The following is a 230,686-nucleotide window of genomic DNA, read 5'->3' as shown; positions in this document are numbered from 1 at the left end:
TGCTCACAACCAGACTTGAACTGGTGACCTCTCCCTTACCAAGGAAGTGCTCTACCATCTGAGCCATGCGAGCGTTTAACTTACAATATTAATAAAAATTTAGATTTAGGTGGAGCGGGTGATGGGAATCGAACCCACACTATCGGCTTGGAAGACCGAAGTTCTACCATTGAACTACACCCGCATGGTGGAGGGAGCAGGATTCGAACCTGCGAAGGCTGAGCCGTCAGATTTACAGTCTGATCCCTTTGGCCGCTCGGGAATCCCTCCCCTAAAACTTTAGATAACTATAAAGTTTATTTGAGCAAAAATCAAGTTTTTTTGTACTTAATTTACAATTGTTTTCTATAGAAATTATTTTTACAAAATAACTGTGCGTATCATACTATGAGCATATTAAAATGTAAAGCCTAAACTGATTTTTTATAGCACTACACACAACTTCTGAGGTCTTGTCATTGCAACATATAAAATCTGATTTCTTTCAGCTGTGTTTTTATTTAAAAGAATATCTTTCAACAATACAAAAACTTTTTTATATGTTGAACCTTGTGATTTATGAACAGTTATTGCAAATCCATAGTCCAAATCTTTTCTTATCCAGCAACTTTTGTTTCTTAAGCCTCCGTCTTTATATCGATATATATCTTTCATTAAAATATTATCTCTGCGAAAACTATTATAAACACTCCACTGCTTATCGCTTCTTGCTTGAAACAATAAAGCATCATGAATCTCTGCATAATCATGTAAATTGCTAGAGTCCTGAGTATCAACAATAAACATGCTTTTTTCATCAAAGCCTTTAAATACCCTAGATTTCTCTAAAAACTTTATATCGTAACCATATATTCCATTAGCATTTTTTAACTTTTTAGAAACATCAACAACTTTATAATCTACGCCATTATTAATTAAAAAAGCATCTTTTTGTGTTGCCTTAACCGCACGATAACCCGTTAGAACATCACCTTTCTCAAGCTGTTTTGCTTTTTCACCAAACACTAGTTCTCTAATAATTAAATTAGACTGCATTACGGTTTTATTACGCCATGCTATAAGCTTTGCATAATTAGGATCTGTCTTTGCAGAATTTGAACTAAAAACATTCTTTAGCTCTTCACGAAAGCTCTCGTTAGATGATTTAAAAATGACTCCTTCATCAGAACTATTTAATGATGTTTCTCGCTTAATCAGAAATTCAGGAAGACTTTCTTCCGCATCTCTTAATCTTTGACTTAATTCAGCTAATGGATTATCTTCAGCCTGGCGCATTAGAATAGTAAGGTTGTATCTATTTTCCAAATCAAAAACTGGACTTGATTTATCTCCAATTGGTGGAATTTGCGCTTTATCTCCCAAGAATAAAACCTTTGATGAACTACGTAACTCTTTAGTAATAAGATCAAGTAAATCATTATTAATCATACTAGCTTCATCTATAACTACAAAATCATAATAACTTATTGAAGCTTTTTTTATTTGCCCAAAAACTGGATCATTAGGGTTAAAATTCTCAAGATTAACATCCGGCTGCAGCCCTAATAAAGAATGTATTGTATAACCATGAGATATTGTTGCTTGAGATATAACTGCATTAGCCTTACGAGTTGGTGCTGAAACTATAGCCTTCTTAGAATATTCATCAAGAATTTTTTTTACAACTGTTGTCTTACCTGTACCGGCAAACCCTGAAAGTAAAAAATAATTATCTTGGCTTTTTAAAAATTTCTTAATCTGACTAATCGCTTCTAACTGCTGATCATTAAGAAGTATTTTTTGGCCATTTGATAAATAAAGATTTTTATCTGTAGAAAAAAAGCCTTCTTGCATTATTTTTCAGACTTAGTAAATCTTGTAATGACCTTAGACACTACCATACTATTTGAAATAATAATTTCATTATCAGCTTCATCAGCAAGTTTAGTATATAAGAAACCTATAGACTTAACCACACCAGCTACTCCCCCAAGATCAACCTTATCACCCACCTCAAAAGGCTTACTAAAGACAAGCATAATACCAGAAGCTACAATACTGTAAGATGTTTTCAAAGACATTGCGATACCAAAAACAATGCCTGTTAAAACACCTGTTATAGGTGATATTGGAACCCCAAGCTTTGCCAAAGCAATAACAACAACTAAAATTAAGAATACTGCATATATTAAGTTTGCCAGAAACTGCGATATCGTATTATCATATTCTTTTAAAAACTCAGATGTAAGAGATCTAATATACTTTGAAGCAACAAACCCCGCTGCTAAAATTATTATTGCAACAAATACATTCATCAAAAATGATCCTCCATTAACTGCTTGCATTTAATCTCTCCTTATAAATTTTTTTTGAATAAGTAAGTATACAAATAGCTATAATACTTAAGATAATAGATATCGTTGCACAAATAATTTCTTCTAATAATTGCTCATCCCCCATTTCAGTAAATAAGGCATGGGCTATAAATATTACATTCTCCACCAAGAATAATGCCATACCAATAGCAAAAGCGGATATACAAATAGAGAATCTATACAAAAATGCTGATATGCCAAATAGTAGTAATAAAGGATACACAACTATTTGTAGAATAGTTATAAATATCTCATGAGGGAAAACTTGACAATTTGGATCATATTTTATTGTTAAAACATAAATAAAAGCAAAAACAAAAAATGTTGCAAATAGTATAGGAGCATTTTTACTTAAAAGCTTATCAGTAAAATCAACATAATGATGTCTTGAGAACAAAAGACCACAAACTGTTATAAAAGCAGCACTTGAAATAAAACCATCATATGAAAAAGTATTTTCTAAATAAATATGGTGAACTATATAGCCACACCCTCCTAAGCTAAATAAGAACAATGCAAAAAATATCCAAAAAGGTATGTCCCACGATTTTTTTTTAATAAAAATGCACCCTAAAATAACACAACAAATAAATAAAAAAACTGAAACAAGCAGTCTCAGAAGATCATCCATCAACATTGGCACAAAATTTAACTTACACATTATATATATTCCTAGAAAATCCCTTTTGTTTTTAATATCAAGTAAACGGCTGTGGCAATTACACTACCAATTACTGGGCCAATTACTGGAATCCAAGCATAACTCCATTGTGAAGAACCTTTGCCTTGTATTGGCATAATAGCATGGAATAATCTAGGACCAAAATCTCGCGCTGGATTTATTGCATAACCAGTAGTACCGCCTAAAGACATGCCAACCGCAATAACAACAAATGCCACAGGAATGCCTCCTAATGCTCCTATATCTACAGGGTACGCGGTAGTCAAACTAGAGCTTCCAGAATGTACCACCACCCCATGCATAGTTAATATTGCAAAAATCAATACAAATGTGCCCACAATCTCACTAATTAAATTAGACGGAATGCATTTTATAGCTGGGGCCGTACAACAAGTTGCTAGTTTAAAATCAACATCATTAGTTGCTGAATAATGAGGGTAGTATATAGTCCAAACTAAAAGTTGACCAAGCATTGCTCCAAGAACTTGTGAAACTATAAATGGAACAACCCAAACCCATGAAAATTTACCGGCTAAAGCTAAAGCTAAAGTTACAGCAGGATTTAGGTGAGCTCCACTGATAGGTCCTGCAACCAAAACTCCAATAAAAACAGCTAACCCCCATGCAAAAGTAATAACAACCCAACCACCATTGTGTGACTTTGTTTTATTTAAAACTACACCTGCAACAACTCCATTACCTAAAAGTATAAGTAACATAGTTCCTATAAATTCTGCAATACATGCTTCTAACATATCAAGCTTCTACCTATATTAGTTCTTTAACATCAAAATTTTTAGCAAATTTTTTAAAATCCTCGACTTGCTGACTTTGCCATGATCTATCCTTACCAAGCTCTTTTGCCATAAGTCTTGCTACTACTGATGATGCTTCAATACTAGCTTTAATATCTAAAAATGCCGCTCTAGTACGACGAGCTAATACATCTTCAACAGTCTTAGCTTTTTCATATCGAGCGTGATAAACAACTTCGGCCTGATAATATGGTAGGTCTTTATGAAGTAATTCAGAACTATCAATCTCTTCTTGGATATCTTTAATCTTATTAACATTCTTCCCATAGACTCTTAAAGGATAAACCTCTTTAGAGTCAATAGCATCTACTAACAATTCATCAGAAGTTTTTGATATCTTCTGGGCAATTTTTTTAGACTCAATATAATCAATGACATCCTGCCCCATCCTTCTAAAAATAGTCCATTTACCACCAACTACTGTAATTAAACCATCTTTGGATTCAACAATTTCGTGCTTACGTGATATTTTTGCAGAATTTTTAGCTCTTTTTGGTGTTACTAAAGGGCGCTGACCACAGTAAACAGATCTAATATCTGCTATAGTAGCTTTTTCTTTAGCATATTGGTTAAAAGTTTCCAGTATAAAATCTATTTCTTGCTTGTCAGCTTTCGGCTCAATGCTTGGAGCTTCTTTTTTAATATCAGTAGTACCAACTATCAGATGCTCATGCCACGGTAGGATAAATAACACACGTCCATCATCAGTTTCTGGAATCAGAATTGCATGCTCAGTTGGAAACTTATTTCTATCAAAAACAATATGCGTACCCTGCGCAACCGATACATATTTATGTGATTCTTGCTGATTGGCAATATCTATAGTTTTATCAGTAAATGTACCCGTAGCATTAATAATATGCTTAGCTGTAAATTCTTTCTGCTCACCACTTAAAGTATCTAAAACTTTAACTGTATCTAACCTTGAACTTGTTGAACTAAATACATTTTCAACTTTATGATAATTTAAAGCAACACCATCTTTTGATTCAAAAGTTTTCATCAAAGAAATTAAAAGTCTGGTATCATCAAACTGGCCATCATAATAGATTAAGCTTTTCTTAAGTTTTGAATCTTCGATATTTGGCAACTCTGCTAAAGTTTGTTTTTTATTCAAATTATAGCTTTTACCTATTTTATATTTACCTGATAAAAACTCATACATCTTAACACCTATTGTATATTTGATAGTTTCAAAATAACTACGTGTCGGAATAAGATAAGATTGTCTATGTGTCAGATGTGGTGCATTATGTAAGAATGAGAATCTCTCCTTTAAACCCTCTTTGACTAGAGCAAAATCAAAATTTTCCAAATATCTCAAGCCACCATGAATAATCTTAGTAGACTTAGAAGAAGTACCTTTACCAAAATCATAAGCTTCTAAAAGTAAAGTTTTATAACCTCTAGAAACTGCCTCCACAGCACAACCAAAACCAGTTGCACCACCACCAATTATTATAATGTCGTAATTATCTTGCATCTGATTATTCTACCCAAGCCTTACTTCTTTCAACTGCTTTCTTCCAGCCCTTGTAGTCATGGGCTACTGTTTTGGAGTCTATTTCTGGTTTGAAAGTTTTCTCTGTTGTTAGAATAGATTTAAGTTCCTCTTTACTTTTCCAAAACCCAACAGCTAAACCTGCTAAAAAAACAGCTCCTAAACCAGTGATTTCTTTAATTTTAGGCTTTGAAATTTCAGATTGTAAAATATCAGCTTGGAACTGCATTAAAAAATTATTTTGTACTGCTCCACCATCAACTCTCAAACCTGCAAGATTAAGGCCAGTATCTTCCTTCATACACTCTAAGACATCTTTAGCCTGATAAGCTATAGCCTCAAGTGCTGCTCTGATAATATGCTCACGTCTGGTATCTCTAGTTATGCCAACTATAGTACCTCTAGCATACATATCCCAATATGGTGTACCAAGACCAACAAAAGCTGGTACCAAATATACACCATTTGTCGAATCAATTTTAGTCGCATAATACTCACTATCTTCTGCAGAACGTACTAAACCTAAACCATCTTTTATCCATTGGATAACAGCACCAGCAATAAACACACTACCCTCTAAAGCATAAGTTGTTTTACCATCCTCTGCCCATGCAATAGTTGTCAAAAGACCTGCATCAGAAAATACTGGCTTATCACCAACATTCATAAGTGCAAAACAACCTGTTCCATAAGTGTTTTTTGCCATACCTTTTTCAAAACAGCAATGTCCAAACAATGCTGATTGTTGATCACCTGCAACTCCAGTTATTGGAATTTTAGCTCCTCCTAAAGTACTTTCGTGTGTATGCCCAAAATAACCACTTGATGATCTAACTTCTGGTATCATAGACTCTGGAATATTTAAGTATTCTAAAATTCTCTTATCCCATTCTAATGTATTAATATTAAATAACATAGTTCTAGAAGCATTTGAAAAATCTGTTGCGTGAACTGCTCCTTTTGTCATATTCCAAATCAACCACGTATCAATTGTCCCAAATAGTAAATCACCATTTTCTGCCTTTTCTCTAGCACCTTCAACATTATCTAATATCCACTTAACTTTTGTAGCTGAAAAATATGCATCAATTATAAGTCCAGTACTTTTGCGAATATAGTTTTTAAGCTCTTCATCTTTATTAATTTCATCACAAATATACGATGTTCTACGACATTGCCAAACTATAGCATTATAAACTGGTTGACCTGTATTTTTATCCCAAACAACTGTTGTTTCTCTTTGATTAGTAATACCTATTGCAGCAATATCACGAGGAGAAACTCTAGCGTACTCAAGTGCCTCTCTAACAATACTACTTTGCGATGCCCAGATTTCCATAGCATCGTGTTCTACCCAACCACTTTTAGGATATATCTGCGTAAACTCTTTCTGTGCAATCTTTTTTATATTTCCTTTTTTATCAAAAATAATAGCACGTGAGCTAGTTGTTCCTTGATCTACAGCTAAAACAAACTCTTTTGACATAAATTAATATTCCTTTTTAAAACAATTACGACAGCTTAAAGTATATTTTAAGCTTTTTTCTCCTTAATAAAAAGAGTCAATATAACTGATAATAGCATTAATATAGGAAGAATTAACAAAGCATATTTGAAAGATGATAGATGCTCAAAACCTGATTTATCTAAAAATGACACCGTATACCCTACAAATGGCTGCAACACGGCTCCACTTAAAGGAATAAAAAGATTTACCATAGCAAGACCTGTAGCAATATATAAAGGGCTAATATGAGCACGCAGTATTGTAAAGTTCAATACATGCACAGCTTGCATTCCACCCCATAAAACACATAAAACGCACATTACAACTGGATCAAGATGCATATACACAATTGCTATAACCACAAAAAAACCAAGTGCTGAAGCGATAGTTAGTAAGATCTTTTGTTTATTTAAAATAGTTGCTAAAATTCCCCATAGTGGGCTAAAAACTGCGATACCTATAAATATCATAGATGAAGCCAATCCAGCGTACCCTTTAGGATACCCATCTAGACTCAAGAATCTATAACTCCACAAATCTGCGAAAACAGCTGTGGTCCCATAAATAGTAAAACAAAAAAATCCATTGAGTAAAATCTGCTTAATTTTAAAAACAATAGGAATATCTTCAATCTTTGTATGTGTATCTGCTAGTTCGTCAACATTTTTTTGATCATGTGACTCATTAGATGGCACAAAAAACAATACACTTAGAAAGAGTAACGTTGAAACAATTAAGATAACAGACATAATTACCTGAACACTAAAGTGATTTGCCAAAATAACAAATGGCAAACCAGTAATTGTTCCAGCCCCATACATTAACATTTGAGTAGCACCTGTAAATAATGGAAATGTTCTCTTTGGTAGCCATATTGCTATTGCTTTCAATGCACATAAGAAAGCAAAGCCTCCGCCTATGCCTGCTAACACTCTATATAAAATCAAATACTCTTGAGATGTAGTTCTTGTTGCGATAAAAACACCAATAGAAAAAAGAAAGGTACTAACTAGCATAATTTTCTTAATACTGAACTTATCAACCAAAATTCCAGCAGGTAGTTGAGAAGCTACATATGCCCAGTAAAATGCCGAACTAAAAACACTAATTTGTTCTGGGCTTAAATCATATGGGGCAATAATAAAACTATTATATAAAGAATTTCCAGAGGCTCTAACAATAAATTCAAGAGCATAAAAAAATGCACACATAAACCATATAGTAAAACCGACTCTTGTTATATTCTGCATATACGAATAAAAATTATTAATTGATTTAGAAAATTATGCGTTAGAACCATTAGTATGTAAATAAAATATCACCTATATAAGTAATGATTTAAACATTAATTTTACAAGGAATAATTAGCTCTTTTTTTATCTAATTTTAAGTTAATTTTGCATTTTCAAAGAGTTATTTTTTTATTAATTTTAGTTAACATAAAATATAGATTTAAAGAAAATAATTAGACAAACGAAACATAAAAGTATAGATTTGAGCGAATAAGTCACTCTTTATATAAAATAATGCAACAACTCCGACTGTCACTTATACTGATTATTGGTATTAGCTTTTACTGTTATGAATTTTTTTTAAGAATATTGACAGGTGTTTATCAGGAACAAATAGTCCAGTATTTTAATATTTCTACTCATATTGGATTCTCATTCCTAGTATCTAGCTACAATATTACTTATCTTTTGATGCAAATACCTGCTGGAATACTACTTGATAGATTTGGAAGTAAAAAAATTCTTATTTTTGCAACCATAACTTGTGGCGTTGGAAATATTATATTTATATCAGGTAGCTATGAGTTAGCTCTTTTTGGTAGGCTTCTTGTTGGTATTGGATCATCATTTGCGTTTATTGGAGTTCTAAAATTAACTCTAGAAAATCTAAATCCTAAATACTTCTCTATTGTAACAAGCGTCGTTATCTCTTTAGGCACATTAGCAGCAGCCTTTTCTCAAAATATTAGTGTTTTAATATCCAGTTATGATACTTCTTGGATAAATATTTTTATTTATTCAGGGCTTATAGCGTTTCCATTAGCGATATTATTCTTTTTCGCTCTACCTAAAGAAAAATATACAATATCTCTAATGCCAAAATTTGATCAAATATTTGAAGTAAGTAAACAGCTCATAAAAAATAAAAGCCTTTGGCAGAATGCCGTTTGGGGAGGGCTTTTATATGTACCTACGGTAGTCTTAACATCCCAATATGGCATTTTGTACTTCAAACAATCGTATGGCTTTAGTGATATATACTCAACAACACTGATTACTTCAATATTTATAGGTTGGATTATTTTTTCGCCAATTAAAACACTACTTTGTAATAAATTTAATAGCAAAAATATAATTAATTTTTCAATACTAGGAGTTGGCATAATGTGTATATTAATAAACCTAGGTATTTTAAAAAATTCTGCGATAATAATTACTTTCTTATTTGGGGTGTTCTCAGCATCACAAGTTCTCGTCTGGTACTACTTTGGTAAAATATGTCCCAAAAACTTTGCAGCAATTGGTGTTGCTATAACAAATATGATTATAACTATAGTTATCGAAGTGGGTCAGATCGTTGTCGGTTCATCTATAGATATAGGTAACCTAGTTAATATTCAAGCAAATATTAGTATAACTACAATATTTATAATTTCTTTGCTTTTGGCTTTTATCGTATTACAAAAAATGATTAGAAATATAAACAATAACTAAAATAGTGATCTCCCCCGTCAATTTGGGACACTTTTGATGTCAGGAAAAGGAGAGAGACATGGCTTACAAAAGATACCCAGAAGAATTTATGGATCAAGCAGTGCAGTTATGCTTAGCGGAAGATGCAAATCGTAAAGAAATAGCAGATAATCTAGGAATAAATTATAAAACACTCTGTACATGGATAACCAGCTACATGTCAAAATTATAATGTCCCCAGAAAAAGCTACTGATTTTAGAAAGATTTTTATTCCTAGATGTTAAACTTAACTAGATAAATTAGGAAATAGATAAATGAGTAAAAAAAGAAACTTAAGAAAGCAGAAACAGAGCGAGAGATTCTAAAAAAGGCAGCGGCATACTTTGCAAACCCAAATACGTAAGGTATGCCTTTATACAAAGTCATAGAGATGTTATGGCTATAACAACATTATGCAAGACTTTGGGAGTAAGCACTTCTGCTTACTATAGGTGGATAGATAATCCTATAGGTAAAAGGCAACTAAATGACTATGATTTGGATCTGGCTATTATGCAAATATTTAATGATCACAAATCTAGATATGGTTCTGTTAGGATTTATAGGGAATTTAAAAGATAAAGGCTGGAAAGTAATACAACCGAGGGTATCAAAACGTATTAAATTATTAGGTTTACAGGCTAAAGCAAGTAAGAAATACAAAGTTACAACAAATTCTGATCATGACAAGAAAGTAGCGGGTAATTTACTTGATCAGGATTTTGATGCTCAAGATATTAATCAGAAATGGGTTACTGATATTACTTATATCCCTACCCAAGAAGGATGGCTATATTTGTGTGTAATTATAGATTTATTTTCAAGAGTAGTTATAGGTTGGTCAATGGATAAAAGAATGAAAGCAGAGATAGTATGTAATACTTTAAATATGGCCTTATTTAGAAGAGATTTTCCTACCGGTGTTATTATTCATTCTGATAGAGGTACACAGTATTGCTCATAGAAATTTCAAAATCTCATAAGTGATAATTGGTTATTATCTAGTATGAGCTCTAAAGGATGCTGTTATGATAATGCTGCTTGTGAAAGCTTCTTTGGAACTCTAAAGGTAGAGTTAGTGCATGATGAAAAATATAAAACTAGAGATGAGGCTAAATCTTCAATCTTTGAATATATTGAGGCTTATTATAATACTAAAAGGAAGCATTCAACTATAAATTACATGACTCCTAGTCACTTTGAATATATAATGAAGAATGAAGTTAACAACTGTCCCAAATTAGCAGGATAGATCATAGTTTGGATTTATCATTCATAAAAATATAGTTAAGAGACTTAAAAACCAAATTCACAATGACAACCCCTAACAGTATCCCTAAAACTCTATCAAACCCTTCTGAAACTGATACCTCCATACTATAATCAGGGAAGCACATTATACATAAACCCATAATAGCCTGTATCCCAGCATATGAGTGATTACTATGAGACAAATTATAATATGAAAAAATAGTAGCAAAGCAAAAAAAACTAATGAAAAAGAAAACAATACTAATAGATGATAAAGCAATAGTTAAAATTGCAGCACAAATACCAAAAAGACAACCTATGAATCTTTGCTTACCTTTAAGTAAACTAGAATTATTATTAATACCTGATATAGTAATTATTGAGATAATCATATTTAAAGATCCACCTGGAACTTTCAAAACCTCCCATATTGTTATTGCAATTACAGTTGATATAATGATAACTGATGCATATAAAATGGCATCCTTTTTTGGTAATTTTACTGAACTAACTTCTGCACCTTTGGGCAACCTATAGATAAAAGAAAAAACTACACATGTACAAGCTATTCCAATAATATTAGCAATGAGTCTATTTTCAGCAACCTTAAATCCTATACTTGGATCAAAAACAATTACTGATCCTATAAATAATATATGAAGAGATAGAAATAAACCTAAGTAACTCTCTGATGTGATTTTAGATAAATATGAGGTTATTAATGCTAAAATCAGCACTATTATTAAACTTAAGAATGGATAATCCGAAAAGGTTAACACTACACAAATAGAGACAATACTACCAACAATAGTTCCTAAAAGTCTTCTTGGTGCTTTATACAAAATTACATTAAGGTTTGGACTGACAATAGCAAAGACAGCTGGAAATGTAAAAAAAGGCTCTGTGATATGGAAAGAAAAACAAATAAATAAGCTTATAAGGCTGGTTATAGTAGCAATGATTGAAACTTTTAACTTTACACTTGAATACTCTATATAGAATAATTCTTTAGATAAACCAAACATGCGCATCTGCACCTACTGAAAAATACTTACTCAAATCTGTTTGCTCAACCCTAATTATAACCGGGAAGCGCTTATCTAACTTAATCCAATCGATATTAGGGTTAATATTCGGTAAGGCAGTATTTTTACTATATTCAGGTCGGCTTATAACAATATCTTTATGAATAACTGTACCTGTTAAAAAGTGCAGTCCTGTTAAACTTGTTGTTATCTTAACTTTTTGTCCAACTTTTACTGAAGATAAGTAAGACTCTTTAACATTTGCAATAACTCTCCAGTTTTGATTATCAATAATCGAAAATAAAGATTTCCCTTTTGTAACATAATCCCCTTTAGTCAACCTAAAATTACTTATTCTACCTGTTATTTTTGCTCGAACTTTACATTCATCAATCTGGTTCTCTACTTGTTTCTCTTGAGCTTGTAAAACCTTAATCTGATTACTAGTATTAATTAGATTAGTTGTTACCTTCTGGATTCCTTGCTTATATTTTAGTAGATTTGCTCGCTGATCGATGAGAATATGTTTTTTTATAGCATATTCAATATCAGAGATAGCTTTTTCTTGATGTAACCTTCTATACCTAATAATATCTCGATCTGTGAGTTCCAAGTTTGCTTGCGCATTTTTATAAGCTTCTTCTGCTAACTTAAGGGCTATAAACGAACTCTTCTTAAAATTTTGTTGCAGATTTATATTTGCTTGAATAGTATTTCTTTTCAACTTCTGATCTTTACAATCAAGCTCAAACATAACATACCCCACTCTCACAGACTGGCCATCATGGACATTTACTTTGAGCACTTGACCACTAACTTTAGAATTAACTCTAGAGATGTCACTATATAAGTAAGCATCTCTAGCAAATATTTCATCATAACTTATATATACTTCAAAAAGAATAAACAACCCTAAACAGATAACTATAATTTTTATAAGAGGTTTTTTATACTTCATAATTATAAAACCTTCTAAATCAACGGCATTAAATACATTATTAATCATGATACCATAACATGATCAACCGTTCAATAGAGCAAGAAAGTTGTTCTAGTATTAATCTCTAAGATATAAAACAAAAAAATTGACTGTATTTTAATTTAGAGATTAGATTTTCACAAGATTTGCTATATCTGCTAAAAGAATTTTTTGACCAACATCATCACCAAAATTAATAGTATAAAACTTTTTTGTACCTTGCGATTGAGCTTTTATAAATAGACCTTTACCAAAAACTTTATGATACACTCGATCTCCAGGATTAAAACTGTCTCTAGTAGAGCTATTTGACTTAAGAAAATCAAATGCTGAAACACCAAAATTAGATTTCTGCTTTATTTTAGTTTTTAGCATATTTATAGAATGATTCTTACCTTCATTTAAATGTTCATCATCTATCTCTGATAGAAAACGTGACTTAACTTGAAAACTACTACGACCAAATATATTACGCACTTGAGCATAGCTGATAGTCAAAACTTTCATTGCCCTAGTTATTGCAACATAAAATAATCTTCTTTCTTCAGCCAACTTTTCCTGCATTTTATTGGAATACTTACTATCAAAATCTTCTTCTGCATTAATAATTGAACTCGGTGGAAAAACTCCTTCTTCAGCTGCAACCATAAACACATATTTAAACTCCAAGCCTTTTGATGCATGAATAGTCATTAATTGAATACTATCAACAGTTTCATCAGCTTGCATATCACCAGCTTCTAATACGGCAAATGATAAAAAGTCTTGTAAAATATCTGTATTATCATCCAGTAATTCTATTTGAGGTTCAAAATCTTTTGCAGCACTTATAAGCTCTTTTAAATTATCTATTTTTTGACGATCTTTTTCTGTATTTTTCTCTTCATAAGAAGCAAGTAAGCCACTCTTATTAATAACATGCTCGAGTAATTTATCCAAACTTAATTCACTAATTTTCCCAGAGATATCATTAATTAATTCTACAAATTTTAAAAGCAGTCCAGCTGTTCTTTTAGTAACGAACTCTCTTTGAGTAACATCAATTGTTGCTTGCCAATACGATATAGAATTTATTTGGGCAAAATTTCTAATAATTTCTAAGGTTTTATTACCAATACCTCTAGCCGGAGTATTTATAATTCTCTCAAATGCTAAGTTATCATTGTTTGTTACAGCTAATCTCAAATAAGCTAGTGCATCTTTAATTTCAGCTCTATCAAAGAATTTAAAACCGCCATAAATTCTGTAAGGAATACTTGCATATATACAACTTTCCTCTAAAATACGCGATAAATAATTTGAGCGATACAAAATAGCTATATCACTGTAGTCAACACCATCACTATGTAATCCCTTTATCTTCTGTATTATATATTTAGCTTCATCTCGCTCATTTACAGCACAATAAACTTCAACTTTATCGCCTTCTTCAGCTGCTGACCAAAGCTCTTTTGACATTCTATTATCATTATTTTTAATCACTGAGTTTGCAGCTTTTAGGATATTTTTAGTTGAGCGATAGTTCTGCTCTAACTTTATAACTTCAACATTATTCATATCTTTAACATAGTTATGAATATTATCAACGACCGCTCCTCGCCAACCATATATAGACTGATCATCATCACCAACAGCCATAGTATAATTATTATTTGTAGCTAAAAGCTTTAGCCATAGATACTGAACTTGATTGGTATCCTGAAACTCATCAATAAGAATATATTTAAATAAGTTTTGATAATATTCTCTCAGCTGTTGATTTAAAGAAAAAAGTTCATACAAATATAAAAGAAGATCTGCAAAATCCAAAGCATTATCTAATAACAATCGCTCTTCATAAGCCTTATAAATATGACTATAATTTGCATCATATTGATTAGCAAGTTTATTACTACGCATAGCCTTATCTTTTTGCTTATTTATGAAATTTTGCAATAATTTAGGAGGATATTTTTTATCATCTAGCTCCAAACCCTTTATAACTTTTTTTATAAGCTGAGCTTGTTCATCTTGATCAAGTATTCTAAAGTTCTTATCTAAACTCAACTCATGAGCATGCTTACGTAATAATCTATGTGCAATACCATGAAAAGTACCTATCCACATACCAAAAGTAGATATTCCCAGCATACCTTCTACACGTTGCTGAATCTCCCTAGCGGCCTTATTGGTAAATGTTACAGCTAATATGTTATCTATCGCTACACCTTTATTTTGACATAGATATGCAATGCGTGAAGTTAAGACTTTTGTTTTACCACTCCCTGCTCCTGCTAGTATTAAAGAATTGCGATCTTCTAACAAAGTTGCTCTTTGTTGTTGAGAATTCAATCCTGATAAAAATTTATTAGACATTGGAAATTATATTTTTAAAATAACTGAACATATTTTAACAAAAAATTAGAAGATTGAGACTTTTATTATTTAATTAAGCTTGCAGACTCTTCGTTAGGGTTATGTAAAGTTTCAACATAATCTAAAGTGCTATCTATTACGCTGTTTAGCCAACCACGAATTGCCCACATTATAATGACAACAACAACTACTACTAGACCTATAACTAAGAATACATGTCCATATACCGCAATACTTTGTACTTTAGTAAAATGCTCTCCTGCCGGAGGGGCTGTTAGAGCACCAACAAAACCACCTATTGGTCCAGCAACCATGGTTGTAATCTGCCACATACCTTGAGCAAAACCTCCCATTCTTGAAGGGAAAAGCTCAGCAACCATTGATAACCCAAGCGCCGAAATTAATAATTCTCCTGTTGATTGTAACCAATAGCTAAGTACTAACCACCACCCAGACACAATACCTGTAGTTGTTGTAAATTGAGGAAAGTATAAAACTAAGAATGCTAATGCACAAAGTGTCATACCAATACAAAACTTAGTAACATGTGTTCCAGGTGTTTTCTTATATAATACAGATAATATTGGTGCCATCAGAACAATAACTAGAGGATTTAATACTTGCCATTGTTCAGGCTGTACTGCTAGTCCTAGAAAAGATCTATCAACATTATTAATAGCAAAGAAATTTAAAGATGTAGGCATTTGTTGATACAACACAAAGAATATCACACCTTGTATAATCAGAATAAATGCTACAATCATTCTCTTTCTTTCATGCAAGTTTTGCTGAAACATTTTTTTAAAAAAGTAGATAATAGCAACTATAGTTATAATTGTTATTATTATCCTACAAACTTGGGTCTTCTCTAAAATACTTCCAATAATTGCTATACCTATTATACAACCAATTAAAACCACCAAAAGCTTACTAAAGCTAAACTTTTTCAAACCAGCTTCACTAGCAATATGAGACATTTTTGAATAAAAAATAGTATAGCAAAGTAAACCTAAAAACATCCCTACTGCAGAAACTAGAAAAGCATGTGTATAACCATATTCTGCAGCTATAACAGGCGTCATTAACATAGAAAAAAATGAACCTATATTAATAGCCATATAATAATAAGTTAGAGCGCCATCTTGTGCAGGATCACCTTTCTTAAAAAGTTTTGAAATTAATGAGGTTGGATTTGGCTTAAATAAGCCGCCCCCTACAGCTACACCTGCAAGGGAATAAAGAATTATTGATTGACTATCAACACCAGTGGCATTAGAAAGTAATGATGATAAGCTCAAACACAAATATGATAAAAATAAAATTGTAGCACCCACTGCTACAGTTCTTTTAGATCCAAGATAATTATCTCCTATCCAACCACCTATTAAAGGCCCACCATATAAAAGAGCAGAGAATGATCCAAAAATAAGCATTGCATTTGCATCATCAAAACCTAAATGCTTTGCAAAATAAACTGCTAATATAGCTTGTAAACCATAGAACCCAAACCTCTCCCACAACTCGAGAGTCCATAAAACCCAAAAAGGAGCTCGCATACTTCCTTTATTTATTTTTGACATTTGCTAATTTTCCTTTATTTAATTAATAGTACGATTTAACCCCTCCCAAAAATGGAGAGACATATAGTGCGTCTATTCATATTATATTAGAGAATTTTATAAATCTAGAAGTTGTCATAGCAAGTATAATAAGGCAATTTTAAATCTGCTATATTACAAATAAATTTTCTACAGGTTACTTTTTGCCATCATATCATTAAACCAACTAAATTTAAATTAACCAAATATTATACTACCCCAATAAATTAAACAATATTTTCAATTATTTAGTTCCCATCTAAGCCGCCCGTTTTTCCAATAAGTTATCGTAATAAAATTCCATAGGTTAAACTGTCCCTGTTATTCAATACCACTTTATAAAATATTTTTGTATTTGATGAAAGAATTCAGAAGTTTATATAAATGAATAACCCTTTAATTATTTATTATCTCTAATATGATTTATCTATTAAATTAACATTGTTTCTGAGATAATTTAAAAAATAGCTTCTAAAACATAGCTATAAGTATTATAATCAAAGGTTGGGAAATTGTTTTTTTAATGGAACATCCCTGATCTATAACCATAAATTTGTCATTAAAATAACTTATTACTCTACCTTAGCCTGAGAGCAAAAGATTCTTCTAATCCCCAAAGAGGACATTAGATTTAATAACTAAAACTACATTTTCTTTATATATTCAGCAGCATTATCATCTAGTGAAATAATACCAGTATTTGCATCATAATAAATAAGCTCAGCATAACGGGCCCAATCAATAAAAGTATCAAAAACTCTTTCAGCAATATCCACTGGATAATAATCATCTAGCTCTGCCAAGAACCTGCTTCTTGGTGCAGATTGATTTTCTCTTTCATTTAAAACCTTAACAACATGACGAGCCAAAGGAATATATTTTAAAAATAATCTACCAAAAATGAATTTTCTATCATCAATATTTGAATCAATAAATTTACGTCCCATCGCCGTCATTTTAATATCACCATCTGAAACTTCTGCAAAGCGCAAAATAGAAAGAATCTCAATAATTGGGAATAAATCATCAATATCAAGATGTAACTCATCTGCAAGTTGAGGTAGGTCAACAGCATCAACATCTTTGATCTCGGCCATTTCATCCAAAAGACCATTCATTTCAGAAATATCTACATCTGGAAGTCTATAACCAATTGTCATAGCTGTTTTCTTATTCATACGTTCTGAAAGCTCTTTTGTCTGAGCCGTTGTCATCATACGATAAACCTGATCAACAAGATTTGCAACAACTGGATCTTGTGAGCTTCTTGGATGAGGAATATCTATTTTCAACTCACCACGAATAAACCCAGGATTACTTCCAAATATTATTATTCTATCTGCTGTTAAAACAGCTTCTTCAATACTATGAGTAACATACAAGATACCTTTCATAGCATCATTATCTTCCCATAGATCAAGTAAATCCTCTCTAAGGTTTTCAGCTGTCAAAATATCAAGAGCTGAAAAAGGTTCATCCATAAGTAAAACATCTGGCTCAAGAACTAGAGCTCTTGCAAAACCAACACGCTGTTTCATCCCTCCAGAAAGCTCTTTAGGATAAGCATTTTCAAAACCGTCAAGACCTACCATATCAATAGCCTTTAAAGCTCGTTCTCTACGCTCTTTGAGACCTATCTTACGTGCCTCAAGCCCTAGCTCAACATTCTGTAAAACAGTTAGCCATGGCATAAGAGCAAAGCTTTGAAAAACCATCGAAATATCCGGTACTGGTGCAGATACTTTTTTCCCTCTATATAGCACATCGCCATTTGTTGGACTTAACAGTCCAGCTATTATTCTTAATAATGTTGATTTACCTGAACCTGACTTACCTAATAAAGCAACAATTTCTCTTTCATAAAGAGTAAAATTTATATTATCTAATACTTTAAGAGAGTGTCCTCCTTTAATATTAAATTCCTTATCAACCTTTTCTACCGTAAATATTTTCTTACTCATTCTAAAATTATCCTATGCTTTACATATTCATGCTAAAACGGTTTTCTGCATAGTTATATAATTTGCGCCAAAACAATTTATTTGATGCAACTACTAAAATACACATTACGATCACACCTAAAAGGACGTTTGCTGTATGATCTCCAGGCATATTTGTATATTTTGTAATATAATCACCTATCCCTGAGGCCTGAATTACAGAATCTTTGCCCCAGTTTATATACTCACTGATGATACTAGCATTCCAAGAGCCTCCTGCTGCGGTAATTGCTCCGGTTACATAATAAGGCATTACAGCTGGTATTAGGAATTTCTTAAGTTTTGCTATTCCTTTTAGCTGCATATTTGTAGCAGCAAATTTTAACTCTTCTGGTATAGCAGATGCTCCAGCAATAACATTAAACAAAATATACCACTGTGTTCCAAGAGCCATTAGTAAAATACACCAGATATCAAAATGTAAGTTAAACATTACAATTAATGTTCCAAAAATACCATATAAAACGTTTACTGGGAAAGCTGCTGCCATTTGAGCATAGGGCTGGACCTTCTGAGCTATCTTTGGCCTTAATCCAATCCATATACCTATAGGAACCCATATTAAAGAAGTTATAAGTATCAGAACAGCGACCCGAACTCCTGTAAATAAACCGTACATGAAAACTTTAAGAGTTTCTTCTACACCTATACTAGAATTTTTTGCATAAATAGTTTGGTACATAGAATACAATAGAAGCAAAACAACAATAGTAATAATTATATTCCAAAATAGCCTCCTAAATGCACTTTCGCTTTTTTCCACTTTACGATGAACTTTTCGATCATACGCATCATTAGGATTTTTCTTAAATATCTTAATATTAACTATTTTATTAGAAATTTTAGCTAAAAATAATGTGAATAACTTTACAGCCATAGATTTTTGCAGAATATTTAAGAACCATGATTTACTATATGCTTCTGATGGATTATCTCCTATTACAAACTTTTCGGACCATGCAACTAAAGGCCTAAATAAAAGCTGGTCATATAGTACAATTGTTATTAACATAGTAACTATAGCAGCTCCAACAGCCCCAAAACTTTGTGCATTATTGGCCGCTTCAATGAAAGATCCTATTCCTGATAAATTTATTGGTATCGATTGAGAAGCACTGAAATTAACTATTATAGTTTCAGAAGCAACAATCATAAACCAGCTTGCAGACATTGACATCATAGTATTCCAAACTAAGCCAGGCATCGAAAATGGCACCTCAACTTTCCAGAACTTCTGCCATGGTGAAAGCTGATACATTTCTGCAGCTTCATTTAATTCTTTAGGAACAGTTTTAAGCGACTGGTAGAAGCTAAGTATCATATTCCATGCTTGTGCTGTAATAATACCAAAAATTACAGCTGCCTGAGCTCCCCATAAGGAAGTTGGAAATAATGCTAAGAAGCCTGTCACAGTTATAGCAAAAAAACCTAATACTGGTATAGATTGCAAAATATCTACAACTGGTATAATTAAACTCTCTGCTCTCTTACTTTTTGCAGCCCATGTACCAAAAATAAATGTCATTAATAAGGAAATTCCTAAACCAATAAACATTCTAATAGTTGTTTCTGCTGTATAATAAGGCAACAGCCACAGGTTTAATGATATTTGCGAATACTTTTCAACACTTGTTTGATTAGTATAGTCAACTGCACCTCCAAGATTAGAGGTTGACCAGACAAAGAGGCATAGGATTAAAAGTATTATTGATAAAGCAAAAATATCCCATTTTGTCCGAGATATTTTTGCTGACATATTTGCATTATATAACCTTTTCATATGTCAAAACCTTCTGTTTTTTACATAACTCTTTAAGTATAAGTAATTTATATTTGTTTTTGTATTATTAATTTCTTTATATTTTTGTTAAAATCTAAACATTTATAAGACTTTGTTTACATTATAAAAATGAAAAAAGAACAAAAAATTATTAAAGTACGCCCTGGTGAAAGAATATGTTGTCCAACAAAATACCATGAAAACTGGAATTTACACCCAAGAGTATATATCGACCTTGAAGACAAAAAAACAAACACTTGTCCTTATTGCGGCACAACATTTAAGGTTGAGAAATAAACCTCATTAGCAACGTTATAATACGACTACTCTAAAGATAGCTTATTAAGTTAAGGTTTTAACTCCTTTATCTAAATACAAAAAAACTGCTAATATTAACATATTCAACATCGATCTTTAATGCTAAAATTTAATATCAGAAAACTTTAATTGCAGTAACTAAAGATGCATTCAAACACAGATAAAGCGATAAAGGAATTCTTCAAAAATTCTTCTTATAATATGATAAATGTGGGTAATAAACCTCCTACTCATAGACGAGCTTTAGCTACAGGTAAAATTCAAATGAAAAGCGAAGTGCTTAAGTTGGTGTCTGAAAGAAAGCTTGAAAAAGGCGATGTACTACCATTAGCAGAAATAGCAGGAATTAATGGTGCAAAGTCAACATCAACTCTTTTACCATTATGCCATCCTCTAACCATAGATCATGTAAGTATTAAAACCGAGATAAATAAAAATACTAACTGTGTTGAAGCTTTTTGCTATGTTGGAACATATTCAAAAACAGGTGTGGAAATGGAAGCTATTGCTGGAGTGCAAGCTGCTTTACTATGTATATATGATTTATGTAAAATGTATGGCCAAGATATGTTAATTTCAGATATTAAACTCTTATATAAAGAAGGTGGTAAAAACAATAAAATTTATAATGAAGAATCTTTACCTGATGAGATAAAAAAAATCATAGATATTCCAAAGCTATTCGATAAAATCTCTTGTGTTAGTATTACAATTAGTGATAGAGCATCTGCAAAGATCTACGAAGATAAGTCGGGTAAAGTACTATCTAGTATATTAGAAAGCCAAGGTGCTGCTATGCTAGAGAAAAAAATTATCCCAGATGAAAAAGAAATCATAAAAAATACTATTATCAATATAGTTGATCAAAAAAATCCAAATATGATAATTACAACAGGTGGAACTGGTGTTTCACCAAGAGACGTTACTCCAGAAGCTATTGGAGATATTTGTGAACTCCAAATTCCTGGAGTTACTGAACTTCTTCGAAAAGATGGAGAAAAATACACACCTCTTTCATGGGCTAGTAGAGCCGTCGCTGGAATATACAAAAAAACGCTAATTGTTGCACTCCCTGGAAACCCAAATGCTGTTGAAGAAGGGCTAGAAGCCTTAAAACATTTATTGCCACACCTTGTAAGAACAATGAACAAATAATAAAATTTTAAGGGAATAAAAAGATGTTAACACCATATATAAAAGCTAAAAATGAAATGTTAAAGGCCGCTAAAAAAGGTAGTAGTTCAGTCGAAAATATAACTCTTTCTGAAACTAATAATAGATTTTTAGCTCAGAATATTACTTCTAATGAAAACTTCCCTAGCTATAATAATTCTGCTATGGATGGTATAGCTGTTAAATACAATACTACTGAAAATGCGACCGAAGACTCTCCTTGCTGGTTTGAAATTATAGATAAAATAGCTGCCGGTGATAACGCTTTAGTTGATAATTCAAATAAGAATACTGCTGTTAAAATAATGACAGGTGCTCCAATACCAAAAGGGTTTGATGCTATAATTCCTGTTGAGAAAATCCAAGAAAAAGATAATAAAGTTGCTGTGTTCTCACCAGTAAAACAGTATGCCAATATCCGCTTTGCTGGAGAGGATATAAAAACCTCGCAAATGTTACTAAATAAAGGAACTCGTATTAATAGTCAGAAAATAATGGCATTGGCTAGTTTAGGAGCTAACGATATAGAAGTATTTAAAAAGATCCCTACTCTAATAATCTCAACAGGCAAGGAACTTGCTGAAAAAAATATTGATCCACAATTCCAAATTAGAGACTGTAACACGCCTTTTCTAATGGAAAGTCTGAAAAATGATTTTAGCATTAGCTCAAAGCATATAAAAATAACATCTGATAGTGATGAAGAATTTATAAAGATAATAAAGTCTCAAATAGCTCAAGACACCCCTCCTAGAATTATAATATCTACTGGCGCAGTTTCAGCTGGTGAATATGATTTCATCCCAAGAAGCTTAAAAACAATTGGAGCAAATATTATTTGGCATAAGGTAGCTATTCGTCCAGGTAAACCAACTCTATTTGCTATTCTACCCAATGGAAGTTATTATTTTGGTTTACCTGGTAACCCAGGGTCTGTAGCATCAGGATATCATTTCTTCGTAACACCATTTATATCTTCGCTATATTCTATACCACAGAAAAAACGAACATATGCTAAGCTTGACAATGATATAGAGTTACAAAAACCTTTAACATTCTTTCTCCGAGGTATTTTATCAACAAATGACCTAGGAGAACTTATCGTTAATATACCTAAAGCTCAAGCATCATTTATGGTAAGCCCAATGATAACTTCAAATACTTGGGTGCAATTAGATGGAACCTTAAAACAATTTAAAAAAGGAGACATTGTTCGAGTGTATCCATTTGAATAATGTAAATATCCTTAGGAGAATATATGAACTATATAATAGAAGTTTGTGGACCAGCTAAAGAGTTTTATGATACAACACAAATCACACTAAAGGCTAATAAGGAAATTAATTCAATCGAAATTAAAGAACTATTATTACAAAACCTAAAATCTGCAGAATATTTAGAACAAGCGGAATCTTTATTTAATAGTTCTCTTATTGCAACAGAAGAGGATTTTTTTGAAACTTCTAAGCTATTACCTAACAATCAAAAGCTATTTCTAATCCCACCTGTCTGTGGTGGGTAACTAATTAAAATGAACTATAACTATGAAAAATAAAAATTCTTTTGCCCATATTACAAATAAAACAATAGCAATAACTGATGCTGAGCAATTACTTAAAAATAAAGAGCATGGCGCTACTATTTATTTTATAGGAGTAGTTCGTGATCATAATGAAGGTAAAAAAGTAACAGGTATTGATTATGATGTCTGTAGACCCTTAGCTAAAAATGTCTTAAATAAAATAATTCGTGAAACTGAACAAAGATATCCTAAAATTTGTATTTATATAGCTCACTATGAAGGATACTTAAATGTAGGAGAAATAAGTCTACTAATATCAACTAGCACGTCTCATAGAGATGACTGCTATAAGGCTAATCGCTATATTGTAGAGGCTATAAAACATAGTTGCCCAGTTTGGAAACGAGAGCATTATGTTGATGGTAAAATAGAGTGGGTAAAGGGTTGCGTGGTTAAACATGAGTATATCAACTAAAAAATATGCTGGAATTATTTTAGCAGGAGGACTCTCTTCTAGAATGGGAAAAGATAAGTCATACTTAAATATTAATGGTAAAACTTTTCTTCAAAAATCATATGAAACTCTACACTCAGTTTTAGGTGATCATGTATATATTTCTGGCCACTACCAAGGATATAAATGCTTATCGGATAAATATCCTAAATCTGGACCTGCAAGTGCAATTTTAGGCATAAGCGATTATCTTTTAGAAGATGGTTATAAGAAGGTTGTCATTATCCCAGTTGATATGCCTTATATTGAAAAAAGCACTATCCTAAAAGGGTTTGAACGTTTAGCTAAATTTGAAGCCAAAGCAGTTATTTTTGATAGCTATTTTCTGCCCTGCTGGCTTGATATTAGAAACTTAAATAAAGCAGCAACTACTATTCAATCGCCTCAAAATATATCCATTAAAAAACTATTATTTGATAATATGGATTGCATCTCAATACAAAGCGAAAATATTTATGCCAAAAATTTTATAAATATAAACACTCCTAATGACTTTAATATGCTAAATGGAGATAAGAGCAAATGAATTTAAAACTTTATAAAAACTCAGTTTGCTTAAAACTAAATAATGAAGATAGTCTAAAGTTAAATAAAATGGTAGATCACATTTCTGAAGAAATTATATTACCTAATACAAACTTTATAGTTACGTTAAAGATATCCAAACAAAATGACTTCTATTACAGTAATAACAATTTTATATTTAAAATGAGGTTAGAAGACTTTTTAAATATGAAAAAAAATATTACAAAAGAAGGATACTCTTTTAAGAAAAATGATTGTACAGTAAACATTGTCATAGATATTTTCATAAAAAGGGCAAAAGACATGTCCCTGAATAAGAAATAAGAAGCGATATGACTTACTCTCTATTATTTCTAAGATTAATTTTTATTTAGCATGATTTAGTAGATGAAAGTTCCATAATCTAGCAGATAACAAATGAAATTTATCATCAAGATTATTAATTTTATTTCTATATATCACGAGCCGCACCATAACGTTTAATTCCGTCAATATCATGCTCAACAACAATTCTAAATGAGCTAACTATCTTATTTTAACTTTTTTGTTCTGGAGTTAATTTATTAGCTTTTGATTTTTTATGCGGAATTAAAGTATTAGTATGTTTATCTTAAATTCCTTTAAACCCAGTATCTCCACATATACAAGTATCTGGACTTATATTATCAATAAACCTTAATTTATCTAGTAGCTTTTTATCATGTCGCCTACCTGATTTGGTTGGAGATAAAAATAAAGCCTTTCTATCATGATCACAAGCAACTATATTTTTTCTAGTATAATTTTTCTTCTTACCTAAATATATTTTTTTTTGCTTTTTAGCATTTATAGGTCTTTGTACTGGGCGTTCAGCACCATCAATGAAAATATCTTTGATATGACCAAAACTATTATAATATACTATTCAAAATATAAAATCTTTTATTGATGGCTGTTATATTATCAACGGAACTAAAAGAATAGATATGCCATTGGTTGAATTTGATATTTATATGTGCGGGCCTAAAGTGTTACAATATATATTACAGAAAGCAATGATTGATAGTGGTGCAAATCCAGAACGTATATTCCAAGAGTCATTTGTAATAAATGGAGATAGCCAAGAACACAGTGAGTTAGAAAGTTCACAGGTAGTGTTTACAGCTTCAAATAAAGAAATAGAGTGGAAAGCTAGTGATAATTTAACGCTTTTAGAATTAGCTGAATCTGCTGGCTTAAAACCTGCAAGTTCTTGCCGTATGGGTGTATGTGAAACTTGTAGTGCAAAATTGATAGAAGGTAGTGTATATTATGAATTTAGTTTACCCACTAGATTGGAAAAAAATCAAGTATTACTTTGTCGCGCAAAACCAAAAACAAAACGTGTTGTAATTAAAGAAAAATACTAACTCTATTGGTACGGAAAGAAGCCATATAATCGAATGTGAATATATTCTAAACATGGTATGCTACATTAGCAAACGAAAACACAATGTGGAAACAGAAATATGAGTGAATTGCTATGCAAAGATATAAAGAGGTAGTAGCTAGATCCTATGTATTCCAAAAGTTTTAAAAAAACATGAGGCTAAGTTACCTATTTTGCTAACATTGAAAAACAAATCAAAAACCTTTAAAACAATAGTTTTTAAGAGAGAACTTAAGATATAATCAAGAGGAAATTCTGAAGGACTAGTAGAAGCTTTATTAGATAAAAATAAAAAATAACAAAAGAAAGACATTCTTTTAAGAAAATTTCCATAAAAAGGACAAAGAAATGTTAACTGATTCATTTGGTAGAAAATTTACATATTTAAGATTATCTCTAACAGATGTATGTAATTTTCGTTGTCAATATTGCTTGCCTAATGGTTATCAGGGAAAAGGAAAGAAAGATGATTTTCTAAACTTAACAGAGATTAAAAACCTTTTAAGAGCAATGAATGTGCTTCAAGTGCAAAAAGTCAGGTTAACTGGTGGAGAGCCTACTCTTAGAAATGATTTTTTAGATATACTTAATTTCATATCATCACAAGAAGGTATTAAAACAATATCTCTAACTACAAATGGCTATAGCCTTGTTAAGAATGTATCTAAATATTATGAATCTGGATTAAATAATATTACGATAAGTCTTGATAGTCTATTTGCAAATAAGTTTAGAGACATAACCCAAATGAACAATTTCTCAACTATCATGAAAGGAATTGAAAAAGCTTTAGAAATTGATTTTGATAAAGTAAAAATTAATGCTGTTCTATTAAAAGGCTACAATGATTCTAAAGAAGATATTAAATCTTTTTTTGACTATGTAAAGGATAAAAAAATAACTGTTAGATTTATAGAGCTTATGGAAACTCAGGATAATCTAAAATTACATAAAAAAAGTTTTATAACAACAAGTTATATTCGAGATAAATTAAGAGAAGAAGGATGGACTAGCTGTGCAAGAGAGTCATCCTCTGGTCCTGCAATTGAATATATGCATAAAGACTATGTAGGTAAAATAGGAATCATATCACCATACTCTAATATTTTTTGTGTTAACTGCAATAGAGTAAGGGTAAACTCAAAAGGAGAATTGTACACATGCCTTTTTGATAAGGCGAATGTTTCATTAAGAGAATATTTACAACATGAAAAACAACTCAAAGAGCTGTTAAAAATAATCAAAAATACCTACTCTTTAAAGAAAGAGTCCCACTATCTCACAGAAGGAATTATTGGTGACGATAAGCATTTTTCGACATTAGGAGGATAATTATAAATATGTTTAAGAAAATTTTATTGTTCATATTTGGTATAGCATTTATATTTACAAATGCTAGTGCAACAACTATTACTGTAGCTTGTGCTAGTAATTTTATAACTACTCTGCAGCAAGTAGCAAAACAATATAATACAACGCATAAAAATGTTGATATAGAAATTATTCAAGGATCTTCTAGTAAACTAGCAAACCAAATTAAAAATGGCATACCTATAGATATTTTCTTATCTGCTGATAAAAAGTATGCTGCTGCTGTTAGTAATAAAATATTTATCTATGCTTATGGCGAGCTAATTCTTACAGTAAATAAAAATAAAGTAAAAGAACAAGACAACCTTACTGCGCTTTTAAATGAAGTAGAAGATTCTAATCTTAAAATTAGTATTGCAAATCCTAACTTAGCTCCATATGGAAGTCATGCGAAGTCTTTTCTTATAGAGAAAAAGCTGTGGAATAACTTAATATCAAACCACAGGATAATTTATGGTGAAAATATTGGACAGGCTTTTAGTTATTTCATAACAAATAACGCTCCAATTGCTTTTATAGCAGACTCACAAGCAAAATTCTATAAGAAAGCAAACAAAGATCAATGGAATAAGAACTACAGAATATATAATTTAAACTCAAAGGCTAAATATATTGCTCAGTATGGTACAGTTATTTCTAAAGATAGTAAAAAACAAGCGCAAATAAATAGTTTCTTAGAATACCTATTACATTCTAAAAAATCTAAGCAAATAATAAAGAGTATGGGATATTCTATACCCAAATAGGTGAAAAATGGATTGGGCTGCTTTATATATAACTTTTAAGCTTTCACTGTTAACTACTATAATCTTATTATTTATAGGAGCATTATTAGCATATTGGCTTTCAAGAAAAAAAACCATTTTCAGAAACTTAATATCTATACTAGTAAATATACCTTTAGTTCTACCTCCTACTATTCTAGGGTTCTACTTTTTAGTTTTATTCAATCAAAATGGGTATTTAGGATCACTATGGTACTCCTTAACAGGAGGATCTCTTAACTTTAGTTTCAGTGGAATTTTGATAGCGTCTTTAGTATACTCTTTACCCTTTTCAATAGGACCTATATTAAATAGTTTTGAGAGTATTCCCAGAGAATTATTAGTAAATGCTGAACTACTCGGAGCTAATGTTTTCAGAAGGTTTTATACAATAATCTTACCTCTATCCATAAGAGGAATAATCTCTTCTGGAGTTCTAGTTTTTGCCCACACTGTAGGTGAATTTGGAGTCGTTCTAATGGTCGGAGGTAGTATACCAAATGAAACTAAAGTATTATCTATTGCTATATTTGAACAGGTTGAACAACTTAATTACCATCAAGCAAATCATATGTCTATAATACTTTTAATATTCTCATTTACTATATTACTTATTGTTCAACTATTAAATAATAAAAAGACCAATGCTTACTTTTAATATCTCTGACAATATCTCAAAGAATTTTTCTATTGATATACAACTTGACATATATGACTCCGAAGTAGTTACATTCTTTGGTGCATCAGGATCAGGGAAAAGTAGTATATTAAAAAGAATAGCAGGTGTTGAAATAGCAAAGAATTCTGGGATTAATGTAAATAATAAAATTTGGCAAGACCAAGATTATTTTCTGCCATTAATAAAAAGATCTTTAGGGTATGTAGCTCAAAAAGCATTATTATTTCCCCATATGACAGTAGAAAAAAACTTACAATATAATAAAGTTTCAAACAGCATTAACTCTATGGAAGAATTAATTAATTTGTTTGAAATATCAGATTTATTAAAATCTTATCCATCACAACTATCTGGTGGTCAGTTACAGAAAGTTGCTATTGCTCAAACTCTATCTACTAAACCTGAGGTTCTTATACTTGATGAATCTTTTTCTGGCATAGACTTTGAATCTAAGATAAAGCTAATGAAAAAGCTAAAAGACTACCTAAAAAGAAGTCAGATAATAACTCTACTAAGTACCCACGACTTTTTAGAAATATCTACATTCACTGATAAGGTTGTTATTATTGATAATGGAAATATTAGAAAAACTTACAAATCTAAAGGATTTATAAAAGAATACTATAAAAGCATTAACTTATAATTTTTTTACAAAGGGAATTTTAATGATTTTAAACTCTAGTGCATCATAGATAATTTTACCAATATATGGATCAACAAAACCACCAAGAAGTTTCAATACTTGAGTTGCTCCTATAGTAGCAACTGTTCCTACTAAAGGCCCTAAAACTCCTCTTAATTTTGGAGATACCACATCAGATTTTTCAGGAATTATTTTATGGATATCTCTATAGTTGATATTTGATTTATGATTATAAAGAGAGCATTCTCCATAAAATCTATCAACTGTTATTTGTATATAAGGTTTTTTTAACTCTATACAAGTATCACTAATAATATATCTAGAAGCGAAATTATCTGTACCATCTATAATTAGATCACAGTCCTCAAGCATATTTTTAGCATTATCAGCAGTAAGTCGCTCAGAATATACTGTAGTCTTTATATCACTATTTATAGAATATAACTTCTTAGCCGCAAGTTTACTCTTTAGTTGTCCTACTTCACTTTCTCTATATAAAACTTGTCTTTGTAAATTATGCAGTTCAACAATATCATTATCTATTAATACAATATTGCCAACACCTGCAGATGCCAAGTATAAAGATAATGGTGAACCTACTCCTCCAACACCTACAATAGCTACTTTTGAACTTAAAAGCCTTTGCTGAGTATCTTTATCAAACTTAGGTAAACACATTTGTCTACTATACTTATTCATATCCATTATAGTATGTCATCCTATTTTTCTTACAAAATGCTAAAAGCTTTATATTTGCCTTTCTTGCCATATCAACAGATAGCGATGATGGTGCTGATATAGCTACTAATATTGGAATTTTAGCATTCGCACATTTTTGAACTATTTCAAAAGAAACCCTACTACTAACTATGAGCATTTCTGCTGAACTTAATATATCTTCCTCAAGTAAAAAACCTATAACCTTATCAACGGCATTATGTCTACCGACATCTTCAAATACAGCTATTAATTCTCCTGATTTATTTACAGCACCTGCTGCATGCACACCTCCAGTTAGCTGAAATACCTTCTGATAACTATACATTGTTGTATAGAGATCACTAATAACATCCACACTTAGTTTTAACGCTGACTTTCTATTAACTGGTACAATGGACTTAAAGAGATTATCTAAATTTTCTTTACCACATACCCCACATGCAGAATTCATATTAAATTTTCTTGATATAAGCTCACTATTATTAATATCTAGACGTACTTTTACTATTGTTCCATTCTCAGTCTCCCTCTTCTTGAAGGATTTAAAAGATAGGTTTGTTATATTTTCAGCAAATAAAAGACCTCTAATAAGATATCTCTCTGTACCTGGAGTCTGCATAGTTATACTAAATTCAATATTATTAATAACAATCTGTAAAGGTCTCTCAACAGCAAGGACCTCTTCTCTAGTAACTAAAGAGTTTCTAAAATCTATAAATGCTTTATGGTACTTTATATTGGTAATATCATTATGTTTCATAAGAGTTTGAATAAATATCTAAAATCTACTGTTGTTTGGTTACTCTAACAGTTATCTCTTTGAATAACGCTTGATCACTTTGCGGACTAAAATCCACAATAGAGCATAAAGCAGTCATCTCAGGCATATACCCCATTGTAGAACCTCTAGGAATATTGTATTTGATGGCACTAAACCCTTTTAAAGTCCTTTCTTTACCATCTTTATCAATACTCGTTATTTCTACAAGATCAAATTCAGATAATCCTCTTTCTGTCAAATCTTCTTCGTTCATAAAAATAACCGTTCTAATATTCTTAATTCCTCTATAACGATCATTATTTGTATAAACAGTGGTATTCCACTGATCATGAGACCTCATAGTAGATAACATTAAATAACCCTTTTTAGGCACAATATTTTTGATCTTTGCATGAGAAAATTCCGCTTTTCCTGTTGGTGTCAAAAATACAAGTTCTCTTGCAGGTTGATTTAATCTAAAGCCTAAAGGTTCTCTTACTCGATTATTAAAATCCTCAAACCCTTCGATTGCTTCAGAGATTTTATCTCTAATAACATCGTAGTCAGCAGCATATTCATCCCACGGTGTTTTTGTATCTGGTAATGTTGCTTTAGCAACCTCAGCAATAATAGCAACTTCAGATAGAAGGTCTCCATTTATAGGTTTTTTCATTGGTTTTGATATATGAACCATTGACATTGAATCTTCTACTGTAACACCTTGTACACCATTTTCTTGCATATCTATCTCAGACCTAGCAAGACATGGTAGTATAAGTGCTTTCTTACCATGTATTAGATGGCTATGATTAAGTTTAGTACTTATCTGAACAGTAAGCTCACATTTATTAAGTGCTTTTGCAGTATACTCTGGATCTGGTGCTGCTTTAGCAAAATTTCCTCCTAGACCAAAAAATACTTTAACATCCCCTTTCATCATAGCTTGAACAGTATCAACTGTTCCATAACCATGCTTACGAGGAGAAACAATACCACATGCATCATCCATTCTTTTTAACCATTGTTCACTTGGTCGATTATTGATACCTAAGGTTCTGTTACCTTGTACATTACTATGCCCTCTTATTGGGCAGGGACCAGCACCTTCTCGTGCTATATTTCCTCTAAGTAAGAGTACATTTACAACCTCCCTAATAGTATCTACACCTTGATCATGCTGAGTAAGGCCTAAACACCAAGCAAATATAGAGGCATTAGACTCACGATAAATTTTTGTCATTTGAAGAATTATATCTTTATCGATCCCAGACTGTTCGATAATAAACTCCCATGATGTAGCTCTGCATATTCTCTCATACTCTTCATATCCACTAGTATGATTTCTTAAAAACTCATAATCAATGGCTCCTGAGTCTGTTTCAGACATTTCTATGAGAGCCTTTGACATTCCTCTTAATAAAGCAAGATCTCCGGCAATCCTAACTTGAACATCTAAAGTTGAAGCCTTAGTGGCTCTTAAAAGCATCATATCTTTAATTTCATGTGGTGTAATGGCTTTTCTTGCTGCACCCTCAATAAGAGGATTAATATGCACGACTTCTGTATCACTATGTTTTACAGCCTCAGTCAATGCGGTCAACATCCTAGGAGAATTTGTAGCAGAGTTTGTACCTATCAAAAATATAGCATCCGTTTTATGCCAATCTTGGAGATCAACTGTACCTTTACCTGTTCCAATAGAAGCTTTTAATGCTCTACCACTAGCTTCATGACACATATTAGAGCAATCTGGTTGATTATTTGTCCCATACTCTCTTGTAAGTAGCTGATATAAAAAAGTTCCCTCATTTGATAATCTTCCAGAGGTATAAAAACTTGCCTCATCAGGAGAATTTAACGATTGTAAAGTATTTCCTATTAGCTTAAGTGCCTCATCCCAGCTAATTTTTTCATATCTATCTGTCTCAGAATTATATTGCATCGGATGAGTGAGTCTACCAGATTTTTCAAGATCATAACAACTCCATTCTCTTAGCTCACTAACAGTATGTTCTTCAAAAAAATTAGGATCACAGCGACTTTTTGTCATCTCCCATGTAGCATGTTTAATTCCATTTTCACAAATATCCATTTTGAGACCTGTTTGGTCATCTGGCCAAGCACATCCTGGACAATCAAAACCTTTCGTTCCATGATTCATTTTAAAAATAGCTTTCACAGCATTTACTGGCTCTCTAGCTTTTAGTATTGTATTACCTACACTAAAACTTGCTCCCCAGGATCCTGTCGCACCTTTATAATCTTTATGAGAAGGCTTTAAACTAGTCCTATGACCTTCGCCAACAGCTTGCCCATTATCTAAGAATTTTTGCATAGATACTTACCTCATACTTAATAAAACACTCGTGACTAAATGTTTTAGATGCAAAACTCTTGAGATATAACATCGGTATAAAATATAACTTCACTTAGTGATGTTAATAGAGTTATCTAAACCACTATCACCCTACTGCAAAATATAAGTATATCATAAATCATACTATTAACTTTAGCTTATATAGCTAGCTGAAAGGTCGTATTATCTAGTTTTTATTTAATCTAAGTCATTTAGGATTTATAGTTATAAGAAAAATTTTACTGCAAATTATCTAAAACTAAGTCTTCAAGATAATAAATATGTTTCATTTTTTCATCTTTAGACTTTCTATCTGAGCTAAGATATACACCAAGATAAACATTATTATCCCTTTTAAGGGCATAAAATGTAACTGGCTGGTTATATTTGTTTGAAAAAGTCCATACTGTTGATTTTTCACTACCATAATCATCACCCTTAATTTCAAATTCCTTTGGATGTTTTTTAATAGCTTCTTTTATAGCATCATAAACTTGCTTAACTGTTATTCCTTGCTCCATTTCAAGGCTATTAATGTCTCCATTTACACCGAAAAGACCATCATGAGCTGCTACGCTCCCTCCAGCAAAAGGAATACATCCAGATATAGCTAAAATTAGAGTTAAACCTAAGATAATTATTATTTTTTTCATCTATAAAGTCCTATCACAAAATAGTATCCGAGGACAACAGCAAATAAAGACACCAACACACTTACAAGAATATATCCTAAAGCTATAAAAACCTCTCCTCTTTGTAATAAGTTTAAAATATCTAGGCTAAAACTAGAAAAGGTTGTAAAACCTCCTAAAAATCCCGTAACAAAAAAAGATCTTACATAAACAGATACATCTTCATTAAATAGTTTTGTCTCAAGTAAAAAAGCAGCTATGATACCTATAATTAATGAACCAATAATATTACAAAATAAAATTCCTAAAGGAATCTGTTCTGAGATACTTGCTGTTGCCTGAGTTAATGCAAACCTAGTCATCGCACCAAGACCTCCACCAACTCCTACTAGCAATAATAAAGTCTCCATCTAACTCTCCAATATTTTATATGCGCCCAATTCTATCATTTTTTGAGCTAATTGTTTACCTAAAGCCGAAGGATTCTCTCCGGATATAGTATGTCTTAATATATGACTTCCATCACTACTAGCAACAATTGCCGTAAGGGTTATTTGTTCATTTATTATTTGAGCATATGCCCCTATAGCAACATGGCAACCACCTTTTAGCTCTTCATTAAAAGCTCTCTCGGCATTAGCAACAATGTGGCTTTCTATACAATTAAGCTTCTGTAAAACTTCACAAAGCTCTCTGTCTCTTTCCAAAGCCTCTATAACCACTATGCCTTGACCTACTGCTGGTAATGATATTTCTATAGGTATAAACTGCCTTATTCTATATTGTAGTTCCAAGCGAATAAGTCCAGCACTTGCTAAAATTATAGCATCATAATTTCCTGCATCTAGCTTAGTTAACCTTGTTTGTACATTACCTCTTAGATCCTTTATAACAAGATCTTTTCTGTAATTAAGCAACTGGGCTCTACGACGTAAACTAGATGTTCCAACAACAGCTCCCTGCGGTAGTTCATCTATACAATTATAATTATTTGAAACAAATGCATCTCGAGGATCTTCTCTTGGCATAAAACTTGCTAAACAAAAACCTTCTGGCAATTCATAGGGAACATCTTTGAGAGAGTACACAGCTATGTTAGCTTTATTATTTTGCATTGCAATTTGTAGCTCTTTCATGAAAAGAGCTTTACCGCCAATTTTATTAAGAGGTTTATCAAGAATAATATCGCCTTGAGTTTTCATTGTACTCACTCTACAAGAAATATTTAATTCTTCTTCTATTCTATCTCTGACAAAGTTTGTCTGCCATAATGCTAGCTTACTATCTCTACTAGCTATAATTATTTCTTTCATATATTAAACGTCTTTGCTATAAAATTAGATATATCTTTTATTTCTTCTATACATACAGAATGTTGCATATCAGAGTAATGCTTATACTCATTACTAAAGCCACAACCACTTAGTTTTGAAGATAAGTCCTTACCTAATACTTCAGGTAATACTTGATCATGTGTGCCATGGCATACAAGTGCTAAAACATTTTTATTTACATCTGTAAGTTTATCTTTAAAACTATCCCAAGCTGGTAAATATGTTGATAATGCTATCAGACCTGCAAATTTACGTTTGGATAGAATAGTTGTGTAAGTTACAATAACACCGCCTTGTGAGAAACCTACTAAGATAATATTTTCTGTAGCTATGCCTTGCTTAACTTGCTGATCTATTAGGTCATTGAGCTTATCTATAGATACATTTATACCGTCAATATCAACAACTCTATTCAAGCTATCTGCATCTAATGATTTAATATCATACCAGGCTCTCATTTGCATACCCATATTAATAGTTACAGGCATAACATCTGCATGCGGGAAGATAAAACGAATATTATCTAAAGGTACATCAAGATGATCAACAATATCTACAAAATCATGCCCATCTGCTCCAAGACCATGTAGCCAAATAATACAGAACCTTGCATCATTTTTTGGTTCAATTAATTCATAATTCATAATTTTTTTAAAAATTCTAAATATTAACCGAAATGATACATTAATTTATATGATTTATTAACTGTTAGAAAACATAAATAATATTAAAAGCCTTACATACTAAGTAATTAGCCGAGGGAAAATTATTTATAATAGTTGTGGATAAACATGTTTACATATACATGAAACTTTTGTTAAGAACCTTTACTTTTTTTACAAAAAAATAAATATTAAAGACCTCAAACCCTTATATATCAATAGATACAGAAAATAAATAAAATATAAACAAATACTTTACTTAATTTTTTTCAGCCTGTGGATAAAACTGTGGATTTATTGTTAGAATGTGGTTAATTTTCTTCTATAACTTTAAAGAAAGCTTCTTGTGTTACAAGGTTTACAGAGGTGTTTTGCAATTTCAAATTATCATTTAACTCATACTTAGCATTTACAGAAAGTTTTTTCGTCATCGCCAAATCAGCTATAGAAACCATCAATCTACCTCTTTCTAGTTTCTCTATAACTGTTGCTTCAAATTCTAAATTTGGATTCTGCATCAAATAAACTAATTTCCAATGAGAATTAGAAAAACGTTCAGTTTGTCTATTCGTTTTAATAGGAATGTCAACTTGAGCAATCATATTATCAACATCATCTGTTTGTAATAATATCTTTTGACTTAAAAAGCGTCTAAGTTGATAGTGAACAAGTAAATCAAGATATCTTCTTAATGGACTTGTTACCTGTACATAAGTATCTAATCCCATTCCAGCATGTTTTGCAGGAGTAGTTGAATATTTACCCCTTTGTAGTTTCTTACGCGTAGCAAACATATCTGCGATTGAATCAAGATTTTCTAAATAATCTTGCTCAAGGTCATGTTCAGGCTGTGTTGAAAAAGGCACTACAATATTGTTTTTTATGCAAAACTGACCTACCGCAACACCAGCCATAAGCATAGTGTCTCTTATAAGAGTGCGTGACTTTAACCTTGGTAAACCTGTTAGTTTTACATTTCTATTATCATCTAGAATTACTTTTATCTCAGGAAAATCAAGTTCTACAGCTTTTTGAGACACACGCTTCTGTGTGAAGTACTTTGCATAAGTAATAATATCCCCAAGCTCTAACTCTTCAATACTATTCTCCGCAAATTCATATGAATGTCTAGTTACCTTTATTTTACTAAAACATATCTCAATATCTTGAATATCACCTTGCTCATTAACTTTAAAACCTACAGATAAAGCAGGAGAAATAGCTTTTAATCCTAGCCCTAGCTCTTGGGTTGTTTTTTCAGGTAACATCGAAACTATATTTTCTGGAACATAAAGGTTTGAACCTCTTGCTCGAGCTTCCAAGTCTACATCATCACCAAAACTTATGCTTGATGAAGCGTCAGCTATATGTACCCATATCTTATTTCTATCAAAGTCCCAGCTAATAGCATCGTCAGGATCATTACTTCCTTCATCATCAATTGCATAAGCTATTAAATGTGTTAAATCAACTCTATCGCTATCTGAATCAACATTATATTCAAACTTTGCAGGATTGTTTTCTAATTCTGCATCATATCTATATAAATATGGATTATAGAATTCATCCCAATAGCCTATGTCTAATAGAAGCTTATAAGCACTATTCTCAGACTCTTCCATATTAAGATATTTAAATAAACGACAATGTGGGCTTTTTAATGTCGCAAGCGCTGCAATTTCTTTCAAAAACTTCTCATCTTGTGGAGCATAGCTTTTTTGCTTTACTCTCTCTACAAAATCATTAAGTTCTTGTTCCTTTTTCTGCTTTTCCTGTCTTTCATTAGTAATTCCATCACGCTTTTCAACAGAATGAATAACTATATTAAAGCTCTCATCAAAACTAAAATATTCACCTTGAAACACTAGCAACCAAATAGTATAGGCTTCATTTACACCAATACGTTCAAATAAAAGTTCGCTTAATTCTTCTATAGTTGTATTTTCTTGCTCTTGCAATAGTTCCCAAGTCATTTCTAACTCAGCAATTACCAACTCTTCCAAGCTATCAAGCTCAAAATCTCTATCAGCCTGTACAAGCAATTGAACGTTTTTAGGTGGTAACTTTATATTCTTACCATCTAAGGTTTCAATTTCTATTTTTTTATCTAAAACATCAATAACCTTAGCGGGTTTTGATTTAAAAATGACTAAAGAATTTTTTTGCATGAAAAATTTATTTTAATAGTTGGTTAGTTTTATTTTGACTCTTCTTTCTTAACAGTTATACCTAACTCATTAAGCTGTTCTAAAGAAACTGTAGATGGAGCTTCGGTCATTAAACAACTCGCCGTTTGAGTTTTAGGAAATGCTATTACATCACGAATATTTGTAGTGCCTGTCAAAAGCATAATAAGCCTATCAACACCAAATGCTATACCACCATGTATAGGAGTTCCATAAGATAGAGCATCAAGCATGAAACCAAATTTCTCACGAGTTTCTTCATCAGGGATGCCTAACAAATTAAATACTTTCACTTGGATATCTTCTTTATGAATACGAATAGATCCACCACCAACTTCGTAACCATTGATAACCATATCATAAGCTCTAGACATTAACTTCTCTGGGTCAGTATTTACTAATTCTTCAACAGACTCAATACTCGGTGCTGTAAATGGATGATGCATTGCATATAAACGATTATCATCCTTTTCAAACATTGGAAAATCAACAACCCATAAAGGAGCCCAATCTTTATCAAACAATTCTAAATCTTCACCAACTTTAGTTCTTAAAGCGCCCATTGAATCATTTACAATCTTAGTTTTACCTGCTCCAAAGAATAATAAATCTCCCTCTTTAGCACCAGTCTTTTTAATGACATTAAATAGTGCATCTTCAGATATGTTTTTAACAATCGGAGATTGAAGACCATCTTTACCTTGAGATAATGAATTAATCTTAATATAAGCAAGACCTCTAGCACCATATATACTAACAAACTTAGTATACTCATCAATCATCTTACGTGTTAGCTTGTCATTGCCTTGGGGAATTTTCATAGCTATCACACGCGATTCTGGATCATTTGCAGGCCCTGAGAAAACCTTAAACTCTTCTTTTTGCATATCTTCTTTGATATTTACAAATTCAAGGGGAATTCTTAAATCTGGCTTATCTGAACCATATTTATCCATAACATCAGCAAAGCTTATCACTTGGAATGGTGTATTAAACTCAATCCCTATAACCTCTTTGAATAATCCTGTGATCATTTTTTCCATAGTAGACATGATAAATTCTTCATCAATAAATGAAGCCTCGATATCTATCTGTGTAAATTCAGGCTGTCTGTCAGCTCTTAAATCTTCATCACGGAAACATTTAACAATCTGATAATATCTGTCAAAACCAGATACCATCAAAAGCTGCTTAAATAGCTGTGGCGATTGTGGGAGTGCATAAAATCTACCATTAAAATTACGACTTGGTACAAGGTAGTCTCTAGCGCCCTCTGGAGTCGCTTTTGTTAAAAATGGAGTTTCAATATCTAAAAAGCCATTATCATCCAAAAAGTTACGTACATAGCGAATAGCTTTTGAACGCGTAATTAATTTATTTTGCATTTCTGGACGACGTAAATCTATATAACGATACTTAAGCTTAATGTCCTCACCAGTAGCCTGGAAATCATCTAACTGAAACGGAATAGTTTTAGATTTGTTGATAATTTTAATAGTATCACCAATTATCTCTATTTTTCCACTTGCTAAATTTTTATTCTCTTGACCTTCTGGTCTTAAATTAACTATACCTTCTGCTTGAATCACAAATTCAGATCTTACACTATCAGCAACACTAAAGTTTGTATTGTCTGGATTAAAAACTAACTGAACAAGCCCTGTTCTATCTCTTATATCTAAAAATATAACTCCGCCATGATCACGACGTCTGTGAACCCAACCACAAACCGTAACTTTTTGGTTTTCTAACCTTTCATTAATATCTGAACTATAGTGCGTTCTCATTTAAAATAATCCTTTAAAATTTTTTATAAATAAATAGACAAAATTTAATCACTATATTATAGCAAGAAATAATAAAGAAGACTAAAGTGATCTAAACAAAAATTAATTAATTATAAAAAAATTCTCTACACATCAAAATTTAAAACCAAATTTAGGCAAAATCTTTACAAAACAAAATTTATAGTAATATACTTTGTAATAACTATTACTTTTATTCAAACTTATAAAACATGCAGAATATAGAAAATATTAAGCTTGATTATTTAAGCTTAGACGACTATCATGAGCTTAAAGAAGCTATGATAGAAGTTTATAATAACGTCAGAAACCCATACTGGGAAAATCATGAAATAAACACTCTAATAAAAAAATTTCCTGAAGGACAAGTAGTAATTAAGGTTAATGATCAACTAGCTGGATGTGCATTATCCATTATTGTTGACTATAAAAAATTTGGTCACAAGCACACCTACAGAAAAATAACAGGTGATGACACTTTTAGCACTCACAATGATGACGGGAATGTTTTATATGGTATAGATCTATTTGTTAAGCCTGAATTTAGAGGTATGCGCTTAGGTCGTAGATTATATGACTATAGAAAAGATTTATGTGAAAGATTAAATTTAAAAAGTATAATTTTTGGTGGTCGAATACCTGGATATCATGAGTATGCAGATAAAATGTCTCCTCAACAATACATAAATAAACTTAAAAGACAGGAGCTCCATGATCCTGTTCTACGTTTTCAATTAAGTAATGATTTTCAACCAGTCAGAATAATTAAATCCTATTTAGATGGTGATACAGAATCTAATGATTATGCCGTTTTACTTAAGTGGACAAATATATATTATGAAGAAGATCAAAAAGAAGCAGTCCCTGTCAAAAAAGATGTTCGCTTAGGATTGATCCAATGGCAAATGCGTCCATATAAAGGTTTAGACGAGTTAATGCAACATGCTGAATACTTTGTAAATGCAGTTTCAAACTATAGATCTGACTTTGCGTTGTTCCCTGAGTTTTTCAATGCTCCACTTATGGCTGAGAATAACCATTTATCAGAATCTGAGGCAATTAGAGAGCTTGCTGAACATACCCAGTTTATTACTGATAAGTTTTCTGAATTTGCTGTGACATACAACATAAATATCATAACAGGAAGTATGCCTGAAATGAAAGGTGAACGACTATACAATGTTGGTTACCTGTGTCGTAGAGACGGTACTGTAGAAAAATATGAAAAACTTCACGTAACTCCCGATGAAGCTATGGTATGGGGTCTACAAGGAGGTGACAAACTAGAAGTGTTTGATACTGACTGTGGTAAGATAGGTATTCTAATTTGCTATGACTCAGAATTTCCAGAACTAAGTAGAATATTAGCTGAAGATGGTATGGATATTCTTTTTGTCCCTTTCTTAACAGATACGCAAAATGGATTCTCTAGAGTTAGAAACTGTGCTCAGGCAAGAGCTATTGAAAATGAATGCTATGTCGCCATTGCAGGTAGCGTTGGTAACCTGCCAAATGTACACAATATGGATATCCAATATGCTCAATCCATGGTATTTACACCATGTGATTTTGCTTTTCCTCCTACAGGAATAAAAGCAGAAACGACTCCAAATACAGAAATGATTTTAATTGCTGATGTTGATATTAATTTATTACGTGAGCTTAATCAATTTGGTAGTGTTAAAAATCTAAGAGATAGAAGAAAAGACTTATACATACTAAAGCGCAACGACTGAGAATTATAATATTAGCTGTCTAAGTCTTCCATTTAGATATGGCGATAAAATAAAACAACTGTAGCACCACTGTAGCACCACACCCTAATAGGGTAAAATAACCAAATGCTTTTGAATAAGTATATATTGTATCGACTGGTGGAAGTGTTGCAGATTTATCACTACCACTAATCAATATTCCAAAACTAGCAGCTAAAAAGTTAGCAAATGCTGAGCTTAAAACCCACACTCCCATAAAAAAACCAACCATCTTCTTGGGGTGAAACGATACTAACCATCGCTAAGCCTATTGGTCCTATAAATAATTCTCCTAGAGCCTCAAAAAGATAGCTTAAGTTTATCCACCATGATGAGACTATCCCGTTCTCTGCTGTCAAAGGAATCGCTACTACTAAAATAAAGAAGTGATCATACCCTTCTATTTGGGACACTTAGGTGTTAAGAAAAGGAGACAAGATGAGATATACAAAAGAGTTTAAAGATGAAGCTGTTAAATTATGTTTACAACCAGATGCAAATAGACGAGAAATAGCAGATAATTTAGGGGTTAAATATAAAACCATTTGCAGTTGGATATCCAAAGCCATGTCAAACCCTCAGAAAGAAATAAAGATAGATTATAAAACGCAGTACCAGCAACTATCTTTTGAAAATACTGATTTGAAGAAAAAACTCAAACAGGCAGAAACAGAGCGTGAAATACTAAAAAAGTCAGCAGCGTACTTTGCAAAGCAAAATCTGTAAGGTACGCCTTTATTAAGGAGCATTATAAAGTTATGCCAGTAACAACACTATGTAAATCTTTGAATGTGAGCACATCTTCATATTACAGATGGATTCATAAACCTATAGGTAAAAGGCAATATAATGATGCTGAACTAGATGATGCTATTTTAATGAACATAAATCTAGATATGGAAGTGTTAGGATATACAAAGAGCTTAAAGATATGGGTTGGAAAGTTACTCAACCTAGAGTATCTAAACGTATGAAATTACTTGGTTTACATGCTAAAGCGGCTCGTAAGCATAAGAAAACTACAGATTCTAACCACAACAAACATGTTTATGATAATTTATTAGAACAAAACTTCACTGCTTTATCTGTAAATCATAGGTGGGTTACAGATATAACTTATGTACCTACACAAGAGGGGTGGCTGTATCTTTGTGTGATTATAGATTTATTCTCAAGATCAGTTATTGGTTGGGCAATGGATTCTAGGATGAAAGCGGATTTAGTTTGTAATGCTTTAAATATGGCATTCTTTAGAAGAAATTTTCCTAGTGGTGTGATTATACACTCTGATAAAGGGTCACAGTACTGTAGCAAACAATATCAAGACATTATTAAAGAACACTGGCTACTATCAAGTATGAGCTCTAAAGGATGCTGTTACGATAATGCTGCTTGTGAAAGTTTCTTTGGAACTTTAAAAGTAGAGTTAGTACATGATGAAAGCTATAAAACTAGAGAAGAAGCTAAACTATCAATATTTGAATATATTGAAGCTTACTATAATACAAAAAGGAGACATTCTACAATAAATTATATGACTCCATATCAATTTGAATATATAATGGAAAATGAAGTAGTAAACTGTCACAAATTGACGGGGTAGATCACTTGCAGGGATACTAAAACCAAATATAACTCTATTAACATTCCTTTCTGTAAAAACATTCATCATTCCACCACTTTGCTGTAACAAAATCATAAATATCATATAGAAAATTGTTAGCGTAACAGTAATATAGATTCTGCTTCTATCATCTGCTGCTGAAATTCTAACAAAATATAAGATTATTAATAACATAACTGATCCTATCAAGTATAAGACTCTACTTGCCCAGATAGGATATGCTAATAAAACAAAAATAAAACTAGTCAAAGCACATAATATTATTGCTGTAGCTGCCCAAAATAGGTAGGTTTTTACCAAAGATTTTGTATTTTCTTTAATATCTTTATAATGCTTTGAACCTTTTATAAATATTAATAAACCTGCTAGCATACCTATTCCAGCAATTCCAAATGCTAGATTCCAACTAATTGTAACGGCAATATAAGAACAAATAATTGGTGCTGTTATAGCTCCAATATTCATACCTATATACAGCAAAGTAAAACCTTCATTCCTCTTATATTCAGTGTTTGTAAAAAGTGCCCCAGTTATAGCTCCAATACTAGGTTTAAATAAACCTGTACCAATAATCACAAAACTTAAACCTAAGAAAAAATATATATGCTGTGAATTAGGAATAATCATTACAAAATGTCCTAATGCTATTAGTAAGGCACCAATAATTATAGATCGATATTGGCCAATATACTTATCTGCAATTATTCCTCCAACTATTGGTGTACCATATACCATCGATGCATATGCTCCATAAATAAGATAAGTCTTTGCATCAGAAATGTCAAAAAACTTAAACAAATACAATATCAATAATGCGGTAATCCCATAATAACTAAATCTCTCCCACAGCCCTGCTAAAAATAGATAAACCATTCCTTGAGGATATTTAGATGGCTTGGCTGTAGTTAATAGCTCCATCACTATCACTCCTTGCCGTTGCTTTAGTAAGTGCTTGCTCTATATCATCTTTTAGATCATCAACATCTTCTATACCTATTGAAAGTCTAATCAATCCATCACTTAAGCCTTGCTCAAGTCTAACTTCTCTAGGAATTGATGAATGAGACATTAATGCTGGAATCGATGATAAGCTTTCAACTCCACCTGCACTTACCGTTATAGCAAATAGTTTTAACTCCTCTAAAAATACTTTAACTAAATTATCACTTACTTTTAATTCAAGACTTAAAACTCCACCAAAACCTTTCATTTGTTGCTTTGCAAGATGATAGTCTGGGCTACTCTCTAGACCAGGATAATACACTTTCTTAACCAACCTATGTTGTTCCAGCCATCTTGCTATAGCTAGAGCATTATGATTATGTTGTCTTACTCTTAGTGCTAATGTTCTTAGCCCCCTAGTAGCTAAGAAGCTATCAAATGGGCTAGATACAGCACCACCAGCTAAATGAACAAGATCCAGTTTATTGATTAACTCATCATCATCTTTTACAACCACAACCCCACTAATCACATCCGAATGCCCACTTATATACTTCGATGCAGAATGAATAACTATGTCGGCACCAAAAGCAATAGGTTTTAAATTATAAGGAGTAGCAAAAGTATTATCTACAACTAGTATCAAATCATATTTATTACAAAACTGACTAAGTTCTTCTAAATCAACAACTCTTAATAGCGGATTAGATGGTGTTTCAACCCATACCATCTTAGTATTTCCTCTAAGACTGCCCTCTAAACTATCTATATCTCCTAAATTGACATATGTTGCTTGAAGATCCGAGGAGTATTTTTTAACTTCCTCAAATAATCTATAAGTTCCTCCATATAATGAATCTGCTTCTATTATATGACTATCTACAGCCAAAATATCTAGTATTGCATTAATTGCAGCAACACCAGATGAAAAAGCGTAACCTTTTTTTGCTCCTTCTAACTCAGCTACAGCATCTTCATATCCAGTTCTAGTTGGATTGCCAACTCTACCATATTCAAAAGCTTTTTCGCCACCTGGGCTTTGTTGACGATAAACTGAAGATGTATAAATAGGTGTAGTTACTGCCCCTGTTACTGAATCGCCCGGATTACCAGCATGAACGGCTAAAGTATCTATTTTAGAATTTATAATGGTCATATATTTGCTCCCATAGTTTTCAATTGCTAAAACGATGAGAATAACATTGTCATACTTTCGCTTTAGCAGATTTAGTTTAGAGCCCGCAATTTGAAAATAAATCAGCGTGTTATTTTTATATTGTTACTTTATGCTTTATTACCATACTCTTGCATATGTTTTGCCGTACGTTTGTTAGTTCCATACATAAAGTGATTTTCCATTTTCTCTAAATACTTACTTGCTGGTACTTTTAAACCAACTGCATCAGCAACTTCTCGAATGAGCATAGGGCTAGCGCCACAACACACTCCCAGATAATTAATCCCTAACTTATATGCTTTCTCCGCAAAGTCTCTAATCTCATAACGATTGCAATATAAAGGATCTAAAGCTGTAGGGAAAGTTCTACCATGAGGAGCTGGACAACCACAATGATTATCATCAGGTAAATTAAAGAATGTCGGATGCTCATCTGTGGTTCTATATGGTATTGGTAGTCCTGCAACATGACATTTTACAGCATCACGAATTTTTTTAAGATCCGGAAGCATTGTTTGAGGCCCTCGGAAACAATTCATGCCTACTACATCAGCTCCACGCTGTTCTAGTTCTTTACAAGTATCTACAATACTCCATCCATCACGCATTTTATTTTCACCCATTGGTGCAACAGTAATAACAGATGGTAACCCCGCTTTTTTCATAATTTCTAAAGCTGCAAATGCTTCTTCTGCATAGTAGAATGTTTCACCAATTAGCAGATCAGCACCTTCTTCAGCAGCCCAACCAATCATTTCATTAAACATTCTCTTAACTTCCTTCTGAGACTCCTGATCACCTTGCTTCCAAATATTTGAGTTAGAAACATTTCCGGCTAACAAGTTTGGTTTTAAGCCCTCAGGCGTTGAATCAGCAACTTTTTTAGCAATTCTTAAAGCTTCTCTATTTAATGGCTCAAGTAGATGTTCTTTACCTATAACTCGCAATTTTTCTCTATGTCCATTATAGGTAAATGCTTCAACAATATCAGAACCGGCGTGTTGAAACTCTCTATGCAAGCTCTCTAAAACTTCAGGATTTTCAAGCGATACCATTGGTACAAACTCACCTGATGCTAAATAACCACGACGCTCTATTTCAAATAGGAAACCTTCTGCACAAATTACGGGACCCTTATCAAGTCTCTCAAGTAGATTCTCTTTCTTCATTTTGGATAATCTCCATGTTTTAGTTAATAAACAAACTTTCTGAATATTAGCAAAAAGCTTCCTACTAAAACGATCAACAAGACTTAAATAGAAGAAATGCTCGCTTTAGCAGGATTTATAAAGCGCTCGCAATTTGAAGTAAATCAGCGCTATGTTTCAAACGTTACACATTTACAACAAAATAAACAATAATTTAACAGCGAATTTTTATACTTTTTAAAAATTTTTAAAAGCTTATTTCCTATCAAATAAAGAAAATAGTGAAATAATGTATATCACAACCAGTATATAAAATGGTGCTGCTATAATTTTTAAGTCTACAGCTAGATAAGCAAATAGTATTGGTAAACCTCCTGTAAAAATTGCCATAGCTAAATTCTGAGTAATTGCTAAACCACTAAATCTTTGCTCCTTTTTAAATCTATTTAACACCACACACATATAGTTAGCATTAATTAAACCATTTGCAAATGCAAAAGGAACTATAAACACTAAAATTAAAGATCCTTTTAAAATTAAACTTACCGCCAACGGTACAATTAATATTAATGCTAATATTATACCTATAGCTTGAGTAGCTATATTTCCAATTCTATCTGCAACTCTCCCCCCAACTAATACAGATATAGCGTAAATAACTATAGTTACCAGTACATAAATAGATGTCGTATTTTTATCAAAGCCCAGGCATTTTTGACAATATGTTGGTAGAAATACGATAAACATTGCTAAAAACACAGTACAAGAAGAAATTGTCAGTATAGATTTCAATGATAATCCCAAATGATTTTTTAACAACTCTAGTAATACAAAGCCTCTTGATTTACTAGGCTCAATGGCTAAAGTTTCACCTATCGAAAAGCGCCAAAAATAACTAAATAATACGGCAATACCACCAAAAGCAAAAGCTAAGCGCCAGCTATAGGCAAAAAACTGCTCATTTGTAAGCACAAGGCTAAGTAAATAATATGCTATTGATCCTAATATCATCCCAGAAGTTGCACAAAATATAACTATTGAAGTGAAAAAATTACGTCTAGGAGAAGGTTGTTCATGCACTAATAATACAGCAGCTGTTAATTCTCCTCCAAAAGAAAACCCTTGCACTAGTCGGCATGCAGCTAATATTAAAGGTATAAATATACCCAAAATATTACTACTTGGTAGCACTGATATTATCAAAGATGATACTCCTATTAGGATAACTGTCCACTTAAATGGTACTTTTCTACCGTATTTATCGCCAAGGTTACCCCAAAATATAGCGCCTATTGGTCTAGCAAAATATCCAGCACCAAAAATAGCAAAAATTAAAATAAGTGAATTATTAAGCGATTCTTGATGTAAAAGTGACATTGATATCTGAAAAGCAAATAAGCCAAATATATGAAAGTCAAACGTTTCAAAAGCACTTCCAAGACTTGAAACCAATATAGATTTAGTACGCAAAACAGCTCCTTATAAATTACAGTTTAATTTACCTATATAACTAAACAAAACCTATTACTCAAATCAAGATACTATAAGTTAATAAAAATTATTTATTATGTATTTTCTCTAACTCAATAATCATGCTATCTAACTGATTAGAAAATTTCTTAAGAGCATCACTATCTATACCTTTTAGAGATCTTTTCCAATTTTGATTGATAAAATATTGTATCTGAACAGAAAACTTCTTTCCTGATGAAGTAAATTCAAACTGGGCAAACCTTTTATCATTATTGTTGATTGAGCGACTTAATAGCTCTCTTGAAATCAAACTATTAATAGCTCTAGTAATACTTTGTGGTTCAGCACGCATATATGCTGAGATTTCAGATTTGGAAGACCCTTTAGGTAAACAAGAGACAGTATGCATAACCATAGCTTCAGTATATGTTAGATTAGCTTGCTTTGAGAAATCTATAAAAATTTTATACCACAAGGCATTTATTCTTCTCCAACGCTGATTTAGGTCAGTAAATTCATTTATAGACATACTAGGTTCTATTATTTGATTAATAAAAACAATAATAATAACTTAAAGATTCTAAGTCGATGATTTTATTATATTAAATCTAAATAATCATATAAAAATTATTTTTCAACCTAAATAATGAAGCATTGCTTCATAGTAGGAAAAATGATATTATTCAATCCATCGAACAAAATACAAAAAAATCGGTATGGAAGTATCATTATTAAATAAAATATTAATGCAACAAGAGTCACCTTTTTTTCATAAAAGATGTTAATGGTAAATATTTATACATTAACTATGAAGCTGCTAAACTTGCAGGTTTGGATCCTGATAAATTCATTGGTCAAGATGACATTGAAATATTTGGTAAAGAAACTGGCAATATTTATCGTGAAAAAGACCTAGCTGTTATTCGTGGAGAAATTATTAACCCAGTTGATATATTTATAAATGCCAATGGTGAAAAAAAAGCTTATTTTATAGCTCGTCAAAAAGTATATAATAAGCAAACTCAACTTATCGAAATATCTGGAATAAGTGTTGATATTACTGAACACTTAGATGCAATAGCATCAATTAAACTTAAGTCGCTAAGATGATTAAAACCTTAAGCTAAAGAGATATATGTTTAGAGTATTATTCCTTGATAAAAACAACTATATTTTTGCAACCACAATAACCTTATCTGTTTTGTTATCAAGCTTTTTCTCTTTTTATTACTACAATGGCAATATAATGTTTGTCACCTGGGCCTTTATTTTTGGTCTTTTTTTAGCATATTATCGATTTGGGGACTCTAAATTTAAGCAAATCAAATATTTATCAACCTATACTACAGTAACTTTTATTGTAATTTTTATAGCTGCGATTATAAGCACAATACACAATCCTTTTTTTAAAGAGTTACTACGTACAATCTTGGTGTTTTGTTGCATATATTCTCAAAGGTTTTTCAAAGGTCAGCGTCTTGTAGGGTTATTCCTAATTATTTACGCTTTGTTCTTTTTTTATATTTACCCAAATCTAAACTACAATAATTTTTTTATAAAAAATAAATATTGGCTATCTGGATTAATTATTGGTTATATTTCTACAAGTATTTTCACATTAATTCTACCTAAAATAAAAATACAAATACAAATACAAATACCAAATAGAAATAAAACATTATCAAGCAATCAGTAATACTAACTATTCTAATATCTTTAGTTTACTGTAGCTCACATATCATAGCCTTTACAAATCCTGCCTGGATATGCTATTCAATAATTATAGTTTCATCAGGAGACCCTAAAAAAACTTTAAAAACTTCTTTACATCGTTTTTTTGGTACAGTGATCGGTGCTTGTATAGGCATAATATTAGCTTACCTAGTTTTTAATGAATCCTATTACTTTTCGGTATATTCATGTTTTATTTTCATTTTTTAACATATTTCATTATTAATCATCACTATGGTATTGGAATTGGTTTTGCAACTATTTGGCTAATAACAATTTTTTATTTCTTAACCCCAAGCATCTCTCTTAATACATTTATACTAGCTAGAGTTCTAGATACTACTCTGGGGTGATCTACCCCGTCAATTTGGGACAGTTTACTACTTCATTTTCCATTATATATTCAAATATTGATAGTTTAGCTTCTTCTCTAGTTTTATAGCTTTCATCATGTACTAACTCTACTTTTAAAGTTCCAAAGAAACTTTCACAAGCAGCATTATCGTAACAGCATCCTTTAGAGCTCATACTTGATAGTAGCCAGTGTTCTTTAATAATGTCTTGATATTGTTTGCTACAGTACTGTGACCCTTTATCAGAGTGTATAATCACACCACTAGGAAAATTTCTTCTAAATAATGCCATATTTAAAGCATTACAAACTAAATCCGCTTTCATCCTAGAATCCATTGCCCAACCAATAACTGATCTTGAGAATAAATCTATAATCACACAAAGATACAGCCACCCCTCTTGTGTAGGTACATAAGTTATATCTGTAACCCACCTATGATTTACAGATAAAGCAGTGAAGTTTTGTTCTAATAAATTATCATAAACATGTTTGTTGTGGTTAGAATCTGTAGTTTTCCTATGCTTACGAGCCGCTTTAGCATGTAAACCAAGTAATTTCATACGTTTAGATACTCTAGGTTGAGTAACTTTCCAACCCATATCTTTAAGTTCTTTGTATATTCTAACACTTCCATATCTAGATTTATGTTCATTAAAATAGCATCATCTAGTTCAGCATCATTATATTGCCTTTTACCTATAGGTTTATGAATCCATCTGTAATATGAAGATGTGCTCACATTCAAAGATTTACATAGTGTTGTTACTGGCATAACTTTATAATGCTCCTTAATAAAGGCGTACCTTACAGATTTTGCTTTGCAAAGTACGCTGCTGACTTTTTTAGTATTTCACGCTCTGTTTCTGCCTGTTTGAGTTTTTTCTTCAAATCAGTATTTTCAAAAGATAGTTGCTGGTACTGCGTTTTATAATCTATCTTTATTTCTTTCTGAGGGTTTGACATGGCTTTGGATATCCAACTGCAAATGGTTTTATATTTAACCCCTAAGTTATCTGCTATTTCTCGTCTATTTGCATCTGGTTGTAAACATAATTTAACAGCTTCATCTTTAAACTCTTTTGTATATCTCATCTTGTCTCCTTTTCTTAACACCTAAGTGTCCCAAATAGGAGGGTATGATCAAACACTAGTCCCCATTGTTGATACCATACCAAAAACTAGTGTAAACAAACATGCTAAATCAATAACCTGGCTACTAATATCTCCTAGGTGACGATGGCCTAAAGCGGGCTCTATAGTTGATGCTAAAGAATAAGGCTTTCTTAAGTTGAAGAAAACCAAAGCAAAACTGACAGATGGTACAGCATAAATAGCATATGGTGCATAAGTCCAGTGAGTAAGCATTGCAGACTGTCAATAGGCATTGAAAATAATGCTGCTTGAGCAGAATCTGGTGTTATTACTAAAGATTCTGGTGGTTGATGTAAGTGGTATAATGGTTAGCTACTGCCCATAAAAGCGGCCTGAAGACAATGTTGTCGAAAGTGTAATAGTAAACCACTTCCATTTGCTAAACATTGGTACTATACTACCCCAATAAATTAAACAATATTTTCAATTATTTAGTTCCCATCTAAGCCGCCCGTTTTTCCAATAAGTTATCGTAATAAAATTCCATAGGTTTTTTATAATTGATAGACTCATGAAATCTTCTATTATTATAAAAATCTATATAATCATCCACATCGTTTCTTAGTTCAACAATGCCAGGATATTGATTTAAATAAAATCTCTCACATTTAGCACTTCTCCAAAATCTTTCGATGCAAATGTTATCAGTTGCTCTACCTTTACCATCCATAGATATAGTAATTTTTTTATCCAATAATGTTTGGATATGAATGTTAGATGTGTACTGGCTACCTTGATCAGTGTTAAATATTTCTGGTACTCCATATTTATACAGAGCTTCATTTAAAACTTTCATAACTAAACTACTATCCATAGTGTTGGATATCTCCCAACTTAGTACAGCCTTAGAGTACCAATCAATAATAGCTGCCATATAAACTGTGCCAGCATCAGTCTTAATATATGTAATATCTGTAGACCAAACTTGATTAGGTCTCAATATGCTTAAACCTTTTAGTTTGTAACTATAAATAGCATGCTCTTTGTTAGGTTCAGATAAGTTTAAGTTTGGTTTTTTCACCGCCAATATAGCTTTGATGCCTAACTCTTTACGATACTTTTGTACTGTGTTCTCACAGATGCTAAACCCATCTTCTATTAATTGCTTATGAGCTTTTATATAGCCGTAGCAGGGAATCTCCTCATGTATCTGTATAAGCTTTGCTTTTACTTCTTCTTTATGTTCGTTAACCACAGGCTTGTAATATAAACCAGCTCTAGAAACTTCTAATAAGAAACTTTGTTTTACAACAGATAATTTATGCTTAGGATCAATCATCGCTTTTCTATCAGATAATCCCAAGCTTACGAGCTTTCCCTCAAGAAATTCCTTCTCAATTGTTAGTTGTCCAACCTTCTTAGAATACTGATCTATCTTGGTTTGAAGCTTTGCATTGTCTTTTTTATATTGTGATACTGATTTGGATGGATCCATTGCCAACTCAGCATTTTCTAAAAAGGCTGTTTTTCAATTATTTATGTTTTTGGGCGTAATATTATATTTTACTGATAACTGTGTGATTGTTTGATCTTTCCCCAATACTTCCAAGACAACTTTAGTCTTAAATTCAACGGTATATATTTTTCTCTTATTACTCATTTACATTTATCCTAAATTGCTCATTTATAGTTTAGCTACTTTAGGATCAAAATTGTTGTTAAAATTTCATGGGGTATTATAGTTAGGGTTCTTTACAATCCACTAGCTAAGATAATTAAATTTAATTTCTCACTAATTTTAAAACTAAATAAAACTTTGCAAACTATACTTTGCCTCTAGAAACTCATAAATTCCATCATCAGAACCTTCTCTACCAAGCCCTGATTGTTTTATACCACCAAATGGGGCTTTTTCACTCGAAATTGCTCCAGAATTTATACCTACCATGCCGTATTCAAGGACATTCCTAACTCGTCTTATTTGATTTATATCACTACTGAAAAAATAGCTCGCTAAACCATACTTTGTATTATTTGACCTTTGTATAACCTCATCCTCAGAGTCAAAACCAAAAATAGCAATAACAGGCCCAAAAGTTTCTTCACAGCTAGCTACCATATTATCTTGCATATTATCTAAAATAGTTGGTTCAAAAAAATTACCACCTAGCTTTGGATTGACTTTACCTCCACAAATTAATTCGGCTCCCCTTGCTAAAGCATCATTAACATGTGATTGAACCTTTTCTACAGCTGATTTATTGATCAACGGTCCAACTTTTACATCTGGCTTTAAACCATTACCTTGCTTAAGCTCCTTAATTACCTGTTTAAGCTTAGCCACAAACTCTTTTCTAATAGAGTTTTGTACAAAGATTCTATTAGGAGCAATACAAACCTGACCTGCATTTCTAACCTTAGAAACTATAATCCCCTCAATAGCTTTTTCTATATTTGCCCCTTCAAATACTATAAATGGCGCATTCCCCCCAAGCTCAAGTGATACTTTTTTAACCGTATCAGCAGCTTGCTGCATAAGAAGTTTACCTACCCTTGTTGAACCTGTAAAAGTTATCTTCCTAACTATATTACTCTGTTGAAACTCTTTACCAACAACCTTCGAATCACCACAAACAACTTGTAATAAATTCTCATCAGCACCTGCTTCTATAAGTAGCTCTCTTGCAGCAAATGCTGCTAGGGGTGTCAATTCAGATGGTTTAAGTATTACGCTACAGCCTGCTGCAATAGCTGGAGCTACTTTTCGTGTAATCATAGCAAAAGGAAAGTTCCAAGGAGTTATAGCTGCTACGACACCTACAGGTTGATAATCAACTCTGCCTTCGGTAGCTTTAATGTTAGGATCAAATATACGTGAATCTATTCTGTTTGCTTTCTCAGAATACCATCTAATAAAGTTTGCCCCATACTGAACTTCACCTTTTGATTCAGCTAAAGGTTTACCACTTTCTAAAGTAATTATCTCTGCCAAATAATCAATATTTTCAACAACTAGATCATACCACTTAGACAAAAACCTTGATCTATCAATAGCAGGTTTATCTTTAAAAATATTTTGAGTATGTTTCGAGACTAAGATACTATCTTTGACATATAGTGCACTTTTTTCTTCAAGCTGGCATATAAATTCACCCGTTGCCGGATTAATTATCTCAAAATTATTTTTCCCAGTATATGAGTATTTTTCCAAAATTTTATTTAGTATTTTATTCATAGCTACCTCCGCTATTATCTGAGTATAAAGTTAATATCTAACTGCACTATATTTATTTCTCGGACTAGGCTGATTGAAGCTAACCGCTACGCACCCAGACAAACTAATAACTAATAAAACTAAAAATACTTTTTTCATAATAACTTTTTTTTATAAGCTTCTGTAAAGAAAATTATATAGATTGAATAGCTGTAATTGCAATTGTATAAGTTATATCATCAACTGTAGCACCCCTTGACAGATCATTAACAGGCTTATTAATACCTTGTAAAACTGGACCAATACTCAAGACATTAGCGCTTCTTTGTACAGCCTTATAAACAGTATTACCCGTATTTAAATCTGGGAATATCAAGATAGTTGCTTTACCAGCAACTGGACTATTTGGGGCTTTTTTATTAGCAACGCTCTCTATCATAGCAGCATCATACTGTAACGGACCATCTACCAATAGTTCTGGTGCCTTTTGTTTGAGCATTTCTGTAGCTGATCTAACTTTTTCAACCTGTGCTCCCGAGCCTGAATTTCCTGTACTATAACTAATCATTGCAACACGTGGCTCAATATTAAATTTCTTTGCTGACTCTGCACTTTGGATTGCTATGTCAACTAACTGTTCAGATGTCGGATCTTGATTTACTGCACAATCTCCAAAAACTATGACCTCATCAGGCATACACATAAAAAATACCGAAGATACTAGAGAAATATTTGGCTTAGTTTTGATAAGCTGTAATGCTGGTCTTAAAACATCTGCTGTAGTATGCTCAGCTCCTGATACCAATCCATCAACCTCTCCAAGATATAGCATAAGAGTCGCAACAATTATTGGATTCTTAAGAGCATCTTTCGCCATACTCTCAGATAAGCCCTTATGCTTACGTAATTTAACTAAAGTATCCAAATATTTTGCTTCAGCAGCAGCGTTAATAGTTACAACTTCAATATCACTAGGTAATATAAACCCATTTAGCTCTGCTACCTTATTAATTTTTTCTCTATCTCCAATTAATACACACTCAGCTAAACCTTGTTCATGACAGTTTTTTGCTGCTTGTAATGTTCTTGGCTCATAGCTCTCTGGTAGAATAATACGTTTTTTAGCCTTTCTTGCCATTTTCAGTAAATGATATCTAAAAGCAGGTGGTGACATAACCTGTTGTTTAGATATATCAGCTGTAATACCTTTTATTATTTGATCCCTATCTAGTGAGCTAGAAATTGCCTCTATGGTTTTTTGTATACGCTCATGGTCATCAATTGGAATACCCATGAGGTCGATATCTGCAATTTTTAAAATTGCGTTTACACTCCTATTTCTAGTGGAAAAAATTGCTAAACCTGTCATCTTTGCTGTTTCAGTACAAAATTCCTTAACTTTCTCATTAAGAAACTCTTCTGCTGTTAAAAGAATTCCTGCAATTTTCATACCGTTTCTCGCAGCCAAACACACTGTTACTAGAATATCTGCTCTATCTGATGATGTTATAACTAAAGAGTTTGGTGTTAAATCATCAAGAAGATTGTCTAATCTTCTTGAGCACATCATCACTTTCTCAACACGAGCATCTAAACCAACATTAGAAACAATATTCAAATCTAAAGCATTCTTGATATCTAGCACGCGCGGGTATGTTCGCTCCTTATCCCACGCTATAGCACCCAGCAGACTTAAATCTTTCTCCTTAAATATTGGGAGTTGTTTAAGCATTTCTATATTGATGGGTTTATTAGTTTCTGATTCTTCTTCTGTCAAACTAAAACCTGCCCTCCCTTCATCATAAGGAGCATTTAACTTTGTAACTATAGCCCCTAAGATATTTAGCTTTTTAGGTAAGTTTCGAATCGTATACTCAACCTCCTGATTAATATCACTCAAAGGCTTATTACCATGGTATGATGCAATTATTACTTCCGCGCTAAGAGCTTTTATAATTTCAGTATTTAGCTCATTGACAATTGAGTTAATCGGATATAGCTTGTGAGAATTACTCCCTTGCCTAAATAGCCCTGAAACTATTATAAAATCTGAGTCTTGGCATTTTTTATAGAACTCATTCAAAATTATCTCAACGTAATCTTTAATGCGATCATTTAACAAATATGATTCTATTTTTTCTATTGACATTCCCATATCGTAAATAGGATGAAAAGAGCCAACCTTAAGACCTTTTTGTTGTAATGAATATCTCAAGCTACCAGCTAAAACTCGTAGTCCAATATGCTTTGATGTAGGTAATATAAATATAGATTTTTTCATAGTATTCTCTTATATTAGGTACTGTGTATCTTGAGCTATCATCAACTCTTCATTAGTTGCTATAACCATTATTTTATGACTGTTTGATGAGTTTATGAATAGATTAGATTTATTATTTCTCTCGGTATCAATTTCAAAGCTAATATTATTTAGTTTTGAAACAATATTCTCACGAATATTAGTTGCATTTTCACCAATACCTCCCGTAAATACAAGAGCATCGAAATTTTTGAAATAAATCATATAGCTAGAGACAAATTTAGCAACCCTATGACAAAAGATTTCTATAGCTAATTTTGCTAAGTCATCTCCATTTGTAGCAAGCTCAAAAACTTTACGCATATCATTATAACCACAAATACCTAAAAGGCCACTTTTCTTATTTAATGTATTTGTAATTTTTGTGACATCCCAACCAAGATTATCTGATATATATGCAAAAATACTTGGATCTATAGCACCAGAACGTGTCCCCATTACTAAACCATCTAAAGGAGTCAATCCCATACTAGTATCAATACTTTTTCCATCAGCAATAGCCGTTATACTACAGCCGTTACCAAGATGAGCAACTATCAGATTAGCCTTTTGCTTATCTAATATCTTTATAGCTTGTTGAGATACATATTTATGAGATGTCCCGTGAGCTCCATATTTTCTGATATTATGTTTCTCAGTAAGCTCTCTTGGTATCGCATATTCAGCAACATAGTTAGGAATTGTCTGATGAAAAGCCGTATCAAAAACCGCTACCTGAGATAAATTTGGAAATATCTGTTGGCAAAAAGTAATTCCTTCAATATTAGCAGGATTATGTAAAGGGGCTAAAGGTATGCAATCTTTGATCTTTTGTAAAGAACTTTCATCTATTAACACAGATTTTGAGAAAAACTGTCCTCCATGTACCACTCTATGGCCAACTGCGTAAATTTTATTTAAATAGCCATTTTTTATTAAAAAGTGTTTAAGCTCATTAAAAACATCTGAATATAGACCATTTTCAATATTTTTTTGAATCTTTTGCTTTGTTTTAAATTTAAAGCTAACTTTACAATTTTCACTACCAATATTTTCAGCAAGTCCTGTTAAAGGAGACTCTGCTGTTTGTGGGTTAATAAGTGCAAATTTAACCGAAGAACTTCCACAGTTTAAAATCAGTATATATGACATTTTTTGAAAAACAGAAAAATACTATTTGGTAGTATTATACTCTTTTTTTAAAAAAAAGGCTAACTGTTAAGATTATAAAAGAACACAGTTAAATATTATAAAAATCAATCAAAAATAATTTAATTTAATTTCTTATCAAAGTATCTTAGAATGGTATATCATCATCAAAATTAGATGAGTTAATTTCTGCAAAATCAGGCATCTCATTTTGTTTTTTTGGTTGTTGCTGATTTTGATTAAAATTACTAGTTGGCTGCTGACTAGAGTCTGAGCTATTTTGGTAATTAGGGTTAGAATTTCCCTGCGAATTACCACCTCCAATAAATTGGAAATTATTAGCGACAATCTCTGTTGTATATTGCATATTACCATTTTTATCTTGCCACTTATTAGTACGCAATCTACCTTCAATAAAAAGTTGTGAGCCTTTGCTAGAATATCTTTGGATAATTTCAGCAGTTTTACCAAACACAACTACACGATGCCACTCTGTAGTTATATTTTCTCCCATACCATCATTAGTTGCAATACTCAAAGTAGCTACAACAGTTCCATTCTGTGTAGTTCTAACTTCTGGATCATTACCTAATCGTCCTAGTAAAATAACTTTATTAACTGTCCCTTTGGCCATTTTAATCTCCTATATTATTTACATAAAATATTACTAAACAGCTTACAGTAAAAAAGCTTACCTTATAAGTTGTTTAAAATATTTTTTTTATTTTTTCAAAATATTTATTCAACAATTTCTATGATTCATTAATTGCAAAATCTATCTCATCAAAGCTAAAACCGTTATATGTTAAATAACTCATAGCCTTTTGCTTTAATTTAAAATCAGACTGCAAAAATTTTACATCTTTATATTTTTTTTGTAAACGTCTCTGACATAGCTCAAACCAGTCAATACTTTGTTCTTCTAAAGTATTTATAATTAACTCTTGAGACAAGCCTTTCTGATAAACAGCCGTGTTTATAATCCTCTTTTTACCTCTAAGCTTTAACAACTCACTTGTTATAAAAACACTGGCAAAGCGCTGGTCAGATAGCCATTTATTTTTCTCAAACTCATCCAATAATGACTCTATTTGTTGTGATGAAATATTATCTCGGTTATGGAGTTTGTCAAAAAGTTGTTTACGTGAATAATCTTGCTTTGCAAGAAGATAAAGAAGATAGTTTTTTTCTTTAGATAAGCTCATCTTGAGTAGCTAATTCAGAATCTTGTTGTGCATATTTATGAGGTAATAAAAGCTCAAGTATCGCTTTTTCTATTTCATCACGCTCTTCAACATTCTCTTTTAAATAATCTTTAGCCTTTTCTTTGCCCTGGCCAATTTTTTTACCTTTATAACTATACCATGCACCTGATTTTTCTATGATATTATGTTTTGCCCCTAGATCAACCAATTCAGCTTCTAACGAGATTCCTTCACCATAAATAAGCTCAAATTCCGCTTGCTTAAATGGAGGAGCAACTTTGTTTTTTACAATTTTAACTCTGATCTCATTACCATTAATATCCGTACCATCCTTAATAGCACTACCTTTTCTAACTTCCAAACGCACAGATGAGTAGAATTTAAGGGCATTACCTCCTGTAGTAGTTTCAGGATTACCAAACATCACACCTATCTTCATACGGATTTGGTTAATAAACATAACTAATGTATTTGAGCGCTTAATGTTAGCCGTTAATTTTCTCAAAGCTTGTGACATTAACCTTGCCTGTAGACCCATATGAGAGTCTCCCATATCACCTTCGATTTCAGCTTTTGGCGTCAAGGCTGCTACCGAATCAATAACAACTATATCAACTCCACCAGAACGTACAAGCATATCTGTTATTTCTAAAGCCTGCTCACCCGTATCTGGTTGAGAAACGATCAAGCTATCAACATCAACACCTAGAAGCTTGGCATATTTAGGATCAAGCGCATGTTCTGCATCAATAAATGCTGCTATACCGCCTTGTTTTTGACACTGTGCAATGGCTAATAAAGTAAGCGTTGTCTTCCCTGAAGACTCATGACCATATATTTCTATTACACGACCTTTGGGGTACCCCCCAATACCTAATGCCGTATCAAGAGCTATAACCCCTGATGGTACGACTTCTATATCATGAATCGCTTGCTGATCTCCCAGCTTCATGACAGAACCTTTACCAAACTGTTTTTCAATCTGGACAAGAGCTGACTCTAGAGCTTTTTCTTTACTCATAACTACCATATCCTTAATTTATAATTAATGCTGATTGCCATCTGTTGACCCTTTCAAAGAATCTTGATACATAGCATCAAAATTTGCAGCAGATAAACATAACTGAGGGAATCCCCCACTTAGCACTAAATCTGAAACTGCTTCGCGCGCATAGTGATAAAGAATATTTGGACAAAACGCTTTTTTGGCATGTTCAACCTGTTCTTCTTGCATATTTGATACTGTAAAAATACCAGCCTGCTTAACTTCTATCTCAAAAGCAATAATCCCATCATTTTCAACTTTTATTTCAAGTGTTAAAACACTTTCATAAGTATTTTCTTCTGAAAGATTTGCAGCATCTATTTTTAAGTCAGTATGCAACTCAGGCTTCCATGCTGTAGCCCATATTTTATCAGAATTAGGTACAGAAAAAGAAAGATCTTTTACATAAACTTTTTGAATTTGAAATTGTGGTTGTTGATCCATTTTAAATGATCCTTAATAATTTTTACTTCTCTAATGATTTAACTGGGTAGCTAGCTTGCATCCACGCACTTAAGCCACCTTTAAGTACAAATACTTGCTCAAAACCTTCTTTACGTAGCTCCTGCATTACTTTTGTAGCATTATCACCATAAATAACAACTGGCTTTGACTTATATTTAGTCATTTTTTTATACTTTTGTGAAATTTCATCTAGCTGAATGTTTTGTGCACCTATAATATGGGCCTTAGCAAAAGATTCTTGATCTCTTAGATCTAAATACATACCTTTACCTTTATTTACAGTCATTACTGCATCTGCAACAGACAATGTATATTGAGATTTCTTAGTTTGAGTTAGCTCAAAAACTATATATATAGCTAACAATAAGATAAAAGATAAACAAAATACTAAGTTTTGTGAAACAAAATAGCCTAAATTTTCCATACGTTAATTGTCTTTTAATAATTATTTCTAAATATAAATTAAGATTATACATAGCTTTAGATCTAAAAAAAAGAAGCTTTTAATTTTAATAAAAAAAAGGATTTTAAGAAAGATAAAAAAATATTATAGATTATTGCATTTTAGCAATAACTTGCTTAGTAACATCAATACCATTTACATTATATAAGCTCATTTCAGCAGGTAAAACAGCATCACAACCTTTTTCTTTAGCAACATCTCCTGAAGCTTTTGTCAATGCATCTTTGAATGCATCTGCATCTTTAGAAGCCATTTTTTGAACTTCATTCATTAAGCTTTGGTACTGTTGCATAGATTTTTCAAGATCAGATTGAGCTTGAGACTTATCTTGATCTTCTGTTTTGTCTGCAGATTGAGCTTGAGACTTATCACCTTTAGCATCATCAGAAGTAACATCATCTTTCTCTTCAGTGTAAGAATTCACTTTTTGCTGTAAAGTAGTAATAGTTTTCTTAAGCTTATCCATCTGAGGTTTTAGCTCTTGCTGATCTGCTGTAACTTTTGCTTTACCAAGAGGAGAGGTCTCAAAAACGTCCTGAACATTTGCAAAACATACACCGCCAGCCATAGCCGTCGAGGCAGAAACCATTAAACCACCTGCAATCACTGCCCCTAAAACTGTCTTTTTCATAATTTTTCCTTATCTTTTGTTAATTTGAATAACTTCCCTTTAACATCGATTATAGTCATGGTTTTTACATGTTTCAACATTTATTTAAAACTAAAGCTACTCTCTGACAAGGCTTTATAATAAACACTATTACCTAACTTATTTGATATAGCTGTTAAAAAATCTAACGGCTGAGTATAATCTACTACTTCTAAATCATCTAATTTTTCTCTTTTAAGCTGTTCAACAGATGCAAACTCATCGACAAGCCCAATTTTCTTGGCCTCTATACCACTAAAAGGAGAACCTGAAAAAGTTGTATTTACAGATTTGTTTTTCAACCTATCTCCTCGAGATTTTTCGACTGCGTTTATAAAAACTTTATGTGTCTCATCAAGAAGTTTTTTAAACTGCTTTGTTTGACTAGGTCTTTCTGGTGAAAAAGGATCTAAGAAATCTTTATTATTGCCTGAAGTATAAGTCCTTCTTTGAATACCAAGCTTATCCATAAGACCCGTAAAGCCAAAACCACTACCAACAACTCCTATAGATCCTGTGATTGTCATTTTATTTACATAAATCTCTTTGGCTCCTACAGCTATATAATACCCTCCACTAGCACAAACATCCGTACATACAGCATACATTGGTATTTTAGGATGTTTTTCTTGGAGATATCTCATATGAGAATATATTTCTTCTGACTGTACTGGTGATCCTCCTGGACTATCTATTTTAACGATTACCGCTTTTGTTAATTTACTTGCATAAGCATCATCTAAGCTTTTAATAATCCTATCTGCATTTGCCTCAGAGTCTTCAGCTATTACTCCTTGAACTTTTATTAAAGCTATATGAGGAGCGAGCTCTTTTGAGGAAGATTCAAATAAACCTGGCACTACTATGATCAATATAAGCAAGATCACTATAGTCCTAATAAAAAGTTTCCAGCGTCTTTTACTTTGGATATCTTTAATGTGTACCTTAGCCAACTTCTCCAAAATTTCGTTAGAAACGTTATTTTCCATTTCAGCTCCATATTTGTTAATATTTATAAAATAAATTTTAAACGCATTTAAACAAAAATACATTAGTTAAATTTGGAGATAACGAAATGCAAATGACTTTGGAAACAAAATCTAATAACTTAGGCTTAAGAAATATTCAAAGACACATTTTTTTATGTTGTGATCAAGAAAGACAAAAATGTTGTGCTGGAGATGTTTCATTAAAATCATGGGAATATCTAAAAAAAAGACTTCAAGAACTAAATTTATCACAAAAAGGCCTCATTTATAGGTCAAAGACATATTGCTTAAGAGTATGCCAAAATGGCCCTATTGTTGTTGTTCATCCTGATAATGTCTGGTATCACTCATGCACTCCAGATGTATTAGAAGAAATAATCCAAAAGCATCTAATTAATGGTCAAATAGTTGACAAATATGTATTCAGCAAGCCGTAAAAAATTGAGCTAATATAAAAAATAAGGGTGTTTTTTTAGAATCTTTTTCCATTATTCAGCATGTAAAAATCGATGACTTTGAGTTTTAGTTTTTTAGATAACTCTCTCTTTTCATCTGCTTTAGAATGTATTAGAGTTTTTTATATATAACTGATTGTAGCCTATATAATAATACTGACTCTCAATATTGAATTTATTTGATAACTTCAAAAAAAACTCATATCTTCGGATTTTAACTTTAGAGCTTTCTTTGTGATTTAAGAATATTCCTATAACTAAAGTATAGATAATAATTGTTAGTAAGTTAAATCACCTACTTGATGGTACTATTCCGCACAAGGGTAGTCTATATAACCATTTTCAGTGCCTTGATAATAGAATTCAGGCAGAGGTTTAGTAAGTTTAATATCATTAGTAAATCTATATACCAAATCAGGATTAGATATTAGCAGTTGTCCCCATGAAGCTGCATCTGCATCACCTTTATTTATTAAGAGTTCTGCAGTTTCTTTATCTAATTCTTGATTAAGAATATAATTGGTTTGACATTTATTCTTTAATATATGTGTTAAGTTATCATTACCTATTTTTGCTCTAGCAAATATAAAAGCAATATTCTTTTTACTTAATTCTGATATTAAATATGAAAATGTTTCTAGTGGGTTAGAATCACCCATATCGTACATATCGCACCTTGGTGCAATATGTACGCCAACTTTACCACTTCCCCATATTTCAGACACGGCATCAGTTACTTCTAATATTAATTTAGCTCTATTTTCTATTGATCCACCATATTCATCATTACGATTATTAGAGCTATCTTGTAAAAGTTGATCTAATAAATAACCATTAGCAGCATGAAGTTCAACACCATCAAAACCAGCCTTTTTTGCATTTATAGCTGCTTGCTTATAGTCTTGGACAATCTCTTTAACTTCTTCAGTTGTTAATTCTCTAGGTGTCATTAAGGCTTTTTTAGGTCTAACTAAATGCACATGGCCTGTAGGTCTAATTGCACTAGCAGAAACAGGTGTTTGACCATTTAAATATATAGGATCAGATATTCTACCAACATGCCATAATTGTAAAAGTATTAAACCATCTTTTTTATGTACAGCATTAACAACTTTCTTCCACCCTTTAATTTGATTGTCAGACCATATCCCTGGGGTATTAGGATAGCCGACACCCATGGGAGATACGAAGTTGCTTCAGAAATAATCATACCTGTAGTCGCTCTTTGACTATAATATGTGACCATCATATCTATAGGGACTCTATTCTCATCAGCACGACACCTAGTTAATGGCGCCATTACTATCTTATTTTTCAATTCTAAATCGCCTAATTTAATAGGCTCTAAAAGTACTGACATCTCAATACCATTATAGATTTATGGTATATAAATTATATATATAATTATGGATACTAAACAAGTTTTGTTGCAGTTATAAACGATGGTGAACAAGCTTTAGTGATTTTTGAGAGCAAACAATATATCCTTTGATTTTAGTATCATTAATTTTCATTAATTTCCCATCATTTTTCATTCTCATAGAATAAATAATATGTAAACCAATAGAATCATCCTTATTTGGGAACAATTTTAGCATAACATACTCTATCTCCCATTTATGTGAATTACCAACTGTCTGAGGATGATTAAAATCATCACCTAAATTAACAAGATTTTTCCTATATAAAAGAACATAGCCTTTTTCTTTACTATTACTAGGTAAGCCATAAAAGTTCTCAAAGTTTAGTGGGACAATAAAAGGCTCTGGTGGAGTATTCTTTGTTTTACGATATATGTTTTTACAAAAAGAATAGTTTAGTATTCCAGATACCTTCACATTAGGGTTTTTTAAAGATGAAATTAATTGTTGAAAAGAAGTAATACTGTTATTTGTCAATAGGCATTGAAAATTGACCCCGATAGGCACCGAATTTTTGACCCCCTAGAGGACCTAAAATGACTGATTTTTAGTCAGTCAAAATCATCTGTTTTATTTCCTATTTTTAAGTCTAAAACTATCATTGCCAGTTTCAATAATTTCATAGTTAAAAGTTAAACGATCTAGCATAGCTGAAGTCATCTTCTTATCCCTAAAAATCTGTGTCCATTCTCCAAAAGATAAATTTGAAGTTATAATCAAAGATACATTTTCATGTAACTTACTCAGAAGGTGGAATAATAAAGCTCCTTCAGACTTTGAGAAAGGTAAATAGCCCAATTCATCTAAAACAATCACATCCATTGATTTTAACTTTTCCGCAAGCTTTCCCGAGTTATTGTTTAACTTCTGCTGCTCTAATTGGTTAACCAAATCAACGATATTGTGAAATCTTGCTTTCCTACCTAATTTGACTATTTCTCTAGCAATGGCTATAGCTGTATGAGTCTTACCAGTGCCAGTAACCACCAACTAAAATAATGTTACGCTTACTATCTACCAAACCTGTGCTTTGTAAGCCTATAACAAGCTCTTTGTTGATTACACTCTTATCAAAATCAAATTCATCCAAAGATTTAGCTGTAGGGAACTTAGCCAATTTAATTTGATTATTAATTGATTTAACAGCTCTATAACTGACCTCTTTCTCAAGTTGCTCCTCTAACCACTTATAATATTGAGTATCATCCTTATCAATCTCTTTAAGACCATCTAAAACTGTACTTAGATGTAACTTTTTTAAATACTCTTGAAGTTCTATCATATTTATAGACCTCCTAATAATTGATTATAATTATTACAGTTAGCTATTGGTGGATTCTTAAGCTTTAGACTATCATCAACATCAACTATAGGTGCACCTTTCTCACATTTTAAACGTATTATTGAGTTTATAATATGCTGAGAATTTATAACATTACTACCAATATCTAAGTCACATGCTATTTCAACAGCCTCAATGCCATAATCTCTCAAAGATAATAGAACCTCAACAGCTTGCCTATCTCCACCGTTCTTAGACATCAGAAGATCTTTAACTTTTAAAATACTTTTAGGTAAAACCCAATCTTTAAAAGGTTCTCCATTTCTCAACGCTCCTGGCTTTCTTTCCAAAAGGTTTAGATAATGATATGGGTTAAGTATCCTTTTATTTCTATCTAAACATATATCATGTGTAGCAATCTTGTTACCATTACAGAAAATTCTTATTTTGCTTGGATAAGCTCTAACATCTACAGATCTATTAGCATATTCACAAGCGACACTATATCTATTACTATCGTAGCTAACCAAACAGGTCTTATCTACCTTGCGTGTAATTTCTTTATACCCATTAAAGGGGGAACTAAAGTCTCGCAATAAGCTTTTTTCTTGTCTAAACACATCATAAATAGTTTTATCTCTTATTTCTGTATGTTTGCGTTGTTTAGATATATCTAATACTCTTTGTTGTAAATGTCTATTAAGCTCCTCCAATGTATCAAATTTCAACCTTGGCTTGAATAGCCAATCTCTGATATTATCAACTTGGTTTTCTACTTGTCCTTTTTCCCATCCTGAAGCTGGGTTACATGCTGTGGGCTCTATAACATAATGCTTTAACATACATAAGAAGTTTTGATTGAACTTACGGTTGGATTTGCTCACAAACACTTTATCTACTGCTGTTTTCATATTATCATAGATACCTCTTTGAGTTACTCCACCAAAGAACTCAAAAGCCTTATCATGTGCATCAAACAGCATTTCTTGACTTTCTCTTAGGTATGCAATCACAAAAAACATCCTGCTATAAGACAATTTAAAATGAGCTAATTTTATTTTAGTTATCTTTACACCTAACTCTACAGTTTCTTCACTCCAATCAAATTGGTAAGCTTCATCAGGGTCAAAGTATAGTGGTATAAAGCTATCCTTTAGTTGAGCAGTGTGTTTTTCGTAGTATTTCTTAACATACCTTTCTTACAGAATCATAAGAGCCTGTATAGCCTAGAGCTTCTAACTGGTTATGATATTTACGAGTACTTCTCTGAGATTTCTTTTCTAGCTTCAAATCATGTGCAAGCATTTCTTCAAGTATCTTGATATAGTCTTGTAACTTTGGGTAAAAAGTCACTTTACGTTGATATTGTTTAGGAATATACTCAACATCTTTTTCTCGGATAATTTTTCTGACTGTGTTCTTTGACACATTCAGGCTAGTACATATTTCACTTATTGAATTGCCTTCACGACGCATTACTAAAATGGCTGTTTTTTTATCCATTTTTATCACCTTAATTTAAGCCCTATATTTATAAAAAATGTAGGGTAGTTTACCACCTCAGGGGGGCATTTTTCTGTGCTTATTTGCCCCTAAAAGGGGGCATTTTTGCATGCTTATTCACACTAATAACTATAGATTTAGCATGAATCTATAAATCAAAATGGGAGAAATATAACTAACTAAAAACCCTATCTATCAGATTAAATTTGAGCTACTATACTTTAGCATTTAAATTCATGATTATTTATAAAATAGTTTCACAGGCAGCTTTTACATCTACACTCTTTCAGGATTAGTATTGGTTTTATTTTTACCTACTTTAATAGCATCTGCTGATTTGCATATACTCTAAAAATATTTTAATCACGGATTTTTAAGTTCTTAGCATACTTCTAAATACGTATAAGTAATACTACCTAAACTTTTAAATACTAGGCCTTTTACCAAATAAGCTACTCCCAATTCTCACATCTGTACTTCCATGTTGTATAGCTAACTTATAATCGGCACTCATGCCCATTGATAGCCTGCTCAGTCTTAAATTTTGAGGTAGACCTGAATTAATTTGATCAAAAAAATCTTTCATCTTTTTGAAGCTCTCTTGCGGTAATTTAGACTTAGCTGGAATACACATCAATCCGACAACTTTTATACCAATTAAGTTTTCTGATCTCTCAATGCAATTAATAACTTCCATATGTTGTGAAGATTCAAAGCCTAATTTGTTAGGATCATCATCAATGTTTATTTGTAAAAATACATTTATGACTTTTTTAAACTGACACGCTGATTTATTAATTTTATCAAGATGCTCTACTTTTTCGACACTTTGTATAGAATCGACATATTTAACTATGTGCTTTATTTTTCGTGATTGTAAAGAACCTATAAAATGCCATCTCAAATTAGGAAGTTGCTGAGCTTTTTGCTCAAGCTCTTGAAAGTAGTTCTCACCAAAATCTTTTTGTCCTAAATCTGCTAGATATTTTATCTTTTCTAGTGATTGATATTTACTAACAGCAAGAAGGTTTGCATGATTAACTATATTTTCGCTAATTGTTGTATAAGCTTCTTTTATGTACTCTTTATTCAGCATCTTTTTTTCTCATGACTATTAGGTTCCTTTCAGCTTTTAAGAAAGGAACTTTTACTTTAATTTTTTGTGCGTCTAATGGTAATTTCAGCAAGTTTTGTTCCTCTAAATCAGGACCTTTCATTGCTAGCATTTGATTATCAGCAGTTAAAAACTGCTTACATAACTGGTAAAAAATATCAACTGAACTAAATGCTCGCGAGATAATATTATCAAAATTTCCTTCTAAATCTTCAACTCTGGAGTTAACAGGGTTTATATTAGTCAAATTTAAAATTTTTTTGACGCTTTTGAGAAACATAATTTTTTTACCTACACTATCAACCAATGTAAATTGATGATATGGGTATAAAATAGCAAGAACAACGCCTGGCAAGCCCCCACCGGTTCCGACATCTATAGTTGATGAACCTTTTAGATACTTAGCAACGGCTAGACTATCAAATAAGTGCCTAATTAACATATCATCAATATTTTTGATTGCTGTCATATTATAGACCTTATTCCACTTTTCTAATAATTTTAGGTAGTCTACCCATAAGTCAATCTGGATTTCATTAGCTTTAATATTTAACTCTATCAAAGCTTGTCTAATTTTGCTATTCATGTCCATTTTCTAAAAAAATAATTTTTATATAAGCTATAATAAGTTATATTATAAGCCTTAAAAAAAATAGTTGGGATTTAAAATTTTATAAATCCTAAAACTGATGCATATAGTATGATTTTATCAAGAAAATTTGGTGCTGCAATGATCATCTCCGGCACCTGTATTGGAGCTGGTATGCTAGCTATCCCAGCGACAGTTGCTAGTTGTGGCTTTTTTATTGGTTCTATATTGATTATAAGTGTTTGGGCTTTAATGACATTTACAGCTTTAGTTCTAGCAGAAGTAAACTTAGAAATGAATGATGGCTCAAATTTCATAGAGATGACAAGTAAAACTCTTGGACCATTTGGTGTAGGTATTGTCTGGGTTTGTTATGTTTTACTACTTTACTCTCTTGTTGCTGCCTATACAGTTGGTGGAGGATCATTATTATCTACAACATTAAACAGGTTGGGCATTAGCTTATCTGAGAAGTTTACTGGTATTATTTTTATATTGATACTTGGAGTGTTTATCTATATTAGCACTAGAGTAGTTGATCATGTAAATAAACTCATGCTAACAGGTAAGCTTTTAGCATTCTTTTTACTAATTGCTGTATTAATCCCTCATGTTTCTACTGATCACTTAACGTATCAGATTAAAAATCCAAATTTCATTCGGGCAGCATTTCCAATCCTTCTAACATCTTTTGGCTTTCATCATATTATCCCAACACTTAGAACATATGTTGGTTCAAACAGAAGCTTCCTACGCCAAGCAATCATATTAGGTAGTTCAGTCCCTCTAGTAATATATTTACTTTGGATCTTTGCAACTCTTGGCTCTTTACCTGTAGCAACGCCAACAGGAATCTTAGGCAAAGAATCTGGAGAAATAGCATCTGTAATAGTTACTCACTTTAAAGGAACTTCAAGCTATATTTCCACTATATCATTTTTATTTGGCTTTTTTGCTTTAGCAACTTCATTTTTAGGTGTGGCATTAGGATTATTTGATTTTAATCGTAGCACATATAGAATCTCAAAAAATTTACATAAGCATAAGGTTCTTGCTTTTATAATTACATTTTTACCTGCATACCTTTATGCAATTATATACCCTGATGGCTTCAAATCAGCATTAGGCTATGCAAGTATTTTTGTTGCTGTATTGCAAGTTGCGCTACCTGTAATGATGCTTACGATAATTAATTACCGTAAGAAAAAAGATTTTATAAGCACATCTGCCATAACTGTAGTCGTAGTAGCTATTGCAGTTATTATAATTTCTTTACAGATTTTCAACTCCTTTGAATTACTACCTACATTAAACTAGAGACTATGATTTTTAACTTTCATATTATAAGCTAGTAAAATCACAATACCTACAAATATTGGTAAAACTACCGAAGGGAATAACATCAAAGTAAAATGCTCACCAGATATTTTAACCCAAGCAAAGCCAACTGCATTGCCTATAACAAACATTAGCATACAAATAGCAAAGAAAGGTATCTTCCAAACATTTGACCTATCACCGCGTAAAACTCTCCCTATCTCAATACCAAGGTCTGTAGTCGTACCAGTCATATGAGTTGTCCGAGCAAAGCCTCCAAAAAATATCGTAGTAAAACTATTTTGCATTCCCATAGCAACAGCTAAAAATAAATCATCAATAACACGATGGTTACTAAAAATATCTATTAATAAAGTTCCTGTAAGCATTACAGCGCTCTGCAAAACTAAAGTTTTGGTATGATCTTCTGAAATAACATACGCATCAGTCTTCATTACTACACCATTTACAGCAGCTCCAACAACAAAACCAAAAACAAGAATAGCAACCTTATGCACAAAAACCCAGTCAGATCCTGCAATGCTATGCCCAAGAATCCTTAAGTTACCTGACATTACAGCCACACTGGCACCAAAAGAATTATATAAGACTACACTGTCAATCCAGCCAGAGTTAAAAATTAATATAACCGTAATAAAATAAGTAAAAGCCATTTTTTTCGTAAACACTATGTAGCTCCTTTTTTATTAGCATTTTAGAAATATTATATAGGCTTTATAATAAAAATCATTTTTTTATTTTAGTTTCCTTACCCTGAGTCTTTACTAAGCATTTTAGGCCTTGAGTTTTCTTAGAAAAAGATCGAACTAAAGAAATTCTTTTTGTAAATAATTGTTGAGTTAATCGCATATCCACCCTCCTTTATTTTTTTTAAACTAACTATTCCCATCCAATCCTCTAGAGGGGAAAAGACAGAATATACAAAAAAATAAATTAGCTGTCAATATTAAAAAAGGTAAACCTTAACTTATTTTATACTATCATTTATTAATTCATCAAATTTCTCTTGAGGTAACAATTCTAGCTGTAAGTTTGCTTCTCTTAGAGAGATATCCTTTTGATAAGCATAATGTGCTAACTTTGATGCTCTGTCATAACCAATTGAAGGGGTAAGAGCTGTCACTAACATTAAAGAGTTATGTAAATAATAATCTATTTTCTTTTTATTGGGCAACATTCCTTTAATCAGATAATCCGAGAAATTGTACATACTATCAGACATCATCTGAACTGATTGTATAATATTAAATATTATTAATGGCTTATATACATTCATCTCTAAATATCCCGCAGATCCAGCTATTGAAACAGCTGCATCTAACCCCATCACTTGAGTTGCTACCATTGCCATAGCCTCACACTGAGTTGGATTGACCTTACCAGGCATAATCGATGATCCAGGTTCATTCTCAGGTAAAATCAGCTCAAATAATCCTGCTCTAGGTCCACAACTAAGAATACGAATATCATTGGTAATTTTAAATAGAGAGTTAGCTAAAACTTTTAATGCACTCATTAAAGCAACCAAAGCATCATGAGATCCTTGCACTTCAAACTTATTAGCTGCTGTAATAAAAGGTAGTTTTGTAATCTGTGCAATATTTTTGGCAACAAGCTCAGCAAAACCGTGTGGTGCATTTATGCCTGTCCCAATAGCAGTACCTCCTAAAGCTAACTCATAAACATCTTGTAATGCTAACTTTATACGCTTAATATTTTTCTCAAGCTGTGCAACATAGCCACTAAATTCCTCGCCTAATTTCATAGGTACAGCGTCTTGCATATGAGTTCTACCAAGCTTAGTTATATCCATCCACGCTTGCGCTTTCTCTTGTAAATGATTTTTCATATATTTAACTGCTGGAAGCAACTTCTGAGAAACCGCTATTACTGCTGAAATATTCATCGCTGTTGGAAAACTATCATTTGATGATTGAGATTTATTAACATCGTCATTTGGATGAATTGGGCTTTTAGTTCCTTTTTTATTGCCATATAGTTCATTTGCTCTATTAGCTATTACTTCATTAACATTCATATTCAACTGAGTTCCGCTTCCAGTCATCCAAACATATAGGGGAAAATTATCATTTAAGTTCTCATCTAATACTTCTTTAGATGCTCTGATTATTAAGTCTTTCTTTTGTTCAGTTAATATGCCTAGTTCATGATTTGAAATAGCAGAAGCTTTTTTAATAATAGCCATAGCTCTAACAACTTCTAATGGCATCTTATCATTTCCTATTGAGAAATATTTTAATGATCTTTGGGTTTGGGCACCCCAATATCTATCATCATCAACTTTAACTTCACCTATACTATCTGTCTCTACTCGCATATAACTTTTTCCTAAATATAGCTTGTATATCAAATTTAACATTTTTATGCTGTACTCAAAAGAACTATATATTTTTAAGCACATTCTAGTTAAAATAAATACTGTTTAAAATTTTCAATTGGATAAGTCATGCAAACTTTAGATGTATTAAAAGATCGCAAATGTGTTAGAGACTTTTTGCCTAAGCAGATTCCTCAGAATATATTTGAAAAGCTTTTTGAAGCTGCAAAATGGACTCCTTCAAGTAAAAATACTCAGCCATGGAAAATAGCTGTAGTTAGTGGTCAAAAAAAAATAGATCTAATGAATAAAATTTTAAATGCTTGTGAAAATGGCGAAAAACCAAGAATGGAGTATAATTATGGCGGAGATACACCTTTAGAAGACGAGTTAAAAGAGAGAGCTATTAAATGTGGTCATGACCTATATAATGTGTTAGATATCTCTAGAGAAGATAAAGAAAAACGTATTAAACAGTGGAAAAAAAACTATGTCTCCTTTGACTCACCATCAGCTATTTTTATATTTAAATACCCTACTGATAGTATTAGTAGTTATATGGATTGCGGCATGCTAGTACAATCAATCTTACTTGCCGCTACAGACTTAGGGCTAGCAACATGTCCCCAGGCTTCGTTAGGGCACTATCCTGATATAGTTAAAAAAGAACTATTAGGCTTTGGGGAATACACACTAATATGTGGAATAGCTATAGGTTATGAAAATACCTCAGCTACTGTAAATAACTACCGAACAGAAAGACAAAATATCAAAAATTTTATCAGTTTTTTCTAATTTCTTTAGTAAATTTCAATATAATGCTATTATTAAAACATTAAAATTAAATTCAATTTGATTAATAAATATGAGTGTTATTAGCAAAGATACTATTGAAGCAACTCGCTATTTTCTAAAATTGGTTGAACTAGGCTCATATAGCTCAGTCAAAAAATACTATGGTGTTGAGCTTAATACTATAAAAAATAAGATTGAAAGTTTAGAAAAATTTCTTGATATAAAGCTTATTAGAAATATACAAAACCGTATCTCTCCAACAACTGATGGTATGAAATACTACCACTCTTGTAATAAAATTTTTAAAGATTTAGAAAACACTATCCAAAATGTAAAGCAAAGTGGTTTTAGAGAGCGCCAATCGATAAAAATTTTAGGAGTTCCACTATTTCTAAAAATAGTAATAGATTTAGTGCTGCCACAAATTCAAAAAATTGATGATGAGTTATTTAACTTTGCATTAGATAGTTACCAAATTGATAACCTTAACGGAAGCCAATATCAATTTGATTCATACAGTATTATCCAAATTTTTAATAAGCATCTTGAATTTTTGGATCTTGATGATTGGATAGTATGTACTTCTGTAGAAGCTGCAACATTACCTGCTCATATATATGGAAGTAAAGATTTTGTTAAAAATATGCATAATAATCCTCAAAAAATACTTGAAGCTCCTATTGTTCTTAATAAGTACGACTTTTCTTTGGGAATTACTGAGTTTAAACATGAATCTGAGACTTACAAATTTAACCTTAATAATGTCAAATATACTATTGATAATGAGATACAAAAAGCTAACCTTCTTAAAAATGAAAATGTTATTGGCTTTATGCCTAAGTTTTACTATACCACAGTCTTAAAAGACTATAGTAACCTAACAAAAATAGAAGGCATTGTAGTAGATTATCCTATGGAACCACATCTGATTCTAGTTTATAAACACTCAAAATATAAAAAAGAGCTTATAAATATAGTTAGATCTGGAATCGGAAAGATAAAATAAAGATACAAGAAAAATATTATTTCCTCTTACCAACTTTATTTACTATCAAGCTCTCAATAATTGCTACGCTTGCGTGAACAAATATAACAGCTAAGCCAATATAAGCAAAATACTCATGTATTTCTTTAATTTCGATAATATCTGCTCTTAGCATCACATCAAGAATAGACGGTAAATCAAAAGGAATTACATAAGTTCCTTTTGCACTGATCAAACACCAACCTAAAATAGGCATCAATATTAACCATACATACAGAAATACATGAACAAGCTTTGAAACAATGCTTCTGAAAAAGTTATAATATAATCTTTGACTATAATTGGAAATTTTACAAACTTTCTAATAGTAAGTCTTAAAATTGTCAAAAATAGAACTAAGAACCCTATATATAAATGAGAGGTTTGATCTACCCCGTCAATTTGGGACAGTTTACTACTTCATTTTCCATTATATATTCAAATTGATATGGAGTCATATAATTTATTGTAGAATGTCTCCTTTTTGTATTATAGTAAGCTTCAATATATTCAAATATTGATAGTTTAGCTTCTTCTCTAGTTTTATAGCTTTCATCATGTACTAACTCTACTTTTAAAGTTCCAAAGAAACTTTCACAAGCAGCATTATCGTAACAGCATCCTTTAGAGCTCATACTTGATAGTAGCCAGTATTCTTTAATAATGTCTTGATATTGTTTGCTACAGTACTGTGACCCTTTATCAGAGTGTATAATCACACAAAGATACAGCCACCCCTCTTGTGTAGGTACATAAGTTATATCTGTAACCCACCTATGATTTACAGATAAAGCAGTGAAGTTTTGTTCTAATAAATTATCAGAAACATGTTTGTTATGGTTAGAATCTGTAGTTTTCTTATGCTTACGAGCCGCTTTAGCATGTAAACCAAGTAATTTCATACGTTTAGATACTCTAGGTTGAGTAACTTTCCAACCCATATCTTTAAGCTCTTTGTATATCCTAACACTTCCATATCTAGATTTATGTTCATTAAAATAGCATCATCTAGTTCAGCATCATTATATTGCCTTTTATCTATAGGTTTATGAATCCATCTGTAATATGAAGATGTGCTCACATTCAAAGATTTACATAGTGTTGTTACTGGCATAACTTTATAATGCTCCTTAATAAAGGCGTACCTTACAGATTTTGCTTTGCAAAGTACGCTGCTGACTTTTTTAGTATTTCACGCTCTGTTTCTGCCTGTTTGAGTTTTTTCTTCAAATCAGTATTTTCAAAAGATAGTTGCTGGTACTGCGTTTTATAATCTATCTTTATTTCTTTCTGAGGGTTTGACATGGCTTTGGATATCCAACTGCAAATGGTTTTATATTTAACCCCTAAGTTATCTGCTATTTCTCCTCTATTTGCATCTGGTTGTAAACATAATTTAACAGCTTCATCTTTAAACTCTTTTGTATATCTCATCTTGTCTCCTTTTCTTAACACCTAAGTGTCCCAAATAGGAGGGTATGATCAGTTTTCATAAAATCATGAAATGACGTATGTTTGCCAAAAATACTTCTAAACTCTATAGATACAAAGGCTAGAAATATTAAAATAACAGTAAGTCCATGTATATAGACCATGAGCTGATTGATCTTTATCTGCATAAAATCAAGAATAAGTATTAAATAATCTACGATTATAATGCTTCTACAAAATAAAAGGAAAATAGTTTATTAAAGCTTTCTTAAAAAGAACCAAATATATTAAATAATACTATATAAATAACACTAGTAACGACTATACACGCAGGAATAGTTAAAATCCATGCTATAGCCATTTTTCTAACAATTTTCCAATTAACACCTGAAGCTGCATAACCTGCTCCCATTATTGAACCAGATGCTACTTGTGTTGTACTAACAGGTAAGCCTATGTGAGAAGCTGCTAAGACCAAAACTCCTGAACTTAGCTCGGCTGATACTGCATTTACTGGTTCAAGCTTAGATAATTTAGCACTTAGTGTTTTAATTATCTTCTTTCCACCTGAAAGAGTGCCTAGGCCCATTGCAATACCACATAATATTATTACCCAAGTAGGTACTTCTGTAGTACTTACTAATCCTGCACTTAATAAAGCTAGAGTAATTATTGACATTGTTTTTTGAGCATCATTAGAACCATGAGAGAAAGATAATAAACTAGTTGATATAACTTGCATCTCTCTTATATATTTGTTTGTTCTTCTGACACCACTTAGTCTAATAAAAATATTTAGCAAAATTATACATATTGTTAATGCTAGAAAAAATGCTATAACTGGCGAACTAACCATAGGGATTAAAACTTTATCAACAACGGTCATATAGTTAACATCTTGATAGCTAGCCCCAATAATCACAGCTCCAACTAACGAGCCTATCAAAGCATGAGAAGAGCTTGATGGAATACCAAAGCTCCATGTAAAAAAGTTCCAGCTAATTGCTCCTAAGAGTGCTGAAATCAATACAATATCTGTAACAACACTCGTATCAACAAGACCTTTAGATATAGTTGCTGCTACAGCAGTACCAAAAAAAGCTCCTAAGAAATTAAAAAATGCTGCTAAACCTATTGCCTGAACAGGAGTTAAAGACTTTGTCGCAATTGGTGTTGCAACGACATTTGCCGCATCATGAAAACCATTAGTGAACTCAAAGAATAAAGCAACTATAATAATCGCGACTAAAATTGTTGAAATCATAGAGTAAATACCTTATTAAACTTCTTTAACATGAATTCTCATTATTGACTCTGCTATTGAAGTACAAGTTGAGATAGCATTCTCAATAGCTTTATATATATCCTTTACTTTCATTATAAATATTATATCGCCTTCTTCAAAGTGAGAAAAACGTTTAAGAGCATGAGCTAAATCTTCTAAAACATTTTCATCCAGAGCCGTCAGTCTCATATATAAATTTTTCAGATCTTTTTTATTGTCTTTTGCAAAAGCTTTCATCATATCATCCAAAACTTTTGTCATTTTACGCAATGTTTCAACACAGTTTGCTAAGTATAGATTTACATCACCTCTTTCTTCCTCCATTAAGATTTGCATATATCTGTGTATTTTAACTATTTTTTTATTAAGCTTTAGTAGAAAAGTTATTACATTATGCAGCTCAACTCTATCAATTGGTGTTACAAAATGTCTCGCCAACTCATGATCCATCTTATTAGCAACTTCAACAGTTACTGTTCTAGTTAGTCTTAACTCTTCAGAAAGTTCTGATAGAGTTAGATTATCTTTTTCTTTGACTATTTGATCTAAAATTCTAGCTGAGTCTTCAACAGTCTCTGTTGCTTCTATCATTAACTCAAAAAATATCTTATCTTGACTTGGGATCAGACTCTTAACCAGTTTGCGCAACATATATAATCTCCTAACTATGTTTTTGCATATTTGACACTCAAAGTTTATAACAAAGAAATACACAAAAACAACAAGAAATTATTATTTTTTTTATATTATTTTTTTTGTTGTGTTAATGGAAAAACTAATATAACATATCTGGCTTCAAATAAGAAAAGCTCTTTTGAAAGAGAAAATCTATACTTTAAATAGCTATCTCCCAAATTATAAAGTGGTTTTTTATTAAGTGAACACTTATAATGCTAATGCTGAACTAGCACATTTAATTTTCTTTGCTAACTCATAATAGTCAGTTTTTATCAAAACCAACCACTCTTTCTATAGCACTATTTATAATCTCTAAAAAATACTGGAAAAATAATATTAATTGAAGAACAAATTTCCAGCTTATACTTAAAGGAAATATCCAAATAGTAACAGTCAAAAATATAAATAATAAAAACTGTGCTTAGATATATTTAATATTTTTTGTGAAATTTGTAAAGTTTATATTATTTCATTCAAATCTTTCATAATATTAAAAGCCTCATCAAGATCAATAAGCTTAAACCTAAGCTTTGATCCAGGAGCAAATTGTGCAAGCTTACTTATATCAGGTTCGATAACGTTTACAACTCTAGGGTAGCCCCCTACAGTTTGACGATACCTCATTAAGACTATCGGCCCTCCTGGAGATAACTGCACAGTCCCATCAGAAACAGGTTGAGATATCATTTCAATTTTTTCAGTATCTAAACTTGGGCCATTTAGAGATAATCCCATTTGGCTAGAGTTTGGGGAAATACTCCATAGCTCATCAAAAAAGGTATTATCTTTTAAAATAAAGAACTCAGGACCCTTCGTTACTCTTATAAAGTTATTTCTATAATTAAGATTTATAAACTCACCTAGCTTTTCAGATCTTTTCTTACCAATTAGTTTTTCTAAGCCTGGTTCAAATACTATAGCTAAAATAACCGTTCTAAAGCCTTTTTTTGTACCTTTAAACTCTAAGACCTCATCTTTATTAAGCTTGTAAACTTGATTATATAGAATATTTTGCGAGCTAATACCTTCTCTCTCATAAGAAGCCCCACATATAACTATTAGTAAATCCCTATTAGCTGTTATTCTAGATGGATAGATCATCTCTACTGCTTGGAAATCACGGGGGCTATCTAATAAGCTATATGCAGTATTAAAACTTAATTGATCTTGTGCCCCTTTGGGGGATAGTCCTTTATCTTGAGACCCAAACTCTCTTAATGAGATAGGAAAAGATAATCCACCGTTAACTGAAAAAAAGTCTGTCATAATTAACCTTTGGCTTGATTAAGTTGCTTAGCTAACTCTAAAACTATCTCACTATCAGAATGTATACATATTGTTTGTGAATCAAAGGCTATTTCTTGACCTTTAACATTTATAAAACCTCTTGCTAGCTCACGATACTGCTCAACAGTTTTTTGCACATCTTTAATCTCTGCATTTGGCTGACCTCTTGGTATAAGCATAGGCTTGTTGTTTTTATCTAAAAAATAACCTCTTTCAGAAAAGCTTTCTAAAGTTGTTTTTATATCATTTTCTTCAGCATGTTTTTTCAAAAGACCAAATGGACTAACTAATAACTCTTGGACATCATTCTTCACACACCAAGAAACAAATGTTTTAACAAGCTTTTCATCTACATTAAGCTCATTATATAAGGCCCCATGTGGTTTTATTGATTTTATATTTCCATCAAAAAGAGCAAACTGCTCATCAAAAGAGTCACATAAGTCACCATCAACCATATTGATAACCTTTCTGCCAAAATTCTCTTTATCTGGATATGATACATGAGCTGTAACTTTTACATTATTTTTTTTACAAAGATCCACATAGTAATCAACGCTTTGTTTATCTCCAGCATGTCCACCACAAGCGATATTTGCAATATCTATATATTTAACTAATTGATCATCAACAACATGAGCAACACCTCTTTCACCTAAGTCACAATTTATCAAAAGCATTTCATACCTCCCTAAAAACTATTTTATCTCCAGGCCTAAGCTTAGAGAAATCCTTAAAATCTGATATACCAATTATGTTCCACCCACTGGGTGTTTGCTCTGGAAAAATAGTTGTTTGAGCCCCACCAATACCGATTGATCCTGCAGCAATTCTATTTCTAGGAGTCTCTAATCGAGGTAGTGATAGACTTTTATCTAACCCGAGCAAATATGGCAAATATGGTTTAAAACCAAGCATAGCAATGTGATATTCTGTTTGGGTATGCCTTTTTATGATTTCAGATACCTCTATACCAAGCTTTTCTGCTGCTAGTTCTAAATCTTGACCATTATATTTAACCTGTATATTGTGAATTTGTGGCTCTATCGTCTGATCATAATCAACACTCCGTATCCTATTTGAGATAGCTACTTTAAGCTCAACAGGATTCTCATATCCAAAATGAAAAGCAACAGAGTTATATGACGGCACAATATCATAAATATTAAACTTACTACAAAACTGATCATCCATTATAATACTTTTATATATTTTAAGAACCTTTAAATTATCGTTTAACGACAACTTGTTGCTCAAATTATAGACAAAACAATTTTGACCTAAAAAATATTCATTCATAATCAAATATTACCTAATCTTTCTACTAGTAACATCTTTACAACTTTCTGGCTCAAGCTTATATAAAGTAAGTAGTCCTACTACAGCACTTACACAAATCATTCCAACAGCCATATAATCAGATATATGTTCTGCTAGATAAAAACATAAAAATGGTAGAAGTCCTCCATAAATTCCAAAACCTATATTATAAGCTAGAGCAAAACCTGTATAGCGTATTTGCTTAGGAAAACTCTCAGTAAAGATCACCATAATATTGCCATAGAATAAACCAAAAATAGCAGATATTATTACAAAAAATAAGATCAACAAACTATTATCGTATTTATATAGGGCATACATTGGCAATGGAAGTAATAACATTAGAACTAAGCCTGTAGCCGTTATTGACTTAATATTAAAGAACTTCGTTAATCTAGCTGCTAAAGCACATGATCCAATAAAAACAACTAGGCTTATAGTAGTAAGGATAGCAACATCAACATCTTTATGGCCAAGAACTTGAGTAATAATATTTGGTAATATAGTTATTTGAAAATATGCTACGACTGCTCCAGGAAAGCATAATAGCATCATAAAAACGATACTTTTCCAATACTTCACAATTAAATGCCATAATTTAACTTGCTGACTTGATGAAGCTTCTGATTTACTATCTCCAGTATGCTTAATAAAGAACGACATAACTATAAGAATAATTGCTATAGCAAATAGTATTCTCCATCCACCATGTGACATCAGTTCGCTAGGAATAAAGTATCTAATAATTTGGAAACTAATAATAGCAAATAACATTCCACCAAAAGCCGTTGCTATAACATTTGCTGTAGCCTTTGCTTTTCCTAGTATAGTCTCTTCCTCTTCCACAAGTATAACTATTGAACCACTATACTGGCCTCCTAAAGCGATTCCCTGAAGTATTCTGAATAGAACCAGTAATATAGGTGCTAAAATACCTATTGTTGCATAAGATGGTAATAGTGCAATACCCACAGTTGGTAATCCCATAAAGAATGCCGCCCAAGCAAGAGCTGTTGTCCTTGATTTCTTATCACCAATATATCCAAAAATAATACCGCCAAAAGGTCTAGCTAAAAAACCTGCAGCAAAGGCTCCAAAAGCTGCTAAAAAAACTAGCAAATGGAGTTGCTAGATTTGGAAAAAATGCTTCACCAATATACACAGCACAAAACGAATATACTGTAAACTCATACCACTCAGCTGTACTTGCTAAAAGCACTAAAAACTTCTTCATTCTCTAACCAATTATCTAGACCTGATACTTCTATTTAAATATATTTTTTGGCAAAAATACACTTTTTAACAGGAATTTAGTAAAAATTTTGGAATTTTAGTTAGCGATAAAGATGTATAAGAAGATATTTTTTATTTAAGTCTTACAACCAGGACGTCAACATTTGCCTCATGTAAGATACTATTTGCCGTTGAGCCTAAGAAAAATCTACCAATTGCGCCTCTTCTATGGCTTCCTACAACAATTAGGTCATTTTTATCTTTCTCAGCTTTTTCCAATAAGCTATTAGATATTGCGCCAATCATTACTGATTTTTCACCATCTATATTATTTTTTTCAGCGAATTTCTCTAAAGCTTTTTCAACTTTTGCAGTCTCATAAGTCATCAAGGAAATACTATCATTCGGTATAACAAATGCTGTGTCTAATTTTGCATCATAAAGCTTAGCTATTTCTTTTGCTTTATCAACAACAATACATGAGTCATTCTCAAGATCTGTAGGCACTAACAATTTAGTATAGCTATGGGCTTTACTTACAGCAGCTTCATTTTCACTAACTCTCACAGTTAATACATCACATTTAGCTTTATGTAAAACAGCGTTAGCAACAGAACCTAAAAGTAAGTTGATACCGTGAGTAGCATGAGAACCTAACACGATTACATCACATTGACTTTCTTCTGCGTATGTAACAATTTCTGTTGCTGGATTACCAACTAATACTTCATGCTCAACTTTAATCCCTGAGATTTTAGCTACTAGCTTATTTAGCTCTTCTTGTGCTTCTTTCTCTATTGAATGCTGGAAATCAACTATTGATGGCACAAACGGCGCTACACAGTCAATAACTGTAACCACTTTTATAACTTCGGTACTATGCTTCTTAGCAAAGTCTACGGCAGACTTAATTACAACATCTACATTTTCATAAACATTTACTGCTAATAAAACTTTTTTATACGCCATGACAACTCTCCTAACATGTCTTCCTTTAACTTCAATTATAACAAACAAAAATAAAAAAGTATTTAATTACAGCTCAAATTTTATTTTTATAAATTTCTCCAAAATATTCCCATATTTCTTTAGTTAATGCTTGCTGTAATTCAAACCTATATTCAATCATCTTCTTGGTTTTTAAAAGCTCTCTGGCGCCCAAACATTTTGAAACTGTACCTAAATAGAGATATTCATTATTCTTATTTGTCCTAGCAAACACGTACCTTATATAAATATCTTTTACTAAGTTATTTTCAAGCTTATCATTTAAACTCTTTCCAGCTTTAGAATAATAAGTAAAAACTTTCGAAGAAATAAATTTATTATCATGCTGTGTAAACTTCTTATTCTCATCAAAAGTCATAAAAAGAAATGCTTTATTCTCAAAAACTCTGTACCCTGCTAAGTTAACCCCTCCATTGGTATAATCATGATTCAGAAGATGAGCAATATCTTTTTTTGAATACTTAGCATACATTGCTAAATCTGCATTTTTACGATGACTATACCTTTCTGAATAAATTAATTTATTATATTCAATCAAGTCCCTAAGATGAAATTCTAATAAACAGCTGCTTTCTATTAAATCTATAACTATGAGTAAAATTTTTCCATTATTTATAGATATCAATGGCTCGTAATTTTGTCTTGCGGCATTAACTGTAAATATATCTAAAGCCAAGTGCTTTAGAGCATTATTAAAGCTATTAATATCAAAATCATCCAGGTTTTCTCGAAGCTTTGACTCAAGCTGTGACATTACCAAATTACTACAATTTAGTAAGTTCTCTAGAATTAATATTTCATATAACCTTTTTGCTGGCGTAAACTCTTTAGAAATGAATTTCAAAATTAAATATTGCCTTCTATCAAGTTCAGCTATATTTTCTTTAAAAGAGTTTAATATATCATAATATGTATCTTTAGCAGATAAGACAACTTCTGGAGATATAAAATTATACTTTTGGAAATCAACTAGCATTGGTATCCTTCCAAGTTCTTTTTTCAACTGCTTATAATCTCTTTTTATATTCTTTAACTGTGAAAAATTTGTTATCTGGATATTCTTGTAAATAATCTCTTTAGCGATATTTGTAAATGTTATAGTACTTTGGCCAGCTATATAATTATTTGGTGAAATAACAAAGCTTTTAAGCTCATCCTTGTCATAACTATTATTTTGGCTTAATGCTACAGGGATAAGAAAATTATTATTATAATTCGCGATAAAATCTAAAACCACAACAAAATGCTTATCTTTATGCTTGCGCAAACCTCTACCTAATTGCTGAATATAAACGATAGCACTCTGTGTTGGGCGTAATAATATAACTTGATTTACACATGGAATATCAACACCTTCATTAAAAATATCAACCGTCACAATAACTTCTAAATGATTTGACTCAAGCTGACTTATAGCTTCTAATCTAGATCTCTCAGAATCTTCACTTGTTAAAGCTTTTGATCTTATCCCTTTTTGAGTTAATTTAGTAGCTAGCTCTTTTGCTTCATTGACATTACTAACAAACATTAATGCACTTCTAAACTGTCCACTAAACTTATAAAAGTTCATTTTCTCAACTATATGTGCAATTCGACCATCATCAACTAGTTTTAAGAAATTTATAGTTAAATATTTTTCTGACTCAATATAAAAATCCTCTATGGCAAAATAATGAAAAGGACACAGTAAGCCCTCTTCTAAGGCCTGATGTAATCTAATTTCATAGGCAATGTTATAATCAAACAACTTAAAGATATCAGCATCATCTGTTCGCTCTGGAGTAGCTGTCATTCCAAGTAAAAACTTAGGCTTAAAGTAATCAAAAACTTTTTTATAGCTCTTTGCCTCCGCGTGATGAACCTCATCAATAACTATATAACTAAACTCATTTCTTGAAAAATTTGCTAAAACTTTTGGATTTTTAAGTGTTTGTATAGTCGCAAATAAATATTCTGTAGAGTCTTTATTATCACCCGTATATAAGCCTAAAGCCTTATCTTTAATAATTTTAGCAAAAGTTTCTTTAGCTTTTATTGCTATATTTGTACGATGAACTATAAAAAGGCAACGTTCAGGTCTAACTTCTGCAACATCAAATGCACTTAAGAAAGTTTTCCCAGTACCTGTAGCACTTATTATTAAAGCCTTATCTTTACTATCTTTCCTTAATGTATCTAGACTATTTAAAGCCTCTCTTTGAATTTTATTTGGTTTTATACAACTATTTTGCAAATGTATAGCTTCAGTAGCTTGTAGCCTTTTTTGTCTACAATATATTTCTTTGTATTCATCAATAAAATCTCTAACATACCTAGCATGATTAAAAAGTTTATTAAATTCCAACAAAGCTTGTCTAATAATTTCATCATCTTGATTAGCTTCAAAAAGAATATTCCACTCATTGTTTATTGTCAAAGCAGATTGAGTTAAGTTTGAACTACCTAACATCACTTGCCAATTTTTCTCATTTCTAAAAAAGAATCCTTTAGCGTGAAAGTTTTCACTATCAAGTATTTTGAGTTCTATATTATTAAACTCAAGAAGCTTTTCTAAAGCTTTTGGCTCAGTAAAATTTAGGTAACACCCTGTCAAGATCTTACCTTTTATATTATTAGTTTGTAATTGGCGTAAAGATTCTAAAATACACAAAACACCACTTAGTGTTACAAATGCAACACTAATTATGAACTCCTCACAATTATTTAGTTGGTCATTTAACTCCGTTACGATTTTAAAACGTTTTGAATTTGTAAGAAACTTCTTAGAGTTTTCACTCATGTTATATCTTAACAGGAACTGCAGAATTTAAGTTTGTACTTCCTGTACTTTTACCCCAACAATAAATACCTTTATTTTCTGTGGCAATTCCACAAACATATGTTTTAGATACACTCAATCTACTAAACTTAATATTTGTTTTAACTCTTTGTGGTTTACTAAAGTGTCCTCTTTCTCCATTTCCAAGCTCTCCTTGATCACCATCTCCCCAACAATAAGCATTTCCTTGTTTATCTAAAGCACAAGCATATTTACTCTGACCATATACTTTTTCAAATTTATTATCTTCACTAAAGCTTATGCCTAAAGAATCTGAAGCTTTACTTTGTTGTTGCTCTTCTGGCTCATCAGAGTACTTATCATTGACACAGTAAATATTATAATTTTTATCCATGAAGCATCTAGAACCACTCTTCACACTAATTCCTTTGGCTTTTTGAAGCTGTTTGTAATGCTCTTCTATTTGTTTCGCATTATCATTACCAGAATCAGCTTCGATAATATCATGATGGCCGACCCTAAGCTCGCCAGAAGCATAATAAGCTATATTTTTATTATATTCATTGTTCCTATTGTATGCTGAAAAGAAGCTTTGGGTATAAGTTTCAAGAGCGAAAGCACTACTATATATCAACACAAGTGTAATTATTATTATATTTTTTTTCATAAATAAGTTTCTTAATATCTTTTTAAATTTTAACAGGTACCGAAGAGTTTAGACTTAAAGTACCTTTTTTACCCTTACCCCAACAATATACTTCATTAGATCCCTTAGTAATTCCACAAGTATATGTCCTTGCCATAATTAATCGACTAAATTGTATATCTGTTTTAACTTTTTGTGGCTCACTAAAAAGTCCTTTTTCACCATTACCAACTTCTCCATTACTACCATCACCCCAGCAATAGGCATGATTGTTTTCATCTAAAGCACAAGCATAATGTGCTTTTGTGTATACTTTTCTAAATTTAATACTTGTATCAACTTTTTGTGGAATTTTTGATTTACTTTTTACCTCAGGCGTACCAAGCTGACCTCTTTTATTACTACCCCAACAATAAGCCTCATCATCACTATCTAAAGCACAGTTAAAATCATCTCCCTCACTAATATTTTTAGATTTTTTAAGTTTCTCAAGATGTTCTAACATTTTTTTACTTAATTTTTTCCCGCAATCACTAGTTGTATCTTTTCTAAGTTTATAATTCCCACACCTTATTTGTCCTGATGCATTATAACTACAGTTATAATTGTTAGAATCATCCTTACCAAAATTGAAACCATACTCTTGTATTTTTACATCATCACGATAATTATTGTTTTTAGGTGAAAATTTATACGTTGAATGATTATGATCATCAAAAAAAGACTGCGTAAAAGTGTCGCTGGCAAAACTATTAACATATAAGAACACAACAACCAATAAAGCTATAATTTTTTTCATAAATAGAGCTAATTTTTAAAATCCCATATAGATACTAAACTAATAATAAATCAAAATACTCACAAGTAAAATTCTATAAAAACATTTTTTGCTCACAATAGCGTAAAAAACTAAAGAATCTCTCTTCTTTTGTATAATTTTCTCTATCGACATAGGGTTTCGTTATAAGTATTGGATAACATCCAGCGATAAAACACGCCAAACAACCTGTCAAAAGTCTATCATCGACAAGAGCAACCTCTTGTGGCTCACAGTTTATTGTTTTTATAATTTTATTAAGACCTTCTGGATAAGGTTTCTTCGCAACACCAGATATAAATCTAATTTTAGGAAAATACTTTTTAAAATACTCCAATCTTTCTTGTGTTGGCTTATTTGAAAGAATAAATATATTATCTTCACCAAACTTAGTAACAAAATCACCTAGCCACTGTTTAACTTCAGCAATAACCTCTGGTTTACCATGGCTAGCTAACACACCATCGAAGTCTAAAGCCAAATAGCTAATTTTTTTTTGATTTAAGAATCCCGGTGTCAAATGCACAATACTTTCTAAACAATTATTATATTTTAGGAACTTAAGCATTTTTTTATGACTAAATATTTGTTTAATAGTATATAAAGATCGACTAAACATTTTTTTTCAAATCCATATCTTTTTTTAAATCTAGTGCTTTTTGATAAATATCATTTTTTTTAAGCTTTAATAGATCTGCTGTTAATTTAACAGCCTTTTTTAACGGTAGCTCCTCAAGTAATGCTCCAAGTAATAAGTCTTGGTCGATACTCGAAGAATCTGAGATATCTATATTATTACAATCAATTATAACGACAAACTCACCTTTAATTTTTTCAGGATAGCTCCTAAAAAACTCTACCACCTGAGCTGGTTTACCATTAACAAAAGTCTCAAACCGTTTTGTTAACTCTTTTGCAAGAGCAATATCAATATCTGGTAAAATACTCTCTAAATCTGCTAACAAATACTCTACTCTATGCACAGACTCATATAGTATGACCGTCGTATTATTCTTCTTAAATTCTTGTATCTGCTGTTGTCTTTTTATTTTTTTTGCAGATAAAAAACCTTTAAACATAAAGCTATTTGATGGTAATCCTGCAGCCGATAAAGCCGCAGTCACTGCGCTAACACCAGGAACAGGAACTACTTTATAATTATCCTCACGCAAATTTGCTACTATTTTATACCCTGGATCAGATATTAATGGAGTTCCTGCATCACTAACTAAAGCGACTCTTTTACCGACATCCAAAAACTCCTTAACTTGTTGCACCCTAGACTCTTCATTAAAATCATGACATGATACTAGTTTTTGTTCTCGCCGTATATTAAGACTTACCAAAAGCTTTGCTGTTACACGAGTGTCCTCAGCCAAAATAACATCAACTTCTTTTAATATATCAATAGCTCGAAGTGTTATATCTTTTAGATTACCTATTGGTGTTGCAACGACATAAAGAGTTGATTCATCTACACTATTCACCCAACATCTCCACTAAGTTTGTAACATCTCCCGCCCCTTGTACTAAAACAACCGAATCTTTATCAATAATTTTTTTTAAAGTAGTCACTACACTACTAAAACTATCTAATAAAATACAATCTGTAAGCCTTTGTGCTATATCTTTACTCTCTGCGCCTAAGATAACTTCTTCACCAGCAGAGTAAGTCGGAAGTAAAATTAATTGATCAGATAAACAAAGAGCTTTTAGCCAATCTCTAAATAAATCTCTATTTCTTGTATACCTGTGAGGCTGAAATACATGAATAATTTTTTTGCATGGGAACCTATCTCTAACTGCTTCCAAACAGTTAGTCACCTCTACAGGATGATGCCCATAATCATCTATTACCTGTATTTCACATCCTGAGATTTTTTTTGCATAGAGATCAAATCTTCTTGCAACACCTTCAACATTTAGCAATGCTCTTCTTATATCTTGATATTCAAAACCAAGATCTAAGCAACAAACAATACATGCTGTTGCATTTTGCACATTATATTTACCTGGTAGTTGGATAGTAAAGTCTAACACCTCGCCCTTGTAGCAAACTTTAAAACAAGTATGGTTATTATTTACTATGCGATAATTTTTTATTTGTGCGTTAGCATCTTCCGAAAAACCATATAAGACTATATTCTTATCAGTTAAAGAGTCTCTTACTAACAGATCATTACAACCTTTATCATCTACACATAGATAAATATCTTTAACAGTCTCTTTAGAAAGAAATTGTAAAAAATTATCTAAGAGATTCTCATAGCTATTTTGATAAGTTGTCATATGATCAAGATCAACATTAGTAACTACGGCACACTGCGGATTCAAATGTAAAAATGATGCATCACTCTCATCCGCTTCAATAACTAGTTTATCCTTACCATTAACTTCTATGTTTGAATTAGAATACTTGACCACCCCGCCAACTACAAAACTATTATTTTTATCAAGATAGCATAACAGTGTTGCTAAAATGCTAGATGTTGTTGTTTTACCATGAGTTCCTGTTATGGCAATACTATAATTAAAATTTCTCATCAGGATCGCTAAAAACATTGCTCTCTGTAGACATTCTATCCCGAGCGTTTTAGCTTCTTGTAATAAATAGTTCTTAGCCGAAATTGCACTTGAATAGACAACCATGTCATAGTTAGACAAATTAATATTATTTGTTGTAATAAATATTTTGATTCCTAAAGACTCAAGCTTAGCCGTTAACTTACTAGGCTTACTATCATGACCTTCAACAGCAGCCCCTAAATTTCTTGCAGCTATCGCAAGAGCAGAAACTCCTATACCTCCTATACCAAGAAATAATATTTTTTTATTCAAATTCGTCTATACAGCAAGTAGCCAACATTTAAGATATTAAGTATAATACCACACCCGCCTTACTAGTCACAGCCCTCGCCAATATTTAAATACTGCCTTACTTAACTCTTGTAACATACCTTTACCATCAGCTGCAAATATATTATTGTCCTGACACCACTTTGTAAAAACAGTTCCTCCATCAGCATACATCAAATCATAGCCAAAAGCATTTTTAGAAAAGTTAGTAGCTTTTAATGGTAGCATTTCCTCATAAATACTTGATGATGTTGAATTGATTACAATATCAAAGGTGCCTACAATATCTGTAAAATCCTCAACATTTATGGAAAAGTCAGATTTAAATAAATTAGCGATAAATTGTGCTTTTTGCTTTGTTCTATTTGTTATAGTTATTGAATCTGGAGATTCTTTTACTATCGCAGCTACAACAGCTTTTGCCGCACCGCCTGCCCCAACTACAAGAATTTTCTTATTTTTAAATTCTACCTTAAAATTATTTTTAATATCATTAACAATCCCCAAACCATCATAATTTAGAGCTATCATCTTACGTTCTGAGGTAAAAATAACATTACTAGCAGCTCCGACTGCTTTAGCTGTTGCATCAGAATCATCAGCCAAGCCAAATACCTTATCTTTGTGAGGAACCGTTACACTTAAGCCTTTGATTTGGGTATTACTTCTAAACTCTTTAATTTTTCTTTCTAAATCTTCAGGCTTAATTTCTATAGCTGTAAAAACCATATCTTGGTCATATCGACTGGCTAACTGCATTTGAATTTTTGGTGATAAACTATGCTTTACAGGATATCCGATAACATGGTATAAATCCGACATCAATAACTCCGTATAATTAAAATATTAAAATTATATCATGGTAAAAAACATGATTAACTTGAATAGAGCAAAAAAAATAAATATCATTAGGCACATAAAAATTAAAGTAATTCAAATTTAAAATGAAAAAAATAGTAATAGCATTAGGATTAAGTGTATTCTTATCTACTGGGTTTAGCTTACAAGTATCTAGCGGATCAAGCCAAAAAAATCCTACAGCAATGAATGCTCTCCCAATAAACATATCTAAACAATCAAAACAAAATAAAATACAAATAGATCAGCCTAAACAAAAAGAACAACTTATTGGTTCTAGCTCTTCTACATGGACACCTGCATACCTTAAAGTCAAAAAATTCAAAAAGTGTCTAAGTACCGAAGATTACAGAGGTTGGCAAGGCTACTGTTTACCAAGCAAACAACCTAAAAAATGCCCTGATACATCATGGAAGGAATTAAACAAAATGAATTTAATTCCTTGCTCAAAGTAATTATCAATAACATTTGACTAATTCTTGTCTTTTCTATATAATATCGAAACTATTTCTGTGATTTATAGAATAAAGAAAATTTATTTAAAGAGGAAAATATAAAATGAAAAGAACATTCCAACCTTCAAACTTAAAAAGAAAAAGAACTCATGGTTTTCGTGCCCGCATGAAAACTCTAAGTGGGAAAAAAGTTATCAAAAATAGAAGAGCTAAAGGCAGAGCTAAACTTAGTGCATAATGTTTGTTTAACAAAACAAAATATACTTAATAAGAGTGAGATCAAACAGACTTTTGATAATGTTGAAAATAAGCTAAGCACCTTGCACTTTACATTTTTGCTAAGCAAAAGAAACATCGAAGATCCTGGCATATGTATCATCTTACCTAAAAAAAGCATAAAAAGAGCTACTAAAAGAAATCTTTGTCGAAGGCTTGCTAAAGAGTTTTTTCGTTTAAACAAATTTTTATTAGATCAAAAAAGCCTGATTGTACTGGGCAAAAAACCAGCATCCCAAGCTACCAAGGAAGAACTGTGGCAATCTCTAGAAAAATTATATCTTTTTTTAAAAGAATCATAACAGCTCTTTTTATATTATTAATCAAGCTCTATCGCTACTGCATCAGCCCTTTTATGCCTGCTAGATGTAGATATTATCCAACTTGTTCTGAATATGCTTTAGAAGCTCTAAAATCTCATGGTATACTAAAGGGATTGTATTTAACTACACGTAGACTCTTGCGTTGTCATCCATTAGCAAAAAGAGACTACTTTGATCCAGTTCCGGCAAAAATAAAAGGTTTAAAAAAATAATGAAAGCTAACCATATAAGAATATTACTATTAGTCACAATAGCAATAATGTTTATATCTCTGATGGGAAGATGGGAACAAACCTTCCCTTCAAACAACAATGAGCAACAAACGGCTAAAACTCAAGAAAATAGTCATTACACAAAATCAGCAGATTCTAAAGCAGGTAATGGAGTTAAAGATCAAACCCCTAACTTAACAGCAAAAACTAGTTTCTCAAAATATGATAAGGCTGACAGTGTAACTATAAACACTAAAGTTTTCAAAAACCTAAAAATTAGTTTACTAAATGGAGCTATCACTTCTTCATCTTTAAAAGACTATACAATTAGCCTAAAAGACAAAACTCCGATGAACCTTCTAACAGAAAAACAAGGTTCCGAATATATTGCAAAGATTAATATTGTTATAAAGAAAAAGCCAGCAATTATAGAATTTAAAAACAAAGGTGTCAAAAACCAGGGTGACAAGCAAGTTCTAACTTTATCTGGCTCTGTAGATGGACTAGATATAACAAGAATATATACTTTTGATGATTCTAAGTATAATATTTCTATATCTCAAAAAATCACTAATACTAGCTCAAAGCCTATAGATATAATAGTTGATGATTCATTAGCTAGAAATTTCAATCCTGCCGGAGATAGCTTTAGCTTACTAAATGCCCATAGCTACACTTTCACTGGAGTTGCATATTCAACTCCGCAAGATAAGTTTAGAAAAGAATCATTTAAAGATATCTCTAAAACTAATGGTAAACCAACAGTAGTTGATAATAATGGTCAAGGTTGGGTAGCATTCATAGAACATTACTTTATGACTGCTTGGATACCGCAATCATCAAATTCAAAAATATACTACAAAAACCTAAATGATGATGTTTTTGAGGCTGGCGAGTACACTAGCGTTACAATAGCTCAAAATCAATCACAAAATGTATCTTCTGTACTTTATACAGGTCCTATCATTAAAGATAACTTAGTTAGCTTAGCACCAAATCTAGAAAAAACTCTAGACTATGGTATGTTATCATTCTTCTCAGAAATTATTTTCTGGGTTATGAGCCATATTCATGCTTTAGTTGGAAATTGGGGTCTGTCTATTATATTAGTCACTGTACTTATCAAGCTAATTTTTTATCCTCTTTCTGCTAAGAGCTACCGCTCTATGGCAAAAATGAGAATGTTACAACCAAGAATTAAACGACTTCAAGAAACATATAAAGATGACCGCCAAGTTCTTGGTAAAAAAATGATGGGAATGTACAAAGAGGAAAAAGTTAATCCTCTTGGTGGATGTCTACCTATGGTAATACAGATCCCAATATTTATTTCATTATATTGGGTATTATTAGAATCTGTAGAGCTAAGACATGCTCCATTTATTTTCTGGATCCATGATTTATCGATGAAAGATCCTTACTTCGTACTTCCTGTATTAATGGGAATATCAATGTTCTTGCAGCAAAGACTTTCTCCAGCTCCAGCAGACCCTATGCAAGCTAAGATAATGATGTTCTTACCTGTAATATTTACATTCTTATTTGCATCATTCCCATCTGGACTTGTGTTATATTGGCTAACAAATAACCTGATTAGTATCCTACAACAATGGTTGATAACAAGACGTTATCAAGCAACACATAAAAAATAATTAGTCTATGGATAAATCTTTTCTAAAACCAAAATACTGGGGAGTGTGGATCATCGTTGGCTTGTGCAAAGTCATTGTAAACATTCTCCCATACAAAGCTCTAATGCATCTTGCCATTGGCATAGGATTCTTAGCAAAACCTATTGCAAAAAAACGTAATCAAATAGCTATTATCAACTTGAAAATAGCATTTCCTGACAAATCTGATAAAGAAATAAAAAAACTTGCTGACGAAAGCTACAAATCTGTATGCATGGCAGGATTTGAAAGTTTAATTTCATGGTTTATGTCAGAGAAAAATTTTAAAAAATTAAACATAGATACATCAGAATTTGAAACTTTTATTGAAACTCATAATGACCCAAATAAGACTCTTTTAGCCCTAGGATTTCACTTTCATTCATTGGAGATTGCTGGAAGGTATGTTGGCGATAATATTAAGCCTCTTTCTATAATGTACCAAAAACATAGTAGTCAATTAATGGAGTATATTATCACCTCTTCTCGTGAGAAGTATATTGACAAATGTTTTCAACGCAAAAATATAATTTCTGTGATAAAAAGCCTCAAAAAAGGCATGACTATGTGGTACGCTCCTGATCAAGATTTCAAAGAGCATATTATTTTCGTAGACTTCTTTAGTAAGCTTTGCTCTACTTTGACAGTTACTCCATGGCTTGCTCAAAAAACTGGAGCAACAGTAGTACCCATGTACTATGTTAGAAAAAAAGATTTATCAGGATATAAGCTAATCTCTTGTGAGCCAATTGAATTTACTGGAGATCCTTACAAGGATGCCAACATGACAAATAGATTCCTTGAGAATGCTATCCGTAAATATCCAGAGCAATATCTGTGGCAACATCGCCGTTACAAGACAAGGCCTCCAGGTGAAGAAAAGATTTATTAGTTATTTATGATTGATGCGCTATATGTTAAACTTCTAGATAGTACCTTAATTGAAGAGTAAGATGAGCAGTAAAAATTTTAAACCTAAGAACTGGGGTATATGGCTTATAATTAGTATAATGAAGGGTGGTTCAAAATTGCCTCTATTTACTCATAAATACATTGTTCTAGCTATTGGATTTACTATTAAACCTTTTCTAAAAAATCGTAATGAAATTGCTCGAGAAAACCTTAAAATTGCTTACCCAGAAAAATCGGATAAGGAAATAAAAAAACTCGTTAAAAAAAGTTATTACTCAATGGTTCTCTCTGGAGCAGAAACTACTGCTGCTTGGCTTCTATCAAAAAAAAGGTTTAATAAAATAAAGTTTGGATGGGGTGAAGGTTCTAGAGAAAGGTTCGAGAAATATCATAGTGACCCTAATAAAAAATTAATTATATTAGGCTTTCACTTTCACTGTATTGAAATAATTGGAAGGTATATGGGCAAAGATTTTTCTCCTTTTACAGTTATGTACCAAAAAAATGGTAACCCTCTTATAGAAGATTTAATAAAAGATTATCGTGAAAAAAATATTTATAAATGTTTAGATAGTAAAAGCTTTATATCTGTTATTAGAAATCTAAAAAAAGGTTATACAATGTGGTATGCTCCAGACCAAGATTTTGGTTTAGAAAGCTCTGGAATTGAAAACTCAGTTTTTGCTCCATTTTTTGGCAAACTTTGTGCTACACTCACAGTAACCCCATGGCTTGCTCAGAAAACTGGTGCTGTTGTAGTTCCTGCATACTATGTAAGAGAAAAATGCTTGAAAAAATATAAAATTGTAACAGGTGAACCCCTGGAGTTTACAGGCGATGCTTATAAAGATGCAGAAATTACTAATAAGTTTCTTGAGGATGCTATTCGTAAATATCCAGAGCAGTATCTATGGCAACATCGTCGCTATAGAACAAGACCAAATGGCGAGCCACAAATTTACTAGAGCTTAATTAACATGTTTAAAAAAAAGTCATTTATTAAAGGTTTTTCCTTAGTTGAATTGATGGTTGTAATAGCAATCATAGCTATTCTCGCATCTATTGCTATACCAACGTATAACAATTATATTTTAAGAAATCATCGTAATGAAGCAACATCTGAGTTATTAGCAGCATCAAATGCAGCGGATAACTTCGAAATTCGTAATGGCTCATTTCCATCTGGAAACGATATAAATTCTTTTTTTCACTCCAATACACAAAGTCAACTTTATACATTATCATATATTGGTTCAGGCTCAAGCTATACAATTACAGCAACAGCCCAAGGAACTCAAGCAGCAGATACTCCATGTGCAAGTATAGAACTTGAAGTTGATGGAGCTATTGTTGATAGAACCCCTACAGCTTGTTGGGACTAACAAACTACTAAAATATTTAATTCAAAAATCAAAGGGACTACTAAAAATGGCAAATTATAATACAAATGAATTTAAAGGTGGCTTAAAAATTCTAATAGATGGGAACCCTATGGTTATTATCGAAAACGAATTTGTTAAACCTGGTAAAGGTCAAGCTTTTAATAGAGTTAAACTTAAAAACTTGCTTAATGATAGGGTCATAGAAAAAACTTTTAAATCAGGAGAATCTGTTGAGTCTGCAGATGTCGAAGAATTAAGCGCTGTATACTCATATTTTGACGGTGATAGTTATGTATTTATACACCCAGAAACATTCGAACAATATATGGTTTCTGAAGAGGGGTTAGGTGAAACTAAAAAATGGTTAAAAGACCAGGACGAGTATCAAGTAATTTTATTTAATAGTCAACCTATCTCAATCATTCCACCAAACTTTGTAAACCTTGAAGTTATAGAAACTGATCCTGGTTTAAAAGGTGACACTGCAGGAACTGGTGGTAAACCTGCAACATTGTCTACTGGAGCCGTTGTAAGAGTTCCTCTTTTTGTACAAACTGGTGAAATTATAAAAGCTGATACTAGAACATCTAGTTATGTATCTAGAGTTAAGGACTAATAAGATATGCAATCTTCAAATAACTTAGTTTGGATCGACCTGGAAATGACAGGTCTTGATGTAGAGCAATGCAAAATAATTGAAATTGCTGCAATTATTACAGATAAAGATTTAAATGTCGTTGCTCAAGCTGAACCAATTGCCATTTATCAACCTGATAAAGTTTTACAAGAGATGAATGAGTGGTGCATCAAGACTCATGGAGAGACGGGTCTTACTCAGAGAGTTAAAGATAGTAAAATATCTCTTGAAGAAGCCCAGCTGAAGGTTCTTGATTTTATTAAACAACATGTTCCGTACCAAAGCTCTCCTTTATGCGGCAATTCAATATGGCAGGATAGAAGGTTTTTAGCTAAATATATGCCGAAAATAGATGATTACTGCCACTATAGAATGCTTGATGTTACAAGCCTAAAGCTTCTGAATGAGTATTGGGGCGATGGTGAAGTATTTAATAAGAAAGCAACTCATAAAGCTTTAGATGATATTCAAGAATCAATTGCTGAACTAAAGTTCTATAGGAAAAAGTTATTATCACTTTAAGGAACTATACAACTTTTAATTATCTCTAGCCTGTTAATAGCTAGCTGCTCTACTCACCCACTTAGAATATCTGATGAAACATGGTAGGAAATGACGCCTGAACAACAAGCTCAAGAAATTACAAATATAAAAGCTCACCCTGAATATGGCCAATATATAAAAGTGCGTAATTAGAAAAGGTAAGTACCAAACTTTTATTAATAACTAGAATGATATTCTAGCATTTGGTTTTGATGCTATTAAGGGTAAAACAACTACAGTTAACCTAACATACTACCAAAACAATAATAGTTTTTTTAATGAGAGTTAAAAACTATATATTTCATTGATAGACTCTCAGATTAAAATCTGTAAAGACCAGGATGCTTTTTCATATGATTGCTCTGTAATAATAGCAACAATGCCTCAGTATAAAAAAGGCGCTAGAGTAAAAATAACTGCTGGTATAATAAAAGGAACTGCTAGATGTAATATGGTTTACGGAACAATAGGTCTGGTAGAGACCGTAATGCGAATATAATCATAAATGTCTGATAATAATTCTCATTATCGTGTATCACAATTTAATATTTTTTGATATAATTGCTACACTAAAATGTCTTAAAAAATGTATTCTTGAGAACTAATTATGAAATATGCTTTAGTTGGCAACCCTAACTGTGGTAAAACGACAATATTCAACTCTCTAACTGGGCTTAATCAAAAGGTTGGCAATTGGTCAGGTGTGACCGTTGATAAAAAAATTGGCGTTTTTAAATCAAATGATAAGAAGATAGAAATTGTTGATATTCCAGGTATTTATTCTTTATCTGTCTCTGATGAAAACTCTATTGATGAACAAATAGCATACTCATTTATTATTAAAGAAAAGCCAAATGCAATTATTAATGTAGTAGATGCATCAAACTTAAATAGAAGCCTATATTTAACGGTTCAACTTATAGAACTTGGATTACCAGTCATTTTAGCTGTAAACATGGTAGATGTTGCAACTAAAAAAGGCATTATTATACATTATGATGAATTAGAAAAAACTCTAGGGTGCAAGGTTTTGCCTATAGTTGGATCAAAAAATATAGGTATCCAAGATCTAAAACAAACACTTGCTAATTTACAAAGCACACCAGACTTCGACCTAACAAGATATTATCCTAATGCTGTCTTTGAACTAGAAAAGCAAATTAGTGAATTGCGTCAAAATAAAATAGGCAACTTATGGCTTACTACGGAACTTCTTGATGACAAAGATATTCAAATTTCTCAGGAAATTAAAGCTGAAGACCTAGATACACTAAAAAAATCTATAGATACAAATCAAAACGTAAATATAGCAAAATCACGCTATAATGCAGTTGCTGAGATTATAAACATTTCAACTGAAAATAAAAAAGTTTCTCGAATCAATCTTACAAAAACTCTCGATGCAATATGTATGAATAAATACTTGGGTGTACCAGTATTTCTACTTATGATGTATTTAATGTTTTTATTTTCCATCACACTAGGAGCAGCAGTACAACCGCTATTTGATGATTTCTCTAGTGCTATTTTTGTTGATGGTGTTGCTTATTACTCAAACTTAATTGGTTTACCTATAACATTGACTCATATACTATCACAAGGTTTTGGTACAGGTATCAATACCGTTTTAGCATTTATACCTCAGATTGGATTTTTATTTATATTTCTATCAATACTTGAAGACTCTGGCTATATGTCTAGAGCTGCTTTTGTTATGGATAGGTTTATGCAGTCAATTGGCCTATCAGGAAAAGCATTTGTTCCTTTGATTGTTGGTTTTGGTTGTAATGTTGCATCTGTAATGGCTGCAAGAACTCTTGAAACTCGAAAAGATCGGCTAATGACTATCATGATGTCCCCTTTTATGTCTTGTGGCGCAAGGCTAGCAATATTTTCAGTATTTGCTACAGCTTTTTTTCCAAGTCATGGAGCATCAATAATATTCTTGCTATATATCACAGGCATCATAGGTGCCATAATAACAGGCTATGTAATTAAGTTTACTTTTCTGAAAGGAGATACATCTCCATTTATTCTAGATATACCAAACTACCACCTCCCTCATGCTAAAACAATCATGTTATATAGCTGGAATAGGTTAAAATCATTCCTTATTAGAGCTGGTAAAGTTATTGTACCTGTAGCAATTATTGTAGGAAGCTTAAATAGTATTTATATAGCTAAAAACGAGACCTTTCTTAGCTATGGAAGTAAAGAGATTACTCCTGTGCTAAACCCTATTGGAGTCAATAATGATAATTGGCCAGCAACTGTAGGGTTAATAACTGGAACACTAGCAAAAGAGGTTGTTGTTGGTACGCTAAATACTATCTACACACAAGCAGATGATAATGGTATACCAAAGAGCTTCAGTGCTATAGATAGCTTTAAAGATGCAGTAAGCACTACGATTAATAACTTCAAACATATAGATTTCAATCCAATAACTTCAAATGAAGCTGATGCAAATATGAGCACTACTGCAATAGGCAATATGGTTAATAAATTTGGTTCAAGTATTGCTGCCTTCTCGTACTTACTTTTCGTACTACTATATGTTCCTTGTATATCAGTAATAGGTGCAACAGTTAGAGAAGCTACTAGAGGATGGGCTATTCTATCAATAATATGGAGTACATCTATTGCATATATAGCTGCATTATTGGTTTATCAAACAGCAAATATTATCAACACACCTATAAAATCAATAACATATATCACAGGTGCTATTATTTATACTTTAATCATTGTGTTTACGATGAAGTATTTATCAACTAAAATAAAATTTGTTGCAAATCTTACAGGGTGCTCAAGCTGTAATACTAAACGCTCCTAATTTACTGGTCATTTTAATACCCATTTTCATAATTTCTTAAATAAAATACTTTAATATCTCCATCAGAATATGATACGATAAAAATTAAGTGCACTTGAGGGTGTGCTGACATCAATTCAATTTATAAAAAAACTTGAGAGGAGTTTTTATGTCAAAGTTCGTCTATGCCTTTAGTGAAGGCAATAAGTCTATGCGTGATTTACTGGGTGGAAAAGGTGCAAACCTTAGTGAGATGCTAAACAGTGGTCTTCCTGTACCTAATGGCTTTACAGTAACAACAGAGGCCTGTCTTAAATATTATGATAATCGTCAGAAACTAGGAAAAAAAGTTAAGGAACAAATATTTTCTCATATTGCCGATTTAGAAAAAAGAACAGGCAAAACTTTTGGTGGTGGTAACAACCCCTTGCTTGTGTCAGTGCGTTCTGGTGCTAGAGTTTCTATGCCAGGGATGATGGATACAGTTCTAAACCTAGGCTTAAATGATGAAGTTGCCAAAGCTATGATAGCCAAGACAAATAATGAACAATTTGTTTATGATAGCTATAGAAGATTCATAATGATGTTTGCTGATGTTGTTATGGATTGTGATAAAAAACCTTTTGATAAAATACTTGATGAGAAAAAATCCAAAAGGAAAGTCAAAAATGACTGTGACCTAAGTGCAAATGACTACAAAGATATCGTTGCAGAATATAAAAAACTCTATAAAGATCTAGTAGGCAAAGAATTTCCTACAGATCCTATTAAACAACTCTTAGCTGCTGTTGAGGCTGTATTTAGATCATGGAATGCTGAAAGAGCTATCATATATAGAGAGATCAATAATATTTCAAATAACTGGGGTACTGCCGTTAATGTTCAAGAAATGGTATACGGTAACTCTGGCGATAATTCTGGCACAGGAGTAGCTTTCACAAGAGACCCTTCTACTGGAGAAAACAAGCTCTTTGGTGAGTACTTAATCAATGCTCAAGGTGAAGATGTAGTTGCAGGTGTAAGAACTCCTGCTCATATTTCTACCCTTCAAGATAAAATGCCTCAAGTATTTAAAGATTTTGTAAAAATTGCAAAGAATCTAGAGCAAGTGTACAAAGACATGCAAGATATGGAGTTTACTATTGAAGATGGCAAACTTTTTATGCTACAAACAAGAAATGGTAAAAGAACAGCAAAAGCAGCGTTAAAAATAGCTGTTGATATGGCTAAAGAAGGTCTAATTACTAATGAAGAGGCTGTGATGATGGTAGAGCCCCATCTATTAGAACAATTATTACATCCCAAATTTGATGAAAAAGCCCTAGCATCGAAACGCCTCTTGGTTCAGCTCTTGGCGCTTCTCCAGGTGCAGCTAGTGGTAGAATCTACTTTGATGTTGAGTCATTACTTGCAGCAAAAACTCGTGGTGAAGAGAAAACTATATTAGTTAGAATTGAGACATCTCCTGAAGATATTGCAGGCATGAATGCCTGTAATGGTATTCTTACATTGCGAGGAGGTATGACTTCCCATGCTGCAGTTGTTGCTCGTGGTATGGGCAAATGTTGTATATCTGGATTAGAATCTGCAAGAATTGATGAAGAAAAAAGAACTATCACTTTCGAAAGAGGTCAAATTTTCACAGAAGGTGATTACCTATCTTTAGATGGAACAAAAGGTAATGTTTATAGAGGTATTATTAAAACCGTAGATCCTGAGGTTACTCAAGATTTTGAAGAGTTTATGAAGTTTGCTGATAGTGTGCGTAAACTTCGTGTCAGATGTAACGCAGATACTTATAAAGATGCTTCTGTTGCAAGAGCTTATGGCGCTGAAGGTATTGGTTTATGCCGTACTGAGCACATGTTCTTTGAAGAAGATCGTATCTCTTATGTTAGACAAATGATCCTAGCTAAAGATAAAAAAGAAAGACAAAAGGCTCTAGATAAGTTACTTCCTGTACAGCAACAAGACTTTGAAGAGTTATTTGAGGCAATGGATAACCTAGCCGTAACAATTAGATTTATTGACCCTCCTCTACATGAATTTCTACCTCATGAAGTTGATGAAATAGATGCATTAGCAAGAGAATTTAATATTAGTTACACTGAACTAGAATCACGAATTGAATCTCTTAGCGAAATGAATCCAATGATGGGACATCGTGGATGTAGACTTGCTGTTACATACCCAGAGATTATAGAAATGCAGACAAAAGCTATCATTTATGCTGCAATATCCAGTAAACGTATGGGTATAAACAATCTTTTTAATAATACTGTTTTGTGCATGGATCATTAATAAAATTCTTAAGAAATATATAGTAAACAATTGTAAATAAATTTGTAATAAAGCTTGGTCCTGATTTAGGAGAAGTATTAATAAAATATAAAGTTTTTAACAGGCTATCACATATTGGACCTGGACTACTCATTTATTTAGCTATAAACATTTGCACTAATTCTGAGCATGTCTGGACAATCAATTTAGTTAATACTATTCAGTTAATTGCACAAATATATATAACTTTAACTATAATTTTATTTTGTATATCTTTTGTAGATGCTATTTTTAATTATTTTCAAAAACTTCCTTATTTTAAGCAACATTCTTTAAAAAGCTATGCTCAAGTAATCAAAATAATACTATATTTTGTGGCTTTTATATTAATAGTTTCACAACTACTAAATAAATCTCCTATTGCTTTTTTAACAGGTTTAGGTGCTTTATCAGCAGTGTTAATGTTAGTTTTAAAGATACAATACTAGGTTTTGTGTCAAATATTCAAGTCGCTGCTCTTGATTTAGTAAGAGTTGGTGATTGGATTACTATTCCATCTGCAAGTGTTGATGGAGATGTTATGGAAGTTTCTGTTAATACTGTAAAAATACGTAATTTTGATAAAACAATATCTACAATTCCAACATATACGCTTATTAATAATAGTGTTCAAAACTGGCGAGGAATGGTTGAAACTGGTGGACGTAGAATTAAACGTTCTGTGAATATTGATATTGATACTATTAAATTTTGTAATGAAGAAATGCTAGAAACTCTAACAAAAGAACCTCTTTTACAAGATTTTATTGCTAGTAAGAAAAATGAAAAATTAACAAATATAACTTTATTTAGAGTATATATTGAAAATTACTTGCGTAACCATCCAAAAATACATACTGGCTTAACTTTTTTAATTAGAGAGCTACAACCTAGTGAAATAGGTTTACCAGTTGAGTTATATATTTTCACAAATGATACAAACTGGGTAAATTATGAAAATATTCAGGCAAATATTTTTGATTATATATTTGCTAGTTTACATATCTTCGATTTAAAGGCTTTCCAAGCAATTACAGGAAGAATTTTTAAATAAATTTAATTTAAAAGGAAATTTTGTTTAATGCAGTTAAAATATTTTACAACTTTTATAGTATTGTTTATATTAAATACATCATATTGTTTTGCAGTAAATGTACCGATTGAGATGTTTGATTTATCTAAATATTCACAGAATGCTCATTATTATATCTCAAAATCTGAGGACGGTTATAATAAACCTTTATTAACTAAATCCCAACAAGATAAACTTCTTAAAAAATTAATCTCTCATTCAGTAGGAAAAGATTCTCCATGGTCAGAATCATTTTATAAACAATATAGGCAACAAAATAGCCTAAAAGAATGGCTTACTAATCAAATTAATAATATCAATAATAGTAAATTGCCTGATGATGAGAAAATTTATAAAGAAAACTTTAGACTTTTTACTAGCCATGAATATCAAAACATTATTAAAAATATAAATTTTGATGACATAAATAATTCAAATAAATATAACAATAATAATAAAGCTATAATTACAAGAACAACAATAGGATATTCTGCCCCTTATGATAAGCCATTATTTTTAATTTTACACTTCCTGGACAGGGATACCCTTTTAGTAATATTAATGTTTCATCATTAAATATTGGTGAGGCTGTATATATTATCTCAACCTCAAAAGATAAAAAAATGGTATTTGATCCTCAGTTCTTCTTTTTGTGCTTGGGTAAAATCAAACAGCATCTCCAAAATTTCAAGTAGTCAGGTAAAAGTTTGGAAAAGTTCTTTTATAAAAAGTAGACTTTCTATTAGACGTTTTGAGACACCAGTATTTAATCTAGATAATGAATTTATAAAAAATACATACCCTGGAACAATATTACCAGTACTAGCTAATGATAAAAATTACTATAGAGTATTGCTTCCTACTCAAACAAAAACAAATGATTTAGCTTTTATAGATGGAAAAGTAATCAAGCATGATGCTACAGAAATACCAATATTAACAACTCCTAGAAACTTCGTTAAAATAATTAGAGAGACTCAAGGTTATCCTTATGGCTGGGGTAATCAATATTTTTATAATGACTGCTCATCTGAATTAAGAGCTATATACCAAGCTTTTGGAATATGGCTACCAAGAAATTCTAAAGGTCAACTTAAAGCATACAATTTCATAAACCTTGACCAAAAAACTCCTGAAGAACGTACAAAAGTATTATTAACAAAATCACGACCATTTTTAGATTTCATATACATAAAAGGTCATGTCATGCTATATATAGGTAAAACTTCTAATCCCTATAATCCAAAACAAATAGTCCCTGCAACTTATCAGCAAGTTTGGGGATTAAAAGATAAAGATAATACTAAAAGATCTGTGATAGGTGAGTCAATTTTTTTACCATTATTGGAAAAATACCCTGAAGACCCTTCTTTAGAAAGTGAACTAAAAAAACAAATTTTTAGAGTTGTACAAATATCATAAATTAGCACTTAGGAAGTGTTACACCTTCTTGGCCTTGATATTTCCCGCCTTTATCAGCGTATGATGTCTCACACTGTTCATCTGATTGGAAAAATAACATTTGAGCAACGCCCTCATTAGCATATATTTTAGCTGGTAAAGGAGTCGTATTTGAAAATTCTAATGTTACATAACCTTCCCACTCAGGTTCAAGAGGTGTCACATTTACAATAATTCCACATCTAGCATAAGTTGACTTACCTAAACATACAACTAAAACGTCCCTAGGAATTTTAAACTTTTCAACAGTCCGCGCAAGAGCAAATGAATTAGGGGGAATAATACAAACATCACCTTTAAAATCAACAAAGTTCTTATCATCAAAATGTTTAGGATCTACTATTGAAGAGTTAATATTTGTGAAAATTTTAAATTCATCTGCACAACGGACATCATAACCGTAACTTGATGTACCATAAGAAACTATTCTCTCATTATTAGCAAGCTTAACTTGTCCAGCCTCAAAGGGTTCTATCATTGCATGGCCTTGGGACATTTTTTTATCCATTTATCTGATTTTATAGACATTTCTTCTCTCTTAATTTTCTAATTTAACACCAATAGAGTCCAAACTACTTGCTTTAGGTAGCTTCTCAATTTCATTTAACATATTTTCTGCTACTGTCATGTAGCTTGTATTAATATTATCATCTTTGCTTAGGCTTACATAAGGTTTACCATGATCAGCATTTTCACGAATATCTTTATGCAAAGGTAAATTACCAAGAAATTCAATATTGTTCTTACCACATAGTAAGTGTGCGCCATCTTCACCAAAAATATGTTCACTATTACCGCACTTTGGACAAATATAATAGCTCATATTTTCTATAACTCCTAATGTCTTAATACTAACCTTCTCAAACATTGCTATAGCTCGTCTAGCATCTATCAAAGATAAATCTTGTGGAGTGGTTACAATTACAGCTCCTGTTACAGGCATATTTTTAGAAATTGTAAGCTGGATATCACCTGTTCCTGGTGGTAAATCTAGAAATAAATAATCTATCTCACCCCAGTTAGTATCATTTAAAAGTTGCATCAATGCTCGAGAAACTATTGGTCCTCGCCAAATAACGGCAGACTCAGAATCTATAAGATTCCCTATAGAAATCATTTTAACCCCATAACGCTCAAGAGGAATAATTTTTTTCTTATCTGTTGTTTGAGGATTTTCTTTTAAATTTAAAAGTGTTGGTTGACTTGGACCGTAAATATCTGCATCCAAGATTCCTACTTTAGCTCCCATTTTTGCGAAACCTACTGCTAAATTTGCTGTAACTGTTGACTTACCTACTCCACCTTTACCAGATGCTATTAAAATTATATTTTTAATATTTGGTAAGAGTTTTTGCCCTTTCTGGACTACCCTTTTAATTACTTTTTTCATAAAAAAACTAGCTTTTAAATTTTAATTATTATAATGTTTGATTTGAATTTAATTATACTTGATTAAATATGCTTAAAAAAGATGATTTTAAAACCATTTTGCTTACTAGTATAGGTGGAATGCTAGAGTTTTATGACTTTGTTATCTTTAGCTTTTTGCTATAACGCTAGGAGAACATTTTTTTACAGCTCAAGGTTCACAAGCATTATCTGCATTATCTGCATTTACAGTTTTTGCAGTAGGATATTTTGCTAGACCTTTGGGAGGAATATTTTTTGGTCATATAGGTGATAGATATGGACGAAAAAAATCTTTTTTATTAACCATATTTTAATGGGGGCAAGTTCAATTTTAATAGCACTACTTCCTTCTTACAAAACTATTGGAATAACAACAACTCTTTTATTTGTAATATTTCGTATAATTCAAGGAGCTGCTATAGGAGGAGAGATTCCTAGTGCTGTAGTTTTTGTTAAAGAATCATTAATAAAGCATGGTGGTATAGCGGCTATAGTTAGTTATTTCTTCAGAAAAAAAATTAATGAAACGGCTATATTTTAAACCAAGAAAAATATCATAAAATACCGCTATTAAAACTTTTACAGACAGAAAAAAGACAGGTAATCCGTGCTATATCAGCAATTTCAATCTTAGCTATAGTAATTGGATTTTTCTCTCTTTTCTTAACTACATACTTTACTCTTAATAAAACAGCGAACAGTTCTAATTTAATATTACTAAATCTATTTATATTTTCTATAATATGTATACCAGCAGATTATTTAGTAGATAAATTTGGTGCTTATATAATACTTATAATAGGTGCTATAGGCCTATTAGTATCTGGTAGTGTCTTTTATTATGCTATAGTGAATCACTCTAGTTATTTAATGGTAGCTATACTAATTAATAGTATTTTTATGGGATTAATAGTTGGTGTAGCAACAAATTATGCAAGTATGCTATTTAGTTCTGGTGTTCGAGCTAGTGGCTTAGGGTTTAGCTATAATTATTTTTAATGGTGCTTTTCTTGCTATAGCTAGCTTTGGCATTGCTAAAGGGATTATGCTTACACCATTGTATTTAATCTTAGTGGTGATAATTATTTCTTTGCTTGTTTTAATCCTTACTAATAAATCATGCAAGAACATTTCTATATAGATCTACTAGCAATATGTTAAAATTTAGTTACTAGCTTCAAATATTATAAAAAAATGGATAATTTTCTATCTGGATTAATATACGTACTAGAAGCAAACTTTATTCTATTTATTTGCCAAATTTTTACTATATTTGTAGTTTTAAAACTTATCGTAGATAAAAATGAGCTTCTAATATTATAGCTTGGCTTTTAGCAATACTATTTATTCCTTATATTGCAATACCTTTTTCTTTATATTTCAACGTAAAGATAGACGTAGGTTTTGGCAGAAAAAAACTATAAATATAAATAGCTCATCCGCTTTTGAAAAAAATTGTTAACTAATAATTATTGTCAAGAGTTGCCTAAAAATGTTATTAACACTTTTTTGAACCTTGACTTGCCAACACTTAGTATGTACAACCATTTTGAAATATATACTGATGGTGTTAAATCTTTTGAAGCATTCATGAAAGCAATCAATTCTGCAACAAAAAGTATATATTTCAAACTTATATACTTAAAAATGATACTACTTCCAGATTAGTTATAAATGCACTAGAAAAAAAAGCTGCAGAAGGCATAGAAGTAAAAATGATGATTAATTCTCTTGGCTCATTCCACGTTTATTTACACAATAAAAAAATATTTCGAGATTTACGTATTTTAGGTGCAGAGATAGTATTTTTTATGCCAATACTTACGAACCCTTTACGTAATTATATTAATTATAGAAATCATCGTAAAATTTTTATCTTTGATAACAGTTTAGTTATAGTTTCTGGAATAAGTGTGTATTTATTCAACTTCGATGAAATGTTATAAACTGTCCCTGTTATTCAATACCACTTTATAAAATATTTTTATTCCTTGCTTTTATGCAGCATCTAAAATACCAGAATATACTTCATCATGAGTCATATATCCAATACTAGAATGTAGTCTTTCATTGTTGTAAATATCAATATATTCTTGATACCTACTTTAGCCTCTTTCATAGTTATATATGATGCCGGATAAACATTTTCATATTTCAGTGTTCTCCCAAATCTCTCAATTGCAATATTATCTATAGATCTTCCTTTAGCATCCATAGATATATTTATTTTATTATCAGATATTATTTTAATATGCTCTTTTGCTGTATATTGAGTTCCTTGATCAGAGTTAAAGATATCAGGTTTACCATATTTAAATAACGCTTCTTTTAACACACTAGTTGTTAGATGTGTATCCATAGTATTAGAAATCTTCCAAGCTAGTATTTTCTTGCTATGCCAATCTATTATGGCTGCTAAATATGCATACCACATTCTAGTCTAATATACGTGATATCAGCACTCCATACCTTATTAGCTTTATCTATAACAACCTGATTCGTTCTCATTTTTAAATTACTTTATGACTGCTTGGATACCGCAATCATCAAATTCAAAAATATACTACAAAAACCTAAATGATGATGTTTTTGAGGCTGGCGAGTACACTAGCGTTACAATAGCTCAAAATCAATCACAAAATGTATCTTCTGTACTTTATACAGGTCCTATCATTAAAGATAACTTAGTTAGCTTAGCACCAAATCTAGAAAAAACTCTAGACTATGGTATGTTATCATTCTTCTCAGAAATTATTTTCTGGGTTATGAGCCATATTCATGCTTTAGTTGGAAATTGGGGTCTGTCTATTATATTAGTCACTGTACTTATCAAGCTAATTTTTTATCCTCTTTCTGCTAAGAGCTACCGCTCTATGGCAAAAATGAGAATGTTACAACCAAGAATTAAACGACTTCAAGAAACATATAAAGATGACCGCCAAGTTCTTGGTAAAAAAATGATGGGAATGTACAAAGAGGAAAAAGTTAATCCTCTTGGTGGATGTCTACCTATGGTAATACAGATCCCAATATTTATTTCATTATATTGGGTATTATTAGAATCTGTAGAGCTAAGACATGCTCCATTTATTTTCTGGATCCATGATTTATCGATGAAAGATCCTTACTTCGTACTTCCTGTATTAATGGGAATATCAATGTTCTTGCAGCAAAGACTTTCTCCAGCTCCAGCAGACCCTATGCAAGCTAAGATAATGATGTTCTTACCTGTAATATTTACATTCTTATTTGCATCATTCCCATCTGGACTTGTGTTATATTGGCTAACAAATAACCTGATTAGTATCCTACAACAATGGTTGATAACAAGACGTTATCAAGCAACACATAAAAAATAATTAGTCTATGGATAAATCTTTTCTAAAACCAAAATACTGGGGAGTGTGGATCATCGTTGGCTTGTGCAAAGTCATTGTAAACATTCTCCCATACAAAGCTCTAATGCATCTTGCCATTGGCATAGGATTCTTAGCAAAACCTATTGCAAAAAAACGTAATCAAATAGCTATTATCAACTTGAAAATAGCATTTCCTGACAAATCTGATAAAGAAATAAAAAAACTTGCTGACGAAAGCTACAAATCTGTATGCATGGCAGGATTTGAAAGTTTAATTTCATGGTTTATGTCAGAGAAAAATTTTAAAAAATTAAACATAGATACATCAGAATTTGAAACTTTTATTGAAACTCATAATGACCCAAATAAGACTCTTTTAGCCCTAGGATTTCACTTTCATTCATTGGAGATTGCTGGAAGGTATGTTGGCGATAATATTAAGCCTCTTTCTATAATGTACCAAAAACATAGTAGTCAATTAATGGAGTATATTATCACCTCTTCTCGTGAGAAGTATATTGACAAATGTTTTCAACGCAAAAATATAATTTCTGTGATAAAAAGCCTCAAAAAAGGCATGACTATGTGGTACGCTCCTGATCAAGATTTCAAAGAGCATATTATTTTCGTAGACTTCTTTAGTAAGCTTTGCTCTACTTTGACAGTTACTCCATGGCTTGCTCAAAAAACTGGAGCAACAGTAGTACCCATGTACTATGTTAGAAAAAAAGATTTATCAGGATATAAGCTAATCTCTTGTGAGCCAATTGAATTTACTGGAGATCCTTACAAGGATGCCAACATGACAAATAGATTCCTTGAGAATGCTATCCGTAAATATCCAGAGCAATATCTGTGGCAACATCGCCGTTACAAGACAAGGCCTCCAGGTGAAGAAAAGATTTATTAGTTATTTATGATTGATGCGCTATATGTTAAACTTCTAGATAGTACCTTAATTGAAGAGTAAGATGAGCAGTAAAAATTTTAAACCTAAGAACTGGGGTATATGGCTTATAATTAGTATAATGAAGGGTGGTTCAAAATTGCCTCTATTTACTCATAAATACATTGTTCTAGCTATTGGATTTACTATTAAACCTTTTCTAAAAAATCGTAATGAAATTGCTCGAGAAAACCTTAAAATTGCTTACCCAGAAAAATCGGATAAGGAAATAAAAAAACTCGTTAAAAAAAGTTATTACTCAATGGTTCTCTCTGGAGCAGAAACTACTGCTGCTTGGCTTCTATCAAAAAAAAGGTTTAATAAAATAAAGTTTGGATGGGGTGAAGGTTCTAGAGAAAGGTTCGAGAAATATCATAGTGACCCTAATAAAAAATTAATTATATTAGGCTTTCACTTTCACTGTATTGAAATAATTGGAAGGTATATGGGCAAAGATTTTTCTCCTTTTACAGTTATGTACCAAAAAAATGGTAACCCTCTTATAGAAGATTTAATAAAAGATTATCGTGAAAAAAATATTTATAAATGTTTAGATAGTAAAAGCTTTATATCTGTTATTAGAAATCTAAAAAAAGGTTATACAATGTGGTATGCTCCAGACCAAGATTTTGGTTTAGAAAGCTCTGGAATTGAAAACTCAGTTTTTGCTCCATTTTTTGGCAAACTTTGTGCTACACTCACAGTAACCCCATGGCTTGCTCAGAAAACTGGTGCTGTTGTAGTTCCTGCATACTATGTAAGAGAAAAATGCTTGAAAAAATATAAAATTGTAACAGGTGAACCCCTGGAGTTTACAGGCGATGCTTATAAAGATGCAGAAATTACTAATAAGTTTCTTGAGGATGCTATTCGTAAATATCCAGAGCAGTATCTATGGCAACATCGTCGCTATAGAACAAGACCAAATGGCGAGCCACAAATTTACTAGAGCTTAATTAACATGTTTAAAAAAAAGTCATTTATTAAAGGTTTTTCCTTAGTTGAATTGATGGTTGTAATAGCAATCATAGCTATTCTCGCATCTATTGCTATACCAACGTATAACAATTATATTTTAAGAAATCATCGTAATGAAGCAACATCTGAGTTATTAGCAGCATCAAATGCAGCGGATAACTTCGAAATTCGTAATGGCTCATTTCCATCTGGAAACGATATAAATTCTTTTTTTCACTCCAATACACAAAGTCAACTTTATACATTATCATATATTGGTTCAGGCTCAAGCTATACAATTACAGCAACAGCCCAAGGAACTCAAGCAGCAGATACTCCATGTGCAAGTATAGAACTTGAAGTTGATGGAGCTATTGTTGATAGAACCCCTACAGCTTGTTGGGACTAACAAACTACTAAAATATTTAATTCAAAAATCAAAGGGACTACTAAAAATGGCAAATTATAATACAAATGAATTTAAAGGTGGCTTAAAAATTCTAATAGATGGGAACCCTATGGTTATTATCGAAAACGAATTTGTTAAACCTGGTAAAGGTCAAGCTTTTAATAGAGTTAAACTTAAAAACTTGCTTAATGATAGGGTCATAGAAAAAACTTTTAAATCAGGAGAATCTGTTGAGTCTGCAGATGTCGAAGAATTAAGCGCTGTATACTCATATTTTGACGGTGATAGTTATGTATTTATACACCCAGAAACATTCGAACAATATATGGTTTCTGAAGAGGGGTTAGGTGAAACTAAAAAATGGTTAAAAGACCAGGACGAGTATCAAGTAATTTTATTTAATAGTCAACCTATCTCAATCATTCCACCAAACTTTGTAAACCTTGAAGTTATAGAAACTGATCCTGGTTTAAAAGGTGACACTGCAGGAACTGGTGGTAAACCTGCAACATTGTCTACTGGAGCCGTTGTAAGAGTTCCTCTTTTTGTACAAACTGGTGAAATTATAAAAGCTGATACTAGAACATCTAGTTATGTATCTAGAGTTAAGGACTAATAAGATATGCAATCTTCAAATAACTTAGTTTGGATCGACCTGGAAATGACAGGTCTTGATGTAGAGCAATGCAAAATAATTGAAATTGCTGCAATTATTACAGATAAAGATTTAAATGTCGTTGCTCAAGCTGAACCAATTGCCATTTATCAACCTGATAAAGTTTTACAAGAGATGAATGAGTGGTGCATCAAGACTCATGGAGAGACGGGTCTTACTCAGAGAGTTAAAGATAGTAAAATATCTCTTGAAGAAGCCCAGCTGAAGGTTCTTGATTTTATTAAACAACATGTTCCGTACCAAAGCTCTCCTTTATGCGGCAATTCAATATGGCAGGATAGAAGGTTTTTAGCTAAATATATGCCGAAAATAGATGATTACTGCCACTATAGAATGCTTGATGTTACAAGCCTAAAGCTTCTGAATGAGTATTGGGGCGATGGTGAAGTATTTAATAAGAAAGCAACTCATAAAGCTTTAGATGATATTCAAGAATCAATTGCTGAACTAAAGTTCTATAGGAAAAAGTTATTATCACTTTAAGGAACTATACAACTTTTAATTATCTCTAGCCTGTTAATAGCTAGCTGCTCTACTCACCCACTTAGAATATCTGATGAAACATGGTAGGAAATGACGCCTGAACAACAAGCTCAAGAAATTACAAATATAAAAGCTCACCCTGAATATGGCCAATATATAAAAGTGCGTAATTAGAAAAGGTAAGTACCAAACTTTTATTAATAACTAGAATGATATTCTAGCATTTGGTTTTGATGCTATTAAGGGTAAAACAACTACAGTTAACCTAACATACTACCAAAACAATAATAGTTTTTTTAATGAGAGTTAAAAACTATATATTTCATTGATAGACTCTCAGATTAAAATCTGTAAAGACCAGGATGCTTTTTCATATGATTGCTCTGTAATAATAGCAACAATGCCTCAGTATAAAAAAGGCGCTAGAGTAAAAATAACTGCTGGTATAATAAAAGGAACTGCTAGATGTAATATGGTTTACGGAACAATAGGTCTGGTAGAGACCGTAATGCGAATATAATCATAAATGTCTGATAATAATTCTCATTATCGTGTATCACAATTTAATATTTTTTGATATAATTGCTACACTAAAATGTCTTAAAAAATGTATTCTTGAGAACTAATTATGAAATATGCTTTAGTTGGCAACCCTAACTGTGGTAAAACGACAATATTCAACTCTCTAACTGGGCTTAATCAAAAGGTTGGCAATTGGTCAGGTGTGACCGTTGATAAAAAAATTGGCGTTTTTAAATCAAATGATAAGAAGATAGAAATTGTTGATATTCCAGGTATTTATTCTTTATCTGTCTCTGATGAAAACTCTATTGATGAACAAATAGCATACTCATTTATTATTAAAGAAAAGCCAAATGCAATTATTAATGTAGTAGATGCATCAAACTTAAATAGAAGCCTATATTTAACGGTTCAACTTATAGAACTTGGATTACCAGTCATTTTAGCTGTAAACATGGTAGATGTTGCAACTAAAAAAGGCATTATTATACATTATGATGAATTAGAAAAAACTCTAGGGTGCAAGGTTTTGCCTATAGTTGGATCAAAAAATATAGGTATCCAAGATCTAAAACAAACACTTGCTAATTTACAAAGCACACCAGACTTCGACCTAACAAGATATTATCCTAATGCTGTCTTTGAACTAGAAAAGCAAATTAGTGAATTGCGTCAAAATAAAATAGGCAACTTATGGCTTACTACGGAACTTCTTGATGACAAAGATATTCAAATTTCTCAGGAAATTAAAGCTGAAGACCTAGATACACTAAAAAAATCTATAGATACAAATCAAAACGTAAATATAGCAAAATCACGCTATAATGCAGTTGCTGAGATTATAAACATTTCAACTGAAAATAAAAAAGTTTCTCGAATCAATCTTACAAAAACTCTCGATGCAATATGTATGAATAAATACTTGGGTGTACCAGTATTTCTACTTATGATGTATTTAATGTTTTTATTTTCCATCACACTAGGAGCAGCAGTACAACCGCTATTTGATGATTTCTCTAGTGCTATTTTTGTTGATGGTGTTGCTTATTACTCAAACTTAATTGGTTTACCTATAACATTGACTCATATACTATCACAAGGTTTTGGTACAGGTATCAATACCGTTTTAGCATTTATACCTCAGATTGGATTTTTATTTATATTTCTATCAATACTTGAAGACTCTGGCTATATGTCTAGAGCTGCTTTTGTTATGGATAGGTTTATGCAGTCAATTGGCCTATCAGGAAAAGCATTTGTTCCTTTGATTGTTGGTTTTGGTTGTAATGTTGCATCTGTAATGGCTGCAAGAACTCTTGAAACTCGAAAAGATCGGCTAATGACTATCATGATGTCCCCTTTTATGTCTTGTGGCGCAAGGCTAGCAATATTTTCAGTATTTGCTACAGCTTTTTTTCCAAGTCATGGAGCATCAATAATATTCTTGCTATATATCACAGGCATCATAGGTGCCATAATAACAGGCTATGTAATTAAGTTTACTTTTCTGAAAGGAGATACATCTCCATTTATTCTAGATATACCAAACTACCACCTCCCTCATGCTAAAACAATCATGTTATATAGCTGGAATAGGTTAAAATCATTCCTTATTAGAGCTGGTAAAGTTATTGTACCTGTAGCAATTATTGTAGGAAGCTTAAATAGTATTTATATAGCTAAAAACGAGACCTTTCTTAGCTATGGAAGTAAAGAGATTACTCCTGTGCTAAACCCTATTGGAGTCAATAATGATAATTGGCCAGCAACTGTAGGGTTAATAACTGGAACACTAGCAAAAGAGGTTGTTGTTGGTACGCTAAATACTATCTACACACAAGCAGATGATAATGGTATACCAAAGAGCTTCAGTGCTATAGATAGCTTTAAAGATGCAGTAAGCACTACGATTAATAACTTCAAACATATAGATTTCAATCCAATAACTTCAAATGAAGCTGATGCAAATATGAGCACTACTGCAATAGGCAATATGGTTAATAAATTTGGTTCAAGTATTGCTGCCTTCTCGTACTTACTTTTCGTACTACTATATGTTCCTTGTATATCAGTAATAGGTGCAACAGTTAGAGAAGCTACTAGAGGATGGGCTATTCTATCAATAATATGGAGTACATCTATTGCATATATAGCTGCATTATTGGTTTATCAAACAGCAAATATTATCAACACACCTATAAAATCAATAACATATATCACAGGTGCTATTATTTATACTTTAATCATTGTGTTTACGATGAAGTATTTATCAACTAAAATAAAATTTGTTGCAAATCTTACAGGGTGCTCAAGCTGTAATACTAAACGCTCCTAATTTACTGGTCATTTTAATACCCATTTTCATAATTTCTTAAATAAAATACTTTAATATCTCCATCAGAATATGATACGATAAAAATTAAGTGCACTTGAGGGTGTGCTGACATCAATTCAATTTATAAAAAAACTTGAGAGGAGTTTTTATGTCAAAGTTCGTCTATGCCTTTAGTGAAGGCAATAAGTCTATGCGTGATTTACTGGGTGGAAAAGGTGCAAACCTTAGTGAGATGCTAAACAGTGGTCTTCCTGTACCTAATGGCTTTACAGTAACAACAGAGGCCTGTCTTAAATATTATGATAATCGTCAGAAACTAGGAAAAAAAGTTAAGGAACAAATATTTTCTCATATTGCCGATTTAGAAAAAAGAACAGGCAAAACTTTTGGTGGTGGTAACAACCCCTTGCTTGTGTCAGTGCGTTCTGGTGCTAGAGTTTCTATGCCAGGGATGATGGATACAGTTCTAAACCTAGGCTTAAATGATGAAGTTGCCAAAGCTATGATAGCCAAGACAAATAATGAACAATTTGTTTATGATAGCTATAGAAGATTCATAATGATGTTTGCTGATGTTGTTATGGATTGTGATAAAAAACCTTTTGATAAAATACTTGATGAGAAAAAATCCAAAAGGAAAGTCAAAAATGACTGTGACCTAAGTGCAAATGACTACAAAGATATCGTTGCAGAATATAAAAAACTCTATAAAGATCTAGTAGGCAAAGAATTTCCTACAGATCCTATTAAACAACTCTTAGCTGCTGTTGAGGCTGTATTTAGATCATGGAATGCTGAAAGAGCTATCATATATAGAGAGATCAATAATATTTCAAATAACTGGGGTACTGCCGTTAATGTTCAAGAAATGGTATACGGTAACTCTGGCGATAATTCTGGCACAGGAGTAGCTTTCACAAGAGACCCTTCTACTGGAGAAAACAAGCTCTTTGGTGAGTACTTAATCAATGCTCAAGGTGAAGATGTAGTTGCAGGTGTAAGAACTCCTGCTCATATTTCTACCCTTCAAGATAAAATGCCTCAAGTATTTAAAGATTTTGTAAAAATTGCAAAGAATCTAGAGCAAGTGTACAAAGACATGCAAGATATGGAGTTTACTATTGAAGATGGCAAACTTTTTATGCTACAAACAAGAAATGGTAAAAGAACAGCAAAAGCAGCGTTAAAAATAGCTGTTGATATGGCTAAAGAAGGTCTAATTACTAATGAAGAGGCTGTGATGATGGTAGAGCCCCATCTATTAGAACAATTATTACATCCCAAATTTGATGAAAAAGCCCTAGCATCGAAACGCCCTCTTGGTTCAGCTCTTGGCGCTTCTCCAGGTGCAGCTAGTGGTAGAATCTACTTTGATGTTGAGTCATTACTTGCAGCAAAAACTCGTGGTGAAGAGAAAACTATATTAGTTAGAATTGAGACATCTCCTGAAGATATTGCAGGCATGAATGCCTGTAATGGTATTCTTACATTGCGAGGAGGTATGACTTCCCATGCTGCAGTTGTTGCTCGTGGTATGGGCAAATGTTGTATATCTGGATTAGAATCTGCAAGAATTGATGAAGAAAAAAGAACTATCACTTTCGAAAGAGGTCAAATTTTCACAGAAGGTGATTACCTATCTTTAGATGGAACAAAAGGTAATGTTTATAGAGGTATTATTAAAACCGTAGATCCTGAGGTTACTCAAGATTTTGAAGAGTTTATGAAGTTTGCTGATAGTGTGCGTAAACTTCGTGTCAGATGTAACGCAGATACTTATAAAGATGCTTCTGTTGCAAGAGCTTATGGCGCTGAAGGTATTGGTTTATGCCGTACTGAGCACATGTTCTTTGAAGAAGATCGTATCTCTTATGTTAGACAAATGATCCTAGCTAAAGATAAAAAAGAAAGACAAAAGGCTCTAGATAAGTTACTTCCTGTACAGCAACAAGACTTTGAAGAGTTATTTGAGGCAATGGATAACCTAGCCGTAACAATTAGATTTATTGACCCTCCTCTACATGAATTTCTACCTCATGAAGTTGATGAAATAGATGCATTAGCAAGAGAATTTAATATTAGTTACACTGAACTAGAATCACGAATTGAATCTCTTAGCGAAATGAATCCAATGATGGGACATCGTGGATGTAGACTTGCTGTTACATACCCAGAGATTATAGAAATGCAGACAAAAGCTATCATTTATGCTGCAATATCCAGTAAACGTATGGGTATAAATGTTAAGCCTGAACTTATGATTCCATTAGTAAGTACTCTTGGCGAGTTTAAGCTACTAAGTGGAATAGTTAGAGAGGTTGCAGATACTATTCTTAATCGTGAAGATATAGAAGTTGATTATAAAATTGGTGTAATGCTTGAGACTCCTCGCGGTGCCATTGGTGCTGGTATGCTTGCAGAAGCTGGTAGTGAGTTCTTCTCATTTGGTACAAATGATCTTACTCAGATGACTTTTGGCTTTAGTAGGGATGATGCTAATAAATTCATCAAAGATTATCTTGAGCATGGCATCTTAAGCTTTGACCCATTTGCTAGACTTGACCCTAAAGGTGTTGGTAAATTAATGGAAATAGCTAAAGAAGGTGTAAAAGCTATAAATCCTAATGCTAAAATGGGCATATGTGGTGAACATGGCGGTGAACCATACTCTGTTGGCTTTTGCCATGACTTAGATCTTGACTATGTATCTTGTTCACCATTTAGAGTCCCGATTGCAAGATTATCAGCAGCACAAGCAAAAATTTATGCTGATCGTAAATAATATTTTCAGATCATCCTATTTTAATTATTCTTAAAAAAATCATTAGTTCTGCTAAAACCAGGTTTACACTAAAATATTATATGGCTACAATTAATGTATAAACTTTTAATTAGGAATATTTTCTCTCCAGAGATATTTTTATACTAGGAAGATAAGTGAAAGTGTATAAAGTAGTGAATTCATGTGTACGGATGAAAATAGATGTTGATTCTATAGTTAAGATATTAGGTAACAATAAAGCTTTTTCTAGAGCTATCACTACCGTGTTTTTTCAAAAAAACCAATCTCAAAGTAATTCTTCTCAAGCACTCCTCTCCCTCACAAAAAATATTATCTGTCTCTAATTAGCAGACAAAAATGAAACTATTCAAAAAATTAAATATCGGGGACAATAATGATAATAGATAAAATTTGGAAAAATGGTGAAATCGTCTCTTATGAAGATGCAAAAGTTGGTATAAATACACATTCTTTGCATTATGGTTCATCTGTATTTGAAGGTATAAGAGCATATGAAACACCTAACGGTATTGGTGTTTTAAAATTAAAAGAACATATGGAAAGATTTATATACTCTATGAATGCTCTTGGCATGAAATGTAAATATAGCATTACTGAACTATGCCAAGCGGTACTAGATATAATTAAAGCAAGTGGTAAAAAATCGTGCTATATAAGACCTCTAGCATACTATGCTGAAGGTACTGTAAGTGTATTGCCAGCTAAGGATCATCCTGTAGATATTGCTATTTGCTGTATTGAAATGGGTAGGTACATGTCTGCTGATGAGGTTGATATTAAAGTTAGTAAATATATCCGTATTCATCCTGACTCTACAATTTGTGATGCTAAAATTGGTGGAAATTATGTCAATAGTATTTTAGCTTCTAGAGAGACTTTAGGCACGCACTATCATGAGGCTTTATTACTTGATGTAAATGGAAACGTTGCAGAAGGTGCAGCAATGAATATCTTTTTTATAAAAGATGACGAAGTAATAACTACTCCTTTAGGAACTATACTAAATGGTATAACTAGAAAACTTATTATCCAGATAGCTCGAGATCTAGGCTATAAAGTTACAGAACGTTTATTTAAAATCAATGAGCTAACAAATGCTGACGAAGCTTTTTTCTCTGGTACTGCAGCTGAGCTAACTCCTATAGTAAGTGTAGATGATAATAAGCTAAAAAGCTCTGACCATACTATAACCAATCAAATAAAAGAGGTCTTCCAGAAAATTAAACAAGGTGAAGCTTATACAGATATTTTAACTTATGTAGAGGAATCTTAATATGGATAAGAAAAAAATTTATATACTTGACACAACTCTTAGAGATGGTCAACAATCTCCAGGAGCAGGTATGTCTTTTGAAGATAATATCACATATGCTGATCTAGCAGATAAGTTACACATTGATATTCTTGAAGCAGGCTTTCCTTCAGCAAGTAACACCGATTTTAAAATAGTGAATACTATTTCAAAGAGAATGGCCGAAAAAAAATCAAATATGACTATTGCAGGATTATGTCAGTTACGTAAAAATCAAGTAGAGATCACTATGGATGCGCTACGCCCTTCTCTAGAAATAGGTAAAGCAAGGGTACATATTTACTTACCTGTAGATCCTAACCTGGCTCAAGCAAGCTTAGGGAGCAAAAATGATAATGAACAAAATATCAAAAATGCCTATGAGCTAGTTAAGCTTGCTAGTGATGAGGGGTTTGAAGTCGAATTTACTGGTGAGGGATACTCTAAGCTTGGTGATACTTTTGACTATGTTACAGATGTTTTTAGAGCCTCAATATCAGCTGGAGCAACTATAATTAACTGTCCAGACACTATTGGTGGTTCATGCGAGAGAGAGGGTAGTAACTACTTTGTTACAAATATGTCTAAACATGCAAAAATTATCAAAGAAGAATTTCCTGACAAAGATATAATCTGGTCTGCACATTGTCACAATGACCTAGGCTTAGCATTAGAAAACTCTATGAATGCAGTCTTTGATGGGCCTGCAACACAGGTAGAAGGTTCTATCAATGGTGTTGGTGAAAGAGCTGGTAATGCTTCTTTAGAGCAATGTATTATGTTTATAAATCTTTTTGGCAAACAAAAAAACTGCCATTACTACAATGATATTGATATTTATAGCTTTAAAGCTATTTCTGATTTCATTGGTGAAAAAATGCTATCTAGACAACCTCACTACCCTATTACAGGTCTTAACTCAGCTAGACATACGTCTGGTGGGCATACTAATGCAATATTGAACAATCCATTAGCATACCAGCCATTTCATCCAGAATCTGTTGGTAATGAGATTAGCTTTGTATTTGGTCCTCTTTCTGGAGGAAATCATGCCAAAAAAATTATTGAAGAAAATGGTTATGTTTGTGATGATAAAGAAAAAGCAAAAATTGCTCAACAAATAAAAGATATTTACAATGAGCGTAGAAAAGGTATCACCGATGAAGAATTAATCACTGCTTATAAACAAATTAAATCACCTATCAATGCCACAAGTATTAACTATGGAAAATCCAATGGTGAAACATATATTGAGCTTAAAGGTAACTTCTTTGGTAATGAAAATTATAGAATAGTTGATAATAGTGAAAACTCCGCTTTATCAGCCTTACTGAAAGGGATCCAAGAGTATATACCTGAAGTAAATATTTCAGATTATTTCTCTAGATCATTAAAAGATGATGGTATTAACTCTAAATCTGAAAGCACAATTATAATTAAGGCTGGTGATAATAGTCCTACTTTTGAAGGTATTGCTATCGATCAAGATATAGAAATATCTACACTTAAAGCCCTAATCATGGCTACGAATAAATTATATGTAGAAATAAATTATAGGAGATAACATGAAAAAAAATATTATAGATAAAATTTGGGATGCTCATGTAGTAAAACAAATACCCAATTTTCCAGATATATTATATATAGATAGAATGCTGATGCATGAAGTAACTTCAGCTCAAGCATTTGATAAAATAAAAGAGTTAGGCGCCAGTATAAATAATACTAAATCTATTATTGCTACTTTGGATCATAGTGTCTCAACCTCACCTATTAATCGCTTAGAGATGAAAGATAAGGTTGCTCAAACTCAAATTGAAAAGCTACGTAGTAATGCCAAGGAATTTGGTATTGATTTCTATGACTTTGAAAGTCAGCATCAAGGTATTGTTCACGTAATAGGGCCAGAACTTGGATTTACTTTACCAGGTACTACTCTTGTATGTGGTGACTCTCATACGGCAACGCATGGAGCGTTTGGTACTTTAGCCTTTGGTGTAGGAACATCTGAAGTTGGCCATGTACTTGCTACAAACTGTATATTACAGTATAAACCAAAGACAATGAAGGTTGAGTTCACAGGCAAGCCTTCAGATTTAGCAACGGCTAAAGATATTATAATGAAGCTAATCGCTAATATTGGTATTGGTGGTGCTGGCGGTCATATTATAGAATATGTTGGTCAGGTTATCAAAGATATGTCTATGGAAGAGCGCATGACTCTATGTAATATGTCTATAGAATGTGGTGCAAGAGCAGGCTTAATTTCTCCAGATGAAAAAACCTTTGCATATCTAAAAGGGAAAAAATATGCTCCTCAAGGAGAGGATTTTGATAAGGCTATAGATCATTGGAATAGTATTGTAAGCGATGAAAATGCTCATTATGATAAAACTATAACTGTTGATATTGAAAATCTTGAGCCAATGATAACATGGGGAATAAACCCTCAGCATGCAATAAATGTATCAGCTAAAATACCAAACCTTAAAGATATCCCAACTCACCAACATAAACTAGCCCAACAAGCCTATGACTATACTAAGCTTAATGCTGATGAAAATATACTTGGTAAAGAAATTCAATGGGCATTTGTAGGTAGTTGTACTAATGCTCGTATAGAAGATATGCGCGCTGTGGCTGAAATACTAAAGGGAAGAAAAATAGCTAAAAATGTTACTATGTATATAGTTCCTGGCTCTGAGCAGGTAAGAAATATCGTGATATCAGAAGGCTTAGATAAGATTTTCACAGATGCTGGAGCTGAGTTTAGAATGCCTGGCTGTTCAATGTGTGTAGCAATGAATGATGATAAAGTTCCTGAAGGACAAAGATGCATTAGTACATCAAATAGAAATTTTATAGGCCGTCAAGGTAAAGGAAGTATAACTCATCTTGCATCACCACAAACAGTTGCTGCTAGTGCTGTTATGGGTGAAATTTGCAGTGTTGATAAACTATAAATAAGGAGTTATAAGAAATGCAAGCTTTTAAAAAATTAACATCAAGTGCAATTCCTTTGTGGTTGAGTGATATTGATACGGACATGATTCTTCCTGCTAACTTTCTAACTCAAATAACAAAGGATGGTTATGGTAAAAGTCTATTTCACAATTTAAAAGAAAAGGATAGTAATTTTATTTTCAATAATCCAAAATATTCTAACTCACAAATATTGATTGCTGGAAATAACTTTGGTTGCGGATCGTCTCGAGAACATGCTGTTTGGGCTCTTACTCAGGCAGGTATCAGGGTAATAATTGCACAATCTTTTTCTGACATATTCTTCAATAATGCTGCTAAAAATGGCTTATTATTAATTTCTCTAAATAAAGATATTGTTAAAGACTTATGTGACAAGGCTGAGGATCCAGAATTTGGTATAACTGTTGATCTGGAAAATCAAACTGTTTCTGATGATGGAAATAATTATAGCTTTGATTACGATCATTTTCGTAAAGATTGTCTTATCAAAGGACTTGATGATATGACTTACCTTATCGAAAAGCTAGATCTAATCAAACAATTTGAACAATCAAGAAGATGCTAAAATGGAAAAAAATATTGCTATATTGGCTGGTGATGGAATTGGCTCTGAGGTAATGGAGTCTGCAATTAAGGTTCTTGATGCCATAGCTAAAAAACACAATCATAAATTTAATTATACAGCGGCTCTGATTGGTGGTGGTGCATATGATAAGTATAAAGATCACTGTCCAGAAGAGACCTTAAAAGTATGTAAGAACTCTGATGCTATTCTTTTTGGATCCGTCGGTGGACCTGTTGAAGCTCAAAATGAAGAAAAATGGCAAGGCTGTGAAGCTAATAGTATTTTAGCGCTTAGAAAGCATTTTGGTTTTAATATCAACATCCGTCCTAGCCAAATTTTCTCATCTTTAAAAGAAGCATGTCCTTTGAAAGATAATCGTATAGCTAATGGTACTGATATTGAGATCTTTAGAGAACTATCAAGAGATATCTACTTTGGTGAGCATAGAACTTTTACTGATGAAGCTGGTACAAGATGTGCTACTGATATAGCCGAATATGATGAGCACACAATTAGAAACATTGTCATACAGGCATTTGAAAGGGCTACTCAACGCTCAGGAAGGTTAACTTCTGTGGATAAAGCAAATGTACTTGATACATCAAGGCTATGGAGAAATATAGTTAATGAAGTAGCTAAAGATTACCCAGGTGTAACTGTTAATCATATGTATGTTGATAACTGTGCTATGCAAATGGTACTAAATCCAAGCCAATTTGATGTTATGGTTACAGGTAATTTGTTTGGTGATATTATTTCAGATCTTGCTTCTGTATTACCTGGCTCAATTGGCCTAGTACCATCTATCAGCTTAAATAAAGATGGTTTTGGTCTTTATGAACCATCTGGAGGCTCTGCATACGATATCAAGGGCCAAGGTAAAGCAAATCCTATTGCACAAATATTATCAGCATCACTAATGCTTTCTTATTCATTTGGATTAGTATCAGAAGCTGAAGCTATTGCTAATGCTATTAACATAACTCTTGAAGATAAATTTAGAACTCAAGATATCTATACTCAAGGAACTAAGCTTACTTCTACGCAAGAGTTTACAGATGAAATTACAAAAAGATTATAAACTTATTTACCCTAACTAAATATCATATCTGTTAGCTATAGCAGTCACAATCTTGGCTACTACACTATATATAATTCCTAAGATAATAGTAACTACTCCTAACCATAAAAAATAGTTTTCATAAATACTCAAACTTACCATAGGATCAATCTTACCATTAGGTATACAACAAGCTGACCTAATTTACCAAATAATGCTCCTCCTAGAGCTATTGCAAGCATAAAGAAACCCATACCCAATGTTACTTTTTCTAAAATAAATCGCTATTAGTGGGAATCCTACTGCTGCAACTAAAAGCTCAGCTAAAGCCCCAAAGAAGAAATAAACAAACATCCAGTTACCATCCACAAAACCATTTATCTGTGTTAGTTTTATTATTACATATAAGCTTAGAGGTGCTATACCTGCAATTACAGTTCCTATATAATATTTATACGGTATAGATAAATGTTTTATGATGCTTGATAAAATATAATTTTTTGTAACTCTTTCCTAAGAGAAAAATAAAATATCTTAGCCATCTTTTTACATTTGTTTTTTTAAAAAAACTGCTAGACTCAATTTTATGAATTTTCATTTTTCTTTAAAACAATTACAAATTTTTATGGCTTTAGTGAAATTCTCAAATTTCACTAAAGCAGCGCAATTTTTATATACTACCTAACCGGCTATTTCAATACAGATGAAAAAGCTTGAATATCAAATTGGAACAAAGCTTTTTTCACTTAGATCAGACAAAAAAATTCAACTAACTCCATCAAGTAGAACTATTTACCAAAAACCACAAAAAACATATAGTAATTTAGAGTCTTTTTCACAGTTTATTGATGAGTTTCAGCATTCTCTACAAGGTAATTTAGCTATAGGTATTCCATCTAGTTGTTTAGATTATTTATTAAGTATTTTAAAGAATGTTCAATTATACCATCCCAAAGTTACTATTGATTTACAGGTTTTATCACGTGAAGCACTAATAAATTCCATTAAAAATTACGAATTATATTTAGCAATAATGAGCGCTGCTCCAAATCAGGCCTTATCTGTTGAAGTAGTAGATACTTATTCATTATATTTAATTGCTTCAGAAATACATCCACTACTCCATAAGAAGGATATTACATTATCTGATTTAAACAATGAAACTATTATCTTGGGAGAAGCTGGTTCTGAACCACGAAAATATCTAGAAACTTATGTTATAAATCCAACATCAAATTTATTTTATGTGAATAGCTCTGATGGTGTTTATAAAGCAGTACAAAATAATCTTGGTATTTCCATAGTGGGAATTTTCAATAATAATATTGAAAAATTCAGCAGAGTTAAACCTATAAATATAAAATCTTTGCCTGTTGAAAAGCCTCTAAACCTTGTCTGTAACTCAATTGAAGAGTTATCTCCTATCGCTAATAAATTGCGCCAATCTTATTTATTAACTACTTGTATAAAATAGATATATTTTTTTCTTATGATGCCATTAAAAAGTTTAATTTCCTTTCATTAGGTCAATCTAATATTATTCAATTGGACTTAAAGTTTCATTAAACAAAAATCTAATTAGCCCAATATGGCATTAAGAAATAGGAGATAATCATGTTTAATTTATATCAAAAAATAACCGATAAAAAAGTAGCAGCTGATATAGGATATATAGAAAAGGAAGCTCTTTACTATAAAAATAACGATGAAATAGATGGGCTAAAAAAAATACCTACAGAAATATATAATGCAAGGTATCACGACTTAAATTTGTTAGAAAATGGTTTTTGTTTATTAGCTGATGATAGTGGAGTATATAGTTTAAAAAATGAAGATGACGTCTTTAGCTACTTTGAAGCATTAAAAAAAATTATAATGTCCTCAGAAAAAGCTATAGTCCAAATCTTATCACCACCTTTTATGATTACGGGTGCGGTCATTTGAATATCTTGCTTGATTATATTTGCACCAGTTATATATTTAAATAAGTAACCAAACCCTTTGTTTACAGCTGATTTATAACTAGAGTCTTGAACTGTTACTTGAGCTTCTGTAACTGGTGCATAAACCCTCACTGAGAAATTATTATCTTTTTTGACATTTGTATATTTGGCTTGAGGAATACTATTTATACCTAAGATACTACAAGATGATAACGCTAGGGCTGAAGCTATTGAAAGTGATTTTTTTAACATATCTTGTACCCTCTATTTTTTTGTAAAAGATATTTATATTAATAAACCACAATACATGTAGAAAAGAGTTAAAATTTTGTAAAGTTTGTTTTAAACTACAGCTTGAGCAGAATTTAAAATATAATGGAGATTAAAGTATGAATAAGTCACTGAAAATATTAGCATTATTTTTCGTAATGCTTAGTTTTTGTTATGCAGGGGTAGATAAACCCCTTGACCTTTTGATGCAAAGAGCAGCATTAATGCAAGGTGTTGGGGTATGTAAGCTAAAGCTTAAGAGCCACATATATGATGCCAATCAAGAGATACGAGTGCTACAGATTGCTAAAAAATTAGCTAAGCAAAATGAGCTGGAAAGAAATTCATTTTTAACATTCATTCAGCTACAAATGGATTTGTCTAAGCAGATAGAAAACTATTATATAAATAATGCCACTCAACAGCAGCTTGAGCAGCAAGGTTCAGATTGTTTGACTAACTATCGTGATAAAATTAAAAAAGTTAATGTACAATTATACCCAGCAATAAGCAGAAATATTGAATCAATTAAAAAAGATAAAAACCTAGTATCACAACTTAGAAAGCTTGCTAAGAAGCAGCATATACAAGGAATTCCTCAAGATCCTAACTATTTAAATTTAATAGCTAGTAGTTTACAAAATATTAAAAAATCTAAGTAGTAAGAACAAAATTAAAATATAGTTTACTATCAGTACAAATTAAACTAATATATAGTTTCAATATTGATTAATCTTTTGAGAAATTTAATGAAAATAATGTTCTCAGCAGATGGTATTTCTAAAGCTGATTTAGAGAAAACAGCATCTGTTTCAAAGTATGTTGACTGTGTTAAAATTGGTCATATTTTATGTTCAACACTCTCTTTTAAAGAAATTCATGAATTAGTTGGAGATAAAGATATTTTCTTAGATTTTAAGTTTCATGATATTCCAAATACTGTTAAGACTGCGATAGAAAATTATTCAAAATCTATTCCAAATTTTAAGTACTTCACATTTCATGGTACGGCGAGTGATGAAATGGTTAAAGCAGCTCTTAGTGCCGATACACAAGCTATCCCGTTAGCTGTGATTACACTAAGTAGTGATGCTAATTTTGATAAAGCAGATAGCTTAACGAAATTTGAAAGATGTGTGAATTTAGGTGTGGAAAACTTTATATGTCATCCACATTTAGTTGCAGATGTCAGAGCTAAATCTGGGAATAAAGTTAAGCTATATGTCCCAGGTGTAAGGCTTGATAGTGATTTAAGTGATGATCATTTTGATGCTTTAACTCCTAAAAAGGCTAAAAATCTCGGAGTTGATTACATCATTGTAGGTAGACCATTGCTTCGTGCTGAAAATATCGTTGAGAAGCTAAAAGAGTTTAGTTTATAAAAAAAGAAAGCTTTAACCTACTATTTTTTTAACGTGTTGAATGGAGTCAACTTTTGCTAATGATAGACGGATAATGCTATTTTCTATGGCATGTAAACTATGCATAGTATTTGGGTCTAGGTAAACTAAGTCACCAATTTTTAGATTATGCTTTTTCTCATTTATATAAAAATTAAGATCTCCTTTAATTAGCATAATAGTTATAGGGTGTGGAGCAGCATGTTCTTTCATCGTTATATCTTTTGGTATGCTTACTTGCATTTCTTTAGCTAAGGGTGTTTCTATTAGCTTTTTTATAATAACTTTGTTTTGGTTAAAATCAGCATCTTCAATAAAATTTACAAATTCCGTCATAGTTGACTCCTTTTTTAATTAAATTACGTATTTAAAATACATAATACAAATATAAGGGAATCCATATATCAAGTCAATCTGGTTATTTGAATAGCACTATGCAAAAAATGCATAAGATGTTAAAATTTACAAAATGTTTTAGCTTTATATCTATGCAAAATCATAATCTAAAAAAAATTATAATTTCACCACCATTTGGAAAATATCTTAAGTTTAAAGAGACTTCAAATGTTTATGGTTCTTTTACAGTAAATAGACGTTGGGGACTTATCAAACAAGCAATTAAAACTATTCGTAAAGTAGAGAAAAACTCTTGGCGTAATAAAATTGGCTTACGTAATCCAGGACTAGCAAATGTAAATCCTCCTAAGAGAGCTCAAGATATAATATCACTGGCAGCATTAGAAATAGCTGACTGGCATAGTTTTGCAGAAACTTTAAAGTTGCCAAAATTTGCCAATCATAATAATATCGAGATAAATATAGGTTGCCCAAATGCTAGTATCGTAGATTTTCCAGTTGAGCTAGCATCTTTGTTTGAAGGTAGGAATATTAGTATCAAGATGCCTCCAACTATAGATCATAATGTGAAGATAAGAGAATATCTTGCAGTAGGTATTACCACATTTCATCTATGTAATACTATCCCTACAGATAAAGGCGGTATTTCTGGCTATCCATTACATGAGTACAGTTTACCAGCTATCAAAAAAGCTAGAGAAGAGTTTGGTGATAGCATTACTATAATTGGTGGTGGGGGTATCTATACTCTTGAAGATGCTAAAAAATATATACAAGCTGGAGCTAATCATTTATCTCTAAGCTCAATAATGTTTAATCCTATTAAGGGTAAAAAGTTGGTTAAAGAAATTAGTAATCTTTCTTTTTAAGTAATAGTTTATCTGTATTTTTGTATGATTGCGGTGCAAAATCACCCATCCAATCTTTAACTGCTTTGAAATTTTCGATAAAGGTTTGTTTATCACCGTCAGAAACTTTTTTAGCATTAGAGTTTACAAATTCTGCAAATTCAGTAATAGTTTGTTGTCTTTGTTCATCTGACATAATAATATCAGCATATAAGCCTGGACCTTGGCTAAAAAGTCTACCAACAATATTTAGCTCCATTTTATAAACTGGACTAGCTAGCTTTAGCATTTTTTTGATGTCAACATTTTTATATTTGAGAAACATACCTAAGCAATATACACTAAAGTGTTCAATACCTTGGATGAAAGTCATAGCTTGATCATGTTCTTCAGCAGTCATTTTTTCAATACTAAAACCGATCTTAGCGAGATCATCGATAAAGTATTGATATTTATCTTGTTGCCTACCATCACACACTACGATTACTTGATTATCAGGTGAGCTAATAGTTGGTCCAAATATTGGATGTAGTCCAACAACAGGGCCAGTATAGTTAGTTAACATACTGTCTAAAGGTTCTTTCTTGATACTGGTATAGTCAGCTAATATTGTTCCTTGAGATAGGTAAGGTATAGTTTTCTTAATAATATCATTTGTCAAATATATTGGTACAGATAATATCACAATATCTTGATTAGCAAGCTTTTGCTCAGGATTTTGCCAATCACTTTGACCAAAAATAGTTAGAGTATACTCAGGCAAAAATTTACTAAAGATATTTTGAGTCATTTGACCCATTTCACCATTACCACCAATTATACAAATTCTTTTTTGCATTTTTATACCTTAAAACTAAACGTTACTGGGCCATCATTTGTTAGAGATACTTTCATATCAGCACCAAATATTCCGGGTTGGACTTTTTCATATTTGCTCTTAAAAATTTCTTGAAACTCTTCAAATTTACCTTTTGCAATATCCAGAGGACAACCATTGCTAAAACTAGGCCTATTACCATTACGAGTATTAGCAGCTAAAGTAAATTGAGGTACTAGAATAATCTCTCCTTGGATATCTCTAAGAGATAAATTCATCTTGCCAGCACCATCTTTAAATATACGATATTTAAGAATTTTTTCCGCCATTTTCTCAAAGTTTTGATAAGTATCTTCTTTCTCAACACAGATTAGTGCTAAGATGCCTTTATTTATATCAGCAACTTTTTGTTGCTCTACTACTACGTTTGCACAACTAACTCTTTGAACTATACTCAGCATTTTAAAAAATATTTGTTTTATAAACAGTTTTAGATTGTATCAAAAATACTACTGAAAATATAAAAGAAAGTAATATGGTTTTTTATTTAGGCAGATTTGCTTTTCTGTTATGAGTACTAAATACGGCTCTGTTGCAAACTAGTGATAGTATAATTTTATCACAAATTTTTTCTTAAAATTCAGAAGTCAGATTTTACGGGTATGTACTTTTCTAGATTATTAACATTCTAAGTTCTTCATTGGTATTTACCATATTCGTTGAGTTACATAACTGTTCAGTAGAGAGTAATAATTTTAGGAAAAAATTTGTGATTAGATTACCAGTTCGTGACAGTACTTCATTTTACAGAGCATAATTAAGATTAAAACTAAAAAGAGTTTTAAAGTGTAAAAGTACACTACAATTTAAACACCCCATTGTTTTTCTTCATAGCCATTAATCTGATTTAATCGAGAAGATAAGTTAGTTGTATCGCCTGCTTCCCTAAATCCTTTAAGTTCAAACTCCATAATAACCGTATTAGTTAAAGGTCCTAAAAAGCTAGGATTATTTGGATCTACATTAGTATATGCACTATCTTGCCAAAGAGCTCTAATATCCCAAGATTTAGCATTATATTGGATTCCGACAAAGACATTTGCTATTTGCTGTTGCATTTGTGGTTTATCGCCATCGTCTATTTGTTGTTGTGTCAATGCATTCCAGTTATTTGATCATACCCTCCTATTTGGGACACTTAGGTGTTAAGAAAAGGAGACAAGATGAGATATACAAAAGAGTTTAAAGATGAAGCTGTTAAATTATGTTTACAACCAGATGCAAATAGACGATAAATAGCAGATAATTTAGGGGTTAAATATAAAACCATTTGCAGTTGGATATCCAAAGCCATGTCAAACCCTCAGAAAGAAATAAAGATAGATTATAAAACGCAGTACCAGCAACTATCTTTTGAAAATACTGATTTGAAGAAAAAACTCAAACAGGCAGAAACAGAGCGTGAAATACTAAAAAAGGCACAGCGTACTTTGCAAAGCAAAATCTGTAAGGTACGCCTTTATTAAGGAGCATTATAAAGTTATGCCAGTAACAACACTATGTAAATCTTTGAATGTGAGCACATCTTCATATTACAGATGGATTCATAAACCTATAGGTAAAAGGCAATGCTGAACTAGATGATGCTATTTTAATGAACATAAATCTAGATATGGAAGTGTTAGGATATACAAAGAGCTTAAAGATATGGGTTGGAAAGTTACTCAACCTAGAGTATCTAAACGTATGAAATTACTTGGTTTACATGCTAAAGCGGCTCGTAAGCATAAGAAAACTACAGATTCTAACCACAACAAACATGTTTATGATAATTTATTAGAACAAAACTTCACTGCTTTATCTGTAAATCATAGGTGGGTTACAGATATAACTTATGTACCTACACAAGAGGGGTGGCTGTATCTTTGTGTGATTATACACTCTGATAAAGGGTCACAGTACTGTAGCAAACAATATCAAGACATTATTAAAGAACACTGGCTACTATCAAGTATGAGCTCTAAAGGATGCTGTTACGATAATGCTGCTTGTGAAAGTTTCTTTGGAACTTTAAAAGTAGAGTTAGTACATGATGAAAGCTATAAAACTAGAGAAGAAGCTAAACTATCAATATTTGAATATATTGAAGCTTACTATAATACAAAAAGGAGACATTCTACAATAAATTATATGACTCCATATCAATTTGAATATATAATGGAAAATGAAGTAGTAAACTGTCACAAATTGACGGAGTAGATCAATTTGCAATATTATTGTATGAAATATTAAATATATCTTTGCTATCATCCTTGTATGATAATTGGTATACCTGATAATCAAAACTTTTTTCTTCGACTCTATAGTTTATCTGGGCAGACACATAGATATGCTTAAGTATTTGATATTCAAATGATGATGTTATTGGTGAAAAATTATCTTTATAAAAAGGATCTTAAATTACGCATTTTGAATTTCCTTGGCATAAAGTTACTTTTCTATTAGCAAAAAATGCCATCTGACCAATTTTAGCAGAAAGTAAAGTTGTCCCATCACTTTGTTTTACTGTTTGAGCCTCTAATGCATAGGTGATGCTGGTGGTAAACGTAGAATGGCTAAACCTAGATTTTATTATTCTGGTGAAAAACCATATAGAATGATCTACATGGAAGATCCATTTGGGAACATCTTAGAAATCGATAGCCATAGTTATGAGTTACACTACTCTGCTGGTGCGTATAATTAGGGTAAAGTCAAAGTCTGAGTGATTAGTAGTTTCAAAAACGAATGATTAGAAAATAAAATTATTTTAAAGAGGTGGTTTTTTTATTTTCCATTTGTTTTAGGCTACGTTAGCGTAGTGCTAGTCAGTTTTGCATACCGGTTCCTGAGTGAAGTCGAAGGGCTGCCATGAAAAAGTACGTCGCTAAAATCTACGTAGTAAGTGGCGAAATATCTCTTATCGAAAATACGCCGTATATCTTCTAGCAACCCACCCTTGAATTAAATCTCCATCAATATCAATCTCTACAAAAAGCCAAGAGTGATTTGTTCTATCAATAATATGAATTAAAGTTCCAGGCTTTAATGTTGTTATAACATCAGACTTAATACTAGGTTTAAACCTAAAATTTAATGAATTTACAATTGTAATTCTATAATCTTTTAAAACCTTTCTATCAAAATTACTATTATATTGCCTAGAGAATGCTTTTGCTTCTTTAACTGTTAATATTTTTTCTGATTCTTTTTTAGCTTCACAATAGTGTGAATATATAAAGGAGCATAGTAAACTTATCAATATTGGTAAAATATACTTATCATACACTTTAGATAAAATAGCCTTTGCTTTATCGGATAAGTCATTAAAGTCTTGTTTAGATTTTATTTCTTCCTTTACAGCATCACCTATTTCTATAATATTTTCTTCAATCTATTCTTTTAACTTTTCATCTAAACTAGAAAAAATCTCAGAAATGTTTAATTTTTGAAGAGAAATGAGATTTGTCAATTCTTTAGGTAAAATATATTATCAAGAGGTAATTTTATAAAAGAATCAGTTTTTAAAAAGCCTTGTAATGCCTCTAGCATTATAGTATGGAAATAATCGCTTTTTCAACTTCACTATCTCTTCAATATTTATAGGCCTTAAACTTGAGGTTATATTTTTAATCCACTCAAGATTTGGATTAATAATTGAGCTTAAGGTTTTATTTAACTCTTCCACCTCTCGAAATGCACTATTCTGTGAAAAAATAGAAAAGTTAGTTTTTATAATATCGTGTAATCCTTCTACGCTAAGCTTATGATCTGAAAATATATTTGTTGATGTTATAATTGATGCTATATTTTTTGTCAATTCCAGATGTGGAGTTAAAGATTTGTTTAACCCTTCAATATTCTGAAATACTTTAGGTTGAGCCGCCATTGATGCTATTGTAGAATCAAAGTTTTTTTGAAAACTTGGTATTTCAGGTAAAGAAGATGGAATTGTTAACTTTCCAAATATATTTTTTAGTAGTTTTTCATTCATGGCATTAACCTAAAAATACTAAAACTCATGATTAAATTCTAAACACTGGCCTCTTTGATCACTAACAACCTTATCGTCGTGATATTTAACAACACCATTAATAATAGTTGTCTTAATTTTTGATTGGAAAGTAACATTATTAAAAGGAGTCCAACCACACTTATAATGACAACACTCATCTGTCACAGTATGCGGATCATTAAGATCTACTAATACCAAATCTGCCATATATCCTTCACGGATAAAACCACGATCTTTAACCTTATAAACTATTGCTGGAGCATGAGCTGTTTTTTGCACTACTTGCTCAAGAGTTAAGAAACCTTTGTGATAATGTTCTAATACTGAAATTATTGCCTGCTCAACAAGTGGTAAACCTGCTGGAGCCTTGAAGTAAGTACCTTGTTTTTCTTCCCAAGTATGCGGTGCATGATCTGTAGCGATTACATCAATAGTATCATTTGCAACACATTCTAAAAGTTTTAAACGATCACTCTCTTCTTTAATCGCTGGATTACATTTAATACGTGAGCCCTTATCAGCATAGTCCTTACGTGAGAAAAATAAATGATGTGCGCAAACCTCTGCTGTAATACGCTTCTCCTCTAATGGGATTGTATTATCAAAATGTACCATCTCTTCTGCTGTAGTTAGATGCAATACATGCAATCTTGAATTATATTTTTTTGCCAAGCCTACCGCAAGATCAGATGATTTAAAACAAGCCTCACGCGAGCGAATTTCTGGATGTAAATCCATAGGTACATCTTCGCCATATTTCTCACGTGCCTTGTTTTCAAGTTCTGTAATCATTGGTGTATCTTCACAATGCGTAACTATTAAAAGAGGACTGGTTTTAAAGAAACCTTCGAGAGTTTCTTTATTATTCACCAGCATATTTCCAGTTGATGCTCCCATAAAGATCTTAATAGCACAAGCATCATTTGATTTTAATCTTTTAAGCTCTTGTACATTATCATTTGTTGCACCCAAGTAGAAAGCATAGTTAGCATGAGATCTAGCTGCAGCACGCTCTTTTTTCTCGTCTAGGCGCTCAACTACTGTTGTTGCTGGATTTACATTTGGCATCTCCATATATGATGTAATACCACCCATTACAGCAGCTTTAGATTCAGACTCAATATCACCTTTATGCATCAAACCAGGCTCTCTAAAATGCGCCTGATCATCAATCATACCGGGTAATAAGTGAAGACCTGTAGCATCGATAGTTTTATCTGCTGCTTTATCTATATTTGCAGCAACCCGTGCAATCTTGCCACCCTCTACAAAAACATCTGATTTAAATGTTTCACCTTCATTTACGACTGTAGCATTTTTGATAAGTAAGCTTTGATTAGACATTATATTCCTCCTTTATAAATCTAAGAAAATTATAATAAACCATATTTTAAATCACCAGGTTTAAAACTAATATTTACCATATAATCCATGTTAACATGTCTAGTTAACTAATAACTCAAAATCATAAGCAAAATGAATAAAGTTGAAATTGACAACAATCAGTACTGGTTAAATAGATGGCAAAATAATGATATTGAAAATTTCTCTCAAGAATCTCCAAATGAGTTTCTAATTAAGCATTTTTCTAAATTAAAGATAACTAGCTCATCAACATGTTTGATCCCAATGTGTGGAAGTAGTATTGATATACTATTCTTCCTATCTAAAGGAATTAAAGTTATCGGCATTGAGCTATCCGAAAAGGCTGCTGTTTCATTTTTCGCTGAAAATCACATCAAATATGAAATTGTAGATAAAAATGGCTATAGATATTATAAAGGTGATAATGTTGTAATATATGTATCAGATATTTTCAACCTATCTGAAATAGTTAAAAATATACCTACTTTTGATATTTGGTATGATAGAGGTGCATATATTGCTTTACCTAAAGAACTAAGAGCTAAGTATGCAAAAATGATGCTAGAAGTATGCTCAGGTAAAACACAGATATTACTGCTAGTAATGGAGCATGACAGGAAATCTCAGACACCTCCATTTAGCGTTTCTCAAGATGAGTTAATCAAGAACTTTTCTCCAAATATTGAGTTTACACTTATCGATAGCGAGTTAAGGGATAATATTCCTGATTACAGAAAAGCTGAGGGAATGACTTTTCAGTATTACAAAACTTATATAAGAGAGCAAGGTTAACCTACTCTATAGCTCTAATTCTGAACTCGTTCCAAGATCTCAACAAAATCAATACCCCTAATACTAAAATAAATTAGTAAAAATTTATCTTGAAACTCTTTTTAAAATTATTGATTTTATCTTTTAATATTGTTTTACATGTTATTCATAACCAATTTATTTAAGTAAAGTAATAATATAAAAAACTTTCTAATATCTTAAAACAATGTTTGATATCACTATAAACCAATGATTTAATTTATTAATAATTAACAAAATAATGCATGTATTTTCAATAAGGACTAACTAGATGAAATGATCTACCCCGTCAATTTGGGACAGTTTACTACTTCATTTTCCATTATATATTCAAATTGATATGGAGTCATATAATTTATTGTAGAATGTCTCCTTTTTGTATTATAGTAAGCTTCAATATATTCAAATATTGATAGTTTAGCTTCTTCTCTAGTTTTATAGCTTTCATCATGTACTAACTCTACTTTTAAAGTTCCAAAGAAACTTTCACAAGCAGCATTATCGTAACAGCATCCTTTAGAGCTCATACTTGATAGTAGCCAGTGTTCTTTAATAATGTCTTGATATTGTTTGCTACAGTACTGTGACCCTTTATCAGAGTGTATAATCACACAAAGATACAGCCACCCCTCTTGTGTAGGTACATAAGTTATATCTGTAACCCACCTATGATTTACAGATAAAGCAGTGAAGTTTTGTTCTAATAAATTATCATAAACATGTTTGTTGTGGTTAGAATCTGTAGTTTTCTTATGCTTACGAGCCGCTTTAGCATGTAAACCAAGTAATTTCATACGTTTAGATACTCTAGGTTGAGTAACTTTCCAACCCATATCTTTAAGCTCTTTGTATATCCTAACACTTCCATATCTAGATTTATGTTCATTAAAATAGCATCATCTAGTTCAGCATCATTATATTGCCTTTTACCTATAGGTTTATGAATCCATCTGTAATATGAAGATGTGCTCACATTCAAAGATTTACATAGTGTTGTTACTGGCATAACTTTATAATGCTCCTTAATAAAGGCGTACCTTACAGATTTTGCTTTGCAAAGTACGCTGCTGCCTTTTTTAGTATTTCACGCTCTGTTTCTGCCTGTTTGAGTTTTTTCTTCAAATCAGTATTTTCAAAAGATAGTTGCTGGTACTGCGTTTTACAATCTATCTTTATTTCTTTCTGAGGGTTTGACATAGCTTTGGATATCCAACTGCAAATGGTTTTATATTTAACCCCTAAATTATCTGCTATTTCTCGTCTATTTGCATCTGGTTGTAAACATAATTTAACAGCTTCATCTTTAAACTCTTTTGTATATCTCATCTTGTCTCCTTTTCTTAACACCTAAGTGTCCCAAATAGGAGGGTATGATCAATTCCTTAAATAGTCTCTTTATGGGAATGCTGTTTTATAAAACAACAGTTATTCTCAGTCAGTCAAATATCGCCAAAAATCATTTTAGCTGCTTTCTTTGCTTTACACAACTCGACTATTATATTTCATATGCTAATGCAGTTGTTGTAATTGTTGTTATTGGTTGCTTACCAGGTAGGCTTATATTAGTACCATTTAGCTGGTACTGAAGCTGGAGGATAAAGCCCCATTAATAAACTCTGCGCACTTTCAACTGTCCTATTTGTAGGACTTGATAATACGTAGATACTTTGACTTTGATAGTCTTTTGGCAAAAGTCTGAGCTGTTCTATATATCTTTTTCTAAGCTGTTTACCTAAGTTATACTCCTGATTCATTCCTATAGGCGTAAGTTCTGATAAAGATATTCCCCATTTGTAGTTAGCATTCTTGATATTAGCAAAAGGAGCTCTATCTCCATGACGAGTTATCATCGATACAAAAACTAGTTTGCCTTGAGAATATGCTACTGGAATTAATAATACTAATAATGTAACTGTTGCGACAATTTTTTCATTTGCTTTTATTTATATTATAATTAGTTTGCATAATATTAGTATTTTTAAAAACTAAAATCAGAGTCAACATGCATAGAAGCTTAAATGCCTTACACATAAAGAGGTTTGCTAAATAATTTATGAATATTTTATACAAATATATTAAGTTTAAAAATTAAGCGACAAAAATCAATTTTAATATAAAAATAGCTTTAAAACCACCCTAAAAACTAATTTATGCAAAACTTCAAAAAACACCCTTTACAGATAGATCTCAAAAGCCTAGAATACTTTCAATTTGTCTATTAACTTTATAGAAATAAATGATAAAAAAAATTTTCAAAATATTTTTTTCTTTAATTTTCACTTATCAGAGTAGGATTATTTTATGATATTAGCTAATGATATGACTAATGCGATGTTGGTTTTCCCGGATGGTACATATTATCTAGGAAGATCAATAGGTGTTCGTGGCTGGACTGATGGCGAAATTTGTTTCAACACATCCATGACAGGTTACCAAGAAACACTAACAGATCCATCATACGCTGGACAAATTATCACATTTACATTTCCTCACATAGGTAATGTCGGAATCAATAATGAAGATAATGAGTCCTTAGGTGTATTTGCGAAAGGCCTTATCGTTAGGGAGAATTTAACTAACCCATCAAATTTTAGATCCAAAAAACATATTGATACATGGCTTAAAAATAGAAACATCGTTGGTATATGTGGTGTCGATACACGTGCAATCGTACGCAAAATACGCAAAGAAGGTGCTGTAAGGGTTGCAATACTATCTGTAAAACCAGGTGAGTTTCTTGATGCAAACTATGTTAGATCAAGAATCAAAAACAAATCAAACTTAAGTGGTAGAGATTTAGCAATAAGTGTAACGACAAATAGAGAATATGATTGGAGTGAACATACTTTTTCACTAGGACAACAAGTTTATAAACATCAAGATAGCTATAACTATAATGTCGTGGTTATCGACTATGGTGTTAAATATAACATCCTAAGAAATCTTGTTGATGCTGGATTTAAGGTAACAGTGGTGCCAGCTGATAGTACTTATGAAGATATTATGAAGCACAATCCAGATGGAGTGTTTTTATCAAATGGTCCAGGAGATCCTTTTGCAACTTCTGACTACACCATGCCCGTTATAAAGAAACTCCTTGAAAATAAAATGCCTATATTCGGCATATGCCTTGGTAACCAGCTACTAGCTTTAGCAGCCGGACTAAAGACCAAAAAAATGCATCAAGGGCATAGAGGCGTCAATCAACCTGTATTAGATGAAAATACTAAAAGAGTCCTTATCACAAGCCAAAACCATGGCTTTGTAGTATGTGATGGTACGGTTCCAGAAAATATCCAAATTCATATGAGCTCATTATTTGATGGTACTGTTGAAGGTATCAGATTCACTGATAGACCAGCTTTCGCCGTGCAGTATCACCCAGAGAGTTCGCCAGGTCCTCATGACTGTAAATATTTATTCAATGAATTTGCTGAAATGATAGCAGAAAGCAAGAAAGGGAATTGATAAAATGCCAAAAAGAACAGACATAAAAAGTATTTTAGTTTTAGGTGCTGGACCAATAGTTATTGGACAAGCTTGTGAGTTTGACTATTCTGGCACTCAAGCGTGTAAAGTTTTGAAAGAAGATGGCTATACAGTATTTCTGGTAAACTCAAACCCTGCAACAATTATGACAGATCCAACAACAGCCGATAAAATTTTTATTGAGCCTATTACAGCTGAAAGTGTTGGTAAAATAATAGCTAGAGAAAAACCAGATGCTATTTTACCTACAGTTGGTGGTCAAACAGCCCTTAACTGTGCTTTAGAATTAGACAAACAAGGTATTTTAGAAAAACACAATGTTGAAATGCTTGGAGCAAAAGCAGATTCTATTGATAAAGCTGAAAATAGACAACGGTTTAATAAAGCAATGGCAAAGATTGGACTAGAAGTACCTAAGAATATTGTAGTGCAATCAATGGAACAAGCTCATAAAGCTCTAAAAGATATTGGACTTCCTGCTATTATACGACCTTCATTTACACTTGGTGGTAGTGGTGGTGGTATTGCTAACACTATGCAAGATTTTGAAGCTATCGTTAAAAACGGTCTAAGTTTATCTCCGACTAATGAAGTGCTAATAGATGAATCTATCTTAGGTTGGAAAGAGTACGAGATGGAAGTAATCCGTGATAAGGCTGATAACTCGATCATTGTATGTTCAATAGAAAATATCGACCCTATGGGAATCCATACTGGTGATAGTATTACAGTTGCTCCAGCTCTAACTTTGACAGATAAAGAATACCAAATAATGCGTGATGCTTCGATCGCTGTACTTAGAGAGATTGGTGTCGAAACTGGCGGCTCAAATGTACAGTTTGCGGTAAATCCTAAAGATGGTAAGTTGGTTGTTATTGAGATGAATCCAAGAGTATCTAGATCATCAGCATTAGCATCAAAGGCTACAGGCTACCCTATTGCAAAAGTTGCTGCTAAATTAGCCGTTGGCTATACTCTTGATGAAGTTAATAATGATATAACAAAGGTTACACCAGCTTCATTTGAGCCCACCATTGACTATATAGTTACAAAGATACCTCGCTTTACATTTGAGAAATTTCCTACTACCAAGGCTAATCTATCTTCACAGATGAAATCTGTTGGTGAAGCTATGGCGATTGGTAGATCATTCTCTGAAAGCTTACAAAAAGCTCTTGTTTCACTTGAAACTGGTATAACAGGTTTAGATCAGGTTGAAATCCCTGGCTATGATGAAGAAAAATCTTTCTATCAAAATAAAACAGTTATTCTAAGATCTCTAAAAGAGCTATCTCCTATGCGTATTTTAAGAGTTGCTCAAGCTCTTAGGTACGGTATAAATGAAAAAGATATCCATGATGCTTGTAAAATAGATCCGTGGTTTATTGAGCAAATTGCAAATGTTGTTGCTGCCGAAGAAGCCCTTAAAAAATCTGGTTTACCAAATAGTAAAGAAGAATTTTCATATTACAAAAATATTGGTTTCTCAGATGCAAAAATTGCTGAATTTGTTGGTAGAACAGAAAGATATATTAGAAACTTTAGGTTTGATAAAGAAATATATCCTACATTTAAACGTGTAGATACCTGTGCTGCAGAGTTTGAATCAAAATCTTCATATCTATACTCAACTTATGAACACTACTGTTATGAAGAGATTATCCGCGATTGTGAATCTGAAATATCAGATAATAAAAAAGTCATAATTCTGGGTGGTGGTCCAAACCGCATTGGCCAAGGTATTGAGTTTGATTATGCTTGTGTTCATGCGGCTAAATCACTCAAAGAAGAAGGGATTGAAACTATCATGATCAATTGTAATCCAGAGACAGTTTCTACAGATTATGATACTTCTGATAAACTATATTTCGAGCCACTATGTGCTGAGAATGTTTTAAACATCATCAAAAATGAAATGCGCAAAGGCGAAGTACTCGGTGTAATTGTACAGTTTGGTGGTCAAACTCCGCTAAAACTAGTATCAGCCCTCCATGAAAACAATATCCCAATACTAGGTACAGATCCAGATAAAATTGATTTAGCTGAAGATAGAGAAAGATTTAAAGAGCTACTTGATAATGTTGGCTTAAAACAACCTCTAAATATAATTGCATATACTATCAATGAGCTAAAGAAAAAAATTGGCAATGTTGGATACCCTGTAGTTGTCAGACCATCTAATGTATTAGGTGGAAGAGCTATGGAAATTGTTCATTCTCAGGAAGAACTAAACTCTTATATCGAGAAAAATGCCAAATGTATTCTTGAAGGGCCTATATTAATTGATAAGTTCCTTGAAAACGCTATTGAGCTAGATGTTGATGCTCTAGCTGATGGCGGTGATCGTGTCTTTGTTGCAGGGATTATGGAACATATTGAAGAGGCAGGTATTCACTCTGGTGATTCAGCTTGCTCTATACCAACTAGATCACTTAGTGATGAGCAAATTGAAGAGGTTAAACAAGCGACTATCAAGTTAGCTAGAGAGCTAAATGTAATAGGTTTAATGAATGTTCAGTTTGCTTACCAAAATAAGCAATTATACGTGATTGAAGTAAACCCTAGAGCTTCAAGAACTGTACCTTTTGTTGCAAAGGCTACAGGTAATAGTATTGCAAATATTGCTACTAAACTTATGATTGGTAGAAAACTTTCTGATTTTATATTAAATAACCCAATACCAAGACACTTCTCTATAAAAGAAGCTGTATTCCCATTTGGTAGATTTGATGATGTTGATTGTTACTTAGGTCCAGAGATGAAATCCACTGGTGAAGCGATGGGTATGGATAGAACCTTTGGGGTAGCATTCTACAAAGCTCAAGAAATGGCTTTTAATAAGCTGCCTCTAAAAGGAAATATCCTAATATCTGTAAGTAATGCTGATAAGCCCAAAATAGTTCAGCCTGTTAAAGAACTTATCGAGTTAGGCTTTAATATCTTTGCTACAAAAGGTACGGCGTGCTTCTTAAAAGAGAATGGTCTTAAGTGTAAACTTTTTGATAAAGCTTCTGACAATATTGACAATAATCAAGTACATAATACTGTCAATGCTATTGAAGATGGTGAGGTTGATCTACTTGTTAATACTTCAATTAGACAAGAGCTAAATGTCAGTTTAGCTCTAAGAAGAGCTGCTATTATGAGTAGAGTTCCCTATGTTACAACTGCTGGAGCTTTTGAAGCTTTTGCAATTGCAGCAAAAGATATGAAAACTATAGACAATTCGTTTAACGTTAAAACAGTAAAAGAATGGATTAATAGTTAATAAAAACTATCTTTAATCTTATAACTGAGGCCTTCCTTCATACCAAAGGAGAGTAAGGGAGCTTTAATAACTAGTCATCCTGAATTTGTTTCAGGATCTCAACAAAATTAGTATCTACCGTAAGATGTTGAGATAAATTGAACATGACATCAATATTGAGGAATTAAAATGCTATCATTTCAAAAACTTCTACGCGGTGACCAAATAAACAAATATGACTTATCTAATTTATTTTATCAAGCAGATGTTTACAAAAATAAACTCTCCAAATCTGAGTCTATAAAAGACCTGGAAGGTAAAATCTTAGCATCTTTATTTTTTGAACCAAGTACGAGGACAAGATTTTCATTTGAATCAGCGATGAGCAGACTTGGAGGAAAAATTATATCACTAGAAAATGGTGCTTCAAGCTCTTCTACTCAAAAAGGTGAAACTCTTGATGATACAGGCAAAATGATGGATCAATATGCAGATATTATTGTTATACGTCATCCTAAGCCTCATAGTGTAGAAGAGTTCTCAAAATATGTAAAATCTCCTGTTATAAATGCTGGAGATGGAGATCATGAACACCCTACTCAATCTCTGGTTGATTTATATACTGTTTATTCTGAAAAAGGCTCTCTTGATAATCTAAAAATAGGGTTTATTGGAGATTTGAAATATGGCCGTACCGTCCACTCTCTGACAAATATTCTTGCTAAATATAATGCTTCATTTAAATTCATATCTTCAAAAGAGCTACAAATACCCGAAAAACTAAAATATTTTGTTAAGGAAAATGGCAACTCTTTTAGTGAATTAGAAGAAGTAAACACTAAAGTTCTAGAAGATCTAGATGTACTTTATGTCACTAGAGTACAAAGAGAGAGGTTTCCTAATGAAGAAAGCTATCTAAAAAACAAAGATCTTTGCTATCTTAATAGAAAACATATTTCAGATAAAAGTAATTTTATAATCCTTCATCCTTTACCAAGAGTTGATGAGATGGATAGATCTATAGATGAACTTAGCTGTGCTAAATATTTTGAGCAAATCAAATATAGTATACCTATTAGAATGTCATTACTTTACTTACTATCTAAATCTCAAGAATAATTTGTTACTTTTTATCTGTATTTTAAAAGGATACAATTTTATATTAGAGTCTATTAATTATTTTTTAAAATCATATATTTATATAATTTCCACTACTCTCTAGAACACATAGAGCTCCTCTAATAGCTTTAGTAGCATTATCCAGGATCAAAAGAAGACATCGATGATATAGTCTTGTAAAATAAGAAAATATAAAACCAATAACTCTAACTATTGTGTTTTTATTATGTTGGTTTGTCGCATACTTAAATCCCAATATTTTAAATATGATCTTCAACTATCTTATTTTAGCTATTATTTATTATGCCTAACACTATGAAGGTCAAATACCTAGCTACTAATATTTTCATCTTTGCCATAGGAGTCACAACTCTTTCTTCAGCCATATACATTTGATTATAATTAATTATATAAATTTGACATTTATACAAATAAGAGATAAATTGTATCTACCCTAATGGGGGCGAATATGGTTTCGACATGAATGTCAAAGTCCAAGGTGCATGTCGAGGAAGTACAGTAACCTCGTAAATAACAGTACAATGCCGATAATAACTGGCAATAAAAAAGCAAACCGCGTAGCGGCTAACGACAGCAACTTTGTTGCTGTTGCTAAAGCTGCCTAGTCTAGCTTAATAACCTAGAAACGCACAGGTATTATATCTTTTCTTGTGAAGGTATATTTACACCTGTTCATCTTTTACATAAGACGGTTGTTTGTTTTAAGTCTGGAAGTAAATGACTGTATTTATCAGACTCGCTAACTTTTACCCTGATTATCTGGGGAAAAGCTAAGCTAAATATTAAATAAGATAATCTAAGCATGTAGATCTAAAGATAGAGAGTTTATGGACGCGGGTTCAAATCCCGCCGCCTCCACCAAATTATTGTTTCATCAAGTTTTATTGTCTCATTAGGCTTTGTTTCTTAACCCCTAAAATTATAAATATGTTGTCAAAACTAAGTCAAAGAATTAGAATCAATCAGTTTTAAAAATATAAAATTACAAATTGGCCTGACATTAATAAATAGAGGTTGTATAAATATATGGCTAACGGATGATGCCATAAATAATTGGTATGAAAAAATGATCTACCCCGTCAATTTGGGACAGTTTACTACTTCATTTTCCATTATATATTCAAATTGATATGGAGTCATATAATTTTAAACTGTCCCTGTTATTCAATACCACTTTATAAAATATTTTTATTCCTTGCTTTTATGCAGCATCTAAAATACCAGAATATACTTCATCAGGAGTCATATATCCAATACTAGAATGTAGTCTTTCATTGTTGTAAATATCAATATATTCTTTGATACCTACTTTAGCCTCTTTCATAGTTATATATGATGCAGGATAAACATTTTCATATTTCAGTGTTCTCCAAAATCTCTCAATTGCAATATTATCTATAGATCTTCCTTTAGCATCCATAGATATATTTATTTTATTATCAGATAATATTTTAATATGCTCTTTTGCTGTATATTGAGTTCCTTGATCAGAGTTAAAGATATCAGGTTTACCATATTTAAATAACGCTTCTTTTAACACACTAGTTGTTAGATGTGTATCCATAGTATTAGAAATCTTCCAAGCTAGTGTTTTCTTGCTATGCCAATCTATTATGGCTACTAAATATGCATACCTACATTCTAGTCTAATATACGTGATATCAGCACTCCATACCTTATTAGCTTTATCTATAACAACCTGATTCGTCTCATTTTTAAATACATTAAGTAAGTATGGATATTTCTTGTGTTGCTTATTAATGACAGTTCTCTTTTTTTTAGGATACAATGCCTTAATACCCATGAATTCCATAGCACTTTTGATTAGCTTCCTTCCAACTAGAAATCCTAATCTATTTAGCAACTTTACTAGCCTTCTCGTACCATAATATGGATGTTTAGTATGTATCAAATCTATTGCATTTAATAGTCTAATATCATCATTACTACTAAATTTTGATATTGGTGTATAATAGTACACACTCTTAGATACAGATAATAGTTTAAGCTGATTATTTAAAGATAATTCTAGCTTAGTATCTACAGAGTTTACTCTATCATTTGATGATACCAAGCTTTTTAGCTTTCCCATTAAAAAATCCCTCTCTACTATTACCTCGACTAGTTTTTTACTTGTTGCATCTTATACTACCCCAATAAATTAAACAATATTTTCAATTATTTAGTTCCCATCTAAGCCGCCCGTTTTTCCAATAAGTTATCGTAATAAAATTCCATAGGTTTTTTATAATTGATAGACTCATGAAATCTTCTATTATTATAAAAATCTATATAATCATCCACATCGTTTCTTAGTTCAACAATGCCAGGATATTGATTTAAATAAAATCTCTCACATTTAGCACTTCTCCAAAATCTTTCGATGCAAATGTTATCAGTTGCTCTACCTTTACCATCCATAGATATAGTAATTTTTTTATCCAATAATGTTTGGATATGAATGTTAGATGTGTACTGGCTACCTTGATCAGTGTTAAATATTTCTGGTACTCCATATTTATACAGAGCTTCATTTAAAACTTTCATAACTAAACTACTATCCATAGTGTTGGATATCTCCCAACTTAGTACAGCCTTAGAGTACCAATCAATAATAGCTGCCATATAAACTGTGCCAGCATCAGTCTTAATATATGTAATATCTGTAGACCAAACTTGATTAGGTCTCAATATGCTTAAACCTTTTAGTTTGTAACTATAAATAGCATGCTCTTTGTTAGGTTCAGATAAGTTTAAGTTTGGTTTTTTCACCGCCAATATAGCTTTGATGCCTAACTCTTTACGATACTTTTGTACTGTGTTCTCACAGATGCTAAACCCATCTTCTATTAATTGCTTATGAGCTTTTATATAGCCGTAGCAGGGAATCTCCTCATGTATCTGTATAAGCTTTGCTTTTACTTCTTCTTTATGTTCGTTAACCACAGGCTTGTAATATAAACCAGCTCTAGAAACTTCTAATAAGAAACTTTGTTTTACAACAGATAATTTATGCTTAGGATCAATCATCGCTTTTCTATCAGATAATCCCAAGCTTACGAACTGATCATACCCTCCTATTTGGGACACTTAGGTGTTAAGAAAAGGAGACAAGATGAGATATACAAAAGAGTTTAAAGATGAAGCTGTTAAATTATGTTTACAACCAGATGCAAATAGACGAGAAATAGCAGATAACTTAGGGGTTAAATATAAAACCATTTGCAGTTGGATATCCAAAGCCATGTCAAACCCTCAGAAAGAAATAAAGATAGATTATAAAACGCAGTACCAGCAACTATCTTTTGAAAATACTGATTTGAAGAAAAAACTCAAACAGGCAGAAACAGAGCGTGAAATACTAAAAAAGGCAGCAGCGTACTTTGCAAAGCAAAATCTGTAAGGTACGCCTTTATTAAGGAGCATTATAAAGTTATGCCAGTAACAACACTATGTAAATCTTTGAATGTGAGCACATCTTCATATTACAGATGGATTCATAAACCTATAGGTAAAAGGCAATGCTGAACTAGATGATGCTATTTTAATGAACATAAATCTAGATATGGAAGTGTTAGGATATACAAAGAGCTTAAAGATATGGGTTGGAAAGTTACTCAACCTAGAGTATCTAAACGTATGAAATTACTTGGTTTACATGCTAAAGCGGCTCGTAAGCATAAGAAAACTACAGATTCTAACCACAACAAACATGTTTATGATAATTTATTAGAACAAAACTTCACTGCTTTATCTGTAAATCATAGGTGGGTTACAGATATAACTTATGTACCTACACAAGAGGGGTGGCTGTATCTTTGTGTGATTATAGATTTATTCTTAAGATCAGTTATTGGTTGGGCAATGGATTCTAGGATGAAAACGGATTTAGTTTGTAATGCTTTAAATATGGCATTCTTTAGAAGAAATTTTCCTAGTGGTGTGATTATACACTCTGATAAAGGGTCACAGTACTTGTAGCAAACAATATCAAGACATTATTAAAGAACACTGGCTACTATCAAGTATGAGCTCTAAAGGATGCTGTTACGATAATGCTGCTTGTGAAAGTTTCTTTGGAACTTTAAAAGTAGAGTTAGTACATGATGAAAGCTATAAAACTAGAGAAGAAGCTAAACTATCAATATTTGAATATATTGAAGCTTACTATAATACAAAAAGGAGACATTCTACAATAAATTATATGACTCCATATCAATTTGAATATATAATGGAAAATGAAGTAGTAAACTGTCCCAAATTGACGGGGTAGATCAGTTAGTATGTTAAAGAATATTATATAGTATTAAGATTTCAATATTTAATTAAAATTGTCTACAAATAAACTTATTTATAAGCACTGCTGTAACAATATATCTTTGGTATATTTTTGTTTTCTTAGGCTTTATATTGTAGAGTCATATGATATATCTGATATAATTTCTTTATCTTAAAATTCCAAAAATAACTTTCATGGCTGAAAAATATATATATTCAATGCATAGGGTTGGTAAGGTTGTGCCACCTAACAAATATATCTTAAAAGATATTTCATTATCATTTTTTGATGGTGCAAAAATTGGTGTGCTAGGTCTTAATGGTTCTGGTAAATCAACACTGCTCAAAATTATGGCTGGTCTTGATACTGAAATTGTTGGTGAAGCTGCATCTCGTAAAGGTGTAAAAATAGGTTATCTTCCACAAGAACCAAAGCTTGATGAAACCAAAGATGTGCGTGGTAACGTTGAAGAGGCTCTTTCGCATTTAAAAGATATGCTTACTAGATTTGATGAAATCAGTATGAAATTCTGTGAGCCAATGTCTGATGATGAAATGGCAAAACTTCTTGAAGAGCAAGGTGAGTTACAAAATGCTATAGATGCAGCTGGTGCTTGGGAAATAGAGCGTAAACTAGATGTTGCTGCAGAAGCTCTACGTCTACCTGCTTGGGATACAGATGTTACAAAATTATCTGGTGGTGAGGCTCGTAGGGTTGCTTTATGTAAACTACTATTATCAGCTCCAGATATATTACTTTTAGATGAGCCTACTAATCACTTGGATGCTGAGTCTGTAGCATGGCTTGAGAAATTTTTGGCAGAGTACAAAGGCACTGTTGTGGCTGTCACGCATGATAGATATTTCTTAGATAATGTAGCTGAGTGGATTCTAGAATTAGACCGTGGTGAAGGCATTCCATTTAAAGGTAACTATACAGAATGGTTAGAGCAAAAACAAAAACGTCTAGAAATGGAAGAAAAACGCGAATCTTCACATCAAAAGGCACTTAAAGAAGAGTTAGAGTGGGTTCGTCAAAATACCAAGGGTCGTCAAGCCAAATCAAAAGCAAGGCTTGCTAAGTTTGATGAATTAAGCTCACAAGAGTTCCAAAAGCGTAATGAAACCCAAGAGTTATATATTCCACCAGGAGAAAGACTAGGTAACAATGTTATCAAGGCTAAAGATCTTATTAAATCATTTGATGATAAGCTACTTATTGATCATTTAAATATGGATGTTCCAGCTGGATCTATCGTTGGTATAATTGGTGCTAATGGTGCAGGTAAGTCGACATACTTTAAAATGATTACAGGACAAGAGACTTCTGATAGTGGTAATATAGAGCTTGGTGAAACTGTGAATCTAGCGTATGTAGATCAATCACGTGATGCTTTAGATGATAACAAAACAGTTTGGGAAGAGATTGCTGATGGTTTAGATGTGATTACAGTTGGTAAATATACTATCCCATCTCGTCAGTATGTCGGTAGATTTAACTTCAAAGGTTCAAGTCAACAGAAATATATTTCTCAGCTATCTGGTGGTGAGAGAAATCGTGTTCATTTAGCTAAACTGCTTAGAAGTGGTGGTAACGTTATCTTACTTGATGAACCTACTAATGATCTTGATGTAGAGACCTTAAGAGCACTTGAGGAAGCTATTTTAGCTTTCCCTGGTTGTATTATGGTTATCTCACATGATAGATGGTTCCTAAACCGTGTGGCTACGCATATGCTTGCTTTTGAAGGTAATAGTGAAATAGTTTGGTTTGAGGGTAACTATGATGCTTATATCGAAGATAAGAAACGTCGTCTTGGCGATAAGTATGATGCTATTACAAAGATTAAATATAAAAGAATTTCTGTTAATTAATATTTATTAATTTTTAACTTTTATTTTATTGATATCAAAAGGTTTGCTTGTAGCAACAACTTCATTCCAGCTATTTATGCGGCACTTACTATCAAAGTTAAAGTATGCTATTTCAATAATTCTAAAATTAGCGTCGTTATTATATTTTCCATTTATTTGATATTTAAATATTAAGTTATGGTTATCTTGACTTAAATAATTGAAGTTACTAAAATGCAGTTTTTTAAAATTTTTATTAAGCATAATAAAATGCTTTTCAAATTGATTATATCCAGTTGCTAAAACCACATCATTTGTAGTCATTTTGTGAATAAGCATGCAAAAATGACCCCTTTTAGGGGTAAATAAGCACCGAAAAATGCCCCCCCTGAGGTGGTAAACTACCCTACATTTTTTATAAATATAGGGCTTAAATTAAGATGATAAAAATGGATAAAAAAACAGCCATTTTAGTTGGTGGTACTGGCACTGTAAGACTCATACAGCTATAGCCATTGCTAGAGAAATAGTCAAATTAGGTAGGAAAGCAAGATTTCACAATATCGTTGATTTGGTTAACCAATTAGAGCAGCAGAAGTTAAACAATAACTCGGGAAAGCTTGCGGAAAAGTTAAAATCAATGGATGTGATTGTTTTAGATGAATTGGGCTATTTACCTTTCTCAAAGTCTGAAGGAGCTTTATTATTCCACCTTCTGAGTAAGTTACATGAAAATGTATCTTTGATTATAACTTCAAATTTATCTTTTGGAGAATGGACACAGATTTTTAGTGATAAGAAGATGACTTCAGCTATGCTAGATCGTTTAACTTTTAACTGTGAAATTATTGAAACTGGCAATGATAGTTTTAGACTTAAAAATAGGAAATAAAACAGATGATTTTGGCTGACTAAAAATCAGTCATTTTAGGTCCTCTAGGGGGGGCAAAAATTCGGTGCCTCTAGGGGTCAATTTTCAATGCCTATTGACAAATATATCTATATACAGTTAGATAAAAAAAATCAGATTTAAAAATTTTATCATTCACGTACTTAAATTTACAATAGATTTAATCTACCCTGAATTAAACCTAGCTTTACAAACTTGTAAACAATAATTACTCCAATTAAAAATGATGAAATCTGTCGCTATTATAGCTACTTTATACTTCTTTCAAATACATTATCTATTTCTTTTAGATAAGTTTTTTTGATGCCTTCAAAATCCATCTCAGGAACATCAATAATAATAGTATGCTCATTCTGCATAACTTTCTGTAAATTCTTAGAGAAAGATTCTCCTGGTTTAAGATCAAAGGCAACTTGTTGAACAATTTTATAACAATCTTCACGCATAAATCGAGTATTCGCCACTAAAAAATGCAAATAGAAGCTTGATAAATATGCACTAGTGCTTCTAACCCTATCTTCAATAATATCTTTTTGAACCACAAGGTTATCAATTGTATTTTTCATTCTTCGTAATGCATAAACCATTATACCGAAGTTATCTGGAAGATAAAAACGTTCAGCTGAAGAATGTGAAATGTCTCTTTCATGCCATAATACACAATTTTCTAGTGCTACAGATACATGCGACCTAAGCATTCTTGCCATACCTGTCAAGTTCTCTGTAGAGATTGGGTTTTTTTTATGTGGCATAGTTGATGAGCCTTTCTGTCCCTTAGAAAAACCTTCATACACTTCAAAAACATCGCTTCTATGTAGATGTCTAATCTCAACAGCTAATCTCTCAATAGCAGAGGCTATAAGCCCATGAATAGAGATTAACTTAGCTATTCTATCTCTAGGGATAACTTGAGTAGAAACTTCTTCAACGGGTAATCCTAAAATATCTGCTGCTCTTTTCTCATCTTCTGTAGTTAGAATGCAATAGTTACCAACTGCTCCGGAGAATTGTACAGTAAGCCCATCTTTTTGAAACTCTTTAAGATCTTTCAGTCTACGTTTGAACTCAACATATGCTCCTAAGAATTTCTGACCAAAGCTCATTGGTTCAGCAAACATACCGTGGCTTCTTCCCATAGTAATAATTTCTTTTGTTTCTTGTGCTTTTACTAATAACGAATCACATAATGCTTCTAAGTCTTTAACAACAAACTCAAGAGACTCACAAACCTGTAAACTTAGAGCCGAATCAATAATATCTGATGATGTCACACCAAAGTGGAAGAACTTACCAGTCTCAGCTGTAAATTGTTCTGCAATTGAAGTACAAAACGCAATAATATCATGCTTTGTAACCTTTTCAATCTCATCAATCCTTCCCGATCTAATTTCTGCTTTAGAGCGAATCTCGGCAGCTGTCCCCTTAGGAACCATTTTATCTTCTAAAGCTTCTAAAATAGCCAGTTCAACCTCAAGCATCTTACGATATTTATTTTCATCTGCCCATATTTTTGAAATTTCTGACACATCATATCTTTTTATCATTTTACTATCCCTATTAGATAAACTATAAGCAAACACATACCCAAATACCTTAAGCATAAAATGTTTAAAGCATCAGCGTACAACTAAAAGCTGATAAACTATCTAAACCAACGTTACAATATGCTTTAATTCTCTCAAATAGAGTAATATTGTCAACCCATTTGTCATATCCACAATGCCTATCTTAGGAATAACTTATAAGTAAGATTATCTTATAAATTTAACTTATCAAGCAAATATTACTGATCAATTATTTAGTTATAAATACAGATTTCATCTCAAATATGGTAAAGTCAAACTTAGATAAATCAGGGAAAAACCAATATGAAAAAACATATTTTTATATACACTACGATTGTTGTTTCTATATCTCTTGGCTATAGTTCTGAACTAAAAGGAAGCGATTATATCTTAACTCAGACAGGAACAACCTATACTTATCAAAGGATTGACGCAGGCGATAATGATATTTTTTTAATAGAAACAACTATAAAAAACTGTAACAATGACAAAACTTTATGTAAATATGTCAGTAAAATAAAAGACCCTTCTAACAAAAAAATAGATGGTTCAGAATCTGACTATGCATATCATATAAAAGAAAACGGCGCCGTTTATATTAAATATCCAAAATCAAAAAAAGAAACTTTATTACTTCCTGCAAATATTAAACTTAGTAAAGTAAGAAGTGATAATGGCTCAAACGCAAATGGCGAATTTACAAACTCTTATGAGTTTACTAAACAAATTCCAGAAATAAATGTAAATGGTACAAACTATAAAAATTGTATTGAACTTAACGCTAACTCAAATATGAAAATAAAGAAGCAAACAATTAAGACACAGAGCCAAGAAGTTTATTGTAAAGATATCGGTTTAGTTAAAGAAATTTTTGAAGAAACTCATGGCTCTAGCTCCCCTACCGTTTATAAAAGTATTCTATCATCAGTAAAAAAATCATAATTCATAACTAATGAAAAACTCACTGGCCATTATAATGTCCCCAGAAAAAGCTACTGATTTTAGAAAGATTTTTATTCCTAGATGTTAAACTTAACTAGATAAATTAGGAAATAGATAAATGAGTAAAAAAAGAGTAACGTATACAGCTGATTTTAAAGCTAAAGTAATTATAGAATTGCTAGAAGGCGATATGACAGTTAATGAGATAGCAAGTAAGTATGATTTACTTCCTAAAAACGTGCACAATTGGAAGCAGCAATTTTTATCTAATGCTTGCTTAGCATTTGATAAAAGCTCTGTTGTTAAGGAGTATAAGCAGGAAATAGATGAGCTTAGAAAAGATAAAGATGCAACAAGTAAAAAACTAGTCGAGGTAATAGTAGAGAGGGATTTTTTAATGGGAAAGCTAAAAAGCTTGGTATCATCAAATGATAGAGTAAACTCTGTAGATACTAAGCTAGAATTATCTTTAAATAATCAGCTTAAACTATTATCTGTATCTAAGAGTGTGTACTATTATACACCAATATCAAAATTTAGTAGTAATGATGATATTAAACTATTAAATGCAATAGATTTGATACATACTAAACATCCATATTATGGTACGAGAAGGCTAGTAAAGTTGCTAAATAGATTAGGATTTCTAGTTGGAAGGAAGCTAATCAAAAGTGCTATGGAATTCATGGGTATTAAGGCATTGTATCCTAAAAAAAAGACAACTGTCATTAATAAGCAACACAAGAAATATCCATACTTACTTAATGTATTTAAAAATGAGACGAATTAGGTTGTTATAGATAAAGCTAATAAGGTATGGAGTGCTGATATCACGTATATTAGACTAGAATGTGGGTATGCATATTTAGCAGCCATAATAGATTGGCATAGCAAGAAAATACTAGCTTGGAAGATTTCTAATACTATGGATACACATCTAACAACTAGTGTGTTAAAAGAAGCGTTATTTAAATATGGTAAACCTGATATCTTTAACTCTGATCAAGGAACTCAATATACAGCAAAAGAGCATATTAAAATATTATCTGATAATAAAATAAATAAATCTATGGATGCTAAAGGAAGATCTATAGATAATATTGCAATTGAGAGATTTTGGAGAACACTGAAATATGAAAATGTTTATCCGGCATCATATATAACTATGAAAGAGGCTAAAGTAGGTATCAAAGAATATATTGATATTTACAACAATGAAAGACTACATTCTAGTATTGGATATATGACTCCTGATGAAGTATATTCTGGTATTTTAGATGCTGCATAAAAGCAAGGAATAAAAATATTTTATAAAGTGGTATTGAATAACAGAGACAGTTTAATACGGTGATGTTCGAGAAAAACTAATTGTCCACAAAGAAATTCCTAATATAAAAATTAATAATCATGAATATAAAAATTGTCTAAACATTGTATTTAAAACGGTTACCCCTCTTGGAGAGAAAAAACTAAAAATAGTCACTGATGAAACAGACTGTAAAACATAGGAGCTATCAAAAAAGAAATGGCTATATACTCACTTATCCCAGTGAGTAACCCTAATTATGATAATTATGTATTAATAGCAACTTATATTGATACTCTTCAAAGTATTACTTATAAAAACAGTTAATTTTAAGCTGAAGTTTTGATATTACTACTTCTAAAATAATTATATATTCCATAGCCACTAATTATTACCCAAGCCGCTTCCATAATAAATGCAGGCAAATTCCAGTGATATATTAGTGAAAATAAAACCCCCAAAGATCCCAATATATTTAATAGTAAATAACTTAAACCACTAGATCTCACTCGGTTTATTTGTAGTAAGAAGAAGGCGATTATCACAAGAATATCACCACCAACCCCTATAGTATTAGCCAACACATTATCACCTTTTCTCTTTGTTATAATTTTATATAATTAATTAGCTTTATAGGCAAAAAACTTTAATAACCAAACTCTATTGTATATGAACGAGAGAAATTTTGCTGCGGTTCTATATCAACATTTCCAATGCGATACTCAATATCAACGTCCATACCTAGCGTATCGCTTCTACCACACCATGGCTCAATACATATATATGGAGCACCAGCATGAGGTTTCGACCATAATCCAAGATATTCGAAGCCATCAAAGCTTACCTCTATGTATCGCTCGGAATCTTTTTCCGCTAGTCGAACTTTTTTATCTGAGAAGCTACTATAGACTAGAGCATCATCATCAAAAGTATAATTGTCTAACTCAACCTTAAATAATTTAAAATACTCAGTCTCCCCAGTATAAAAAGCCTCTGGTGTAATAGTATGAAAACCTAACTTCTGCTCTGAGAATGTTATTTCATAATCACTAAACTTATGCTTACTGTCAAAAGGACAAGCAAATGCTGGATGTGCGCCAAATCCACACAATGCAACATCTTCACCTATGTTTATAACATTGTATTGTGTAACAAGTTTATTAGCCTCAAGAGTATATGCGACCTCAAATCTTAATCTAAATGGATAGTTATCCTTTGTAGTTTCCATTGCTAAGACAACTCTATCTTCATTATGTGAAACAATATCAAACACAGTGTGGCGAGCAAGACCATGATTACCCATAGGATATTCTTTACCTTGATGTATAGTAATTTCGATTTTACGATTTTTATGATATAAAAAATCAAAATGTATGTTTCAAAGCAAAATAGCTTTCAACATTTCTCAAAATCATCCACAAAAAGGCTTAAACTGCCTAAATTTATAGACCTATAGATACACTTATCCTAGTAGAGCTACACGGGTATTCGTTTTCTGCTAGCTAATTAGGTATGAAATTGCATTAATTGTTTGGTTGATTTTCCAATGACTCTAAATGAAGGTAATAATTGAGCTCCACATAATATACATTTTAAAGGATCAACATTAAAAGATAGTAAAGACATTTGTTGGTAGGATATATCAACTTTAACTTTAGGCTTATGTCCTAATATCTCATAAATCTTAGGTAATAATTCACCTCTGACAGCATTAGCTAGAAATCCATAATACCTAATCATTCTAAAGCCTTTTTCAGGTATATGTTGAATGAATCTTTCGATAAATTCATCCATAGTAAGCTCTAGGTCTTGGTGTTTACTATTTCGATGATTAAGAAACCTAAATTTGATTGTATTACCATCATATTCTTTTATTTTAGACATCGCTATAGGTGGTTTTTTGATATATCTTCCAATGTATGTGATAGTATGTTCAAAATGTTCCGTAGGCTTATTGATCTACCCCGTCAATTTGGGACAGTTTACTACTTCATTTTCCATTATATATTCAAATTGATATGGAGTCATATAATTTATTGTAGAATGTCTCCTTTTTGTATTATAGTAAACTTCAATATATTCAAATATTGATAGTTTAGCTTCTTCTCTAGTTTTATAGCTTTCATCATGTACTAACTCTACTTTTAAAGTTCCAAAGAAACTTTCACAAGCAACATTATCGTAACAGCATCCTTTAGAGCTCATACTTGATAGTAGCCAGTGTTCTTTAATAATGTCTTGATATTGTTTGCTACAGTACTGTGACCCTTTATCAGAATGTATAATCACACCACTAGGAAAATTTCTTCTAAAGAATGCCATATTTAAAGCATTACAAACTAAATCCGCTTTCATCCTAGAATCCATTGCCCAACCAATAACTGATCTTGAGAATAATGATCATACCCTCCTATTTGTAATACTTCTTTGATTTTTGATGGAGTTCGAATTGTAATGTATAAAAGTCTATTAGATAATAAATAATTATATTTAAAATATTTTAAACATTGAAGCATAAACATTCTCATAATAAGATGATACAGAAAGTATTACGAGATATAGCAAAAACCATAAATTATTCCCTTAAGTAGTTATCCAAGAATTTGCTGAAGGTTCGTTAAACTTTGTTGATGAGTTTTGGATTAAAATATATGAAATATATGGTGATAAATATAATGATGTATATCGTTGTCCTGATTGTAAGAAATTTGAATTAGATCACTTCGAAGATAAAGGAAAAATATCTGAATACTTACAGTCAATTGATAATTGTGACCGCTAGCACAAACTAAACCACAGCTGCCAACGCAGTTGGCTTACGTTCATATTTAATTTTATTATCTATAGATTTACCAACTACTGGAAATAATACAGGTGAGACTCCGGCCCATACTCGACCATCTCCTGACCACATATACTGATGATCTGTCTCCATATTTACTACAGCTCTGACCTCTGCTCCTAGCTCACTAATCTCTACTAGTAAATTATTGTTTTTGATTTTAATCATAAGAATTCCCCTCATAGTTAATGAAGAGGTATAATTGTGCCAGGCTTGATTTCACTAAAAGTAGTATACTTGACAACACCCTCTTCAGGGTTAACTTCAATATCTTCAGTAAAAATGAGCTGTTCAAAATCGAAGATCTAAAATACTCTATTAGTAGTTTAGCATATTATTTTATTATTTGATTAATAGTAGAGCCTCTTATATATCTCAAAATAACCATATTTGTTAATGGATTTTCAACAGTGATAGCTACTTCTACTTTACTTTTTCCTTTATAAAATACTTAATATTTTTTGCAACCTCTTTAGGTCTTTCCACCATTGGAACATGACCTGTATTTTTTAAAACAACTAAATAACTATTTTTTATATTCTCATAAAATATCTTTGAGTTATTAACATTCAATAAATTATCATTCTCTCCCCAAATTATTAAAGATGGTTGCTCTATTACTGATAAAGATAATTTTTGCTCAATATTCTGATTTAATTCAGTGAATATTTTATTGTTTAGATCGACTCTCTTTTGCATACTCTCAGCCATAACATCTAAAATAAAATTTGGAATAAAAGGAGGCTTATACATTGCTAATGAAAGCATCTTTCTATAATCATTTCTACTATTAATATTTATCATTGGGTTTAAGTTTTCATTATCGACTAGCTTATCTATGTAACTAGGCTCTTTAATAAATCCATAGCTATCAATAAGAGTCAAAGATAAAACGAGTTCAGGATTTATATTTGTAACACTTATAACTGCTGCTGCTCCCATTGAACTGCCAATAAAGTGTGCACTCGCTATATTTAAAAAATTAAGTAGATTAATTACAGTTTTTGCTTGTGATTCAATAGTGTAGTTATTAGCAATATAACTATCGCCATGACCCGGTAAATCTAAAGCTATAATTCTAAAATTTCTAGTAAGGTATTTTGAAAGTTTAACCCAAGTATCTTTATCTGCACCTAAACCGTGAATAAAAACAATAGTAGGTTTAGTTAGATCATCTTTTTTCAAATTGTCTAAATATGATATTTCTCCTTTTTCCAAAGATATTTTATAAGGCTTAAGTTGCGCTGACTTTCTTAAAGAGTTTATAGCTTTATTAAATAAATACTTCTTAATACTTGTAAAAAATTTCATTATCTATAGCCTTACAATTATCATGATTTTTTCGCTTGTGAAAGAATTGGAGCCACAGTCTGACAGGATATTACCCAACCCACTTCCTAGCATTTCTAAACATTCTCATCCATACAGAATACTCATCATACTCTGCTGGGATATGCGAGTTTGTAATCGCTCTATAGACACGCTCTGGATGTGGCATCATCGCAAGTACACGACCATCTAGCGCTGTTACAGCTGTTAGGCCATTTACTGCACCATTTGGATTGTATGGATACATTTCTGTAGCCTGACCTTGACCATCTATATATTTAAGAGCCACTTGAGAACTTGCTAGCATAGCTTGTTGTTGACTATCATTTTCAAATAATGGACGACCTTCTCCATGAGCTACAGCAATTGGTGCTTTCGTGCCTGCCATATCAGCAAACCAAATAGAATCAGATTCTTGAATCTCTATCATAGAAGCTCTTGCTTCAAACTGCTCTGATTTATTCTTAATGAATATCGGCCAGTTTTCAGCTCCTTTGATTAATGATTTAAGCTGTGCAAGCATTTGACAACCATTACACACACCTAATGCTAGAGTATCATCACGCCCAAAGAACTTACTAAACTCATCTCTTAGCTTCTCTGTAAATAGGATATTCTTTGCCCAGCCACCACCAGCACCCAAAACATCGCCATAAGAGAAACCGCCACAAGCTACAAGCACCTTGAAATCTGCTAATGTGACACGTCTAGCATGTAAATCTGACATATGGACATCATGAGCCTCAAAACCAGCTGTAGTAAATGCTGCTGCCATTTCAACTTGACCATTGACACCCTGCTCTCTTAGGATTGCAACTTTTGGCTTCTCTACATTGACAAATTTAGCTGTAATATCTTCTTCAAGATCAAATGTCTCTTCAACATGGATGCCTTTGTCATCAATATTTAGGATGCTATCAAATTCCTGATTAGCACATTCACTATTATCACGGATTGACTGGATTTGATAAGAAGTCTCAGCCCACCACCTTTGTAAATTTACACGTGTATTTGAGTATACTTTTTCACCATTTGTAAAGATATTTAATTCATCACTAGAGTTTAGCTTAGCTATTGCACATAGGTGAATTTGAGTGTTTTCAAAAATCTCTTTAACTAGTGCCATATCATCATTTTTAACTTGGATAACTGCACCAACTTCTTCAGCAAAAAGTCTAGCCAAAGTATCTTGAGATTGTAACTTAAGATCTATCCCTTTTCTTCCTGCAAATGACATTTCTGCTAAAGTCGCAAATACACCACCATCTGAAACATCATGATATGCTAAGATTCTATTTTCAGCTTTTAGTTTAGTAATATTCTCAAATAAGACTTTTAGCTTACTAGCTTCAACATCAGGAACAACGTTACCAACTTGGTTGTAGCTTTGTGCTAAACATGAAGCTCCGAGTCTGCCAGCGCCATTTGATAAATCGATATGTAATAAAGTTGTATTATTATCATCAACTAAAACCGGTGTAAGAGTCTTTCGCGCATTAGTAACTGGTGAGAAACCAGAAATCACTAATGATAACGGCGATGTTACAGATTTTTCTTGACCATTATCTGACCATCCAGTTTTCATAGACATTGAATCTTTACCAACAGGTATTGCAATACCTAACTCTGGTGCGAACTCCATACCTACTGCTTTTACAGTTTCATATAGTTTTTGGTTTTCATCACCTTGATTTGCAGCAACCATCCAGTTTGCAGATAAGCGAATATCACTTAATTTCTCAATATCAGCTGCTAATAAGTTTGTTATAGCCTCAGCGATGGCTAATCTGCCAGAGGCTGCTGCATTAATAGCTGCAATAGGAGTTCTCTCACCCATTGCCATTGCCTCACCTGCCTGGCTATCTACAGTTGCAGTTGTTACAGCACAATCAGCTACTGGCACTTGCCATGGACCAACCATCTGATCACGAGCAACCATACCTGTAATACTTCTATCACCAATTGTGATTAAAAAAGATTTAGAAGCTACTGCCGGTACTTTTAACACTCTCTCAATTGCTTCATCAAGCTTAATAACACTTACATCAAAAGCATCTTGTTCTACTTTGACAGTTTTTACATCAATATGCATTTGTGGTGTATTTCCAAATAATAATCCCATTGGTAAATCAACTGGCTTATTATCAAAATATTTATCGTTTAAAGTAATATACTTCTCTGAGATAGCTTCACCAACTACAGCAAATGGACATCTCTCTCTATTACATAACTGTTCAAAAAGCTCTAAAGATTCTGGATCTACAGATAGTACATATCTTTCTTGTGACTCATTTGACCATATTTCTAGTGGAGAAAGTCCTTCCTCACCAACATTGACTTTTCTAAGCTCAAAATGACCGCCAACATTACCGTCTTTTACAAGCTCCGGAAATGCATTAGAAATACCACCAGCACCAACATCATGGATGAATGTAACTGGATTATCTTCACTCATTTGCCAACACCTATCAATTACTTCTTGGCAACGACGCTCCATCTCAGCATTATCACGTTGAACAGAGGCAAAATCTAACTCTGAGTTTGTATCAGAAGATACAACTGAAGATGCTGCTCCGCCACCTAGACCAATACGCATTGCTAGACCACCAAGACAGATTAACTTAGCTCCAACATTGATGTCGCCTTTCTCAACATGCATTCTTTTAATATTACCCATACCACCGGCAATCATAATTGGCTTATGGTAACCAAACATTTCTTTACCTGCGGATGTACTTACTTCTTGCTCAAAAGTACGGAAGTAACCATTTAGATTTGGACGGCCAAACTCATTTGAATAGTGCGCTCCACCAATTGGAGCTTCTAACATGATTTGTAACGGTGTCACAATATGATAAGGCTTACCATATTTGCTATTCTCCCAAGCTTGCTCAAAATCTGGAATATTTAAATTTGAAACCGTAAAACCAGTCAAACCAGCTTTTGGCTTAGCTCCCAAACCTGTAGCTCCTTCATCGCGAATCTCACCACCAATACCAGTAGCTGCTCCACTAAATGGTGAAATAGCTGTAGGATGATTATGGGTCTCTACTTTCATTAAAATATCGACTTCCTCTTGATTAAAGCTATAGACACCTGTTTGAGTATTTGAGTAGAACCTTTGAGCTGTTACACCCTCTATTACTGACGCATTATCTTTGTATGCTGAAAGTACACCTTCTGGTGATTTCTCAGTAGTGTTTCTAATCATCTTAAACAATGACTTATCTTGCTTTTGATTATCTATAGTCCATTTCGCATTGAAAATTTTATGTCTACAATGCTCAGAGTTTGCCTGAGCAAACATATATAGCTCTGTATCAGTAGGGTTTCTACCAAGCTTGATATATTCATCAGCCAAGTAAGCTATTTCTTGGTCACTTAGTGCTAAACCAAGCTTTATATCAGCATCTTTTATAGCTTTTTCACCATTTTTTAGAACATTTACGAATTCTAACTCTTTTGGTGCGGTTACGCTGAACAGCCTATGTAAATCATTTTTACAAGTAAATACTTCTTCAACCATACGATCATGAACTAAATCTTCAATCTCTTTCAATTCATTTGCAGAAACTTGACCTTCCACACCGAATAAAACTGCTCGCTCTACTCTTTTGACAGCATTAACTCCAGTATTACTAATAATATCGGTAGCTTTTGAAGACCATGGTGAAATTGTGCCAACTCTTGGAGCTGTAATAAATGTGTAACCTTTTGGTTCAGCTGAACCATATTCTTTGTTGTAATTAAGTAATGATTTAATAATCTGTTTTTGTTGATTAGTAAGCTCTTCATCAAGCTCAACTACATGAATATACTCAGCAGATATAGACTCAATTTTATTTGATATTTTTTTAACATCCGCTAAAATCCTCTCTCTTCTAAATGGAGATAATGCACTTAAACCTTTAAAAAACTTAATCATTAGCTATCAACCCTTTGTACTTTTTTTCTAATTCTTTTAATTCTTTTCTGTGCCTTTCAAGATCATCTAAATATGTTTCATCAACATCACCTGTAATATAATTACCCGAGAAAACACTATCCTCAAACTCAGTAATCTTAGGATTCTGTTTTTGAACAATTTCCTTAAGGTCAGTTAACGGCAAATATATAAGCCCATCAACACCTATCCATTGGCGAATTTCTTCTAGAGACTTACCATGAGCGATAAGATCAGATTTAACTGGCATATCTATGCCATAAACATTCGGGTAACATACTGCTGGTGATACAGATGCAAGATACACTGATTTTGCCCCCAAATCCCTAACCATCTCAATAATAAGCTTAGATGTTGTACCTCGTACAATAGAGTCATCGACGAGTAAAACATTCTTGTCCTTAAATTCTGCAGGAATTGGATTTAATTTTCTTCTAACAAAATTTTTTCTATCAACATTCTCAGGCATTATAAATGTTCTACCTATGTACCTATTTTTAACAAAGCCCTCTCTATATTCTACTCCCAAAGCTGTTGCAATCTCTTGAGCTGATGCTCTACCCGTCTCAGGTACTGGTATTACAATGTCAATATCCTTGTCCTTCCAAGTATCAATAATCCTACGACTTAATGCTTTACCAGCATCAACTCTAGCTTGATAAACACTAACACCATTCATAATGCTATCTGGACGGGCAAAATACACATATTCGAATAAACAAGGCGCTAAAATTGTTTTTTTAGCACATATTTTTGAATGAACTTTCATATCTTCTGTAATTATAATCACTTCACCAGGAGCTACATCTCGTAATACTTTAAACCCCGAAATATCTAGAGAAACACTTTCACTAGCAACCATATAGGCTTTTTCACCATCATCATACTCTTTGACACCAAGCACGAGTGGGCGAATACCATACGGATCTCTAAATGCTACCAAGCCAAAGTTAGAAATCATCGCTGTGCAAGCATATCCTCCTTTGGCATGCTTAAATACAAATTCACATGCTTTATATACAGCCTGGGTAGTGGGCTCACCTCTAGACTTATTCATCCCACAAGCAAAGAAATTCAACAAAAGCTCAGAGTCAGAAGTTGTATTTAGGTGACGCCTTTCGATATCATGTAGCATCTTTGCTAATTCTGGTACATTAGTTAGGTTACCATTATGTGCAAAAACTATACCATGAGGATTGTTTACATAAAAAGGTTGGCTATCTGCAGCACCAAGACTACCTGCAGTAGGATATCTTACATGTCCAATACCTATATTTCCTTTTGACTTTTCAAGCTTTTCATCGGTAAAAATATCACTAACTAAGCCAGTGTTTTTACGCATAAAAAAATGACCTTGATCCATAGTTGCTATACCTGCAGCATCCTGACCTCTATGTTGTAAAAGGCTTAAACCATAAAATAGTGCATAACTGACCTGATTTGGTCCAGCAACCCCAATTACTCCACACATAACTCACCAAATAATTTTAACCTATTATTAAACACAAATACTATAACAACATTTAACCAACTCTACTGTAGTTAATTTAAATTAACTACAACAAGGTTTATTTGAAACAATCATCCCAAAATATATTTTATCGAATATATAATTATAGACAAATGCATATATTAGATAAAAAATTACAAAACCAATATCTGTAAGCAATGCCTTCCATAAACTCATATGTAACCAATATGCAACCATTGGCAAAGTCACTACAAGTAAGCCAAGTTCAAATAAAACAGCGTGCATTATACGTACAAGTAAACTCCTTCTTGATCTATGCTGACCAAAGCTACTTTCAATAGAATCAAAAATATAGTTGTATATCAAATTCCAAACCATTGCTATTACAGATATAACTATTGCTAAAATTCCTATATGCCAAATATTTTCATTCAGAATAAGTACTGCAAATGGAGTGAAAATCATAACCCCAAAAACCTCAAAGCCAACAGTATGGACAACTCGAGCTAAAAAGCTCATATTCATAGTATTCAATTGCAAACTCCTTACAATATCTAATTTCTTATTTACAAGGTTTAGTGTGAAAAACCAGGCCTATTATCGGAGCATTCACCCTCAAGTGATTCAATTGCTATTTTTAAGTCTCTAATCATTAGCTGGGCTAAATCAAAAGTAAACCCTCTTCTGACCAAAACTCTCATCACAACTAATTCTTGTCTATTTTTAGGCATTGAGTATGCTGCTATTTGCCAACCTTTTAAACGAATTTTTTCAGACAAATCAAATAAGCTATATTGTTCATCAGATTTGAGAGACCAGCTAACTGCAGGAATACCTCCTTGACCACTATGAATGATCTCAAAAATATCCATATCACCTAACTGTCCAGCTATATATTTTGTGACATCATAGCTAACTTGATGCACTTTTCTATATCCTTCAAAACCTAACCTAACGAAGTTATAATATTGCGCAACAATTTGCCCCCCTGGTCGAGAAAAATTTAGTGCAAAAGTAGGCATATCTCCACCTAAATAGTTTACATTAAAAACCAAATCTTTTGGCAAGTATTTTTTATCAGACCAAATAACCCAACCAACACCTAGCGGTGATAAACCAAATTTATGTCCAGATGCATTAATTGACTTAACTCTAGACAACCTAAAATCCCATTTAAGTTCTGGATCTATAAATGGTGCTAAGAATCCTCCAGAAGCTCCATCAACATGTACTGGAATATCTATCCCTGTTTGTTGTTCAAACTCATCTAGAGCTTTACAAACATCCTCAACAGGCTCATACTGTCCTGTAAATGTAACCCCTAAAGTGGGAACTACACCTATTGTATTTTCATCACATCTTTCTATGACAGCTTCTGGAGTCATTATTAAGCTTTTTTTAGACATTGGTATTTCTCTGAGCTCAATATCCCAGTATTTTGCAAACTTATGCCAACAAACCTGAACAGGTCCTGTAACAAGATTTGGTTTTGAGTAATCTTTACCTTGAGCTTTCATCTTATCGCGCCAACGCCACTTCATTGCCATACCACCAAGCATTGCAGCTTCAGATGATCCAGTAGTTGAGCAACCAATAGCATTCTCTGCTGAAGAGTTCCATAAATTTGCCAAAATATTAACGCATCTTGACTCTATTTCAGCAGTTTGTGGATACTCATCTTTATCAATCATATTTTTATCAAGACAATCATCCATAAGCTTATGAGATAAATCATCAACTTGAGTTTGACAAAAAGTAGCCAGGTTTTGCTTTGAATTTCCATCTAGCATTAACTCATCTTTTATTTCTTGATATGTTTGTAGCGAATCCTGTGATCCTACTGGGATTCTATTTTTTGGTAAAGATTCTTCAAAAAAGTCAAAATCATCAATTATATTTTTCTTACCATGTAAAGCCATAGCTCTTACCTCTAAATTTTTATTTCTTTAAATTCAAAACCTACTATCTCAAATAGATTGCAGCTCTGACTTTTAATATTACTAAAGCAAATTGATATCACTAGCTCTTCATAATAAAATGTCAAAAAATCATTGGGATAATTCTCACTAACCCAATCATTATCGTTAATTATTTTAAATGTTGCTTTATCTAAACCTTTTGCAATTCCAAGTGAGTTTCTCTTAACTTGTGCCTCTTTTAAAGTCCATAATATATAAAAATTCTTGTATAAGTCACTGCTTTTTTCTAAAGCTAAGAATTCATCTTGTTTAAAATACCTTTTTGCTATTTTTAAAATTTTTCGTTGGACAGATACTTCTTCGGCATCAATACCTATTTGCTGGTTTGCAACTGCAATTATCACCTTGCTACCCGTATGGCTAATATTAAAATGAATATCACTATTACACAAATAAGGTTTACCATTTTTCGATGCAAATATAGGATCCGATAGGCAGAATTTTTCTGATAAAACAAAATACCTAACAAATTGTGAAAATGTTTTTTGTTTACTTGTAAGTTTTGACTGGTCAACTCGACTATTTAACCATGATACAACTTGCTCTATACGATACTTTTCAAAGTCTAAAATAAAAACTGAGACTTTGGACATAACAATAAACCTACTCCGTTGCTATTTCAGATATAATATCTGTCTTACCTAATATTGCATTAATATAGGCAACATCTTTATATGTTAAGCCACCTTGATATTTTTTAAGAGCAACATAGTCTTCAACATAATTAAATATTGAATCTGCGAAAGAAAGCTGTGCCTGGACAAGAATCGCTTGACGGTTTAGTAAGTCAACAATTGTTTGAGTTCCTGCTTCAAAGCCTTCCAAAATAGCTTTTACTGACGCGATACCTGAGTATACTGACTCTCTATATGCTTTTATCCTTACCGCATCTAGTACGACTGTTTGATACGCCTCAACAGTTCCAGCATAAACTTCTCTTTTTGTCTGTAATAATGCATAATCTGCCGCTTGATTATCATAGCTTGCTTTTTTAAGTTTAGCATAATCAGACCCTCCTCGAAGAATATTCCAGTTAACACTTCCACCTATACTAGCAACATCAAATTTTTTAGGAATTCTAGCAACTTGTGCTGGATCTCCAGAAAAGCTATTTCTTTGCATATTTATGCCCCCAGTTAAATTAACTTGAGGAAAGAAATTGCCCCACTCAATACCAACACCTTCACCAGCTGCTTGATACTCAAACTTTTTCTGAGCAATATCGATGTTATATTTTTGTGATGTGTTTAACCAATAATCAATATCGTTTGGAATAGGGTCACCAAATTCAGTATCCTTTGAGATATACAAAATAGCGCTTATACGCTTACCAATAAGTCTTGCCATTACAGCTTTTGAATTAATAAGGTTTCTTTGTGCATTAATTCTATCTGCTATAGCTTGGCGGTATTGTGCATCTGTAGTTTTAAAATCAGCATAAGAAACCATTCCTGACTGATATTGATATTTTTGAGTTAAATATAGTTTTTTATTCCAAGCTTCGTTTGCAAACTGAAACTGTAATGCCTGCTCTGCTCTTAACAGCTCAAAATATGCCTGTACTGTATTAACAATTAGAGTTTGTTCAGCTTTGGCGTAAATCATTGCATAAGATTTTTGCAAATACGTTGCTTGAGTATAGGTTTTCCATTTGCTCCAATCAAAAAGCACCTGTGATCCCTGAAAATTAAAAACATTAGATGTATCATCCACTCGTCCACCAAATTGATTATACAAGTCTCTTCTTAAGTTATATTGGATATCAATTTGTGGTAGTAGTGCACCTAATGCAGTAGGAACGGTCTCAACATTTGCAGCGAACGTTGATCTTGCAGCTTGATATTCAGCATTATGCTTAGTTGCTAGTTCATATATATCAACTAAACTATAAAATTTATCTTTAGTTTTACCAACCATAGCAACTTTATCAGCCTTTTTGAGAGCGTAAAACTGATTGTTTTTCTTTATCTCATCAGCCTTTTCATATTGTTTTTTAACACTGTATGGATCTGACGCAACATCGGTACCTACTGGTCTACCAACATCTTTATATTTAGGAACAGGAGTTTCTTCGCTAGCTAAAGCCAAACAAAAGCTAAAAAAACTTACAAAATATATAACAAGATTTTTCATAGTGTTTCTTTACTTATTGTACGTATCAAAAAGAAAACTTTTTTGATATTTCTCATTAGCAATTTTTGTTATCATATAAATTTTGTCACATACGCCACTACGAACGACAAAAACAACCCTACCACCAACTTCTAAAAGCTCAAGTAAAGAGTTATCAATCTCACTTTCCTCTACGATATTTGATATATATATACAATTATATTTCTTTTCGTTCTTTTTAATATTAATAAGGTATTCAGCACTATTAAATTCAATATTATAAATACCTATATTTGCAAGCTGACGCCTTGCTTGACTAAGTCTTTGTTCATCATAATCTATTAGCTCAACATTTTTAGCTAATTTTGCTAAAAGTGCTGCTGGATAGCCGCACTCTAAACCAAGCTTTAAAATATTATCACTAGTTTTGATATCTAAAGCTTCTATAAGCCTTGCTGTAAGCATTGGACTTCTTAAATGCCTATCATCAATTATTAATGCTGTATCGCAATATGCTAAACCTTGCAATTGCCTTGGTAAAAAAATCTCCCTAGGGATGTCTGCCATAATTTTAGCAACACCATCCAAAGAAAGTCCTTCTGTAAGGACTTGCTGTTTAATCATATTTTCTCTAGCAAACTCGAAATTCATATTTGACCTTATAAATTTAAGAAGTAGGTTTCGTCTACTATTTTCAGACAAAAGATGACGTCATAATACCATAGCAAAAAAAATCTTGCTACTTTTTTGCTGCCAGACACCATTAAGATTTTTGAAAAAGTCCCCTAATAATATTCAATTTATTCTGATCTTTGTTACAATATGCATAATAACTATAAACACTGGCTAGTGATACTCCTTTATCTATACTAATTAAGTCTTTTCTCTCATTAACTTTAAGAGGAAAGGTTGGTAAAAAACCATAACCAACACCTTGAATAATAGCATTATAAACACTTAAGCAACAATCAAAACTTATTATATTCGATAAACCAAACTTGCTTCTAATGGGACTTTTGATGTCTGGGCATTGAATAAATTATAATAATCTCCATGTAAATAATTTTGAAATAGATCATTATATGTCCTTTCCTTTTGGTAATTTTGCCTATACAAATTCATTTAGAGAAGAGTTATATGATAGCTTTGAAACTTATGCTGATACCACATTTGAATTAATAGATGCTTTATCATCATCAAATGCTAAAACTGCTGTTGAGCTATCTTTATCCCCATTTTTTACTCGACAATATAGCAGCATATCTCAGATACTAAAGATAGAATCACAATCATCGATATTGGGTAAAGTGGGAACAAAATTGATTAATGAAATAAAATTAAACAATTCATCCAACATACATTTTTATGCTCTAGATGAAACATCAATCTTAAAGCCTAACTCAAAAAGCATGGATAGAAGAAGATTTGTTTATGGATTGACTAATGGTACGGGTAAAGTTGGCATAGGTCATTCATACTCTTATTTAGTATACTTAGGCAGGAGATGGGGCAATGGGTGGTACCTGTTAATTTGCAGCGAGTGACTGCTGCTGATTCTGGTATTAGTGTAGGCTTAGATCAATTCCATAAATACATATCTAATCAAGAGAATTCAGGAGATATTAATGTTCTGATTGGTGACTCAAAATACAGTTCAATGGAATGTATTCATAGAGTTTACTCAGAACATAATAATACATTATTGTTAAGCAGGCTTAACTCTGTTAGAAATTTATCTTTTCAAGATCATAGTGATAATAAGCTCAAAAAATATGGTGAGTCTTTTAAATTAAATGATGAATCAACATGGACTACAGCTCCATCTGATTCTGAACAATGTGAAATAGTTACCACACGAGGAAAAGTATATACTGTAAAATTGACTCGTTGGAATAATTTAATTATTCATGGAAAAAGGAACATGCCAATGCATGAGAATTGTTTTGATATTGTTAAAGTTCAAGTTTTTAAAGACAATGGAGATCCAGTATACTACAAAAATATGTGGTTGATGTTAGCTGGCAAAGATAGAGGAAAGCTGACTAGTTTTGAAATATTTTCTAGATATTCAAGTAGATTTAATATTGAGCATTTCTTTAGGTTTTCTAAGCAACATTTACTTTTAGGTAAATATGAAACTCCAGATACTCCAACACTAGATATTTGGAATCAAGTTAGTGTACTTGCCTACATAAATTCACTTGCATGTGCAAGTTTATTGGATACGGATTTATTACATCCTTGGCAAAAACAAATGCGTAAAAACAATAGTATTTACACGCCTTATCAAGTGCAAAGGAATCTATCAACCATATTACAAGAGATTGGTTCACCAGCAAAGCATTGTGTATATAAATCTCATGGATATGGACGAGCTCCAGGTACTATTTTAAATAAAAGAGCTTCTTATCAGCCTTATAAAAAATCAGAAAATAGTGAGTATGGTAAAAAACAAAAAATACCAGACTCTAAGATAGTTTTGAAAAAGTCTAAAAATGAAATAATTAGTGTTCTAGAACTAACAAATCATCAAACTAATTTGTTAAATTCCTATATAAATTAGGCAGATTTTAGAAAATTATATAGTATTTGAGATTCCGCTGATAGGTGGAAGAGATTGCTACACATCAAAAGTCCTACAAAAGCTAACAGAGTTGTTGGTAAACAAAAAATAAGAATAATTATACTTTTGGTAATTTTATAAATATTTCCCATATAAATTAATTAGCATATATAACCTCAATAGAATAATTTTAGCATATTTATGGAGCATCTTAATTTTTCAACTTTCTCTCAAGCTTAAAAATTGGTAAGGCTTAATGAAAAAATAAGCATTTTAACTATAATTAGTTGATACAATTTAGATGATTAACGATAATTAGAATATCTGGTGATGGTCTCAGACTTGGTATTAGTGAGAGTGGTTTATTATATTTTTATTAGATGGGATTAAGAGGTTTTAGAATGACTCTATCGAAACAGCAAGGATTTTCACTAATTGAGCTAGTAATAGCAATGTTGGTTATATCTATAGCTGTATTGTCGTATGAAATCATTCTTTATAGAGCCAAAAGTTCCGAGACTCTTTTAACTAATGATGCTGAGCTAGTTGGAACAGCTGATAATAGGTTTAATGAATTTCTAATTACAGGAGCTTTAGATAATACTGAGGATAGTGGGTCATCAGTTACTATTACCGATTCTGGAAATAATAATTGGACTTTTACTAGTAAGAATGACACTGACTTGAGTATAAATATGGATTTATCATAATGATGAGGCGAAAAGATCTAGGTGTATCATTAGTCGAGGTATTAGTTACTATAGCTGTTGCGTGGATTGTTATGGTCTTAATAGTGCAATCGTTTTATCAGATGCGAAGACAGAACATAGAAACAGTAGAAAATCTACATACCCATACAGAGGCTGTAGAGGTAGATAATATCTTTAGAAGTCTCATTGATAATGCTTATATATCAGGAAATGCGACATATTCATTCTGGAAGTTATCATCACTTCAAGTTGCTTCGCAATTAAATCCTCTTAATTACCCAATAATTTTTGCTCAAAGAGCAGCGTTAACACCTGGGGTGACAACTCTAACGCCTAACTTTGAAGCAGATACAGATGTTCTTGTTGTTCAAACTATAGATGATCCGCAGGTTCTTTCTACTGCAATAGTTTCAGGAGCAATTTCATTCACACGCCCAGTAGCCGTGGCGCCAGCAATTACAGCGGGTAGATATATGTTATTATCCAGCGAAAGCCACCAAAATTTAATAACAGCAGCAAATAATGTAGCTAGTGGTTCAACAGCTATTAATATGGCAGCTATAAATCAAAACTTCCCTGCAGGCACGACACTGTATACTGACTATGTTGTTCGAATTATTTATGTTGAAGAGCAAGCAGATGGACAAGGGAATGTTGAAGATAATTTAGTCCAGTTAAACTATGATGGTACTGGGGCTCCTGTTAGGACTGTTTTGCTCTCGGGAGTTAGTAATTTACAGATTAGTTATAATACTGGAGCAGGATGGCAAAGAGTTACGGCGAATGACCCTGAAGAGTTAAGGTTGTGGTATAAGCAAATTAGAGGATTGAGATTTAACTATAATTTAAATGGTGAAAGTCATGAGACAGTGGTTGCCTTTGGCGGTATTGGAGATAACTCAATTTAAATAGTTCATGATTCAAAAATTTATCAAAGATAAAAATGATAAATTGACTACTAGGGTATATAATGTATCATTAGGATTTTTATAAATATAAGATTTATCTAGTTATGCGATTTGTAGATGAAGTGGCTGTTAAACTTCAAGCTGGTAAAGGCGGTAATGGTTGTGTTAGCTTCCGTAGAGAAAAATATGTTCCTAGAGGTGGGCCAGATGGTGGCGATGGTGGTCATGGTGGCAGTATATATCTCAAAGCAGATGAGAATGTAAATACGCTGATTGATTATCGTTATAAAAGAGATTATCAAGCAGAAAATGGTCGTCCAGGTGAAGGACGTAACTGTTATGGTAAGGCAGGTGAGGATTTGTATCTTATTGTACCAGTTGGAACAAGTATTTTTGATGCTGAGACAAATAAGAAAATCGGTGAAGTGCTAAAGCACGGTCAAACTTTTAAGATTGTTGAGGGTGGTAAAAGAGGAATAGGTAATACACATTTCAAGAGTAGTACAAATCAAGCACCTAGGAAGTTTACCTTAGGAGAAGAAGGTGAATATAGAGAAGTTCGCTTAGAGTTAAACTTACTGGCGGATATCGCCTTGTTAGGATTGCCAAATGCAGGTAAATCAACATTAATTCGCTCGGTATCTCAGGCAACACCTAAAGTGGCAGACTATCCATTTACAACTATGTATCCACATCTTGGTGTAGTTAAGGTTGGTGTAGATAGTTTTGTTATGGCTGATATTCCAGGGGTTATTGAAGGAGCTGCTGAAGGGGCTGGATTAGGTTTGAGATTCCTTAAGCATTTAACTCGAGCTAGATGTGTATTACATGTGGTTGATATTTGTCCATTTGATGACTCAGATCCTGTTGAAAATTATTTTGCTGTTGAAAAAGAACTTGAAAAGTATAGCCAAGAGCTTTTTGACAAATCAAGATTTTTGGTTATTAACAAAATAGATTTGCTAGCTGATCAAGTTGAGCAAAAGTGCCAAGAATTTGTCAATAGTATTGGATATCAAGGTAAGTATTACGTAATCTCAGCAGTCATGAAGAAAGGAACACAGGAGCTAGCTAAAAAACTAAATGAATTCTTACAAAAACAAGAGTAAATATGGATGAAAATAAGAAATCTAATATTCGGTTCACCAATTCCTGCAGCTAAGCAGCATGAACAGAAAATAGGATTATTCTCAGGATTTGCAATTTTATCTTCAAATGCATTGTCATCAGTATCTTACGCAACAGGAGAGGTATTTATAGTTTTAGCAATAGCTGGAGCTACTGCTGTTTCTAAGTATGCTATTGGTGTTGCATTGATGGTGATTTTACTAATATTATTGATGGGATTCTCCTATGCTCAGGTTATAAAGGCCCATCCAGAAGGCGGTGGATCATATTCGATAGTAAAAACTCATTTTAATGAAAAACTACTTTTACTAACAGCAGCATCATTAATCATTGACTATATACTTACTGTAGCCGTATCTGTATCTACAGCATCTGTTGCTATTAGTTCAGCGTTTCCTGTATTAAATGATTATATTGTTGAATTGGCTTTAGCTTTACTTGTACTTTTAATGGTTATAAATTTACGTGGGGTTAAATCAACAGCAAAAATCTTTGCATGGCCTACATATATGTTTATTGCTTCAATACTTATAATGATAGTTATTGGGGTTTATCAATACAGCGATGGTTCTTTAGCAAAGTTTGAGTATACACAGAATTATGTTAACCAAATGCATACTTCAATAGGGGTACTAACAATTACTCTTGTTTTAAGGGCTTTTTCATCAGGTAGTGCTGCTCTTACTGGTATTGAATCATATGCAAATGGTGTTTCAGCATATAAGTTACCAGTGCTGTCAAAAGCTATATTCGGTATAGTTTTGATGACCTTACTATCTATAATTATGTTTGCTGGAGTTACATTTATTGCTACTAAAACAAATATTTATCCCTGCTTTTCAGAGAGTGTTTTATCTCAGGTAGCTCATCAAGTTTTAGGGAATGGTATTTTATACTATTTTTTACAGGCATCAACTTGTCTGATACTGCTTATGGCAGCAAACACTTGTTTTACAGGGTTTCCTACTCTAGCATCTATCATGAGTAAAGATCAATATTTACCAGAACAACTACAACGTGTTGGAGATAGATTTGCTTTTAGAAATGGTATTGTGATGCTGACAGTTTTATCAGCAATTTTGGTAGTTATTTTTGAAGCACAAGTTAGTAAGTTGATTCCACTGTATGCATTTGGAGTATTTATTGCGTTTACTCTTTGTCAGGCTGGTTTGGTTAAGTTTTGGTATAGAAATAAACGTCAATATAAAAGTTGGGGCCTTAGAGCCTTTATAAATGCTTTTGGCTGTGTAGCAACATTTGTTGTACTAATAACAATTGTGGAGAGTAAATTTTTCGAAGGAGTGTGGATAATAATAATTGCGATTGTAATTATTATGTTTGGTTTATACTCGATTAAGAATCACTACATAAAAAGAGAAAATAACTTAGCATTAAGTGTTGATGAAGCTATTGTAAATGCTTGCGTTCATGAGAATGCAAAGCCTAAAATTATACTTCTAGTCTCTCGTATTCACCGTGGTACAATAGAAGCATTAAGGTTAGCAAGAAATATATCAGATGATATCACACCTGTTTTTGTTTCGGCTAATGAGAAAAAAATAGCTAAGATAAAAGCCCAATGGAAAAATTTAGCATTTAAAGAAAAACTTTTAATAATGCGTCCTGTCTATAATTCGTTTATTACACCAGTATTACAAATTTTACGTAAAAATGACCTAAGAGATCCTGAAAGAGGCTATTCAGTGGTTGTGATTCCTGAAGTAGTTAATACAAAATGGTGGCACTTTTTACTTCATAATCAAAATTCTCGTATGGTTAAGTTGGCAATTGCTGCAATGGATAAAAAAGATAAAAAAACTGCAGCAAGAGTTGTTATATCGGTGCCTTATAAAGCAGAATCGTAAATGAAATATTTTTTTATAAGCTACTAGGAGATATCAGGCGAGTTTTGAAAAATCAGAGCCGGCATCGTTGCATTATTGGTGCTTTTATAGTTCTGTGGTTTTTGAATTTGTTAGTGTTGGCTTAGGTGTTTTTAAATCATTAGTATCTAGCTTTTTTTATAATGCTATCGAACAAATATGATAATCAATCAGAAAAAAGAGCATATATGATTTATTAAAAGACAAAGAAGTAGCTTATATATCAGTTAGTCATAACAAAAGAGTAAAACGATATCAAAATAAGATTTTAGAGCCATCGTGATTAATTAGTAAATGAACAGCTATGCTAGCAAAGTAGCCAATGGCAATAACCCATGTCCATTTTAGATGGCCCATAAAAGTATATCTACCCTTTGATTTACCCATCACAGCGACACCAGCAGCAGAACCAATAGCCAATAAACTACCTCCAACACCGGCTGTAAGAGTTATTAGCAACCATTGTGCATGCTCCATAACAGGATTCATACTTAGCACTGCAAACATTACAGGAATATTGTCTATTATCGCTGAAAGTATACCTATTATTGTATTGGCCTGTGTATGTGCGGAAAATAGACTTGGGGCTATAGATTGCATATCTGTGTAGATATATTGAGAAGCTACACCCAAGTAACCAAGAGCTGCAAGTCCTTGCACAGAAACTAAAATACCATAGAAGAATAACAAAGTATCCCACTCAGCATCTTTAACTTTATCAAAAATATCAAAAGCATGAGGAGGCATCTTGTGACCTTTAGGATTTTTTTCCTCATATGCTATTTTTAAACCGTAGAAATAATTATAGATCATTACATAACCAAAACCGGTCATCATACCTAGGGAAGGAGGTAAGTGAAGAATATGTTCAAATGAGACTGCTGTTGCTATCGTGAGTATAAATAGGACTATTACTGATATAGCACCACGTTTTAGTTCAACCTTGTCTTCAACTATTGATTGGGCTTCCATTTTTGGCAAAAAGAAGCTCATAATAATCGCAGGAACTAGGAAGTTAACTAGTGATGGTAAAAATATTGAAAAAAACTCTGTAAAACTAACAACACCTTTTTGCCAAACCATCAGTGTTGTAATATCTCCAAATGGTGAGAATGCACCACCTGCGTTTGCTGCAACAACAACGTTCACACAAGCCATTGTGACAAATTTTTTATTATCTTTACCTATGGAAATAACAACAGTGCTCATAACTAAAGCTGTAGTTAGGTTATCAGCAACAGCTGATAAAAAGAATGAGATAATTCCTGTTAGCCAAAAAGTACCTAAGAAACCAAAACCAGCTCTAAGCAGAGAGCTTTTTAATTTAGCAAAAACATTTCTATCTTCCATAAGGTTTATGTACGCCATCGCGACTAATAAAAAAAGCAATAGCTCACCGTACTCAGTCATAATATGATTGAAATTACTACGAACAATATTATTTGCACCAACTGATTCGCCGACAATAGCTACCAAAACCCAAATTACACCAGCTGCAACAATTACAGGTTTTGATTTGTTGAGTTTTGTAAAATCCTCAGTCATAACTAATAAATAAGCTAGAATGAATACTACGATAGCAGCTATTGCTAAAGGGTGGCTAGTTGCATTAACACTAACGGCACTAAGTGTTGATTCACTATCGCTTGCAAAAGATAGTAGCGGTAGCATTATTATGGGTATACTTAATATAAGTTTTTTGAGCACTATTTAATTTAAAGAAATTATTTATGACGAATATTATAACATTGTGAGCTATTTAATTAATAAAAAATAAATTACTACTTATTTGGTAGTAATTAACATGTGAAAAGTTGTGATATATACTATACCCTATTATTCAATAATAATATCAATATTGAGGCTCTTATGTGGAAATATTCTCCATTAAAGACGATTTTTGTTTTAGGCTCTATGGTTTTTGCTTTTGCATTGGCTATGGATGTTTATATGCCTGTTCTGCCAGAGATGCGTGAAGGTTTGAATACCACTCAGCAAATGGTCCAAGTTACACTATCTTTATTTCTAGTTGTTACTGGAGTTGGTCAGCTTTTTTTAGGACCATTATCTGATCAGCTAGGTAGATTTAAAGTTATTTTATTATCATCAATACTATTTGTTATTGGTTCAGTGTTATGTGCTATATCAACGAATATTGATTTTCTAATATTCTCAAGAGTTATCCAAGGGTTAGGTTGTTGCGGTTTATCTGTTTGTGCTTTTGCTATTATTAGAGATGCTTTTTCAGGTAAAACAAGTTCGATGATATATAGTTCTATTAATGCAATAATATCTGTTTCACCAATAATTGGGCCTCTTATTGGTGTCCAATTAGCTATGCATTTTGAATGGGAGTCAGCATTTATTTTCCTGACAATATTAGCTACTATAGCTTTCTTAATTGTTGTGATATTTGTAAAAGAGAGCCTACCTGTTGAGAGACGTAAAAAAATGTCATGGGACGTCTTTGCACGATATTTGTATGTTGGGAGATCTCTACAGTTTTGGGCTTATTCTTTGACGGCTGTCTCAGGTATGGCGTCATTTTTTATATTATTTTCGATGACTCCTTATATTATTAATTATCTAGGTTACCCAATTTCGGAGATATATGTGGTTTTTGGTTCTGCTGGAGTTGCCTTTCTTTTGGGGTCATTACTATCTGGAGCAATAGTTAATGTACTTGGTGTTTATAGTACCGCAATATTCGGAGTTGGATGTGTTCTTGTTGCAGGTATAACGTCTTTAATTATATATATGATATATGGTCTAACACTTTGGGGCTTCTTTGCACCGTGTTTTTTTGCTACTTTTGGTGCAGCCTTTACCACCGGCACAGGAGCAAGCGGTAGTCTTGAGCCTTTTTATGAGATGGCTGGTGTTGCTGCAGCATTATTTGGTACTATGGAGTTTGCAATTAGTGGGATTATTGGCAGTGTTGCAATGCTTTTCCCAGCTACAAGTTCTCTTCCAATAGCTATTACAATGATTATTATGTCAATAGTGTGCTTTTTCTTGCTATTTTTAATAAGGAAAACATCAAAATAAATACTTGTTTTTATTAAAAATTACAGCTTATAGATTTAATTACTTTTGCTATTATGTAGCTTTCAGCTTGAGAAAAAGAGCTTTATACAGTAACTGATCATACCCTCCTATTTGGGACACTTAGGTGTTAAGAAAATGAGACAAGATGAGATATACAAAAGAGTTTAAAGATGAAGCTGTTAAATTATGTTTACAACCAGATGCAAATAGACGAGAAATAGCAGATAATTTAGGGGTTAAATATAAAACCATTTGCAGTTGGATATACAAAGAGCTTAAAGATATGGGTTGGAAAGTTACTCAACCTAGAGTATCTAAACGTATGAAATTACTTGGTTTACATGCTAAAGCGGCTCGTAAGCATAAGAAAACTACAGATTCTAACCACAACAAACATGTTTATGATAATTTATTAGAACAAAACTTCACTGCTTTATCTGTAAATCATAGGTGGGTTACAGATATAACTTATGTACCTACACAAGAGGGGTGGCTGTATCTTTGTGTGATTATACACTCTGATAAAGGGTCACAGTACTGTAGCAAACAATATCAAGACATTATTAAAGAACACTGGCTACTATCAAGTATGAGCTCTAAAGGATGCTGTTACGATAATGCTGCTTGTGAAAGTTTCTTTGGAACTTTAAAAGTAGAGTTAGTACATGATGAAAGCTATAAAACTAGAGAAGAAGCTAAACTATCAATATTTGAATATATTGAAGCTTACTATAATACAAAAAGGAGACATTCTACAATAAATTATATGACTCCATATCAATTTGAATATATAATGGAAAATGAAGTAGTAAACTGTCCCAAATTGACGGGGTAGATCAGTTGTACAAAACGAGCATAATGTTGAAGCCATTATTGAGAGATTTTTTGCTCCTGATTTCTACAACAACGAATGTCCTGAAGGCTTCCCTCGAGAGAGAGGGAGATAAAGTTATGCACGAAACTCTGTTTAAAGCTTTTCCTGATATGAAGGTAAATATTATAGATATGGCAGCTGAGGGAGATACAGTCTGGACTATGAAAGACTTTTATGGTACTCACACAGGTTCTTGGCTAGATATCCCTCCAACGGGTAAAAAAGTTAAGTTTCGTGTAATTGATGTCATCAAGATGCGTGATGGAAAATTTATTAATCACCGGCAAGCTAGTGATTTTGTGCAATTACTCGAGCATTTGCGTGTGGCTGCAAAGGCCGAATTGAAATGGTTCGAGCACAAGTAGAATTAGAACTTAGTAATAATTCTTAACCTTTTATTTTCAACTGGAAACTCCTCTGCATGTAGCCATTTTTTCTTAAGCTCCTAGGACCTCTTTTAGTTAATGTATTTTAAGATGTTCTATGACTAATGGACATACCCAAAACTATCTTTTGATTCCAAAGATCACATCTTTATTCAAGCGACAAAATTACGATCTAGAGAAAAGATAAATTAAGTTGGCTGTATTGTCTTATCTCTAAAACTAAATCTACATTTTTGCTTATAAAATACTCTAATACCCACAAGTAAACTAGTAAAAGACAATACGCTTAGAATACTTAACATAAAACCAATATATGGATTCATACTAGATGCAACTATGCTTACCAAAAAAATTCCACACATTTGCATAGAACCATAAAAAGCACTAGCAACTCCCTTCATATTATCAAATAAACTTAAAAGGCTTGCTACGGAAATTGGTGTAACAATACCTGCTGCTAAGAAAAAAATAGCAAGAATAAGAATAAGATCTACCAAATCTATCAACTTAAAAAAGTTTAATATTACTAAAATAATCGATAAGCCAAACATCATAAATAATCCTAATAAAATAACTTTTTCTTTTTCTATATACTTAAGTAGTACCATTGATGTCAAAAGTCGTGAAATAATTATCATCATTAATAGCATTGTGGAAACTATTCCAAATGTTGCTGATGTTAAGTGATAATCATTAATTAGCACAAACGATCCAATCACATCAAAAGAGATACCTCCAGATAAACCTGTAATAATAAAAATCAGATAAACCCAAAATATTTTAGTCTTTGCAATAGTTAAATAATTATTGGCCAAATGTCTAACATTCATTGCATCAGGATTTTTATTTTTATTTGTCTCAGGTAAGAGAAAAATTACGGAAATAATTAAAGTAATTGCAAAAATAAGCATAAAAACAAAACTACTTTGCCAGCTAAAATGAAACTGTAAAAATCCTCCAATAAGAGGAGAAATAGCTGGAGCTACTGCAAAAAAAATACTCATCCAAGCTACAGCTTTTAAAAAATGTTCTTTTGTAAATGAATCTTGTACAAGTGTCCTAGCTAACGTAATTAATGCACCGGCACCAATTCCTTGTATTGCCCTACCTAGGATTAAAAAAATGACTGACCGCGACAAAATACAAAATACTGAACCACATGCAAATATTACTCCACCGACTAATATAAATGGTTTTCTACCATATTTATCAGATGCTGGACCATAAATGAGTTGTGATAATGCCATTGTTATAAAAAAACTTGATACCGTTATTCTAGCTAATGACGAGTTTGTACTAAAATAGCTTGTAATAGCAGGTAAAGATGGAGTAAACATCACAGCTCCAAAAAAGTACCCACACCCTAAGGCTATTGTAAAAATTGTTAACATAACAACTCCTACAGGCTTTTTTGTAACAAATTTCATGAAAATTAACCTCAAAAAACAAAATTATTGAACGTGTGATCAGTAATAATAACACCTCATGATCGATCGTTCAATAGAAAATAGCATATGTTATCTGATATAATCTAAAAAGCTAGAAATTAAAAATCTAAATTTAAACTTATGGAAATCAAAGCGAATAATACATTAAAAAAAATAATTAAATCAGCAAAGTATTTATTTCTTGAAAATGGTTTTAACGGTACATCTATTAGAGATATTGCTAAAAAAGCTAATGTTCAAAGCTCTTTGATTTATCATTATTTTTCAAATAAAATCGACTTATGGAAAACAGTAAAAGAATCTTTAATAAATCCAGACACCTTCTCTTCTATAAATGATTGTATCAAACAGGATACTTTTGAAGGTTTTGTAAAAAAATTAGTGGCCACAAGGTTTAATATCCATGCTAGTAATCCAGATATGTTAAAGATTTTAGATTGGCAACGCTTAGAAAAAAATTCTTCTTTATCAGGAATTAAAAATCAACAGAATATTGCATCATTTGATCAGTTAGAAGAAGAAATTAAACATTTTCAAGAAATTGGACAGTTATCAAAAGATTTTTCTGCTAAATATGTTCTTTTGTTTATTTCATCTGCAACACTCACTCCATTTATGCGCTCATATGAACTTGATAAAGATATATTAGAAGAAGGTGATTTTGTAAAAATGACAACAACCCTTTTATTAAAAGCTTTTAAAGAATAACTTACATTACCTTAGAAGGTATAAGTTATGTAATGTACTTAAACTTAAGAGAACTATTAAGGTTTATAAAATGAAAAATTTAAGTATCTCTATATTGTTTATACTACTTGTTACACTTGGTTATTCAAATAATCATTTTGGTAATAATTTAAAAGCATGTGGTCTAACTTTTGATCCCATAAATTTAGAAAGCACTGCAAGCTGGAAGAATAAAGGCATAAAAAATGACTCTCAGAGTAAACTAAAACCAATTAAAGATAATATTAAATTCAGAACTACTAATAAAGAATATACTATTGTTCCTATAACTAATAATATAGCTAAATTACTGCCGCCTATTGGTAAGTGGATGATGGTAAATACCAAAGGATATAATGAAAAAAACTTACCAAAAAACATTGCTGCTGCTTGGGTATATTGGCGAGGTGATAAAAATTTTGTTATTAATGGAGTGTCTCAACCTCAAAATTATACTGTAGAACCTGTAAATGCTATTTTCGTATTAAATGGTTTCATAAATGCTCAACAAGCAAATAATTATCTGATTAATTTGGTTGCTAAACTTGGTTATTCTAACACTGATTCTATAAACCATAGTGGTGGTTATGGAGTATATTTTAATAATAAACTATATCCACAATTATCTGGAACACCCACAAATACTAATCAAAGTGATATTCCTTTTACATTTGAGAAAGATGCTAATGAATATGCTGATCACTTTAGACTTATGGGTCCTTATGTAGAAGAAAAGGATAATACAAAAAGATTTGTCTACGCAATATCAATCTCTAGAGAATCTCCATGGTTTAAAGGTCATAATATAAATTGTGGTAATTTATATATGTCTTTTGACAAAGCTAAAAATATACTACCCCAATAAATTAAACAATATTTTCAATTATTTAGTTCCCATCTAAGCCGCCCGTTTTTCCAATAAGTTATCGTAATAAAATTCCATAGGTTTTTTATAATTGATAGACTCATGAAATCTTCTATTATTATAAAAATCTATATAATCATCCACATCGTTTCTTAGTTCAACAATGCCAGGATATTGATTTAAATAAAATCTCTCACATTTAGCACTTCTCCAAAATCTTTCGATGCAAATGTTATCAGTTGCTCTACCTTTACCATCCATAGATATAGTAATTTTTTTATCCAATAATGTTTGGATATGAATGTTAGATGTGTACTGGCTACCTTGATCAGTGTTAAATATTTCTGGTACTCCATATTTATACAGAGCTTCATTTAAAACTTTCATAACTAAACTACTATCCATAGTGTTGGATATCTCCCAACTTAGTACAGCCTTAGAGTACCAATCAATAATAGCTGCCATATAAACTGTGCCAGCATCAGTCTTAATATATGTAATATCTGTAGACCAAACTTGATTAGGTCTCAATATGCTTAAACCTTTTAGTTTGTAACTATAAATAGCATGCTCTTTGTTAGGTTCAGATAAGTTTAAGTTTGGTTTTTTCACCGCCAATATAGCTTTGATGCCTAACTCTTTACGATACTTTTGTACTGTGTTCTCACAGATGCTAAACCCATCTTCTATTAATTGCTTATGAGCTTTTATATAGCCGTAGCAGGGAATCTCCTCATGTATCTGTATAAGCTTTGCTTTTACTTCTTCTTTATGTTCGTTAACCACAGGCTTGTAATATAAACCAGCTCTAGAAACTTCTAATAAGCAACTTTGTTTTACAACAGATAATTTATGCTTAGGATCAATCATCGCTTTTCTATCAGATAATCCCAAGCTTACGAGCTTTCCCTCAAGAAATTCCTTCTCAATTGTTAGTTGTCCAACCTTCTTAGAATACTGATCTATCTTGGTTTGAAGCTTTGCATTGTCTTTTTTATATTGTGATACTGATTTGGATGGATCCATTACCAACTCAGCATTTTCTAAAAAGGCTGTTTTCCAATTATTTATGTTTTTGGGCGTAATATTATATTTTACTGATAACTGTGTGATTGTTTGATCTTTCCCCAATACTTCCAAGACAACTTTAGTCTTAAATTCAACGGTATATATTTTTCTCTTATTACTCATTTACATTTATCCTAAATTGCTCATTTATAGTTTAGCTACTTTAGGATCAAAATTGTTGTTAAAATTTCATGGGGTATTATAGTTAATATTTTTTATAAGAGATAAAATAAATTTATAATCAACTGAAGTTCTTAAGCTATTTATAATACTTTTGGTATACTTAAGTGGTAATTTCTGACTAAATCAACAGTATAATAAACTTACATATAACAACTTTTCCTCTTAGTATGAAAGTTAATAAACTACTAGTTTCTGGTGGAGTTCACGGAAATGAATATACGGGTGTTTATATAATTAACCGTATGAAAAAAAACCTCTAAAAACAAAATCACTAGATATAATTCCATTACTAGCAAATCCAAAAGCATTTAAATTATGTAGAAGATATAAAGATAAGGATTTAAATCGTTCTTTTGCAACTGCAGATTTAAACAATTCTTCACTAGATACTTATGAAGATCAAAGAGCCCGAGAAATCAATCAACTATATGGTACTAAATCTAATTCTCCAATTGATTTTTTAGTTGATTTACATACAACTACTACAAATCTTGGTAAAACCATCATAACTGATGGAAAAAATCCATTAGTTAAAAAAATATGTGAATTTTTAGTTGAACAAATTGATAATCTTAGAGTTATTCAACATGAAAGTGTTACTAGCATGGCAATTAATAATATTGCACCAATGTTACTAACTATTGAAATTGGTGCTGTACATACAAGTAATTATGATCCTAAAGCTATTGATATAACTACAGAAATTCTAAATAAGATTACAGAGTTTTTTGAGATGCTAAATAATGACAATTTACCAAAAACTAAACAGTGTAAAGCTTATAAAGCAGTTAAAACTATTCACTTTCCAAGAGACAGTGAAGGTAATATTGATGCTGTAATTCATAGAAACCTTGATGGCAAAGACTTTCAACCTATTAATCATCAAGATCCTATTTTTGAATTAATGGATGGAAGCATTAAGTTATTGAGTGAGCCTGGTCAATGGTATCCTATCTTTATCAATGAATCTGCATACTACGAAAAAGATATTGCCTTTTACCTTGCTCAAGAGATTGATTTTTAACTATATATCTAATTAATAAATTATTTTAGTAGTCTAAAAAAGTTCATGCCATTATTTAAATATAGAGGATAAAACTAAATAACAATGATATTACAGGTTATAAATCTCTGAAAATTTATTTTCTAAATAATCAATATAATACCTAGCATTTAGATGCTCACCACACATATTATATATCACCCCATTCGCAGGCTTAAGGCTACCAAATTTATGAATATTATTGTTTAAAAAATTAAGAATTTGATCTAGCTTATTTTCTTCAATTGCATGGTTAATATCAAATTTCTTATTCATATAGTGAAATATCTGAGAAGCATATGCACTACCTAAAGCATATGTTGGGAAATAACCAAATAATCCTGCAGCCCAATGAACATCCTGTAAAATACCATCAGCATAATCATTAGGAGTGATTCCTAAATATTTTTGGTATTTATCATTCCAAAGTTTTGGTAGCTCTTTAATTGAAATATCTTTTTCAAAAATTTCTTTTTCTATCTCAAAGCGCACAAGAATGTGTAGCGAGTAAGTTAGCTCATCAGCTTCAACTCGAATTAAGCTTGAGGCGACTTTATTTATTGATTTATAGAAACTATCAACACTAACTTTTTAAGGTTTTCTGGAAATATTTTCTGAAGGTTTTTATAGTTAGCTTTTTAGAAAGACTTATTTTTACCAACAAGATTTTCATAAAAGCGCGACTGTGATTCATGTACCCCTAGGCTCACACCTGTGCCAAGGATAGTATCGTAAATATCATCGTTAATATTTTGTTCGTACATCGCATGACCTGTTTCATGGATTGTACTAAACAGTGATGATGTAAAAAGATTCTGTATATAACGAGTTGTCATCCTGACATCATATTTATTAAAATTTAATGTAAATGGGTGTGCACTTTCTTTTAAAACTCCACTCTCAAAATTAAAACCTAATTGCTCAGCAACCTTATACGAGTATTTTTTTTGCTTCTCAATATCATAGTTTTGGTCAACACATGTGGTATCTACTTGCTTGGCAGATTTTATTTTGTCTAATAAGGGGACTATACTTTCTTTTAGACTATTAAAAAAAGGCTCTAATTTAGCAACAGTCATTCCTTCTTCATACTCATCTAATAATACATCATAAGGATGTTCTGAATATCCTATCCGTTGGATATATTTTTTCTGATAGCTTATTATTTTTTCTAAAAATGGGGCAAATATTTCGAAATCATTATTTTGGCGAGCTTCTACCCAATTTTTTTGTGCTTGAGATAGTATTTTACTGTATTCAACATATTATTGTTTTGGTATTTTGCTAAGCTTATCTTTCTCTTTAGTTGTTAAATATACAATTCTTTTATTAATTTCATCAAGCTTAGAGTAATTTTTATTTAAAAAATCTAAACTGGTATCAACCTCATTATTGTTTATAGCATCATAGACTTTTTCACTAAAAAAGCCAAGAACTTCAGATCTTGTTTTTATTGAATTTTGGGAGCTTCTGTTTCTAGATCCCAATGCATTAAAGATATTGCGTGATTATAATTCTTCTTTTGTGATAGTTTGTTCTGAAGTATTTGGAGTTTGTTTTTGATTTCGCTCATTCTTTAACCTCTCCTCTTGCTTTCTTTCATTTGAAATAGTTCGTCTTAGTAGAGTATCATATATTGGTTTTTGATGGTGAATATATGTAAGCATTGATGCACTAAGACAAGTTATCATAAGAGGTAGTAATAACTGGTAATTCCAAGTCATCTCAATTACAAGAGTGATGCCTGTTAATGGAGCTCCAACTGTAGCAGTAAATAAGGCGCTCATACCAGCAACAGCAAAAACTCCTGCTTCAACATTATACTGTGGGAAAAGCTGATTTATGGCAAGCCCATAAGCAAGTCCAAAAATAGTACCTAATGCAATCATCGGAGCAAATATGCCACCTGTGACACCGGTACCATAAGAAAAGATCACACCGGCAAAACGTAATGCAAACATAGCTAGGAGCATTTTTATAGAAAAATTATAATCAAGAGAATTTGCTATAACTACATACCCACCACCAACAGCATTAGGAGCAAAAACTACTCCAGTACCAAAAATTATACAGACAGTTACAACAAGAGTCCAATACCTTCTTTTTGAGCCGTTCGAAAAGAAATTGGCAACTTTAATCAGAGACTTATTAAATAATAATCCAAAATACCCAAATACAATGCCTAAGACTACGAAAAGCCAAAGAGTATTTTGTGGTACAGAGCTAAATGTTTCAACCCTTATAGCTGGAGGATTACCCATTATGGCTCTTGTGACAACTGTACTCATAATGCATGCTACTATGACACATTTGATGGCAGATACACTAAATCTAAACTTTCTGTTCATTTCCTCTATTACAAAAACTATTCCAGATAAAGGAGTATTAAAGGCAGCTGCTAGACCGGCACCAGCACCAGCTGATATTACGGCATTGGCATACTTTTTAGTTAGCTTAAATCTATCAACAAAGAATTGAGCAATTGCTGCAGCCATATGAATTGAAGGACCTTCTTTACCCAAGCTTAAGCCAGAACCTAATGAGAAAAGTCCACTCACAAACTTTACAGGAACTACACGTTTACGTAGTTTTCTACAACCTTTTAGAGCCCCTTCAACCTCATGTATACCACTTCCGCCTGCTTCTTTAGCAAATTTTCTGACAATGAATACAGATATAACTACCATCGTTATGGTGATCGAAATAGATATTAAAATTTGTAGTATAGTACTACTACCACAAAGTGAGAAAAGCTTTTCCTTATATTTAAATATAAGGTCTAGAAATAGTTGAAAAGATGATGCTATTAAGCCAATCATAATCCCTATAAGAGCACCAGATAAAACTAGCACCCAAATATGTCTGTTATTTGTGTAATATCTATCTAATACCTTATTGCTCATTGGAATATTAAATTTTGGCTTAATCATTGCCACAAATTATACATTTTTAAATCTAATTAAAAAGGAAAAGTTCAGTAAAAATTAAACAATAATTTACTAGTTAATATTTTTAGTTATTTCGTTTGCTAAATTAGCAGATTTTTTTTCGTCCCCTAAAGTCCCATATCGAATTTTTATTTCTGTTGTTCTACTTTTTATACTTGTTAACTCTATCGAAATATCAGAGCCTGCTTCAGATGCCTCAACTTTTGCTGATTTTCCAGTATATGTTTGGTTTTTAAGAGAGTACTTGCGATTCACTTGTATTGCCTTTATCGTGGCATTATATACCGTTCTTAAATCTCGAGGAATTTCTATAACATAATCACCTTTTACATAATATACTGCTCCTCCAGCAACAATTGCACTACCAACCAGTACCGCTGTCAATATACAACTGTTAAGACAGTAAACAGTAAATATAGATAGTATTATTAAGCGAATAGTTTTGCGCATACTTAAGACTTTTGATATAATTTAGCTTGGATTTTATCCATTAACGTTGATGACATTTGCTGGTTTCCAAAAGCACTAAACTTAATAGTAACTTTTGATGCATATTTAGTAAGTTTCTTAATTTCTACAGAAAAACTAGTGCTATCTATTTTTGTAGCACCTTCAATATCAGCATTATTATTCTTACTATCAATAGTTTTAGAAACTAATACAAAGTCATTGTTTTCTTTCACTGCTTTTAATGAAGCAATGTAAACATCCTTATAATTTCCTTGTATATTCATAGAGTAGTTTCCATTAAGGTATGCAACTGTCCCACCACCAACAGCTACCGCAGCAAGTATACAACTGTTTAAAGCTATTACAGAACAAGAGAGTATTAATACAAAAAAACATTTTTTAAGGAGTTTCATTTTTATCCTTCTATTCTATCTTATTTTACATTCTTTTGAATTTGATCCATTAGAGTTGATGACATTTGTTTATCTCCAAAAGTACCAAACTTGATGGTAGCTTTTGATATATTGTTTGTAAGTTTCTTTATCTCTATTGAAAAGCTGGTACTATCTATTTTTGTTGCACCTTCAACCTTAGCCTTATAATGTTTGCTATCGATAGCTTTAGAAACGAATACAAAGCCATTATTTTCATTTATGGCTTTTAATGCTGCTTCATAAACCTCATTGTAGTTTCCTTCGATATTCATCGAGTAGCTTCCATCAGAGTATGTGACTGTTCCATCACCAACAGGTACCGCTGTATGTCTACAGCTATTTAACGCTACCACAGAGCAAGAGATAAGTGACATGAAAAGAAGTTTTTTGAGGAGTTTCATTTTTTACCCTTCTATATTATTTAATATTCTTTTGAATTTGATCCATCAATGTTGCTGATGCTGTACGATCTCCAAAAGTACCAAATTTAATAGTAACTTTTGATGCCTTGCTAGTAAGTTTTTCTATTTTAATAGAAAAATTTGTAGCATCTACTTTTGTATTACCCTCTATTGTTGCATCTGTCGGAGTAATATCTTTTTTAGTTATAACATAATCATTGTTACTTTGTACAGCCTCTAATGCACCATTATAAACATCTTTTAAACTACCATCTATGTTCATAGAATATTCACCTTGAACATAAGCAATTGTACCAGCTCCAACAACTGCACCAATAATAAGCCAACAACTACTTAGTGAAAGTACTGATACAGCTAGTAATAATACTGTAAATGTCTTTTTTATTTTCATGAACCCATCCCTATAATTTTTTATAAATAATTGCATAAGCCATAATATACAGGGTTTTAAAATTAGTCAATTACTAAGTAATAGTCTATAGGCCTTTAATTTTGCCACTTGAATATTTTAAACAGTGAGAATTATCTTATAATATAAATTTTTTTTATGTAATTTATTGCTATTACAAACGAAATCTAAATTTATTAAATGCTATAATTTTAATAAGTCAAACAAAAATCTAATGCTACAATCAAGAGTTGTATTCCTTGAAAGAACTCCTAATATGTTGTTGAACTGGGAGTTAGCTGATGTCATTAGTGATAAAGAGTACATTATATCATTAGCACTAATATTAGTTTTATACTCTCCTATTAAGTCTATATATGTTTTTTTATAACTAGATATATAATTATCCAAAGCTAAATTATAATAATTTTCTAGACTATTGGTGTTAATTGAGTATTGTGATAATAACTTAATGGTAGTATTGTAAGACTTTATTTCAGGGATTATTACATTTTCGATACCAAGCTTGGTATAAAGTATTGAAATATCTCCTTTATAACTAAAACTATCTGAAACATTAATAATAGAATCATTTTTTACATATTTATTTATTAGTCTGCTTTGTGATAAAGACAATTTGTTTATCTAAACTGTCCCTGTTATTCAATACCACTTTATAAAATATTTTTATTCCTTGCTTTTATGCAGCATCTAAAATACCAGAATATACTTCATCAGGAGTCATATATCCAATACTAGAATGTAGTCTTTCATTGTTGTAAATATCAATATATTCTTTGATACCTACTTTAGCCTCTTTCATAGTTATATATGATGCCGGATAAACATTTTCATATTTCAGTGTTCTCCAAAATCTCTCAATTGCAATATTATCTATAGATCTTCCTTTAGCATCCATAGATATATTTATTTTATTATCAGATAATATTTTAATATGCTCTTTTGCTGTATATTGAGTTCCTTGATCAGAGTTAAAGATATCAGGTTTACCATATTTAAATAACGCTTCTTTTAACACACTAGTTGTTAGATGTGTATCCATAGTATTAGAAATCTTCCAAGCTAGTATTTTCTTGCTATGCCAATCTATTATGGCTGCTAAATATGCATACCCACATTCTAGTCTAATATACGTGATATCAGCACTCCATACCTTATTAGCTTTATCTATAACAACCTGATTCGTCTCATTTTTAAATACATTAAGTAAGTATGGATATTTCTTGTGTTGCTTATTAATGACAGTTGTCTTTTTTTTAGGATACAATGCCTTAATACCCATGAATTCCATAGCACTTTTGATTAGCTTCCTTCCAGCTAGAAATCCTAATCTATTTAGCAACTTTACTAGCCTTCTCGTACCATAATATGGATGTTTAGTATGTATCAAATCTATTGCATTTAATAGTCTAATATCATCATTACTACTAAATTTTGATATTGGTGTATAATAGTACACACTCTTAGATACAGATAATAGTTTAAGCTGATTATTTAAAGATAATTCTAGCTTAGTATCTACAGAGTTTACTCTATCATTTGATGATACCAAGCTTTTTAGCTTTCCCATTTAAAAATCCCTCTCTACTATTACCTCGCCTAGTTTTTTACTTGTTGCATCTTTATCTTTTCTAAGCTCATCTATTTCCTGCTTATACTCCTTAACAACAGAGCTTTTATCAAATGCTAAGCAAGCATTAGATAAAAATTACTGCTTCCAATTGTGCACGTTTTTAGGAAGTAAATCATACTTACTTGCTATCTCATTAACTGTCATATCGCCTTCTAGCAATTCTATAATTACTTTAGCTTTAAAATCAGCTGTATACGTTACTCTTTTTTTACTCATTTATCTATTTCCTAATTTATCTAGTTAACTTTAACATCTAGGAATAAAAATCTTTCTAAAATCAGTAGCTTTTTCTGGGAACATTATAATTTTGACATGTAGCTGGTTATCCATGTACAGAGTGTTTTATAATTTATTCCTAGATTATCTGCTATTTCTTTACGATTTGCATCTTCCGCTAAGCATAACTGCACTGCTTGATCCATAAATTCTTCTGGGTATCTTTTGTAAGCCATGTCTCTCTCCTTTTCCTGACATCAAAAGTGTCCCAAATTAACGGGGGAGATCATGTATAGTTTTTATGACTTTGTAATTGTTAAATAATTCTTGAGCATTAACATCGTTATATATAAATATAAATACTAAGACTTGAATTATAATTCTTTTCATATTATTTTATTGTTGCTGACTTCATATCTTTAACAAAGCAACCAAGCTCTTTAAGCATTTTATGTTTATCAGATAAGTTTTTTTGAATTATTTTGACAGTAGTAGATCCTGAGATTGCTCCAGCAGCACCAGCTTTTATAGCTTTAGCTACTTGTTCTGGGGTTGATATTCCAAAACCTAATATTGATTCAGGGGCATTGTATTCTCCAAGTTTCCCAAGCACTTCTTCAACTGGCATATTTGCAGCAGTTTCTGCTCCAGTTACACCAACTCTTGAAAGTAGATACGTATACCCTCTGCCAAGTTCAGATATCTGTTTTAACAAGTCTTCATTAGCATCTGGTGGAGCAATAAATATTTGAGATATACCAACTTTTTCAGCTATCTCTCGAAACTCTCTAGATTCATGAGCTGGCACATCAGCTATTAGTATAGAGTCTACACCTGCATTTAGGCATTTTTTATAAAAATTCTCTATACCATTTGCATAGACAAGGTTTGCATATAGAAGTAAACCTATTGGAATATCTTGGTATTTACTCCTAATTTTAGCTAAAATCTCAAAACAATCATCTGGAGTAATACCACTATCTAAAGCTCTAATATTTGCTTCTTGTATAGTTGGGCCATCTGCTAAAGGATCGGAAAAAGGTATTCCTACTTCTAAAGCATCCGCGCCTGACTTAATTAGAGTATCTATGATCTCAAAGGATAAACTTTTATTTGGATCCCCAATAGTTACAAAGGGAATGAATGCGCCTTCATTCTTAGACTTTAGTTTCCCAAATAAATTAGTATAACGACTCATTATTGAACCTCTCCTCTTTGTTTTAAAATATCATGAACTGTGAAGATATCCTTATCTCCTCGACCAGAGAGATTTACAACAAGTGTTTGCTCTTGATTAGGGTTTGCAAAAGCAAGCTTTAGGGCGTAGGCAAGAGCATGTGAAGATTCTAATGCTGGGATAATACCTTCTTTCCGACATAAAAGCTTAAATGCGTCTAATGCTTCATCATCTGTAGCAGAGACATATTCAGCTCGCCCTATAGATTGTAAATATGCGTGCTGAGGTCCTACAGATGGAAAATCTAAGCCTGCTGATATTGAATAGGACTCTTCTATTTGACCATTGATATCTTGCATTAGGGGAGCTTTCATTCCAAAGAAAATGCCTAGCTTTCCATGCTTTAAAGGAGCTCCATGTTTACCAGTATCTATTCCTTTACCTGCAGGCTCAACCCCAATAAGTTTGACACTTTCTTCATCAAGAAAATCAGCAAATATTCCTATTGCATTTGATCCACCACCAACACAAGCGATTACTGCATCAGGAAGTCTACCTTCTTTTGCTAAAATTTGTTGCTTAGTTTCCTCACCAATGATTCTTTGGAACTCTCTAACAATAGTAGGAAAAGGATGAGGCCCTGCTGCAGTGCCAAGTAAGTAGTGTGCTCTATTATAGCTCCCAGACCAGTCTCTTAGAGCTTCATTACACGCATCTTTTAATGTTGCTGAGCCACTATGAACTGGTATTACTTCAGCGCCCATTAATCTCATTCTAAAGACATTTGGACTTTGGCGTTCAACATCTTTTGCACCCATATAAACCTTACACTTTAGGTCTAATAAAGCACATGCTAGCGCTGTAGCTACACCATGTTGACCGGCACCAGTCTCTGCAATAACCTCTTTTTTGCCCATTCTTTTTGCAAGTAGAGCTTGGCCTAGAACTTGGTTAGTCTTATGAGCTCCACCATGAAGTAGATCTTCTCTTTTAAGATATAACTTGGTTTTAGTCCCTTTGACTAAGTTCTTTGTTAATGTTAAAGCTGTCGGGCGACCTGCATATTCTTGTAAAAGCTCTTTAAATTCTTTTCTAAAAGACTCATCATTCTGTGCTTTTATGAACTCTTGTTCAAGTTGCTCAAGAGCTGGAACAAGCAATTGAGGTACATACTGCCCTCCAAACTCACCAAAATAAGCGTTTAATTTTGACATTATATAGATTTACTGATTCTTTTATTATTAATATTATCGCTAATATTTAATCTAAAGGCTAGAGTAAGTTAATCCAAAACTTTGGATTTAATATGTTTATACTACCCCAATAAATTAAACAATATTTTCAATTATTTAGTTCCCATCTAAGCCGCCCGTTTTTCCAATAAGTTATCGTAATAAAATTCCATAGGTTTTTTATAATTGATAGACTCATGAAATCTTCTATTATTATAAAAATCTATATAATCATCCACATCGTTTCTTAGTTCAACAATGCCAGGATATTGATTTAAATAAAATCTCTCACATTTAGCACTTCTCCAAAATCTTTCGATGCAAATGTTATCAGTTGCTCTACCTTTACCATCCATAGATATAGTAATTTTTTTATCCAATAATGTTTGGATATGAATGTTAGATGTGTACTGGCTACCTTGATCAGTGTTAAATATTTCTGGTACTCCATATTTATACAGAGCTTCATTTAAAACTTTCATAACTAAACTACTATCCATAGTGTTGGATATCTCCCAACTTAGTACAGCCTTAGAGTACCAATCAATAATAGCTGCCATATAAACTGTGCCAGCATCAGTCTTAATATATGTAATATCTGTAGACCAAACTTGATTAGGTCTCAATATGCTTAAACCTTTTAGTTTGTAACTATAAATAGCATGCTCTTTGTTAGGTTCAGATAAGTTTAAGTTTGGTTTTTTCACCGCCAATATAGCTTTGATGCCTAACTCTTTACGATACTTTTGTACTGTGTTCTCACAGATGCTAAACCCATCTTCTATTAATTGCTTATGAGCTTTTATATAGCCGTAGCAGGGAATCTCCTCATGTATCTGTATAAGCTTTGCTTTTACTTCTTCTTTATGTTCGTTAACCACAGGCTTGTAATATAAACCAGCTCTAGAAACTTCTAATAAGAAACTTTGTTTTACAACAGATAATTTATGCTTAGGATCAATCATCGCTTTTCTATCAGATAATCCCAAGCTTACGAGCTTTCCCTCAAGAAATTCCTTCTCAATTGTTAGTTGTCCAACCTTCTTAGAATACTGATCTATCTTGGTTTGAAGCTTTGCATTGTCTTTTTTATATTGTGATACTGATTTGGATGGATCCATTGCCAACTCAGCATTTTCTAAAAAGGCTGTTTTTCAATTATTTATGTTTTTGGGCGTAATATTATATTTTACTGATAACTGTGTGATTGTTTGATCTTTCCTCAATACTTCCAAGACAACTTTAGTCTTAAATTCAACGGTATATATTTTTCTCTTATTACTCATTTACATTTATCCTAAATTGCTCATTTATAGTTTAGCTACTTTAGGATCAAAATTGTTGTTAAAATTTCATGGGGTATTATAAAAAGTGTATAATAGTAGAGGTAAAATTGTACCTTAACTTCTGGTACTGTAGTGATTAAAACTATTTTTTATAAAAAAATATATGGAGATTATCTAATGAAATCTTTTCTTAAAAGGATTTGGAACGTCCTGATGTGGACGAGAATGACGGCCTTTCAACTTTACTCTTTTGCGGTAATTGGTGGATGTAGTATTCTTATAAATATTTTTACTTTTTTCAAGTTTCCTATATCATGGAGGATGGCTGTATGCTACGTATGGACTTATCTTTACTGGATAGGTATGTTAGTATTCTTACAGGTTTATATTCGTGTGACAGGCAGAATCAATATAGATAAGGACTATCCTTGTATCTATGTCTCAAAACACCAATCAATGCTAGAAACTTTTATGTTTTATGGATTAATTGGAAAATGCCATTTTATAATGAAAAAAGAGCTGTTTAAAGCACCAATATTTGGTTCAGCAATGGAAAACTTAGGAAGTATCGCTATTGATAGAGACAAGCCAAGAGAGTCCTTAAAAAAAGTTGTTACTGATGGTAAGCAAAGCCTAGCTGATGATATAAACGTTGTAATATTTCCGGAAGGCACTAGAGTTGAAATTGGTGAATATCCTGAGTTTCAACGTTCAGCAATGAAGCTAGCTTCTGATGCAAATGTTTTTATCATTCCTGTAGCTCATAATTTTGGTAAGTTTTTCCCAAAAAAATGGGGGCAAATCATCAAACCAGGTATTGCTAAGATCGACTTTGGTAAAAGAATCGATCCAAATGAATTTAACTCTAAAGAGCTTACAAGCTATTGTCACGAAGTAATAACTGAAAAAACAAAAGAGTTCAAAGGTTAAGGAAAAAAGATGAAAAAATTTATTCATCTGCTATTAGTAGCAAGAATGCATGTTTTTAAGGTATATGCTAATGTTGTATTAGCTTTCTGTTGTATTTTAATGAATATAGTTGGCGTACTAGGTGCTTCTCTAAGAGTTCGGCTTTTTGTATGCTGGTTGTGGTCTTGTTTATATAGGCTAGGTGTATTCATTCTGCTACAAATCCATGTAAAGGTAGAAGGAAAAGAAAATATCCCTGACTACCCATGTATTTATGTTTCAAAACATCAATCAATGTTAGAGACCTTTGTTTTTTATGGTTTAATTCGCAAAAGCTGCTTTGTTATGAAACAAGAACTTTTAGAAAAACCTATCTTTGGTAAGACTAATCATTTTGCTGAAGCAATAGGAATAGACAGATCAAAAGGACTTTCTGCTATCAAGAAGGTATTAGAAGATGGCAAAGATCGAGTTAAAAATAAAGGGCTTAGTATTATCATATTTCCAGAAGGTACAAGAGTCCCAGTTGGTGAATATCCAAAGTTTCATCGCTCAGCAATGAAATTAGCTACTGTAACAGATGTTCCTATAGTTCCTGTAGCTCATAATTTTGGAGTTTTCTTTGGTCGTAAAAAGGGAGATTTTATTAAACCTGGAATAGCAAGGATGTCTTTTGAAAAAGTTATAGATCCTAAAAAATACTCAGTCACTGAATTGACTGATATGTGCTACGACATTATTAATGACAAAACAAAATTATTTGGTGGTTAAGCTGCTTATAATGGAGAAATTAGTAATAATTGGGTTATGATCTGATATCCTTTGGCAATTTAAGGCGTATGCTTTTTCTAATTTTAAGCCTCGATATAAAACAAAATCCAAATGATTCTTTTGAAAGGATTTAATTAGCTCTGCTTCTTCAAGGAAAGCTACTCTAAAATTAAATTCTCGGCAAAAGTCTTTTATAAATTTAATTCTTTTTCTATTCCAAGAGTTAAAATCACCTGCAATTATTATAGGGTATTTATATTTTGTTGGGTTTATTACTTCCTTTATCTTTTCAAATTCATACTCATAGACCTTATTGCCTTTAAAATTTATTGCATGAATATTTACCACAATAACTTTTATACCACCAACATTAAAATGTGTAATCAAAGATGCTTTATGAGTGTTTATAACCGACTCACGATGAGTTGTAAGTATCCTCACATTTTTCATCACTGGATAATGACTAACCGTTGCTACACCATAATTATGAGAACGCAGAACAATATTCGAAGCAAAATTGATATCAAATTTATCTATTGGAAACTTAGTCTCATGATGATGAACAGCTTCTTGTAAACAAAAAATATCAATATCATGCTCAGCATGAACTTGATTAATATATGAGTTAAATGTTTGAGAATTTTTATAGTCTATTTTATATGTGTTCCAACTCATTAAACAAAATTTTTTAGATTTATCTCGTCGTACGTTTTCAAACATTAAATATATTTACTTTCTAAACTATAACTTCATTATATATGAAAATATTAATAGAGCTTAAGGTATAATCCTACTTATGAAAAAAAGATTTTCACTCATATGAAAAATATTCCAAAATTTTGGTATGCTATAGCCCATATAAAAGAAATTAAAAATAGGCCTATCAAGCTACAAAGATTTGGTATTAATCTAGTTGCTTGGAAGTCTTCAGAAAATATTGTTGTGATGGAAAATCGCTGCCCTCATAGAGGTGCCGAGCTTAGTTCTGGAAAAATTTGCGATAATGCTATAGCTTGCCCCTTTCACGGCTTTAAATTTAGTAACAATGGTAACTGTATCTACACTCCAGAGACAAAAGGGGCAGTACCAAAATTAAAAGCTAAAACATATCCAACAAAAGTGGTTGCTGATATGCTTTGGATTAATATTTTTGATGAAGAAATTGATAATAGCTATGCTTTTGAATTCATTCAAAAAAACCATAACAACTTCAAAGGTCAGTACTCTCTTCTTACAGATACCTGGCAAAATAATATCCGTCACTGTATAGAAAATCAGCTAGATTACACTCATTTAGCAACTGTGCATAAAAAATCAATTGGTAGAGGATATCAGATTCCAGAAAATATAACCTTAAATATTCAACCTGAATATATTGAAGCAATTAAAAATGATCGGCTGATGTTAAAGTATATTTTTCCAAACTTTTGGCTTTTGAATAATTCTGATAAATTAAAGATTTGTGTCTACTTTGCTCCAATAAATGAGCTCTAAACAAAATTATATCTAATAAATTACCGTAACTTTATGACAAATAAGCTTATAAAATCTCTAGCTGATAAAATATTTAGTATTACTAATAAAATAATTCTTAATGAGGATAAAAAAATTGTGAAAACACAGAAATTTGACCATGACTATAACACTAAAGACTTTCTCTTACGTCATGATCAGATAATAAAAGAGTTCAGAAAAGTTTGGAAAAACTAACAAATCTCTTTTAGTTTAAAATTTAAAATGATATAAAACTATTACCACAATAATATTTTTATTTATTATGAAATATAATCTTTGTATAAGATCACTACATATAGTTTTAGCAAGTTTAATAATCACTCAGCTAATATTAGGCTTTGGATTTGCTTTTGAAATACTCAATTTTAGTTGGATTATAGTGCTACATAAGTCTTTAGGGTTACTGACGTTCTTTGTGATACTAACGCTAGCAGCTGCTAGAATTTTTAGTAAAAAACTTCACTACGATCCTCCTTTACCACTTATACAGTATATAATAGCTAAAATTGTACATTTGGGAATTTACATTTCCGCATTTGGTATGGCATTATCTGGTCTTCTTGGCTCAATGCTAATGAACTATCCTTGGAAAATTTTTTTTATTATTCCCTTCCCTGAGATATTCAAAACAAACTATTCTTTAGGTGTAAAAATATTTAGTTATCACTACGTATTTGCTACTATTTTACTGATATTAGTTGTACTACATATAACTGCAGCTTTATATCATCAGCTAATATTAAAAGACAATATATTAGCTAGAATGAAATAAAAACTATAAATAATCTTTTATAAAAAGAGTACGGAATCAATATGTTACAAAAAAACCAACGTAAAGCACTTTTTCTATCTAGTCTAGGTGGAGTGCTTGAGTTTTATGATTTTATTATTTATCTACTTCTTGCAAGCTATATTGCAAAACTTTTCTTCCCAGTAGAGTCAGCTATTACATCTTTATTAATGACTTTTAGCGGTTATGCTGTAGGATATCTTGCCAGACCTTTTGGGGGAATTATTTTTGGCCACTTTGGTGATAAACATGGCAGAAAAAAAACTTTTACAATATCAATACTCATTATGGCTTTATCTACATTTATTATAGGAGTGCTACCAACATATAACCATATTGGAATTATTGCTCCAGTTCTACTTATACTTTGTAGGATAGCACAAGGTCTTTCTGTAGGAGGTGAAATCCCTGGTGCAATTACCTATATTGGAGAAGCCGCACCTGAAAAAAAAGGCTTTGTTACTGGGGTAATTTTTTGCTTCTTAATATTTGGTGTAGCACTGGGCTTTATTGTTGAAAGCCTATTACTAGAATGTTTTGACAAACAGCAAATATTATCTTATGGCTGGCGCATACCATTTATTCTAGGAGGACTCTTTGGAATTATTGCATACTTCCTTAGACGCGAGCTAATTGATATCAAAGCTTTTACTCCTTTCATAAAAGAAGAATACTCTCTACCTGTGACAAAAATGCTTCTAACACATAGTTGGAATTTTATTTATGCGTGCATAGTGGTTTCGTTTGGGGCTCTTTCCTTTGTAACTCTATTTCTACTATTGCCAACATACTTTACAACGATACTACAGCTGCATCTAAAAAACTTCACATGGATTAATAGTTTTGGAGTTATTATTATTTCAATATTTTGCGTGATCATAGGTTTCTTCGCTGACAAGATAAATCGTTCATTAATTTTACTAGTTAGTATTATAGCTACATGTGTTTTTAGTATTTTTATCTATAAAATATACGTTTACAATCAAGACTCTTATTTTCTAGCTATTGTTATAAGTGCTCTTTTAGTAGCTCTTTTTTGGGGTAATACTCCTGCTATACTTATTGATCTATTTAAGCAAGATATCCGTTATACAGGTATTGGATTCTCTTATAATATTGGCTTTGCAATATTTGGAGGTCTGACTCCAATGATAGTTTTTAGTGCGATTAAGTTTTCGGGTAATAAACTAGCACCTGCTTATATACTTATAGCTGGTGCAATAATTACGCTTATAGCAATGATTATAAATATGTTTATTCAAAGAAAAACAGCTTCAAATTAAAAATTTTTTCTATGTGAGTTTAAACTCTTGTGAATACCTAGTCTCAGGCATTTTATAAATAAGTATGAGTGTAATAATAGAAGATATTATTAGATAAAAGCTCGGGGCATAGCTAGAGTTAAATACTCCTGACAACCAAACACATATCATTGGTGTTGTCCCAGCAAATAGTGCATTGCCTGTATTATATGCTGCAGACATACCACTATACCTATGATTAGTTGGGAAAAGCTCAGCAACTGTTATCTGGAACGAAGCTGTCATTGCCGATATTATAATAGCCAATATAACTTCAGCAATTAATATACTCTCTAAGCCACCTTTATTAAAGAAGATAAACATCGGATAACCAAATATAGCCAACAATAATATTGGTATATATAGTAAAGGCTTTCTTCCATAGATATCAGATAACCAACCAAATAACGGTGACATCGCAGCGTAAAAGCAAGATACAGCTACCGTTATAAACATGATCTTATTAACATCAAATCCCCTATCTGAAATAAAAATATTAGGTAAGAATGTCGCCATCATATAGTATGCTATACCGACATAGCCAGTTAAAACAAAAGTCCAGACTAATGGCATTTTAGGTCCACTCAGAGCATCTTTTAGAGGGCTTTTGCTTAGTTTATTATTCTTTTTCATCTCCTTAAAAAATGGTGATTCTTTGGCTTTATTTTGAATAATTGTTGAAGATATAGCTAAAATTAAACCTATAAAAAAAGCTATTCGCCAACCATAAGATAGCATTTGTTCTTTAGTTAATAAACTAGATAAAACCCCTACAGTTGTTGCACTAAGTATCACTCCTATTTGAGATGCTAAACCTGCCAATGCTGTTGTCAAACCACGATACTTATCCGAAGCACTCTCTGCTAAGGCAACTAAAATACCTGTATATTCACCACCGACAGAAAAGCCTTGCAACATCCTAGCAAATAGCAAAATCAAAATAGCCCATATACCAGCTGATTGATATGTTGGCATCACTGTCATCAATAACATAGGGATACACATCAGTATCATACTTAGCCTAATAGCATAACGCCTGCCTAACCTATCACCTATAGAACCTAATACAAATCCACCCAAAGGTCGCATGATATAACTAGCAGCAAAAATACCAAAAACTGTAATCATAGCTGCAACTTGATCTTCTTTTGGGAAAAAAAGTAGACTTAAGTAGGTTGTTAAATAGCCATATAAACAAAATTCAAACCATTCTAAAACTGCCCCTAAATTAATTATAGAAACTGTTTTTACTTTCTGTTTAAAAGTTAGTTGCTGTATCATCCTAACTTAATAGTTTCTTATATATAGAATTTATTATATATAGATAAAACGTTAATTACATTATTATTTCTATAAATAGTTATCATTATCATTAAAAGCCTTATAGAATAAGGATTTTACAAAATTAATTCCTTATATCTAGTTTATGTATATGATATAATATCTGTATGATCTAAAGTATTCTGTTTGGTCTAAAAATGCACGAATTTTCACTCTGCCAAAGTGTTATCAGTATTGCTGAGAAAATACCTAAAGATAGCTCAAAACAGATAGCTAAAGTCATAGTTAAAATAGGTACTCTAGCTGGTGTTGATATTGAATCTTTTGAGTTTTGGTTTCCTGTAGCAACAAAAGAAAGTATTTTAGAGCAAGCAAAGCTAGAAATAATACATGAACAAGCTATAGCAAAGTGCAAAGTTTGTGAATATGAATTTGAATTAACAAAACTATATGAGCAATGCCCAAGCTGTGGTAGTTTTGAGAAAGATATTCTCAAAGGTAAAAATATGCTCGTAGAATCAATAGTTTTAAATTAAGGAGTTAATTATGTGTACAACTTGCGGATGCGGAACAGATAGTAGCCACCACCATCATCATGGTCATGAGGATGATGTAGTAAAGCTAGAAAAAGCGATCTTAGAAACAAATGATCAATATGCTGAGCAAAATAGAGATGTGCTAGCTAAAGGTAATAACATTGCTCTAAACTTTGTCTCAAGTCCTGGCTCTGGTAAGACATCTCTACTTGAGAGAACTATCAAGGAGCTTGGTAGTAGCCACCCTATCGCAGTCGTTGAAGGTGATCAGCATACAGATCTTGATGCTGAGAGAATCCGTAAAGCAGGTGCAAAAGCTTATCAGATAAATACTGGCAAGGCCTGTCATCTAGATGCTCACATGGTGGGCCATGCTTTTGAACATCTTGGCGATATCAAAGATGGCTTTGTGATGATTGAAAATGTTGGTAACTTGATATGTCCAGCGATGTTTGATCTTGGTGAAAAGCATCGTGTAGCTGTTATCTCAACTACCGAAGGAGCTGACAAGCCACTTAAATACCCAGATATGTTTTATTATGCTGATGTGGTTGTTATCAATAAGATTGATCTATCTCCTTATGTAGATTTTGATATCCAAGAGTGTATCGCAAATATTAAAAAGATTCGTTCAGATGTAAAAATATTTGAACTATCTGTAAAAACTGGCGCTGGTTTTGATATCTGGTTGGATTGGTTGAGAGGTTTGAAATAAATGTAGTTAAAACAATATACCTAGAGTTCAATAATTGATAAAACAATGGAGAAATTAAGTGTCTTTATCTTTTTTAATAGGTTTAATATTAGGTGGTGTTATTACCTATTTAGTAAATAAAAAACTAAATATTGATAACAAAAAACGTGAGCATGTTATTAAAGTTATGTTAGATAATTTTTTAAGATTAGCTAGCGCCATAAAAAAAGAGCAAAATAAAGAAGCTTCAGAATCTTTAATCTCTGTCATATATGAAATACAGTTATTTGGAAATGATGAACAAATAAGATTAGATAAAAAACAGAATACTTATTATAAATAGGAGAACCAATGAAAACACTAGAACAAGGACAATTAGCTCCAAGCTTTAAGCTAGAAAATCAAAATAATGAAGAAGTATCTTTAAGCAATTTTAAAGGTAAAAAGAATGTCTTAATTTACTTTTACCCAAAAGCAATGACTCCAGGTTGTACAACTCAATCTATCGGTCTAAGTAGTATTAGTGACAAGCTAGCTGAGCTTGATACTGTAGTTCTTGGTATTAGTCCAGATGCCCCAAAACGCCTCAAGAAATTTGAGGAACGAGATAACCTAACTGTACAACTTCTAAGTGATGAAGACCACAAAATTGCTGAGCAATTTAGCGTTTGGGGCGAGAAGAAGTTTATGGGTAAAGTATATGATGGTATCCATAGAATTAGCTTCTTTATCGACAAAGACGGCAATATCAATCATGTGTTTAATAAGTTTAAAACTAAAGATCATCATGAGGTTGTCTTAGAGTATATTGAGAATTATAAGAATTCGTAATAAAAGATGTCATTCTATGGCTTGATCATGGAATCCAAAAATTATGGATAAAATCTATAGTTTGACAATGGATACTACGATCAGAACCGTAGTATGACTAATGATTTTAATTAGGTTGGTAAATACCCACCACAAGAGGAAAGAATGCAACAAACCATAACAAAAATTCTCGTCAATGGTATAGTTCAAGGGGTTGGATTCCGCCCTTTTATCTATTGCCTTGCCAAAGATATGGATTTGTGTGGCTCGGTGAAAAATACTCCTAATGGTGTTAAAATCATTCTACAATGTGACGAATCTATTGCAGATAGTTTTATAGCTGATATAAAGGCAAAACTACCTCCTTTAGCTAATATAGAAACTATTGAAAAGACTATTTGCCAAACTGAAACTAAATTTACAGATTTTAAAATCTTAGAAACCCTACAAGGCAACTCAACAACTAAAATACCTGCTGATACTGCTATTTGTAATTCATGCTTAGATGATATTTTTAACCCACGAAGTCGCTACTATCTATATCCATATACTAGCTGTACTCATTGTGGCCCTCGCTTTAGTACGATACAAAGCCTACCTTATGATAGAGATAAAACTACTTATAAAGATTTTCCATTATGTAATGATTGTCTAGCTAGTTATACAAATCCATTAGATAGGCATTATCATGCTCAAACCATTGCATGTTCTAAATGTGGGCCAAAATTATCACATTCTTTTGCAGAGATATCACAAGCTATCAAAGCTGGTAAAATTATCGCCATAAAAAGTCAAAATGGCTTTAAGCTAGTTGTAAATGCTACAAATACTCAAGCAGTCACAAAACTCCGCAACAGAAAGCATCGCCCTAATAAACCATTTGCTTTAATGGCTTTAAATACTCAAAGCATACAAAAGCATTCTGCAGAAGTTACCACACAGCAAGCTGAGTTACTAAACTCTACTATTAAACCGATAGTTTTACTTAAAAGACACGTTACTAGTAATATAAGCAAAGCCATTGCATCTAATATAAATCAGCTTGGTTTTATGTTACCAACGACCGGGACTGATTATATCCTTTTTTATCATTTATTAAATCAACCTCAGGGTTCTAGTTGGCTTAGTGAAGCTTATGATTTAGTTTTGATAGCCACAAGTGCAAATATCTCTGGTGAAAGTATCATTGCAGATAATAATGAAGCTCACGAAAAGCTCAAAGATATCGCTGATCTTATAGTTACAGATAATCGTGACATTGCGATAAAAAGTGATGATAGTGTCTTTCATACTATTATAGGAAAGAATCTACCTATCAGAAGATCTCGAGGTCTTGTACCACAATCAATACAGCTATCAGATAGCTTACCAGATATATTAGCCACTGGAGCATTTTTAAAGAATACTTTTTGCTTTATCAAAGATAATCAAGCTTTTGTATCGCAACATATTGGTAATATGGATAGCCAAGCTAATATAGAGTTCTTCGAGCTGTCTTTGGAGCATTTCCAAAAGATGTTTGGGCTTAAGTTTGATGGTATTGCTTGTGATTTACATCCTGATATTTATACTACGCATTTTGCCCAGAAATTTAATCTACCAATTTATCAGATCCAACATCATCAAGCACATCTTACTGCTGTAATAGCTGAGCATAATTTACAAGATCAAGCTATAGGTTTAGTACTAGATGGTTTTGGTTTAGGTGAAGATGGTTTAGCTAGAGGTGGTGAGCTTTATCATTGTGATATTGATAACTTAGAATTTAATAGAATTGGTGAGCTAGACCCTATCGAATATATTGGTGGTGACAAAGTAGCTAAAGAACCTTGGCGTATAGCTTTAGCATTATGTCATAAATATAATCTTGAGATATCGAATCATCTCAAAGAATTTCCGCAAGCTGAAAACATTATTAAACTTTTGCAAAATAATTCCCTACCAAAGAGTAAAACTACCAGTATGGGTAGACTATTTGATGCTGTTTCTAGCCTACTTAACATTTGTCATATAAATAGCTATGAATCCCAAAGTGCAATGGAATTAGAGTCATTAGCTAATCAAATAACTATTGAAAATAATCTATTTAAAATATCTTGTGAAAATACATTAATTTTAGAAAAACTATTCAAAGCTATTATTAAATCTAGTGATAAATCTATAGCTAGTAATCTATGGCATGGCTCTCTAGCTTATGCTTTAGTTGAATGGGTTAGTAAATCAGCTCAAGAGAAAAATATAAAAACAATAATACTAAGTGGTGGCTGTTTTCAAAATAAACTACTACTTACTGAGGTTTATACTCAACTTAAGGAATTGGGTTTTAATGTTTACATCTCAGAAAAAGTACCTCTAAATGATGGCAGTATAAGTCTTGGACAAGCTTGGCTTGGAGCCAAAAAATTTAAAAAAGGTGAAATAAAATGTGTTTAGCGATACCTGCAGAAATTGTAGAAATTAAAGAAGATAATCAGGCAGTAGTAAATGTTGGCGGAGTCAAAAAAGAAGTCTCACTAACTTTACTGGCAGAGAATATAGAAATTGGTGACTTTGTCATCATTCACGTTGGCTTTGCATTAAGTAAATTAGACAAACAAATGGCTCAGCAGACTCTCAAAAATTTTGAAGAAATGTTACAATATAAGTAAGGGGTGATGTTATGGATTACATACAAGAATTTAGGGCCCCGAAAGTTGCAAAAACTCTTTTACAACAAATAGCTAAAGAAGTTGACCCTAATAGACAATACAATTTAATGGAGTTCTGTGGCGGGCATACACACGCCTTACACCGTTATGGTATTCCTAGTCTATTACCTGAAAATATCAAAATGATACATGGCCCAGGTTGCCCTGTTTGTGTACTACCGATCAAAAGAGTTGATCAAGCAATATTTTTAGCATCTCAAGAAAACGTCATATTTTGTAGTTATGCAGATATGCTACGTGTACCTGGATCTCATCAAGATAGCCTAATCAAAGCTAAGGCTCGTGGTGCTGATGTACGCATGATGTATTCAGTAGAAGATGCTCTAAAGCTTGCTGAAGAGAACCCTAATAAGAAAGTTATCTTCTTTGCTATTGGTTTTGAGACAACTACTCCACCAACTACTGTAGCTATACAGTTAGCGATAGCTAAAAAGTTAGATAATTTTCTAATATTTTGTAATCACGTGCTTACACCTATAGCTATGCAAGCTATTTTATCTGAAGATGTCAAAATTGATGGCTTTTTAGGCCCATCTCATGTCAGCGTAATCATTGGTAGTAATGCTTATGATAAAGTGACTAAAGAATATCAAAAACCAATGGTTGTCGCAGGGTTTGAACCTTTAGATGTACTACAATCTATACTAATGCTTATCAAGATGATAAATGCTGGAAAAATAGGCGTAGAAAACCAGTATACAAGGGCTGTTGTACCAGACGGTAACCAACTAGCACAAAACTTAATATCCAAATATCTAACAATTAGAGACACTTTTGAATGGCGTGGCCTTGGATATATTCCAAACAGTGCCTTAGAAATAAAAGAAGAATATGCAAAGTTTGATGCTGAAAAATATTACCAAATAACCGAAGTGCAAGGGATAGAACATAAGCAATGTGCTTGTCCTGATATTCTAAGGGGTCTTAAAGAGCCTAAAGATTGTAGATTATTTGGTGTGGTTTGTACTCCAGAACAACCAATGGGAGCTTGTATGGTTTCATCAGAAGGCGCTTGTGCGGCACATTACCAATACGGAGACTAAAATGGCTATAAAATTAAACATTAAAAATGGTGTAGTTGATCTAGCTATGGGAGCTGGCGGTAAAGCTATGCATCATTTAATAGAGCAGATGATAAAGAAAAGTTTTGATAGCCAATATCTAGCTCAATCAGAAGATCAGGCTATACTGCCACAGATAAATGGTAAGATCGCAATGACTACAGATAGCTATGTTATTACACCATATTTTTTTAGCGGTGGTAATATTGGTAGTCTTGCAATTCATGGTACTGTTAATGATCTAGTAGTCGGCGGTGCTAAACCTTTATATATATCTGTTGGTCTTATCTTAGAAGAAGGTCTTCCTCTTAAAGATCTAAAAATAATCTTAGCCTCTATGGCAGAGGCTGCGAAAAAAGCTAATGTCCAAATCGTAACTGGTGATACTAAAGTTGTTGAGAAAGGTAAAGGTGATGGCATCTTTATCAATACATCAGGTGTTGGTGTTATTCGTGATGATTTTGTCACTAGAGATATTCTAGAGGATGGCGATGAGATTATTATAAATGGATCGCTAGGTGATCATGGTATTGCTGTAATGTCACAACGAGTTGGACTAGATTTTAAGTGCCAAATTGTAAGTGATGCAACATCTCTAGATGATTTAGTTGGGTCAATTTATAAAAACAATTGTAAAGTGAAAACTATGCGTGACCCTACTCGTGGAGGTGTCGGCGCAACACTTAATGAATGGGCTAACCAACATAATGTAGCTATTGAAATAGATGAAGAAAAGCTTTTTATATCTACACAAGTTCAATCGGCATGTGAGCTTCTTGGTTTAGATCCTTTATATATAGCCAATGAAGGCAAAGTTTTAATCGCTTGTAAGCCTAGTCAGACTCAAAAGGTTTTAGACTGCTTAAGGGGTCATCCATTAGGAAAAAATGCCCAAGTGATAGCAACCGTAAGAAAAAGTGAACAGCCACAAGTATTTATGAAAACTACATTTGGTGGTAAAAGACGCGTGGACTGGTTAAGTGGTGAGCAATTACCAAGAATATGTTAAGGAGAATAACATGAGTCAGTTTTATTTTTTAAAACATGATGATCTAGATAGGATGATTTCTTACTTCTCAGGGCAAGGCTATGAAGTTATGGCACCAGCAGTTAGAGATAAATCTATTGTTTATGACAATATAAATAATGCAAGCGAGCTTCCGTGGGGCTATGTAGATATACAAGAACCTGCAAAATATGAAGTCATCAAAACAGATGCAAAAAAAGCTTTTGGTTGGAGCGTACCTGTTCAATCTGTTAAGCCGATGCTTTTTGAAGAGAAAGAAACTCTTTGGAAAGTTTCACGTAATGAGAATGGTAAGCTAACATTCAATCAAAGTTTAAATAAAAAAAAATATGCTGTCTTAGGCGTCAGACCTTGTGATCTAAGAGCTATTGAAATTCAAGATAGAGTCTTTGTTGAAAATGCCTATCAAGATGTACGCTACAAGGCTAGAAGAGAAGCTCTGTTTATTGTAGCAGCTAATTGTACCACTGCTCATAGTAACTGTTTTTGCATCGCTCTAGGTGACAAACCTGAGGCTGATAAAGGTTTTGATCTAGCTATGACAGAGATTGAGAATGGCTTTGTGATAGAAATAGGCAGTGATAAAGGTAGACAAGTAATATTAGCTCTACAATTAGAACCAGCAACAGGTGCGCAAACATATCAAGCTGAGCAAAAAGTAAAAGCTGTATATGGTATGCAACAAAAAACCCTACCACCAATAGCACAAGTAGAAAAGGCACTAACTAGCTCTTATGACCATCCACAATGGAATGATGTCGCAGAAAGGTGCTTATCTTGTGGTAGCTGTACGCAATCATGCCCTACTTGTTTTTGTCATACAGAAAAAGAGCAACCGAGCTTAGATGGCAAAGAAAGTGAGCATACGCGTGAATGGGACTCATGCTTTGGCTTAGATCATAGCTATACCCATGGTGAACTATACCGCGAAGAGCCAAAACACAGATATCGTCAATGGCTAACTCACAAATTTGGTACTTGGAGAGAGCAGTTTAAAACTAAAGGCTGTGTTGGTTGTGGCCGTTGTGTCACATGGTGCCCTGTAAAAATTGATGTTACAGAAGAAATTAATGCTATTTGTGAGGAGAAATAATTATGATATATCCTCAAGATGCTTATTTACCTCATGAAGCTGAGATAATAGAATTTATCCAAGATGCTGAAGATATTTTCACGTTACGTTTACGCTTTGTAGATGAAGAATTACGTAAAAATTACACATTCCATCCAGGTCAATTTAATATGATATATCTATATGGTGTCGGTGAAGTAGCTATATCTATTGTCAATGATAGAAATTTTGCTGATGATATCTTTGAACATACTATCCAAGTAGTTGGGCGTATAACCAAAGGTATGAACAAACTTAGAACTGGTGAAACTATTGGTGTTAGAGGTCCATTTGGGAGCTCTTGGCCTCTAAAGCAAGCTAGAGGTAAAGATGTTGTAATCATGACTGGTGGTCTTGGCAATGCTCCTCTAGTTGCAGCAACAGAAGAGATTATGAAAGATAGAGACAACTATGGCAAAGTATATGTTGTGCAAGGTATTCGTGATACTTCTGGACTTATCTATCAAGATAAATATACAAACTGGAATAACCAGCCAAATACACAAGTACTTCTAGCTGCTACAGCTGGCGAGCCTCATGGTCCATGGAAGTGGTATGATGGCTTTGTAACTGCAGCAATTCCAGATTTAGATATTGATTATGCAAATACTTATGTGATGAGTGTTGGCCCTGAAATCATGATGAAAAATGCTGCTAAAGAATTTGCTAAAGCTGGTGTACCAGAGGAGCAAATATTTATCAGCTTAGAGCGTAGTATGAAATGTGCTATCGGACATTGTGGTCATTGCCAAATGGGTAAAGAATTTGTCTGTAAAGATGGTCCAGTATACGCCTATCCAGCTGTTAAAAAACTATTAGAAATAAAAGGAGTATAATTATGTCAGCTCAAGATAAGTTAAAAAATTTAGCTCCTCATCCTAAAATAGCAGTACATAAGTTTAGCTCATGCGATGGTTGCCAGTTAGCATTATTAAATGATGCTGTATCACTAATTACATTAGCTGAAATGGTTGATATTGTACACTTTGCTGAAGCTGGACCTCTTGACGAGTTTGCAGAGGTTGATATTGCTTTTATCGAAGGTAGTGTAAACACTCATCATGATATTCCTCGTTTAGAAAAAATTAGAGAAAAGGCAAAATATATTGTTGCTATTGGTGCCTGTGCAATAGCTGGAGGTATACAAGCTCTAAGAAACTTTACCAACGAAGCTGAACTTCTAGAATGGCAAAAAGCTGTTTACCCTCAAGAGACTCAAGTAATCATTGATGGAGATTTATCAACTGCTAAAGCTATTAAAGAATATGTGAATGTTGATTTTGAAATTTCTGGTTGTCCAATAACTACTGAGCAAATAATTAAAGCTATTCGTCAGCTACTATTTGGCGTAGAGCCAGAAAAAGTTGTTGATCCTGTTTGCACTAGTTGTAAGCATGCTGGCGTTACTTGTGTAATGGTTGCAAAAGATGAGCCTTGCCTAGGCCCTGTAATTGCAGATGGTTGTGGTGCAATATGTCCCAAACTTGGTCGAGGGTGCTATGGCTGCTTTGGAGCATCAAAATATGCAAACCTAGGCGCTATGACACACAAACTAAAAGAGTTAGGTCTATCAGATAAACAAATTCATGATAAATATAAATTTATAAGTAGCCAAGATGATGTATTTAAAAAGGCTGGAGTATAATTATGAGTAAAGAGACAGTTATAGAAGTACCTATTTTAGCGCGCGTTGAAGGTGAAGGTGCTCTAGATTTAAGAATTAAGGATGGCAAGATATATAAATGCGATCTAAGAATCTATGAACCACCACGCTATTTTGAAAAATTCCTTGAAGGTAGAGAGCCAAATGCAATTATAGATGCTGTAGCACGTATTTGTGGTATTTGCCCTCTTGCATATCAAGCAGGCTTCTCGAGAGCTTTTGAAACAGCTTTTGATATTACTAGAACTCAATGGGTAGATGATATGCGACTATTGATGTTTTTAGGCGAATGGATGGAGTCACACTATTTACATGTACACTTATTAGCAGCTCCAGATTTTTTAGGTTATAGATCAGCTATCGAAATGGCTAAAGACTACCCTAAAGAAGTAATGCGTGGAGTTAAACTACAACACTTAGGTAATGATATTCTTAAACTTTTAGGTGGTAGATCTGTCCATCCTAATGGTATGAAAGTTGGCGGATTTTATAAAGCTCCTTTGGTTAAAAAAGTTCATGCTTTGATTCCTAAGCTAAAAGACGCTCTAAATGATGCTAAAGATGTTATACACTGGGTATCAACACTATCATTTCCTGATACAACTATTCCTTTTAAGATGGTTAGTTTATCTCATCCTACAGAGTACCCTGTATTTGGTGATGATGTAATTACTAGTGATAATGAGAAATTTCATATAAGTGAATACGATGATCATTTTAGAGAGTTTCATGCTGTTCAATCTACAGCACTACACTCTACTACCCATGATGGTGAGCCAATACTTTTAGGACCTCTTTCTAGAATCAATTTAAACTTTGAAAAACTACCTAAACATATCCAAGAAATGGCTCATGCTACAGGTGTTAAATGGCCAAGTAGAAATATGTTTCATTCGGTCATTGCTAGAGCTATTGAGGGGTATTGGGCTATCGAAAGAGCATTAAAAGTTTGTGAGAACTACTCTTATACAGATACTCCTTGTGTTGATTATAAGGTCAAAGCCGCTGATGCTTGGGGTGCTGTAGAAGCACCAAGAGGACTTCAAATAGATCATATAAAACTCAATGATAGAGGTTTAGCTGAAAAAATTAGAATATCAGCTCCTACATCACAAAACTTGCCCTGTATTGAAGCTAACTTACGCATGGCTTTAGAAAGCTTTGGTCTAGATAAGTCAGAAGATGAGATAAGATTGCATGCTGAGATGGTTATTCGTAACTATGACCCATGTATTTCTTGCTCTGCACATTTCTTAACTTTGAATATTGATAGAAATTAGTCTGCATAATTTAATTAACAATTCTGTCGTCCTATAGCTTGACTATAGGATCTATTTAGCAGATTATAATATTTTGAAAAATGGCATAACTATCTTAGGTTAACACAAGGAAATTTATATGAGAAAAAATATAACTATTTTCTCTATTCTAATTTTAGCATTACTATTATTTCTAGCAACTCAAGATATCAAAATGCTTAGTATGATTGGTATTGCATTTTTATTAGGTCTTAGGCATGGTTTTGATGCTGATCATATAGTTGCTATAGATAATGTAACTAGGCAGTTAGTAGCCCAAAATAGGGCAAGTTTCAAGACTGGTTTATTTTTTGCACTAGGTCATTCAACAGTTGTTTTTTTATTAACTCTACTAATAGTTATCGGCTTTAGTTTTGCAAGTATCGAGAAAACTAGCGCTTTAGATATTGGTGCATTCTTTGGGACAGTTGTATCAGCTATCTTTTTATTCCTAACAGGTACAATGAGTTTAGTATCTCTAAAGGAAATGCTGAAAAACAAAGTATCTAAAACACACGACCATACTTCAAACTCAATATTAGCAAATATTTTTAGACCCCTAATCAAAGCTATTGATAGACCGTATAAAATGTATTTTATTGGTTTTTTATTTGGCTTGGGGTTTGATACTGCAACAGAAATAGCTCTTTTAGGTATGGCTGCAACAAATGTGCTAAATGGTCTATCTGTTTGGTATATTATGCTACTACCTTTCTCATTTGCTCTAGGTATGATAATTATCGATTCTCTTGATGCTGGATTGATGTCAAAAGTTTTGAGTATTAACTCAAAAGAGCAAAAGTTTTATCATTATAACGTTATAATACTATGTATTGTAATAGCTGCTGCTTACATCATTGCATTAATTGAATTACTCGGGTTATTAAATACAAATATAATAACAGTCAATCTAATCACAGGCTTTATTGATAATAACTCTCCTACTATCGGACTTAGCTTGATCGCTATTTTCTCGATGTTTTTTATGCTTAAAATTGCAGGTGGATATTCAAGAAGAAAAATAAAATAATGTTTTATAGTGATAGATCTTTCATCTGTCTTTTTCTGGACAGCTCAATATACTATCCCTACGGAAATATACTTAGCATAAAGGTGAAAAATGAAACAAAGAACTCTAATACTTGGCATAGGATCTCCTTTTGCAGATGATCAATTTGGTTGGTTTGTAGCAGATAAACTTTCTGGAATTGTAAAAGAAAAAAATATACAAAATATCATCGTAGAAAGTGCTGATAGGCCCGGGTTAAATTTACTGACCTATTTGAATAGTGACTATAACAAAGTTATACTAATAGATGCTGTATATGCAAAAGTTGCACCTGGAACAGAGTTCTATTTCAAAGCTAAAGATATTCTAAGCTTTAATGGTTTTTTATCCTCACATAGTCTCGGAGTTGCACAATCTTTAGCATTAGCTGATGCTATTGGTATGGATATTAGTAATGTTGAATTTTATGGAGTTGAAGGCCTAAGAATCTTTGAGAAAGATGATATTATTTCTGATATTGTTAAGAAAGCTATAGATACTTTTGTTACAAAATTACTTAATAACTTAGGAGATTAAAAATGTGCCTAAAGTTAGACTCATGGTTATAGATAAGCAAAATGATTCAGTAGCGTACCCTAGTATTATTTATAGCTGGGTTGATGATGTTAATATAATTTCTGAAAAGGAGTTTGAATATACAAAGCGATATTCTTCCAGAAGAATATATAAATCTAAAATAAGTAAAACTATACATCTTTGCTGTTAACTTTCTCTATTTTTTGTTGGTTTGCTAGTTTTATCTTAACAGCTTCTCGTTTATCAGATAGTTAATAATCTAAACTGTCCCTGTTATTCAATACCACTTTATAAAATATTTTTATTCCTTGCTTTTATGCAGCATCTAAAATACCAGAATATACTTCATCAGGAGTCATATATCCAATACTAGAATGTAGTCTTTCATTGTTGTAAATATCAATATATTCTTTGATACCTACTTTAGCCTCTTTCATAGTTATATATGATGCCGGATAAACATTTTCATATTTCAGTGTTCTCCAAAATCTCTCAATTGCAATATTATCTATAGATCTTCCTTTAGCATCCATAGATTTATTTATTTTATTATCAGATAATATTTTAATATGCTCTTTTGCTGTATATTGAGTTCCTTGATCAGAGTTAAAGATATCAGGTTTACCATATTTAAATAACGCTTCTTTTAACACACTAGTTGTTAGATGTGTATCCATAGTATTAGAAATCTTCCAAGCTAGTATTTTCTTGCTATGCCAATCTATTATGGCTGCTAAATATGCATACCCACATTCTAGTCTAATATACGTGATATCAGCACTCCATACCTTATTAGCTTTATCTATAACAACCTGATTCGTCTCATTTTTAAATACATTAAGTAAGTATGGATATTTCTTGTGTTGCTTATTAATGACAGTTGTCTTTTTTTTAGGATACAATGCCTTAATACCCATGAATTCCATAGCACTTTTGATTAGCTTCCTTCCAGCTAGAAATCCTAATCTATTTAGCAACTTTACTAGCCTTCTCGTACCATAATATGGATGTTTAGTATGTATCAAATCTATTGCATTTAATAGTCTAATATCATCATTACTACTAAATTTTGATATTGGTGTATAATAGTACACACTCTTAGATACAGATAATAGTTTAAGCTGATTATTTAAAGATAATTCTAGCTTAGTATCTACAGAGTTTACTCTATCATTTGATGATACCAAGCTTTTTAGCTTTCCCATTTAAAAATCCCTCTCTACTATTACCTCGCCTAGTTCTTTACTTGTTGCATCTTTATCTTTTCTAAGCTCATCTATTTCCTGCTTATACTCCTTAACAACAGAGCTTTTATCAAATGCTAAGCAAGCATTAGATAAAAATTGCTGCTTCCAATTGTGCACGTTTTTAGGAAGTAAATCATACTTACTTGCTATCTCATTAACTGTCATATCGCCTTCTAGCAATTCTATAATTACTTTAGCTTTAAAATCAGCTGTATACGTTACTCTTTTTTTACTCATTTATCTATTTCCTAATTTATCTAGTTAAGTTTAACATCTAGGAATAAAAATCTTTCTAAAATCAGTAGCTTTTTCTGGGAACATTATATTTATTAGATTTTCATCATGCTCAGTTTGATATGGAGATATAAAATTAACCACCCCTGAAAAACCATTTGCAAGTAGATTCAATTTCAAACTTTCAACATAATATGAGTTGATTTCTATCGATTTATCTTTTTGAAGATTTAGTTTATTATCAAAAGGAATAATTTCTAGTTGTATAGATTGTGAGGATAACGAATTAGAAGTATTAGCTAAATTCTGTTCTAAATAATCCATCATATTTATTACTTCCTTTTAATTGTTAGACACGCTCATATATTATTATCGTTCTTAACTATCCAACCATTATAATAGTAAATACTTTGCATACTATCAGTTAAAATACGTAAATAAAGACAGAGCTAATCGCAAAAATTGGTTTGTAATTTAGTACTTTTCCCCATTATTTACTAAAAAGTAATCAACTAGTTTTTTCTTCAGTTGTTTAGATAAACCCCTATGGACTCTAATTCTATTTTTCAAATCTGAGAACTTACCTCCATCAAAATAATTTGTCGTATTTGGAGTGCAAAATTCTTTGTGCTTTTTGTAAGTGGGGTTACAATACGCTATAAACATACTTGACTTTTCTTCATTTTGTGGCAGAATCCATCATTCTAAATGATCATAGTTATGACACAAAATGAAGAAAAGTAAACTAATAATATCCTTAGTTGGATTAACCGCGATACTAGGATCTTGTAGTGTAAAAGAACCACAAGAATTCCCCAAAACCCCCTATACATCTGGCAATGTTTCTTTAACCTTAAAAAAAGGAATTACAACAAAGGATCAAGTGATCTATTCATTCGGGTCTCCAAACATCGTAACACAAAATGCAGATGGAGATTCTGTATGGACATATCAAACAAATGCTACTATGCAAAAAAATTCAAGTAAAAATGGATTTTGGACACTTATATTGGCAGGAAGCTCCTCTCAAAAAAATAGCTTCATAGAGTCACAAAAAACAATGACTATAATTATAACTTTTAAAGATGATACTGTTTCAGACTTTAAATCATTATCAACAAATTTCTAGAAGGTAGGAAAAATGTTAAAAAAAACACTAGGGTCTATTATGTTAATTTCTGCAACACTTTTATCTAGTTGCAGTATGCCACCAACAAAACCTCCGTTAACTCCATTGCAAATACAACTTATGCAAACAAAAACATTTAATATAGATAAGCGTACAGCATTTGATTCTACGGTTACAGTTATGCAAAACCTTGGGTATATTGTCAAAAATGCCAATTTTGATACAGGAATCATTACAGCTAAAAGCACTCAAAGTGCAGATTTTTGGGGAAATTCAAAGTACACTGAAGCCTCTGCATTCATCAAATACAGACAATCTAAGAAAGATTCTAGTATTCGAATAAATTTTGTTCTACACAAAATTGATCAAAATACAAATTCAGATGGAGGCATGGGATCACCTATTACATCATCAGCAGCAGTTGAAGATCCTCAAGCATATAAAAATGCGTTCACTAAAATACAGCAACAGATTTTTGTTGATACTGGAGTATCTCCAACACAATAGTTAACTGATTTTCATTTAGTATTAAAGTGTAATACCAATCCCAACACAACTCAACCACCCTGCAATAAATTACAGGGGTTGGGTGGCGACTGAAAGTCGCTGTTTCGTCTAAAGACGATTAATGCTGTTACTCAACTATAAAGTTATCGTCACTATCGTACTTAATATCATGATTCTCCAAATAGTTTTGGATTATCTTATCTGTAACTTCTCCTCAAGGTAACCAACTGCGTTGGTAACTTAAATCTTAACCAAACTAGGGTTTTTTGATACAATATAAATCAACTTCGTTTGATTTATATTTGACCAATTAGAACACCAACTAAAATCCAAGAGCTACTGCAGTATAAAAATGCTTGGTGGGATTATTATCAAACATATAAAGATATCATCAGAACTGAGGTAGTTGAGACAATAGTTAAGATGCTTAGCTGTGGCATCCGTGCCAGAGGTTTTCATCACTACAGCTGCTCTAACCCCAAATGCTTACACTCCAAGAATGTCACTCATAGTTGCTCATGTAGATATTGTCAAACATGTGGAGTTAAACCAACCAACGATTGGATTAATGAGCAATTAGAAACTTTGCCTAATTGTGACTGGCAACATATAACTCTAACAATGCCTGATACTTTATGGCCATTATTCAAAGATTGGAAACTTCTTAACAAACTTCCAAAGATAGCTGGCGATATTTTCAATGAAATTGCCAAGAAACAAAAAGGTATTCGTATTGGGATGTTTATGGCTATCCATACTTTTGGTAGAGCTCTTAATTGGAATACTCATCTACACATGTCAGTAACTATGGGCGGTATTAATGATAAAAATGTTTGGAAGAAAATTAGGTTTGTAAAAAAGGTGATTATGCCTATGTGGCGATATAGAGTTTTAAACTTACTCAGAGAGCATCTTACACAAACTGAAATTGACGAACAGTTTAATAAACAGTGGGTTATACATTTTGCAGAGCCTACAAATAATCCAAAAAACACAATAGCATATCTTGGTAGATATATCCGAAGACCACCTATATCAATGTCTCGCTTAAAGCATTATGATGGTAAAGAAGTTACATTTAGATATTTAGATCACAAAATATCTAAATTCAAAAATGAAACTCTAGATATGAATGATTTCTTAGATAGATTTACTCAGCATATACCTCCCAAAGGATTTAGACTCATCAGATACTTCGGCTTTCTCGCAAACTGTGTTAGAGGTAAATTGTTGCCGAAGATATATCAGATATTTAAGCAAGATCCTAAAGCTACCACTAAAACCAAATGGGCTGAGCTGTACAAAAAATCTTTTACTGTTGATCCTTTAGAATGCATATTGTGTGGTTCGCAACTACTACTCACAGGTACTGTAATTGGATTGAGCTCAAAAGATTTTATGAATCACCATGAACATCTGGCAAAAAGAAAACGAATTATTTAGCACTACAGGGATTAATTCGTCTGGAATATGGAATTGGTTAAGAATAACTTTATTTTAGTATCAAATAACTATGATAAGTGTATTTTTGTGAGCATATGAGTTTTGTCATTTTTTGATTATCTGAAATTTGGATTTTTCAGCATTTTTTACGCAATATCGAAATCGCTATTCATCAATATCGAAATCGCTATTCATGAACTAAAGCATCCATAACCAACTGCCCAAAAGTGCTTACCCCAATATCTCTGATTCAATTCAGGATGTTCCTGCTGAATTTTCCTTGAGGTCATTCCCTTGATTCTTTTGACCATATTACTAATTGATACATGTGGTGGATAAGATACATACAAATGTACATGATCTTTACTCACCACTCCTTTTAATATCTAAATGTCATTTTCACAACAGTATTGACGAATAAGCTCTCTTATTCTAACTCCTATTGCTCCATTCAATACTTTGTAACAATATTTCGTAATCCAAACTATATGCACTCGCAGATTAAATACTGTATGCGATGCCTTTCTCTTTACCCTTGACATGAATTTTTTACAAGATAATAAATATGATCTACCCCGTCAATTTGGGACAGTTTACTACTTCATTTTCCATTATATATTCAAATTGATATGGAGTCATATAATTTATTGTAGAATGTCTCCTTTTTGTATTATAGTAAACTTCAATATATTCAAATATTGATAGTTTAGCTTCTTCTCTAGTTTTATAGCTTTCATCATGTACTAACTCTACTTTTAAAGTTCCAAAGAAACTTTCACAAGCAGCATTATCGTAACAGCATCCTTTAGAGCTCATACTTGATAGTAGCCAGTGTTCTTTAATAATGTCTTGATATTGTTTGCTACAGTACTGTGACCATTTATCAGAGTGTATAATCACACAAAGATACAGCCACCCCTCTTGTGTAGGTACATAAGTTATATCTGTAACCCACCTATGATTTACAGATAAAGCAGTGAAGTTTTGTTCTAATAAATTATCATAAACATGTTTGTTGTGGTTAGAATCTGTAGTTTTCTTATGCTTACGAGCCGCTTTAGCATGTAAACCAAGTAATTTCATACGTTTAGATACTCTAGGTTGAGTAACTTTCCAACCCATATCTTTAAGCTCTTTGTATATCCTAACACTTCCATATCTAGATTTATGTTCATTAAAATAGCATCATCTAGTTCAGCATTGCCTTTTACCTATAGGTTTATGAATCCATCTGTAATATGAAGATGTGCTCACATTCAAAGATTTACATAGTGTTGTTACTGGCATAACTTTATAATGCTCCTTAATAAAGGCGTACCTTACAGATTTTGCTTTGCAAAGTACGCTGCTGCCTTTTTTAGTATTTCACGCTCTGTTTCTGCCTGTTTGAGTTTTTTCTTCAAATCAGTATTTTCAAAAGATAGTTGCTGGTACTGCGTTTTATAATCTATCTTTATTTCTTTCTGAGAGTTTGACATGGCTTTGGATATCCAACTGCAAATGGTTTTATATTTAACCCCTAAGTTATCTGCTATTTCTCGTCTATTTGCATCTGGTTGTAAACATAATTTAACAGCTTCATCTTTAAACTCTTTTGTATATCTCATCTTGTCTCCTTTTCTTAACACCTAAGTGTCCCAAATAGAAGGGTATGATCATTTTAAGAAACCTAAATTTGATTGTATTACCATCATATTCTTTTATTTTAGACATCGCTATAGGTGGTTTTTTGATATATCTTCCAATGTATGTGATAGTATGTTCAAAATGTTCCGTAGGCTTATCAAAATGTACCACCCATGGTCTTTCATATTGAATTTTAGTCAGGCTTTTTGATATTTTGTCATAACCATTATTAATAATTTATCTAATCAGCTTAATAACAGCATATCTCCACATAGGCATAATTTTATTTTTACTAAAGCGAATATCTTTCCACTTACCATCTTTGGTTAATCCACCCATTGAAACAGATAGATGTATATGAGTATTTCAATTCAGTTGTCTGCCATAAGTATGTAATGCTGAGAATATACCGACTTTTATGCCTTTTTCTTTTGCTGTTTTTAGTAAAGGCTCACAAGCACATTTGAATAAATCACCAAGTTTGTCTCTATTGTCTTTAAATACTTGCCATAATACATCAGGCATTGTAAAAGTAATATGTTGATACTTACACTCAGTAAATATATCTTTGATATCTTCTATCCATCTATCAATTGCCATTTTGCCATATGTTGGACATGATCTACAGTTACAGCTAAAACATATTTTCTTAGTATGATGACAGCCTTTAGTATGGCATACAAATTGCTTATATCCTCTAACCTGTAAGCCACAGCTCATAATATTAGTCATGTTTTCTAGCTCAACATCTCTAATATCTGTTTTATGAGCTTCGAAGTATTTCAGCCATGATTTATCAATTTGTAATACTTCTTTGATTTTTGATGGAGTTCGAATTGTAATGTATAAAAGTCTATTAGATAATAAATAATTATATTTAAAATATTTTAAACATTGAAGCATAAACATTCTCATAATAAGATGATACAGAAAGTATTACGAGATATAGCTAAAAACCATAAATTATTCCCTCAAGTAGTTATCCAAGAATTTGCTGAAGGTTCGTTAAACTTTGTTGATGAGTTTTGGATTAAAATATATGAAATATATGGTGATAAATATAATGATGTATATCGTCGTCCTGATTGTAAGAAATTTGAATTAGATCACTTCGAAGATAAAGTAAAAATATCTAAATATTTACAGTCAATTGATAATTGTGACCACTAGCACAAACTAAACCACAGCTGCCAACACAGTTGGCTTACGTTCTTTCCTGTGGTTCAAATCCCAAGCTTTTTATAACCCTGTAAATCCATGACTAATCTTTGGAATAATGACTCGGTTTTCGTAAAGTCATAACATCTTCTTTTTTATAACTTTAATTTTATTATTTAAGCCTTCTACAAAACCACTATTTTTCCTTGATTTAAAATAATTAGCAATACTGGATTTATACTTTGTTAGTGTTTTGATAAAAGTATTAAATATTTTTAAATCACTCTTCTCAACGTTTTCTATCCATCTATAAATTTGGTTTTGTCGCAAACTGAGTGCATTGGAACAATATTTTCAAAATCATCTATCTCTAGATACAGTTATGCTGCTATTGCATAAAACTGTCCCAAATTGACGGGGTAGATCACCTAGATCTAACCGCTAATTTTCGCAACAAGTTGCTCACCGTATGGAAAACCTGATGGACAGCAAAGCTGACCACAGGTTTACACACACTAATTAACGAGTTACCACAGTCAAGCGTACTACTAGCCAATTTAATGCGTCGAGGAACAGTAAATACAAAACTTTTCTTTTTTTATTTTTTTTAAGAAGGAGATTTTCATGATGAAAATGTTTTAGGTGGATACTCAACATATTCAAAGGCATCCAATATATAATTTTTGAGAGACACTAAGACAGCCAGACCTTAAATAGCATAAACTTACTTTATTTTGCGAATGATAAAATTCAGGCTCTTCTCCACTTTTAGGGGTTGTGTAAGTCAGGTAGCATAAAGGTTATACTGTATGTAACTTTTAACAATGTACTCGCATTATGGCCAATTTTACCCTACCTTTAGATATCAGCTCATTAGAAATAACTGCTCAAACTATTGATAATAAAGGGAATATCACATTTTTAGTTGTAAGTACGTGTTCAGATACAACGTGTTATAACTGTGGTAAGAAGGCAACCAAAGTTTATGGTTCAAACCCACCAAGAACCATTCAACATACATCCATATTAGACCGTAAAGTTTACCTCCAAATTAAGTCAATTAAGTATAAATGTGATCATTGTGGTAGTACCATATCTGAGCAGTATGACTGGTGCGAAAGAAATGCTAAAGTTACCAAAGCATTAGAAGAATATATAATGCGTAATTTAACCAACAGTACCATAGAAGATGTTTCGAAGAAAACCAAAATAGGCTATAAAACGATTGCAGGTGTACTAGATAGGCAAGTATCTAAAAAAGTTGATTGGAGTAAATATACAAACTTAAATATTATTGGAATTGATGAGATTAGTGATCGCAAAGGACACCAAGATTATTTGGCTATTATTAGCACTAAGTCGAAGTCAGATAAATTATCTGTCATAGCTGTGTTAAGTGATAGAAGCAAGAATGGTATTAGAACATTTTTAAAATCTATACCCAACCCTCTCAAGAAAACTATTAAATCAATATGCACAGATATATATGATGGATTTGTATATACAGCCATAGAAGTCTTTGGACAGCAAGTAGTTGTTGTAGATAGCTATCATGTGTCTAAGCTATATAGAAAGCCATTAGATAAGCTAAGAATCAAAGAAATGGCAAGACTTAAAGAAGAACTATCTCATGAGGAATATGCTCGACTAGATGGAATGATGTGGATCTTAAGAAAACAACATGAATGTCTAACACAAGCTGATAAAGCAAAGCTTTCTGTTCTCTATGAATATTCTCCTTTACTAAAAAAAGCCCATAGCTATGCTTTAAAATTAACACATATATTTAATACTCATAGCAGTAGAAAGGCAGCTATGACAAAAATTAATAGATGGATAGAAAGTGTTGATAAAAGTGATTTAAAAATATTTAATACATTTATCAAAACACTAACAAAGTATAAATCTAGTGTTGCTAATTACTTCAAATCTAGAAAAAACAGTGGCTTTGTAGAGGGTCTAAATAACAAAATTAAAGTCATGAAAAGAAGGTGTTATGGATTCTTCAAAAGCGAGTCATATTCTAAAAGATTATTCTTGGATTTATGGGGATACAGCGTGTATGGTAATTAACCCCTAGAACGGGAGAAGAACCAAAATAAACTATGAATTCGATTACAGAACTGAGATTTATTCATTAAAACATCTCCATTATTATGAAGTGATTGTTATATTTTGTTATAAAAGTAAGTTCAAGTATGTTAATATAAAAAAGTAGGCAAAATATTTGACTGACTGAGAATAGCTGGTTTATGAAGTATTTAGAAGATGGAAGATTAAATATAGATAATAACCATACAGAGAGGGTTATTCGTAAGTTTGTAATACCAAGGAACAACTATATGTTTGCAGATACTGTTAAAGGAGCTAAAGCATTATGTATACACTTTAGTATTATACAAACTGCTATAGCTAATAATCTAGAGCCATATCAATATTATGTGGATATTATGAAGTCCTTACCTTATTGTAAGGCAGTTGAGGATTATGAAACTTTACTTCCTTGGATAAAATCTTTAGATAATAAGTTAGTTGTATAATGGACTTAGAGATTAACTGCAGTCAGTGCAATAAAAAAATAAAATTAACTAAAGATCATAAATATTGTAATAACTGTAATTATTGTTATGAGGTTCATTATAAAAGAATTGGCTATTTTTTTAGAAAAATAATTGCCTACAATGCTTATACACATTATGTCCCTAAGCTAAAAAGTCCTTATTTCTTTCAAGATATATCCAAAAATAATCTAAGAACTGTAAGAGCTGCTTTAAGCCGAAGAGCATTTAGTTATAATGAAAAATTCTATTTACAACAAGCTACCAATAAGAATTTTTTGTTAAAACATTTTACTGCTGCAAATACTAATGAATTTAATGCTATCTTTTCTAGAAAAAAACTTATAAAAGATGGTATAACATTTAATGAAGAAAATACTGCTTTAGATGATATAGAAAATGTTGGGGACGATCACTTTGTTTTCTTTTCTTTTCATTATGATAATTTAACAAAAACAAGATCTCGTTTTGGTGAAAATGTTATTTCACTGGAAATGAATTCTCATTCTTTAGACAAATTAAACATTTGTGCAACATTAGATGATTATGCCACTACCTCATGCGATGAAATAAATATTATTCCTCCATATAAAGAAACAAATAGACTCTTATTTAACAAAATATTTCCACATCTAAATGATAAAGAGATAGAAGTCTTACAGGTAGCTTTTTTTGATTATATAAATAGTAATGATTTCAAAATACTTGCTAAGAATTTTCAATTTAATCTCTTGTATGGTGCTGATATTCCAACTGGAATAGCTCTATTCTCTATATTATTATACAGAAATATTATCAATAATATACTTGCCAAGTCATATCTATTAGGAAGAAAGTTATCAGAATATATCGATGATGCCTATCTCAAATCTAATCAAAATGAGTATTTAGATGCCCTAATGTCTCATTTTAAAATTATTGTTAAAATTCCTATATTTATTTTTTTCAAAAATTGGATTACATAATTATGGTGTTGTATTTCAGCTAATCTCAGTGAGTAGCCATATCAACACTTGGTTCTGTCGCAAACTGAGTGCATTGGTACAATATTTCCAAAATCAGCTATCACTAGATACTGATCATACCCTCCTATTTGGGACACTTAGGTGTTAAGAAAAGGAGACAAGATGAGATATACAAAAGAGTTTAAAGATGAAGCTGTTAAATTATGTTTACAACCAGATGCAAATAGACGAGAAATAGCAGATAATTTAGGGGTTAAATATAAAACCATTTGCAGTTGGATATCCAAAGCCATGTCAAACCCTCAGAAAGAAATAAAGATAGATTATAAAACGCAGTACCAGCAACTATCTTTTGAAAATACTGATTTGAAGAAAAAACTCAAACAGGCAGAAACAGAGCGTGAAATACTAAAAAAGTCAGCAGCGTACTTTGCAAAGCAAAATCTGTAAGGTACGCCTTTATTAAGGAGCATTATAAAGTTATGCCAGTAACAACACTATGTAAATCTTTGAATGTGAGCACATCTTCATATTACAGATGGATTCACAATGTAACCAACTGCGTTGGTAACTTAAATCTTAACCAAACTAGGGTTTTTTGATACAATATAAATCAACTTCGTTTGATTTATATTTGACCAATTAGAACACCAACTAAAATCCAAGAGCTACTGCAGTATAAAAATGCTTGGTGGGATTATTATCAAACATATAAAGATATCATCAGAACTGAGGTAGTTGAGACAATAGTTAAGATGCTTAGCTTGTGGCATCCGTGCCAGAGGTTTTCATCACTACAGCTGCTCTAACCCCAAATGCTTACACTCCAAGAATGTCACTCATAGTTGCTCATGTAGATATTGTCAAACATGTGGAGTTAAACCAACCAACGATTGGATTAATGAGCAATTAGAAACTTTGCCTAATTGTGACTGGCAACATATAACTCTAACAATGCCTGATACTTTATGGCCATTATTCAAAGATTGGAAACTTCTTAACAAACTTCCAAAGATAGCTGGCGATATTTTCAATGAAATTGCCAAGAAACAAAAAGGTATTCGTATTGGGATGTTTATGGCTATCCATACTTTTGGTAGAGCTCTTAATTGGAATACTCATCTACACATGTCAGTAACTATGGGCGGTATTAATGATAAAAATGTTTGGAAGAAAATTAGGTTTGTAAAAAAGGTGATTATGCCTATGTGGCGATATAGAGTTTTAAACTTACTCAGAGAGCATCTTACACAAACTGAAATTGACGAACAGTTTAATAAACAGTGGGTTATACATTTTGCAGAGCCTACAAATAATCCAAAAAACACAATAGCATATCTTGGTAGATATATCCGAAGACCACCTATATCAATGTCTCGCTTAAAGCATTATGATGGTAAAGAAGTTACATTTAGATATTTAGATCACAAAATATCTAAATTCAAAAATGAAACTCTAGATATGAATGATTTCTTAGATAGATTTACTCAGCATATACCTCCCAAAGGATTTAGACTCATCAGATACTTCGGCTTTCTCGCAAACTGTGTTAGAGGTAAATTGTTGCCGAAGATATATCAGATATTTAAGCAAGATCCTAAAGCTACCACTAAAACCAAATGGGCTGAGCTGTACAAAAAATCTTTTACTGTTGATCCTTTAGAATGCATATTGTGTGGTTCGCAACTACTACTCACAGGTACTGTAATTGGATTGAGCTCAAAAGATTTTATGAATCACCATGAACATCTGGCAAAAAGAAAACGAATTATTTAGCACTACAGGGATTAATTCGTCTGGAATATGGAATTGGTTAAGAATAACTTTATTTTAGTATCAAATAACTATGATAAGTGTATTTTTGTGAGCATATGAGTTTTGTCATTTTTTGATTATCTGAAATTTGGATTTTTCAGCATTTTTTACGCAATATCGAAATCGCTATTCATTAAAATCAGTAGCTTTTTCTGGGGACATTATATTAATTACTACTACTGGAAATTATTTAATTCCTGATTTCTATATAATGTTTTTGTGCATTCCTTTTTTTATTGCAGTATTATTTATTCCTAAAACTTGCCATAATGAAATATTTCTTAGAAAAGAAAAATAATTGATTAATATCTTAAGTTACTCTATAGACTTCTCTTTTCTTTAAGAGATTATTGCCTAAATTTTCATTGGCATAATAATAAATAAACTATTATCTTTTTCATCTTTAACCAAAGCACTCATATTAGGATTATCAAGATAAATAGTCATTGTTTCTTCATTAATTACGCTTATTATGTCTAGTAAATACTTATAATTAAAACAAATTTCCATCGTATTATCACTATATTGAACTTCAACTTTATCTTCAGCTTTTTCATTATCAGGGTTATTAGCTGATAAAAGTACCTGACCTTGAGATATATTTAAGCGGACACCTTTATATTTATCATTGGCAAGGATTGATGTTCTTAATAATGAGTTTTTCAAAATTTGTTTATCAACTGCTAAAAGCTTTGTATTATTTTTAGGGATTACTTTTTGATAATCAGGATAACGTCCATCTATAAGTTTTGATATAAAAGCATAACTTCCAAATTCTGCTTTAAGGTAGTTTTTGCCAAGACAAATTTTGATAGTTTCTTCAGTTTTACCAACTATTTTTTTAAGCTCTAAAATAGCTTTTCTTGGAATAATTGATTGACTAGCACTATCAAGTACTTTGCTATCTATTATAGCTTCTGTAATTGACATCCTATGACCATCCGTTGATACAGCTCTTAAAAGATTTGAGTTTATTTCCCAAAACATACCATTAAGGAAATATCTTGTATCATCATTTGCCATAGAAAAATCTACTTTTGAAATAATATGATGGAAATCTTGTTGAGATATATCAAAACCTGCTTGCTCACTTATATTATTATCAATAAGTGGATAATTATCAGCATTTAATGAAATAAGATTAAAAGTACTATTATTTGAAAGAATCTTTACTTTATTATCTATAATTCTAAAATCAATAATAGAATTATCATTAAGACTTCTAACTATATTGTAAATTTTGTCAGCATTTAACGCTAATTTGATAGTTTCATTACAACTAACAGCAATATTACAAGATATCTCTGTATCTAAGTCTGAAGCTGTAATCCTCAAATTATTATTACTTATATCAAATAAGATACAAGATAATAAAGGCATTGTACTTTTGCTATTAGCCACAGATAGCATCGATTGTAAAGGCTTTAGTAGGTCATCTCTATTTAGTACAAAATTCATTTTTTAAAAACCCCTATGAATAATAATATATATTTAACGAGAAATTTTATCTAAAAGCAACTCATAATCATCAGATATAGGAGTATTGCTTTGTCTTAATTTAGTTATTGCTTTAACAGCATGCATCACAGTAGTATGATCTCTACCACCAAAAGCATTACCAATTTCTGGCAAGCTATGTGATGTAAGCTCTCTTGTTAGACTCATTGCTATTTGTCTTGGTCTAGCTATATTTCTACTTCTTTGATTAGAAGTTAAATCTTTTACTCTAATTCTATAAAAATCTGCTACAACTTTTTGGATATTATCTATTTTCACCTTTTTTTCTTGAATTTTTATAACATCTCTTAAGCATGATTGGGCAACTTCTACAGTTGGATCTTTATAGTTAAATTTAGAAGTTGTTAAAACTCTATTTAAAGCTCCTTCAAGTTCTCTTACATTTGTTCTTACATTTTCAGCTATAAATACAGCTGTTTCATTAGGTAACTTCTGCCCTAAATCATGAGCTTTTTTGAGCAAAATAGCTATTCTAGTTTCTAAATCTGGCATATCTACGGAAACCGTTAAACCATATCCAAAACGCGATACTAGCCTTTCTTCTAAACCTTCTATTTCATTTGGATATTTATCACTAGTTAGGATTATCTGCTTACCATTTTCATATAAAGCATTAAAAGTATGAAAAAACTCTTGAGCTGTCCCTTCTTTACCCGCTATAAATTGGATATCATCTACCAAGAGAATATCAGCAGATCTATACACCCTTTGAAATTCATCTTGATCTTGCAAACGAATAGAATTTACATAATCTTTAATAAACTGTTCTGAATTTGTATAAATAATTCTAGCATTTGGATTAACATCTCTAGCATGATTACCAATAGCTTGCATTAAGTGAGTTTTACCTAAACCACTACCTCCATATATAAATAAAGGATTATGCAATTTTCCAGGATTAATAGAAACTTGCATAGCAGCGGCTCTAGCTATCTTATTTGCATCACCTACAACAAAATTATCAAAAACGTATTTCTCTTTTAATGGTAAGCCAAAAGAATACTGTTCACCATCTTTTGCAGTAATAAGCATAGCCTCATCAAAGCCAAATAATTCTTGAGATGAAGATTTAGAAGCCTTTTTTTGAGTTTTTTTAGGTTCTTTTATTTCTGCTAAGTTTTCTGAATCATCTTTAACTTCAATATTGGTTTTATTAAAAAAATTAGTTTGAGGGCCAGCAGAAACAGTTTCCAATTTTTTTTCACTAGAAAATTTTTTATTTGAATATTCTATTATTAAATCATTACCATGAAACTCTTGTATTGTTGATAAAATAATATTTCCATACTTAGATTTTATGTGCTTTTTGAAATATTCATTATTACAATAAATTGTGAATAAGTTACTATTTTGGTCTACATAGATAGGCTTTATCCACGTTTTATATTCAAACGTAGAAAGATTTTTTTTGATTTTTTTTAAGCATTTATTCCATGTAATCAT

The 230,686-nt window shown here is 32.0% G+C and carries 241 protein-coding genes, 3 tRNA genes, 1 other RNA gene and 19 pseudogenes (1 of these 264 cut by a window edge); 123 read left to right on the top strand and 141 right to left on the bottom strand.

The genetic code is table 11. From position 1 onward, the window contains the following. From CDV26_RS01275 to CDV26_RS01230, 10 genes are all read right to left on the bottom strand, one after another. Positions 1 to 73, bottom strand: a tRNA-Thr gene (locus CDV26_RS01275); it reaches 3 nt to the left of the window's first position. 37 nt (positions 74 to 110) lie between these two features. Beyond that, positions 111 to 184: transfer RNA gene (locus CDV26_RS01270), tRNA-Gly, on the bottom strand. A 1-nt stretch (position 185) separates the two neighbouring features. Beyond that, positions 186 to 270: transfer RNA gene (locus tag CDV26_RS01265), tRNA-Tyr, on the bottom strand. Positions 271 to 423: 153 nt separating this feature from the next. After that, positions 424 to 1,833 carry an ATP-dependent DNA helicase gene (locus tag CDV26_RS01260; RefSeq protein WP_088771752.1) on the bottom strand — a complete coding sequence of 470 codons (1,410 nt, stop codon included), beginning with the start codon at positions 1,831 to 1,833 and terminating at the stop codon, positions 424 to 426. After that, on the bottom strand, positions 1,833 to 2,324 hold the full coding sequence (locus CDV26_RS01255) for a mechanosensitive ion channel domain-containing protein (protein WP_088771751.1): 492 nt from the start codon (positions 2,322 to 2,324) through the stop codon (positions 1,833 to 1,835). The genes CDV26_RS01260 and CDV26_RS01255 overlap by 1 nt, the downstream gene beginning before the upstream one ends. Beyond that, positions 2,311 to 3,015: a hypothetical protein gene (locus CDV26_RS01250; RefSeq protein ID WP_088771750.1), complete on the bottom strand. Its 705-nt coding sequence runs from the start codon at positions 3,013 to 3,015 to the stop codon at positions 2,311 to 2,313. Before CDV26_RS01250 ends, CDV26_RS01255 begins: the two co-directional genes overlap by 14 nt. A gap of 11 nt (positions 3,016 to 3,026) precedes the next feature. Next, entirely contained in the window at positions 3,027 to 3,791 is a 765-nt protein-coding gene (locus CDV26_RS01245; protein ID WP_088771749.1) for an MIP/aquaporin family protein, read from the bottom strand. A 13-nt stretch (positions 3,792 to 3,804) separates the two neighbouring features. Continuing rightward, complete coding sequence (locus CDV26_RS01240) at positions 3,805 to 5,334, bottom strand: glycerol-3-phosphate dehydrogenase/oxidase (RefSeq protein WP_088771748.1); 1,530 nt, start codon at positions 5,332 to 5,334, stop codon at positions 3,805 to 3,807. Positions 5,335 to 5,338: 4 nt separating this feature from the next. Further along, positions 5,339 to 6,838, bottom strand: coding sequence for a glycerol kinase GlpK (glpK, locus tag CDV26_RS01235; RefSeq protein ID WP_088771747.1), 1,500 nt, complete (start codon positions 6,836 to 6,838; stop codon positions 5,339 to 5,341). A 47-nt stretch (positions 6,839 to 6,885) separates the two neighbouring features. Next, the gene (locus tag CDV26_RS01230; RefSeq protein WP_088771746.1) at positions 6,886 to 8,109 is read right to left on the bottom strand and encodes an MFS transporter; all 1,224 of its coding nucleotides are present in this window, start codon (positions 8,107 to 8,109) and stop codon (positions 6,886 to 6,888) included. Positions 8,110 to 8,385: 276 nt separating this feature from the next. Here CDV26_RS01230 and CDV26_RS01225 point away from each other — a divergent pair, with 276 nt between their 5' ends. From CDV26_RS01225 to CDV26_RS01210, 4 genes are all read left to right on the top strand, one after another. Then, on the top strand, positions 8,386 to 9,585 hold the full coding sequence (locus CDV26_RS01225; protein WP_088771745.1) for an MFS transporter: 1,200 nt from the start codon (positions 8,386 to 8,388) through the stop codon (positions 9,583 to 9,585). A gap of 58 nt (positions 9,586 to 9,643) precedes the next feature. Further along, positions 9,644 to 9,796, top strand: coding sequence for a transposase (locus CDV26_RS01220; protein ID WP_088771589.1), 153 nt, complete (start codon positions 9,644 to 9,646; stop codon positions 9,794 to 9,796). A gap of 334 nt (positions 9,797 to 10,130) precedes the next feature. Beyond that, the gene (locus tag CDV26_RS01215) at positions 10,131 to 10,568 is read left to right on the top strand and encodes a DDE-type integrase/transposase/recombinase (protein ID WP_157671328.1); all 438 of its coding nucleotides are present in this window, start codon (positions 10,131 to 10,133) and stop codon (positions 10,566 to 10,568) included. 42 nt (positions 10,569 to 10,610) lie between these two features. Continuing rightward, complete coding sequence (locus tag CDV26_RS01210) at positions 10,611 to 10,856, top strand: IS3 family transposase (protein ID WP_088771743.1); 246 nt, start codon at positions 10,611 to 10,613, stop codon at positions 10,854 to 10,856. A 1-nt stretch (position 10,857) separates the two neighbouring features. Here CDV26_RS01210 and CDV26_RS01205 read toward each other — a convergent pair whose 3' ends face one another. The 6 genes from CDV26_RS01205 to CDV26_RS01180 form a co-directional block, all read right to left on the bottom strand. Beyond that, entirely contained in the window at positions 10,858 to 11,880 is a 1,023-nt protein-coding gene (locus tag CDV26_RS01205) for an FUSC family protein (RefSeq protein WP_169709696.1), read from the bottom strand. After that, positions 11,864 to 12,886 carry an HlyD family secretion protein gene (locus tag CDV26_RS01200; protein WP_088771741.1) on the bottom strand — a complete coding sequence of 341 codons (1,023 nt, stop codon included), beginning with the start codon at positions 12,884 to 12,886 and terminating at the stop codon, positions 11,864 to 11,866. Before CDV26_RS01200 ends, CDV26_RS01205 begins: the two co-directional genes overlap by 17 nt. A 102-nt stretch (positions 12,887 to 12,988) precedes the next feature. Next, positions 12,989 to 15,214, bottom strand: coding sequence for a UvrD-helicase domain-containing protein (locus tag CDV26_RS01195; RefSeq protein WP_088771740.1), 2,226 nt, complete (start codon positions 15,212 to 15,214; stop codon positions 12,989 to 12,991). 65 nt (positions 15,215 to 15,279) lie between these two features. After that, positions 15,280 to 16,794 carry an oligopeptide:H+ symporter gene (locus CDV26_RS01190; RefSeq protein WP_088771739.1) on the bottom strand — a complete coding sequence of 505 codons (1,515 nt, stop codon included), beginning with the start codon at positions 16,792 to 16,794 and terminating at the stop codon, positions 15,280 to 15,282. A gap of 662 nt (positions 16,795 to 17,456) precedes the next feature. Beyond that, on the bottom strand, positions 17,457 to 18,773 hold the full coding sequence (locus tag CDV26_RS01185) for an ABC transporter ATP-binding protein (RefSeq protein WP_088771738.1): 1,317 nt from the start codon (positions 18,771 to 18,773) through the stop codon (positions 17,457 to 17,459). Between the two features lie 19 nt (positions 18,774 to 18,792). After that, entirely contained in the window at positions 18,793 to 20,592 is a 1,800-nt protein-coding gene (locus CDV26_RS01180) for an ABC transporter permease (RefSeq protein ID WP_088771737.1), read from the bottom strand. Between the two features lie 129 nt (positions 20,593 to 20,721). Here CDV26_RS01180 and CDV26_RS01175 point away from each other — a divergent pair, with 129 nt between their 5' ends. From CDV26_RS01175 to CDV26_RS01145, 7 genes are all read left to right on the top strand, one after another. Continuing rightward, positions 20,722 to 20,889 carry a zinc-finger domain-containing protein gene (locus CDV26_RS01175; RefSeq protein WP_088771736.1) on the top strand — a complete coding sequence of 56 codons (168 nt, stop codon included), beginning with the start codon at positions 20,722 to 20,724 and terminating at the stop codon, positions 20,887 to 20,889. Between the two features lie 231 nt (positions 20,890 to 21,120). Beyond that, positions 21,121 to 22,065 carry a bifunctional molybdenum cofactor biosynthesis protein MoaC/MoaB gene (moaCB, locus tag CDV26_RS01170; RefSeq protein WP_157671326.1) on the top strand — a complete coding sequence of 315 codons (945 nt, stop codon included), beginning with the start codon at positions 21,121 to 21,123 and terminating at the stop codon, positions 22,063 to 22,065. A gap of 23 nt (positions 22,066 to 22,088) precedes the next feature. Continuing rightward, positions 22,089 to 23,318 carry a molybdopterin molybdotransferase MoeA gene (locus CDV26_RS01165; protein WP_088771734.1) on the top strand — a complete coding sequence of 410 codons (1,230 nt, stop codon included), beginning with the start codon at positions 22,089 to 22,091 and terminating at the stop codon, positions 23,316 to 23,318. Between the two features lie 23 nt (positions 23,319 to 23,341). Further along, the gene (locus CDV26_RS01160; RefSeq protein WP_088771733.1) at positions 23,342 to 23,605 is read left to right on the top strand and encodes a hypothetical protein; all 264 of its coding nucleotides are present in this window, start codon (positions 23,342 to 23,344) and stop codon (positions 23,603 to 23,605) included. A 22-nt stretch (positions 23,606 to 23,627) separates the two neighbouring features. After that, entirely contained in the window at positions 23,628 to 24,080 is a 453-nt protein-coding gene (locus CDV26_RS01155; RefSeq protein ID WP_088771732.1) for a molybdenum cofactor biosynthesis protein MoaE, read from the top strand. Continuing rightward, positions 24,064 to 24,645 (top strand): molybdenum cofactor guanylyltransferase, encoded by a 582-nt coding sequence (gene mobA, locus CDV26_RS01150; protein ID WP_088771731.1) that lies wholly within the window; start codon positions 24,064 to 24,066, stop codon positions 24,643 to 24,645. Before CDV26_RS01155 ends, mobA begins: the two co-directional genes overlap by 17 nt. Next, positions 24,642 to 24,968: a hypothetical protein gene (locus CDV26_RS01145; RefSeq protein ID WP_088771730.1), complete on the top strand. Its 327-nt coding sequence runs from the start codon at positions 24,642 to 24,644 to the stop codon at positions 24,966 to 24,968. The genes mobA and CDV26_RS01145 overlap by 4 nt, the downstream gene beginning before the upstream one ends. A gap of 286 nt (positions 24,969 to 25,254) precedes the next feature. Here CDV26_RS01145 and CDV26_RS13905 read toward each other — a convergent pair whose 3' ends face one another. Beyond that, a complete protein-coding gene (locus CDV26_RS13905) occupies positions 25,255 to 25,449 on the bottom strand; it encodes a transposase family protein (RefSeq protein ID WP_420809891.1) in 195 nt (64 codons plus the stop codon). A gap of 160 nt (positions 25,450 to 25,609) precedes the next feature. Here CDV26_RS13905 and CDV26_RS01135 point away from each other — a divergent pair, with 160 nt between their 5' ends. The 5 genes from CDV26_RS01135 to CDV26_RS01110 all read left to right on the top strand — a co-directional run bounded on the left by CDV26_RS01135 (position 25,610) and on the right by CDV26_RS01110 (position 29,509). Further along, complete coding sequence (locus CDV26_RS01135; protein WP_088771729.1) at positions 25,610 to 26,032, top strand: 2Fe-2S iron-sulfur cluster-binding protein; 423 nt, start codon at positions 25,610 to 25,612, stop codon at positions 26,030 to 26,032. 368 nt (positions 26,033 to 26,400) lie between these two features. Further along, a complete protein-coding gene (moaA, locus tag CDV26_RS01125) occupies positions 26,401 to 27,384 on the top strand; it encodes a GTP 3',8-cyclase MoaA (RefSeq protein WP_088771727.1) in 984 nt (327 codons plus the stop codon). An 8-nt stretch (positions 27,385 to 27,392) separates the two neighbouring features. Beyond that, positions 27,393 to 28,169: a molybdate ABC transporter substrate-binding protein gene (gene modA / locus CDV26_RS01120; protein WP_088771726.1), complete on the top strand. Its 777-nt coding sequence runs from the start codon at positions 27,393 to 27,395 to the stop codon at positions 28,167 to 28,169. 7 nt (positions 28,170 to 28,176) lie between these two features. Continuing rightward, positions 28,177 to 28,845, top strand: a complete 669-nt coding sequence (gene modB, locus CDV26_RS01115) for a molybdate ABC transporter permease subunit (protein WP_088771725.1) — start codon at positions 28,177 to 28,179, stop codon at positions 28,843 to 28,845. Continuing rightward, positions 28,832 to 29,509, top strand: a complete 678-nt coding sequence (locus tag CDV26_RS01110; protein ID WP_088771724.1) for an ATP-binding cassette domain-containing protein — start codon at positions 28,832 to 28,834, stop codon at positions 29,507 to 29,509. Before modB ends, CDV26_RS01110 begins: the two co-directional genes overlap by 14 nt. Here the strand turns inward: CDV26_RS01110 and CDV26_RS01105 are convergent. The 9 genes from CDV26_RS01105 to aspS form a co-directional block, all read right to left on the bottom strand. Next, entirely contained in the window at positions 29,504 to 30,208 is a 705-nt protein-coding gene (locus CDV26_RS01105; RefSeq protein WP_157671323.1) for a HesA/MoeB/ThiF family protein, read from the bottom strand. The genes CDV26_RS01110 and CDV26_RS01105 overlap by 6 nt on opposite strands. Then, the gene (gene fdhD, locus CDV26_RS01100) at positions 30,201 to 30,989 is read right to left on the bottom strand and encodes a formate dehydrogenase accessory sulfurtransferase FdhD (RefSeq protein WP_088771722.1); all 789 of its coding nucleotides are present in this window, start codon (positions 30,987 to 30,989) and stop codon (positions 30,201 to 30,203) included. The genes CDV26_RS01105 and fdhD overlap by 8 nt, the downstream gene beginning before the upstream one ends. Positions 30,990 to 31,014: 25 nt before the next feature. Further along, the gene (locus CDV26_RS01095; protein ID WP_088771721.1) at positions 31,015 to 33,324 is read right to left on the bottom strand and encodes an FdhF/YdeP family oxidoreductase; all 2,310 of its coding nucleotides are present in this window, start codon (positions 33,322 to 33,324) and stop codon (positions 31,015 to 31,017) included. Positions 33,325 to 33,584: 260 nt separating this feature from the next. Then, entirely contained in the window at positions 33,585 to 33,998 is a 414-nt protein-coding gene (locus CDV26_RS01090) for a hypothetical protein (RefSeq protein ID WP_088771720.1), read from the bottom strand. Then, complete coding sequence (gene crcB / locus CDV26_RS01085) at positions 33,995 to 34,387, bottom strand: fluoride efflux transporter CrcB (RefSeq protein WP_088771719.1); 393 nt, start codon at positions 34,385 to 34,387, stop codon at positions 33,995 to 33,997. The genes CDV26_RS01090 and crcB overlap by 4 nt, the downstream gene beginning before the upstream one ends. Continuing rightward, a complete protein-coding gene (gene hemC, locus CDV26_RS01080; RefSeq protein ID WP_088771718.1) occupies positions 34,388 to 35,290 on the bottom strand; it encodes a hydroxymethylbilane synthase in 903 nt (300 codons plus the stop codon). Then, on the bottom strand, positions 35,287 to 35,955 hold the full coding sequence (locus CDV26_RS01075) for an alpha/beta hydrolase (protein WP_088771717.1): 669 nt from the start codon (positions 35,953 to 35,955) through the stop codon (positions 35,287 to 35,289). The genes hemC and CDV26_RS01075 overlap by 4 nt, the downstream gene beginning before the upstream one ends. A 329-nt stretch (positions 35,956 to 36,284) precedes the next feature. After that, positions 36,285 to 38,141 (bottom strand): ribonuclease catalytic domain-containing protein, encoded by a 1,857-nt coding sequence (locus tag CDV26_RS01070; RefSeq protein WP_088771716.1) that lies wholly within the window; start codon positions 38,139 to 38,141, stop codon positions 36,285 to 36,287. 29 nt (positions 38,142 to 38,170) lie between these two features. Beyond that, positions 38,171 to 39,946 (bottom strand): aspartate--tRNA ligase, encoded by a 1,776-nt coding sequence (aspS, locus tag CDV26_RS01065; RefSeq protein ID WP_088771715.1) that lies wholly within the window; start codon positions 39,944 to 39,946, stop codon positions 38,171 to 38,173. A gap of 230 nt (positions 39,947 to 40,176) precedes the next feature. Between aspS and CDV26_RS01060 the strand changes: the two genes are divergently transcribed. Beyond that, positions 40,177 to 41,700, top strand: coding sequence for a bifunctional GNAT family N-acetyltransferase/carbon-nitrogen hydrolase family protein (locus tag CDV26_RS01060; protein WP_088771714.1), 1,524 nt, complete (start codon positions 40,177 to 40,179; stop codon positions 41,698 to 41,700). A gap of 200 nt (positions 41,701 to 41,900) precedes the next feature. On the opposite strand, the gene CDV26_RS11810 is transcribed toward CDV26_RS01060, so the two are convergent. Beyond that, on the bottom strand, positions 41,901 to 42,131 hold the full coding sequence (locus CDV26_RS11810; protein WP_157671320.1) for a hypothetical protein: 231 nt from the start codon (positions 42,129 to 42,131) through the stop codon (positions 41,901 to 41,903). Between the two features lie 4 nt (positions 42,132 to 42,135). Here CDV26_RS11810 and CDV26_RS01050 point away from each other — a divergent pair, with 4 nt between their 5' ends. Genes CDV26_RS01050 through CDV26_RS12800 form a run of 3 tightly spaced genes read left to right on the top strand, consistent with a single transcriptional unit; the run spans position 42,136 to position 43,321 of the window. Then, entirely contained in the window at positions 42,136 to 42,444 is a 309-nt protein-coding gene (locus tag CDV26_RS01050) for a transposase (RefSeq protein ID WP_157671249.1), read from the top strand. 32 nt (positions 42,445 to 42,476) lie between these two features. Further along, on the top strand, positions 42,477 to 42,692 hold the full coding sequence (locus tag CDV26_RS11805; protein WP_088771820.1) for a hypothetical protein: 216 nt from the start codon (positions 42,477 to 42,479) through the stop codon (positions 42,690 to 42,692). Further along, positions 42,650 to 43,321, top strand: a complete 672-nt coding sequence (locus tag CDV26_RS12800) for an IS3 family transposase (protein ID WP_088771712.1) — start codon at positions 42,650 to 42,652, stop codon at positions 43,319 to 43,321. Before CDV26_RS11805 ends, CDV26_RS12800 begins: the two co-directional genes overlap by 43 nt. On the opposite strand, the pseudogene CDV26_RS01040 reads toward CDV26_RS12800, so the two are convergent. The 5 genes and pseudogenes from CDV26_RS01040 to CDV26_RS01020 form a co-directional block, all read right to left on the bottom strand. Continuing rightward, a pseudogene (locus CDV26_RS01040) lies at positions 43,307 to 44,215 on the bottom strand (peptide MFS transporter); the annotation flags it as partial. The gene CDV26_RS12800 and the pseudogene CDV26_RS01040 overlap by 15 nt on opposite strands. A gap of 13 nt (positions 44,216 to 44,228) precedes the next feature. Then, positions 44,229 to 45,440 carry a trans-sulfuration enzyme family protein gene (locus CDV26_RS01035; protein ID WP_088771710.1) on the bottom strand — a complete coding sequence of 404 codons (1,212 nt, stop codon included), beginning with the start codon at positions 45,438 to 45,440 and terminating at the stop codon, positions 44,229 to 44,231. 128 nt (positions 45,441 to 45,568) lie between these two features. Beyond that, positions 45,569 to 46,630, bottom strand: a complete 1,062-nt coding sequence (locus CDV26_RS01030) for a homocysteine S-methyltransferase family protein (RefSeq protein ID WP_088771709.1) — start codon at positions 46,628 to 46,630, stop codon at positions 45,569 to 45,571. Between the two features lie 234 nt (positions 46,631 to 46,864). After that, positions 46,865 to 48,079: an MFS transporter gene (locus CDV26_RS01025; RefSeq protein WP_088771708.1), complete on the bottom strand. Its 1,215-nt coding sequence runs from the start codon at positions 48,077 to 48,079 to the stop codon at positions 46,865 to 46,867. An 88-nt stretch (positions 48,080 to 48,167) separates the two neighbouring features. Next, positions 48,168 to 48,611: a MarR family winged helix-turn-helix transcriptional regulator gene (locus CDV26_RS01020; protein ID WP_088771707.1), complete on the bottom strand. Its 444-nt coding sequence runs from the start codon at positions 48,609 to 48,611 to the stop codon at positions 48,168 to 48,170. A 242-nt stretch (positions 48,612 to 48,853) separates the two neighbouring features. On the opposite strand from CDV26_RS01020, the gene CDV26_RS01015 reads away from it, so the two are divergent. Then, positions 48,854 to 49,192, top strand: coding sequence for a PAS domain-containing protein (locus CDV26_RS01015; protein WP_338029163.1), 339 nt, complete (start codon positions 48,854 to 48,856; stop codon positions 49,190 to 49,192). A gap of 567 nt (positions 49,193 to 49,759) precedes the next feature. Beyond that, positions 49,760 to 50,023 (top strand): FUSC family protein, encoded by a 264-nt coding sequence (locus CDV26_RS13765; protein WP_212789804.1) that lies wholly within the window; start codon positions 49,760 to 49,762, stop codon positions 50,021 to 50,023. Between the two features lie 144 nt (positions 50,024 to 50,167). Here CDV26_RS13765 and CDV26_RS01005 read toward each other — a convergent pair whose 3' ends face one another. The 16 genes from CDV26_RS01005 to CDV26_RS00935 all read right to left on the bottom strand — a co-directional run bounded on the left by CDV26_RS01005 (position 50,168) and on the right by CDV26_RS00935 (position 62,738). Then, positions 50,168 to 50,767 (bottom strand): IS3 family transposase, encoded by a 600-nt coding sequence (locus CDV26_RS01005; protein ID WP_088773419.1) that lies wholly within the window; start codon positions 50,765 to 50,767, stop codon positions 50,168 to 50,170. After that, positions 50,725 to 50,940, bottom strand: a complete 216-nt coding sequence (locus CDV26_RS01000; RefSeq protein WP_088771706.1) for a hypothetical protein — start codon at positions 50,938 to 50,940, stop codon at positions 50,725 to 50,727. Before CDV26_RS01000 ends, CDV26_RS01005 begins: the two co-directional genes overlap by 43 nt. A gap of 32 nt (positions 50,941 to 50,972) precedes the next feature. Then, the gene (locus CDV26_RS00995; protein WP_157671249.1) at positions 50,973 to 51,281 is read right to left on the bottom strand and encodes a transposase; all 309 of its coding nucleotides are present in this window, start codon (positions 51,279 to 51,281) and stop codon (positions 50,973 to 50,975) included. A 27-nt stretch (positions 51,282 to 51,308) separates the two neighbouring features. Further along, positions 51,309 to 51,533 (bottom strand): BCCT family transporter, encoded by a 225-nt coding sequence (locus tag CDV26_RS00990; protein ID WP_088771705.1) that lies wholly within the window; start codon positions 51,531 to 51,533, stop codon positions 51,309 to 51,311. A gap of 229 nt (positions 51,534 to 51,762) precedes the next feature. Next, entirely contained in the window at positions 51,763 to 52,755 is a 993-nt protein-coding gene (locus tag CDV26_RS00985) for an IS3 family transposase (protein WP_088771586.1), read from the bottom strand. Between the two features lie 33 nt (positions 52,756 to 52,788). After that, positions 52,789 to 52,920, bottom strand: a complete 132-nt coding sequence (locus CDV26_RS13445) for a transposase (protein WP_169709695.1) — start codon at positions 52,918 to 52,920, stop codon at positions 52,789 to 52,791. Between the two features lie 144 nt (positions 52,921 to 53,064). Next, positions 53,065 to 54,495, bottom strand: a complete 1,431-nt coding sequence (locus CDV26_RS00980; protein WP_088771704.1) for an NAD-dependent succinate-semialdehyde dehydrogenase — start codon at positions 54,493 to 54,495, stop codon at positions 53,065 to 53,067. Between the two features lie 172 nt (positions 54,496 to 54,667). Further along, positions 54,668 to 56,755, bottom strand: a complete 2,088-nt coding sequence (gene pta, locus CDV26_RS00975; RefSeq protein ID WP_088771703.1) for a phosphate acetyltransferase — start codon at positions 56,753 to 56,755, stop codon at positions 54,668 to 54,670. A 9-nt stretch (positions 56,756 to 56,764) separates the two neighbouring features. Then, a complete protein-coding gene (locus tag CDV26_RS00970; protein ID WP_088771702.1) occupies positions 56,765 to 57,925 on the bottom strand; it encodes an acetate kinase in 1,161 nt (386 codons plus the stop codon). A 145-nt stretch (positions 57,926 to 58,070) separates the two neighbouring features. After that, positions 58,071 to 58,556, bottom strand: coding sequence for a single-stranded DNA-binding protein (locus CDV26_RS00965; RefSeq protein WP_088771701.1), 486 nt, complete (start codon positions 58,554 to 58,556; stop codon positions 58,071 to 58,073). A gap of 118 nt (positions 58,557 to 58,674) precedes the next feature. Continuing rightward, entirely contained in the window at positions 58,675 to 59,127 is a 453-nt protein-coding gene (locus CDV26_RS00960) for a regulatory protein RecX (protein WP_088771700.1), read from the bottom strand. Then, positions 59,114 to 60,148 carry a recombinase RecA gene (gene recA, locus CDV26_RS00955; RefSeq protein ID WP_088771699.1) on the bottom strand — a complete coding sequence of 345 codons (1,035 nt, stop codon included), beginning with the start codon at positions 60,146 to 60,148 and terminating at the stop codon, positions 59,114 to 59,116. The genes CDV26_RS00960 and recA overlap by 14 nt, the downstream gene beginning before the upstream one ends. Before the next feature lie 24 nt (positions 60,149 to 60,172). Further along, the gene (gene secB / locus CDV26_RS00950; RefSeq protein ID WP_088771698.1) at positions 60,173 to 60,616 is read right to left on the bottom strand and encodes a protein-export chaperone SecB; all 444 of its coding nucleotides are present in this window, start codon (positions 60,614 to 60,616) and stop codon (positions 60,173 to 60,175) included. 22 nt (positions 60,617 to 60,638) lie between these two features. Further along, a complete protein-coding gene (locus CDV26_RS00945) occupies positions 60,639 to 61,061 on the bottom strand; it encodes a rhodanese-like domain-containing protein (protein WP_088771697.1) in 423 nt (140 codons plus the stop codon). A gap of 130 nt (positions 61,062 to 61,191) precedes the next feature. Then, entirely contained in the window at positions 61,192 to 61,731 is a 540-nt protein-coding gene (locus tag CDV26_RS00940; RefSeq protein ID WP_088771696.1) for an OmpH/Skp family outer membrane protein, read from the bottom strand. An 80-nt stretch (positions 61,732 to 61,811) separates the two neighbouring features. Continuing rightward, positions 61,812 to 62,738, bottom strand: a complete 927-nt coding sequence (locus tag CDV26_RS00935) for a S49 family peptidase (protein ID WP_088771695.1) — start codon at positions 62,736 to 62,738, stop codon at positions 61,812 to 61,814. 86 nt (positions 62,739 to 62,824) lie between these two features. Here CDV26_RS00935 and CDV26_RS00930 point away from each other — a divergent pair, with 86 nt between their 5' ends. Continuing rightward, positions 62,825 to 63,175 (top strand): (2Fe-2S) ferredoxin domain-containing protein, encoded by a 351-nt coding sequence (locus tag CDV26_RS00930; protein WP_088771694.1) that lies wholly within the window; start codon positions 62,825 to 62,827, stop codon positions 63,173 to 63,175. A 326-nt stretch (positions 63,176 to 63,501) separates the two neighbouring features. Here CDV26_RS00930 and CDV26_RS00925 read toward each other — a convergent pair. The 8 genes and pseudogenes from CDV26_RS00925 to rsmG all read right to left on the bottom strand — a co-directional run bounded on the left by CDV26_RS00925 (position 63,502) and on the right by rsmG (position 69,099). After that, a pseudogene (locus tag CDV26_RS00925) lies at positions 63,502 to 64,493 on the bottom strand (alkene reductase). A gap of 133 nt (positions 64,494 to 64,626) precedes the next feature. Next, positions 64,627 to 65,121 carry a hypothetical protein gene (locus CDV26_RS00920; protein ID WP_088771693.1) on the bottom strand — a complete coding sequence of 165 codons (495 nt, stop codon included), beginning with the start codon at positions 65,119 to 65,121 and terminating at the stop codon, positions 64,627 to 64,629. Positions 65,122 to 65,184: 63 nt separating this feature from the next. Further along, positions 65,185 to 65,601: an ATP-binding protein gene (locus tag CDV26_RS00915; RefSeq protein ID WP_157671310.1), complete on the bottom strand. Its 417-nt coding sequence runs from the start codon at positions 65,599 to 65,601 to the stop codon at positions 65,185 to 65,187. After that, positions 65,582 to 65,896 carry an ATP-binding protein gene (locus CDV26_RS00910; RefSeq protein ID WP_088771691.1) on the bottom strand — a complete coding sequence of 105 codons (315 nt, stop codon included), beginning with the start codon at positions 65,894 to 65,896 and terminating at the stop codon, positions 65,582 to 65,584. Before CDV26_RS00910 ends, CDV26_RS00915 begins: the two co-directional genes overlap by 20 nt. A 2-nt stretch (positions 65,897 to 65,898) precedes the next feature. Continuing rightward, complete coding sequence (istA, locus tag CDV26_RS00905; protein ID WP_088771690.1) at positions 65,899 to 67,038, bottom strand: IS21 family transposase; 1,140 nt, start codon at positions 67,036 to 67,038, stop codon at positions 65,899 to 65,901. Between the two features lie 43 nt (positions 67,039 to 67,081). Further along, positions 67,082 to 67,399, bottom strand: a complete 318-nt coding sequence (locus CDV26_RS00900; RefSeq protein WP_088771689.1) for a helix-turn-helix domain-containing protein — start codon at positions 67,397 to 67,399, stop codon at positions 67,082 to 67,084. 424 nt (positions 67,400 to 67,823) lie between these two features. After that, positions 67,824 to 68,495 (bottom strand): YggS family pyridoxal phosphate-dependent enzyme, encoded by a 672-nt coding sequence (locus tag CDV26_RS00895; RefSeq protein ID WP_088771688.1) that lies wholly within the window; start codon positions 68,493 to 68,495, stop codon positions 67,824 to 67,826. Further along, a complete protein-coding gene (rsmG, locus tag CDV26_RS00890; protein WP_420809887.1) occupies positions 68,485 to 69,099 on the bottom strand; it encodes a 16S rRNA (guanine(527)-N(7))-methyltransferase RsmG in 615 nt (204 codons plus the stop codon). The genes CDV26_RS00895 and rsmG overlap by 11 nt, the downstream gene beginning before the upstream one ends. A gap of 114 nt (positions 69,100 to 69,213) precedes the next feature. On the opposite strand from rsmG, the gene CDV26_RS00885 reads away from it, so the two are divergent. Beyond that, positions 69,214 to 70,419, top strand: coding sequence for an amino acid permease (locus tag CDV26_RS00885; RefSeq protein ID WP_088771686.1), 1,206 nt, complete (start codon positions 69,214 to 69,216; stop codon positions 70,417 to 70,419). Here CDV26_RS00885 and CDV26_RS00880 read toward each other — a convergent pair. From CDV26_RS00880 to fumC, 3 genes are all read right to left on the bottom strand, one after another. Continuing rightward, positions 70,416 to 71,108, bottom strand: coding sequence for a YoaK family protein (locus CDV26_RS00880; protein WP_088771685.1), 693 nt, complete (start codon positions 71,106 to 71,108; stop codon positions 70,416 to 70,418). The genes CDV26_RS00885 and CDV26_RS00880 overlap by 4 nt on opposite strands. Positions 71,109 to 71,166: 58 nt before the next feature. Next, positions 71,167 to 71,289 carry a hypothetical protein gene (locus CDV26_RS13440; protein WP_276328723.1) on the bottom strand — a complete coding sequence of 41 codons (123 nt, stop codon included), beginning with the start codon at positions 71,287 to 71,289 and terminating at the stop codon, positions 71,167 to 71,169. A 118-nt stretch (positions 71,290 to 71,407) separates the two neighbouring features. Then, on the bottom strand, positions 71,408 to 72,778 hold the full coding sequence (fumC, locus tag CDV26_RS00875) for a class II fumarate hydratase (protein WP_088771684.1): 1,371 nt from the start codon (positions 72,776 to 72,778) through the stop codon (positions 71,408 to 71,410). A gap of 129 nt (positions 72,779 to 72,907) precedes the next feature. Here fumC and CDV26_RS00870 point away from each other — a divergent pair, with 129 nt between their 5' ends. Both CDV26_RS00870 and CDV26_RS00865 read left to right on the top strand, forming a co-directional pair. Then, on the top strand, positions 72,908 to 73,573 hold the full coding sequence (locus CDV26_RS00870) for a nitroreductase (RefSeq protein WP_088771683.1): 666 nt from the start codon (positions 72,908 to 72,910) through the stop codon (positions 73,571 to 73,573). A gap of 70 nt (positions 73,574 to 73,643) precedes the next feature. Beyond that, positions 73,644 to 74,579 carry a LysR family transcriptional regulator gene (locus tag CDV26_RS00865; protein ID WP_088771682.1) on the top strand — a complete coding sequence of 312 codons (936 nt, stop codon included), beginning with the start codon at positions 73,644 to 73,646 and terminating at the stop codon, positions 74,577 to 74,579. A gap of 16 nt (positions 74,580 to 74,595) precedes the next feature. Here the strand turns inward: CDV26_RS00865 and CDV26_RS12790 are convergent, their stop codons facing one another. The 19 genes from CDV26_RS12790 to CDV26_RS00775 all read right to left on the bottom strand — a co-directional run bounded on the left by CDV26_RS12790 (position 74,596) and on the right by CDV26_RS00775 (position 90,759). Continuing rightward, positions 74,596 to 74,814, bottom strand: a complete 219-nt coding sequence (locus CDV26_RS12790) for a hypothetical protein (RefSeq protein WP_245806475.1) — start codon at positions 74,812 to 74,814, stop codon at positions 74,596 to 74,598. Between the two features lie 172 nt (positions 74,815 to 74,986). After that, a complete protein-coding gene (locus tag CDV26_RS00855; RefSeq protein WP_088773418.1) occupies positions 74,987 to 75,538 on the bottom strand; it encodes an IS3 family transposase in 552 nt (183 codons plus the stop codon). Next, positions 75,496 to 75,711 carry a hypothetical protein gene (locus tag CDV26_RS11800; protein WP_157671307.1) on the bottom strand — a complete coding sequence of 72 codons (216 nt, stop codon included), beginning with the start codon at positions 75,709 to 75,711 and terminating at the stop codon, positions 75,496 to 75,498. Before CDV26_RS11800 ends, CDV26_RS00855 begins: the two co-directional genes overlap by 43 nt. A gap of 32 nt (positions 75,712 to 75,743) precedes the next feature. After that, a complete protein-coding gene (locus tag CDV26_RS00850; protein ID WP_157671304.1) occupies positions 75,744 to 76,052 on the bottom strand; it encodes a transposase in 309 nt (102 codons plus the stop codon). A gap of 244 nt (positions 76,053 to 76,296) precedes the next feature. After that, the gene (locus tag CDV26_RS00840) at positions 76,297 to 77,292 is read right to left on the bottom strand and encodes an inorganic phosphate transporter (RefSeq protein WP_088771679.1); all 996 of its coding nucleotides are present in this window, start codon (positions 77,290 to 77,292) and stop codon (positions 76,297 to 76,299) included. Positions 77,293 to 77,307: 15 nt separating this feature from the next. After that, on the bottom strand, positions 77,308 to 77,964 hold the full coding sequence (locus tag CDV26_RS00835) for a PhoU family transcriptional regulator (RefSeq protein WP_088771678.1): 657 nt from the start codon (positions 77,962 to 77,964) through the stop codon (positions 77,308 to 77,310). Positions 77,965 to 78,253: 289 nt separating this feature from the next. Continuing rightward, positions 78,254 to 78,388 (bottom strand): hypothetical protein, encoded by a 135-nt coding sequence (locus tag CDV26_RS11795; RefSeq protein ID WP_245806474.1) that lies wholly within the window; start codon positions 78,386 to 78,388, stop codon positions 78,254 to 78,256. A gap of 62 nt (positions 78,389 to 78,450) precedes the next feature. Next, a complete protein-coding gene (locus CDV26_RS00830) occupies positions 78,451 to 79,257 on the bottom strand; it encodes a 5-oxoprolinase subunit C family protein (RefSeq protein ID WP_088771677.1) in 807 nt (268 codons plus the stop codon). A gap of 2 nt (positions 79,258 to 79,259) precedes the next feature. Then, on the bottom strand, positions 79,260 to 79,958 hold the full coding sequence (locus tag CDV26_RS00825; protein WP_088771676.1) for a 5-oxoprolinase subunit PxpA: 699 nt from the start codon (positions 79,956 to 79,958) through the stop codon (positions 79,260 to 79,262). A 1-nt stretch (position 79,959) separates the two neighbouring features. After that, positions 79,960 to 80,577 (bottom strand): 5-oxoprolinase subunit B family protein, encoded by a 618-nt coding sequence (locus CDV26_RS00820; protein ID WP_088771675.1) that lies wholly within the window; start codon positions 80,575 to 80,577, stop codon positions 79,960 to 79,962. Between the two features lie 9 nt (positions 80,578 to 80,586). After that, positions 80,587 to 81,717: an MFS transporter gene (locus CDV26_RS00815; RefSeq protein WP_245806473.1), complete on the bottom strand. Its 1,131-nt coding sequence runs from the start codon at positions 81,715 to 81,717 to the stop codon at positions 80,587 to 80,589. Between the two features lie 246 nt (positions 81,718 to 81,963). Further along, positions 81,964 to 82,800 carry a universal stress protein gene (locus CDV26_RS00810; RefSeq protein WP_088771674.1) on the bottom strand — a complete coding sequence of 279 codons (837 nt, stop codon included), beginning with the start codon at positions 82,798 to 82,800 and terminating at the stop codon, positions 81,964 to 81,966. Positions 82,801 to 82,873: 73 nt separating this feature from the next. Beyond that, positions 82,874 to 85,618, bottom strand: coding sequence for a DUF3427 domain-containing protein (locus CDV26_RS00805; protein ID WP_088771673.1), 2,745 nt, complete (start codon positions 85,616 to 85,618; stop codon positions 82,874 to 82,876). Between the two features lies 1 nt (position 85,619). Then, the gene (locus tag CDV26_RS00800; protein ID WP_088771672.1) at positions 85,620 to 86,285 is read right to left on the bottom strand and encodes an RCC1 domain-containing protein; all 666 of its coding nucleotides are present in this window, start codon (positions 86,283 to 86,285) and stop codon (positions 85,620 to 85,622) included. A 22-nt stretch (positions 86,286 to 86,307) separates the two neighbouring features. After that, on the bottom strand, positions 86,308 to 87,063 hold the full coding sequence (locus tag CDV26_RS00795; protein ID WP_088771671.1) for an RCC1 domain-containing protein: 756 nt from the start codon (positions 87,061 to 87,063) through the stop codon (positions 86,308 to 86,310). 73 nt (positions 87,064 to 87,136) lie between these two features. After that, positions 87,137 to 87,700 carry a YqeG family HAD IIIA-type phosphatase gene (locus tag CDV26_RS00790; protein ID WP_088771670.1) on the bottom strand — a complete coding sequence of 188 codons (564 nt, stop codon included), beginning with the start codon at positions 87,698 to 87,700 and terminating at the stop codon, positions 87,137 to 87,139. Continuing rightward, positions 87,693 to 88,568, bottom strand: coding sequence for a 16S rRNA (cytidine(1402)-2'-O)-methyltransferase (gene rsmI / locus CDV26_RS00785; protein WP_088771669.1), 876 nt, complete (start codon positions 88,566 to 88,568; stop codon positions 87,693 to 87,695). Before rsmI ends, CDV26_RS00790 begins: the two co-directional genes overlap by 8 nt. After that, on the bottom strand, positions 88,561 to 89,919 hold the full coding sequence (gene murC / locus CDV26_RS00780) for a UDP-N-acetylmuramate--L-alanine ligase (RefSeq protein WP_088771668.1): 1,359 nt from the start codon (positions 89,917 to 89,919) through the stop codon (positions 88,561 to 88,563). Before murC ends, rsmI begins: the two co-directional genes overlap by 8 nt. A gap of 66 nt (positions 89,920 to 89,985) precedes the next feature. Further along, positions 89,986 to 90,759, bottom strand: a complete 774-nt coding sequence (locus tag CDV26_RS00775; RefSeq protein ID WP_088771667.1) for a shikimate dehydrogenase family protein — start codon at positions 90,757 to 90,759, stop codon at positions 89,986 to 89,988. A 122-nt stretch (positions 90,760 to 90,881) separates the two neighbouring features. Between CDV26_RS00775 and CDV26_RS00770 the strand changes: the two genes are divergently transcribed. The 17 genes and pseudogenes from CDV26_RS00770 to CDV26_RS00690 all read left to right on the top strand — a co-directional run bounded on the left by CDV26_RS00770 (position 90,882) and on the right by CDV26_RS00690 (position 104,833). Then, the gene (locus CDV26_RS00770) at positions 90,882 to 91,250 is read left to right on the top strand and encodes a hypothetical protein (protein ID WP_088771666.1); all 369 of its coding nucleotides are present in this window, start codon (positions 90,882 to 90,884) and stop codon (positions 91,248 to 91,250) included. Positions 91,251 to 91,353: 103 nt separating this feature from the next. After that, positions 91,354 to 91,488 carry a 50S ribosomal protein L34 gene (rpmH, locus tag CDV26_RS00765; protein WP_088771665.1) on the top strand — a complete coding sequence of 45 codons (135 nt, stop codon included), beginning with the start codon at positions 91,354 to 91,356 and terminating at the stop codon, positions 91,486 to 91,488. Further along, on the top strand, positions 91,430 to 91,828 hold the full coding sequence (rnpA, locus tag CDV26_RS00760) for a ribonuclease P protein component (protein ID WP_088771664.1): 399 nt from the start codon (positions 91,430 to 91,432) through the stop codon (positions 91,826 to 91,828). The genes rpmH and rnpA overlap by 59 nt, the downstream gene beginning before the upstream one ends. Next, positions 91,783 to 92,061 carry a membrane protein insertion efficiency factor YidD gene (gene yidD, locus CDV26_RS00755; protein ID WP_088771663.1) on the top strand — a complete coding sequence of 93 codons (279 nt, stop codon included), beginning with the start codon at positions 91,783 to 91,785 and terminating at the stop codon, positions 92,059 to 92,061. The genes rnpA and yidD overlap by 46 nt, the downstream gene beginning before the upstream one ends. Beyond that, the gene (gene yidC / locus CDV26_RS00750; RefSeq protein ID WP_088771662.1) at positions 92,061 to 93,713 is read left to right on the top strand and encodes a membrane protein insertase YidC; all 1,653 of its coding nucleotides are present in this window, start codon (positions 92,061 to 92,063) and stop codon (positions 93,711 to 93,713) included. The genes yidD and yidC (CDV26_RS00750) overlap by 1 nt, the downstream gene beginning before the upstream one ends. A gap of 7 nt (positions 93,714 to 93,720) precedes the next feature. Beyond that, positions 93,721 to 94,623 carry an LpxL/LpxP family acyltransferase gene (locus CDV26_RS00745; protein WP_088771657.1) on the top strand — a complete coding sequence of 301 codons (903 nt, stop codon included), beginning with the start codon at positions 93,721 to 93,723 and terminating at the stop codon, positions 94,621 to 94,623. Between the two features lie 61 nt (positions 94,624 to 94,684). After that, the gene (locus CDV26_RS00740) at positions 94,685 to 95,608 is read left to right on the top strand and encodes a lysophospholipid acyltransferase family protein (protein WP_088771656.1); all 924 of its coding nucleotides are present in this window, start codon (positions 94,685 to 94,687) and stop codon (positions 95,606 to 95,608) included. Between the two features lie 12 nt (positions 95,609 to 95,620). Next, positions 95,621 to 96,025: a type IV pilin protein gene (locus CDV26_RS00735; RefSeq protein ID WP_088771655.1), complete on the top strand. Its 405-nt coding sequence runs from the start codon at positions 95,621 to 95,623 to the stop codon at positions 96,023 to 96,025. A gap of 46 nt (positions 96,026 to 96,071) precedes the next feature. Further along, positions 96,072 to 96,641, top strand: coding sequence for an elongation factor P (efp, locus tag CDV26_RS00730; RefSeq protein WP_088771654.1), 570 nt, complete (start codon positions 96,072 to 96,074; stop codon positions 96,639 to 96,641). Positions 96,642 to 96,647: 6 nt separating this feature from the next. Further along, a complete protein-coding gene (orn, locus tag CDV26_RS00725; RefSeq protein WP_088771653.1) occupies positions 96,648 to 97,184 on the top strand; it encodes an oligoribonuclease in 537 nt (178 codons plus the stop codon). A 325-nt stretch (positions 97,185 to 97,509) separates the two neighbouring features. Beyond that, positions 97,510 to 97,704 carry a hypothetical protein gene (locus tag CDV26_RS12785; protein WP_245806470.1) on the top strand — a complete coding sequence of 65 codons (195 nt, stop codon included), beginning with the start codon at positions 97,510 to 97,512 and terminating at the stop codon, positions 97,702 to 97,704. Positions 97,705 to 97,812: 108 nt separating this feature from the next. Continuing rightward, the gene (feoB, locus tag CDV26_RS00715) at positions 97,813 to 100,041 is read left to right on the top strand and encodes a Fe(2+) transporter permease subunit FeoB (RefSeq protein WP_088771652.1); all 2,229 of its coding nucleotides are present in this window, start codon (positions 97,813 to 97,815) and stop codon (positions 100,039 to 100,041) included. Positions 100,042 to 100,189: 148 nt separating this feature from the next. After that, positions 100,190 to 102,279, top strand: a pseudogene (gene ppdK / locus CDV26_RS00710) (pyruvate, phosphate dikinase); the annotation flags it as partial. Positions 102,280 to 102,340: 61 nt separating this feature from the next. Beyond that, positions 102,341 to 103,393, top strand: a pseudogene (locus tag CDV26_RS00705) (mechanosensitive ion channel family protein). A gap of 27 nt (positions 103,394 to 103,420) precedes the next feature. Next, positions 103,421 to 103,987, top strand: coding sequence for an NlpC/P60 family N-terminal domain-containing protein (locus CDV26_RS00700; RefSeq protein ID WP_088771661.1), 567 nt, complete (start codon positions 103,421 to 103,423; stop codon positions 103,985 to 103,987). Further along, the gene (locus CDV26_RS13900; protein ID WP_088773417.1) at positions 103,921 to 104,106 is read left to right on the top strand and encodes an SH3 domain-containing protein; all 186 of its coding nucleotides are present in this window, start codon (positions 103,921 to 103,923) and stop codon (positions 104,104 to 104,106) included. Before CDV26_RS00700 ends, CDV26_RS13900 begins: the two co-directional genes overlap by 67 nt. Continuing rightward, a complete protein-coding gene (locus CDV26_RS00690; RefSeq protein WP_157671301.1) occupies positions 104,042 to 104,833 on the top strand; it encodes an NlpC/P60 family protein in 792 nt (263 codons plus the stop codon). Before CDV26_RS13900 ends, CDV26_RS00690 begins: the two co-directional genes overlap by 65 nt. Before the next feature lies 1 nt (position 104,834). On the opposite strand, the pseudogene dcd reads toward CDV26_RS00690, so the two are convergent. Together dcd and CDV26_RS00680 are read right to left on the bottom strand one after the other, a co-directional pair. Continuing rightward, positions 104,835 to 105,400 (bottom strand): annotated as a pseudogene (gene dcd, locus CDV26_RS00685) (dCTP deaminase). A gap of 10 nt (positions 105,401 to 105,410) precedes the next feature. Then, on the bottom strand, positions 105,411 to 106,262 hold the full coding sequence (locus CDV26_RS00680; protein ID WP_088771659.1) for an Mrp/NBP35 family ATP-binding protein: 852 nt from the start codon (positions 106,260 to 106,262) through the stop codon (positions 105,411 to 105,413). Between the two features lie 160 nt (positions 106,263 to 106,422). Between CDV26_RS00680 and CDV26_RS12780 the strand changes: the two genes are divergently transcribed. The 4 genes and pseudogenes from CDV26_RS12780 to CDV26_RS11790 form a co-directional block, all read left to right on the top strand. Beyond that, entirely contained in the window at positions 106,423 to 106,596 is a 174-nt protein-coding gene (locus CDV26_RS12780) for an MFS transporter (RefSeq protein WP_245806532.1), read from the top strand. After that, positions 106,596 to 106,823, top strand: coding sequence for a hypothetical protein (locus CDV26_RS12775; protein WP_245806471.1), 228 nt, complete (start codon positions 106,596 to 106,598; stop codon positions 106,821 to 106,823). The genes CDV26_RS12780 and CDV26_RS12775 overlap by 1 nt, the downstream gene beginning before the upstream one ends. Then, on the top strand, positions 106,817 to 107,281 hold the full coding sequence (locus CDV26_RS13760; RefSeq protein ID WP_338029162.1) for an MFS transporter: 465 nt from the start codon (positions 106,817 to 106,819) through the stop codon (positions 107,279 to 107,281). The genes CDV26_RS12775 and CDV26_RS13760 overlap by 7 nt, the downstream gene beginning before the upstream one ends. A 195-nt stretch (positions 107,282 to 107,476) precedes the next feature. Further along, positions 107,477 to 108,198 (top strand): annotated as a pseudogene (locus CDV26_RS11790) (phospholipase D-like domain-containing protein); the annotation flags it as partial. Between the two features lie 122 nt (positions 108,199 to 108,320). Here the strand turns inward: CDV26_RS11790 and CDV26_RS00670 are convergent. Then, a complete protein-coding gene (locus CDV26_RS00670; protein ID WP_088771658.1) occupies positions 108,321 to 108,716 on the bottom strand; it encodes a DDE-type integrase/transposase/recombinase in 396 nt (131 codons plus the stop codon). A gap of 79 nt (positions 108,717 to 108,795) precedes the next feature. On the opposite strand from CDV26_RS00670, the pseudogene yidC (CDV26_RS00665) reads away from it, so the two are divergent. The 15 genes and pseudogenes from yidC (CDV26_RS00665) to CDV26_RS00590 form a co-directional block, all read left to right on the top strand. Next, positions 108,796 to 109,641 (top strand): annotated as a pseudogene (gene yidC, locus CDV26_RS00665) (membrane protein insertase YidC); the annotation flags it as partial. A gap of 7 nt (positions 109,642 to 109,648) precedes the next feature. Continuing rightward, on the top strand, positions 109,649 to 110,551 hold the full coding sequence (locus CDV26_RS00660; RefSeq protein WP_088771657.1) for an LpxL/LpxP family acyltransferase: 903 nt from the start codon (positions 109,649 to 109,651) through the stop codon (positions 110,549 to 110,551). A gap of 61 nt (positions 110,552 to 110,612) precedes the next feature. Beyond that, a complete protein-coding gene (locus CDV26_RS00655) occupies positions 110,613 to 111,536 on the top strand; it encodes a lysophospholipid acyltransferase family protein (protein ID WP_088771656.1) in 924 nt (307 codons plus the stop codon). Positions 111,537 to 111,548: 12 nt separating this feature from the next. Next, on the top strand, positions 111,549 to 111,953 hold the full coding sequence (locus CDV26_RS00650; protein ID WP_088771655.1) for a type IV pilin protein: 405 nt from the start codon (positions 111,549 to 111,551) through the stop codon (positions 111,951 to 111,953). Between the two features lie 46 nt (positions 111,954 to 111,999). Beyond that, positions 112,000 to 112,569 carry an elongation factor P gene (efp, locus tag CDV26_RS00645; protein ID WP_088771654.1) on the top strand — a complete coding sequence of 190 codons (570 nt, stop codon included), beginning with the start codon at positions 112,000 to 112,002 and terminating at the stop codon, positions 112,567 to 112,569. 6 nt (positions 112,570 to 112,575) lie between these two features. Further along, positions 112,576 to 113,112 (top strand): oligoribonuclease, encoded by a 537-nt coding sequence (orn, locus tag CDV26_RS00640; RefSeq protein ID WP_088771653.1) that lies wholly within the window; start codon positions 112,576 to 112,578, stop codon positions 113,110 to 113,112. A gap of 325 nt (positions 113,113 to 113,437) precedes the next feature. Then, positions 113,438 to 113,632 (top strand): hypothetical protein, encoded by a 195-nt coding sequence (locus CDV26_RS12770; protein ID WP_245806470.1) that lies wholly within the window; start codon positions 113,438 to 113,440, stop codon positions 113,630 to 113,632. A gap of 108 nt (positions 113,633 to 113,740) precedes the next feature. Then, a complete protein-coding gene (gene feoB / locus CDV26_RS00630) occupies positions 113,741 to 115,969 on the top strand; it encodes a Fe(2+) transporter permease subunit FeoB (RefSeq protein WP_088771652.1) in 2,229 nt (742 codons plus the stop codon). Positions 115,970 to 116,117: 148 nt separating this feature from the next. Further along, the gene (gene ppdK, locus CDV26_RS00625) at positions 116,118 to 118,751 is read left to right on the top strand and encodes a pyruvate, phosphate dikinase (RefSeq protein WP_088771651.1); all 2,634 of its coding nucleotides are present in this window, start codon (positions 116,118 to 116,120) and stop codon (positions 118,749 to 118,751) included. Positions 118,752 to 119,148: 397 nt separating this feature from the next. Continuing rightward, positions 119,149 to 120,045: a branched-chain amino acid transaminase gene (locus CDV26_RS00620; RefSeq protein ID WP_088773415.1), complete on the top strand. Its 897-nt coding sequence runs from the start codon at positions 119,149 to 119,151 to the stop codon at positions 120,043 to 120,045. Between the two features lies 1 nt (position 120,046). After that, positions 120,047 to 121,627: a homocitrate synthase/isopropylmalate synthase family protein gene (locus CDV26_RS00615; protein WP_088771650.1), complete on the top strand. Its 1,581-nt coding sequence runs from the start codon at positions 120,047 to 120,049 to the stop codon at positions 121,625 to 121,627. A 1-nt stretch (position 121,628) separates the two neighbouring features. Continuing rightward, positions 121,629 to 123,026: a 3-isopropylmalate dehydratase large subunit gene (gene leuC / locus CDV26_RS00610; protein WP_088771649.1), complete on the top strand. Its 1,398-nt coding sequence runs from the start codon at positions 121,629 to 121,631 to the stop codon at positions 123,024 to 123,026. Positions 123,027 to 123,043: 17 nt separating this feature from the next. Continuing rightward, positions 123,044 to 123,613: a 3-isopropylmalate dehydratase small subunit gene (gene leuD / locus CDV26_RS00605; protein ID WP_088771648.1), complete on the top strand. Its 570-nt coding sequence runs from the start codon at positions 123,044 to 123,046 to the stop codon at positions 123,611 to 123,613. 1 nt (position 123,614) lies between these two features. Further along, positions 123,615 to 124,694, top strand: coding sequence for a 3-isopropylmalate dehydrogenase (gene leuB / locus CDV26_RS00600; RefSeq protein ID WP_088771647.1), 1,080 nt, complete (start codon positions 123,615 to 123,617; stop codon positions 124,692 to 124,694). A gap of 682 nt (positions 124,695 to 125,376) precedes the next feature. Next, a complete protein-coding gene (locus CDV26_RS00590; RefSeq protein WP_088771646.1) occupies positions 125,377 to 126,147 on the top strand; it encodes a LysR family transcriptional regulator substrate-binding protein in 771 nt (256 codons plus the stop codon). A gap of 412 nt (positions 126,148 to 126,559) precedes the next feature. Here the strand turns inward: CDV26_RS00590 and CDV26_RS00585 are convergent. Next, positions 126,560 to 126,868: pseudogene (locus CDV26_RS00585) on the bottom strand (SOUL family heme-binding protein); the annotation flags it as partial. 137 nt (positions 126,869 to 127,005) lie between these two features. Here CDV26_RS00585 and CDV26_RS00580 point away from each other — a divergent pair. Both CDV26_RS00580 and pyrF read left to right on the top strand, forming a co-directional pair. Continuing rightward, positions 127,006 to 127,548 carry a chorismate mutase gene (locus CDV26_RS00580; protein ID WP_088771645.1) on the top strand — a complete coding sequence of 181 codons (543 nt, stop codon included), beginning with the start codon at positions 127,006 to 127,008 and terminating at the stop codon, positions 127,546 to 127,548. An 87-nt stretch (positions 127,549 to 127,635) separates the two neighbouring features. Beyond that, positions 127,636 to 128,268, top strand: a complete 633-nt coding sequence (gene pyrF / locus CDV26_RS00575; RefSeq protein ID WP_211276374.1) for an orotidine-5'-phosphate decarboxylase — start codon at positions 127,636 to 127,638, stop codon at positions 128,266 to 128,268. A gap of 12 nt (positions 128,269 to 128,280) precedes the next feature. Here the strand turns inward: pyrF and CDV26_RS00570 are convergent, their stop codons facing one another. Then, the gene (locus CDV26_RS00570) at positions 128,281 to 128,622 is read right to left on the bottom strand and encodes an AraC family ligand binding domain-containing protein (RefSeq protein ID WP_088771643.1); all 342 of its coding nucleotides are present in this window, start codon (positions 128,620 to 128,622) and stop codon (positions 128,281 to 128,283) included. A 152-nt stretch (positions 128,623 to 128,774) separates the two neighbouring features. Here CDV26_RS00570 and CDV26_RS00565 point away from each other — a divergent pair, with 152 nt between their 5' ends. After that, complete coding sequence (locus CDV26_RS00565) at positions 128,775 to 129,512, top strand: diguanylate cyclase (RefSeq protein WP_088773414.1); 738 nt, start codon at positions 128,775 to 128,777, stop codon at positions 129,510 to 129,512. Here the strand turns inward: CDV26_RS00565 and tyrA are convergent. The 3 genes and pseudogenes from tyrA to CDV26_RS12765 all read right to left on the bottom strand — a co-directional run. Next, positions 129,493 to 130,329: a bifunctional chorismate mutase/prephenate dehydrogenase gene (tyrA, locus tag CDV26_RS00560; RefSeq protein ID WP_088771642.1), complete on the bottom strand. Its 837-nt coding sequence runs from the start codon at positions 130,327 to 130,329 to the stop codon at positions 129,493 to 129,495. The two genes, CDV26_RS00565 and tyrA, sit on opposite strands and share 20 nt — an antisense overlap. A gap of 2 nt (positions 130,330 to 130,331) precedes the next feature. Next, complete coding sequence (dtd, locus tag CDV26_RS00555) at positions 130,332 to 130,769, bottom strand: D-aminoacyl-tRNA deacylase (protein ID WP_088771641.1); 438 nt, start codon at positions 130,767 to 130,769, stop codon at positions 130,332 to 130,334. 405 nt (positions 130,770 to 131,174) lie between these two features. Continuing rightward, positions 131,175 to 131,423 (bottom strand): annotated as a pseudogene (locus CDV26_RS12765) (LPS-assembly protein LptD); the annotation flags it as partial. Positions 131,424 to 131,660: 237 nt separating this feature from the next. Between CDV26_RS12765 and CDV26_RS11785 the strand changes: the two are divergent. After that, positions 131,661 to 131,834 (top strand): hypothetical protein, encoded by a 174-nt coding sequence (locus tag CDV26_RS11785; RefSeq protein ID WP_157671298.1) that lies wholly within the window; start codon positions 131,661 to 131,663, stop codon positions 131,832 to 131,834. A gap of 181 nt (positions 131,835 to 132,015) precedes the next feature. After that, positions 132,016 to 132,567 carry an IS3 family transposase gene (locus CDV26_RS00545; RefSeq protein ID WP_088771639.1) on the top strand — a complete coding sequence of 184 codons (552 nt, stop codon included), beginning with the start codon at positions 132,016 to 132,018 and terminating at the stop codon, positions 132,565 to 132,567. 4 nt (positions 132,568 to 132,571) lie between these two features. On the opposite strand, the pseudogene lptD reads toward CDV26_RS00545, so the two are convergent. Beyond that, positions 132,572 to 132,901 (bottom strand): annotated as a pseudogene (gene lptD, locus CDV26_RS11780) (LPS assembly protein LptD); the annotation flags it as partial. Positions 132,902 to 132,919: 18 nt separating this feature from the next. Here lptD and CDV26_RS13430 point away from each other — a divergent pair. Continuing rightward, positions 132,920 to 133,054, top strand: a complete 135-nt coding sequence (locus tag CDV26_RS13430) for a VOC family protein (RefSeq protein WP_255321847.1) — start codon at positions 132,920 to 132,922, stop codon at positions 133,052 to 133,054. Positions 133,055 to 133,267: 213 nt separating this feature from the next. Here CDV26_RS13430 and CDV26_RS00535 read toward each other — a convergent pair whose 3' ends face one another. The 3 genes from CDV26_RS00535 to CDV26_RS00525 form a co-directional block, all read right to left on the bottom strand. Beyond that, on the bottom strand, positions 133,268 to 133,636 hold the full coding sequence (locus tag CDV26_RS00535) for an SH3 domain-containing protein (protein ID WP_157671294.1): 369 nt from the start codon (positions 133,634 to 133,636) through the stop codon (positions 133,268 to 133,270). 228 nt (positions 133,637 to 133,864) lie between these two features. Next, positions 133,865 to 134,341, bottom strand: coding sequence for a hypothetical protein (locus CDV26_RS00530; protein ID WP_088771637.1), 477 nt, complete (start codon positions 134,339 to 134,341; stop codon positions 133,865 to 133,867). An 18-nt stretch (positions 134,342 to 134,359) separates the two neighbouring features. Continuing rightward, positions 134,360 to 135,706 carry a dihydroorotase gene (locus CDV26_RS00525; protein WP_088771636.1) on the bottom strand — a complete coding sequence of 449 codons (1,347 nt, stop codon included), beginning with the start codon at positions 135,704 to 135,706 and terminating at the stop codon, positions 134,360 to 134,362. A 132-nt stretch (positions 135,707 to 135,838) separates the two neighbouring features. On the opposite strand from CDV26_RS00525, the gene CDV26_RS00520 reads away from it, so the two are divergent. Continuing rightward, on the top strand, positions 135,839 to 136,519 hold the full coding sequence (locus CDV26_RS00520; protein ID WP_088771635.1) for a class I SAM-dependent methyltransferase: 681 nt from the start codon (positions 135,839 to 135,841) through the stop codon (positions 136,517 to 136,519). A gap of 299 nt (positions 136,520 to 136,818) precedes the next feature. Here CDV26_RS00520 and CDV26_RS00515 read toward each other — a convergent pair whose 3' ends face one another. The 4 genes and pseudogenes from CDV26_RS00515 to CDV26_RS00505 all read right to left on the bottom strand — a co-directional run. Then, a complete protein-coding gene (locus CDV26_RS00515; RefSeq protein WP_088773413.1) occupies positions 136,819 to 137,370 on the bottom strand; it encodes an IS3 family transposase in 552 nt (183 codons plus the stop codon). Then, positions 137,328 to 137,543 carry a hypothetical protein gene (locus CDV26_RS11775; RefSeq protein WP_088771820.1) on the bottom strand — a complete coding sequence of 72 codons (216 nt, stop codon included), beginning with the start codon at positions 137,541 to 137,543 and terminating at the stop codon, positions 137,328 to 137,330. The genes CDV26_RS00515 and CDV26_RS11775 overlap by 43 nt, the downstream gene beginning before the upstream one ends. A gap of 32 nt (positions 137,544 to 137,575) precedes the next feature. Next, a complete protein-coding gene (locus CDV26_RS00510; RefSeq protein WP_157671291.1) occupies positions 137,576 to 137,884 on the bottom strand; it encodes a transposase in 309 nt (102 codons plus the stop codon). Between the two features lie 230 nt (positions 137,885 to 138,114). Then, positions 138,115 to 138,387: pseudogene (locus tag CDV26_RS00505) on the bottom strand (histidine phosphatase family protein); the annotation flags it as partial. 451 nt (positions 138,388 to 138,838) lie between these two features. Between CDV26_RS00505 and carA the strand changes: the two are divergent. From carA to ssrA, 4 genes are all read left to right on the top strand, one after another. Further along, on the top strand, positions 138,839 to 140,005 hold the full coding sequence (gene carA, locus CDV26_RS00500; protein ID WP_088771632.1) for a glutamine-hydrolyzing carbamoyl-phosphate synthase small subunit: 1,167 nt from the start codon (positions 138,839 to 138,841) through the stop codon (positions 140,003 to 140,005). A gap of 4 nt (positions 140,006 to 140,009) precedes the next feature. Further along, positions 140,010 to 143,294 (top strand): carbamoyl-phosphate synthase large subunit, encoded by a 3,285-nt coding sequence (gene carB, locus CDV26_RS00495; RefSeq protein ID WP_088771631.1) that lies wholly within the window; start codon positions 140,010 to 140,012, stop codon positions 143,292 to 143,294. 168 nt (positions 143,295 to 143,462) lie between these two features. Next, complete coding sequence (gene pyrB / locus CDV26_RS00490) at positions 143,463 to 144,392, top strand: aspartate carbamoyltransferase (protein ID WP_088771630.1); 930 nt, start codon at positions 143,463 to 143,465, stop codon at positions 144,390 to 144,392. A 459-nt stretch (positions 144,393 to 144,851) separates the two neighbouring features. Beyond that, positions 144,852 to 145,274, top strand: a transfer-messenger RNA (tmRNA) gene (gene ssrA / locus CDV26_RS00485). A gap of 340 nt (positions 145,275 to 145,614) precedes the next feature. Here ssrA and CDV26_RS00480 read toward each other — a convergent pair. Then, the gene (locus CDV26_RS00480) at positions 145,615 to 146,505 is read right to left on the bottom strand and encodes an IS3 family transposase (RefSeq protein WP_088771629.1); all 891 of its coding nucleotides are present in this window, start codon (positions 146,503 to 146,505) and stop codon (positions 145,615 to 145,617) included. Between the two features lie 101 nt (positions 146,506 to 146,606). Next, positions 146,607 to 147,503, bottom strand: a complete 897-nt coding sequence (locus tag CDV26_RS00475; RefSeq protein WP_157671288.1) for an IS3 family transposase — start codon at positions 147,501 to 147,503, stop codon at positions 146,607 to 146,609. A gap of 4 nt (positions 147,504 to 147,507) precedes the next feature. Between CDV26_RS00475 and CDV26_RS00470 the strand changes: the two genes are divergently transcribed. From CDV26_RS00470 to ettA, 4 genes are all read left to right on the top strand, one after another. Beyond that, a complete protein-coding gene (locus tag CDV26_RS00470; protein WP_157671285.1) occupies positions 147,508 to 147,816 on the top strand; it encodes a transposase in 309 nt (102 codons plus the stop codon). Positions 147,817 to 148,013: 197 nt separating this feature from the next. Then, entirely contained in the window at positions 148,014 to 148,394 is a 381-nt protein-coding gene (locus CDV26_RS00465; protein WP_088771626.1) for a DDE-type integrase/transposase/recombinase, read from the top strand. Positions 148,395 to 148,440: 46 nt separating this feature from the next. Next, positions 148,441 to 148,686 (top strand): IS3 family transposase, encoded by a 246-nt coding sequence (locus CDV26_RS00460; RefSeq protein ID WP_088771625.1) that lies wholly within the window; start codon positions 148,441 to 148,443, stop codon positions 148,684 to 148,686. Positions 148,687 to 148,886: 200 nt separating this feature from the next. Beyond that, a complete protein-coding gene (gene ettA, locus CDV26_RS00455) occupies positions 148,887 to 150,566 on the top strand; it encodes an energy-dependent translational throttle protein EttA (protein ID WP_088771624.1) in 1,680 nt (559 codons plus the stop codon). 6 nt (positions 150,567 to 150,572) lie between these two features. Here the strand turns inward: ettA and CDV26_RS00450 are convergent, their stop codons facing one another. Continuing rightward, entirely contained in the window at positions 150,573 to 150,884 is a 312-nt protein-coding gene (locus tag CDV26_RS00450; protein ID WP_088771623.1) for a hypothetical protein, read from the bottom strand. A gap of 169 nt (positions 150,885 to 151,053) precedes the next feature. Between CDV26_RS00450 and CDV26_RS00445 the strand changes: the two genes are divergently transcribed. Beyond that, a complete protein-coding gene (locus CDV26_RS00445) occupies positions 151,054 to 151,437 on the top strand; it encodes an ATP-binding protein (RefSeq protein ID WP_088771622.1) in 384 nt (127 codons plus the stop codon). A gap of 266 nt (positions 151,438 to 151,703) precedes the next feature. Here the strand turns inward: CDV26_RS00445 and purB are convergent, their stop codons facing one another. Next, positions 151,704 to 152,999: an adenylosuccinate lyase gene (gene purB / locus CDV26_RS00440; RefSeq protein WP_088773412.1), complete on the bottom strand. Its 1,296-nt coding sequence runs from the start codon at positions 152,997 to 152,999 to the stop codon at positions 151,704 to 151,706. 324 nt (positions 153,000 to 153,323) lie between these two features. Here purB and CDV26_RS00435 point away from each other — a divergent pair, with 324 nt between their 5' ends. The 3 genes from CDV26_RS00435 to CDV26_RS12750 all read left to right on the top strand — a co-directional run bounded on the left by CDV26_RS00435 (position 153,324) and on the right by CDV26_RS12750 (position 155,250). Next, positions 153,324 to 153,962, top strand: a complete 639-nt coding sequence (locus tag CDV26_RS00435) for a hypothetical protein (RefSeq protein WP_088771621.1) — start codon at positions 153,324 to 153,326, stop codon at positions 153,960 to 153,962. Between the two features lie 118 nt (positions 153,963 to 154,080). Then, entirely contained in the window at positions 154,081 to 154,752 is a 672-nt protein-coding gene (locus CDV26_RS12755) for an IS3 family transposase (protein WP_245806469.1), read from the top strand. A 6-nt stretch (positions 154,753 to 154,758) separates the two neighbouring features. Continuing rightward, complete coding sequence (locus CDV26_RS12750; protein WP_338029180.1) at positions 154,759 to 155,250, top strand: IS3 family transposase; 492 nt, start codon at positions 154,759 to 154,761, stop codon at positions 155,248 to 155,250. 347 nt (positions 155,251 to 155,597) lie between these two features. On the opposite strand, the gene CDV26_RS00425 is transcribed toward CDV26_RS12750, so the two are convergent. From CDV26_RS00425 to CDV26_RS00365, 14 genes and pseudogenes are all read right to left on the bottom strand, one after another. Then, on the bottom strand, positions 155,598 to 155,849 hold the full coding sequence (locus CDV26_RS00425) for a CBU_0592 family membrane protein (RefSeq protein WP_211276373.1): 252 nt from the start codon (positions 155,847 to 155,849) through the stop codon (positions 155,598 to 155,600). 65 nt (positions 155,850 to 155,914) lie between these two features. Next, positions 155,915 to 156,592: pseudogene (locus tag CDV26_RS00420) on the bottom strand (aldose epimerase family protein); the annotation flags it as partial. 182 nt (positions 156,593 to 156,774) lie between these two features. Continuing rightward, positions 156,775 to 157,173, bottom strand: a complete 399-nt coding sequence (locus CDV26_RS00415) for a transposase (RefSeq protein WP_245806584.1) — start codon at positions 157,171 to 157,173, stop codon at positions 156,775 to 156,777. A gap of 54 nt (positions 157,174 to 157,227) precedes the next feature. Next, a pseudogene (locus CDV26_RS00410) lies at positions 157,228 to 157,665 on the bottom strand (IS3 family transposase); the annotation flags it as partial. Continuing rightward, a complete protein-coding gene (locus tag CDV26_RS11770) occupies positions 157,620 to 157,784 on the bottom strand; it encodes a hypothetical protein (protein ID WP_157671282.1) in 165 nt (54 codons plus the stop codon). The pseudogene CDV26_RS00410 and the gene CDV26_RS11770, both read right to left, overlap by 46 nt. A gap of 299 nt (positions 157,785 to 158,083) precedes the next feature. After that, positions 158,084 to 158,278, bottom strand: a pseudogene (locus CDV26_RS00405) (aldose 1-epimerase family protein); the annotation flags it as partial. 255 nt (positions 158,279 to 158,533) lie between these two features. Then, positions 158,534 to 159,421, bottom strand: coding sequence for an alpha/beta fold hydrolase (locus tag CDV26_RS00400; protein WP_088771615.1), 888 nt, complete (start codon positions 159,419 to 159,421; stop codon positions 158,534 to 158,536). A 70-nt stretch (positions 159,422 to 159,491) separates the two neighbouring features. Further along, positions 159,492 to 163,364 carry a phosphoribosylformylglycinamidine synthase gene (gene purL, locus CDV26_RS00395; RefSeq protein WP_088771614.1) on the bottom strand — a complete coding sequence of 1,291 codons (3,873 nt, stop codon included), beginning with the start codon at positions 163,362 to 163,364 and terminating at the stop codon, positions 159,492 to 159,494. Beyond that, on the bottom strand, positions 163,357 to 164,853 hold the full coding sequence (gene purF / locus CDV26_RS00390; RefSeq protein ID WP_088771613.1) for an amidophosphoribosyltransferase: 1,497 nt from the start codon (positions 164,851 to 164,853) through the stop codon (positions 163,357 to 163,359). The genes purL and purF overlap by 8 nt, the downstream gene beginning before the upstream one ends. An 81-nt stretch (positions 164,854 to 164,934) precedes the next feature. After that, positions 164,935 to 165,387, bottom strand: a complete 453-nt coding sequence (locus CDV26_RS00385) for a PACE efflux transporter (protein WP_088771612.1) — start codon at positions 165,385 to 165,387, stop codon at positions 164,935 to 164,937. A gap of 41 nt (positions 165,388 to 165,428) precedes the next feature. After that, positions 165,429 to 166,772: a glutamate decarboxylase gene (gene gad / locus CDV26_RS00380; RefSeq protein ID WP_088771611.1), complete on the bottom strand. Its 1,344-nt coding sequence runs from the start codon at positions 166,770 to 166,772 to the stop codon at positions 165,429 to 165,431. A gap of 11 nt (positions 166,773 to 166,783) precedes the next feature. Then, complete coding sequence (locus tag CDV26_RS00375; protein ID WP_088771610.1) at positions 166,784 to 167,425, bottom strand: 4'-phosphopantetheinyl transferase family protein; 642 nt, start codon at positions 167,423 to 167,425, stop codon at positions 166,784 to 166,786. A 10-nt stretch (positions 167,426 to 167,435) separates the two neighbouring features. After that, a complete protein-coding gene (locus CDV26_RS00370) occupies positions 167,436 to 168,965 on the bottom strand; it encodes a TolC family protein (protein ID WP_088771609.1) in 1,530 nt (509 codons plus the stop codon). Between the two features lie 9 nt (positions 168,966 to 168,974). Next, complete coding sequence (locus CDV26_RS00365) at positions 168,975 to 169,595, bottom strand: protein-L-isoaspartate O-methyltransferase family protein (RefSeq protein ID WP_088771608.1); 621 nt, start codon at positions 169,593 to 169,595, stop codon at positions 168,975 to 168,977. Between the two features lie 431 nt (positions 169,596 to 170,026). Between CDV26_RS00365 and CDV26_RS00360 the strand changes: the two genes are divergently transcribed. The 6 genes from CDV26_RS00360 (at position 170,027) to CDV26_RS00335 (ending at position 176,118) form a co-directional block, all read left to right on the top strand. Then, on the top strand, positions 170,027 to 170,488 hold the full coding sequence (locus CDV26_RS00360) for a hypothetical protein (RefSeq protein ID WP_088771607.1): 462 nt from the start codon (positions 170,027 to 170,029) through the stop codon (positions 170,486 to 170,488). Then, on the top strand, positions 170,449 to 171,507 hold the full coding sequence (locus CDV26_RS00355; protein ID WP_157671279.1) for a hypothetical protein: 1,059 nt from the start codon (positions 170,449 to 170,451) through the stop codon (positions 171,505 to 171,507). Before CDV26_RS00360 ends, CDV26_RS00355 begins: the two co-directional genes overlap by 40 nt. Before the next feature lie 401 nt (positions 171,508 to 171,908). Further along, complete coding sequence (locus CDV26_RS00350; protein WP_157671276.1) at positions 171,909 to 172,217, top strand: prepilin-type N-terminal cleavage/methylation domain-containing protein; 309 nt, start codon at positions 171,909 to 171,911, stop codon at positions 172,215 to 172,217. A gap of 2 nt (positions 172,218 to 172,219) precedes the next feature. Further along, positions 172,220 to 173,125, top strand: a complete 906-nt coding sequence (locus CDV26_RS00345) for a pilus assembly FimT family protein (protein WP_157671273.1) — start codon at positions 172,220 to 172,222, stop codon at positions 173,123 to 173,125. A 104-nt stretch (positions 173,126 to 173,229) separates the two neighbouring features. Continuing rightward, positions 173,230 to 174,234 (top strand): Obg family GTPase CgtA, encoded by a 1,005-nt coding sequence (cgtA, locus tag CDV26_RS00340; RefSeq protein WP_088771603.1) that lies wholly within the window; start codon positions 173,230 to 173,232, stop codon positions 174,232 to 174,234. A gap of 6 nt (positions 174,235 to 174,240) precedes the next feature. Then, positions 174,241 to 176,118: an APC family permease gene (locus tag CDV26_RS00335; protein ID WP_088771602.1), complete on the top strand. Its 1,878-nt coding sequence runs from the start codon at positions 174,241 to 174,243 to the stop codon at positions 176,116 to 176,118. A gap of 273 nt (positions 176,119 to 176,391) precedes the next feature. Here CDV26_RS00335 and nhaD read toward each other — a convergent pair whose 3' ends face one another. Continuing rightward, positions 176,392 to 177,843 carry a sodium:proton antiporter NhaD gene (nhaD, locus tag CDV26_RS00330; RefSeq protein WP_088771601.1) on the bottom strand — a complete coding sequence of 484 codons (1,452 nt, stop codon included), beginning with the start codon at positions 177,841 to 177,843 and terminating at the stop codon, positions 176,392 to 176,394. 162 nt (positions 177,844 to 178,005) lie between these two features. Here nhaD and CDV26_RS00325 point away from each other — a divergent pair, with 162 nt between their 5' ends. From CDV26_RS00325 to CDV26_RS00315, 3 genes are all read left to right on the top strand, one after another. Then, positions 178,006 to 179,184: a multidrug effflux MFS transporter gene (locus CDV26_RS00325; RefSeq protein WP_088773411.1), complete on the top strand. Its 1,179-nt coding sequence runs from the start codon at positions 178,006 to 178,008 to the stop codon at positions 179,182 to 179,184. 145 nt (positions 179,185 to 179,329) lie between these two features. Next, positions 179,330 to 180,019: an IS3 family transposase gene (locus tag CDV26_RS00320; protein WP_088771600.1), complete on the top strand. Its 690-nt coding sequence runs from the start codon at positions 179,330 to 179,332 to the stop codon at positions 180,017 to 180,019. A 116-nt stretch (positions 180,020 to 180,135) separates the two neighbouring features. Further along, a complete protein-coding gene (locus CDV26_RS00315; protein WP_157671270.1) occupies positions 180,136 to 180,423 on the top strand; it encodes an ester cyclase in 288 nt (95 codons plus the stop codon). A 209-nt stretch (positions 180,424 to 180,632) separates the two neighbouring features. On the opposite strand, the gene CDV26_RS00310 is transcribed toward CDV26_RS00315, so the two are convergent. Continuing rightward, entirely contained in the window at positions 180,633 to 181,871 is a 1,239-nt protein-coding gene (locus tag CDV26_RS00310) for a Bcr/CflA family efflux MFS transporter (protein ID WP_088771598.1), read from the bottom strand. A gap of 141 nt (positions 181,872 to 182,012) precedes the next feature. Here CDV26_RS00310 and CDV26_RS00305 point away from each other — a divergent pair, with 141 nt between their 5' ends. Continuing rightward, complete coding sequence (locus CDV26_RS00305; protein ID WP_088771597.1) at positions 182,013 to 182,600, top strand: TetR/AcrR family transcriptional regulator; 588 nt, start codon at positions 182,013 to 182,015, stop codon at positions 182,598 to 182,600. A gap of 70 nt (positions 182,601 to 182,670) precedes the next feature. After that, the gene (locus CDV26_RS11765) at positions 182,671 to 183,483 is read left to right on the top strand and encodes a hypothetical protein (RefSeq protein WP_157671267.1); all 813 of its coding nucleotides are present in this window, start codon (positions 182,671 to 182,673) and stop codon (positions 183,481 to 183,483) included. A 33-nt stretch (positions 183,484 to 183,516) separates the two neighbouring features. Here the strand turns inward: CDV26_RS11765 and CDV26_RS00295 are convergent, their stop codons facing one another. Continuing rightward, positions 183,517 to 184,674, bottom strand: coding sequence for an IS3 family transposase (locus CDV26_RS00295; RefSeq protein ID WP_088771596.1), 1,158 nt, complete (start codon positions 184,672 to 184,674; stop codon positions 183,517 to 183,519). A 227-nt stretch (positions 184,675 to 184,901) separates the two neighbouring features. On the opposite strand from CDV26_RS00295, the gene CDV26_RS14105 reads away from it, so the two are divergent. Both CDV26_RS14105 and CDV26_RS00290 read left to right on the top strand, forming a co-directional pair. Continuing rightward, positions 184,902 to 184,994 (top strand): hypothetical protein, encoded by a 93-nt coding sequence (locus CDV26_RS14105; protein ID WP_476701695.1) that lies wholly within the window; start codon positions 184,902 to 184,904, stop codon positions 184,992 to 184,994. 17 nt (positions 184,995 to 185,011) lie between these two features. Continuing rightward, on the top strand, positions 185,012 to 185,758 hold the full coding sequence (locus CDV26_RS00290) for an aspartoacylase (RefSeq protein WP_476701711.1): 747 nt from the start codon (positions 185,012 to 185,014) through the stop codon (positions 185,756 to 185,758). A 90-nt stretch (positions 185,759 to 185,848) separates the two neighbouring features. On the opposite strand, the pseudogene CDV26_RS00285 reads toward CDV26_RS00290, so the two are convergent. The 13 genes and pseudogenes from CDV26_RS00285 to CDV26_RS13425 all read right to left on the bottom strand — a co-directional run bounded on the left by CDV26_RS00285 (position 185,849) and on the right by CDV26_RS13425 (position 195,983). Further along, positions 185,849 to 187,349, bottom strand: a pseudogene (locus CDV26_RS00285) (carboxypeptidase M32). After that, entirely contained in the window at positions 187,285 to 188,679 is a 1,395-nt protein-coding gene (gene clcA, locus CDV26_RS00280; protein ID WP_088773410.1) for a H(+)/Cl(-) exchange transporter ClcA, read from the bottom strand. The pseudogene CDV26_RS00285 and the gene clcA overlap by 65 nt, the downstream one beginning before the upstream one ends. A 96-nt stretch (positions 188,680 to 188,775) precedes the next feature. Beyond that, positions 188,776 to 189,174, bottom strand: a complete 399-nt coding sequence (locus tag CDV26_RS00275; protein ID WP_088771595.1) for a DUF3568 family protein — start codon at positions 189,172 to 189,174, stop codon at positions 188,776 to 188,778. Between the two features lie 2 nt (positions 189,175 to 189,176). Further along, positions 189,177 to 189,587: a DUF3568 domain-containing protein gene (locus tag CDV26_RS00270; protein ID WP_088771594.1), complete on the bottom strand. Its 411-nt coding sequence runs from the start codon at positions 189,585 to 189,587 to the stop codon at positions 189,177 to 189,179. A 20-nt stretch (positions 189,588 to 189,607) separates the two neighbouring features. Then, the gene (locus CDV26_RS00265; protein ID WP_088771593.1) at positions 189,608 to 190,009 is read right to left on the bottom strand and encodes a DUF3568 domain-containing protein; all 402 of its coding nucleotides are present in this window, start codon (positions 190,007 to 190,009) and stop codon (positions 189,608 to 189,610) included. A gap of 16 nt (positions 190,010 to 190,025) precedes the next feature. Next, positions 190,026 to 190,421 carry a DUF3568 family protein gene (locus CDV26_RS00260; RefSeq protein WP_088771592.1) on the bottom strand — a complete coding sequence of 132 codons (396 nt, stop codon included), beginning with the start codon at positions 190,419 to 190,421 and terminating at the stop codon, positions 190,026 to 190,028. Positions 190,422 to 191,118: 697 nt separating this feature from the next. Then, positions 191,119 to 192,009, bottom strand: a complete 891-nt coding sequence (locus tag CDV26_RS00250) for an IS3 family transposase (RefSeq protein WP_088771590.1) — start codon at positions 192,007 to 192,009, stop codon at positions 191,119 to 191,121. 138 nt (positions 192,010 to 192,147) lie between these two features. Next, complete coding sequence (locus CDV26_RS12745; protein WP_088772134.1) at positions 192,148 to 192,288, bottom strand: transposase; 141 nt, start codon at positions 192,286 to 192,288, stop codon at positions 192,148 to 192,150. An 83-nt stretch (positions 192,289 to 192,371) separates the two neighbouring features. Next, on the bottom strand, positions 192,372 to 192,524 hold the full coding sequence (locus CDV26_RS00240) for a transposase (RefSeq protein ID WP_088771589.1): 153 nt from the start codon (positions 192,522 to 192,524) through the stop codon (positions 192,372 to 192,374). Positions 192,525 to 192,679: 155 nt separating this feature from the next. Then, positions 192,680 to 193,489 carry a tryptophan synthase subunit alpha gene (trpA, locus tag CDV26_RS00235; RefSeq protein WP_088771588.1) on the bottom strand — a complete coding sequence of 270 codons (810 nt, stop codon included), beginning with the start codon at positions 193,487 to 193,489 and terminating at the stop codon, positions 192,680 to 192,682. After that, positions 193,486 to 194,679, bottom strand: a complete 1,194-nt coding sequence (gene trpB, locus CDV26_RS00230) for a tryptophan synthase subunit beta (RefSeq protein ID WP_088771587.1) — start codon at positions 194,677 to 194,679, stop codon at positions 193,486 to 193,488. Before trpB ends, trpA begins: the two co-directional genes overlap by 4 nt. Before the next feature lie 146 nt (positions 194,680 to 194,825). Then, complete coding sequence (locus tag CDV26_RS00225; protein ID WP_088771586.1) at positions 194,826 to 195,818, bottom strand: IS3 family transposase; 993 nt, start codon at positions 195,816 to 195,818, stop codon at positions 194,826 to 194,828. 33 nt (positions 195,819 to 195,851) lie between these two features. Further along, complete coding sequence (locus CDV26_RS13425; RefSeq protein WP_169709692.1) at positions 195,852 to 195,983, bottom strand: transposase; 132 nt, start codon at positions 195,981 to 195,983, stop codon at positions 195,852 to 195,854. Positions 195,984 to 196,160: 177 nt separating this feature from the next. Here CDV26_RS13425 and CDV26_RS00220 point away from each other — a divergent pair, with 177 nt between their 5' ends. After that, complete coding sequence (locus CDV26_RS00220) at positions 196,161 to 196,913, top strand: lysophospholipid acyltransferase family protein (protein WP_088771585.1); 753 nt, start codon at positions 196,161 to 196,163, stop codon at positions 196,911 to 196,913. Positions 196,914 to 196,922: 9 nt separating this feature from the next. Further along, the gene (locus CDV26_RS00215) at positions 196,923 to 197,663 is read left to right on the top strand and encodes a lysophospholipid acyltransferase family protein (RefSeq protein WP_088771584.1); all 741 of its coding nucleotides are present in this window, start codon (positions 196,923 to 196,925) and stop codon (positions 197,661 to 197,663) included. On the opposite strand, the gene CDV26_RS00210 is transcribed toward CDV26_RS00215, so the two are convergent. Beyond that, positions 197,649 to 198,383 (bottom strand): endonuclease/exonuclease/phosphatase family protein, encoded by a 735-nt coding sequence (locus CDV26_RS00210; protein ID WP_088771583.1) that lies wholly within the window; start codon positions 198,381 to 198,383, stop codon positions 197,649 to 197,651. The two genes, CDV26_RS00215 and CDV26_RS00210, sit on opposite strands and share 15 nt — an antisense overlap. A 99-nt stretch (positions 198,384 to 198,482) precedes the next feature. Between CDV26_RS00210 and CDV26_RS00205 the strand changes: the two are divergent. From CDV26_RS00205 to CDV26_RS00195, 3 genes and pseudogenes are all read left to right on the top strand, one after another. Further along, positions 198,483 to 199,373, top strand: a pseudogene (locus CDV26_RS00205) (Rieske 2Fe-2S domain-containing protein). A gap of 67 nt (positions 199,374 to 199,440) precedes the next feature. Then, positions 199,441 to 199,950, top strand: coding sequence for a cytochrome b (locus CDV26_RS00200; RefSeq protein WP_088771582.1), 510 nt, complete (start codon positions 199,441 to 199,443; stop codon positions 199,948 to 199,950). Between the two features lie 41 nt (positions 199,951 to 199,991). Next, a complete protein-coding gene (locus tag CDV26_RS00195; protein ID WP_088771581.1) occupies positions 199,992 to 201,251 on the top strand; it encodes an MFS transporter in 1,260 nt (419 codons plus the stop codon). A gap of 9 nt (positions 201,252 to 201,260) precedes the next feature. Here CDV26_RS00195 and CDV26_RS00190 read toward each other — a convergent pair whose 3' ends face one another. Beyond that, complete coding sequence (locus tag CDV26_RS00190; RefSeq protein WP_088771580.1) at positions 201,261 to 202,550, bottom strand: MFS transporter; 1,290 nt, start codon at positions 202,548 to 202,550, stop codon at positions 201,261 to 201,263. A gap of 197 nt (positions 202,551 to 202,747) precedes the next feature. Between CDV26_RS00190 and hypA the strand changes: the two genes are divergently transcribed. From hypA to CDV26_RS11760, 15 genes are all read left to right on the top strand, one after another. Beyond that, entirely contained in the window at positions 202,748 to 203,086 is a 339-nt protein-coding gene (gene hypA, locus CDV26_RS00185) for a hydrogenase maturation nickel metallochaperone HypA (RefSeq protein ID WP_088771579.1), read from the top strand. 10 nt (positions 203,087 to 203,096) lie between these two features. Beyond that, positions 203,097 to 203,801 carry a hydrogenase nickel incorporation protein HypB gene (hypB, locus tag CDV26_RS00180; RefSeq protein WP_088771578.1) on the top strand — a complete coding sequence of 235 codons (705 nt, stop codon included), beginning with the start codon at positions 203,097 to 203,099 and terminating at the stop codon, positions 203,799 to 203,801. A gap of 58 nt (positions 203,802 to 203,859) precedes the next feature. After that, positions 203,860 to 204,123 (top strand): hypothetical protein, encoded by a 264-nt coding sequence (locus tag CDV26_RS00175; protein ID WP_088771577.1) that lies wholly within the window; start codon positions 203,860 to 203,862, stop codon positions 204,121 to 204,123. 8 nt (positions 204,124 to 204,131) lie between these two features. After that, positions 204,132 to 204,611 (top strand): thioredoxin-dependent thiol peroxidase, encoded by a 480-nt coding sequence (gene bcp, locus CDV26_RS00170; protein WP_088771576.1) that lies wholly within the window; start codon positions 204,132 to 204,134, stop codon positions 204,609 to 204,611. Positions 204,612 to 204,755: 144 nt separating this feature from the next. Further along, positions 204,756 to 207,023: a carbamoyltransferase HypF gene (gene hypF, locus CDV26_RS00165; RefSeq protein ID WP_088771575.1), complete on the top strand. Its 2,268-nt coding sequence runs from the start codon at positions 204,756 to 204,758 to the stop codon at positions 207,021 to 207,023. After that, complete coding sequence (locus CDV26_RS00160; protein ID WP_088771574.1) at positions 207,014 to 207,238, top strand: HypC/HybG/HupF family hydrogenase formation chaperone; 225 nt, start codon at positions 207,014 to 207,016, stop codon at positions 207,236 to 207,238. The genes hypF and CDV26_RS00160 overlap by 10 nt, the downstream gene beginning before the upstream one ends. Positions 207,239 to 207,249: 11 nt before the next feature. Continuing rightward, the gene (gene hypD, locus CDV26_RS00155) at positions 207,250 to 208,341 is read left to right on the top strand and encodes a hydrogenase formation protein HypD (protein WP_088771573.1); all 1,092 of its coding nucleotides are present in this window, start codon (positions 207,250 to 207,252) and stop codon (positions 208,339 to 208,341) included. Position 208,342: 1 nt separating this feature from the next. Continuing rightward, complete coding sequence (gene hypE, locus CDV26_RS00150) at positions 208,343 to 209,368, top strand: hydrogenase expression/formation protein HypE (protein WP_088771572.1); 1,026 nt, start codon at positions 208,343 to 208,345, stop codon at positions 209,366 to 209,368. Positions 209,369 to 209,378: 10 nt separating this feature from the next. Continuing rightward, complete coding sequence (locus CDV26_RS00145) at positions 209,379 to 210,479, top strand: 4Fe-4S dicluster domain-containing protein (RefSeq protein WP_088771571.1); 1,101 nt, start codon at positions 209,379 to 209,381, stop codon at positions 210,477 to 210,479. A 2-nt stretch (positions 210,480 to 210,481) separates the two neighbouring features. Continuing rightward, positions 210,482 to 211,333 (top strand): FAD/NAD(P)-binding protein, encoded by an 852-nt coding sequence (locus CDV26_RS00140; RefSeq protein ID WP_088771570.1) that lies wholly within the window; start codon positions 210,482 to 210,484, stop codon positions 211,331 to 211,333. Between the two features lie 2 nt (positions 211,334 to 211,335). Continuing rightward, entirely contained in the window at positions 211,336 to 212,142 is an 807-nt protein-coding gene (locus CDV26_RS00135) for an NADH-quinone oxidoreductase subunit B family protein (RefSeq protein ID WP_088771569.1), read from the top strand. Between the two features lie 2 nt (positions 212,143 to 212,144). Next, positions 212,145 to 213,440 carry a Ni/Fe hydrogenase subunit alpha gene (locus tag CDV26_RS00130; RefSeq protein ID WP_088771568.1) on the top strand — a complete coding sequence of 432 codons (1,296 nt, stop codon included), beginning with the start codon at positions 212,145 to 212,147 and terminating at the stop codon, positions 213,438 to 213,440. A gap of 118 nt (positions 213,441 to 213,558) precedes the next feature. Next, positions 213,559 to 214,488 carry a HoxN/HupN/NixA family nickel/cobalt transporter gene (locus CDV26_RS00125; RefSeq protein WP_088771567.1) on the top strand — a complete coding sequence of 310 codons (930 nt, stop codon included), beginning with the start codon at positions 213,559 to 213,561 and terminating at the stop codon, positions 214,486 to 214,488. Positions 214,489 to 214,578: 90 nt separating this feature from the next. After that, a complete protein-coding gene (locus CDV26_RS00120; protein WP_088771566.1) occupies positions 214,579 to 215,043 on the top strand; it encodes a hydrogenase maturation protease in 465 nt (154 codons plus the stop codon). A 4-nt stretch (positions 215,044 to 215,047) separates the two neighbouring features. After that, on the top strand, positions 215,048 to 215,233 hold the full coding sequence (locus CDV26_RS11760) for a hypothetical protein (protein ID WP_157671264.1): 186 nt from the start codon (positions 215,048 to 215,050) through the stop codon (positions 215,231 to 215,233). Positions 215,234 to 215,357: 124 nt separating this feature from the next. Here the strand turns inward: CDV26_RS11760 and CDV26_RS00115 are convergent, their stop codons facing one another. The 3 genes from CDV26_RS00115 to CDV26_RS00105 are packed head-to-tail and all read right to left on the bottom strand — an operon-like array spanning position 215,358 to position 216,848. Then, positions 215,358 to 216,248, bottom strand: coding sequence for an IS3 family transposase (locus CDV26_RS00115; RefSeq protein WP_088771565.1), 891 nt, complete (start codon positions 216,246 to 216,248; stop codon positions 215,358 to 215,360). After that, entirely contained in the window at positions 216,249 to 216,527 is a 279-nt protein-coding gene (locus CDV26_RS12735; RefSeq protein WP_245806465.1) for a transposase, read from the bottom strand. A 30-nt stretch (positions 216,528 to 216,557) separates the two neighbouring features. Beyond that, a complete protein-coding gene (locus CDV26_RS00105; protein WP_157671261.1) occupies positions 216,558 to 216,848 on the bottom strand; it encodes a hypothetical protein in 291 nt (96 codons plus the stop codon). 406 nt (positions 216,849 to 217,254) lie between these two features. Here CDV26_RS00105 and CDV26_RS00095 point away from each other — a divergent pair, with 406 nt between their 5' ends. From CDV26_RS00095 to CDV26_RS00085, 3 genes are all read left to right on the top strand, one after another. Further along, positions 217,255 to 217,653: a hypothetical protein gene (locus tag CDV26_RS00095; RefSeq protein ID WP_088771562.1), complete on the top strand. Its 399-nt coding sequence runs from the start codon at positions 217,255 to 217,257 to the stop codon at positions 217,651 to 217,653. A 12-nt stretch (positions 217,654 to 217,665) separates the two neighbouring features. Beyond that, complete coding sequence (locus tag CDV26_RS00090) at positions 217,666 to 218,160, top strand: hypothetical protein (protein ID WP_420809886.1); 495 nt, start codon at positions 217,666 to 217,668, stop codon at positions 218,158 to 218,160. Positions 218,161 to 218,469: 309 nt separating this feature from the next. Next, on the top strand, positions 218,470 to 219,603 hold the full coding sequence (locus CDV26_RS00085; RefSeq protein WP_157671630.1) for an IS91 family transposase: 1,134 nt from the start codon (positions 218,470 to 218,472) through the stop codon (positions 219,601 to 219,603). A 191-nt stretch (positions 219,604 to 219,794) separates the two neighbouring features. On the opposite strand, the pseudogene tnpA reads toward CDV26_RS00085, so the two are convergent. The 5 genes and pseudogenes from tnpA to CDV26_RS00055 all read right to left on the bottom strand — a co-directional run bounded on the left by tnpA (position 219,795) and on the right by CDV26_RS00055 (position 222,132). Beyond that, positions 219,795 to 220,145: pseudogene (gene tnpA, locus CDV26_RS12730) on the bottom strand (IS200/IS605 family transposase). A gap of 28 nt (positions 220,146 to 220,173) precedes the next feature. After that, on the bottom strand, positions 220,174 to 220,725 hold the full coding sequence (locus tag CDV26_RS00070; RefSeq protein ID WP_088773408.1) for an IS3 family transposase: 552 nt from the start codon (positions 220,723 to 220,725) through the stop codon (positions 220,174 to 220,176). Positions 220,726 to 220,922: 197 nt separating this feature from the next. Further along, complete coding sequence (locus CDV26_RS00065; protein WP_157671255.1) at positions 220,923 to 221,231, bottom strand: transposase; 309 nt, start codon at positions 221,229 to 221,231, stop codon at positions 220,923 to 220,925. Further along, positions 221,188 to 221,568: pseudogene (locus CDV26_RS13895) on the bottom strand (transposase). Before CDV26_RS13895 ends, CDV26_RS00065 begins: the two are co-directional and overlap by 44 nt. A gap of 27 nt (positions 221,569 to 221,595) precedes the next feature. After that, positions 221,596 to 222,132 (bottom strand): transposase zinc-binding domain-containing protein, encoded by a 537-nt coding sequence (locus CDV26_RS00055; RefSeq protein WP_157671251.1) that lies wholly within the window; start codon positions 222,130 to 222,132, stop codon positions 221,596 to 221,598. An 18-nt stretch (positions 222,133 to 222,150) separates the two neighbouring features. On the opposite strand from CDV26_RS00055, the gene CDV26_RS00050 reads away from it, so the two are divergent. Continuing rightward, a complete protein-coding gene (locus CDV26_RS00050) occupies positions 222,151 to 222,399 on the top strand; it encodes a hypothetical protein (RefSeq protein ID WP_088771555.1) in 249 nt (82 codons plus the stop codon). 126 nt (positions 222,400 to 222,525) lie between these two features. On the opposite strand, the gene CDV26_RS13890 is transcribed toward CDV26_RS00050, so the two are convergent. Continuing rightward, positions 222,526 to 222,717 (bottom strand): transposase, encoded by a 192-nt coding sequence (locus tag CDV26_RS13890; RefSeq protein ID WP_088771554.1) that lies wholly within the window; start codon positions 222,715 to 222,717, stop codon positions 222,526 to 222,528. Between the two features lie 507 nt (positions 222,718 to 223,224). Between CDV26_RS13890 and CDV26_RS00040 the strand changes: the two genes are divergently transcribed. The 5 genes and pseudogenes from CDV26_RS00040 to CDV26_RS00020 all read left to right on the top strand — a co-directional run bounded on the left by CDV26_RS00040 (position 223,225) and on the right by CDV26_RS00020 (position 227,686). Next, complete coding sequence (locus CDV26_RS00040; protein ID WP_088771553.1) at positions 223,225 to 224,460, top strand: ISL3 family transposase; 1,236 nt, start codon at positions 223,225 to 223,227, stop codon at positions 224,458 to 224,460. Between the two features lie 179 nt (positions 224,461 to 224,639). Continuing rightward, positions 224,640 to 224,927, top strand: coding sequence for a transposase domain-containing protein (locus CDV26_RS00035; protein ID WP_088771552.1), 288 nt, complete (start codon positions 224,640 to 224,642; stop codon positions 224,925 to 224,927). Then, positions 224,927 to 225,910, top strand: a complete 984-nt coding sequence (locus CDV26_RS00030; protein ID WP_088771551.1) for a hypothetical protein — start codon at positions 224,927 to 224,929, stop codon at positions 225,908 to 225,910. The genes CDV26_RS00035 and CDV26_RS00030 overlap by 1 nt, the downstream gene beginning before the upstream one ends. Positions 225,911 to 226,051: 141 nt before the next feature. Continuing rightward, positions 226,052 to 226,360 (top strand): transposase, encoded by a 309-nt coding sequence (locus tag CDV26_RS00025; RefSeq protein WP_157671249.1) that lies wholly within the window; start codon positions 226,052 to 226,054, stop codon positions 226,358 to 226,360. Between the two features lie 191 nt (positions 226,361 to 226,551). Next, positions 226,552 to 227,686, top strand: a pseudogene (locus CDV26_RS00020) (IS91 family transposase). A 393-nt stretch (positions 227,687 to 228,079) separates the two neighbouring features. Here the strand turns inward: CDV26_RS00020 and dnaN are convergent. Together dnaN and dnaA are read right to left on the bottom strand one after the other, a co-directional pair. After that, the gene (gene dnaN / locus CDV26_RS00010; protein WP_088771547.1) at positions 228,080 to 229,183 is read right to left on the bottom strand and encodes a DNA polymerase III subunit beta; all 1,104 of its coding nucleotides are present in this window, start codon (positions 229,181 to 229,183) and stop codon (positions 228,080 to 228,082) included. A 33-nt stretch (positions 229,184 to 229,216) separates the two neighbouring features. Further along, positions 229,217 to 230,686 (bottom strand): chromosomal replication initiator protein DnaA, encoded by a 1,470-nt coding sequence (gene dnaA / locus CDV26_RS00005; protein ID WP_088771546.1) that lies wholly within the window; start codon positions 230,684 to 230,686, stop codon positions 229,217 to 229,219.

It is taken from the genome of Francisella halioticida (assembly GCF_002211785.1).
Classification (GTDB): Bacteria; Pseudomonadota; Gammaproteobacteria; order Francisellales; family Francisellaceae; genus Francisella; species Francisella halioticida.
The sequence above is the reverse complement of the archived record's forward strand: the minus strand, read 5'-3'. Positions and strand labels throughout refer to the sequence as shown.

What these genes read in the sequence shown, in the direction of transcription:
- CDV26_RS01260 (WP_088771752.1), bottom strand. Translation starts at nt 1,833, where the DNA reads ATGCAAGAAGGCTTTTTTTCTACAGATAAAAATCTTTATTTATCAAAT.
- CDV26_RS01255 (WP_088771751.1), bottom strand. Translation starts at nt 2,324, where the DNA reads ATGCAAGCAGTTAATGGAGGATCATTTTTGATGAATGTATTTGTTGCA.
- CDV26_RS01250 (WP_088771750.1), bottom strand. Translation starts at nt 3,015, where the DNA reads ATGTGTAAGTTAAATTTTGTGCCAATGTTGATGGATGATCTTCTGAGA.
- CDV26_RS01245 (WP_088771749.1), bottom strand. Translation starts at nt 3,791, where the DNA reads ATGTTAGAAGCATGTATTGCAGAATTTATAGGAACTATGTTACTTATA.
- CDV26_RS01240 (WP_088771748.1), bottom strand. Translation starts at nt 5,334, where the DNA reads ATGCAAGATAATTACGACATTATAATAATTGGTGGTGGTGCAACTGGT.
- glpK (WP_088771747.1), bottom strand. Translation starts at nt 6,838, where the DNA reads ATGTCAAAAGAGTTTGTTTTAGCTGTAGATCAAGGAACAACTAGCTCA.
- CDV26_RS01230 (WP_088771746.1), bottom strand. Translation starts at nt 8,109, where the DNA reads ATGCAGAATATAACAAGAGTCGGTTTTACTATATGGTTTATGTGTGCA.
- CDV26_RS01225 (WP_088771745.1), top strand. Translation starts at nt 8,386, where the DNA reads ATGCAACAACTCCGACTGTCACTTATACTGATTATTGGTATTAGCTTT.
- CDV26_RS01220 (WP_088771589.1), top strand. Translation starts at nt 9,644, where the DNA reads ATGGCTTACAAAAGATACCCAGAAGAATTTATGGATCAAGCAGTGCAG.
- CDV26_RS01215 (WP_157671328.1), top strand. Translation starts at nt 10,131, where the DNA reads ATGATCACAAATCTAGATATGGTTCTGTTAGGATTTATAGGGAATTTA.
- CDV26_RS01210 (WP_088771743.1), top strand. Translation starts at nt 10,611, where the DNA reads ATGAGCTCTAAAGGATGCTGTTATGATAATGCTGCTTGTGAAAGCTTC.
- CDV26_RS01205 (WP_169709696.1), bottom strand. Translation starts at nt 11,880, where the DNA reads ATGTTTGGTTTATCTAAAGAATTATTCTATATAGAGTATTCAAGTGTA.
- CDV26_RS01200 (WP_088771741.1), bottom strand. Translation starts at nt 12,886, where the DNA reads ATGATTAATAATGTATTTAATGCCGTTGATTTAGAAGGTTTTATAATT.
- CDV26_RS01195 (WP_088771740.1), bottom strand. Translation starts at nt 15,214, where the DNA reads ATGTCTAATAAATTTTTATCAGGATTGAATTCTCAACAACAAAGAGCA.
- CDV26_RS01190 (WP_088771739.1), bottom strand. Translation starts at nt 16,794, where the DNA reads ATGTCAAAAATAAATAAAGGAAGTATGCGAGCTCCTTTTTGGGTTTTA.
- CDV26_RS01185 (WP_088771738.1), bottom strand. Translation starts at nt 18,773, where the DNA reads ATGAGTAAGAAAATATTTACGGTAGAAAAGGTTGATAAGGAATTTAAT.
- CDV26_RS01180 (WP_088771737.1), bottom strand. Translation starts at nt 20,592, where the DNA reads ATGAAAAGGTTATATAATGCAAATATGTCAGCAAAAATATCTCGGACA.
- CDV26_RS01175 (WP_088771736.1), top strand. Translation starts at nt 20,722, where the DNA reads ATGAAAAAAGAACAAAAAATTATTAAAGTACGCCCTGGTGAAAGAATA.
- CDV26_RS01165 (WP_088771734.1), top strand. Translation starts at nt 22,089, where the DNA reads ATGTTAACACCATATATAAAAGCTAAAAATGAAATGTTAAAGGCCGCT.
- CDV26_RS01160 (WP_088771733.1), top strand. Translation starts at nt 23,342, where the DNA reads ATGAACTATATAATAGAAGTTTGTGGACCAGCTAAAGAGTTTTATGAT.
- CDV26_RS01155 (WP_088771732.1), top strand. Translation starts at nt 23,628, where the DNA reads ATGAAAAATAAAAATTCTTTTGCCCATATTACAAATAAAACAATAGCA.
- mobA (WP_088771731.1), top strand. Translation starts at nt 24,064, where the DNA reads ATGAGTATATCAACTAAAAAATATGCTGGAATTATTTTAGCAGGAGGA.
- CDV26_RS01145 (WP_088771730.1), top strand. Translation starts at nt 24,642, where the DNA reads ATGAATTTAAAACTTTATAAAAACTCAGTTTGCTTAAAACTAAATAAT.
- CDV26_RS01135 (WP_088771729.1), top strand. Translation starts at nt 25,610, where the DNA reads ATGCCATTGGTTGAATTTGATATTTATATGTGCGGGCCTAAAGTGTTA.
- moaA (WP_088771727.1), top strand. Translation starts at nt 26,401, where the DNA reads ATGTTAACTGATTCATTTGGTAGAAAATTTACATATTTAAGATTATCT.
- modA (WP_088771726.1), top strand. Translation starts at nt 27,393, where the DNA reads ATGTTTAAGAAAATTTTATTGTTCATATTTGGTATAGCATTTATATTT.
- modB (WP_088771725.1), top strand. Translation starts at nt 28,177, where the DNA reads ATGGATTGGGCTGCTTTATATATAACTTTTAAGCTTTCACTGTTAACT.
- CDV26_RS01110 (WP_088771724.1), top strand. Translation starts at nt 28,832, where the DNA reads ATGCTTACTTTTAATATCTCTGACAATATCTCAAAGAATTTTTCTATT.
- CDV26_RS01105 (WP_157671323.1), bottom strand. Translation starts at nt 30,208, where the DNA reads ATGAATAAGTATAGTAGACAAATGTGTTTACCTAAGTTTGATAAAGAT.
- fdhD (WP_088771722.1), bottom strand. Translation starts at nt 30,989, where the DNA reads ATGAAACATAATGATATTACCAATATAAAGTACCATAAAGCATTTATA.
- CDV26_RS01095 (WP_088771721.1), bottom strand. Translation starts at nt 33,324, where the DNA reads ATGCAAAAATTCTTAGATAATGGGCAAGCTGTTGGCGAAGGTCATAGG.
- CDV26_RS01090 (WP_088771720.1), bottom strand. Translation starts at nt 33,998, where the DNA reads ATGAAAAAAATAATAATTATCTTAGGTTTAACTCTAATTTTAGCTATA.
- crcB (WP_088771719.1), bottom strand. Translation starts at nt 34,387, where the DNA reads ATGGAGACTTTATTATTGCTAGTAGGAGTTGGTGGAGGTCTTGGTGCG.
- hemC (WP_088771718.1), bottom strand. Translation starts at nt 35,290, where the DNA reads ATGAAAGAAATAATTATAGCTAGTAGAGATAGTAAGCTAGCATTATGG.
- CDV26_RS01075 (WP_088771717.1), bottom strand. Translation starts at nt 35,955, where the DNA reads ATGAATTATGAATTAATTGAACCAAAAAATGATGCAAGGTTCTGTATT.
- CDV26_RS01070 (WP_088771716.1), bottom strand. Translation starts at nt 38,141, where the DNA reads ATGCAAAAAAATTCTTTAGTCATTTTTAAATCAAAACCCGCTAAGGTT.
- aspS (WP_088771715.1), bottom strand. Translation starts at nt 39,946, where the DNA reads ATGAGAACGCACTATAGTTCAGATATTAATGAAAGGTTAGAAAACCAA.
- CDV26_RS01060 (WP_088771714.1), top strand. Translation starts at nt 40,177, where the DNA reads ATGCAGAATATAGAAAATATTAAGCTTGATTATTTAAGCTTAGACGAC.
- CDV26_RS11805 (WP_088771820.1), top strand. Translation starts at nt 42,477, where the DNA reads ATGCCAGTAACAACACTATGTAAATCTTTGAATGTGAGCACATCTTCA.
- CDV26_RS12800 (WP_088771712.1), top strand. Translation starts at nt 42,650, where the DNA reads ATGGGTTGGAAAGTTACTCAACCTAGAGTATCTAAACGTATGAAATTA.
- CDV26_RS01035 (WP_088771710.1), bottom strand. Translation starts at nt 45,440, where the DNA reads ATGACCATTATAAATTCTAAAATAGATACTTTAGCCGTTCATGCTGGT.
- CDV26_RS01030 (WP_088771709.1), bottom strand. Translation starts at nt 46,630, where the DNA reads ATGAAGAAAGAGAATCTACTTGAGAGACTTGATAAGGGTCCCGTAATT.
- CDV26_RS01020 (WP_088771707.1), bottom strand. Translation starts at nt 48,611, where the DNA reads ATGTCTATAAATGAATTTACTGACCTAAATCAGCGTTGGAGAAGAATA.
- CDV26_RS01005 (WP_088773419.1), bottom strand. Translation starts at nt 50,767, where the DNA reads ATGGGTTGGAAAGTTACTCAACCTAGAGTATCTAAACGTATGAAATTA.
- CDV26_RS01000 (WP_088771706.1), bottom strand. Translation starts at nt 50,940, where the DNA reads ATGCCAGTAACAACACTATGTAAATCTTTGAATGTGAGCACATCTTCA.
- CDV26_RS00990 (WP_088771705.1), bottom strand. Translation starts at nt 51,533, where the DNA reads ATGCTTACTCACTGGACTTATGCACCATATGCTATTTATGCTGTACCA.
- CDV26_RS00985 (WP_088771586.1), bottom strand. Translation starts at nt 52,755, where the DNA reads ATGGATCCATCCAAATCAGTATCACAATATAAAAAAGACAATGCAAAG.
- CDV26_RS13445 (WP_169709695.1), bottom strand. Translation starts at nt 52,920, where the DNA reads ATGAGTAATAAGAGAAAAATATATACCGTTGAATTTAAGACTAAAGTT.
- CDV26_RS00980 (WP_088771704.1), bottom strand. Translation starts at nt 54,495, where the DNA reads ATGAATAAAATACTAAATAAAATTTTGGAAAAATACTCATATACTGGG.
- pta (WP_088771703.1), bottom strand. Translation starts at nt 56,755, where the DNA reads ATGAAAAAATCTATATTTATATTACCTACATCAAAGCATATTGGACTA.
- CDV26_RS00970 (WP_088771702.1), bottom strand. Translation starts at nt 57,925, where the DNA reads ATGTCATATATACTGATTTTAAACTGTGGAAGTTCTTCGGTTAAATTT.
- CDV26_RS00965 (WP_088771701.1), bottom strand. Translation starts at nt 58,556, where the DNA reads ATGGCCAAAGGGACAGTTAATAAAGTTATTTTACTAGGACGATTAGGT.
- CDV26_RS00960 (WP_088771700.1), bottom strand. Translation starts at nt 59,127, where the DNA reads ATGAGCTTATCTAAAGAAAAAAACTATCTTCTTTATCTTCTTGCAAAG.
- recA (WP_088771699.1), bottom strand. Translation starts at nt 60,148, where the DNA reads ATGAGTAAAGAAAAAGCTCTAGAGTCAGCTCTTGTCCAGATTGAAAAA.
- secB (WP_088771698.1), bottom strand. Translation starts at nt 60,616, where the DNA reads ATGGATCAACAACCACAATTTCAAATTCAAAAAGTTTATGTAAAAGAT.
- CDV26_RS00945 (WP_088771697.1), bottom strand. Translation starts at nt 61,061, where the DNA reads ATGGAAAATTTAGGCTATTTTGTTTCACAAAACTTAGTATTTTGTTTA.
- CDV26_RS00940 (WP_088771696.1), bottom strand. Translation starts at nt 61,731, where the DNA reads ATGAAAAAGACAGTTTTAGGGGCAGTGATTGCAGGTGGTTTAATGGTT.
- CDV26_RS00935 (WP_088771695.1), bottom strand. Translation starts at nt 62,738, where the DNA reads ATGGAAAATAACGTTTCTAACGAAATTTTGGAGAAGTTGGCTAAGGTA.
- CDV26_RS00930 (WP_088771694.1), top strand. Translation starts at nt 62,825, where the DNA reads ATGCAAATGACTTTGGAAACAAAATCTAATAACTTAGGCTTAAGAAAT.
- CDV26_RS00910 (WP_088771691.1), bottom strand. Translation starts at nt 65,896, where the DNA reads ATGATAGAACTTCAAGAGTATTTAAAAAAGTTACATCTAAGTACAGTT.
- CDV26_RS00900 (WP_088771689.1), bottom strand. Translation starts at nt 67,399, where the DNA reads ATGGATAAAAAAACAGCCATTTTAGTAATGCGTCGTGAAGGCAATTCA.
- CDV26_RS00895 (WP_088771688.1), bottom strand. Translation starts at nt 68,495, where the DNA reads ATGCTGAATAAAGAGTACATAAAAGAAGCTTATACAACAATTAGCGAA.
- rsmG (WP_420809887.1), bottom strand. Translation starts at nt 69,099, where the DNA reads ATGAATAGCAAAATTAGACAAGCTTTGATAGAGTTAAATATTAAAGCT.
- CDV26_RS00885 (WP_088771686.1), top strand. Translation starts at nt 69,214, where the DNA reads ATGATTTTATCAAGAAAATTTGGTGCTGCAATGATCATCTCCGGCACC.
- CDV26_RS13440 (WP_276328723.1), bottom strand. Translation starts at nt 71,289, where the DNA reads ATGCGATTAACTCAACAATTATTTACAAAAAGAATTTCTTTAGTTCGA.
- fumC (WP_088771684.1), bottom strand. Translation starts at nt 72,778, where the DNA reads ATGCGAGTAGAGACAGATAGTATAGGTGAAGTTAAAGTTGATGATGAT.
- CDV26_RS00870 (WP_088771683.1), top strand. Translation starts at nt 72,908, where the DNA reads ATGCAAACTTTAGATGTATTAAAAGATCGCAAATGTGTTAGAGACTTT.
- CDV26_RS00865 (WP_088771682.1), top strand. Translation starts at nt 73,644, where the DNA reads ATGAGTGTTATTAGCAAAGATACTATTGAAGCAACTCGCTATTTTCTA.
- CDV26_RS12790 (WP_245806475.1), bottom strand. Translation starts at nt 74,814, where the DNA reads ATGCCTATTTTAGGTTGGTGTTTGATCAGTGCAAAAGGAACTTATGTA.
- CDV26_RS00855 (WP_088773418.1), bottom strand. Translation starts at nt 75,538, where the DNA reads ATGGGTTGGAAAGTTACTCAACCTAGAGTATCTAAACGTATGAAATTA.
- CDV26_RS11800 (WP_157671307.1), bottom strand. Translation starts at nt 75,711, where the DNA reads ATGCCAGTAACAACACTATGTAAATCTTTGAATGTGAGCACATCTTCA.
- CDV26_RS00840 (WP_088771679.1), bottom strand. Translation starts at nt 77,292, where the DNA reads ATGATTTCAACAATTTTAGTCGCGATTATTATAGTTGCTTTATTCTTT.
- CDV26_RS00835 (WP_088771678.1), bottom strand. Translation starts at nt 77,964, where the DNA reads ATGTTGCGCAAACTGGTTAAGAGTCTGATCCCAAGTCAAGATAAGATA.
- CDV26_RS00830 (WP_088771677.1), bottom strand. Translation starts at nt 79,257, where the DNA reads ATGACAGACTTTTTTTCAGTTAACGGTGGATTATCTTTTCCTATCTCA.
- CDV26_RS00825 (WP_088771676.1), bottom strand. Translation starts at nt 79,958, where the DNA reads ATGCTTTTGATAAATTGTGACTTAGGTGAAAGAGGTGTTGCTCATGTT.
- CDV26_RS00820 (WP_088771675.1), bottom strand. Translation starts at nt 80,577, where the DNA reads ATGAATGAATATTTTTTAGGTCAAAATTGTTTTGTCTATAATTTGAGC.
- CDV26_RS00810 (WP_088771674.1), bottom strand. Translation starts at nt 82,800, where the DNA reads ATGGCGTATAAAAAAGTTTTATTAGCAGTAAATGTTTATGAAAATGTA.
- CDV26_RS00805 (WP_088771673.1), bottom strand. Translation starts at nt 85,618, where the DNA reads ATGAGTGAAAACTCTAAGAAGTTTCTTACAAATTCAAAACGTTTTAAA.
- CDV26_RS00800 (WP_088771672.1), bottom strand. Translation starts at nt 86,285, where the DNA reads ATGAAAAAAAATATAATAATAATTACACTTGTGTTGATATATAGTAGT.
- CDV26_RS00795 (WP_088771671.1), bottom strand. Translation starts at nt 87,063, where the DNA reads ATGAAAAAAATTATAGCTTTATTGGTTGTTGTGTTCTTATATGTTAAT.
- CDV26_RS00790 (WP_088771670.1), bottom strand. Translation starts at nt 87,700, where the DNA reads ATGTTTAGTCGATCTTTATATACTATTAAACAAATATTTAGTCATAAA.
- CDV26_RS00775 (WP_088771667.1), bottom strand. Translation starts at nt 90,759, where the DNA reads ATGTCGGATTTATACCATGTTATCGGATATCCTGTAAAGCATAGTTTA.
- CDV26_RS00770 (WP_088771666.1), top strand. Translation starts at nt 90,882, where the DNA reads ATGAAAAAAATAGTAATAGCATTAGGATTAAGTGTATTCTTATCTACT.
- rpmH (WP_088771665.1), top strand. Translation starts at nt 91,354, where the DNA reads ATGAAAAGAACATTCCAACCTTCAAACTTAAAAAGAAAAAGAACTCAT.
- yidC (WP_088771662.1), top strand. Translation starts at nt 92,061, where the DNA reads ATGAAAGCTAACCATATAAGAATATTACTATTAGTCACAATAGCAATA.
- CDV26_RS00745 (WP_088771657.1), top strand. Translation starts at nt 93,721, where the DNA reads ATGGATAAATCTTTTCTAAAACCAAAATACTGGGGAGTGTGGATCATC.
- CDV26_RS00740 (WP_088771656.1), top strand. Translation starts at nt 94,685, where the DNA reads ATGAGCAGTAAAAATTTTAAACCTAAGAACTGGGGTATATGGCTTATA.
- CDV26_RS00735 (WP_088771655.1), top strand. Translation starts at nt 95,621, where the DNA reads ATGTTTAAAAAAAAGTCATTTATTAAAGGTTTTTCCTTAGTTGAATTG.
- efp (WP_088771654.1), top strand. Translation starts at nt 96,072, where the DNA reads ATGGCAAATTATAATACAAATGAATTTAAAGGTGGCTTAAAAATTCTA.
- orn (WP_088771653.1), top strand. Translation starts at nt 96,648, where the DNA reads ATGCAATCTTCAAATAACTTAGTTTGGATCGACCTGGAAATGACAGGT.
- feoB (WP_088771652.1), top strand. Translation starts at nt 97,813, where the DNA reads ATGAAATATGCTTTAGTTGGCAACCCTAACTGTGGTAAAACGACAATA.
- CDV26_RS00700 (WP_088771661.1), top strand. Translation starts at nt 103,421, where the DNA reads ATGCAGTTAAAATATTTTACAACTTTTATAGTATTGTTTATATTAAAT.
- CDV26_RS00680 (WP_088771659.1), bottom strand. Translation starts at nt 106,262, where the DNA reads ATGAAAAAAGTAATTAAAAGGGTAGTCCAGAAAGGGCAAAAACTCTTA.
- CDV26_RS12775 (WP_245806471.1), top strand. Translation starts at nt 106,596, where the DNA reads ATGGGGGCAAGTTCAATTTTAATAGCACTACTTCCTTCTTACAAAACT.
- CDV26_RS00670 (WP_088771658.1), bottom strand. Translation starts at nt 108,716, where the DNA reads ATGTGGTATGCATATTTAGCAGCCATAATAGATTGGCATAGCAAGAAA.
- CDV26_RS00660 (WP_088771657.1), top strand. Translation starts at nt 109,649, where the DNA reads ATGGATAAATCTTTTCTAAAACCAAAATACTGGGGAGTGTGGATCATC.
- CDV26_RS00655 (WP_088771656.1), top strand. Translation starts at nt 110,613, where the DNA reads ATGAGCAGTAAAAATTTTAAACCTAAGAACTGGGGTATATGGCTTATA.
- CDV26_RS00650 (WP_088771655.1), top strand. Translation starts at nt 111,549, where the DNA reads ATGTTTAAAAAAAAGTCATTTATTAAAGGTTTTTCCTTAGTTGAATTG.
- efp (WP_088771654.1), top strand. Translation starts at nt 112,000, where the DNA reads ATGGCAAATTATAATACAAATGAATTTAAAGGTGGCTTAAAAATTCTA.
- orn (WP_088771653.1), top strand. Translation starts at nt 112,576, where the DNA reads ATGCAATCTTCAAATAACTTAGTTTGGATCGACCTGGAAATGACAGGT.
- feoB (WP_088771652.1), top strand. Translation starts at nt 113,741, where the DNA reads ATGAAATATGCTTTAGTTGGCAACCCTAACTGTGGTAAAACGACAATA.
- ppdK (WP_088771651.1), top strand. Translation starts at nt 116,118, where the DNA reads ATGTCAAAGTTCGTCTATGCCTTTAGTGAAGGCAATAAGTCTATGCGT.
- CDV26_RS00615 (WP_088771650.1), top strand. Translation starts at nt 120,047, where the DNA reads ATGGATAAGAAAAAAATTTATATACTTGACACAACTCTTAGAGATGGT.
- leuC (WP_088771649.1), top strand. Translation starts at nt 121,629, where the DNA reads ATGAAAAAAAATATTATAGATAAAATTTGGGATGCTCATGTAGTAAAA.
- leuD (WP_088771648.1), top strand. Translation starts at nt 123,044, where the DNA reads ATGCAAGCTTTTAAAAAATTAACATCAAGTGCAATTCCTTTGTGGTTG.
- leuB (WP_088771647.1), top strand. Translation starts at nt 123,615, where the DNA reads ATGGAAAAAAATATTGCTATATTGGCTGGTGATGGAATTGGCTCTGAG.
- CDV26_RS00590 (WP_088771646.1), top strand. Translation starts at nt 125,377, where the DNA reads ATGAAAAAGCTTGAATATCAAATTGGAACAAAGCTTTTTTCACTTAGA.
- CDV26_RS00580 (WP_088771645.1), top strand. Translation starts at nt 127,006, where the DNA reads ATGAATAAGTCACTGAAAATATTAGCATTATTTTTCGTAATGCTTAGT.
- pyrF (WP_211276374.1), top strand. Translation starts at nt 127,636, where the DNA reads ATGAAAATAATGTTCTCAGCAGATGGTATTTCTAAAGCTGATTTAGAG.
- CDV26_RS00570 (WP_088771643.1), bottom strand. Translation starts at nt 128,622, where the DNA reads ATGACGGAATTTGTAAATTTTATTGAAGATGCTGATTTTAACCAAAAC.
- CDV26_RS00565 (WP_088773414.1), top strand. Translation starts at nt 128,775, where the DNA reads ATGCAAAATCATAATCTAAAAAAAATTATAATTTCACCACCATTTGGA.
- tyrA (WP_088771642.1), bottom strand. Translation starts at nt 130,329, where the DNA reads ATGCAAAAAAGAATTTGTATAATTGGTGGTAATGGTGAAATGGGTCAA.
- dtd (WP_088771641.1), bottom strand. Translation starts at nt 130,769, where the DNA reads ATGCTGAGTATAGTTCAAAGAGTTAGTTGTGCAAACGTAGTAGTAGAG.
- CDV26_RS11785 (WP_157671298.1), top strand. Translation starts at nt 131,661, where the DNA reads ATGTCAAACCCTCAGAAAGAAATAAAGATAGATTATAAAACGCAGTAC.
- CDV26_RS00545 (WP_088771639.1), top strand. Translation starts at nt 132,016, where the DNA reads ATGGGTTGGAAAGTTACTCAACCTAGAGTATCTAAACGTATGAAATTA.
- CDV26_RS13430 (WP_255321847.1), top strand. Translation starts at nt 132,920, where the DNA reads ATGGCTAAACCTAGATTTTATTATTCTGGTGAAAAACCATATAGAATG.
- CDV26_RS00530 (WP_088771637.1), bottom strand. Translation starts at nt 134,341, where the DNA reads ATGAATGAAAAACTACTAAAAAATATATTTGGAAAGTTAACAATTCCA.
- CDV26_RS00525 (WP_088771636.1), bottom strand. Translation starts at nt 135,706, where the DNA reads ATGTCTAATCAAAGCTTACTTATCAAAAATGCTACAGTCGTAAATGAA.
- CDV26_RS00520 (WP_088771635.1), top strand. Translation starts at nt 135,839, where the DNA reads ATGAATAAAGTTGAAATTGACAACAATCAGTACTGGTTAAATAGATGG.
- CDV26_RS00515 (WP_088773413.1), bottom strand. Translation starts at nt 137,370, where the DNA reads ATGGGTTGGAAAGTTACTCAACCTAGAGTATCTAAACGTATGAAATTA.
- CDV26_RS11775 (WP_088771820.1), bottom strand. Translation starts at nt 137,543, where the DNA reads ATGCCAGTAACAACACTATGTAAATCTTTGAATGTGAGCACATCTTCA.
- carA (WP_088771632.1), top strand. Translation starts at nt 138,839, where the DNA reads ATGATATTAGCTAATGATATGACTAATGCGATGTTGGTTTTCCCGGAT.
- carB (WP_088771631.1), top strand. Translation starts at nt 140,010, where the DNA reads ATGCCAAAAAGAACAGACATAAAAAGTATTTTAGTTTTAGGTGCTGGA.
- pyrB (WP_088771630.1), top strand. Translation starts at nt 143,463, where the DNA reads ATGCTATCATTTCAAAAACTTCTACGCGGTGACCAAATAAACAAATAT.
- CDV26_RS00480 (WP_088771629.1), bottom strand. Translation starts at nt 146,505, where the DNA reads ATGGGAAAGCTAAAAAGCTTGGTATCATCAAATGATAGAGTAAACTCT.
- CDV26_RS00465 (WP_088771626.1), top strand. Translation starts at nt 148,014, where the DNA reads ATGGGTTGGAAAGTTACTCAACCTAGAGTATCTAAACGTATGAAATTA.
- CDV26_RS00460 (WP_088771625.1), top strand. Translation starts at nt 148,441, where the DNA reads ATGAGCTCTAAAGGATGCTGTTACGATAATGCTGCTTGTGAAAGTTTC.
- ettA (WP_088771624.1), top strand. Translation starts at nt 148,887, where the DNA reads ATGGCTGAAAAATATATATATTCAATGCATAGGGTTGGTAAGGTTGTG.
- CDV26_RS00450 (WP_088771623.1), bottom strand. Translation starts at nt 150,884, where the DNA reads ATGCTTATTCACAAAATGACTACAAATGATGTGGTTTTAGCAACTGGA.
- purB (WP_088773412.1), bottom strand. Translation starts at nt 152,999, where the DNA reads ATGATAAAAAGATATGATGTGTCAGAAATTTCAAAAATATGGGCAGAT.
- CDV26_RS00435 (WP_088771621.1), top strand. Translation starts at nt 153,324, where the DNA reads ATGAAAAAACATATTTTTATATACACTACGATTGTTGTTTCTATATCT.
- CDV26_RS12755 (WP_245806469.1), top strand. Translation starts at nt 154,081, where the DNA reads ATGAGTAAAAAAAGAGTAACGTATACAGCTGATTTTAAAGCTAAAGTA.
- CDV26_RS11770 (WP_157671282.1), bottom strand. Translation starts at nt 157,784, where the DNA reads ATGCTTCAATGTTTAAAATATTTTAAATATAATTATTTATTATCTAAT.
- CDV26_RS00400 (WP_088771615.1), bottom strand. Translation starts at nt 159,421, where the DNA reads ATGAAATTTTTTACAAGTATTAAGAAGTATTTATTTAATAAAGCTATA.
- purL (WP_088771614.1), bottom strand. Translation starts at nt 163,364, where the DNA reads ATGATTAAGTTTTTTAAAGGTTTAAGTGCATTATCTCCATTTAGAAGA.
- purF (WP_088771613.1), bottom strand. Translation starts at nt 164,853, where the DNA reads ATGTGTGGAGTAATTGGGGTTGCTGGACCAAATCAGGTCAGTTATGCA.
- gad (WP_088771611.1), bottom strand. Translation starts at nt 166,772, where the DNA reads ATGGCTTTACATGGTAAGAAAAATATAATTGATGATTTTGACTTTTTT.
- CDV26_RS00375 (WP_088771610.1), bottom strand. Translation starts at nt 167,425, where the DNA reads ATGTCCAAAGTCTCAGTTTTTATTTTAGACTTTGAAAAGTATCGTATA.
- CDV26_RS00370 (WP_088771609.1), bottom strand. Translation starts at nt 168,965, where the DNA reads ATGAAAAATCTTGTTATATATTTTGTAAGTTTTTTTAGCTTTTGTTTG.
- CDV26_RS00365 (WP_088771608.1), bottom strand. Translation starts at nt 169,595, where the DNA reads ATGAATTTCGAGTTTGCTAGAGAAAATATGATTAAACAGCAAGTCCTT.
- CDV26_RS00360 (WP_088771607.1), top strand. Translation starts at nt 170,027, where the DNA reads ATGTCCTTTCCTTTTGGTAATTTTGCCTATACAAATTCATTTAGAGAA.
- CDV26_RS00355 (WP_157671279.1), top strand. Translation starts at nt 170,449, where the DNA reads ATGGGGCAATGGGTGGTACCTGTTAATTTGCAGCGAGTGACTGCTGCT.
- CDV26_RS00350 (WP_157671276.1), top strand. Translation starts at nt 171,909, where the DNA reads ATGACTCTATCGAAACAGCAAGGATTTTCACTAATTGAGCTAGTAATA.
- CDV26_RS00345 (WP_157671273.1), top strand. Translation starts at nt 172,220, where the DNA reads ATGAGGCGAAAAGATCTAGGTGTATCATTAGTCGAGGTATTAGTTACT.
- cgtA (WP_088771603.1), top strand. Translation starts at nt 173,230, where the DNA reads ATGCGATTTGTAGATGAAGTGGCTGTTAAACTTCAAGCTGGTAAAGGC.
- CDV26_RS00335 (WP_088771602.1), top strand. Translation starts at nt 174,241, where the DNA reads ATGAAAATAAGAAATCTAATATTCGGTTCACCAATTCCTGCAGCTAAG.
- CDV26_RS00325 (WP_088773411.1), top strand. Translation starts at nt 178,006, where the DNA reads ATGTGGAAATATTCTCCATTAAAGACGATTTTTGTTTTAGGCTCTATG.
- CDV26_RS00320 (WP_088771600.1), top strand. Translation starts at nt 179,330, where the DNA reads ATGAGATATACAAAAGAGTTTAAAGATGAAGCTGTTAAATTATGTTTA.
- CDV26_RS00315 (WP_157671270.1), top strand. Translation starts at nt 180,136, where the DNA reads ATGCACGAAACTCTGTTTAAAGCTTTTCCTGATATGAAGGTAAATATT.
- CDV26_RS00310 (WP_088771598.1), bottom strand. Translation starts at nt 181,871, where the DNA reads ATGAAATTTGTTACAAAAAAGCCTGTAGGAGTTGTTATGTTAACAATT.
- CDV26_RS00305 (WP_088771597.1), top strand. Translation starts at nt 182,013, where the DNA reads ATGGAAATCAAAGCGAATAATACATTAAAAAAAATAATTAAATCAGCA.
- CDV26_RS11765 (WP_157671267.1), top strand. Translation starts at nt 182,671, where the DNA reads ATGAAAAATTTAAGTATCTCTATATTGTTTATACTACTTGTTACACTT.
- CDV26_RS00295 (WP_088771596.1), bottom strand. Translation starts at nt 184,674, where the DNA reads ATGAGTAATAAGAGAAAAATATATACCGTTGAATTTAAGACTAAAGTT.
- CDV26_RS14105 (WP_476701695.1), top strand. Translation starts at nt 184,902, where the DNA reads ATGAAAGTTAATAAACTACTAGTTTCTGGTGGAGTTCACGGAAATGAA.
- clcA (WP_088773410.1), bottom strand. Translation starts at nt 188,679, where the DNA reads ATGAGCAATAAGGTATTAGATAGATATTACACAAATAACAGACATATT.
- CDV26_RS00275 (WP_088771595.1), bottom strand. Translation starts at nt 189,174, where the DNA reads ATGCGCAAAACTATTCGCTTAATAATACTATCTATATTTACTGTTTAC.
- CDV26_RS00270 (WP_088771594.1), bottom strand. Translation starts at nt 189,587, where the DNA reads ATGAAACTCCTTAAAAAATGTTTTTTTGTATTAATACTCTCTTGTTCT.
- CDV26_RS00265 (WP_088771593.1), bottom strand. Translation starts at nt 190,009, where the DNA reads ATGAAACTCCTCAAAAAACTTCTTTTCATGTCACTTATCTCTTGCTCT.
- CDV26_RS00260 (WP_088771592.1), bottom strand. Translation starts at nt 190,421, where the DNA reads ATGAAAATAAAAAAGACATTTACAGTATTATTACTAGCTGTATCAGTA.
- CDV26_RS00250 (WP_088771590.1), bottom strand. Translation starts at nt 192,009, where the DNA reads ATGGGAAAGCTAAAAAGCTTGGTATCATCAAATGATAGAGTAAACTCT.
- CDV26_RS12745 (WP_088772134.1), bottom strand. Translation starts at nt 192,288, where the DNA reads ATGAGTAAAAAAAGAGTAACGTATACAGCTGATTTTAAAGCTAAAGTA.
- CDV26_RS00240 (WP_088771589.1), bottom strand. Translation starts at nt 192,524, where the DNA reads ATGGCTTACAAAAGATACCCAGAAGAATTTATGGATCAAGCAGTGCAG.
- trpB (WP_088771587.1), bottom strand. Translation starts at nt 194,679, where the DNA reads ATGTCAAAATTAAACGCTTATTTTGGTGAGTTTGGAGGGCAGTATGTA.
- CDV26_RS00225 (WP_088771586.1), bottom strand. Translation starts at nt 195,818, where the DNA reads ATGGATCCATCCAAATCAGTATCACAATATAAAAAAGACAATGCAAAG.
- CDV26_RS13425 (WP_169709692.1), bottom strand. Translation starts at nt 195,983, where the DNA reads ATGAGTAATAAGAGAAAAATATATACCGTTGAATTTAAGACTAAAGTT.
- CDV26_RS00220 (WP_088771585.1), top strand. Translation starts at nt 196,161, where the DNA reads ATGAAATCTTTTCTTAAAAGGATTTGGAACGTCCTGATGTGGACGAGA.
- CDV26_RS00215 (WP_088771584.1), top strand. Translation starts at nt 196,923, where the DNA reads ATGAAAAAATTTATTCATCTGCTATTAGTAGCAAGAATGCATGTTTTT.
- CDV26_RS00210 (WP_088771583.1), bottom strand. Translation starts at nt 198,383, where the DNA reads ATGTTTGAAAACGTACGACGAGATAAATCTAAAAAATTTTGTTTAATG.
- CDV26_RS00200 (WP_088771582.1), top strand. Translation starts at nt 199,441, where the DNA reads ATGAAATATAATCTTTGTATAAGATCACTACATATAGTTTTAGCAAGT.
- CDV26_RS00195 (WP_088771581.1), top strand. Translation starts at nt 199,992, where the DNA reads ATGTTACAAAAAAACCAACGTAAAGCACTTTTTCTATCTAGTCTAGGT.
- CDV26_RS00190 (WP_088771580.1), bottom strand. Translation starts at nt 202,550, where the DNA reads ATGATACAGCAACTAACTTTTAAACAGAAAGTAAAAACAGTTTCTATA.
- hypA (WP_088771579.1), top strand. Translation starts at nt 202,748, where the DNA reads ATGCACGAATTTTCACTCTGCCAAAGTGTTATCAGTATTGCTGAGAAA.
- hypB (WP_088771578.1), top strand. Translation starts at nt 203,097, where the DNA reads ATGTGTACAACTTGCGGATGCGGAACAGATAGTAGCCACCACCATCAT.
- bcp (WP_088771576.1), top strand. Translation starts at nt 204,132, where the DNA reads ATGAAAACACTAGAACAAGGACAATTAGCTCCAAGCTTTAAGCTAGAA.
- hypF (WP_088771575.1), top strand. Translation starts at nt 204,756, where the DNA reads ATGCAACAAACCATAACAAAAATTCTCGTCAATGGTATAGTTCAAGGG.
- CDV26_RS00160 (WP_088771574.1), top strand. Translation starts at nt 207,014, where the DNA reads ATGTGTTTAGCGATACCTGCAGAAATTGTAGAAATTAAAGAAGATAAT.
- hypD (WP_088771573.1), top strand. Translation starts at nt 207,250, where the DNA reads ATGGATTACATACAAGAATTTAGGGCCCCGAAAGTTGCAAAAACTCTT.
- hypE (WP_088771572.1), top strand. Translation starts at nt 208,343, where the DNA reads ATGGCTATAAAATTAAACATTAAAAATGGTGTAGTTGATCTAGCTATG.
- CDV26_RS00145 (WP_088771571.1), top strand. Translation starts at nt 209,379, where the DNA reads ATGAGTCAGTTTTATTTTTTAAAACATGATGATCTAGATAGGATGATT.
- CDV26_RS00140 (WP_088771570.1), top strand. Translation starts at nt 210,482, where the DNA reads ATGATATATCCTCAAGATGCTTATTTACCTCATGAAGCTGAGATAATA.
- CDV26_RS00135 (WP_088771569.1), top strand. Translation starts at nt 211,336, where the DNA reads ATGTCAGCTCAAGATAAGTTAAAAAATTTAGCTCCTCATCCTAAAATA.
- CDV26_RS00130 (WP_088771568.1), top strand. Translation starts at nt 212,145, where the DNA reads ATGAGTAAAGAGACAGTTATAGAAGTACCTATTTTAGCGCGCGTTGAA.
- CDV26_RS00125 (WP_088771567.1), top strand. Translation starts at nt 213,559, where the DNA reads ATGAGAAAAAATATAACTATTTTCTCTATTCTAATTTTAGCATTACTA.
- CDV26_RS00120 (WP_088771566.1), top strand. Translation starts at nt 214,579, where the DNA reads ATGAAACAAAGAACTCTAATACTTGGCATAGGATCTCCTTTTGCAGAT.
- CDV26_RS00115 (WP_088771565.1), bottom strand. Translation starts at nt 216,248, where the DNA reads ATGGGAAAGCTAAAAAGCTTGGTATCATCAAATGATAGAGTAAACTCT.
- CDV26_RS12735 (WP_245806465.1), bottom strand. Translation starts at nt 216,527, where the DNA reads ATGAGTAAAAAAAGAGTAACGTATACAGCTGATTTTAAAGCTAAAGTA.
- CDV26_RS00105 (WP_157671261.1), bottom strand. Translation starts at nt 216,848, where the DNA reads ATGGATTATTTAGAACAGAATTTAGCTAATACTTCTAATTCGTTATCC.
- CDV26_RS00095 (WP_088771562.1), top strand. Translation starts at nt 217,255, where the DNA reads ATGAAGAAAAGTAAACTAATAATATCCTTAGTTGGATTAACCGCGATA.
- CDV26_RS00090 (WP_420809886.1), top strand. Translation starts at nt 217,666, where the DNA reads ATGTTAAAAAAAACACTAGGGTCTATTATGTTAATTTCTGCAACACTT.
- CDV26_RS00070 (WP_088773408.1), bottom strand. Translation starts at nt 220,725, where the DNA reads ATGGGTTGGAAAGTTACTCAACCTAGAGTATCTAAACGTATGAAATTA.
- CDV26_RS00055 (WP_157671251.1), bottom strand. Translation starts at nt 222,132, where the DNA reads ATGCTTCAATGTTTAAAATATTTTAAATATAATTATTTATTATCTAAT.
- CDV26_RS00050 (WP_088771555.1), top strand. Translation starts at nt 222,151, where the DNA reads ATGATACAGAAAGTATTACGAGATATAGCTAAAAACCATAAATTATTC.
- CDV26_RS00040 (WP_088771553.1), top strand. Translation starts at nt 223,225, where the DNA reads ATGGCCAATTTTACCCTACCTTTAGATATCAGCTCATTAGAAATAACT.
- CDV26_RS00035 (WP_088771552.1), top strand. Translation starts at nt 224,640, where the DNA reads ATGAAGTATTTAGAAGATGGAAGATTAAATATAGATAATAACCATACA.
- CDV26_RS00030 (WP_088771551.1), top strand. Translation starts at nt 224,927, where the DNA reads ATGGACTTAGAGATTAACTGCAGTCAGTGCAATAAAAAAATAAAATTA.
- dnaN (WP_088771547.1), bottom strand. Translation starts at nt 229,183, where the DNA reads ATGAATTTTGTACTAAATAGAGATGACCTACTAAAGCCTTTACAATCG.
- dnaA (WP_088771546.1), bottom strand. Translation starts at nt 230,686, where the DNA reads ATGATTACATGGAATAAATGCTTAAAAAAAATCAAAAAAAATCTTTCT.